Genomic DNA, 226,015 nt, shown 5'->3' on the forward strand with positions numbered 1-226,015 from the left:
TCATCGAGATCTTCGGTCTGACCGATGACGAGCCGGAAGAAATGGCCTTCTACATGGCCGAGCAGCTCTCCAGACGTGGCATCGCCTATGTGCACGTCAACGAGCCGGACTGGGCCGGTGGCGATATCAAGTTCAGCGATGACTTCCGTCGTGCCCTGCGCGAGCGCGTCACGGGCGCGCTGATCTTCTGCGGCCATTACGACGGTGAGAGCGCGGCACGCATCATCGATGAGGGCATCGCGGATGCCGTCGCCATCGGGCGCCCGTATATCGCCAACCCGGACCTGGTCGAGCGCATTCGCCTCGGCGCTGAACTCAACGAACAGGACCCGGACACCTTCTACGGTGGTGGCGCCAAGGGTTACACCGACTATCCGTTTCTCGACAATGGCCATGATCGCCGCGGCTGAGGCCGACACGATTTAGCGAATGGTGTTCGATAAACGCCATCGGGGGTGGCCTCTCGGGGCGGATACCCGCTATTCTTGAGCATGGAAGCTTGTGAGCGGGCTGCCTGCCAAAGCGGGTAGACCGCTCGCCGTCGATAGCGCTGATGCTGCTATCGAGTCATCGCCTTAAGGAGGATTCAATGCAGATCAGGACTCTGATGGTGGGAGCCGCGCTGATGGTCGGTCTCGCCGGGTGCGCATCAACGGCCCAGACCAATGACGGTGCCGCTGACAACAGCGCCACCGAGACAGCCAGCGAGCAGGTTGCCGTCTACAAGGGCACCCTGCCGTGTCGTCGTTGCACGGGCATTGACCTCGATGTACGCCTCAAGGGTGCCGAAGAGGCAGCCCAGGATGAGCGTACCTTCAGTCTCGATGCCACCTATCGTGATCATCCGCAGCAGCCGGATCCAGAGCATTACGAAGGCCAGTGGGACGTGCTGTCCGGCACCGTGACGGACCCGAACGCGACCGTCTATGAGCTGACGCCGGACGGCGAAGGCCAGACCTACTACTTCCTGCGTCTGGATGCCCAGACCCTGGAGCTGGTCGACCCGCAGAAGCGTCGCTTCCAGAACGGTGAGACACTGCGCCTCAAGCGCCAGTAAGCGTGCCGTGCGCCACAAGGCGATCGTGAGCACAAGGAAGGCGGCGCAAGCCGCCTTCCTTGTGTCTGGCCGTTGGAAATCCACGGCTGACGACACTCCGCCGCGGCGCCGAGAATCATTTCTTCCCGACAGGATTGTCTGATGGCGAAAGCAAAGAGCGCCTTCGTATGTACCGAATGCGGTAGCGAATTCTCGAAGTGGCAGGGCCAGTGCAGCGGCTGCCGCGAGTGGAACACCCTGCAGGAAATCCGCGTCGGCGCCACGGTATTGCCCGGCGCCGCCCCCGCTGCGGGAGCCGTCGCCGGTGGTGCCGCGCGTAGCGCCAGCAATGGGCGGGGCGGCTACGCCGGCACGCTCAGCGACAACGTGACCGATCTTTCCAATGTCTCGCTGGCCGAAGTGCCGCGCTTCTCCTCGACCTTCGGCGAGTTCGACCGCGTGCTGGGTGGCGGGCTGGTGCCGGGTTCCGCCGTGTTGCTCGGTGGCCACCCGGGGGCCGGCAAGTCGACGCTGCTGCTGCAGACCGCCTGCAAGCTCGCCCAGCACAAGCGCTCACTCTATGTCACTGGCGAGGAATCGCTGTCGCAGGTGGCGATGCGCGCCCATCGTCTGCAGCTGCCGACCCAGGGGCTCAAGATGCTGGCCGAGACCAGCGTCGAGACGATTCTGGCCACCGCCGAGCGCGAGAAGCCCGAGGTGCTGATCATCGACTCCATCCAGACCATGCATCTGGAGGATCTGTCATCCGCGCCGGGGGGTGTCTCGCAGGTGCGTGAGTCTGCCGCCGCGCTGACCCGCTTCGCCAAGCGAACCAATACCGTGCTGCTGCTGGTCGGCCACGTGACCAAGGACGGCTCACTGGCCGGACCCAAGGTGCTGGAGCACATGATCGACGCCTCCCTGCTGCTGGAGGGCGATGGTGATTCGCGCTTCCGCACGCTGCGTGGCCAGAAGAACCGCTTCGGCGCGGTCAACGAGCTGGGCGTGTTCGCCATGGTCGAGCTGGGCTTGAAGGAGGTGAAGAACCCCAGCGCGATCTTCCTGTCGCGCAGCGAGGAGCAATCCTCCGGCAGTCTGGTGATGGTGGTGTGGGAGGGCACGCGACCGATCCTGATCGAAGTGCAGGCCTTGCTGGATGACTCGCCGCTGGGCAATCCACGCCGTGTCGCCGTCGGTCTGGACGGCAATCGCCTGTCGATGCTGCTGGCAGTGCTCAACAAGCATGGCGGCCTGTTCACAGGCGATCAAGATGTCTTCCTGAATGTGGTCGGCGGGGTCAAGGTGCTCGAGACCAGCGCCGACCTCGCGGTGCTGTGTGCGGTGGTCTCCAGCCTGCAGAACCGTCCGCTGCCGCGCGAGCTGGTGGTGTTCGGCGAGGTGGGGCTGTCCGGCGAGATCCGTCCGGTGCCGAGTGGCCAGGAGCGCATCGTCGAGGCCGCCAAGCATGGCTTTACGCGCGCTATCGTGCCCAAGGGCAATGCCCCCAAGAATCCGCCCAAGGGCATGACCATCGTGGCGGTCGACAAGCTGTCCCAGGCGCTGGAAGCCCTGTGACATCTGCGCCTACCGCGTGAGCCTGCCGCACGGGGACATCGTGGTGTGATGTAGCATACAACGAACAAGGCCAGCCTCGCGGCTGGCCTTGTTCGTATGGAGTTTTCTCCGAGCACGAAGCTCAGTCCTGCTTGTCAGTCCTGCTTGTCAGTCCTGCTTGTCAGCCTGACGGGCAGCGTGAGCACAGGCCTTGAGGCGTGAGACCAGGAGCTCGACACCGCGCTCGCGCATCAGTTCTTCATTGCGCCCCGGCACCTCTTCGACATCGCCTGCGTAGGCATTGATGGCGGCTTCGACCGAGCTTTCGCGCAGCAGGTGCAGCATCGGGTAGGGCGAGCGGTTGGTGTAGTTGGCCGCGTCGTCTTCCTCGGTATCCTCGAACACGTATTCCGGGTGGAAGCTGGCCAGCTGATAGATGCCTTCGTAGTCCTGCATCTCGAGCAGCGCCTCGGCGTAGTCGAGCAGCTCGAGGTAGGTATCGAAGTCGCGGAAGCCGTCCTTGAAGATCACCAGCGTCGTCTCGGCGTCGCGATTGGCGTCCAGGTTCAGCAGCTCGTCGCCGAGTGCCTGCAGGCTGCGCTCGAGCCCTGCTCCGGGCACCACGGCATACTGGATGCTGTTGCGTGCCATCTCGCGCGCGGCAAACGGGCACAGATTGTCGGCGATGATGTGCGTCTCGACCCACTGGCGCGTGGCGTCGATGGCCTCGGCTTCGCTGGCATCCAGCGGCGGGGTATAGCCACCCGCCGTCTCGGGAGTCGTGGTATCGGTCGGCGTAGCGTCGGTGGTCATGGCGTCAGGGTCCGCAGCGGTGTCAGGAACGGGTATTGTCACTGCTCGGGCGCGGCATGGCCAGCGCCGTGTCTTCTCGTCTCTCTTCGTGTCTCGTTATCGTGTCTCGTCTCTGTGTTCCGTGATCATGTCTCTTCATCGTCTCTCTTCAACATATCTCTTTCTAGGGAAAGGACCGCAAGGTCACAGGTCGCTGTCGAGCATGTGGCGGCCCTGTTTCATTAGTGATTTCAGCGATAGACTTATCACCGCTGGTTTCAAGCCTGTCCCGAGTACGTTCAGGGGCATTGCGGCTACCGGCTGACGACTTCTTTCCTGCCTCGCCACGGAGATACTTCTTGTCCGCTGATACTCCGCCTCCTTCCTCGCCGCCCCCCGAATCTCCCGAATCTACCGAGACGGCAGAGGGGCCCGAGCACACCAGTGCCGCGGCCTATCGCCTGTCGCGACTGTTGCCCTTTCTCGGCTGGATGCGTCAGCTGTCGCCCGGGGATGCGCGTTCTGACCTGATCGCGGGCCTGAGTGGCGCGGTGCTGGTGCTGCCCCAGGGGGTGGCCTATGCGTTGATCGCCGGCCTGCCACCGGCGCATGGGCTGTATGCCGCCATCGTGGTGGCGATCATCGCCGGTCTGTTCGGCAGTTCGCGGCATATGGTCAGTGGCCCGGCCGCGGCGATCTCGATGGTGGTGTTCGGCACCGTCTCGACCCTGGCCGCGCCGGGCAGTCCCGAATACCTGCCGCTGGTGCTGGCGCTGACCTGCATGGTCGGCATCATCCAGCTGTCGTTGGGGCTGATGCGCATGGGAGCGCTGGTCAATTTCATCTCACACACGGTGGTGATCGGCTTCACCGCCGGCGCCGGGGTCTTGATCGCCACCAGTCAGCTCAAGCACCTGTTCGGCATCGCGCTTGGCGATGCCTCGAGCTTTCTCGGCACCTGGTGGGCGCTGCTCGGGCATCTGGGCGATACCTCGTGGGCCACGTTGATCACGGGACTCAGCACCTTGCTCACGGCCGTGCTGGTTCGGCGGCTGAATCGCAAACTGCCGTGGATGCTGGTGGCGATGGCCGTCGGTTGTGGTGTCGCGGCATTGCTCGGCGGCAGCGCGGCAGGTATCCCGATGGTCGGCGCCCTGTCCGGCAGCCTGCCGCCGTTTTCCCTGCCGCCGCTGGGCTTTGACACCCTGCGCTCGCTGGGCGGGGCGGCCTTCGCGCTGGCGGTGCTCGGCTTGATCGAGGCAGTCTCCATCGCGCGTGCCATCGGCGTGCGCTCGCATCAGCGTATCGACGGCAACCAGGAGTTCATCGGCCAGGGCTTGTCGAATCTGGCGGGCAGTTTCTTCTCGTGCTTTGCCGGTTCCGGCTCCTTCACGCGCTCCGGCGCCAACTATGATGCCGGCGCCCGCACCCCGCTGTCGGTGGTGGTGGCGGCGCTGATCGTGCTGGCGGTACTGCTGCTGGTGCCTGACGTGACCGCGTGGCTGCCGTTGCCTGCGATGGCAGGCCTGATCATGGTGATCGCCGCCAACCTGATCGAAGTCGGTCATATCCGTCAGATTCTGGCCGTCAGCCGCGAAGAGGCGGTGGTGCTGGTGATCACCTTCCTCGCTACTCTGCTGTTGCCGCTGGAGTTCGCCATCTTCGCCGGGGTGCTGGTCTCGCTGGTGCTGTATCTGAACCGCACCTCACGGCCCCGTCTGGTCGAGATGGCGCCAGACCCGGAGCACCCGGAGCTTGGCGTGCGCAATGCCGAGCGTTATCAGCTGGCCCAGTGCCGGGAAGTGGTGATTCTGCGTGTGGATGGTTCGCTGTTCTTCGGGGCGGTCGACCACGTCCAGCGCAAGCTGGCGCGCTATACCGGCAAGCACGTCATTCTGTTGGGCACCGGCTGCAACTTCATCGATATCGCGGGTGCCGAGATGCTCGAGATCGAGCAACGTCGCCTGCGCGATGCCGGCGGCAGTCTCAGCATGTGCGGCTTTCGCATGTACGCGCTGGAAGTGATGGAGCGCGGTGGCTTCCTCGAGCGCATGGGGCGTGAGAACTACTTCCATACCGCCGAGGCGGCGATTGCCTCGCTGCGCGACTCGGTCGCCGAGGCGCATCGTGCCCACGGTGATCAACCCGCTGCCTGCCCAGATTGTCAGCTGTTCGGCCCGGCCGGGATCGGGCCGGGGCAGGGGGTGCGCCTGACGCCACCGTTGGCGTGAAAGCACAAGGCTGGGGGCGGCTGCACGCTTGCGCTAGAATATGGCCCCTTGATGGTGCGGCCAGTCAGCCAGTTGCCGCCCATTGCCTCAATCCTGTTCTGTCTGCCGAGAGATGCCCATGAGTTTGCCCACCGTGGCGGCCAGCTGCGACCTGATTCGCGACGGCCGTCCGTTGATCGATGTGCGCGCGCCGGTCGAATTCGCCGCTGGTGCCTTGCCGGGTGCCGTCAATCTGCCGCTGATGGATGATGAGGAGCGTCATCGCGTCGGGGTGCAGTACAAGCAGGTCGGCCCGGAATCGGCGGTACATCTTGGCCATCAACTGGTCAGCGGCGGGATCAAGCGCGCACGTATCCGCGCCTGGGTCGAGCACGTCGAGCGGCACCCTGACGCGATTCTCTATTGCTTCCGCGGCGGCATGCGTTCCCAGCTCAGTCAGCAGTGGTTGCAGGAAGCGGGGATCGAGCGTCCGCGCATCGAGGGCGGCTGGAAGGCCATGCGTCAGCAGCTCTGTCAGCATATCGATGAGCGTGCCGAGCAGGCCCCGATGCTGTTGATCGGCGGGCTGACCGGCTGCGCCAAGACCGAGCTGATCCATGCGCTGGACAATGGCATCGACCTGGAAGGCTGTGCGCGCCACAAGGGTTCGGCCTTCGGCCGCCATCCCTTCCCGGCGCCGAGCCAGATCGACTTCGAGCACCGCATCGCCGCCGAGATGCTCACGCTTGAGGATGAAGCGCCGACCATCATGGAGGACGAGTCGCGCTTCATCGGCAGCGTCAACATTCCGCTCGCCACCTGGCGCGCGATGGAGCAGGCACCGTTGATCCGCGTCGAAATGCCGCTGGATTGGCGAGTCGTGCAGATTCAGAAGGACTATATCGAGGGGCTGTGGTCCACCTACAGTCGCCACTATGGTGACTTTCTCGGCTGGACCCTGATGCAGCGCCAGCTGCGTCAGGCGCTGCTGCGTCTGCGCAAGCGCCTGGGCAGTGCACGCCTTGCTCGTCTGGTGCGCATGCAGGACATCGCCTTCCAGGAGCACAAGCGCGGCAACCCCATTGCCCATGAAGGCTGGCTGGCGCCGCTGCTCAGCGAGTATTACGACCCGATGTACCGCTATCAGCTCGAGAAGCACGAGCGTACCTTCCTGCACGTCGGCGACTGGGACAACAGCCTTGCCTTCGCGCGTGAGTGGAGCGCCAATCACCGCTGGCAGCGCTGATATCCCTCACGAGCGCCGGTCAGCGCTCACGCATTCAGCCAGTCCACCAGCAGGCGGTCCAGCAGGGCCGCCTGACGATCAAAGCGCTTCGGGTCCTCCAGCAACGCCTCGCGTGACTGCACGCCATTGCCCTCCAGGGGCGCGGGATGGTGGGCAAGGCGGTCCTGCGTGGCCGCCGCATCCATGTGCGGATGGAAGTTGAGCGCCACCACGCGACCCTCATCCCAGCTGAAGCCGGCCACTGGCGTATGCTCGCTGCTGGCCAGCAGCTCGCAGTCTTCCGGCAGTCCGCAGATCTCCTCATGCCACATCAAGGCCTCGAACTCGGCGGGTAGCCCCAGCGGGCACTCGTTGCTGCGCGTCAGCGTGGCCCAGCGACGCTGCGGCACCACGGCGGACGAGACGATCGCCCCCATCTGCTCGGCGATCAGTCGCGCCCCCAGGCCAATCCCCAGCAGCGGGCGATTGCTGTTAAGCGTGCGCCGAATCAACTTGCGCTGCAGGCGCAGCGACTGCTGTTCGGCGGGCGAGGGTGGTTGTGCGGCGCTCGACAGGCGTTGCGGACCATCCAGCACCACCAGCGCATGAAAGTCATCGATGCCCGGCAACGCTTCTCCTGCCAGCGGGAAGCTGGTGTTGAAGCTGTGCCCCATGCCGGAAAGCCAGTCCTTGAGGCGTAGCGGACTCTGCCAGTCATGCGCTAGCGTTGCGGTATCGGCGGCTGAATCTGGTTCAGTGTCAGGGAGTTGCCCCTGATGTATGAAGTAAAGATGCATGGCTTCATCATGCGTGAGCGCCATGTCAGCGTAAAGTCCCCAGTGTCGACATCTCTGTACCTGCATCTCAGAACCTAAATCTCAGTACCTGCACCCAGGCGAACCAGCCGCGACACGACAAGGAGAGAACCGCATGCGGGCCGAACTGCTCGAACAGATCTACACCGTGGTGGCGCAGATTCCCGAAGGGCGCATCACCACCTACGGGCGTATCGCCAAGATGACCGATGGCGCCAGCGCGCGCATGGTCGGCTCGGCGATGCGTCACCTGCCGGATGGCCATCAGTTGCCGTGGCATCGCGTGATCAATGCCTCGCTCAAGGTCACCGAGCACGGCGGGGCAGTGCGCCAGCGGGAAAAGCTGCGCAGCGAAGGCATCCTGTTCGATGGTGCCGGCCGCGTGCCGACGGAGTGCCTGTGGCCCTGAGGCATGCCCCGGCACGGCAGCGCTCGAGCAGGGTCGCGTTCATCCGGCCACGCGCGGGCGCTACCCTTTCGCCTATCCTATCGCATACCCTATAGCGACCTCCGGTGACATCGCGGCTGGCGGAGCCAATACGCCAGCGCGAACGCCGCATATTGAATAGTGAAGTGAGAATAGAGCCGTCATGACTCAGCCTGTATCCGGTTTCCGTGCGCGCCTTGATGCGCTGGCCCCCGTGCGCCGTACTGCCTTCATGGCAGCGCTGACCGAGCGACTCCTGCCCAATGCCGGCTTCTACGCCGAAGCCAATGGCACGGCCAGCGCGCTGGACACCACGCGTGAGCTGCGCAAGCTGCTGGATCTCGTCTGGGAGCAGCTGCGCGTGCGCGATGCCAAGATCGATTTCTCGCTGCAGGCCGAGAAGGTCACCGCCTTCGAGCCCGCCGAGGACGATGACAGCTTCGGCGCGCGCCGCGCACTGGAGGCCGTGATGGCGCTGACCGCCTGCATCGATGTGCTGATCAGCGAAGAGCCGGAAGCCGCGCTCAAGATCAGCCGTCTGTCCGCCGATGGCGTGCGCGCGCTGATCGACCTGCAGGCCGGCGAGGGCATCGAGCAGGAAGCGCTGGAAGCCATGATTCGCGAACATCCGTTGATGATCGATGAGCGTGACTTCCAGGACGCCGTGCTGGAGAGCGTCGAAGCCCCGCAGCTGTCCCGCGATGACTGGCGCGCGCTCAAGCAATTGGGCCGCAATGAAGATGTCAGCAATCTCGGGCTATCCTTGCAGGACTGAGCGGCCCGATTCGGGCCATCCTGGTGCCAGTGATGACTGGCCAGCCGTTGTTGGAGAGACAGATGAGCGACAGCCGTCAGCAGGATTCTTCTCCGATGAACGCAGCGCTGAATGGCGTGATTCAGACGCGTCTGGACGCCATGCGTGAGCGTCTCGCGCAGCCGACGCTGAGCGCGGCGGATGTGCATGCGCTGCGCGTCGACTGCAAGCAGCTGCGCGGCTGGTGGCAACTGCGGCGCGAGTCGCTGGGCAAGTCGGCGGTGAGTGAGCATCAGGCGCGTCCGCGCGCCGTCGCCAAGGCATTGGCCGGGCCGCGCGAGGCGCACATGCTGCGCAAGACGCATGGTCGCGCCTACGCCTGGGTGGATGAGCGCAGTCAGCGCCTGCTGGATGCGCTGCGTCCGGGGCTGACCAGTGCCGCGCTGAGCGAGCCCGAAGGCGAGCTGGATCACGCGCCGCTCGAGACGCTGCTGAGCGAAGAGCGGGCGGCCTGGCAGGCGGCACTGCTGACGGTGGAGGAGCTCAACATCGGGCTGGAATTCAGCCGTCATCGCATCAGCAAGCTTGCGGCGCAGGTGGCCAACAAGCGTGAGATCGAGACGTCTCACCGGCTGCGCAAGTGGGTCAAGTACCGCATGTTCCAGCTGGCACTGGCGCACGAGGCGCTGGGTGAGGCAGCCGCGCGGGAGCTCGAGTCACCGAGTCACGGACGGCGCCGCGAGCCGGAACTGCTCGACAAGGCGGCCGCGCGGCTGGGCAATCAACATGACCTGGCGGAGCTGGCGCTGTGGGTCGGGGAGCGCGTGATGCTGCCCGCCGCCGAGAAGCATCTGGTCGCGGACATCATGACGCTTGCCGACCAGCGTCTCGCGCAGGCGCTCAAGCCACTGAAGAAGCTGGGCTACGTCTGAGCGCTGTTCTCGCCTGAACCGAAGTTGCGTCTCTGCAGACACGAACGCCGCCATTCCCTGAGGAAATGGCGGCGTTCGCGTTTCTGCCTGAACTACCTGCGGCTGCGCTTACAGGCGCATCTCGATACCGCGTGCGGCCATATGCGCCTTGGCCTGGGGGATCGTGTACTCGGCGAAGTGGAAGATGCTGGCGGCCAGCACCGCATCCGCACCGCCTTCGAGCACGCCATCCACCAGATGGTCGAGGGTGCCGACACCGCCGGAGGCGATCACCGGCACGCTGACGGCGTCGGAGATGGCGCGTGTCACACCGAGATCGAAACCGGCCTTGGTGCCATCGCGGTCCATGCTGGTCAGCAGCAGTTCACCGGCGCCCAGCTCGACCATCTTCTTCGCCCACTCGACGGCGTCGAGTCCGGTCGGCTTGCGGCCACCGTGGGTGAAGATCTCCCAGCGCGGTGTCTCGCCGTCCTGGCTGACGCGCTTGGCGTCGATGGCGACCACGATGCACTGGCTGCCGAAGCGTTCCGCGGCTTCACGCACGAAGTCCGGGTTGAACACGGCCGCGGTGTTGATCGAGACCTTGTCCGCGCCGGCGTTCAGCATGGTGCGAATGTCTTCACAGGTGCGGATGCCGCCACCCACCGTCAGCGGGATGAACACCTCACCGGCGATGCGCGACACCATGTCGACCGTGGTGCCACGGTTGTCGACGCTGGCGGTGATGTCGAGGAAGGTGATCTCGTCGGCGCCTTGCTCGTTGTAGCGCTTGGCGACCTCGACCGGGTCACCGGCATCGCGGATACCGACGAAGTTGACGCCCTTCACGACACGACCGGCGTCGACGTCCAGACACGGGATGATGCGTTTGGCGAGTGCCATGATCGCTCCCCTCAGGCCTTGCGGCCGGTGATGGAGTCGGACAGCGCCTGCGCTTCGGCGATGTCCAGGCTGCCTTCATAGATGGCGCGGCCGGTGATGGCACCGAGGATGCCCTGATCGGCCACTTCGGCCAGGCCACGGATGTCATCCAGGTTGGTCACGCCGCCGGACGCGATCACCGGGATACCGCCTTCGCGGGCCAGTGCCACGGTGGCTTCGATGTTGACGCCCTGCATCATGCCGTCGCGGGCGATGTCGGTGTAGACGATGGAGGACACGCCGTCGTTGGCGAAGCGCTTGGCCAGCTCGGTGGCCTTGATGGTGGAGACTTCAGCCCAGCCATCGGTGGCCACGAAGCCGTCACGCGCATCGAGACCGACGATGATGCGGCCCGGGAAGGCGCGGCACATCTCGGCGACGAAGGCCGGTTCCTTCACGGCCTTGGTGCCGATGATGACCTGACCGACGCCGGCTTCCAGATAGTGCTCGATGGTCGCGGCATCACGGATGCCACCACCGATCTGGATCGGCAGCTCCGGGTAGGCGCGGGCGATGCGTGTCACGGCGTCGCCATTGACCGGCTTGCCTTCGAAGGCACCGTTGAGATCGACCAGATGCAGACGACGGCCACCGGCCTCGACCCAGCGCGCGGCCATGGCCAGCGGGTCATCGCCGTAGTTGGTGGAGTCTTCCATGCGGCCTTGCTTCAGGCGTACGCACTGACCGTCCTTGAGATCGATCGCGGGGATTACCAGCATGTCGGGTGTCCTCTCGGCGTGTCTGGGCACGCCTGTATTGTCGTCGGTATATCGAAGGCGGATGTATCGGCGTCCGTCACGCGAGACAGACGCCGAGGGTCACGCGGGCGAGCCTTCAGGGCTGCCAGCGGACGAAATTCTCGAGCAGCTTGAGGCCGGCGGCCGCGCTCTTCTCCGGGTGGAACTGCACCGCGAACAGGCTGCCCTCACCGATGGCGACGTGCGCCTCGGCACCGGCGTAGCGCGTGGCACCGTAGACCTTGGAGCGCTCGCTGGCCGACACATAGAAGCTGTGCACGAAGTAGAAGCGCGAGTTGTCCTCGATGCCCTCCCACAGCGCGTGGCCCTGGGTGTGCGCGACATGGTTCCAGCCCATGTGCGGCACCTTGAGGCGCTGGCCGTGCTCGTCCAGCTGCTGGTCATCGAAGCGTTTCACGTCGCCCTTGAAGTAGGCGAGGCAATCGATGCCACCGTTCTCTTCGCTGCGCTCCATCAGCATCTGCTGACCGACGCACACGCCCAGCAGCGGCTTGCTGTGGTTGCTCAGCAGCTCGCCGACCAGACCGCGCAGCTCGGCGCGTTCAAGCTCGCCCATGCAGTCACGGATGGCGCCCTGACCGGGCAGCACCACGCGAGTGGCACCGCGGATGGCGCGCGGGTCGCTGGTGATCACGACATTCTCGTCGGCCACGTGCTCAAGCGCCTTGGCGACGGAGTGCAGGTTGCCCATGCCATAGTCGATGACGGCAATCGTCATGTCTTTCTCCCGAAGGCCGGAGGCAGGCTCCGGCGCTGGATGTCAGGCGTCTGGCGCCCGGATCATTCGTTTACAGCGAGCCCTTGGTGGAGGCGATACGGCCTCCCATGCGCTCGTCCTCTTCCACTGCCATGCGCACGGCACGACCGAAGGCCTTGAAGATGGTCTCGGCCTGGTGGTGGGCATTGAAGCCCTTGAGGTTGTCGATATGCAGGGTGGCGCCAGCGTGATTGACGAAGCCCTGGAAGAATTCCCAGAACAGCTGGGTATCGAAGCGACCGATGTTGCCGCGGGTGAACTCGCACTGCATGAACAGGCCCGGACGACCGGAGAAGTCGATCACCACGCGAGACAGGGCTTCATCCAGCGGCACGTAGGCATGGCCGTAACGGCGAATGCCGGCCTTGTTGCCCAGCGCCTGCGCGAAGGCCTGACCCAGGGTGATGCCGATGTCCTCGACGGTGTGGTGGTCATCGATATGCAGGTCGCCATCGCAGTCGACCTCGATGTCGATCACGCCGTGACGGGCGATCTGGTCCATCATGTGTTCGAGGAAGGGCACGCCAGTGTTGGCGCTCAGCTTGCCTTCACCGTCCAGATTGATGCGGACCCGGATCTTGGTTTCCGAGGTGTTGCGATGAACTTCGGCGATACGCTCTACCATGATGTCTCTCCAGCGGTCGGTGACGCCATCAGCGGCTTCGGGGTCGATGGGGTCTGGGCGCAGTCTGGGGCCTTTGGTAAGAGAGGCGTGTGTCCAGTCCGGCCGGGAAGTGCGCATCATGTGGTTATTGTCATGTGATGTCGCAATCGAAATCGTGATCAGGGCATTGACGACGGCAGAGAGCCGTCGGCGGGGCGCTTGATCGGCGGCAGGCGCGTCGTCTTTGTGCCTGCCCGACCCGTCATTATAGAGAAAGGACAATGGCATCCGCTACAATGGCGGGCATTCATATCGCGGGCGAGGATCTCACCATGCCGGTCACTCTTCAGATGATCGATCACGCACGCTGGCAAACCGATGAGCAAGTCCGTATCGATCTGTCGCGTATCTATCACGAAGCCCCCAGTGAGCGTCTCCCGCTCGCCCCGGATGACTTCATTCAGGCCAATCTCGCCGCGGGACACCGCTTCTGCAGCGCCTTCTTCAACGATCGTCATATCGGCGCGCTACTCTGCGAGGATGAAGGCGATGCCTGGAAGATCAGCCATTGCTGCGTGCGCAAGAGCACGCGTCGACGCGGTGTCGGTACGCGCCTGATGGCGCTGCTGTCACTGGAAGCGGCCAGTGCCCAGCGTCTGCTGGTCGTGCCGAGTCAGGGATTGACCCTGGCCGACGAGCTGCTGGTATCACGTCTGGGCTATGTGCGAGACCCCGCCCGCGACGGCTTCGTGCTGGCGCAGGAGTGAACCCGGTCGTTGCCGGATGCGGAACTGACGTCAACGCGACCTGTCCACCGGCTGTGTCATCATCATTTCTGTCTTGAGGCTGTCTCGCTGTGCGGGAGGATGGCGCGCAGCGCTCGAGCTAGATGATGAGCGGGAGAAAAGGCATCGCCTGATGCCACGAGTCCCCAGCGCCATTCCATGTGCTGCCCTCTGGAGTGAGGGCACCGTAGCAATTCTCATCGTGTCAAAGGGAGGACGCAGATGAAAGCACTGTTCAGAGCCTTGCTGGCCATCGTCGGAGTACTGGCGTTGGTGGTCGTGGCAGGGGTGATCTATGTCACCACCTTCCTCGATCCGAATGATCTCAAGCCGCGACTGGTCAAGGCGGTCAAGGACCAGGCGGGGCTGGAACTGGCCCTGAACGGCCCGCTGGACTGGTCCTTCTATCCGCGTCTCGGCGTCAGTGTCGAGGACGCCGAAGCCTGGCTGCCGGAGCAGGAACGTGACCAGTCACCGTTTGCCTCCTTTACCCGCGCGGAAGTCGGCGTGTCCTTCACGCCACTGCTGAGCGGTGAGGTCGAAGTCGAAGGCGTCTTCCTCGACGGCCTCAAGCTGGCGCTCGAGCGTGATGCACAGGGGCGTGGCAACTGGGAAAGCCTGCTCGAGCATGCGGCGACGGCCGCCGACAGTGGCGCGGCGGATGAAGCGCTGCCGCCGGCCAAGAGCGCCGGTGTGGCGCTGGCGGATGACACGACGCCGTCGGTGCAGAATGGCGCCGGCAGCATGGCGGTCAATCTCGATATCGCCTCGGTGCAGGTCACCAATGGTCAGATCGCCTATCAGGACGCGGCCAGCGGACTCGACATGACGCTCAACGATGTGGCGTTGACGTCCTCCAACGTCAGCCCCGACAAGGCCTTCCCGGTCGAGCTGTCGTTCGTGGCCGATGGGCGTGAGCCGGAGCTTCAGAGCACCGTCAGCCTCGATGGCAAGGTGGCGCTGGACCTGCAGGGCGGCCGTCATGTGCTGTCCGGCGTGAGCCTGGATACCACCACGCGCATGCCGTCGCTGGGTGACAAGGATCAGAGCGTGGCGCTGGACATCGATACCCTGACGCTGGACACCGACAAGCAGCTGTATCTGGCCGATGGCGCCGAGCTGGACGCGACGCTCCATCAGGCCGCGCTGGGTGACAAGGCCCTGCCGCTGAAAGCCACCTTCGGTGCCGAAGCGGACCTGGCGGCGGGCACGGCGAATCTCGAGAACCTGCTGCTGACCTCCGGCAGTGACCTGCGCCTCAGCGGGGCGCTCAAGGCCAAGGACATCACCGGCGATGCGCTCAGCTATTCCGGCCAGTTCAAGCTGGCACCGCTGTCGCCCAAGGCGTGGATGACGCGTGTCGGCATGGAAGCGCCGCAGACTGCCAAGAGCAGCGCGCTGACCTCGCTGGCCTTCTCCAGCCCGTTCAAGGGCGACATGTCGCAGGTGCAGCTGACCAACCTGGTGATGGCGCTGGATGACACCACCATCAACGGGCGCCTCGGCTCGTCCTTCGATGCCTCGCAGATCACCTTCGATCTGGATGTCGACGCGCTCAATCTCGATGACTACCTGGCACCGGCGGGCGCAGACGAGAAGACGGCAAGCCTGGGGGAAGCGCTCACGGCGGGCGTGATCGCGCCGGTCTATGCGGCCGATGGTGACGCGGAGCTGCTGCCGGTGGCATTGCTCAAGACGCTGGGTCTTCAGGGGCAGCTGGATATCGGCACACTGATCGCCTCGGGTCTCGAGATGAGCAAGGTGACCGCCAAGCTGTCCGGTCAGCCGGGCGTACAGCAGCTCGATAGCCTGACGGCCAGCCTCTATGGCGGCTCGCTGGCGGCCAATGCACGCATCGACAGCCGCAAGACACCGCTGAGCATGAGCTTCGGCGAGAAGCTGACCAATCTGGATATCGCGCCGTTCCTCAAGGCGCTGGCGCCGGAGCAGAAGGACATCCTGCGCGGTCGCCTGACGCTCAATGGTGACTACACCACCAGCACCAATCAGATCGACAGCATCAAGCGCAATCTGAACGGCAAGGGCAACTTCGAGATTCGCAATGGCGAGGTGCTCGACGTCAATATCTCCAGGGAGATGTGCACTGCCGTGGCGACGCTGAGTGGCAAGACCTCCTCACGTGAATGGAAGGCCAATACGCCGCTGGAGCGCGCTCAGGGCAGCTTCACGGTCACCAATGGCGTGATCAGCAATCAGGATCTCGCCCTGGCGATCCCGGGCATCGCGCTGGACGGCAAGGGCCAGCTCAACCTGCCGACCGAGGCCTTCGACTACAACGTGGCGGCGCGCTTCATCGAGGGCGCGGATGACGCGGCCTGTGAGGTCAATCCGCGTCTGATCAAGCTGCGCTTCCCGGTGCAGTGTCAGGGCAACCTGAGCGGTGAGCCGGGCGAGTGGTGTGGCTTCGATCAGAAAGGCTTCCAGAGTGCCGCAGCGGAACTGGCCAAGGATGAAGCCAAGCGCAAGGCGGGCGAGAAGGTCAGCGAGAAGCTGGATGAGAAGCTCGACGAAGATACCCGCAAGAAGATCGACGACAAGCTGGGCGAAGGCGCCAGCGACAAGCTGAAGGGCGCGATTCAGGGGCTGTTCAACTGATCACGCGCTCCTTTCGCAGCAAGACCGGCACGCCAGCTCCTCGGGGCTGGCGTGCTGCCGTTTGAGCCCAGGCCATGGCGTCGACCATGGCGCGAGCAGAGGAAGTTTTGATGGCGCGACCTGACACTGCTGCCACGCCAGACGTGACAGCTCCCGAGAGCCACGCCACACCCGGCTTTGAAGACATCGCCCTGAGCCCCGAGGCGTTTCAGGCGCGCGTGTTCGACTGGTTCGATGAGCATGGCCGCAAGCATCTGCCCTGGCAGGAGAACACCACGCCGTATCGCGTCTGGGTCTCGGAGATCATGCTCCAGCAGACCCAGGTCGCGACGGTGTTGCCGTACTATGCCCGCTTCATGGAGCGCTTCCCGGATGTCGCGGCGCTGGCGGCGGCGGACATCGATGACGTGCTGCACCTGTGGACGGGCCTTGGCTACTACGCGCGGGCGCGCAATCTGCACAAGGCCGCGCAGCATGTCGTGAATGAGCACGACGGTGCCTTCCCGGTCGAGAGTGTCGAGGCACTGTCGGCCTTGCCGGGCATCGGGCGTTCGACCGCCGGGGCGATCATCAGCATCAGCACCGGACAGCGGGCGCCGATCCTCGATGGCAACGTCAAGCGCGTGCTGGCACGCCTGCATGCCGTGGAGGGCTGGCCGGGACGTCCGGCGGTGGAGCGCAAGCTGTGGACGCTGGCGGAGCGCTACACGCCGCAGGTGCGGCTGGCGGACTGGACCCAGGCGATGATGGATCTCGGAGCCACCCTGTGCACGCGCGGCAGCAAGCCCGATTGCGCGCGTTGCCCCTTCGAGGAGGTCTGCGTGGCGCATGCGCGTGGCGAAGAGAAGCGCTTCCCCGAGAGCAAGCCCAAGAAGACCATACCGACGCGTCAGACGCTGATGTTGCTGGTCAGTGATGAGGCGGGGAAGATCCTGCTGGAACGCCGTCCGCCGACGGGCATCTGGGGCGGCCTGTGGGCGCCGCCACTGGTCGAGGATCGCGAGGCCGCGCGGGAATGGGTCGCCCGCGAAGCCCGCGGCGCCCATCTGGAGGCGCCACTGGCAAGTTTCGAGCATGTCTTCAGCCACTTCCGGCTGACCATCACGCCACAGCCGGTACAGCTGGGGGAGGCAGGGCTTGCGTCAGCTGTACCGGCCGAGAGCGTCAACGAGTCAGCCGCCGACCGCCGCTTCGTCGACCCTGCCGCGCCGGACGCCGTGGGCCTGCCGGCGCCGGTCAAGGCGCTGCTGGCGCGCTGCACGGATGATCTGTTCGGCCTGTGAGGCCTTGTCGGCGTCGGCATCGGCAGCACGTCTGGGGCAAAGCGGCTCAAGCGTGCGAGAATGAGGCAACAGTAAAGGCGTCTGGCGAAGGCTCGACGCTCATCCGCACTGACATCCAGTTCTCTTACGGAGTTACCCATGCGCACCGTACATTGCCGCAAGTATGACCAGGACCTGCCGGGTCTCGATTTTCCGCCGCTGCCGGGCGAGAAGGGCCAGGACATCTGGTCCAACGTCTCGAAGCAGGCATGGGAAGAGTGGCAGGCGCTGCAGACGCGTCTGATCAACGAGAAGCACCTCAACATGATGGATGCCGACAGCCGTCGCTATCTGATGGAGCAGATGGATCGCTTCTTCAACAACCAGGAGACGGACCAGGCCGAAGGTTTCGTGCCGACGGACGCCGCCGCCAAGGGCGAATCGCAGGGCGGACAGGGCTACGAAGTCTGAGTGGCCGGCGAGGACGGCGGAAGGCGAATTACGACGCCAAATTCTTGATAAGCAAGGGTTGACGTCGGGAAAGGTTTTCTATTTAATACGTCCTCGTTGGCAAGGGCCAGATAGCTCAGTTGGTAGAGCAGGGGATTGAAAATCCCCGTGTCGGCGGTTCGATTCCGTCTCTGGCCACCAAGTGTTGGGGTATAGCCAAGTGGTAAGGCACCGGTTTTTGGTATCGGCATTCCCAGGTTCGAGTCCTGGTACCCCAGCCAGCTGACATGCAGTAACGTAGTAAGAAGACTCATATCATGAGTTCTTTGTGCCGGCTTAGCTCAGTTGGTAGAGCAACTGACTTGTAATCAGTAGGTCGAGGGTTCGACTCCTTTAGCCGGCACCATCTTCAGGCTTCTGTAGATGAGCGAAGAACACACGATATAGAGGTCGCCTTGGCGGCTTTTTTTGTGTCTTCAGGTTGGCCAGATAGCTCAGTTGGTAGAGCAGGGGATTGAAAATCCCCGTGTCGGCGGTTCGATTCCGTCTCTGGCCACCAAATTGGGGTATAGCCAAGTGGTAAGGCACCGGTTTTTGGTATCGGCATTCCCAGGTTCGAGTCCTGGTACCCCAGCCAATTCTGGCTAGCTGATGAAGTCGCAGGATGAATTCGGCAGCCAACAGAAAAGCCACCCTTCGGGGTGGCTTTTTTGCGTCTGGAGTAAAGGTCTGGAGGGCGACGGGGCATGCCGTGGGCCGGCGCTCATCTCAGTGCGAGGTGGGCTCGTCCGGGTGCATCGCCAGCCAGCTCAGGCGCTTGCGATAGATGGTGGAGGGGGCGATCTCCAGTATCGCCGCAGCGCGGGGGATACTGCCATCACAGGCGCTGATGACGCTCTCGATCGCCTCGCGTTCGACCATCCACAACGGGCGCAACGTGGTCTCGCTGCCCTCCGGCGCGCTGTGGCTGACCGACGGGCGATGCGCCGTGCTGGAGGGCAGGTCCAGCATGTCGGCCGTCAGCACCTCACCATCGTTGAGGATGATGGCGCGCCGCAGCGTGTTTTCCAGCTCCCGCACATTGCCGGGCCAGTCATGGGCCAGCAACTGACGCTCGGCGCATGCACTGAGTCGTGTGAAGCGCTTGCCCTCGTGGCCTGCCATGCGCCCCAACAGCCCGGTGGCGATTTCCAGGATATCCTGACCGCGCTCGCGCAGCGGCGGCACCTTCAGCGGGATGACGTGCAGACGATAGAAGAGGTCTTCCCGGAAGCGGTGAGTATCGACCAGTACCCGCGGGTTCTGATGCGTGGCGCACACGATGCGGCAATTGACCTCTACCGTGCGCGTGGCACCCACCGGCATTACCTGTCCTGTCTGCAGGAAGCGCAGCAGCTTGCTCTGCAAGGGTAGCGGCAGCTCCGCGATCTCATCGAGAAACAGCGTCCCCCCATCTGCCGCCACGGCGAGCCCCTGCTGGGCGCTCACGGCCCCCGTGAAAGCCCCGCGCACATGTCCGAACAATTGCGACTCCAGCAGCTCTGCCGGAATGGCGGCACAATTGACGGCGATGAACGGGCCGTCACGTACCGGGCTATGGCGGTGAATGGCAGTGGCACACAATTCCTTGCCGCTGCCGCTTTCGCCGGTGATGAAGATGGGAGCGTCCGAGTGGGCGACCTGGATGAGAGTGCGATAGAGCGTCTGCATGGCCGATGAGTCTCCGATAAACTCCCCAAAACCGCGAGGTCGCTTTACCGGTAGTTCCCTTACCCGCGAGGTAGTGGAGATATCGTCAGCCAGATTCAATGCAGTAGCCGATGATGCAGCCTGATGAGCTTTCAGTGCGGTCATGAGTGTTGTTCCCTTGCTGCTGGTCTTTCTGCATTGCCTGCGCTTCGTGCGAGCGGGCTGCGAAAGAATAATTGTCGGGCTGCTTCTGGTGACAGCCTCACCGGAGAGTCTGGATTCTCCAGCGTTGAGTGTTCGTCTTGGGGGTTTATCGAGTACCCATATAGAGGTTAATGACTTGTGCGAGATGATCATGGCGGTTTTTAGTGCGTTTTTTCCGCTCCCCCTGAGTGGCAGACTTCTCAGTCTCGACGCTCGCCTGGCTAACCAACTCTCTACTCACGCTGAAAGGGTGAGTTCTGGTATCTGACGGTCTGTCTTCCCGCGGATGACTGTCCCGAGCAGTGCATCACTGGGCGTCTTCCTCTTCATCTTCGTTGTTGTGGGTAATGGTAAAGTCAGTCGACGACGTCTGAGAGCTGCCATCCGCGGATTGATCCGCAGTGCTGTCGATGGTGCCGGTGGAACCATCACTCAGTGTCTGTTCGATCTGTTGCCAGTTGCCGATCGAGGTACTGCTGCCGGTATTGAGGGTGTATTCCCCGATATTGGTATCGGACCCTTCCCCCAGGCTGCCGGCCTTCTTGCTCTCGTAGAGAATCAGGGCGGATTCGGCGCTACGTGCCGGAAAGTCGTAGGGGAAGGGGCCCATCAACGAGTTGGCGCTGGCGCTACCGGCCAGCAGGAACCCCGCGCCCACGACTCCCAGGCTGATACGTGTGAAAGCATTCATGTCTTGCTCCTTTCGGTCTGTGAAAGATGCAGTGTCTGATGCGTGAGACGTCTGATGTCAGCAGGTGCTGAAACACACGCGGGTTGCCCCGCGTGTGTTGGTTGCCTGCAGAGGGGTTACGGAGTCACGGGGCCGACGCTGATGGACATGTTGTTACCCACGGAGGTCGCGGCATTATTGATGACCGGGCCTTCGAAGCTGCCTGTCGGCGGCAGATCCAGCGTGATGTTGCTGACTTTGGCAGTCGAGCTGATGTTGGCGAAGCTCATCTGGGTATTGTCGGCAATCAGGGCGCTATCGATATCAGTGCTATCCAGAGTGACCGACATATTGTTGCCTACGGAGGTCGCGGCATTGTCCACGCTCAGGTTGAGAATGTTGTCGACCTTGGCCAATGATTCGACTTCAGCAGTGCCCGGGTAGAAGAAATAGCCACCAGAACCCGCCAAGAACTGCTCATTGTGTAGGTTGACCATGGCATCACTATCCACCGAGACATTGTTGCCCACCGAAGTAGCGGCATTCTCAAGCGACTCTAGGCGAGTAATGTCAGGATTAGGCGTGGAGCCGGCATAGCTGATATAGACATCGACATCAGCGTTAGCGTTTGCAACTGCATCTGCACTCGCATTGGCTGCTGAATGATGATTCCAGCTGTGTGCATTCGCAGCGGATGACGCGCTGCTGCCTGCACTGAGGCTATCAACTAGTTCGATGGAAGGGTCACCTGCTTCACCTGCACCGTAGCTGACATCACTGACGATGGCTTCGGAGCTGACGTCACCGATCTGCTTTTGCAGACTTTCGACCATCACCAGGCCGCCTGGATCTTTGATTTTCGGGTCAATATAGACATCAATATTGACATCAGTATTGACATACCCATCCCAATTCCAATCCACGTTATTGAAGGCTTGCGCTTGGCTTGCCATCATCACACCACTTACGAGACCGATGGCGACTGCGAGCTTATTATAGGTAGTCATTGTCATGTTCCTCATGAATGTTGACTTATTGTGCTGCGCTGGATGCTGCCGATGTTTCTGTTGCAGGTGCCTCTGTTGCGGGTGCTTCTCTCAACGGTGTTGCGACTGCTGCGGTACTGCCTGATGCCGAATTGGCTGCGGCCACTTGCTGCGTGTTGCCGTCTTTCGCTGCAACATGCTGTCCCGGGTGAAGCTCGCATTCCTGTCCCGCAGGTACAGGAAGCCCCAGGCCTTCAGTCAGAAGCTGATACGCGCCCATCTCCACGACTGATCTCACGCCCAGCTGCAGTGGTTCATTGCGTACTGCGCCGGAGTCAAACTCGACCAACTGATTGCCGAAGAAGCGGTAGATACCGGCTTCGACTTCATAACCCACCACCTGCTTCTGCAGGCTGGTGACATAGACGGTGCGGAAAGTGCGGATATCGACCATGCGCAGATCCAGGCCGACGTTGATGACTGCAGTGCGCAGTCCGGCCCCGATTCCGCTGACGAACAGGCGAGCTCCACCACTTGAAATGTTGTAATTGAGCTCTGTCAGTGCGCCGAGAACTACGAAATGCGAAGGGAGAACTGCCAGTTTGCGCGGCGAGTAGGCCATGGCCTTATTCTCGAAAAGCTGCTGCTCTGCCAGCGGGACTCGTACATCGAGACGCTCGGTAAGATGTACCTTGCGAGTCTTGTAGAGAGCACTTATCAGCATCTCTGATACGCCCTGGGTCACGGCAGCACTCTCTGTCACGGTGGAGTAACTGCGTTGACCGGTCTTGTCCGTCACCTGACCCACTGCAATCACAGGCAGGTTGGTGGCTCCCTGAATTCGACTGAGTGATACGAGGCATTCGCTATATGGCGTATTGTTGGAGGTGACTGGTGGCCCTACGACCGGTTCGACATTGTCGAATTTCGGTTCGACAGCGGCGCAGCCCCCCAGCACTGTGGCCATGCAAGCGGCCATGCATATCCGTGGCTTAAACATGCTGGAAGTTCCCCTGGTGTGACGCATGATCCTGCGCCGTTATTTTCTCTCTGATATGTCTCTATCAGTTGTTCTGCCGTGTTTTCTAAGGGGCACGAAGCGTGCCAAACAATTTCACAATATTTCACAGACACTTACGCATTAATGCGCAATGTTGCGTGCGATGCGTTTTGCAAATGGCGAAGCGAAGTGAGGGGAAATACCACGGGCGTGGTGCCAGTGATGAGTCGCTGATTAAGCCGGTTATCTCACGGAAGATGAGAATTCGCGGCAACAGGATGAGTCGGGATTGGCGAGAGGGGATGACTGAGGGAATTTGTCATCCGCGAGGCACAGGCAGCCTCATGTTTTCTTGAGAAGGGTGATGGCGGGTGTGGTGTGAGATTGGATGGTCTTTTAACGTTCTTGCGGATCAGATCTCTGTGCTTATTTCATGAATCTCGGGGTTGAAGTCTGTTGCATGGCCCATAGGTGGGACAGTGCGGGCAAGCCGCATGCTAGAACGCCAGATTCCACTTTCCTCAATGCAGGACATTGATGCCTTAAGGAGAGCATGATGACAGCTTCACGCCATATGACCTCGTACAACGCCACTTCTGCTCTTTCGTCCAAGCAACGCCAACATGAGCAGACCGATGGTGGCAACGTCAGCGCCGCTGCAGAAGCCTCCAATCAGCAGCTGGACGCCCGTCAGACCAATGCCGACCGTGATCAGGCGCCGGAAGCCTATCTCGACAAGTCGGGCAGCGACCGAGGGTCCGATCACTCGCGAGACGCCTATCCGACGCGTCTGAGCCAGCCGCCGGAGCATCTGTGGCAGAAGCGCCGCGAGCCCGTCGTGCACTCGCGTGCCGATGAGGGGCCGCTGGGTGCCGACCAGCTCAAGCGCTTCAAGAAGGACGGCTTCCTGTTCGAGCCGGAATTCCTGGCGCCGGAGGAAGTCGAGGCGCTGAAGAACGAGCTGGCAGCGCTGCTCGACAACGAAGAGTGGCAGGGTCGTGATTTCACCATCACCGAGCCCAAGAGCCGCGAGATTCGTTCCATCTTCGCCGTGCATTTCCTGTCTGAGCGCTTCAGAAAGCTGGCGGAAGATCCGCGCCTGACCAGCCGTGCGAGCCAGATTCTCGGCGGCGATGTCTATCTCCATCAGTCGCGCATCAATTACAAGCCGGGCTTCGAGGGCAAGGGCTTCAACTGGCACTCGGACTTCGAGACCTGGCACGCCGAGGATGGCATGCCGGAGATGCGCGCGGTCAGCGCCTCGATCATCCTGACCGACAATCACCACTTCAATGGCCCGCTGATGCTGATCCCCGGCTCGCATGAAGTCTTCGTGCACTGCCTGGGCGAGACGCCGGATGACAACCACAAGTCATCCCTGCAGACCCAGAAGGTCGGTGTGCCCTCGCGCGAAGCACTGAGCGAGCTGATCGCTGAACGTGGTATCGAAGCACCGACCGGTGCCGCCGGTGGTCTGTTGATGTTCGACTGCAATACGCTGCATGGCTCCAACGCCAACATGTCGCCGGACCCGCGCAGCAACGCCTTCTTCGTCTACAACCGCGTCGACAATGCGATGCAGGCACCCTTTGCCGCCGCGCGTCCGCGCCCGGAATTTCTCGCGCACCGTCTCGATGGTGGCTGGGATGAACTTGAAGACTGAAGTTGAAGACTGAAGTGGAAGACCGAGCTTGAAAGCTGAGCTTTGAAGGTGGCAGTGGACTGAACTGCACAACGCCGGGTTGCGCTCAGGCGGCGAAATCTCGGACGTTGGTGTGGTAGTGGCAGGCTGTCGGGGCGACGTATCATTGCGATATCTCTCATTGATCGTCTTTCATTGATCCTCCATCACGCCCCGACAGGAGTTCTGCATGCCGCTTGCTCAGCGTTTCACCCCGCGTTTCAGCGATGGTCGCGTCTTCGCTCATGACCTCGGCAAGGTGGTCTGTGTCGGCCGCAATTACGCAGCCCACGCCGCGGAGCTCGGCAATGAAGTGCCCAGCGAGCCGTTGCTGTTCATCAAGCCCGCCACCAGCGTGACGCCGATGGACAAGCCATTGGCGATCTCTCGGCGTCGCGGCCAGTACCACTACGAGGCCGAACTGGCACTGCTGATCGGCAAGCCGCTGTGTGAAGCCAGTGAAGCAGAGGCGCTGGAAGCACTGGCCGGCATGGGCCTGGCACTGGACCTGACCCTGCGTGAGCGCCAGAGCAAGCTCAAGGCCAAGGGCCAGCCGTGGGAGCTGGCCAAGGCCTTCGATGGCAGCTGCCCGTTGTCTTCTTTCGTGGCGCTGGAAGGGCCGCGTTGGCGTGATGCCGATGGCGAGCTGCACGATGTGGATTTCCAGGCGCTGCACTATCGCTTTGCCATCGATGGCGAGCAGCGCCAGCAGGCGGATACCAGCCTTATGCTGTTCCCGATTGCTCGCCTGCTCAGTGAGATCAGCCACAGCTTCACCCTGTTGCCCGGCGATGTGGTGCTGACCGGCACGCCGGAAGGCGTCGGCGAGCTGAATCCGGATCAGGCGCTGGCACTGGCGCTGGATGCCCCGGATGGCAGCGGTGAGCTGCTGCGTGTCGAGACACGCACGCGCGGAGTGGCATGACGTCTGGGTCTGTTCCAGCCAGAACCTGAACTTGAGCTGGCTCTGAACAGCCCTGAGCGAGTAGACAGCAGCTCTGAGCGAGTTGAAATCAGCCCTGAGCGGGTTAAAAAAAGCCCCTGCCGGGTCACCGGCAGGGGCTTTTGCTGTCTGGGCTTTTACTTTTGCTATCCGGGCCAATCCTTCCGAACCTGATCCTTCCAAACTCGGTTCATTGAGCCAGGGCCCGAGCCTCGGCAGCGTTTCAGCTCTCCAGGTAGGTATAGCCGTCGAGACCGGCCTTCAGGTCTTCGAGCAGATCTGCCTGTTCCAGCGCATTCAGATTGGATGACTTGAGCTGACGCGCGAGGCGTGCGGCCAGCTGCTCCGGGTCGAAGTTCACGTAACGCAGCACCTGCGCCACGCTATCTCCCTGAATCGCATGGGAAAGCTGCCACTGGCCATCGTCGTCGAGGCTGGCATCCACGGAATCGGTATCGCCGAACAGGTTATGCAGGTCGCCGAGGATTTCCTGATAGGCGCCGACCATGAAGAAGCCGAGCAGCTTCTCTTCATCGGCATGCCATTCCGGCAGCGGCAGGGTGGCGTCCAGGCCCTGATCATCCACATAGGTGTCGATGCGGCCATCGCTGTCGCAGGTGATGTCCTGAATCACGCCACGCCGGGTCGGCGCGCGGTCGAGGCCGGTCAGCGGCAAAATCGGGAAGATCTGCTCGATGCCCCAGATGTCCGGCAGCGATTGGAACAGCGAGAAGTTGACGAACAGCTTGTCGGCCAGCTTCTCGTTCAGCTCATCCAGCACCGCGCGGTGCGAGCGCTGACGGGCATCGAGACGTCCGGCGAGGCTGCGGCACACGTTGGTATAGATGGCTTCGGCCTCGGCACGGATGGCGATGCTCGCCAGACCCATCACGAAGCGCTCCTGCACCTGATGCTGGGCATGCACCACCGCGTGGTAGATCTCGACCAGCTCACGTGGCTCAAGCTGTCCCTCCAGACGCGCGGCCTGGGTCCACAGCGCGGCGATCTGGGTGTCATCCTCACGCGGTGCGGGCAGCGGCAGGTTCACGCGCTCCTCGCCGATCACGTCCGTCACCAGCACCGCGTGGTGGGCGGTCAGCGCGCGGCCGGATTCAGAGATGATATGCGGGTGAGGCAGGTCGTTCGCCTCACAGACTGCATGGAACGCCCCGACCACGTAGTCGGCATACTCGCGCATCGAGTAGTTGAGCGAGCAGGCGCTTTCCGAGCGCGTGCCTTCATAGTCCACGCCCAGGCCGCCACCGACATCGACGATTTCCACGCCGGCGCCAGCTTCGTGCAGGCCCTGATAGAAGCGTGCGCACTCGGCCAGACCGCGCTGGATATCGCTGATGTCCGCGATCTGGGAGCCAAGATGGAAGTGGACCAGCTTGAGGCAGTCCAGCGCATCCACCTCGCGCAGACGCTCGACCAGCGCGACGATCTGACTGGCGGTCAGGCCGAACTTGGACTTCTCGCCGCCGGTGTTCTGCCAGTTGCCCTTGCCGATGGTGGCCAGGCGCGCGCGCAGGCCAATGCGCGGACGCACGCCGAGGCGCCTGGCCTCTTCCAGCACCAGTTCCAGCTCGCTGGCCTTCTCGACCACCAGATGCACGCGGTGGCCGAGCTTCTCGCCCATCAGCGCCAGACGCACGTATTCGCGGTCCTTGTAGCCATTGCAGACGATCACCGACGGGCCGCTGTCCGACAGCGCCAGCACGGCGAGCAGTTCCGGCTTGCTGCCGGCTTCCAGCCCGACACGCCCGCGTGAGCGCTCGCTGGTCGCCAGCAGTTCCTCGACCACGCGACGCTGCTGATTGACCTTGATCGGGTAGACGGCGGTGTAGCTGGCGCCATAGCCGCGCGAGCTGATGGCGGCATCGAAGGCGGCGCACAGCTGCTCGACGCGGTCATGCAGGATATCGGCGAAGCGAACCAGCAGCGGCAGGCGCAGGCCCTGGGCGCGCGCCTTGTCGATCAGCGAGATCAGCGGCAGCGCAGGCGTGCCCGGCTCGCCATGCGGGCGCACCAGTGTCAGGCCATCCTGGCCCACGTCGAAATAGCCGCTGCCCCACTGGTCGATGTTGTAGGTGCGGCGTGCTTCGGCTGCAAAGGAGGTCATCGCGGTCTCCGGAGATGGACGGCGTGAAGGCAAGCCCGGCGGTGCTCAACAGGTGTGGGCAGCGTCGGAGAAGACAATGACGCCCGCAGGAATGCGGGCGCTCAGAGGGCGCATTATGCCTGCTGGGGGCCAGCAGGCAATTGCTTTGACGACTCGGTCAGTACGGAAGGTACCGATCAGGCCGGTTGCGTGGCCTCGGGCAGCGGCAGAGCGCCTTCCTCGATACGCCGACCCAGCAGCTGGCGGTACTGTGCCGGGTCCTTCGGCGTCAGGCTGTGGGCGGGCGGGTCCACGTAGACCACCAGCAGGCGTGACAGCCAATAGCGCAGCGCGGTCATGCGCAGCATGCTCGGCCACAGGCGGCGTTCGTCGGCGTTCATCGGGCGCTCGGCCAGATAGGCACTGAGCAGGGCGTCATAACGCGCCTGGTCCAGACGGCCATCGTCATTGGAGCACCAGTCATTGACCAGAATCGACAGATCGAAGATCAGGTCGCCGGTGCAGCCGTTGTAGAAGTCGATGATGCCGCCGAGGCGGTCGCCGTCGAACAGGGTGTTGTCGCGGAACAGGTCGCCATGCAGCGCGCCCTGCGGCAGCTCGACACCGCTGAAAACGTCTTCGCAGACATCGATCTCGTCGGCCATCAGCGCCTGGTCTTCCGGGCTCAGATACGCCAGCACCTTGTGGTGCATCGGCTTGATCCAGTGCAGGTCGCGGGTGTTGGGGCGGTGGCCGGTGAAGTGCTGCGAGACGGCATGCATGCGCCCCAGCGCCGCGCCGATCTCGCGGCACTGGGGCACGTTGGGCGAGACCGGCCAGTTGCCCGGCATACGCGGGAACAGCAGCGCCGGCTTGCCTGCCAGCACCTTGAGCGCCTGGCCGTCGCGGTCGTGCAACGGGCCCGGCACCGGCAGCTTGTGGCTGGCGAGGAAGTCGAGCAGCTCGACGAAGAAGGGCAGTTCCGCATGCTCGCCCTGCTCGAACAGGGTCAGCACCATCTCGCGGCGATCGGTGGTGACGAAGAAGGTCGAGTTCTCGGTGCCGTGCGCGACATCCTCAAGCGATGTCAGCGTGCCTGCGTCGTACTCTGCCAGAAATTCTGCGACCTGAGCGTCGCTCAGGGGGGTAAAGACTGCCATGGGTGACTCTTCTCGCCGAAATGTGTCCGCCCCGCCAGTGGCGCGCCGCCGGAGCGAAACGGCGGCAATGCGCTGACAGGAGTTGTTGTAGGTATGCAGGAAGGATGCCGCCACGCCCGGGGGCAAGAGATGTGCCGCGGGCGTGACGCCTGTCGCTGCTGGTTCAGCTGTCGCGTGAACCAGATGCCGAGCTTATCACTTTTTCAGTGCCCAGCCGGGTACCTTGAGCTGGCTGGCACTGGTGACGCTGGACTTGATGAAGTTGCCGTTGCCGTCACTGTCGAGCAGGAAGAAGGGCGCGCCGCCCTTGGGGATGATCTCGATGGCATACAGATGGCCATTGACGCGGTATTCGCGCAGCTGGCGGTCATCCTGCTGACGGCTGGTGATCTGCGGCTTGGGGGCCTCGCTCTCGGCGACAGCCAGCGGCGCACTCAGGGCGGTGACGGCCAGCAGCAGCCCGGTGGCCAGCAGCGTGGGCAGGCGCAGCAGGGAATGCGGAGCAATGGAAGCAGTCGAGCGCATGACAATCCTCCTTTACACAAGCGCAGCCTGTATCAGGTTCCGCGTGCAAAAGTTCTGTGAGCAAGGGGCCTGCAAGCAGGGTGCCTGCGAGCAAGCACCCGGTGCGTACCCGTGCAGAAGACAAGCGAATCGGCGCTGGCCTGAAACCTTGCCTGATGGGCGCAGTTTACGTCCCTTGCCGGCAGTGTGCACGACTTCCCGCCATCAATGCCGGGCGCAGAAGACACACGCGCCGAGGGTGGCGACTGTGCCTCGCCGCAGCCCTTGCGTATCATGACAGCCATAGCTGCCGAGAGGTTTTCGGCCCCGACTCTGCTTGCCCCAAGCTCACCCTTCAGCCTACGGATGCGACTGCTCATGGCCGCCACGCCGATCGTTCTCGTCGATGGATCTTCCTATCTCTATCGTGCCTTTCATGCTCTGCCGCCGCTGACCACCTCCAAGGGCCTGCCCACCGGCGCGGTGAAGGGCGTGATCAACATGCTCAAGAGCCTGATTCGCCAGTACCCGGACAGCCCCATGGCGGTGGTCTTCGATGCCAAGGGCAAGACCTTCCGCGACGACATGTACCCGGAGTACAAGGCCCAGCGCCCGCCGATGCCGGATGACCTGCGCCTGCAGGTCGAGCCGCTGCATGCCTGCGTGCGTGCCCTTGGCCTGCCCCTGCTGTGCGTGGAAGGCGTCGAGGCCGATGACGTCATCGGCACCCTGGCGCGCATGGCGACCGAGGCCGGGCGTGACGCCGTCATCTCCACCGGCGACAAGGACATGGCCCAGCTGGTGAACGAGCACATCACCCTGGTCAACACCATGAAGAACGAGACGCTGGACGTGGACGGCGTCACCGAGAAGTTCGGCATTCCGCCGAACCTGATCATCGATTTCCTCGCGCTGATGGGCGACAAGGTCGACAACATTCCCGGCGTGCCGGGCGTGGGCGAGAAGACCGCGCTGGGCCTGCTGCAAGGCATGGAAGGCGGCCTCGACACCATCTACGGCGATCTCGATCGCATCAAGACGCTCAGCTTCCGTGGCGCCAAGACCCTGGCCAAGAAGATGGAAGCGCATCGCGAAGATGCCTATCTCTCCTACCGTCTCGCCACCATCAAGCTGGACTGCGAGCTGGAATATGGCCTGGATGACCTCGCGATCGCCGCGCCGGACACCGCCGCGCTGGTCGAGCTCTACAAGGAGATGGAATTCCGCGCCTGGCTGAAGGAGCTGCTGGAAGGCGGTGACATGGCGGCCACGCCGCATGCCGATGAGAAGGACAGCGGAGTCGCCGGCAGTGACCTGTTCGGTGACAGCATCGCGCCGGTCGCTGAAAAGGCCTCAGGCAAGGGCAAGACCGCCGCTGCGCCAACGCCTGATCTGGAAGCGGCGGAAGAGGGCGATGAGATGCCCGATGCGCTGCCGCCGCGTGAGGAGCGCAACTACCGCGCCATCACCGAGCAGGCCGAGCTGGATGCGTGGCTCGAGCGCGTGCGCAACGCCAACTCGCTGTGCTTCGATCTCGAGACCACCAGCCTCAACTACATGGAAGCCGAGATCGTCGGTATCGGCATGGCGCTGGAAGTCGGCGAGGCCGTCTACATTCCCGTCGCTCACAGCTATCTGGATGCCCCCGCGCAGCTGCAGCGCCAGGCCGTGCTGGAAGCGCTGACGCCGATTCTCGCCGATACCGCCATCACCAAGATCGGCCAGAACCTCAAGTACGACATCGAGGTGCTGGCGCGCTATGACATCGCGGTGGCCGGCCCGCTGGCCGACACCATGCTGATGTCCTACGTGCTCAATTCCACCGCGACCCGTCACGACATGGACTCGCTGGCGCTCAAGTATCTGGGCGAGAGCACCATCAGCTTCACCGACATCGCCGGCAAGGGCGCCAAGCAGCTGACGTTTGATCAGATCGCGCTGGAAGAGGCGATGCCGTATGCCTGCGAGGATGTCGACATCACCCTGCGCCTCGCCGCGCTGCTGATGCCGCGCATCGAGAAGCTGGGACGTCTGGATGAAGTGCTGCGTCAGTTCGAATATCCGCTGATTCCGGTGTTGGCACGCATCGAGCGCAACGGCGTCGCGATCGACCCCGAGCGCCTGCACGTCCAGACCCGCGAGCTGACCGAGCAGATCCACGACATCGAGAAGCAGGCCTTCGAGCTTGCGGGCCGCGAATTCAACCTCTCTTCGCCCAAGCAGCTGGGCGAGATCCTCTTCGAGGAGCAGAAGCTGCCGGTCAAGAAGAAGACGCCCAAGGGCGCGCCGTCCACCGCCGAAGCGGTGCTTGAGGAGCTGGCGCTGGACTACCCGCTGCCCAAGCTGATCATGCGCCATCGCGGCATGACCAAGCTCAAGAGCACCTACACCGACAAGCTGCCGCAGCTGGTCAACCCGACCACGCGTCGCCTGCACACCAGCTACCATCAGGCCGTCACCGCCACGGGGCGTCTGTCGTCGTCTGATCCGAACCTGCAGAACATCCCGGTACGCAGTGACGAGGGGCGTCGTATCCGTCAGGCCTTCATCGCGCGCCCCGGCTATCGTATCGTCGCGGCGGATTACTCGCAGATCGAGCTGCGCATCATGGCGCACCTCTCCGGTGACAAGGGTCTGCTTTCGGCCTTCGCCGATAACCGCGACGTGCACGCCGCCACCGCCGCTGAAGTCTTCGGCACCGAGGAAGCGCGTGTCACCAGTGACCAGCGCCGCAGTGCCAAGGCCATCAACTTCGGGCTGATCTACGGCATGTCCGCCTGGGGCCTCTCGCGCCAGCTGGATATCGAACCCGGCCAGGCCAAGACCTACATCGAGCGCTACTTCGAGCGTTATCCGGGTGTCGCCACCTACATGGAAGACACGCGTCAGCTCGCCGCCGAGCAGGGCTACGTCGAGACCATCTTCGGCCGTCGCCTCTACCTGCCGGAAATCGGCTCACGCAATCACGCGCGTCGCAGCGCTGCCGAACGCACCGCCATCAACGCCCCGATGCAAGGCAGCGCCGCCGACATCATCAAGCGCGCCATGATCGACGTGGATGCCTGGCTGGCGGGCAGCGACGGTGTCGACAGATACGACGCCATGATGGTCATGCAGGTACACGATGAACTCGTCTTCGAAGTCGCCGAAGCGCAGGTCGACGCCTTCATGAAAGACGTCGCGCAGCGCATGCAGAATGCCGCCTCCCTCGATGTCCCGCTGCTCGTCGAAGTCGAGCAAGGCGACAACTGGGAAGAAGCGCATTAATAACGATTAGCTTATTCTCTAAAAAGTGCTTCTTCTGAAGAGGAGAAGCACTTGTAAAATTTTTAATAGGGCTTTAGGAAATTAATGGATTTTCTTATATTGTGTAACCCGTTGATTTTTGTGAGTATATCCAAAAACTCTTCTTTTAATACGCCCTTTTCTGTTTTTTGTCTCGCGTTTAATTCTTTGACATTTGATTTGTATTTTCTTATGTAGTCTTCGCTATACTTGAGGTTATATCCAAAATCATAAAGTGCTCGTAAGCCTGAAACGTACTCAACGGTAACGAGATGCTGATTATCACTCCATGCTTTTGTCTTTAATTTATCGTATTTTATTAGATCATCGAGACTCGGCATGTAGATTTTAATCATTTCTTTGCTTTGTTTCGGCGTATTGCCATAATCCATGTTGATTTCTTGCCAAGATGAATAATATGCATCAAGTGATTCTTCAGTCACCCCTAGTAAATCAAGATCCATATTTATATTTAATGAAAACTCATAATGCTCTCGTATAATGTTTATACACTGAATAAATTCTCGGTTACTTAGCGAATATTCTGCCCTTAATTTTTCTTTTTGTAGCGTAAAAACATCTTCTTTCCATTGATCTCTTGAAAGTAAACACTCAGAGATATGCATTATGTCTTGCCTAGATAGTTTTTGCGTAAAAGATCCTTTGCTGTATTCTTCTATAAGGTTTTCACTAAGCATGTTGAGTTCTTCCATTCTTTCTTCTATGTAAGTGAATACGTGATTAAGTCTTTCAATATTTATTATCCTGACTTCAGTCAAATGTCTTATCTTGTTATTGCTTTCAGGATATCGAAATGTTTGACCTTTAGCGTCAATCTTCCCTATGTCTTTAATATATTGGTCAAGAAGAGTGATGAGCTCATAATATCTTTTATCTATAGACGCTGATTTTGTTTTAAAAGTTTCCCATATTTCATTTATATCATGGCCCATTATATTCTCTAATGATGACTCTTGATTTTTGAGACTAGATAGCTGTTGAAGAAGTAATAGCTCGTTTTTTATTCTAAGTTCGATAGAGTGTCTCATGTTAAAGCAAATTGGATATATCATTTCGTCTTGATGATATTTTCCACTATCATCTGATAGGTATAGTTCTATTAGTGCGTTGGCCGAAGTAGAATAGCCTCGTGCAAAATGCATGATGCCAGGCATCCCGTTGTTACCTACGCAAGCATTATGGATAGTATTGAGTCCATTTCCAAATACTAGATTATCCATTATGTAGATCCTTTTATCATTAATGTCTCTTAGTGATTGTATAACATAAATTATTATCAGTTTTTGTTTTCATCTACGACCACTGGCTACGTTGATCCTTGGCATCGGTAGGCCGATGCTGTGGGTGGCGTCCGGTTTTCCGGACACTGGCTGCGTGATGGCGCGGCGCACAACAATCAGATCCGGAGGGTGTGGTGGCAGAGGGATACGGCTGCCCACGATGACCGGACACGCCAAGGGAGAGCGGTGATGGCTCAGCAGATGCCTGTGTCAGGTGCGGTGGTCGGGGAGGAGAAGGCTGCCCCGCTGCGTGATGATCTACCTGCCACCTCGATTCATCTGGAGCGGGCGCGCCGCGAGTTGCTGCGTGCCGCGATGGATGCGGTGGAGGAGTGGGTCGTGGTGGTGGATGCCCAGGGCGGTATCCAGTTTCTGAATGCGCCCTATGCCGAGTTTCTCGGCGTCGAGGCCAGCGAGGTGCTGGGGCGCGATGTCAGCGAGGTGATCGAGAACACCCGCATGCACGAGGTGCTGGAGAGCGGACGCGCGGAGCTGGCCCAGCTGCAGCTGATTCGTGGCCACCACATGATTGCCCACCGTTACCCCATCTTCCGCGATGGCGAACTGATCGGTGCCATCGGCTCGGTGCTCTATCACGACACCTGGGAGTGGCGGCAGGTGAATGCCCAGGTTCAGGCGCTGGAAGCGGAAGTGGACTATTACCGTCAGGCGCTGGAAACCCCCACCGGCGCGCGCTGGCAGCTGAGTGACATCATCGGCGATTCGCCCGCCATGCGGGAGCTGGCCTGCAAGGTACGCAAGATCGCCCCCGGCGGTGCTTCGGTGTTGATCCGTGGCGAGTCCGGCACCGGCAAGGAGCTCTATGCCCATGCGCTGCACCGCAGCTCTGCGCGTGCCAAGGGCCCCTTCATCAAGCTCAACTGCGCGGCGATTCCCGAAGCGCTGCTGGAAGCGGAGCTGTTCGGCTATGAAGAAGGCGCCTTCACCGGCGCCAAGCGTGGCGGCAAGCCCGGCAAGTTCCAGCTCGCGGATGGCGGCACGCTGTTTCTCGATGAGGTCGGTGACATGCCGTTGGCGATGCAGGCCAAGCTGCTGCGCGTGCTGCAGGATCGCGAGGTCGAGGCAGTCGGCGCGACCCGTCTGGTCAGCGTCGATGTCCGTGTCATCGCCGCGACTCACCGCCCGCTGGAAGCGCTGGTCGAGAGCGGCGAATTCCGCGAAGACCTCTTCTATCGCATCAACGTGGTGCCCCTGAAGGTGCCGCCGCTGCGCGAGCGCCGCGACGACCTGCCGACCCTGGCCACGCACCTGCTGTCACGTCTGGCGCGACGCAGTGGTCGCCGCCCGCCGATTCTCTCCGAAGCCGCCCTCGAGCGCCTGTGTGCGCATCACTGGCCGGGTAACGTGCGCGAGCTGGAAAACGTGCTCGAAGCCGCCTTCTATCTGGGCGGCAGCCATATCCAACCGACCGATCTGCCGGATGCCATCGGTGCCCGGCATGGCGATGCCCGGCATGGCGATGCGCGGCACGCCGCTACCCATCAAAGCGACTTGTCCACACCCGCTTCAGCGCCAGAGTCGTCCACAAGCGCCCGGGAGTTGCACACCACGCCGGCCACGCTGCGTGAGGCGATGGCTCAGGCGGAGCGCCAATTGATCGAGGACGCGCTGCGCGCCGCCGAGGGCAATCGCACCCGCGCCGCTCGGCAGCTAGGCATCGCCAAGTCCTCGCTCTACGAGAAGCTCAATCGGCATGGCCTGTTGGCCGAAACGCCCTGATCGATAGGCATTTCACCCTCCCGCGACAAATAAGTGATACGAAGCGTCCGGAATCTCGGTCAGTGTCCGGAACTCCGGACGCTTCGCATTTCTCGCCAGCCCACGGCGTGCATACCCGCATGGGGTCTGTATTCCTCTATCGGCATATTCGACTGGAGTCGTAGACAGAATTCATGTCAGCGCGCGACCTTGGTCGCAGCCTCGGTGACCGGAGTGTCCGGCTTTCCGGACGCTGTCGTAAGCCGATACTGCCGCGCAGGGCGCGGTGAGTCGGCTCGCGCGGGCCTTGCCCTCGTAGCTCTCTGAAATCATTGACGTTGTTGTGGCGTGGTCAGCCGCTTGCGTTGTCATCGGGTAAGTTGACGTAAGCGTCATCTTGCAACGTGGCTCATGTCCAGCAAGCCACAAGCCGTACGACCAGCGAGCACAACAACAAATCAGGGAGCCGCACCATGTCGCAACACGCCACGCCGTATCAATCGACGCCGACCCGCCGCCTGCGCCTCGGAGCTGCCATTGCGGCGGCCGTGGCCACCACGACCTTGCTGGCCGCCGAGCCAGCCCAGGCGGAAGGGCCGAAACAGCTCGACGTCGCCAGTACCTTCTCGACCAAGAACTTCCTTGGCGCCGGTGCCGTGCGCCTGTCCGAGGAACTCAAGAGCGCGACCGGCGGCGAAGTCGGCCTGCGCGTGCACGAGCCGGGCGACCTGGTACCGGCCTTCGAAGTCTTCAACTCCGTCTCCTCCGGTGCGGTGCAGGCCGGGTGGGACTGGATGGGCTACTGGGCCGGCACGGTGCCGATCACCAACCTCTACGGCGCACTGCCGTTCGGCCCGAGCCCGGAAGCCTTCATGTCGTGGATGTGGGCCGGTGAGGGTACCGAGCTTGTGCAGGCCGCCTACGACCCCTACGGCGTGAAGGTGCTGCCGTGCTTCATCTCGCCGCAGGAAACCGGCGGCTGGTACAACAAGGAAATCAACTCGCCGGAGGACTTCAAGGGCCTGTCGATGCGTATCTCCGGCCTTGGCGCCAAGGTGCTCAACAAGCTGGGCGCCTCGACCCAGCTGGTGCCGGGCAGCGAGATCTACCTCGCGCTGGAGCGTGGCCGTGTCGATGCCACCGAGTTCTCGGTGCCGCAGGTCGATCAGGCGATGGGCTTTAATGAAGTCGCCAAGTACTACTACTTCCCGGGTTGGCACCAGAGCGCTAGCTGGTTCTCGCTGCTGATCAACCAGCAGGTATGGGACAGCTACAGCGATGAGCGCAAGGCGCAGTTCCAGACGGCCTGCCGCGCGACCCTGCAGTGGGCAATGGCCGAAGCGCCGCCGGCTCAGGTGCGTGCGATCCACGAGCTCGAGGAGAAAGGTGTCGAGGTCAAGCGCTTCCCGGAGCCGGTGATGACCGCGCTGCAGGAAGCCTGGGGTGAAGTGCTGGCCGAAGAGAAGCAGACCAATCCTGACTTCGCCAAGGCCTACGATTCGCTGATGAAGCACGCTGCACTGATCGACGAATGGTACGAGCTGCAGGCCATGCCGCAGCCGATGGCCATGAAGCAGGCAGACAACGCTGACGAGGGTAGCGCCCAATGACCGACCCCCGCCTTGCGCCCTGGCGGGCACAGGGCGGGGCGGTGTGTGACGCCCTGGGTCGACCACTGGTCGGCCTGGGGCTGTGGGTGGGTCGCCTGACCAGCTGGTTGGGTCTGGCGATCATCCTGGCCGTGCTCACCACCGTCACGCTCAACGCCCTGGGCATCAATGAAATCGCCAACTGGGGGTCGCCCGACGTGCTGCTGTTCGGCACCGCGATCACCATCAATTCCGTCACCGAGTTGCAGTGGCACCTGTTCGGACTGCTGACGCTCTTCGGTGGCACCTACGCCCTGCACAGCGATACGCATGTGCGGGTCGACCTGTTCTATCAGCGCCTCTCGCCGCGCGGACGCGCCGTGGTCGATATCCTTGGCCACATCATCATGCTGATTCCCTTCTGTCTGCTGATCGCCTGGCTGTCCAAGCACTTCGTCACCATGTCCTACATGTCCGGCGAGAAGTCCAACTATGGCGGTCTGGTGGACCGTTACCTGATCAAGGCGATGCTGCCGACGGGGCTGGTGTTCCTCGCCCTCGGTGCGCTGGGGCAGATCTTCGAGAATCTGGCCTGCCTGTTCGACCCGGCGCGCACCCCTGAGCGCCTGAAAGACCACGAGATTGCCAGTCTGGCCGGCCTTGCGGATCAGCAGAATGCTGCGCACGCGACCACCGACGCCACGGCACCCCAGAATCATGCAGACGGGAGCCATGACAATGCTCGCTGAATACGCCTTGCCCATCACCATGGTGGTGGCACTTCTGATCGGTATCTTCTCCGGCTACCCGGTGGCCTTTCTGCTCGGCGGGCTGGGCATCCTGTTCGCCTTCATCGGCGACATCCCGCTGCCGTTTCTCGGCACCGTCGGCTCGCGCATCTTCGGCGGCGTGATCGAGAACTGGCTGCTGATCGCGATTCCGCTGTTCGTGTTCATGGGGCTGATGCTGGAAAGCTCCGGCGTGGCGCGCAATCTGTTGATGACACTGCAGCGGCTGTTCGGTCGCGTGCATGGCGGTCTGGCCGTCTCGGTGGCATTGCTGGGCGTGGTGATGGCCGCCAGTACCGGCATCATCGGTGCCTCGGTGGTCATGCTGGGCCTGCTGGCGCTGCCGGTGATGCTGGGGCAGGGCTACAAGGCCGAGATGGCCTGCGGGGTCATCGCGGCCTCCGGCACCCTGGGCATCCTGATTCCGCCCTCGATCATGCTGGTGCTGATGGGTTCCATCCTGCAGATCTCGGTGGGGGCGCTGTTCAAGGCGGCGCTGATTCCGGGGCTGATGCTCGGCGCGCTCTACGTCGCCTATCTGCTGATCACCGCCAAGCTGCGCCCGGACTGGGCACCGCTGCCGGACCAGTCGCTGCTCGGCACCGACAAGACACCGCTGCCGCTGGCACTGCTGCGTGACCTGCTCGGCCCGATGGTGCTGATCGTCGCGGTGCTGGGGTCGATCATGACCGGTATCGCCACGCCCACCGAGGCTGCGGCCATCGGCGCGGGTGGTAGCCTGCTGCTGGCGCTGGTGATGGGCGGACTGTCCTTCTCCACCCTGCGCAACACGCTGCGCGATACCTCGCGCACCAGCGCGATGATCCTGTTCGTCGTCATCGGCGCGACCTGCTTCTCGGTGGTCTTCAAGCGCCTCGGCGGTGACTACCTGATCGAGGATGTCATCACCGGCACCGGCCTTGGCCCCTATGGCCTGCTGTTGCTGCTGATGGGGCTGATCTTCGTGCTCGGCTTCTTCCTCGAGTGGATCGAGATCAGCTTCGTGGTGCTGCCGCTGGTGGCGCCGGTGGTCGAGGCGCTGGACTTCGGGCTCGGGCTTTCCGGTCAGGGGCTGCTGGTGTGGTTCGCGATTCTGGTCGCCATCAATCTGCAGACGAGTTTCCTGACGCCACCCTTCGGCTATGCGTTGTTCTACCTCAAGGGCATCACCGCCGGGCAGGTGTCCATTGGCACCATCTATCGCTCGATTCTGCCCTTCGTCGGCTTGCAGCTGGCGGGTCTGATCCTGTGCATGATGTTCCCGGCGCTGGTGCTGTGGCTGCCGGGGCTGATGCCCTGACGCACGCCACTTGGGGCATCACAGGGAGGTGATGCCCGGGTAAGCAGAGGGCAGAGCAGCGCAGCGCAGCGCGGCATGAGGCACGCAGGGGCGACCCTTCGGGGGTTCTATCAGGGAGAATGAGATGCTGCCACGACGCAGGGTATTGATCGCGGGGCAGGGGGAGTGGCTGGAGGCCATGGCGCGCACCTTCCTGGAAGATGGCGCCATCATCGCCCTGATGGGCACCGCGCCGGCGGACCTCGAACGCGTGCTGGATGCACTGGGCGGTGAGCAGTCGGACCGCTTCGGCCAGGTGGTCGGCGAAGGCTGCTTCGAGACACTGGTGGCGCGTCTCGGGCGCCTCGATGTGCTGGTCTGCATGCCGCCGCAGGCCATGGCCGGGCAGTCGCTGGAAGCCTGTCTGGTCGCGCAGGTCGCCGGCCCCGGCGCCTTGCTCAAGGCGGCCTGTGCGCGCATGTTGCGCCACGGCGGACGCCTGCTGGCCGTGGCACCACCGCTGCCTTCGCAGCCGTCCTCATCGCTGCCCTCGCAGCTATCCTCGCAGGAGCATCACGGCACTGCCATGGCGCAGGCGGCGCTGAGTGAGCTGATCCAGCGGCTGGCGTCACGCGCGCCGGACAAGGTACGCGCCAATCTGCTGTGCCCAGAGGGCAGCCGACCGGACGCCGTGGCGGAATGCGCGCGCTTTCTTGCCGGTGGCGCCGGGCGCTCCCTCAATGGTCAGGTGCTGCACCTGAGCGACTGATCTCCCGACAGACGTTTTACAACACAAGCGGCCGTGGCATTGCCACGGCCGCTTGTCGTCGTCTGCTGGTCTGACATATGGCCAATTTGATCAAATATACGTCCAATTATATCAATCCGCTCTGGCTGAAGTGATTAAGGTAGAAGGAGACTCAGCGTCGCACCAGCATCCGCGAGCAGGTACCTGACCAGTAAGACAACAGTGCCGCTCCCTCAGCCGTGGAGATCATCGAGTGCCCAGCAGACCGCATTCCGTCAGCCTGAAAGACCATGGACAACAACTGCATCTGAGCCACGCCGAGGGCGATCTGACCCTCGAGGCGCTCTGGCTGCGTGAGCGGAGTCCCGATGAAACGACGCTCGACTCCCTCACCGGTCAGCGCCTGATCGAGGCGGCGGACCTGCCGCTGGACTTGAGCCTGACTCAGGCGCAGCTGGATGGCGACACGCTGTCACTGGCCTTCAGTGACGGCCATGCGGCAAGCTTCTCGCTGGCGTCCCTGCTGGCGGAGTGTCAGCCGTGTGAGGCCTATCAGGGCATGACCTTCTGGCAGGGGAGTCTCGCCCAGCTGCCCGAGGCCGACTTCGCCGCAGCACTGGACGATGACGCGGCCTTGCTGGACATGCTCGAGCAGTTGCAGCGCTTCGGCTTCGTGCGGGTCAGCGGCGTGCCGGACACGGAGGACGGCATGCAGGGGCTGATCCACCGTATCGGGCCGCTGCGGCGCACCAACTGGGGCGGTATCGCCGACGTGAAATCCGTCGCCAATGCCTATGACCTCACGATGACCCAGCGCGGGCTGGAGCCGCATACCGACAATCCCTACCGCGACCCGATTCCGGGCTATATCTGGCTGCACTGTCTGCGCAACGCGGCCCAGGGCGGCGACAGCATGCTGGTGGATGGCTTCAGTGCGGCAGAGCGCCTGCGGCGTGAAGACCCCGAGGCCTTCGCCTGCCTGACAGAAGTCAGCCCCGGCTTCCGTTATCACGACGCCACCACACGCCTGGAAAGCGAAGGCCCGCTGATCGAGCTGGACAGCCGTGGTCAGGTCGCCCGGGTACGTTTCTCCAACCGCACCGAGCGGGTGCCGGCGCTGCCCGGCGCGACGCTGCTTCGCTACTACGCTGCCCGCCAAGCGTTCTACCGCCTGATCTCCGGTGACGACTTCACGTTGCATCTCAAGCTGGCACCGGGCCAGATGCTGATCATGGACAACTACCGGCTGTTCCATGGCCGCAGCGCCTTCCAGCTGGAGGGCGGCATCCGTCATATGCGCCAGGGCTATGTGGATCGTGACTCCACCGCCAGCCGCCGTCTGCTGCTGGCCGATCAGCTCGCCGGTCAGCGCGACGGTCAGTTCGCCAATGAGGAGGCCAGCGCATGAGCGAGCAGGCCCGCTTCCGCAGTTTCGAGGAAAGCACGCATGCCGAGTGGGCGCTGATCGATGCGCGCTTCCGGGAATATCAGTCTGATGCCTGCCGGCGTGTGCTTGAACATCTGGGGCGTCTCAAGGGCGATCACCACGGCTATCCGGTCGATCGCTACGAACACTGCCTGCAGACCGCCACCCGCGCGCTGCGCGCCGGCGCCGATGAGGAGATGGTGGTCTGCGCGCTGCTGCATGACATCGGCGATGACCTGGCACCGGCCAATCATGCCGAGATCGCCGCCGGTATCCTCGAGCCGTTCATCGACCCGCTGAACACCTGGATGATTCGTCATCACGAGCTGTTCCAGGGCTATCACTACCGCGAATTCTTCGGTCAGGACCGCCACGCCCGCGAGGCACATGCCGGGCATCCCGCCTATGAGCGCACCGTGCGCTTCTGTGACGAGTGGGACCAGACCAGCTTCGACCCCGAATATGACACCCTGCCGCTGGAGCATTTCATCCCGATGCTGGAGCGCGTGATGGCGCGCGCGCCCTTCGGCGGCTTGCCGGATCTGGTGCCGGAGCCAGAACTTGAGACAAAAATGGAGCCAGAACTTGAGAAGGGCATGGCCAGGCAGGCCAGTGCTCGCTGAAGGCGCACTCCTCCGGAGGGTAAAGCTCCAACGAATCAATTGCTTGCGACGCAGCAGGGCGGAGAAGACACAAGCACCGTCAACGACAACGACAGCGCCGTGAGCGATGGACACGCACGACGACCGCCATATACGAAGCCTTTCAGCCCCGACAACAACAAGGCCCGGCGCGACCGGAACCGACAAGGAAAGACACGATGACCACCACCCCGTACCCCCTGACACCTACGACGAAGCACGGCGTCCGCCGTGGTCTGCTTGCCCTCGTGACCCTGCTGCTCGGCACGGCTAGCCTGGCAGCCTCGGCCCAGGACAAGGATGACGAGCTGACGCTGATCGTGCCGCCGTGGCCCGGCGTCACCGTCAAGAGCGAGATCGTCGCCCAGATTCTCGCCCCGCTGGGTTACGACGTGGAGCGACAGGAAGTCAGCTCCACCGTCGGCTACAACACCCTGACCACTGGCGACAGCGACGCCTTCCTCGCGGGCTGGCTGCCTGCCCAGAAAGACAGTTATGACGCGGCCATGGCCGCCGGTGCGATCACCGATCTCGGCAACAACGTCACCGGCGCCCGCATGGGCTTCGCGGTGCCGGGCTATGTCTACGAGGCCGGCATCCACAGCGCCGCAGACCTTGCCGCCCACGCCGAGAAATTCGACGAGACCGTCTACTCCATCGAAAGCGGTTCCACCATCAGTGACATGCTCAATGGCGCCATCGACAATGATGTCTATGGCCTGGGCGACTGGGATGCGATGGAGTCCTCGACGCCCGGCATGCTCAGCGAGGTACGTGCCGCCCAGCGCGAACAACGCTGGATCGCCTTCTACGGCTGGACACCGCACTGGATGGTGCCGGAATTCGACACCCATATCCTGGCAGACCCGGAGTCGGTGTTCGGCCCCGACAATGGCGCCAGTGACGTCAAGACCGTCGTGCGTACCGCCTATGCCGAAGCCAATCCCAACCTCGCCCGCTTCCTCGATCAGCTGGTCTTCAGCTCCGAAGAGCAGAGCGGCTTCATCCTCGATTACAGCCTGAAGGAGCGTGACCTCGATGAGGTGGCGCACGACTGGCTGGCCGCCAATCCAGACCGGCTGGCGGAATTTCTCGCCGACGTGACCACACGCGATGGCGAGGATGCCCTGGCCGCCGTGAAGGCCAGCCTGTGAGGCTGACCTAGCCTTGCTGCCGCCTTGACGGCGTGGGCGGGCGCCGAGGGATGGCTCCCGCCCATGGCCTCGTATTGCCCAAGCCTCGCAGCGCCCAGGCCTCGTCGCGTCCAGGACGCGCAATCCGTGAACCACGACCCTGCTTGCCATGCCTCTGGCGTGGAAAGTCGCAATGTGGAACGCCTCTTGCTATACAAGTGTATCAATAATCGTTCGCTTGATTGCAGCTCGATCGCCGATTGCGCAGCCCGCCGCGGCCCGCAGCGGCAAGACAGGCGTCATCCGCGCATCGTCCGTCAGGCCCGGCAGCATCACGCCGCACCAGCAGGGTGCGTCACGCCGCTAGCGGCTGCACGATCGCCCATTTCACGCCAGCCACAGCCACCCACTTGTGAGTCGCTCATGACTATCTCGCCCTCGAACGTATCTCCCATGACCCGCTCGAAGAATGCAGACAGTGACGGCATCTCCCAGCCTCAGCAGGCGCGCCCGGACGGCCAGGCAAGACCCGCGCGCGCTGCCTCGAATCGGGTCGTCGTCGAAGCCAGCAATATCGTCAAGCACTACGGTGATCTGGCGGTGCTGCACGACGTGTCCCTGCGCGTGAAGGAAGGCACCGTCACCACCATCATCGGCGCCAGTGGCTCCGGCAAGAGCACCTTGCTGCGCTGCATGAACCTGCTCGAGCGCCCCGATCGGGGCGAGCTGTCGATCGCCGATGAGCATGTGCGCTTCGACCGCGACAGCCGTGGTGGCCTCATCGGGCTGGATCGTCGTCAGATCCAGCGCCTGCGCTCCAAGGTCACCATGGTCTTCCAGCAGTTCAATCTGTGGCCGCACCTGACCGTGCTCGGCAATGTCGCCGAGGCACCGATGCGCGTGAAGGGCATGTCACGCCGCGAGGCGACGCGCATCGCGGAGCACTATCTGGAACGTGTCGGCATGCTGGAACGCGCCGACAGCTATCCGGCCTTTCTCTCCGGCGGCCAGCAGCAGCGGGTCGCGATCGCGCGTGCGCTGGCGATGGAGCCGCGCGTGCTGCTCTTCGATGAGCCGACCTCGGCGCTGGACCCGGAGCGGGTCAGTGAAGTGCTCGGCGTCATCCGCAGCCTCGCCGATGAGGGCCGCACCATGCTGATGGTGACCCACGAGATGGCCTTCGCCAGAGAAGTCTCCGATCAGATCGTGTTCCTCGATGAGGGCAGGGTAGGCGTGGCCGGAAGCCCGGCGGAGGTCTTCGAGCAGACCGAGCACGAGCGCTGCCGCCGCTTCATCGCACCGGCCGCCTGAGCCCTGCTTGCATCACCCCGGCATGGACCTCCCCGCCATGACGTAGATGGACCCACAACAACAGCCAGGAGATGGCCTGATGACCTTGATGAACGACGCTGGATTCGCTGCCAAGACACCTTCACTGACCACGCGCGGAACGCGTTCTGCCTCTGCTTCCACTTCCACCTCTGCCCCCACCTCTGCGCTGCGCAAGCTGGCAGGCGCCCTGATGATGGGGGGACTGGCGGTGGGTGGACTGACGCTGGGCGCCGCTCAGGTGCATGCCGCCGACACCCTCAAGATCGGTATCTCCGCGGAACCTTACCCGCCCTTTACTTACACCTCCGCCAGCGGCGAGTGGACCGGTTTTGAAGTGGAGCTGGCCGAGGCGATCTGTGACGCCATGCAGCGTGAATGCGAGATCACCCCGACCGGCTGGAGCGGCATCATCCCCTCACTGAAGGCCGGTCGCATCGACATGATCATGAATTCGATGACCATCACCAAGGCCCGCGAGAAGGTCATCGACTTCAGCATCCCCTACTACAACTCGCCCGGCGCCTACGTGGCCGCCAAGGATCTCGAACTCGAGATTCCGGACGGCCTCGACGGCAAGATTCTCGGCACCCAGGCGGCGACCACCCACGCCAACTTCGCGCGTCGAGCACTGCGCAGCACTGGCGTCGATGTGCGCCTGTATGACCAGCAGGAGCAGGTCAACAGTGACCTGCTGTCCGGGCGCGTGGACGTGATCCTGGCCGACGAGATCGCCATGAGCGCACTGGTCAAGCGTGACGAGGCCAGCAACTTCGAGATCAAGGCGACCACGCCGCAGCACGAGGCCTACGGCATCGGTGCCGGTGTCGGGGTACGCAAGGAAGATGGCGCGCTGAAAGAGGCGCTCGATGGCGCCATCCACCAGGTCTATGCGAACGGCACCTGCACGGCGCTCTCGAACAAGTACTTCGATACCGACGTCTGCCTGGGCTGATCCTGCGCGTGCTGGCCGGCCGGCTGAGGTCGCCCGGTCAGCACGCCTCGCGTATCGCATCCGCCATTTCCTACTGATACGAGAAGGACGCTGATCATGTCCCAGTTCGCCCAGGAAGGGCTCGCCGATTGGGCGGCCCCGATACTCGCCGGCGCCGTCACCACCCTGCAGATCGCCTTCGCCGCCTACGCCATCGGCTTGCTGCTCGGGCTGGTGGGAGCGGCGTCACGACTCAGCCCCTGGGCGCCGCTGCGCGCGCTGGCCACCAGCTATTCGACGGCCGTGCGTGCGGTGCCGGAATTGCTGCTGATCATCCTGCTGTATTACGGCGGCTCCCAGGCGCTCACTGCCCTGATGAACGCGCTGGGTGTCGCTGGCAAGGTCGAGATCAGCGGCTTCGTCACCGCCGTCGGCGTACTGGCCTTCGTGCAGGGCGCCTACATGACCGAAGTCTTTCGCGGCGCCATCCTGGCCATTCCCAAGGGCCAGCTGGAAGCGGCCGATGCCTACGGCTTCTCGCCCATGGCGCGCTTTCGCTACATCACGCTGCCGGGCATGTTGCCCAACGCACTGCCGGGCATGTCCAACCTGTGGCTGATCCTGATCAAGGACACCGCCCTGATCAGCGTCATCGGCTTCAGCGAGCTGTTCTTCACCGTGCAGCAGGCGGCCGCCAGTTCGCGCGCCTATTTCCTGTTCTACAGCGTGGCGGGGCTGCTCTATCTGCTGATGACCCTGACCTCGAGCGCCGCGTTCAGTCGTCTGGAGCGCTACGTGCGCCGCGGCGAACCCGATATTTCAGCCCAGGAGGCGTGACATGGATTTCAGCTGGTTATCGGACCCCTATTATCAGGAATCGCTGTGGACAGGGTTGATCAACACCCTGGTGCTGCTGGTGGTGTCGGCCGTGCTCGGCTTCACGCTGGCGGTCGGCATGGCGATGGCGCGCATCAAGGGTCCCAGGCCTCTCGCCTGGCTGGCCAGCGGCGTCTCCATCGTGATGCGCGGCACGCCCCTGCTGGTGCAGCTGTTCTTCTTCTATTACGGCATCGGCCGGCTGCTGGAAGGCATTCCCGGCATTCGCGAGAGCATGTTCTGGGGCATCCTGCGTGATCCGTTCTTCTACGCCACCCTGACCTTCACCCTCTCGGTGGGCGCCTATACCGGTGAAGTCCTGCGCGGGGCACTGCTCAGCGTGCCGCCGGGCGAGCGGGAAGCGGGGCGCGCCTTCGGCATGGGGCCGTTCCAGGTCTTCACGCGTCTGTGGCTGCCGCGCGCCATTCAGCTATGTCTGCCGACCCTGACCGGCGAGATGATCCTGCTGCTCAAGTCGGTGCCGCTGGTCTCGACGATCGCCATGATGGACCTGCTGCAGGTCGCCAATATCATCCGCGACGAGAACTTCCTCACCTACGAGCCGCTGCTGTTCATCGGCGCCATCTACCTCGTGCTGACCATCCTGCTGACCCTGTGCCTGCGCCAGGTCGAACTCAACTTCCCCGGCGTACGCGCCCAGGCACGCAGCGGCGGGTGGCTGTCGCGCCTGCGCCAGCCAAGGCCCGCCTGAGGCCACTCGCCTGGCGGCCATCGCTCACTTCCCGCAGATAATCTCTCTTGCACACAAAGACGCCGAGTCAGTCGACTCGGCGTCTTTGTGTCAGTGGGCCGATGATCAAGCTCCGAAGCCAGCAAGCTTTCTAACTGGCACCGAAACCTGCCAGCTCTTCAACTTGCTCCGAAGCCAGCAAGAAAGACGCGCACACAGCGTCTGACATGTGGGCGGAGTTGTTCCGGGCTTTCGGTGTCGGGTGGGCAGCCGAGCAGGGCGTCGACATGCAGCGGGTTGAGCAGCATGCCGGTGAGCAGGTTGGCGGCGGCCAGTGGTTCCTGGCCGAGGCCGGTGGACGGCAGGTGGCCCTGGGCGACCTGACGCGACAGGTAGTCTGCCAGGCGTTGTCGGGTCAGCTTGGGGCCGTTGTCGAGGAACAGCTTGCCGAGCTGCGGGTTGCGGCCGCTCTCGAAGGCGAGGCCACGGAACAGGCGGATCAGTTCGGGCGCGAGGGCCAGCGCCAGCATCGCCATGCCGAAGTCTTCCAGCGCTTCCTCGACACTGCGTGTCTCGTTGGCTTCGTGGTCCATCACCGACCACACCGTCTGCGCCTCCTGCTGCATCACGGCCAGAAACAGGCCGTCCTTGTTGCCGAAATTACGATACAGCGTTGCCAGTGATCCGCCTGCCTGCCGGGCGATCTCATTGATGCTGGTCGCGGCGAAGCCGTGTTCGAGGAAATGTTCGCGCGCGACTTCCAGCTGGCGTTTGCGGCGTGCTTCCCCGCGCGGTGAGGCGCGGGTCGTGGTGCTTCCCGAGTCAGGGGCGGTCTCTGATGAGGGCGAATCAGTCATGTGAGTGTCCTGTCTGTGATCCGGAAACCGCCTGAAACAGGCAAGGTTGCGATATTGCGAACGAGAGACGCTGTCTGTCGAAACTGTCGGGGCTGCCTCAAGGAAGTGTAGTATTCATTACACTTTGTGGCGATGCAAGATGACAGCCGTGGCCTGAGCGCTCGCAAGCGCCGTGGCCGCCTCATCCGCAGCGTCAGACAGATTACACGCCTGTCACCGACAGGCAGCAAGAGAGAGTCGCCGAATGAACAAGGCAGGCAAGGGTGTCGTGGCACTCATCGTGGTGGCGGGCGTGATCGCTGGCGGAGTGATGGGGGTCGAATGGTGGCAGGTCGGGCGCTTCATGCAGGAGACCGACAACGCCTATGTGCGTACCGACAGCGTCGCGGTGCGCTCCGAGATCACCGCGCGGGTGACGCGCATGCTGGTGCACGACAACCAGCCGGTGAAGAAGGGGCAGTTGCTGGTGCAGCTGGATGACGAAGATGCCAGGGCCAATCTGGACCAGGCCAGTGCCGCGCTGGACAACGCCCGCACCGGGGAAGTCCAGGCCGAGCGTCAGCTGGACCTGCAAGGCGCCAAGATCGACGAGGCCAAGGCATCGCTGGCCTCGGCCAGGGCCGAACGCGATCAGGCGGCGCTGCATCTCAAGCGCTCCAGAAGTCTGGAGAGCCGCAGCTACGCCTCGCGTCAGTCCTATGAAGATGACCAGGTGACCATGCGAACCGCCGAGGCGAGCGTTGCCCAGAAGCAGGCCGCGCTGGTGTCTGCCCAGCAGCAGCTTGAGGTCTACAAGGCGCAGCTGGAATCGGCGCGTGCCCAGGTGGTGTCAGCGGCGGCGGATCTCGCCTACGCGCGCCACCAGCTGGAGAAGACCTCGATCTACGCGCCGCAGGATGGCGTGGTCGGCAATCGCAGTGTCGAGGTGGGCACCATGGCCAGCGCCTCGTTGACCCTGATGCAGCTGGTGCCGGTGAAGAGCGCCTATGTGGTGGCCAACTACAAGGAAACCCAGACCGAGCGCATGCGCGTCGGCCAGCCGGTCAGTCTCGAGGTGGACGCCTACCCGGACATCGAGTTTGAGGGCGTGGTGGATAGCCTGGCGCCGGCGACCGGCACCGAGTTCAGCCTGCTGCCGACCGACAACGCCACCGGCAACTTCAACAAGATCGTCCAGCGTGTGCCGGTGCGCATTCGCCTGACCGGCCCAGCGGATGCGCTGCCGCGTCTGCGCGCCGGCCTGTCGGTCATCCCCAGCGTCGATACACGAGAGCTTTCGGACACCGGCTCCTATGCCGTCGATAGCCTCTCCAGGGACGTCATCGCGCCCGATGCCGCGCAGGTCGCCAGCGCTGATCGCGGAGCGCAGTAAGCATGGCCGAGACGACTCAGTCCTCGGCTCAATCCCCGAGCCAGCCCCCCGCGGGCAGCGCCAGTGACATGCCGACGCGCCGCCAGCAGATCGGCTTCGTGGCCGCGGTGTTCGGCATGTTCATGGCGATTCTGGATATCCAGATCGTGTCCAGCTCGCTCAACGAGCTGCAGGCGGGCCTGGCCGCCAGTCAGGACCAGATCTCCTGGGTGCAGACCAGCTACCTGATCGCCGAGATCGTGATGATTCCGCTCTCCGGCATGCTGGCGCGCATCTTCTCGACGCGGCTGGTGCTGACCGTCTCGGCGCTGGGCTTCACGCTGGCGAGCCTGGGCTGTGCGCTCTCGACCTCGCTGGAAGCCCTGATCGTGCTGCGTGCGGTCCAGGGCTTCATGGGCGGGGCGATGATTCCGCTGACCCAGGCGGCCAGTTTCTCGATCTTCCCGCGCCGCATGATGGGCAGCATCCAGGCGGTGATCGGCCTGGTGGCGACCATGGCGCCCTCCATCGGGCCGTCCGTCGGCGGCTACATCACCGAATACATGAGCTGGCATTGGCTGTTTCTGGTCAATCTGGTGCCGGGCATCATCGTGGCGGCGCTGGTGTGGCGCAATCTGGAGATCGACAGCGGCGACCGCGGTCTGCTCAGTCGTCTGGATACGCTGGGGCTGGCGCTGATGGCGGTCTTTCTCGGCAGTCTCGAATTCGTGCTCGAGGAGGGGCCCGGCGATGACTGGTTCGCCAGTTCGCTGATCCTGTTCTGGAGCGTGGTGTGCGCGGTGGCGGCGGTCGGCTTCTTCTGGCGCGTGCTGACGACCAGCAACCCCATCGTCGACCTGCGGGCGTTCAGGGACCGCAACTTCGCGCTGGGGGCGATCATCGGCTTCTGGATCGGCGTGGTGCTCTACGGGCTGGTCTATCTGGTGCCGCTGTTTCTCGGTTCGATTTCCGGCTTCTCCAGCGTGCAGATCGGGCAGGTGATGTTCGTCAGCGGCGTGGTGATGTTCCTGATGGCGCCGGTGGCGGGCAAGCTTTCCGACCGCATCGATCTGCGCCTGATGCTGTGCATCGGCCTGGTGCTGACCGGCCTCGGCACCGGCATGAACGTGCACCTGACCTCGGACTCGGGCTTCGATGACTTCTTCTGGCCGCAGGTGATCCGCGGCGCGGGCCAGATCATGGTGCTGCTGTCGGTCTCCCGGCTGGCGATGGGGCGTCTGGCGCCCCACGAGATAGGCAACGGCAGTGGCCTGTTCAACGTGATGCGCAACCTGGGCGGCGCGGTGGGACTGGCGCTGATCGATACCATCCGCGAGCTGCGTGAGGACTATCACTGGAACCAGATGATCGGGGCCATCGACCAGAGCCGCCAGGTGGTGATCGATCAGCTGGCAAGCTATCAGTCGACCTTCGCGGGGCTGGCTGATCCGTGGCAGGCCGGTGTGCAGATGATCGCCCAGCGCATCAGCATCCAGGCCGAGGTGCTGGCCTTCGACAATATCTTCCTGTGGCTGGGCGCGGTCTATGTAGTCGGCAGCGTGGCGGCCTTCCTGTTCCGTCGCCCGCAAGACCCGGCCAGCAAGGCGGATGCCAGCGAAAGTGGCGAACAGAGCCCAGCGCACTGATGGCGCCTTGAAGGCTCCTTGAGCGTACTTTGAGAAAACGCCGCATGTCGCTGAAAGACAAAGACCCGCCAATCGGCGGGTCTTTGTCTTTCAGGCATTGAGCCTCTGTCAGTCAGCATTCAGCCAGCAGGGCGTCACCAGCCCCAGAACATCAGATACCAGATGCCCAGTGCGGGCAGGCAGGCCAGCGCGACACTCGCGGTACCGATCAGCCGTGCAGCGTTGCCGGCGAGCAGGCCGCCGTTGCGCTGCTCGCCGGTGATGCGCCAGGCCAGCCGCAGCCCCCACAGACAGGCCAGTGCCAGCAGGGTGGCGCGCAGATCATTGGCCCAGGTGAGATTGATGCCATCGCCGCGCAGCAGCGTCATGGTGGTGGCGGAGAGGCCGAGAAACACGCCCAGCCCGCCCAGCGGAATCAGACTCAGCGAGAGGTGCCACAGGCGTGACAGCGTCGCCTTGCCACCCATCAGCCAGTTGCCCAGCAGCAGCGGCAGGCTGGTGAGCGCGCCCAGCAGGCCGCCACCGACCACGATCCACAGCGTGATCAGGCTGCCATCGAGCAGGTTGAAGACATCGTTGTGCTCGGGGTAGTTGGTCAGAATCCAGGTCGGCAGGGTGGTGGTCAGCGGCCACATCAGATCGTGATCGATCAGCCAGAAGGCCAGCTGCTGCTTGAGGGCGACGAACCACGGGCTGGCGCTCCAGCTGAAGGCGCCGATGGCGATGCCGAGCAGGCCGAACACCAGCACCGAGTAGTGGGTGAAGCGCACCGGCTGCGGCGGCTCGACCAGCTCCACGCCCGGCGCACGCCACTCCAGCTGCATCGCGTCCTTGTAGCCGCTGCAGCGTCCGCAGACATGGCAGTCACCGGCACTGTCGAGCTGCTTGAGCGGAATCAGCGGCGCGCAGTCAGGGGCGTGCATGCGCACGGCGTTGCCCTGACGGACAGCCTGATTGTGGGCGTTCCAGCGGGCCTGGTCGGTACGGAAGTGGGTCGGTGACAGGCGCGCCAGCAGATTGAAGACGCCATTCACCGGACACAGCTGACGGCACCAGACGCGGGTGCCCTTGCCGTAGATCAGCCCGACGATGATCGCGGCCACCGTCGAGCCCCCCAGTACCACCAGTGCGCCCAGCGGGTACTGATAGACGCTGGCCAGCTGGCCATACAGCGTGGTGCCGAGGAAGGCCACGAAGGGCCAGCCGCCCCAGCGCATCCAGCCGGGAATCGGGCGACCGAGGCCGATGCGACTGGCGGCTTCGGTCAGGGTGCCTTCGGGGCAGAAGACACCGCACCACACGCGGCCCATCAGCACCATGCTGATCAGCACGAAGGGCCACCACAGCCCCCAGAACACGAACTCGGCGAACACCGTCAGATTGGTGAGGATATGCGCCTGGTAATCCGGCAGTGGCAGCAACGCAGGCACCACCAGCAGAAAGGCATAGATGCCGACCACCAGCCATTGCACCAGCTGGATCAGACCACGCCGCTGCTGCATCGCCTGTCCGAAGCGCGCGATGCGCGTGGCCTGACGGCCCGGCGGGGTGCCGCCATCACTGGCGATGAGGTTGGCGATGTCACCGTGGGGGCTGGAGCCGCAATTGGCCATGACTATCGTTTCTCCTGACTGGCAGATCGCGTGAACAAGACTCAGCTGCGCGCGCGGGCAGTGAGCTGACGGCGCTGGTCGACGCGCTCCCTCTTGCGCTGACGCTTCATGAGGCTTGCGACGATGACCCAGTAGCCGAGATAGCCGACCACCATCGTCGTGGCAGGCCAGGCGCGATAGCCGGCGAAGGTCGCCAGCAGTCCGCCGAGGCCGCTGCCATCATCGAGCAGCCAGCTGGAATCCCACAGCGGGTCGAGGCCTGCCGGCAGATAGCCGAGGCCGATCAGCTGTTCGAGGCCCGACATCAAAAGTGACGCCGCCAGCAGCAACAGCAGGATTTCGGTCACGCGGAAGAACAGCTTCCACGAGAACAAGCGTGAACCGAGCTGCAGCGCCATGAAGGTCGCCACCGCGAGGGCGAAGCCGAGGCCTGCGGCGAGCGCGAAGCTGGCGATGCCGCCGGACTGCAGGCTGGCGGCGCCCATGCCGTAGAGGAAGACGACGGTTTCCGCGCCTTCGCGCGCCACGGCGATGGCGACCAGCGTCGCCACGCCCCAGTAGCTGCCGGAGGAGACGGCGCTGGCCAGGCCGCTCTCGAGTTCTGCCTTGAGCGTGCGGCCCTTGGTGCGCATCCACAGCACCATCTGGGTGATCAACAGGCAGGCGGTCAGTACCAGTACGGCCTGGAAGACCTCCTGCGCGGTGCCGGTCAGCCAGGTGTTGGCGCCCATCAGCGCCGCCCCCATCAGGCCGGCCAGCACCAGGCCGGCGACGACCCCGCCCCACAGGTAGCGCAGGCCCGCGCGGGTGCCGGACTGCACCAGCCAGGCGTGCATGATGCCGATGACGAGAATGGCTTCGACGCTTTCACGCCAGACGATAAACAGGATCTGATCAAACATGCGGACTCTCTTCTACTGACGTTCGGTGCGCGCCATCGATGACGAAAAAGGCGTCATTGGCACAGGGTGGCCGAGCTTATTCGGCGACGACCTTGCCACGCGCGTCCGGCAGGTGGAAATCATCGAAGAAGTCATAGCTCCCCGCGCGCAGCGGATGGATGACGACGAACGACTTCACGCCCGGTGCCAGCACCTTCTCCTTGCGCAGGGAGTTGCTCTCGAATTCGGCCGGCGTATTGCCCGCGTTGTGCAGCTGGATGACGAATTTCTCGCCGGCCTTCACCTCAAGGACCTCAGGAATGAGCTTGCCGTTGTCGAGGGTCAGGTCGTAGGACGGCATGTCGCTGGCGGCCGCCGGCCGAGGCAGCAGGGCCACGAGCAAAAGGGCGACGAGCAACATGACGAGCGCGGGCAGCAGGGCGCTTGCTCGACGGGGCAGGCGAGAGGGCAAGAGGGAGGGCAAGAAAGAGGTCAGGCGCATGGGACACTCCGGACGATGAGGGAAAGCGCACACTGACACCAGCACAAGGCGCTGGTGGTAGAGCGACCAATGGCCGCGAGTGCAGGTCAGCACAGGCGGCCATCGAAGGAGCAAGCGGCAATGGCCGCCTCACGGGATGCAGACATTCAGGGTCATGCAGCAGGGCAGAGCGGCGCTCAGTAGCCGCCTTTCTTGCCGACGCCGGCATAGACGAAGTCGTAGTCGGTGGTGATGGTCTGCGGCCACTCGGCCACGCCGGTTTCCTTGTCGATATGACGCGGCATGTCCGGATGCTGGATCTCGAAGGTCAGGTGGTACTTGCCCGGGCCATCCAGTTTGACGTTCTTGCCGTAGTGGGTGCCGTCATTGGCGATCATCGGCACCAGCTCGCCTTCGATCGGCGCCTCGCCACCCTGTTTGGTCAGGGTGTAGTGAATGCCGAGATAGGGAATCCAGTCGCCCGGCGCGAAGCCGTTGTCGTTTTCCATCAGCGCGTGGATATCGGCTTCCAGGTGGATATCGGCCTGATTGGCAGGCAGCTTGCCGGTCGGGGCCATCACCACCGGCTGCAGGTAGACCGCAGCGATTTCCATGCCGCCTTCCTTGACCGGCGTGCCGATCGGGTATTCCAGTGCTGAGGCCTGACCCGCCACGAATGTTGCCGCCAGGCTCAGGGCGAGCAGGCAAGGCTTGAGCGCGCGGGGCAGAGCAGTGGTGAGGGAGTGACGCTGTGGCATCGGGGGGACTCGCAATGATGGGAAGTGGAGCTTCATTATCCCGATAAGCCTAAATATAACCATTCTCATCCCTGCGCCGCTTGCGTTGCTCATCTTGCAACGGGGCGTTGTATGAGCATGAGCTTCTTCTCAAGTAAGCACGAGATTCTTCACAAGTAACAGGGGCGGGTGGCAGGCCTGGCGGCAGCGCCGAGCAGGTCGCGGTTTTCTCACGACTACTTTACGGCTGCCTCGCGACTTTCTCGCGCCATCTGGTCTGGCGCGCTGCCATGCGGCATGCTGCGCGACATGACGACTCCTCCTTCAGATTCTCCTTCTCGCATTGATCTGCCTGCCCTCGAGGCGTGGTGCCGAACGCTGCATCAACATCTGCTCGCGCGGCGTCAGCGTGCCTGCCTGTGGATCAGCGGCGATGACCCCACTGGCGCCGCGCAGGCGATCTGTGAGCGGTGGCCAGCGCGTGAGCCTGCTCCGCTGTGGCTGGGCACAGGTGAAGCCTTGTCGACAGCGGGCGCGACGCCGGTGCGTACGCTGGCGATGGCCAAGGCCGCCACCCAGCTGGGCGGTGAGCAGTCACTGGTCATATTCGATGCAGCGCAGCCGGCGACTGGCTTCGACCCCGATGCCTTCGGCGCCGTGGCCGGCACCCTGAAGGCGGGGGGCCTGCTGGTACTGATGACGCCTGCCGCCTGGGCCGCGGCAGACCCTGCGCCAGTGCCGGATGGCGATCATGCGCGGCTGGCTCACTGGCCCTTCGAGCGGCAGCAGCTGACGGCACGCTATCTGGCGCGGCTGGCGCGGCGCCTCTCATCGCATGCCAGTGTGCTGCACTGGCCACAGGGCGGACACTTGCCTGCGCCATCGCTGGATGGCGGCAATCAGGCGGCGCGAGCAGACGCCATCGCCGACAGCGATTGTCTGACGCAGGACCAGGCCGCCAGCGTGGCTGCGCTGGAGGCTCTGGCACCTGCGCGGCCCGTGGTGATCAGCGCCGATCGCGGGCGTGGCAAGAGTGGCGCGCTGGGCATCGCGGCGGCGCGCTGTCTGGCGGCGGGGGAGGATGTCTGGCTGACGGCGCCGCGCCCTGCGGCGGTCAGCGCGATCTTCGAACGCCTGGCGGTCCTGATGCCCCAGGGGCAGCGCGAGGGCAATGTCTTTCGCTTGTCGGCTGGGCAGGCGGGGGACGACACGGCTTCTGGCAGCGAACTGCGCTTTCTGGCGCCGGATGCCATCGAGGCGGCTCGCCTTGCCTGTCACGATGAGGCGCTGCCACAGTTGTTCGTCGATGAAGCCGCCGCCATCCCCACGCCATTGCTGAAGGGCTATCTGGCGCATTTCCCGCGCATCGCCTTCGCCACCACCGTGCATGGCTATGAAGGCACCGGGCGCGGCTTCCAGCTGCGGTTTCGCCATCATCTCGAGCGTCAGTGTCCCGGCTGGCAGGCGCTGGAGATGACGACGCCCGTGCGCTGGGCGCCCGGCGACCCGCTGGAGGCGTTGACCGATGATTTGCTGCTGCTCTCGGCGCAGCCGCCTGAGCTGCCTGAGCCATGCGCGAAGAATGCTCAGCAGTGGCTGGAGGGCTGCGACATTGTCGTACTGGAGCGTGATGCATTGGCGCGTGATGAGGCGGCGTTGCGGCAGCTGTTCGGCCTGCTGGTGCAGGCGCATTACCGCACCACACCGGCGGACCTGCGCCAGCTGCTCGACACGCCGGGGCTCACGCTGATGGCGATTCGTCAGCGAGACGTCACGACAGGGCGTGATGCCTGGCTGGGGGTGGTGGCCGCTGTCGAGGAGGGCGGCTTCCCGACGCCCCTGGCGCATGATATCTGGTGCGGCAAGCGGCGTCCGCGCGGGCATCTGCTGGCACAGTCACTGGCGGCGCATGCAGGCCACCAGGGCGCCGCCGAGGCCCGCTGGTGGCGGGTGCTGCGTATCGCGGTGCATCCCGCGCTGTGGCGGCGTGGTCAGGGCGCGCGCTTGCTCCAGGCGCTGGAGCAGCAGGCGCTGGCGGCAGGCGTCACGCGACTCGGCACCAGCTTCGGGGCCGAGGCCGATCTGGTCGCCTTCTGGCTGGCGCAGGGTTTCGTGCCGCTGCGCATGGGCCTCAAGCGCGATGCCGCCAGTGGCGAGCACGCAGTGATGATGGGCAAGGCCATCGGCGAAAGCGGGAGTGGAAAATCTGCGCCGCGCGGGCAGTTGGCGCAGGATGCCTTGCTCGGCGCGCTGCAGCAGGACTTCCAGCGCCTGCTGCCCAGCCTGCTGAAGCATGAGCTGCACGGCTTGCCGCCCGCCTTGGCCGACAGACTGTGGCAGCGAGGAAGTGAGAATGACCTGGCCACGCTGACGCCAGCCGCATGCGCGCAGCGACTGGACTGGTATCGCCGTGGTGGCGGGGGGCTGGCGCTGGTGCGGCCGTGGCTCGAGACAGCACTCGAGGCCTGTGGGCCTGCACGACTCGATGAGGCGTCACGTCACGGGCTGGTGCTGGCGCTCGGCGGACAGGATGCGCCTGCCTTCATCAGCTGGGCCGAGGGGCAGGGCATCGTGGGCCGCAAGGCGCGCGATCGCTGGTGCCGAGCGGCCGCCGGGCGCCTGATCGAACAGAGCGAATGACAAGGCCGTCTGACAAGCTCATCTGACATGAGCATCGGTCAAGCCTGTCTGACAAGAGCAGAGCGGCCGGCCGCGGCTCAGAGGCCCGGAATGCCGATCGGGCCGGGCATGTCAGGAATCGGCGAGCAGCCACTCAGCATCAGCAGGCCGGCAGTGGCGGAGATGGCGGTCAGCAGCAGTAGTCGACGAGGCATAAGGGCTCCGATGAAGGTGGGGAATGGCATGCAGCTGTCAGCAGGGTCGTGATTGCCATCCTTGCATATTCGAAGTCGCTGATCGATAGGTGTCGACAACCACTAGCCACGCCCGTCCGCTGTTCCGTATGCTCATTGATGACAAGAACAGGAATCTTCGCCATGAATGAGCATATCGATACGTTGGACCCCGCCATCCTCTGGCGTCATTTCCGCACTCTGTGCAATATCCCGCGCCCGTCCGGGCATGAAGCCGCGCTGGTGGCCTATCTGATCGACTGGGCCGAAGCGCGTGGTCTCGCCCATGATCGCGACGCTTTTGGCAACCTGCGTCTGCGCAAGCCCGCCACGCCCGGCCACGAGAGCGCAGCGGGCATCGTGCTGCAGGGCCATCTCGACATGGTCGCCCAGGCGGCCAGCGACAGTGATCACGACTTCACCCGTGATTCCCTCGACACCTATCTGGAAGATGGCTGGCTCAAGGCGCGCGGCACCACTCTGGGGGCCGACAACGGTCTCGGCGTCGCGGCGGCGCTGGCCGTTCTCGAAGATGACAGCCTCGTGCACGGTCCGCTGGAAGCGCTGTTCACCCTCGAGGAGGAAACCTCGATGGGTGGCGCGCTGAATCTGGCCGAGAACTGGCTGGAAGGGCGCTACCTGCTCAACCTGGATTCGGAAGACCGCGGACAGGTCTATATCGGCTGTGCCGGTGGCGCGGACATCAATGTCGCCCACGAGTTTGCCACCTCGTCCCTGAAGGATGCCGAAGCGGAGCTGGAGCTGACCATCGGCGGCCTGGTCGGCGGCCATTCCGGGCTCGATATCCATCGTGGTCGCGGCAATGCCAATCGCCTGATGTCACGCGCGCTGGTCGCGCTGGCCGAGTTCAAGCCGCGTCTGGTCAGCTGGTCTGGCGGTACGCTGCGCAATGCCCTGCCGCGTGAGGCCACGGTCGGCGTGGTGATCTATGACGAGCGCGTCGCCGCCGCACGCCAGCGCCTCGCGGACTTCGAGGCCCAGATTCGCGACGAGCTGCGCGAGACGGACCCGGATGTCTCGCTCAGCGTGACCCGCGGCAATGCCGAGAATGCGCTGTCCGTCGAGGACACCCAGCGGCTGGTCGCGGTGCTGGATGCCGCGCCCTACGGGGTCGAGCGCATGAGCGCGGCGGTGGAAGGCGTGGTGGAAACCTCCAACAACCTCGGCGTGGTGCAGCTGCGCGAGGGGCGTTTCCATCTCTGCGCGCTGGTGCGCTCACTGCGCGATGATGCCGTGACCATGATGGAGCAACGCATTCGTGGGCTCTTTGCGCTGATCGGCGCGACCACCACAGCCGAGAATGCCTATCCGGGCTGGCAGCCGGCGCCGGATGCGCAGCTGCTGGCGCGCTTCTGCAGCCTGCACGAGCGCGTCACTGGCCGCGTGCCGGAGATCAAGGTCATCCATGCCGGACTCGAGTGCGGCATCCTGGGGGCCAAGTATCCCCAGCTCGAGATGATCTCTTTCGGGCCGCTGATTCGCGGTGCCCACTCGCCCAGCGAGCGGGTCGAGGTCGAGTCGGTCGGTGAATTCTGGCAGGTGCTCAAGGGCCTGATCACGGAACTTGCCGAGCCTGCCAAGGCCGCTTGATCAACTCTCAGGCAAGACTCGTCACGTAGACGAACGACGCCCCCGCAGGTCAGCCTGCGGGGGCGTCGTCATCTCTGGGCGTCGTTATCTCTGGGCATCAGGCGCTGGCGTGGCCTGATGAGAGTGCGCAAGCTCAGTTGATATTGATGCGGATCGCCGGAATGCCGATGCTCACGCCGTTATGGTAGCGGCGGATGCCATGCCGACCGGAGTCATGGTTCTGGTAGTAGTACGGGCGGTAGCGGTCGTGCTCAAGACGCCCATGCTGATGGTAGCGGCGCTTGGGGACATGGCGGCGGATGTCATGGCCAGAATGCTGGCGCGAGTGATGGCGCTCCACGCGCGGTTCGTCGAACATCCTGAGATGGCGGCGCTTGATCGCCTCGTGGCGACTGTGCGGCGTGCTGTGGCGCTCGCTGTGCTGGCCCTGCGCGCGATGGCGATCATCCGCGGCGACCAGCGTCGGCGTGGCGAGCATCAGCGTCAGTCCCAGCAGCAGGGAAGGCAGCAGAGACGTAAGAGATGTGTTCAAGGTAGAGATATGCATGGGGCGGTCTCCCGTATGGTCGGTCAGTCACCCAAGAGGATCCTTGTCGTCAGAATATCGTGTCGCAGCGCCTTTTACGAAAGGCGTTCGCTAATGTCTCCGTGCGTCGCTTGTCGTGTTGTTGTGGAACTGAGTTGTCCAGATTGCGTTGCCTGTGGCGTAAGTGGTTGCTCGCAATGAGGTTCTATAACGCACGGCTGCAGAATGGCCAACGAACCTCGGAGATGAGGGGTTCAGCCAGTGCTGCAAGGACACTTCACTTCTGCCACCAAGGCACCGGATCGCGCCCTTGAGACAACGAAAACGCCCCTGCCGAAGTGGCAGGGGCGTCTGTCTGTTCAAGCTTCAGAGCTTGCGGCTGTCTAGCCTGCGTCTCTCTGGCTTGCGACCTCAGGCGTGCTGATGCTGGTGCTTGCCTTCGGCCAGTTCCTCGAGCAGCTTGGCGTTGAACGCATCGAGATCTGCTGGCTTGCGGCTGGTGACCAGCGCGCTGTCACACACCACTTCGCTGTCCTGCCACTCGGCACCGGCGTTCTTCAGGTCCTGTGCGACGGAGGGGAAGGAGGTCATCTGACGGCCTTCGACGACGCCGGCATCGATCAGGATCCACGGCGCGTGACAGATGGCGGCGACCGGCTTGTGAGCCTGGAAGAAGCTGCGCACGAAGCTCAGTGCGCTCTCGTCCTGACGCAGGGTATCCGGATTGAACAGGCCACCCGGCAGCACCAGGCCGTGATAATCGTGTTCGCTGGCATCGCTGAGCGGGGTGTCGACCTGGTACTTCTCGCCCCAGTCGGTTTCGGCCCAGGCGCGAATGCCGTCTTTCTCCGGCGAGACGATATCTACCTCGACACCCGCCTCCTGCAGTGCGGCGCGCGGCACCGCGAGCTCGGATTCCTCGAAGCCATGGGTCGCGAGAATGGCCACGCGCTTACCTTGCAGTTGTTGACGTGTCTGCTGATCGGTCTGCTGTGTCATGCGAATCTCCTTTCCGTGCTTCGGCTCTTGCGAGCGTGCTGGGCAGAGAAGGGGAGAATTCTGCTCTCGGCGTACGTCACTCACCGCAGTGAGCATCGCTCGATGATGGCAGGCAATTCCCGTCCTTTCGTGCCCTGACACTCAAGACATGGATGCGCGATACTGACTTTCAAGGGGGGGTGACCCCGCTGCGTTTTCACAGGCCATGGAGTGCCCGATGTCGCTGCTTTCTGAATCTTCCGCCGTGATGTGGTTGCTGGTCGGCGTGCTGTTGATGCTGTCGTTGGCCCTGGGGCTGGGCTGGCGGCGAACCCGCGAGCAGCTTCATGCGCTGCAGGAAAGCAGTGAGGAGGAGGAGCAGTCGATACAGCAGACGTGGCAGGCCTCGCTGGACGAGTCGCGTGAGCGCCAGCAACAGGCTGAGCAGCGGGCAGTCTTGATCGAGCAACGTGCCGCACTGGATGGGCAGCAGGCGGAGCAGCAGCAACACTATCTGAGCCAGTCGCTGGAGGAAGCGCGCCAGGCGCGCGATGCGCTGACGGAGCAACTCGCCACGCTGCGCGAATCGCTGCAGGGGCGCCTGGATGAACAGTCACGCGCCCTGAGTGAACAGCAGACGCTGGCACGCAGCCTGACCCGCCAGCAGGAAGTGCTGGAGGCGCAGCTGCTGGAGCGTGAAGAGCGTCTCGAGACACTGACCGAGCGCTACGCCGAGCTGCGCGAGACACATGCCTCGCTGGTGACGCGCCAGCGTCAGGAGGCCAGCCATCACGAGCAGCAGCTGGCATTGCTCAACGACTCGCGCGAGCGCCTGAGTCAGGAATTCGAGCAGCTGGCGGGCAAGGTGTTCGAGGAGCGCCAGCAGCGCTTCACCGCCGCCAGTGGTGCCCAGCTCGAGCAGCTGCTCAAGCCGTTTCGTGAACAGGTCGGCGACTTCCGTCAGCGCCTCGAGCAGCTGCATGGCGAGGAGGTGCGCGAGCGCACCAGCCTCAAGAGTCAGCTCGACCAGCTGGCGGGGCTCAACCGCCAGATCACCGAGGAGGCGGCCAACCTGTCGCGGGCGCTCAAGGGCGACAGCAAGATGCAGGGCAACTGGGGCGAGATGATTCTGGAAACCGTGCTGGAGCGCTCCGGTCTGCGTGATGGCATCGAGTTCAAGCGCGAGGTGTCGTTCACCGGCGAGGGCGGACGCCAGCGTCCGGATGCCATCGTCTACCTGCCGGACAACAAGCACCTGATCATCGATGCCAAGGTCTCGCTGACCGCCTACACCGAGTACGTCAACGCCGAGGAGGACGTGACGCGCGCACGCGCACTGCGCGCGCATCTGACCTCGGTGCGCGGCCATGTCACCGGACTGGCGCGGCGCAACTATCCCGCTATCGAGGGGCTGGGCTCGCCGGACTTCGTGTTCCTGTTCCTGCCGATGGAGCCGGCCTTCGCGCTGGCCTTTGAACACGATGACAGCCTGTTCCAGGATGCCTTCACCCAGGGCGTGGTGATGGTGACGCCGACCACCTTGCTGGCCAGCCTGCGCACCGTGGCGAGTCTGTGGAGTCTGGAGCGCCAGAACGACAATGCACGCGTGATCGGCGAGCGCGCCGGAGCGTTGCTCGACAAGTTCCGCGGTCTCGCCGAATCCCTCGAGGAGCTGGGCACTCAGCTGGGTCGCACGCGCGAGGCGCATGATACCGCCATGAAGCGGCTGGCCAGCGGGCGCGGCAACCTGATCAGCCGTGCCGAGGAGCTGCTGGAACTCGGTGCGCGCATGAAGAAGCCACTGCCGGAAGCGCTGGTGCGCCAGTCGCGTGACACCCTGCATCAACCCGAGCAGGCGCTGGATCAGCCGCCGAAATCCGCGTCGTCGGCGCTTGATCGCCAGCCCGCGCCCGAGCCGCCTGCCAGTGAAGAAGCGGCGGCCAGTGAAGAAGCGGCGGCCAGTGAAGAAGCGGCAGCCAGCGAAGACCAGGATGTCGCCGGAGCGCCGGGCGCCGAAGTACCGGGTACCGGAGCGCCGGGTGCCGAAGTACCGGGTGCCGAAGCACCGGATGCCGAGGCATTGGACACAGAGACACTGGACACCGAGGCAGGGCAGGCGCCTGCGTCGCTCTCGCGCTGGGAGCTCATGGAGCGCAAGTGGCAGGGCGATAGCTGATCGCCCTCATCGCCTGCAGCACTGCAGGCAGTCGTTGCGACTGACGTTACAACAGACGTTGCGACATGCCCTCAGACAGCAGATGACAGTCGACGCAAGCGGCCCCCTATATGGGGCCGCTTGCGTTTGCATGGCGAGGTCAACGCAAGCGCGGGGTATCGTTTCCGCATGCGATGAGGGGAGTGCGGTCAGCGCGATATTGTCGAGTCGCGGCAATAATTTCGATTTTTTCTGCATCCATCTTCCCAAGCCCCCCGTAAGTTGGATTGAGCCCGCAGCGCAGGGGCGAAAGTGATAGATAAATAACGTTTGGCTCATTAAAGAGCATTTTCTCAGGAGATGTGCCCATGTCTACCAAGACGAACAAGTCCGCCAAGACCGCTTTTGCCCTGGCCTCCGCACTCGGAACCGCTGTCGCTCTGTCTACCGCTGTCGTCTCCCTCCCGGCCCACGCGGCGGGTATGGAAAAGTGCTACGGCGTGTCGCTGGCCGGTGAGAATGACTGCGCCGCTGGCCCGGGCACTTCGTGTGCCGGGACTTCCACCGTCGACTATCAGGGCAATGCCTGGAAGCTGGTTCCGGAAGGCACCTGCACCTCCATCGAGACGCCGAATGGCACCGGCAGCCTGGAAGAAATCAAGTAAGCATCACGCCTCGGGGCTGGCTCGGACTTCCCGAGCATCCCCCCGAACTTGACATCCGGTGGCCTGGCGCCACGCCGCCACCGGATGTTCGCCGCCTCGAGAGGTCTTCATGCACCAGCCATCCCCTTCCTCCGGCAGTCCGGATTTCGGTACGGCCTATCCGTCCCTCGACGAGATGGCCGTCGGTATCAGCCTCAAGGCGCAGCATGTGCGTGAGCTGATGTCGTCGCGTCCGGCGCTGGGGTTTCTCGAGATTCATGCCGAGAACTACATGGGCGCCGGCGGGGCACCTCATGCCCGGCTGGATGCGCTGCAGGAGTACCCGCTCTCGATTCATGGTGTCGGCCTGTCGCTGGCATCGGAGCGCCCGCTGGATGCCACGCATCTGGCGCGCCTCAAAACGCTCTGCGAGCGTCACCCGCCCACCAGCGTGTCAGAACACCTGGCCTGGGCCGGCCATAGCGGCCACTTCTACAACGACCTGCTGCCGGTACCGCTGACGGACGCGATGCTGGCACGGGTCAGCGATAACCTGATGCAGTTGCAGGACACCCTGGGCCGTCAGGTATTGATCGAGAATCCCGCCCACTATCTGCGTTTCGATGCACGCGAGCTGGGGGCGGAACTGATTCCCGAGACGCATTTCCTCACTCGCCTGGTCGAGCGCAGTGGCTGTGGATTGCTGATCGACGTCAACAATGTCTTCGTCTCGGCGCACAACATCGGGATCGATCCCGCGGCCTGGCTGGAGTCAATTCCGGGCCACGCCGTCGGGGAAATCCATCTGGCGGGGCATGGCGAGGACTCGCGTGAAGGCCTGCTGATCGACAACCATGGCGCGCCGGTCTGCGATGAGGTCTGGGCGCTGTATGCCGACTTCATCAATCGCATCGGGCCGCGTCCGACGCTGATTGAATGGGACACCCAGGTGCCGGCGCTGGAGGTCTTGCTGGGGCAGACCACGCGCGCTCAGGCGTTGCTGCACAGCACACGGGCGCAGCAGCTGACGCGCTCCGGCATGGAGGGCGGCCAATGACCTCTCTCGAGCGGCATGCCAGCGCTGAGCGCCAGCCCGACTGGCAGCGCGCCTTCATCGAGGCACTTACCCAGCCTGATGCCGCGCTGCCCGGTATCGAGGCAGGCCATCAGCAGCGCTTCGATGTCTATCGCAACAATGTCTGGGCCAGCCTGATCAGTGCGCTGGAAGAGGCCTATCCGGTGACCCGTCAGGTGGTGGGCGAGCGCTTCTTTGCGGCCCTGGCCCACGATCATTCCCGCCAGCATCTGCCGCGCTCACCGCTGATGATGGAGTACGGGGCCGGGCTTGCCGAGACCCTGCATACGACCCTGACCACGTTGGTCGAGGCGCGTCAGGTGTCGGCCGCTCAGCTGCCGTTCTATGCGGTGGACCTGGCCCGCTTCGAGGCCGCTCGTCTGGTGGCCTATCACGCGGCGGACGCCGAAGCCCTGGTGCCGACCCAGCTGGCGGGGTTGCCGCCGGAGGCGGTGATGGAACTCAGGTTCTCGGCGCACCCCGCGGCTTGTCTGCTGCACCTGGAGCATGCGGTGCTCGAGATCTGGCAGCGCCATCAGCATGCCGACGCGACGCTTGAAGGTCTGGATATCGCGCGGCCGGAGCGGATCTTGATCACGCGCCCAGCGCTGGAGGTGCAGGTCACGGTGCTGTGCGAGGCCGCTGCCTTGCTGCTCGAACTGCTGCTGGCGGGGCAGACGCTGGCGGGCGCGGCAGCGCGGCTCGCGGACGCGCACCCCGAGCAGGAGCTGGGGCCGCTGCTGGCCCCCCTGCTGGCAAGTGGTGCCTTCCGCGCGCCGACCTGATCCTGCCTGGTTCTTTTCTGCTCGGCTCTTTTCTGTTTGACCCTTCGCGCCCTGGCGCACCCTTGAGGAGGCCTCATCATGAGCCTTGAATCATCAACGACGCCTGCGGTTCGTACCGGTGTGGCGGGGCAGGTCCTGAAAGTGTTCGTCTGGCTGGAAAGCTTGCGGATGGATGCGCTGTTGATCCTGATGCGCATCATCGTCGGCGCGGTATTCTTCATGTCGGCGCAGACCAAGGTCGACGGCTTCACGATCAAGGACAGCACCTTCTTTCTGTTCGAGCATGAATACGCCTTGCCGCTGGTCTCGCCGATACTGGCCGCCTGGCTGGCGACCATCGCCGAGCACCTGTTTCCGCTGATGCTGTGGCTGGGGCTAGGGACGCGCTTCGCGGCGCTGGGGCTGGCCGTCATGACGCTGACCATCCAGCTGTTCGTCTATCCCCACGCCTGGGTCACTCATGGTCTGTGGCTGTCCAGCCTGCTGGTGCTGGTACTGCAAGGCCCGGGACGCCTGTCGCTCGATCAGCTGATTCGCTCACGCACCGCCTGAGGCCGTCATTCGGCAGAGTCGTTCGGTGAGGCAGAGATCAGTCGCGCACAACGCAAGACGGAGACCCTGGGGTCTCCGTCTTGCGTTGTAGTACCGCGATAGTGCCAGCCATCTATCCGCTGGCTATCGAGGCGCTCAGGCCGGCTCGTCGGCGAGTTGATGCTCGATCTCGGCACGTACCATCTCGACGCTGGCGGCATCGATGTAGCCGTTGGCATGCGCGTGGTGCGCCATGTCGAGGCTATCGGTGCTCAACAGCATCACACAGCCGAGAGCGGCCAGCTCCTCGCCGAGCTGGTCCAGCTCGGCCTTGCGCGAGTCCGAATCGCCTATCTGGCGAATGTAGATCGCGCAGATGCGACCGGGATAGCGGCGCACGACCTCGGCGTAGACTTCCGGGTCATGCTGGCCGCTGTCGCCGATGAGCAGGAACTGCATCTCGTCATACAGGCCGAGCATCTTCTCGATCAGCGCCTGCTTGTGGTCTTCGGAACGTCTGGGCAGCGGGCGTTGCAGGGTCAGCCCCCACTCGCGCAGGAACAGGATCGGCCCGACCGGAATGCGATTGTGCTGGAAGAAGACCTCCAACATCTCGTAGATGCTCCACGGACCTCGCGACACATAGAGCAGCGGACGCTGTTGCTGGCCGTCATCACCCTCATGGAGCGCCTGATAGAGCGCGGCCACGCCGGGGAAGGCGGTGCGGCGCTCGGCGGACTCGATGAACAGGCGGTAAAGCATCTTGAGCTTGTTGGCGACACCGGTGTACATCACGGTGTCGTCGATATCGCTGATCACCCCGAGGCGTGTGCTGATGGGCGGCAGATAGACCTGCGCCTCGCCTTCCACCGGGGGCTGCTTCGGCGGACACGCAGTGATGCGGGCGGTATGCCATTGCCCCTGGTGCTCCAGCGGCTCATCGAGCGGTAGATGCACGCTGAAGTAGCCATCGCGGTCGGTGATGGCGGTGATGCGGTTGTCCCCCAGCGCGACCTCTACCTCGACACCGCTCTTGCCCCAGCGCAGCATGCGGCGGCCGACATCCATCAGGTCGCGCCCGGCGCCGGGAGCCAACTGGCTGCGTGAGCCGGGCTGGCGGAAGATGCGCCCCATCAGAAAGGCTTCGCTATGCGAGCCATAGCCACGATAGGCGTGAATGACATAGCCATCCTTGCCCTGGGCGTGGCGCATGGGCTTGGCAGCTACATGCAGCAGCTTGCGTAGCAGACGTGTCAGCGGCAGTGACATGCAACCCTCCTGGTCGGTATCTGGCGGGCCTTCATGGCCACATGACAACGCCGCCTTCCGAGTCCCGCGTGTGCAGGGTCGAAAGGCGGCGTTCACACTGCGCGAATGCCTCGCGGCCCAGTGTCAGTCAATTACAGCGTCAGACAACAGCATCAGTGATCCGCACTGTCATGTCCTGGCGCTGCATTGGCTTGATCGCTTACTCGCCCAGGTAGGCGGACAGCATCCACACGGTCTTTTCCTGCTCGCGGATGTAGTCACCGACCAGTGAAGCGGTACCTTCATCGTCGGCGTCAGACGCGACGGACATGATCTCGCGCTGCAGTTCGATCAGGGACTTGTAACCGGTCAGCAGGCCCTTGACGCAAGCCGTGCCGTCGCTGACGTGGGTGTCTTCCTTGATGGTGGCGACGCGCGCGTAGTCACTGTAGGCGTGCAGCGGTTCGTGACCCAGGGTCAGGATACGCTCGGCGATCTCATCGACCTTGGTCAGCAAGTCGGTGTAGGTTTCCTCGAACTTCACGTGCAGCTCGAAGAACTGGTTGCCCTTCACGTTCCAGTGGTAACCACGGGCATTCATGTAGAAGGTCTGGTAGTTGGCCAGCAGGATGTTGAGGTGCTCGGCCAGCTGAGTGGCGCTGGCAGTGTGCAAACCGATGGCATTGGTATCGTTGGACATGAAGACTCTCCTGAAAAATGTGAAGTGAACGGCATTGTGGGGAAAGTGGAGATGCAGGTGGCGAGCCGTGCTGCCAGTATGCCACCAGTGTAGAGGCTGGGCGGGATGCAGGGTAACGAATTCACTGTATCGCCCTCATCGGCCACCCCTATCGTCGCCGGCGCACCACCCTCAAGCCGTAGATGAATGCTTGGAAAGAGATGTGGTGCGCGCACGTGGTTTTCAAGGTCGCACACTGATATTGCAGTCAATGTCGTCGACTCGGACATTCTGATATCGGCCACATACGCAAAGGCCCCGCACGGGGCGGGGCCTTTGCGACAGCCATGTCATCAGCTGTCATCACCTCTGCAACGCTCAGGCGTCAGTTGCGCGCCATGTGCAGGAAGTGCATGTGCTTCTCGTACTGGTCCAGCACGTCGCCGATCACCTGCTCCTTGGTGTAACCCATGACGTCATAGGTCTGGCCACCTTCACGCAGGAAGACCTCGGCGCGGTAATGGCGTTCCACGTCGCTGGTGCCCTTGCGCCTGACGTTGCGCAGCGCGAAGGCCGGTGCTGCATATTCGCGCACCCGCACACCGTAGACGAAGTCGACTTCCTCGCCGTGGCTGACCTGCAGATAGCTGCGGTCATCCTCGTCATTGACGCGAGTATCCAGGCCCTGGGCCTCGAATTCCTTCGCGACATCCGCCAGTGCCGGCGTGACGGTGTTGATCAGGTACTGCTCGACGTTCTTCTGGCGCGGCGTCTCGACCAGGGTCTGGACGCGCTTCTGCCAGCTGCGTGCGCCACCGGCGGTGTGGCCCGGCGTGTTGCTCAGGTGCTGCATGGAGCGTTGCTTGACGCCCTCGAGACGCAGTGCCTTGAGCAGGCCGTAGCAGACGAACATCAGAATGATCGCGAACGGCAGGGCAGAGGCCAGCGAGGCGGTCTGCAGAGCACCCAGGCCACCCGCCATCAGCAGCGCTACGGCGACAAAACCTTCGGAGAAGGCCCAGAAGACACGCTGCCAGACCGGAGATTCGTCACCTTCCTTGGAGGTCAGCATGTCGATGACCAGCGAGCCGGAATCCGAGGAGGTGACGAAGAAGGTCACGACCAGCAGAGTGGCCAGCATGGAGGTGATGCTACCGAACGGGAACAGCTCCAGGAACTTGAACAGTGCCACGGACGCGTCGGCGGAGACCGCTTCTGCCAGGTTGCCCGCAGTATCGGTCAGCAGCATGTGCAGGGCGCTGTCGCCGAAGAAGGTCAGCCACAGGAAGGTGAAGCCCATCGGCACGAACAGCACGCCGTAGACGAATTCACGGATGGTGCGGCCACGCGAGACACGCGCGATGAACATGCCCACGAACGGGGACCACGCTATCCACCAGCCCCAGTAGAACAGAGTCCAGCCACCCAGCCACTTGGACGGGCCATCTTCCGGGATATAGGCGAACATGTTGAAGGTCTTGTCGACCACTTCGCTGAGATAGCCACCGATGTTCTGGATCAGCGTCTGCAGCAGGAAGATGGTCGGGCCCACGCACAGCACGAACAGCATCAGCGCCAGTGCCAGACCAAGGTTCAGCTCGGAGAGACGACGGATGCCGCCGTCCAGACCCATGACCACGGAAACGGTCGCCAGACAGGTGATGATGGCGATCAGGATGATCTGGGTGGTCAGGTCGTTGTCGATATCGAACAGGTAATGCAGACCGGAGCTGACCTGCAGCACGCCCAGACCCAGCGAGGTCGCGACCCCGAACATGGTGCCGAATACGGCGAAGATATCGACGGCATGGCCGATCGGGCCATGGATGCGCTTGCCGATCAGCGGATACAGCGCAGAGCTGATGCGCAGCGGCAGGTTGTGGCGGAAGCTGAAGTAGGCCAGCGCCAGCGCCACCACGGCATAGACGCCCCAGGCGTGGATGCCCCAGTGGAAGAAGGTGGTCTTCATGGCTTCACGCGCGGCCTCGACGGTGCCGGCATCGCCAACCGGAGGCGCAGTGAAGTGGAAGACAGGCTCGGCGACGCCGTAGAACATCAGGCCGATGCCCATGCCCGCGGAAAACAGCATCGCGAACCAGGAGCCGTAGCTGAAATCAGGCTCGGAATGGTCTGGCCCCAGCTTGATGTCGCCATAGCTCGAGAAGGCGAGACCCAGCGTGAAGATCACGAACACGCCCATGGCCAGCAGGTAGAACCAGCCGACGGTGTCGATGATCCAGGTCTGGACATGACCGAAGGCGGTCTGCGCGGTATCCGGCATGGCGACCGTAAAGATCACGAACGCCAGAATCACCACGGCGGAGCCGAAGAAGACTGGCGGATTGATCTTGGCGACCGTGGGCTGGTCGGCATTTTCTGACATAAATTTCTCTCCCTGATTGCCTATTCGTCGATAATGGTAACTTATTGAACCTGTAGCGTCGTGAGTTGTCCGCGCGATATCGTTTCCATATGTAACCAGTGTTGCGCGCGCTGACCGGCGGTTTGCGCGCCGAGCGAGCGGCCCTGACAGTGCTGGCGTTGCGTGATCATCGTGCGAAATGGCAATGGCGGTACGGTCTTGGCTTGCATTGTCGGGGGCTGGATACGGTAGGCGCTGGCATGGCTGGGCGCTAAGATGAGGCTTCCTGCATCCAGGGTATCCCGCTGTCTCGATACCATAATTATGCAGAAACCCTACAAGACTTATGTGTCAGTCTAGTGCCTCTGGTGTGTCTCATGGTGTGAAAATCGTGATGTCGCGCCGGCTCAAGTGGCTGACCGGAGACGTTCGCATGCTCCATCGACTTCCCGAATTTTCCGCACGGCCAAGCGTGGCTGACACGTCAGCGCGCTCGCGCCTGTCGCGCATGACACTGCTCGCAATCGGGCTGGTGCTGCTGAGCGGCTGCTCGGCCCTGTCCGGCAAGGACCCGCTGGCCGCGAATGACAGCGCTGGCCTGCCCGAAGCCTGCATCTTCCCGCGTGAGGGCGATGCCAATCAGTGGTTGCGTGCCGCGGCGCAGGTCGTCGAGGCCCGTGGCTACAAGATCCGCGAGAGCGAACAGGCGCTGGGCGTGGTGACGGGTGAGCGCAAGGTGGACCAGCCGGGGCTGGGCGCGATCGATGGGCCCTTCGGCTCGCGCATCGGCTTCTCGGTGGGCTATGGCGTCGCGGCGGGCAATGATTTCGGCGTGGGCGTCGGCAATGACACCTTCCGCGATGACCCGATCAGCTTCGAGCGCATCTCGCTGGTCGCGCCGGATGAGCGCGTGCGCGTGATCCGCGATGAGCAGGTCATCAATCAGGGCGGCTATGTCATCGATGCCCGTCCTCACAATGACAGCGACAGCTGCCGCCAGATCGAGCGTCAGCTGCAGGCCGCGCTGGCGGGTCGTGATCCACGGGAGGTTCGCTGATGAACATGCGCAAGGCATCTCCACGCTCGCTGTGGCAGCGTCTGGGGCTTGCGACGCTGCTCGCCGGCCTGCTGGTGTTGGGTGGCTGCATGAATCAGCCGACCCATGCGCCGGACTCGCGCACCGCGGTGATCGCCCCCAACAGCGGCACCCTGACCTCCCAGCAGGTCTTCGTCACCCTGCTGACGACGCTGGCGGAGCGTGGCTTCATCATCGAGCGGGCAGACCCTGACCTCGAGCGCCTCGATGCCAGCTATGCTGCCCGGCCGCCGCTGGCGCTCGAGGCCTGGGTGAGCGAGGTCAACGGCCAGATTCGTCTCAGCGTGAGCGGTGACAGCAATGGTGCCGATATCGCGCCGGGCCGCCTCGACAACCTGCTGGTGGAGGTCGCCGTGGCTCTGGATGCGCGCACCGTGCCGGTGATCGGCGCGCCGTGACCGCCCCGCGCATGCCAATCCCACGCATGGCAACCCCACGAGGCGGCCCTCGGCGTCGCCTCTCTGGCCTTGCCCACCACTTTGCAGGCGGGCAGTGCCGGAGCCCGGGCGAGCCCGCGCTCGCGCGGTGTGATGGCCCATGACGCTGAGTGCGCTGCGCCGTCGGCGTCTGGCTTGGCTGGCACTCTCGGCCAGTCTGCTGGCCGGGCTGATGGCCTTGTTTGCTCTCTGGCATTGGGAGCTGGCGCGTGGCGAGCGTGATGCTCGCCAGCACGCGGCGACTCGCCTGAATTTCTACGCCAGCACCCTGAATGCCGAGTTATCGCGCTTCCAGTGGCTGCCGGAATTGCTGGCGCGCCAGGCCCGTGTGCGTATCGCCCTTGGCGAGCAGGGCGTTCCGCCTGCGGCAACGCTGCCTATTATCCCCTCAAACGAACGCGACGCTGCCAGTGCTGCCGCTCCCCTCGGTTCGAGCAGTGATCTCAACCAGCATCTGCGGCGTGTCGCGCGTGCCTCCGGCGCGGCGGCCATCTTCCTGACCGACCGTGACGGCATGACCGTGGCCGCGAGCAACTTCGATGAGCCAGATAGCTTCGTCGGCTATCGCTACGACTACCGGCCCTACTTCATCGATGCCCTGGCGCGCGGGCGCGGTGAATTCTTCGCCGTCGGCAATACCACCGGGCGTCCCGGCTATTTTGTCTCGGCGCCGGTACTCGGGGCCGAGGGCGAGCCGCTGGGCGTCATGGTGGTCAAGGTCTCGCTGGAGGCGCTGGAGGATACCTGGCGCCAGGCGGGGGAGACGGTGCTGCTCGCCGATGTCAATCGCATCGTGCTGCTGGCCTCGCGGCGCAACTGGAAATATCGCGCGCTGGAGGCGATCGAGCCGCAGGCGCTGGACAGCATTCGGGCACAGCAGCAGTTTCGCGGGGCGCCGCTGACACCGCTGTCGCGGGAGCTGGAGGACGGCAGCCTGGTGCTGGGCGACAACCACGAACTGGCGGCGTCGGAGATCGCGCGGCTGCCGACGGCGGCGATGGGTCAGCGCTATCTGGATGAGTCGCTGGCCAGCGGGCCGCTGGGTTGGCAACTGCATTTTCTGATGCCGCTGCGGCCACTCTATATCCAGGCGCGCAATGTGGTGCTGGTCGGGCTCGCCGTGATCCTGGGGCTGGCGATGATGGCGCTGTGGATGCGCGAGCGACAGGCGCGCCTGGGGCTGATTCGGCGTGAAGCGGTGATGATGCGCGAGATCAACGAGCGCCTCGAGGAGCGGGTCGCCCAGCGCTCGCGCGAACTCGAGGCCACGCGTGATGAGCTGGTGCAGGCCGGCAAGCTGGCCGCGCTGGGCACCATGGCGGCCGGTATCGCTCATGAGCTCAATCAGCCGCTGGTCGGCATTCGCACCTACGCCGCCAGCGGCGGCAAGCTGCTGGCGCGGGGCATCGCCTCCGCCGCAACGCGCCCCGAGCTGACCGCGCGTGCCGCCGAATCCGCCGCCAGCAACTTCACGCGTATCAGTGAGCTGTCCGAGCGTCTGGCCGACATGATTCGCCAGCTGCGGGTCTTTGTGCGCCCGGCCAGTCAGCAGGCGCCCGTCGCCCTGGCGCTGGCGCCGCGTATCGACTTCGCGCTGGAGCTGCTCGCCGAGCGAGTCACCGCCCTTGACCTGACGGTGGAGCAGGACGCGCTGCCCCGGGACATCATCGTGATGGGCGAACAGGTGCGTCTCGAGCAGTTGCTGACCAACCTGATCCGCAATGCGCTCGATGCGCTGGAAGGGCAGCAGAAAGCACAGCAGGCCGATCAGCAGAGCGACGAGCGCACGGCCCCGCGACTGCGCCTCAGTTGGCAGGCCTGGCCGACAGTGGCCAGCCTCGAGGGGCAGCCTGGTGGATGTCTGCGCATCGAGGACAACGGCCCCGGCATCGACCCTGCGCTGCGTGCCACGCTGTTTGATCCTTTCACCACCACGCGTGAGGTCGGCGAAGGCATGGGGATGGGGCTGTTTCTGAGTTATGGCCTGGCGCGCGATCTGGGTGGCCAGCTGCGTCTGGCCGATGGCGCTTCAGTGTCTGAACCGGCTGAGGGCTCCTCGCTGGCTGAGGGCTCTGCGCTGGGCGGCGCCTGCTTCGAATTGTGGCTACGCACGCCGGCGTCGGAGGCAACGCATGCAGCCGACGGCACCGAACAACAAGGCAGCGGGCAGCAATCCGTGACATGACGGGGTATACGCACGAATGACAGGCTATACGCATGACAGCGATGGCTTCGAGGGCGCAGAGGAGTTTGCCGCCACGGGCCTGGACCCGGCAGAGCTGCGCCTGCAGCAGGACAGTGATCTGACCCGTGAGGCGCCGGTATGGCTGGTGGATGACGACCCGGCGGTGCGCGAATCCCTCGCCCAGTGGCTGGAGCTGGCCGAGATCCATCTGCGCTGTTTCTCGCGCGCCGAGGCGCTGCTGGAAGCCCTGGCCGCCGCCGAGCCGGTCAGCGTGGTGATCAGCGATATCCGCATGCCGGGCATGGATGGCCTGACGCTGTTGGCGCGGCTTGCGCTGCAGGCACCGGAGCTGCCGGTGCTGATGATGACCGGTCACGGCGATGTCGCCACGGCCGTTGCCGCGATGCAGGGCGGCGCGCGCGACTTCATCGAGAAGCCGTTTGACCCCGAAGCGCTGGAGCTCAAGCTGCGTCAGGCGCTGGCGGGGCGGCGCCTGAGTGATGAAAACCAACGCCTGCGCCGCCGCTTGAGCGTGCGCGGCCTCAGTGGTCTGCTGCGGGGCGAGAGCCGTCAGATTCGCCAGCTGCGTGAGCGACTGCTTGAATTGCGCGGGCACCCGGCGCGCGTCTGGATCAGCGGCGAGGCGGGCAGCGGGCGCAGCACTCTGGCGCTGGCACTGGCCGAGCATGCGCCGCCTGCCGAGGCGACGGCCTTATCTGCTGCCATGCCGACGGCGGCGACGGCCTTGCTGGCACGAGTGGAATGCGCGCCCCTGTCGCAAGCCAGGGCAGAGGGCGCGGAGGCTCTGGCGGGCGCGATCGAGGATGCGCTCGCGGCATGTCCTGCGGCCAATACCTTGCTGCTGCATGAGGTGGACCACCTGAGTGGCGCGCAATGGCAGTGGCTGGATGGCTGGATCGCCACGCGTGAGGACGGCGCCCGCCAGGCGCCACGGCTGGTGTGCAGCGCGCAGTGCAGCGTGGGCGACGTGATGGCAAGCGGGCCGCTGACGCGCACTCTGGGGCATGCACTGGCCGAGATCGAACTGACGACACCCGCCCTGCGCGAGCGGCGCGAGGACATCCCGTTGCTGATGGCGCATTTCAGCCGTCAGGCCGCCGAGGTGCATGAGGTGGAGGCGCAACCCTTCGCCAGCGGTGAGCTGGCCGCGTTGATGGCGGCGGACTGGCCGGGCAATCTGTGGCAGCTGCGTCAGGCCGCCAGTCGCCGCGTGGTGCTGGGGGAATCGCCCACGACGCGGCAGTCATCCTCACCGGGCAATGCCTCAGCGGAGCAGGACGCAGGCGAGGCCGGCAATGGGGCGAGCGACGAGGCGCTGGCGAGCAGCGAGGAGCATGGGCTGGCGGCACAGGTGGCGATGTTCGAGTCGACCTTGATTCGCGCCGCCTTGACCCGCGCACGCGGCAACATCGCTCAGGTGCTGGAGGAGCTGGCACTGCCGCGGCGTACGCTCAATCTCAAGATGCACAAATACGGGCTGCGCCGTGAAGACTTTCGTCATGGCCATGATGATTCGGCGAACTGACCGTCACCGCTGCCTGTCGAAGGTGTCCTCGGGCTGCGTCGGGATGTCGCCCGTTTTGTCATGAAGTAACATCCTGCCAATCCCTTCCTGTCGTCCCCGTGACGTTCTGCCGGAGTTTCCCGATGTCTGTTGCTGTTCATCGCCTGGTGGCGGCGCTGTCGTCCGCGCTGGCGCGTTTTCCATCTCGTCACAGCCTGCGTCCCGCGGTCTGGCTGACGCCGTTGCTGATGCTGGGCACCCTGGTGGCCAGTCAGCCCGCCGCCGCGCATCCGCACGGCTGGGTCGATCTGCGGGTGACGCTGCGCCTCGATGACCAGGGGCGGGCCGTCGCGATGCGCCAGTATTGGCTGCTCGACCCCTTCTACAGCCTGACGCTGCGTCAGGAGCTGGCCGCGCTCGAGGACGATACCAGCATGGAGCAGCGCCTCGATGTGCTGGGCAGCGAGATTCTGGCCAATCTGTCGCAGTTCGATTATTACACCCATGTCACGCTGGACGGCGAACCCGTGGCGCTTGGCAAGGCGACGCGCCAGACCACCTGGCTCAAGGGTGAGCGTGTCGCCTTCCAGATGGAGCTGCCGCTGGCCGAGCCGGTGGCGATGGCTGGCCACACCCTCAGTTATCGTATCTACGACCCCACCTATTACATCGAGATTCTGCATGACCCGGATGCCATCGCCGTGCAGCAAGGGCTGGTGGTGAGCGGGCTGGAAGGGCAGGACTCGGCGCTGAGCTGCACGCCGGGCATCACGCCGGCCGACCCGGACCCGTCCAAGGTCGCCGAGGCCTCGATGCTGGATATCAATGCCACCGCACCGATGGATCTCGGCCAGTACTTCGCCGAGGTCGGCAGTGTCAGCTGTGAGGTGGCTGATGAGCAGTGAGCCGAAGGACACCAGCGGGCTTGGCGATATCAAGAGCCTCAAGGGCATGCGCGATGGCCTGCTGAAACCGGCCTCGTCGCGGGGGCGGCGCCTGGCAGGCTGGCTGGCGGTCGGCTGCGGGCTGCTTGTGCTGGGCATGGCGCTCTGGCCAAGCCTGGTGCAGGGCTGGGGCGAGGCGCTGGGGTGGATCTTTGCCGAGCAATCGCGTTTCCAGCGCTCGCTGGGGCGCGCCATGAGTGAGCTTGCCGCGCATCCGGGCACGCCCTGGGCGCTGATCGGGCTGTCCTTCGCCTATGGCGTGCTGCATGCCGCGGGCCCTGGGCATGGCAAGGTCGTGATCAGTACGCTGCTGGTCAGTCAGCCCATCGTTCGACGCCGTGCGCTGTGGTTGTCGTTGCTGGCAGCCTTGCTGCAGGGCGTCAGTGCGCTGGTGCTGGTTGGCCTCGGGGCGGGGCTGCTCGACTGGGCGGGGCGTGATGTGCTCGGGCAGGTCGAGAAGGTCACCCTGCTCAGTCATCTCGGGGTGCTGGTGCTGGGGCTGTTGCTGCTGTGGCGCGCCGCTCGCACGCTATGGCGTGTTGTCAGGGCACAGCCTGTCTCAAGCGTGGGAGCGCCGCAGGCGCCAGCGATGCAGGGGCTGGCGTTCGAGCCGTCGCCTGGCCACGACCACTCACATTCTCACTCTCACGGCCACGCTCATTCACACGGACATGACTGCGGTTGCGGCCATGCGCATGGCGTGACGGCGGAGCAGGCCAGTGGCGACTGGCGCACCATGGGCATGGCGGTGCTGGCGATCGGCCTGCGGCCGTGTTCCGGCGCGATTCTGGTCTTGCTGGCCGCGCTGGCGTTGAACATGGTCGGCAGCGGGGTACTGGCGGTGCTGGCGATGTCATTGGGCACCGCGCTGACGGTGGGTAGCGTGGCGATGGCCACCTTGATCATGAAGGCCAGTGGACGCCTGGTGGCGGCCGGCTCGCGCCTGGGTGGGTCGCACCCGGGCAGCCGCGCGCGTCGTCAGTGGCCGTGGGCGGCGCTGGTCGGTCTGCTCGGCGGCATCATCATCACGGTCTTTGGCGCTTTGCTGGTCGCCAGCAGTCTCAAGGCGCTGGACTCTCCCACCGGTCGCGGTGCTTCGCCGTTTGATCGCTCGGCGCCGGGCACCTCCCTCCAGAGCCCTCTGGGTCCGAGGTCATCAGGGTAGAGCTCAGGCGAGGAGTGAGACCAGCGCCGCCAAGGCAGGCGTGCCGCTTACTAGCTGCTGCTTACTACCAGAAAGATACGACAACGGGGCCCATCGGGCCCCGTTGTCGTAGATGTGAGAGCGCAGATGACAGTGTCTGCGAGAGCGTAGATGTCAGTGTCAGTATCAGTGACAGCGCAGGTGACGCTGTCAGTAGGAATAGCTCGGCAGCTCGGCGATCTTCATGCGCAGGGTGTCGACCAGCACCGTTAGCGCTTCGCTGTCGTGGGGCTCGGCCGTGCCGACGCCCCACACCGGCCCCGGCCAGGCTTCATCATCGCTGCGGCGGGCGATCACGTGCATGTGCAGCTGCGGCACCATGTTGCCCAGTGCGCCGATATTGAGCTTCTCGCCGCCGCTTACCGTCATCAGCAACTCGCCCAGTTGCGTGGTTTCCTGCCACAGCTGCTGCTGGGCGCTGCTGTCCAGCTCGTAGATCTCGCGGATGGCATCGCGGCGCGGAATCAGTACCAGCCACGGATAGCGCGCATCGTTCATCAGACGCACGGTGCACAGCGGCAGGTCGGCCACGAAGTGAGTGTCGGCGTCCAGCTGCGGGTGAAGGCTGAAGGGGGTCATCGTCTCTCCTTGATCGGATGGAGCAGGGCGGGCGTGAGTCGAGGGCAAAGGGTAACCCGAATCGTGGCGGACTCCTTGGCGTGAACGCCCGCGAATGCCCTCAGTGTGACCAGATCGGCAGAATCCTGCCACTTTGCGGATTGCCCGTGCGCGCTGTGAGGGCTGCGCAATGCCCCCATCGCCAAATATCGCGCCGCGCGGACAGTTGCTAACCTTCTTCCTACGCTGATGCAGAGGCTCGCAACGAACGCCCCACGCAAAAGAGGGCTACCTTGCGCATTGTCGGTCGCGACATGGCCAGCACCGCCCAGGGCCAGAGCCTGCTCAGCCGCAATGTCCGTCTGCCTACCCACATTACAAGAATGCTCAACCTGCGCCCGGCAGGTTCGCCAAGGAGTCACTCCATGCAAAAGCGCCAGTTCCTCAAGGCCGGTCTCGGTCTCGCCATCGCAGCCTCTCTTGGTCTCAGTGCCGTGGCTCAGGCGGAAGGCAAGTACATCATGGGTACCGCCACCACCGGTGGCACCTTCTACCCGGTCGGCGTGGCACTCTCCACGCTGATCAAGGTCAAGCTCGAGCCGACCGCCGGCATCTCCGTGTCCGCGATCTCCTCTGCCGGTTCCGGCGAGAACCTCAAGCTGATGGAAGAGGACCAGGCCCAGTTCGGCATCATCCAGGGCCTCTACGGCGCCTGGGCATGGAATGGCACCCCGCCGGTCAACAAGGCGCACAAGAACCTGCGCAGCATCTCGATGCTATGGCAGAACGTCGAGCACTTCGTGGCCCGCAATGATGAGGTCAAGTCCGGCACCATCGAGGACATGACCAACTTCTACGGCAAGAGCTTCTCCATCGGCAAGAAGAACTCCGGTACCGAAGGCTCGGGTCGCTTCATCCTCGAGCAGCTGGGCATCGATGCCGACAAGATGGATCTGGCCTACATGGGCTATGGCCCGAGCGCCGACGCGATGCAGAACGGCAACATCGACGGCATGAACATTCCGGCCGGCGCACCGGCCTCCGCCGTGACCCGTGCCTACGCCAACCTGGGCGGCGAGATCACCACGCTGGACTTTACCGAAGAGCAGCTGGCCAAGGTCAACTCCCAGTTCGAACTGTGGACTCCGTATGAAATCGCCGCTGGCACCTACCCGGGCCAGGACGAGGCGATCAACACCATCGCCCAGCCGAACATCCTGGTGGTGCGTGATGATGTCTCCGAAGAAGACGTCTATCAGATCACCAAGACCATGTACGAGAACCTGCCGTTCCTGAACAACATCCACCCGGCCACCAAGGCCATGGCCATCGACAAGGCCATCGCGGGCCTGCCGCTGCCGCTGCACCCGGGTGCCGCACGTTACTTCAAGGAGCAGGGCATCGAGATTCCGGCGCGCCTGATCGCCGAGTGATCCACTCCTGATGTTCCCGCTGCCCTCATCGCTCGCCTCTGGCGGCGGTGAGGGCAGCGCAGTTTCCCAGACCAATAAACCACCGCCGGTCCGGCGCCATGACACTGCCCCGCGTGGGCAAGGTGAGGCGCAGGACCAGAGCAGTGCCCACGATTGATTGCTGTAGAAGCCCGTATTCTCCTCGCAAGCCCGGGCGCATGGTGACGCAAGTCGCCGCTGCGCCATCGCTGTCTGATCCCGTTTTGAGGCAACGCCATGCATGATTCCCGCTCGCCAGAGCCCTCTCGTCCCACTGATAGCGAAGCGCAGGAGCCGGATCTCTCCGGTGTGCGCGACGAATCCGCCGAAGCTGCGCCGTGGCGCATGGAGCTGCCCTGGCTGGGGCGTGCCGTCTTCGTGATCTCCATCGTCATCTGTCTGGCGCACCTGTACTTCAACACCGTCTCGACCCTGTCGGAGCTGTGGGTGAGCGCCTTGCACTACGGCCTGTTCGGTCTGCTGTGCGCGCTGACCATTCCGATGCTGACGCCGGCCAGTGATGGTGCCAAGCGCTGGGTGCTGGGCGTGGATGTCATGCTGGGGCTGGCGGCACTGGGTTGCGGCCTCTATCTGATCGGCTTCGAGGATGCGCTCTATGACCGCGGCGTGGTGTTCTCCACCGCGGACTGGGTGGTCTCCATCGTCGCGGTCGGTCTGATCCTCGAGTTCGCGCGTCGCACCACCGGCTGGTTCATCCCGGTGCTGTGTCTGATCGCGCTGACCTACGTGGCCTGGTGGGGCAAGTATGTCGGCGGCGTGTTCAACTTCCCGGGCCTGACCTGGGAGACGGTGCTGTTCAGAAGCTTCATCGGCGGCGAAGGGATGCTGGGCTCCATCGCGCGCATCTCCTGGTCCTACGTGTTCATGTTCATCCTGTTCGGGGCCTTTCTGGTCAAGTCCGGCGCGGGTGACTTCATCATCGATCTGGCGCGCTGCGCGGCAGGTCGCTTCAAGGGCGGGCCGGGCTTCGTGGCGGTGTTCGCCTCCGGCCTGATGGGCTCGGTGTCCGGTTCGAGTGTCGCCAACACCGTCTCCACCGGTGTGATCACGATTCCGCTGATGCGCCGTGCCGGCTTCCCGGCGCGCTTCGCGGCAGGGGTCGAGGCCGCCGCCTCGACCGGTGGCCAGCTGATGCCGCCGGTAATGGGCGCGGGCGCCTTCATCATGGCGTCCTATACCCAGGTGCCGTACCTGACCATCGTCGGCGTGGCCGCCTTGCCGGCGCTGCTCTACTTCCTGTCGGTGGCCATGTTCGTGCGCATCGAGGCCAAGCGCTCCGACGCCACGGCGCTGGATGACCCGCAGGGCCCGCGTCTCAAGGACGTGCTCAAGGATGGCTGGCACTATCTGGCACCGCTGTTCGTGCTGGTCGGCGCGCTGATCTACGGCTTCACGCCGACCTACGCCGCCGGCATCGCGATCCTGTCCGTCATCGCGGCCTCGTGGCTGTCGAAGAATCCGATGAAGCTCGGCGACATCATCGAGGCGATGCTGGCCGGGGTGCGCAACATGACCACCACGGCGATTCTGCTGATCACCGTCGGCCTGATCGTCAACGTCGTCTCCACCACCGGTATCGGCAACACCTTCTCGCTGATGATCACCGACTGGGCGGGTGGCAGCCTGCTGATCACCATCATCCTGATCGCACTGGCCTCGTTGATTCTGGGCATGGGCCTGCCGGTGACGGCGTCCTATATCGTGCTGGGCACGCTGTCCGCCCCGGCGCTCTACAACCTGATCGCCCATTCCCAGCTGGTGGATCTGCTGGCGGCGGGCAACCTGCCGGAGCAGGCCAAGGCCATCTTCATGCTGGCAGCACCGGACAAGCTGGACCTGCTGGGTGCGCCGATGAGCATGGACGCCGCCCGCGAACTGCTGGCGCTGGTGCCGGATACCTTCCAGAGCCAGCTGTATGAGCAGGCGCTGTCGCCGCACGTGCTGACCATGGCACTGGTGAGTGCGCACATGATCATCTTCTGGCTGTCCCAGGATTCCAACGTCACGCCGCCGGTCTGCCTGACCGCCTTCGCGGCAGCCGCGATCGCCCGCACACCGCCGATGAAGACCGGCCTGATGGCATGGAAGATCGCCAAGGGACTCTACATCGTGCCGCTGCTGTTCGCCTGGAGCCCGCTGATCTCCGGTGACATCGGCGAAATGCTGACGGTGTTCGTGTTCGCGCTGTTCGGGATCTACGCCATCGTCGCGGGCCTGGAAGGCTATCTGGAGCACGAGCTGCCCTGGTGGCTGCGTCTGGCGATGTTCCCGCTCGGTGCGCTGATGCTGTGGCCGCATGGTCAGCTGACCTACGACCTCGCAGGCCTGGTCATCTTCCTGGGCGTGCTGACCTACAGCGTGCGTCAGAGTGGCCGGCAGGAAGCGCTGGCGCACTGAGCCAGGCGTGTCGGATGAGCGCCAGACGCGTCAGTCGATGTGGCTGAAGCAGGCGTGACGCGACGCGATATGCTATGAACGATGCCCGGCATCACTTTCCCCCGCTCAGTCACGCGAGGGTGGTGTGTCGGGCATCGCGCGCTCTGGGGCCTGTCCGCCTCGGGCGTCTTCACTCAACGGGATGGCGGGACAAGGAATGTCGGCATGATGTCGGATGTTGCAGGGCTGACCAGCGGCCTTGATCTGATCAGCGTAGTGGCGCTGATCGCACTGGGTGGCGTGGCCGGTTTCATCAATGTGCTGTCGGCGGGTGGCTCGATGCTGACGCTGCCATTGCTGATGTTTCTCGGCCTGCCGCCTGCGCAGGCCAATGCCACCAACCGCGTGGCGATCGCGCTGCAGAGTGCGACCGCGACCAGCACCTTCCTCAAGGCGGGCGCTCACAACATGGGGGTGGCCTGGCGGCTGGCCGTACCCGCCGTGGCAGGCGCCATGCTGGGCGCCTGGCTGGCGACCCGCATCAGTGCCGAGGCCTTCGAGAGCGTCCTGATCGTGGTGATGGTGGTGTGCTCGATCATGATGCTGCTGCCGACGCCGCGCATCGACACCCGTGAACTGACGCCGGAGCGCATCACGCCCGTGGTGTTGCTGGCGATGTTCGGCATCGGCATTTATGGTGGCTTCATCCAGGTCGGTGTCGGCGTGCTGTTCATCGTGGTGCTCTACCGGCTGCTCAAGATCGACCTGACCCAGGTCAACGTCTTCAAGGTCTTCATCGTGTTGATGTATACCCTGCCGGCGCTGGCGGTGTTCGTGTTCGATGGTCAGGTGCGCTGGGCCTACGGTCTGGTGCTGGCGGTCGGCAACATGAGCGGTGCCTTCCTCGGCGCGCGGGTCAACATGAGTCCCGCGGGCGCGCGGTGGGTCAAGTGGCTGACGGTCGCGGTCATCTTCATCATCGTGCTCAAGCTGGCGCTGACCTGATGCTGGCCTGATGCTGAGCTGATGCTGACCTTATGTTAGACACGGAGTAAGCTCGCGGTAATCTGAGCGAAATGCCAGTCTGTCCTGTCGACACACCGGCACGCCGCTCACCCCCCTATTCATGATGGCGCCGAGCCCGGCTATGGCGTCTCTTCCTTCATCGTTCAGGAGTCTTTCCTCATGCAAGCCATGGTCATCGAGCAGTACGGCGGTCCCGAAGTGTTCGTCGAGCGCGAACTGGAGACCCCGACACCGGCGCGGGGGCAGGTGCGTATCAAGGTGACGGCTTCCAGCATCAACCCCATCGAGGCCAAGCTGCGCAGCGGGCTGGTCAAGTCGCACCCGGAATTCCCGGCCATTCTCAATGGCGATGTCTCCGGGGTGATCGATGCCGTCGGCGAAGGCGTATCGGACTTCTCCGTCGGGGATGAAGTGCTGGGTTGTGCCGGTGGCGTGAAGGGCTGGCAGGGTGCTCTGGCCGATTATATGATCGCCGACACCCGTGTGATCGTGAAGCGCCCGAGCCTGGCGGCGCTGACGCTGGAAGAGTGCGCGGCCTTGCCGCTGGTGTTCCTGACGGCCTGGACAGCGTTGGTCTCGCGCGGTCAGATCAAGGAAGGCGAGCACGTGCTGATCCACGCCGGCACCGGCGGCGTCGGCCATGTCGCGGTACAGATCGCCAAGTATCTCGGCGCGCATGTCACCACCACCGTGTCCAGCGAAGCCAAGGCGGACCTGGCACGCCAGCTGGGCGCCGACGAGATCATCAACTACCGCGAGGAAGCGGTCGCGGACTACGTGACGCGCCTGACCTCCGGGCGTGGCTTCGATCTGGTCTTCGACACCGTCGGTGGTGACAACCTGGATCGCTCCATCGAGGCCACCGCGACCTCCGGTCGTCTGTGCTCCATCAATACCCGCTCGACCCACGACCTGACCCAGCTGCACTCCAAGAACCTGTCGCTGCACGTCATCTTCCGCTCGGTACCGCTGCTGACCGGTATCGGCATGGACGACCAGCCGGAGCTGCTCAACGCCCTGAGCGAGATGCTGGAGGCCGGTGCGGTTCGTCCGCTGCTCGACGAGCACCAGTTCAGCTTCCGTGACGTCGCCAAGGCGCATGAGCTGCTGGAGTCCGGCGAGGCGCTGGGCAAGATTCTGCTGGTAAATCGTTGAGTATTGGCACCTTCGGTCAGTGAGGGTGTCTTACCTTCATTGGCCGTTGATCAGGAAGAGAAGTGATGAGAATGACGCGTTTGATGGTGGCTGCCCTGTTGGTGGCCAGTGTGAGTCTGGCCGGCTGCAATACCGTGGCCGGTTTCGGCAAGGACCTGGAGCATCTGGGCGGTTCGATCGACAACGCCGCCAGCTGATTGCCCGAAAGAGAGGAATGCCCATGCGACGATTCATGATGATGACTGGCACCGCGCTGCTGTTCGGCCTGCTGTTGGGTGGCTGCAATACCGTGGAAGGTTTCGGGGAAGATCTCGAACACCTTGGGGGTTCCATCGAGGAATCGGCCAGTTGATGGCACTGTCCATGACATGGGCGGCGAGTGAACAAAACATGAATCTCACCCCTTGAAAGCCCATGGGGCGGCCCAAGGTATGAGGGTAGAGGCGCAGGAGCTGGCGCCTTTACGAGATTTTTCGATATTCACTACCGCAAGGAGCATGACCATGTCCCGCACCATTGCACTCATCTTCGCCTCTTTCTTCACTCTGGCCGCGCTTTCCGGCTGCAACACCGTTGACGGTGCCGGCCAGGATGTCGAGCATGCCGGCGAAGCTGTCCAGGACGCCGCTCAATAAGCGACGCCCCGGATAGTGGTGATATCCAACGCCCGGCCATTGTGCCGGGCGTTTTCGTGTCTGGTCGCCGCTCAGGCTGACTGACGGGCCGCCTTGCGTCATCATAGCGCTGACGACATGCGCCCTCAGCGTACGTCACTCCCGCCACCGCGAGCCAAGGGCCCGACATGGATCATCGACAGTTGAGTTTTCTGGTCGCACTGGCCAGTGAGCGCCATTTCGGTCGCGCAGCGCGGGTCTGTCATGTAACCCAGCCGACGCTGTCGGCGCGCCTCAAGCAGCTCGAGGAGGAGCTGGGCACGGCGCTGATATTGCGCGGCCACCGCTTCGAGGGCTTCACGCCCGAAGGGGAGCGCGTGCTGACCCACGCACGGCGCATTCTCGCCGAGCTGGATGAGCTGAAGGGAGACCTGTCGCCGGACGCGGTGCTGACCGGCCGCCTGTCACTGGGCGTGGTGCCGTCGGCGCTGGCGGCGGTCGGTGAGTTTCTGCCGCGGCTGCGCGAGGCCTTTCCGCAGCTCTCGCTGCGCCTGCGTGAGCTGTCGACCTCATCGCTGGCCCAGGGACTCGAGGATGGCGAGCTGGATCTCGCAGTCGGCTACCCCGCGGCGCCCGCGATGAGCGGCTTTGCCTGTCGACCGCTCTATCCGGAGCATTCGGCCTTGATCGCCAGTCAGACGCATTTCCGCCTGCCCGACGCGCCGCAGTGGGAGTGCCTGCGTGACTATCCGCTGGTGTTGCTGACGCCGGAGATGCAGCAGCGGCGACGCCTCAATCAGCAGTTCGAGCTGCTGGGACTGCAGCCCTCGCCCTTGTTGGAGGCCAATTCGATTTCCGGCCTCGGCGTGATGCTGGAGGCTGGCCTGGGGGTCAGCGTGCTGGCGGAAAACCTGGCCGATTCGCGGCTTGGTGAAGGGCTGATCGCGCGTCGGCTGCCCGGTGAGGGCGAGACGGTCGGGTTGTTGTGGCGCAGTGGTCAGCAGCGTAGCCGACGGCTAAATGCCGTGCTGGAGCTGCTGCGTTCGCTGCCTCACTCGGCGGGTGTGGCCGATTGAGCGAGCCTGCAACGCAGAACACCCCGTCGAGACGGGGTGTTCAGGTAGCGAAAGCGGCGTTGGCTGCTATCAGCTCTTCTTGCTGGCTTCCAGCGCGGCACGGCGGGCGGCTTCACGCTGCTGCTGCTTGGCATCGCGCCGCGCCTGCATCTGGGCGACGGCATCCATGCCCAGGTGGGCTTCGCCACGTTCTCTGGCGAGGCGAATCTGGTTCTCGCGCTCGGCGAAGCGCGCCTTCTGGGCATCGCTCAGCTTGTCGTAGCAACGCGGGCAGCTGACGCCTTTCTGGTAGCGCTCGCTCTGCTTGTCTTCCTCGGTGATCGGCAGGCGGCAGGCATGGCACTGATCGTACTGGCCGGGGCGCAGCTGATGGTCGACGGTGACGCGCTCATCGAACACGAAGCACTCGCCCTGCCACAGCGTCTCTTCCTCGGGCACCTCTTCCAGATACTTCAGGATACCGCCCTTGAGGTGATAGACCTCATCGAAGCCCTGCTCCTTGAGATAGGCCGTGGACTTCTCGCAGCGGATGCCGCCGGTGCAGAACATCGCCACCTTGCGGTACTGTGCCGGGTCCAGCTCACGCGAGACGTAGTCCGGGAAATCACGGAAGGCAGTGGTGTTCGGGTTGACGGCACCGGCGAAGGTCCCCACTTCCACTTCATAGTCATTGCGCGTGTCGATCAGCAGCACCTCAGGATCGGAAATCAGCGCATTCCAGTCCTTCGGCTCCACATAGGTCCCGACGGTGTGACGTGGGTCGATGCCCTCGACGCCCATGGTGACGATCTCGCGCTTGAGCTTGACCTTGGCGCGCAGGAAGGGCGCCTGCTCGGCCAGTGACTGCTTGGTGTCGAGCTCGGCCAGGCGCGGGTCGCTGGTCAGCCAGGCGAGCAGCGCATCGATGCCCGCGCGTGAACCGGACACGGTGCCGTTGATGCCTTCGCGGGCCAGCAGCAGGGTGCCGCGGATGGCGTGCTCGTTCATCACCGCCAGCAGCGGGTCGCGTAGCGCCTCGAAGTCCTCGAGGGTGACGAACTTGTAAAGCGCGCAGACCACATGCTGCGGCGCCAGCGGGCTGGGGCGGCTGGAGGCAGACGTGCTGGTCAGCTGCGGGGCGCTGGCCTGATCAGACGCGGCGGTCAGGTCGGGAGTGTCGGTCATGCGAAGGTCCTCATGCGGGCCGGAACGTAAATCCGGAGCAGGATGATCGAGAGATGAGAGCGGCCGGCGGGCGGGTGATAGCGCGACAGCAGGAGCACCCTCAAGGGTCGGCGACGCATTTTACGCGACTCGCGCGCGAATTTCTCGCCCACTGCGATGGCCCGCATGCCTGTCACCGGCCGGACGCCATCTTCATTGGTGGTGTCTATCAATTGGCGGCTCGGCTCAATTGGTCGCCCTCACGGCATGACGGTAGGATATTCCCATATTGCGCAGAGGTCGGCTGAGGGTTGCGCGCGCCATTCTCGCCACGCATCTGCGCCACGGAGAGCCGTAATGAAAGATTCGCTCTATCAACAGGCGCCAGGCGCTGCAGGCTATGCGGATGCCCGCGAGGTGCCGCTGCGCGAGCTGGATGGCCCATCGGAGCTGCCGGTAAGTCTGGCGCTCAATGACACCGCGATGGGCACCTTGCTGGCCAGTCCAGAGGCCCTTGAGCCGCTGGCGCTGGGGCATGCCTTCACCGCGGGCTGGATCACGCGGCGTGACGAGGTCTCGGCGATCCATCTCTCGCGGCTCCGTCATGGGCTGGCGGTGCGTCTTGAGGTCAGTGACTCGCTGGCGCGCAAGGCCGAGCGTCATCAGCGGCGTGAGAGCAGTGTCTCGAGTTGCGGCGCCTGTGGCGTGCAGGACGAAGCGGAGCTGATGGCGGGACTCATGCGTCTGCCGCCACGGGCAGCGCTGGCACCCGACGCGCTGATGCGCGGGCTGGAACGCCTGGAGCGCGCCACGCGCCGCGGCATGCATCTGGCGCTGGGGTTGGACGCCGAAGGCGGTCTGATCTCGCAGGGCGCCGATATCGGTCGCCACAATGCGCTGGACCGCGTGATCGGCATGAGCCTCGACAGCGGTGTGTGGCCCGAGGCGTTGCTGGTGTCGAGCCGCTGCAGCCTGGAGCTGGTGCAGAAGACCATCCGTGCGCGCATTCCGACCCTGATCACCCTGGCGGTGCCCTCGCGACTCGCCGTCGAGACCGCCCGCGCCTGCGACCTCAATCTGATCTGTGCCCACCGCGGGCGTCGACTCGAATTGCTCAGCGGTCACGCTGATCGCCCCCGTTCATCCTAGCCAGTGGATCCTGACATGACCGACATTGCTGCCCCCGAGATCGAGACGCCTGCGTCTGCCAGCCTGCCCCGCGAGGATGCGCAACAGACGCGTCATCCGCGCATTGCCGCCTATTCCGGGCCGGCGGGTGGCTGGGGCGCACTCAAGAGCGTCGGTCAGCATGTCAGTCACTCCAGGGCGCCGTGGAAGAGCGTGCGCTCCCTGCTCAAGGCCAATCAGGACAAGGGCTTCGACTGCCCCGGCTGTGCCTGGGGAGACCCGGAACACGGCTCCTCCTTCGAATTCTGCGAGAACGGCGCCAAGGCGGTGGCCTGGGAAGTGACCGCCAAGCGTGTCACGCCGCGCTTCTTCGCGCAGCACACCGTCACGGAGCTGCTGGGTTGGGACGACTTCATGCTCGAGGATCAGGGGCGTCTGACCGAACCGATGCGCTACGACGCGGCCAGTGATCGCTATATGCCGATCAGCTGGGACGCGGCCTTCGAGCTTGTCGCCGAGCACCTCAGCGCGCTGACGTCGCCGGATGAGGCGCTGTTCTATACCTCGGGGCGTGCCAGCAACGAGGCGGCCTATCTCTACCAGTTGTTCGTGCGTCTGTTCGGCACCAACAATTTCCCCGACTGCTCCAACATGTGCCACGAGGCCAGCGGTGTCGGCATGAAGGCGAGTCTCGGCGTCGGCAAGGGCACGGTGCTGCTGGAGGACTTCGAGCACGCCGATGCCATCTTCGTGTTCGGTCAGAACCCCGGCACCAATCACCCGCGCATGCTGGGCGATCTGCGGCGTGCCTCACGGCGTGGCGCGCGCATCGTCAGCTTCAATCCGCTGCGTGAGAGGGGGCTGGAGCGCTTTGCCGACCCGCAGTCGCCGCTGGAGATGATGACCCTCTCCAGCCAGCCCATCAGCCATCGCTATTACCAGCCGCGCATGGGCGGCGACATGGCGGCGGTGCGCGGCATGGCCAAGGCGCTGTTCGCGATGGAGGCGCGGGGCGAATTCACGCGCGCCGCCAGCTTCATCGCGGCGCATACCCGCGGCGTCGAGGCCTGGCAGGCGCTGGTCGAGGCGACCGAGTGGGCAACCCTCGAGGACCAGTCCGGCCTGACGCGCGCTCAGCTCGAGGAGGCAGCAGCCATCTTCGCGGGCGCCGACAACGTCATCTGCACCTGGGCGATGGGCATCACCCAGCATCTGCATGCCGTCGAGAGTGTGCGCGAGATCGTCAATCTGCTGTTGCTCGGCGGGCATTTCGGCCGTCCCGGCGCCGGGGCCTGTCCGGTGCGTGGCCATTCCAACGTCCAGGGCGATCGCACCATGGGTATCGACGAGAAGGCGCCCGCCTGGCTGATCGATGCGCTGGAAGCGCGCTACGGCGTCAGCATGCCGCGTACGCCGGGCTACAACACCGTGGAGAGCCTAGCGGCGCTGGAGCAGGGCAAGGCGAAGACCTTCATCGCGCTGGGCGGCAACTTCACGCGCGCCACGCCGGACAGCGAGCGGACCGAGGCCGCGATGCGCAACCTCGAGCTCAACGTCCAGATCAGCACCAAGCTCAACCGCAGTCATCTGGTGATGGGCAAGCAGACCGATGCACTGATTCTGCCGTGTCTCGGTCGCAGCGAGATCGATCGCTCCTCACAGGTGGCTTCCCAGCACATCAGCGTCGAGGACTCGATGTCGATGGTGCACTCCAGCGCCGGCATCAAGGCACCGGCCAGCCCTGAATTGCGCTCCGAGCCCGGCATCATCGCGGCGATCGCGCGTGCCACCCTGGCGCGCGTGCTGCCGGCGCGAGGTATCAGTGATCCGGTCGATTGGCAGGCCCTGAGCGAGAACTATGATCTGATCCGTGACGAGATCGCGGTGGTCATTCCCGGCTTCGCGGACTTCAATTCACGGCTGGCACACAAGCGCGGCTTCCACCTCGCCAATCCGGTACGCGAGCTTGCCTTCCCGACCTCCAGCGGCCTGGCCGAGTTCTCGCACATGCCGCTGCCGGAGTCGGTGATGCATCAACAGCTGGCGCGGCGTGACGGCTGGCTGACGCTGCAGACCATGCGCAGTCACGATCAGTACAACACCACCGTCTACGGCTACAACGACCGCTATCGCGGCGTGTCGGGTCAGCGGCGGGTGATCTTCATCAATGGTGAAGACCTGGCGCGGCTGGGGCTGGCCGACGGTGATTGGGTCGACATGCTCGGCGAGCCGCGTCCGGACGGCAGCGAGCGACGTGCGCCACAGTTCCGTCTGGTCGAGTACGACATCCCGGCCGGTTGCATCGGGGCCTACTATCCGGAAACCAACGTGCTGGTCGCGTTGGAAAGCCACGGCGCTGATACCGGTACGCCATCCTCCAAGGCGGTGCCCGTGCGTCTGGAGCGCAGTTCACGCATCGCCTGACGGCGCGAGATGTCAGCAGCAGGGTGCATGCATCACCACACTGCCGTGCCGCGAGGAGACTCGTCGCGCGGCAGTCGTGTGTCTAGAATATTCCCGTGCGCCGAGCCAGCTACGCTCGGCACACGTCTTTTCCGTCCTCAGTGCTGCCCCAACCACCGTTCAAGAGAGTGATCCATGCAATATCTGCACACCATGCTGCGTATCCGTGATGTCGACGCTTCACTGCATTTCTTCCGTGACCTGCTCGGCATGGTCGAGATCTCGCGCAAGGATTCCGAGAAGGGCCGCTTCACGCTGATCTTCCTGGCAGCCCCGCAGGATGCCGAACGTGCCCGCGAGATGCAGGCGCCGATGCTGGAACTGACCCATAACTGGGACCCGGAAGAATACGAAGGTGGGCGCAACTTCGGCCATCTGGCCTATCGCGTCGAGGATATCTACGCCACCTGTCAGCATCTGATGGACAACGGCGTGACCATCAATCGCCCGCCGCGTGACGGCCACATGGCGTTCGTGAAGAGCCCGGATGGGATTTCGCTGGAGCTGCTGCAGGCCGGTGACGCCCTTGCGCCGCAGGAACCCTGGGCCTCCATGAGCAACACGGGCAGCTGGTAAGCAAGCAAGGTCGCATGTTGACGTGTGCGTAAACGTCGCATTCAGGCAACGCAATAGCCGAATTATGACTGGTGCATCGCCCAGCAGGGCTTATGATGTAATGAAGTTCATAAGCCCCGCAGCATGATGTGTGACATGTCGTGCTCGGCCTTTGTGGAGTGTCATCGCGGCAGGCAGCTATACCTTCTTCCTTTCTCTTGCTGCCCGCCTGCCGCGATGTTGCACCTCCTTGAGTCGCGTGAGGGACCGCCACGCGGACACTGCCTAGCTGGCAAGGACTGCCTGATGCCGAGAGTCATAAGCGCCTGGCTACGTCATGAACCACGATTGCTCGCCGTGGAGCATCGTCGTTTCTACCATGCCTATCTTTGGGTCTATCTGATGCTGATGGGCCTCTTCGTGGTGTGGGTTCCCTTCTTCACTCTCTTCAACGAGCCGCGGCTGGCATTCGTCAGCGGCATCATGGCGCTCGTGTCCGTGCTGGGCGTGATGCTGCACCGGGCGCATCAGTTGACGCTGGGCCTGGCCCTGATGATGAGCGCCTTGACGCTGATGGCCTGGCTCTCGGTTTTCTGTTTCGGGCTCTCGGCGGGCTATGAGTACTATTTCTTCATCGTGATGGCCGGTATTCACCTGGCCCCGCTGGCGGCGCGTGTTCGAGTGGTGACGACCCTGATGCTGTTCATGGCGGCTGTCTCGGCACTGATGGTCTCGCCAGTCCTGCATGAGGGCGGCGTCCTGTCGGCCTGGGTGCTGCAATCGACCAATCTGTTCGCGGTCTTCCTGATGATGGTCACCTTCCTGTGGCGCATGCTGGCGCTTACCGAACATTTCGAGCGCCAGTATCTGAAGGATGCCAGTCGTGATGAGTTGACCGAATTGCTCAATCGCCGCCAGATATTGCGCCACGCCGAGGACTGGTGGCGTGACGGAGTGCCCTGTGCGGTCTTGATGCTGGATGCGGACAACTTCAAGCGCGTCAATGACCTGCATGGCCATGCCGTCGGTGATGAAGTGCTGCGTCATCTGGGCCGCCTGCTGACGGCTACGCTTCGTCAGGGCGATCGCGCCGGGCGTGTCGGTGGCGAGGAGTTCCTGGTGCTGCTGCCACGTATCGGGCGCACCGAGGCCATTTCCGTGGCGGGACGCATGCGCTCCCTGCTGGCCAAGTCTCCTCCGGTCTTCGCCGGCACGCCGGTGCCGGTCACGGTTTCCATCGGCGTTGCCATCAGTCATGAGGTCGATTCGCTGGATGAGCTGATGCAGCTGGCCGACAGGCGGCTGTATCACGCCAAGCACAATGGGCGTGATCAGGTGGTGGCCGGTGGGGAACACGAGATGACAGGCTTTGCCACGCCCGATGTCAGCCCCCCGCCCCCCGGCAATGACGGCGGCGGGCTTGGCAAGGCAGAGGCCGTGGAGGAGGGCGCTCGCGACAAGGAGGATGACCGCCAGGAAAAGCGGCACCACAAGGATTCCAGCCCTTTCTCGCGGACACCCCTCGCCGGCTGACCTGAGTTCAGGTTCTTGAGTGCAGGTTCACGAATGCTGCTTCAGGAGCGCTGCTTCAATCGGGCCAGCGCGTTCTCCATGCCACGGGCAACGGTGGTCGCCAGTGGTGTGCACAGCACCCAGGGCAACGCGATCAGTGCAATGCTGAGCGAGCCCAGATAGACATCGCTGAACCAGTGAGCGCCGACCATGATCCGCGGAGCGCTCAGCAGTACCACGAACGCCAGGCTGCACAGGGCGATGCGGCGCGGTGCGAAGGCCAGCATGAAACTCGCGAATACCATCAGCATCAGGCCGTGATCCCCCGGGAAGCTGTTCGACGCCGAATCCTTGGTCTTGAAGGACACCAGTTCGGAGAGATGCTGTGCGTGGCTGAAGAAGCGCGTCGGGCTGGCATGGCCATAGCTGATGGCACGCAGCACGAACAGCGAGAGCAGGCCCGCCGTCAGCAGCATGGTGATGCCGATGCTGGTCCAGCGGCGATAGCGGGCAGGCTGCTGATCATTGAGCATCGCCCAGCAGAACAATACCCCCATCATGGCGAAGGCCACGGCGTCGAAGGCGCGCGTGTTCAGAATGCCGAGCAGCGTGTCCCAGTGCGGATTGAGCGGTGTGATGAACTGGTTGAAGTCCCAGAAGACATCGCTGTCGAGGGTGGGCCAGAAATTCAGCGCCGGTACCCACCAGCACGCCAGCAGCGCCACTCCCAGCGAATTCAGGAGCACCAGTCGTCGCAGGTTGAATCCTGTCTTCGACCTCTGCGAGCGGGGCGGGGGTGAGGGTTGCACGTGCGGGGCCTGCTGCGAACCACTGACTCGCTGTGAAGACGCAGTATCAGCGGCGTGCAAGGAAGGACTGTCGGGGGCGGCGGGAGTCATGTCGTGTCAGCTCTGCGGGGCTCATGTCGGTATAGGCTCACTCAGGCCGGTAGCTCGTTGGCTCGGTGGCCAGAGGACTCGAGACAGGCGACGCTGAGTGGCGATCTGGTCGAAATTCTAGTGCAGGCTTTGCTTTGAAAACACTGTTTTCAAAGTTGGCGAGGTGGACAGATGGTTGCGTCCATCGCGCTGGTGGCAAGCCTGCAGCAGTCCGGCAGGTGACACTCAGGCGCATGTCGTGAGGGCCTGTCGTTCATGACAGCCGTGCGCATGATCGCTACCCTTGCTGTCATGTCCGTTCCTTACCCACCGTTCTTTCCGTCTGCCGGGTGACTGCCGTTGCCGGCAATGCCACTGGCGGGCGCCACAGGAGTCATCCATGTCCATTACCGTGCGTCGTCTATCGCGTTATACCTCCGTGGGGTTCGCTATCTCCTTGCTGGCTGGCTGCGCGGCCATGACACAGCCTCCGCAGGGCAGTGACTCATCGGGTGCCGCTGCTCCTGCTCTGGTGGGCACCCAATGGAGTTTCTCCGCCACGGATGCCAGTGAAGAGGCCGCCAACTTCCTGCTGCAGCCTCCCAGTCAGCAGCAGCTGGCAGACGAGGAGGATGACCGTCTGCGTCTGGTCGGCAGCAATGGTTGCAACCGCCTGATGGGGCCGGTGGTGCTGGATGAGTCGCGTCAGACGCTGGATATCGGTCCGCTGGCCTCGACCATGAAGATGTGCCCCAACCCTGAGCAGTCCAACGCCTTCAATCGTATGCTCGAGGATGTGGCCAGTTATCAGATCATCGGCAGCGGTGAGAGCGCTCGGCTGCGCGTGATGGATGACACCGGCTATCTGCTGGCGACCTTCATGCCGCTGGAAGGCCCCGCCGAGTAATTGCTCGGCGCGCTTTTCTCGATGAGCTCATCTCGATGCGCTCATCCGGCGTGCCTGGGAGGGCGATTCGCGAGCGGGCTGCCAGAAACGAGAAAGCCCCCTGCACCGTTCGGTGCAGGGGGCTTTTGCTTGCGTGAAGCGCGTGCGTGACTTACAGCGCTTCGATCTTGACGCGCTGGCTTTCCAGCAGCGCAAGTTCCGCCTGGGCGTCGGCCAGCTTGGCGCGCTCCTTCTCGACCACATCAGCCGGTGCACGACCGACGAACTTCTCGTTGCCGAGCTTGTTCTCGAGGCCGGTGATGACCTTCTGCTGCTTCTCGTGCTCCTTGTCGATGCGCTTGAGCTCGGCTTCCTTGTCGATCAGGCCTGCCATCGGCACCAGCACTTCCAGCTCACCGACGCGCTGGATGGCGGACATCGGGGCTTCGTCGCCTGCCGCCAGGAAGGTGATGCTTTCCAGACGTGCCAGTTTGGAGAGGAACAGGCGGTTGGCTTCCAGACGCTCGGCATCGCCAGCCGCGCCGTTCTGCAGGAAGACTTCCAGCGGCTTGGCCGGTGACAGGTTGAGCTCGCCGCGCACGTTGCGGATGGCGATGATGATGCCTTTCAGCCACTCGATATCGCGGATGGCCTGCTCATCGATCCGGTCGGCTTCGGCCTGCGGCCACGCCTGGCTCATGATGCTCTCGCCTTCCACCGGCTTGCCCGCGTGCGGTGCGATACGCTGCCAGATCTCCTCGGAGATGAACGGCATCATCGGGTGGATCAGGCGCAGGATGGTCTCGAGGGCGCGCACCAGGGTGCGACGCGTGCCGCGCTTGGCTTCGATGCTGGCGTTGTCGTCCCACAGAACCGGCTTGGACAGCTCCAGATACCAGTCGCAGTACTCGTTCCAGATGAACTCGTAGAGCGCCTGGGAGGCGTGGTCGAAGCGGAACTCTTCCAGCGCGCGGGTGACCTGCTGCTCGGTCTGCTGCAGGCGCGCGATGATCCAGCGATCGGCCAGCGACAGTTCGACGGCTTCGCCGTTGACGCCGCAATCCTGGTCCTCGGCATTCATCAGCACGTAGCGCGCCGCATTCCACAGCTTGTTGCAGAAGTTGCGATAGCCATCGAGACGGCCCATGTCGAACTTCACGTCACGCCCGGTGGAGGCGAGTGACAGCAGGGTGTAGCGCAGCGCATCGGTACCGTGAGGCTCGATGCCCTCCGGGAACTCGTTGCGCGTGGCCTTGGCGATCGCCTTGGCCTTCTTCGGCTGCATCATGTTGCCGGTACGCTTCTCGACCAGCTCCTCGATGCCGATGCCGTCGATCAGGTCGATGGGATCAAGCACGTTGCCCTTGGACTTGGACATCTTCTGACCGAGGCTGTCGCGCACCAGACCATGCACGTAGACCTTGCGGAACGGTACTTCACCCTTGAACTTCAGGGTGAACATGATCATCCGCGCCACCCAGAAGAAGATGATGTCGAAGCCGGTGACCAGCACGTCGGTGGAGTGGAAGGTCTTGAGCTCTTCCGTGTCCGCCGGCCAGCCGAGGGTACCGAAGGTCCACAGCGCGGAGCTGAACCAGGTGTCGAGGACGTCTTCGTCCTGACGCAGTTCGACGTCGGCACCCAGGTTGTTCTCGGCGCGGACTTCCTCTTCATTGCGGCCGACATAGACGTTGCCGTCGTTGTCGTACCAGGCCGGAATGCGGTGGCCCCACCACAGCTGACGCGAGATGCACCAGTCCTGCAGGTCGCGCATCCACGCGAAGTACATGTTCTCGTAGTTCTTGGGCACGAACTCGATGTCGCCGTTCTCGACCGCTTCGATGGCCGGACGCGCCAGCTCCTCTACGGCCACGAACCACTGGTCCGTCAGCAGCGGCTCGATGACATCGCCGGAGCGGTCACCGTGCGGCAGGGTGTTGTTGACGGCCTCGACCTGCTCCAGCAGGCCCAGCGCGTCCATGTCGGCGACCAGCTTCTCGCGGGCGACGAAGCGATCCAGACCGGCGTAGGCGGCCGGTAGGCTGGCATCTTCTTCAGGCTGCGGACGGCCCTGGAGGTCATAGATCTCGGCGCGATCCAGGATGGTGGCATCCTGGCTCATCACGTTGATCAGCAGATGGCCCTGACGCTTGCCGACTTCGTAGTCATTGAAGTCATGGGCTGGGGTGATCTTGACGCAACCGGAGCCCTTTTCGATGTCGGCGTGCTCATCGGCGACGATGGGGATACGACGGCCGACCAGCGGCAGTTCGATGAACTTGCCGACCAGGCTTGCGTAGCGCTCGTCCTTGGGATTGACGGCCACGCCGGTATCACCCAGCAGGGTTTCCGGGCGCGTGGTGGCGACGGTGACGTAGTCCTTGCCATCGGCGGTCTTGACGCCATCGGCCAGCGGATAGCGGAAGTGCCAGAAGCTGCCCTGCTGATCGCGGTTCTCGACTTCGAGATCGGAAATCGCGGTGTGCAGGGTCGGGTCCCAGTTGACCAGACGCTTGCCGCGGTAGATCAGGTCTTCCTTGTGCAGGCGCACGAAGACTTCCTGCACCGCCTTGTAGAAGCCGTCATCCATGGTGAAGCGCTCGCGCTTCCAGTCGATGCTGGTGCCCATGCGACGCAGCTGGCGGGTGATGTTGCCGCCGGACTCTTCCTTCCACTCCCAGATCTTGTCGGTGAAGGCTTCGCGGCCGAGATCATGGCGGGTCTTGCCTTCTTCGGCGGCGACCTTGCGCTCGACCAGCATCTGGGTGGCGATACCGGCGTGGTCGGTGCCTACCTGCCACAGGGTGTTGCGACCCTGCATGCGGCGCCAGCGGACCAGGGTGTCCATGATGGAATCCTGGAAGGCGTGGCCCATGTGCAGGGAGCCGGTGACGTTGGGCGGCGGGATGACAAGTGAGAAGCTCTCGCCCTGGCCTGACGGCGCAAAGCGGTTGTCGGATTCCCAGCGCTCGTACCAGCGCGTCTCGATGGCGTTCGGTTGGTAGGTCTTGTCCATGGGTCTGCATTGATCCGGTTGGGCGGGGCGTCCCGCGCCGGCTCAAGGAGCGGTCAGCGCAGGCAGAAAATGGGCTCGATTATAGCGCCGCTGATGACGGGCGTCATTCGGTCTTGGCGGGCAGGCACTCGTGGCGTCTGGCAGACGCTGTTTTCACAAAGCAGGCAACATCCACGCACTGATGCCGTATCCTGTTGCGACCTCATGAGCCGAGGCTTGCCGCCTCGCACACTTCCCATTCTCTCACGCTCGCGGAGCCGCAATGTCCAAGCCTCGCCCCACGGACGGTGCCCCTCGTCCGACACGTCGTTGGGTCTGGCATGAACTGCTGCGTCATGCGCTGGTGCCATTGCTGGTGCTCGAGGTGGCGCTGCTGGGCTGCTATCTGGTGTTGCACTGGCTGGTCTCCGGGCAGCAGGACTCCACGCGCAGTGAGCTGGTGAATACCCAGCTCGAGCAGCTGACCCATTACGAGGCAGAGCACATCAGCCTGCTGGCGGACGACTGGCGCAGCGATGCCCGCCAGCTGGCGCGCAGCACTCTGCGTCACATGGACACCCCCGTGACGTCCCGCCAGCGCGAGCAGGAGCTAAAGCGTCACATGAGCGCGGGCGACGGCACCCTGTACGTCGCCGAGAACGATGGTGGCGCCGGCTCCTATTACTCCTCGCTGGTGCCCAGCTATCTGCAGGACCACGACAAGGTGGTGCGCCTCTCGGCAATGGATGCCCAGGTGTCGGACATGCTCGCCACGCAATCCGAGCTGCGCCAGATCTGGTTCTCCGGCTACGACGGCTACTTCCGCATATCGCCGTGGACCGATACCCGCAACATCTTCACGCCCGGTGTAGACCTCACCAGCTACGGCTTCTACTACCTGGCGGATGACCGCAACAACCCGAGTCGTGGCGCCGTCATCACGCCGCCCTACCAGGATCCGGTCGGCAGCGGTTGGCTGGTCTCGACGCTGATGCCGGTCCATCGCGGCGACTTCCTCGAAGGCGTGGTCGGCATCGACGTCACCCTCGATTCTCTGGTCGAGCGGCTCGAGAATGCCGAGCTGCCCTGGGGCGCCTATCTGATTCTGGTGAGTGACGATGTCGTCATGGCCATGCCGCGTGTCGGCGAGCAGGATTTCGGCCCCCAGCCCGCCCCTGAAGTGGTGCCGATGCCGCTGCTGCACGATCGCTTCCTCGATACGGCGCATGATGTCGAGAACTCCCCGGCCATGGCGCACCTGCTGCGCAGCATCTCGGATGAGGCGCAGGGCGTGCGCAGCGTTTCCTTGCTCGCCGGTGAGCGGCTGGTCGGCTGGCAATCGGTGCCGGGCACCGACTGGCGGTTGTTGGCGGTGGTGGATGCGCAGCAGGTCAACAGCGGCATCGATATCTGGAATGAACGCTTCAATCAGCTGGGCTACGTGATGCTGGTGGGACTGATTCTGTTCTTCTTCGCCCTGCTGGTAGTGATGCGGTGGCGGGCCGAGGCCATGGCGGCCACCCTGTCCGAATCACTGGCACGCCTCAGCGACATGGCGCTGCGCATCGGTCGCGGTCAGCCCGTGGTGCGCGAGCGCTTCCAGCTGCAGGAGCTGGATCAGGCCGGTGAGGCGCTGCGCGAAGCGGCTCAGCGGCGCGACCAGATCGAGCTTGAACGCGCCGAAGGTGCGCGGCACGTCGAGATGGTGATGGCGGCCTCCGGCGATGCCACCTGGCGCTATGACTTCGATCAGGACGATCTCTACCTGCACGAGAATTTCTTCCTGATGCTGGGGCTGCCGGTCCGCGCCAGCATGCATCTGGCGGACCTTGACGCCATGACGCACCCGGAAGACCTCGTCGGCCTGCTCGAGGCGCGCTGGCGAGTCATGCACGGTGAGAGCTGGGCCGAGGCACGTGACGTGCGCTATCGGCATGCGCGTGGTCACTGGGTCTGGGTGCAGATTCGCGGCCAGATCACCCGGCGTGATCATGAGGGGCGGCCACAGCGCGCCACCGGGCTTGCGCTGGATATCCAGCGCCACAAGCAGTCACTCAAGCTGCTGGAGGCGGCCCGCGACAGTGCCACCGAGGCCAGCCAGTCCAAGTCGCGTTTCTTCTCGAGTTTCAGTCACGAGATTCGCACGCCGCTCAACGCCATCATGGGCTTCACGGATCTGCTCTGCGAGGAAGCCGATCTGACCCGCGAGCAGCGCCGCTACGTGGATGAGGCCAGTCATGCGGCGGCACAGCTGTCGGCGCTGATCGAGGACGTGCTGCAGATGTCGAGTCTGGAAGCCGGTGATCTGCCGCTGGACTGCCAACCTCTCTCGGTGGGCCAGAAGCTGATCCGGCTGGCAGGGCAATATCAGCCGCGTCTGGAGAGCGCCAACCTGACGCTATCGCTGGCACTGGAAGGCGAGTCACTGTGGCTGAATGCCGACCAGCGTCGCCTGGATCAGATTCTCGGCAACCTGATGGGCAACGCCATCAAGTACAACCGCGAGGGGGGCTGGATCCGCCTGGCCATCGGCCAGGAGCGCAATGCCAGCGGAGTGGAGATGGGCTGGGTGGAAATCACCGATGGCGGCTTCGGCTTTGATTCCGCGCAGGCGGTCCAGCTGTTCCAGCCGTTCTCGCGTCTGGGACGAGAAGATTCAGGCATCGAGGGCACCGGGCTCGGGCTGGCGCTGTCGCGGGAGCTCGCCCGCCGCATGGGCGGTGACATCACGGCGCGGGGCGAGCTGGGCGAGGGCGCCAGCTTCCGGGTCTGGTTGCCGCTGGCGGATGTCAGCGCCCATGAGCGCGTTGTCCAGGCGGCGTGGTCGGCGGAGAAGGTGCTGCCGGTGCCCTGTCGCTGGCTGGTGATCAGCACGCGGGCGCAGGACCGTCTGCGCCTCGAGGTGATCGGCAGTCACGTCGCCAATCTGGAGATCATCATCGCCAGCAGTGCGGCCCAGGCGTTGCGCCTGGTGCGAGATGTCAGCCCGTGTCTGGTCATCTTCGGCGATGTGCCGGACATGAACGTGGTAGCGCTGTTCGCCGAAATCCAGCGCATGCCGCGCGAACTGCCTTTGTGGGCCGTGCGTATCGGGGAGCGTGACGCCAGCGAGACCGCAGGCGGCCTGCCCGAGGCCTTCTTCGACAGCGGTGAGAGCCCGCCGAGCATGGCCGATATCGAGCGCTGGCTTTCGCATCTGCAGGATAACTTCAAGCTTGCCCAGGCTCTGGGAATGTAACGAAAGCCGGTCCGCTCAGCTGACGCCCTTGAGCTGATGCGAGCGCACGGCATAGCCGCGTGACTTGTAGGTGCGCCAGCATTCGCGTTTGGTGACCAGAACATCCTGATGCTGATTGATGATCTCGGCGACGCGCTCGAAGCGTGAGAACCACTCGGGAATCTCGGGGTGCAGGTTGAGCAGCGCCTCGATACCCGGCGCCGGGGCGTCCTGCCAGCCGATGGTGACCGGCGGGCGCGGCACGTCATCGGCGTGTTCGGCCTCGCGGGCGGCCATGTCGAGATCGATATCCAGCGCATGGGGCACGAAGCTTTCCGGGCGGAACTGCCACAGATGCTCATCGAACTGACGCGCCATCGCCTCGTCCTCGACATGCACATGCAGGCGAAAGCCCTTGGCGTGGATGGTCTCGGCCAGCCGGCAGGCGAATTCCAGCCGGGCTTCCAGCGTGGTGTCGGGCAGGATGTAGAAGTCGATCTGGGTCATGGGCACCGCTCGGGCAAGGAATTCTCGAGCGCTCAGGATACCGCACTCGCCGCGCGGCTTCGATGCAGCCTGCCTCCCGTGACATTTTTCCGCAGTCAGATATCCGTGCGCCAGAAACCCCAAGGCCCGCCTCTTTCGAGGCGGGCCTTGGGGTTTTGGTCATCCTTCAAGCCACAGGGGCAGGCTCGAGGGCTTGTTCCCGTGCACTGATACCAGAGCACTTATTTCAGCCACCTATGCCAGGCGCGTCATCCAGCCACGCGTGTCTTCGGCGCGACCGTATTGCAGATCCAGCAGCTGGCTGCGCAGACGCATGGCGACATCACCGGCGTTGGCGGTCAGGTCGAGGCGGCCTTCTTCACTGACCAGCTCGCCCACCGGCGTGATGACGGCAGCGGTACCGCAGGCGAACACCTCGGTGATCTCGCCGGAGGCGATGCCTTCACGCCACTCGTCGATGCTGATAGGGCGCTCTTCCGGCGTCAGGCCCAGATCGGTCGCCATGGTCAGGATGGAGTCACGGGTGACACCTTCCAGAATGGTGCCGGTCAGGCGCGGCGTGACCAGACGGCCGTCCTTGAAGACGAAGAACAGGTTCATGCCGCCCAATTCCTCGACCCACTTGTTCTCGGCGGCGTCCAGGAACACGACCTGGTCACAGCCATTGGCGGAAGCTTCGCTCTGCGCGGCCAGTGAGCCCGCGTAGTTGCCGCCGCACTTGGCGAAACCGGTACCGCCGGCGGCCGCACGGTTGTAGTGCGAGGACAGCCAGATGGAGACCGGCTTGATGCCGCCCTTGAAGTAGGCCGCCACCGGTGAGGCGATCACGTAGTAATCGACTTCACGCGACGGACGCACGCCGAGGAAGGCTTCACTGGCGATCATGAACGGGCGCAGATAGAGGCTGCATTCGTCACTGACGCTGGCCGGAGTCGGCACCCAGGCGCTGTCCTGCGCGAGCAGGGCCTTGAGCGAGCCGACGAAGTCCTCGTCGGACAGCTCCGGCAGTGCCAGACGGCGGGCGGAGTTGCGGAAACGTGCGGCGTTCTTCTCGGGGCGGAAGGTCCACACCGAGCCGTCTTCATGACGGTAGGCCTTGATGCCTTCGAAGATTTCCTGGGCGTAGTGCAGTACCGAGGCGGCGGGGTCGAGGCTCAGCGGGCCGTAGGGGCGGACTTCATGGCCGTGCCAGCCGCCGTCGGCGGTCCAGCGTACATGGGCCATGTGATCGCTGAAGTGACGGCCGAAGCCGGGATTGGCCAGAATGGTGTCACGAACGGCAGCATCCGCCGGTTGCGTGGACGCGCGGACGTCGAAGCCTTTGGTCACGTGGGTGTCTCCGTAGCAGCGAGACCCCCGACGCGGAACGCCGGGGGTCGAATCATTTTTATAGGACCTCTCGGGTCAGCGGTGCCGAGTGGCGTCGCGACCCGCGTGTCTCAACGCTAGCACGCTATCGAGAGCATGCGAAGCCTCAGACGGTCTCTTCCTGCGGGGCGCTGAGTTCCGCTTCGCGATCCAGCAGGTATTGGGTCAGAAGGCCCACCGGGCGGCCGCTGGCGCCTTTCTGCTTGCCGGACATCCAGGCGGTGCCGGCGATGTCCAGATGCGCCCACGGGAATGTGTCCGCGAAGCGGGACAGGAAGCAACCTGCGGTGATCATGCCGGCTTCGCGACCGCCGATGTTGGCGATGTCGGCGAAGTTGGAATCCAGCTGCGTCTGATACTCGTCCCACAGCGGCATGTGCCAGGCGCGGTCCCAGGCTTCTTCGCCGGCGTCGAGCAGGTCGAGCGCCAGGTCATCATCGTTGGAGATCAGACCGGTGGCGTGATTGCCCAGCGCGATGACGCAGGCGCCGGTCAGGGTGGCGATGTCGACGACGCTGGCCGGCTCGAAGCGCTCGGCGTAGGTCAGCGCATCACACAGCACCAGACGGCCTTCGGCGTCGGTGTTGAGGACTTCGACGGTCAGGCCCTTCAGGGTCTTGATGATGTCGCCCGGCTTGGTAGCGCGGCCGTCCGGCATGTTCTCGGCGCTGGCCACGATGGCCACCACGTTGAGCTTGGGCTTGAGTTCCAGCACGGTGCGCATGGTGCCGAACACGCTGGCCGCGCCGCCCATGTCGTACTTCATCTCGTCCATGCCGGCGCCCGGCTTGAGCGAGATGCCGCCGGTATCGAAGGTGATGCCCTTGCCGACCAGCACGTGCGGGGCTTCGTTCTCGTCTTCCGCGCCGCGGTATTCCATCACGATCAGGCGGCTCGGCTCTTCACTGCCGCGGCCGACCGACAGCAGGGACAGGGCGCCGAGCTCCTCGAGCTCTTCCTCGCCGAGCACGGTCACTTTCAGGGCGCCATCGGAGGCAGCACCCAGTTGCTCGGCACGCTCGCCGAGGTAGCGCGGCGTGCAGATGTTGCCCGGCAGATTGCCCAGCGTGCGCGCTTCATTGACGCCCATGCCGATGGCGGCACCGACGCGCAGGCCGGCTTCCAGTTCGGCCTGACGCTGCTTGTCGGCACTAACCACGCTCAGGCGGGTCAGAGAGACGGGCTCGCCCGGCTTGCTCTTCATCTCGGTGAAGCGATAGGCAGTGCGCAGCGCGCTCTCGGCGATCATGCGCGCCATCCAGTCAGCCTCGCGCAGCTCGAGATTCAGCTCGAGGCCAGCGAAGGCCGCGTCTTCGATGGGCAGCTTGAGCAGAGCGGTCATGGCGGCGTCGAGGCCACGCTTGTAACGGCTTTCGTCGAGCTTTTCCTCACTGCCGAAACCGGCCAGCAGCAGGCGCTGAGCGCCGAGGCCCGGAGCGAAGGGCACCAGCAGGGTATTGCCGAGCTCGGGCTTGAAGTCGCCGCGCTCGATCAGCTGGGAAATCAGCTTCTCGCTGGCATCGTCGAGTCGTGCCGCAGCACCGGTGAGGTCGCCCTCGATGACAGGTACCACGATGCAGGCGGTTTCAAGCTGGGCCGGATTGGCAGTGACTACAGGAAATTCCATGGCAACTCCACGCGCGCGAGTGAGGGTACGAAGATGAACAGTACAAGGATGAAGGATGTCGTCAGGCCAGGCGTGCCCGGCTCGCGGCGACATCGGGGTCATGGTCTGGATGGGGGCGCAGACCGCTCATGACAAGCTGAGCTGGCATGCACGAGTGAGGGCAGTCCATCATGTCAGGCTGTCCACGTGCAATGCCTGGAGCCGCGACAAGGCAGCATCCTTTCTGGATAATGCTGCTGCATGAGGGGGAGCCGCTCCCGTCCAGTCTTCAGACCCGTGCCGCCAGTGTACGCAAAGGCTGCGCACCATGCATGAGGGGGATGATGCCTTCATGTGATCACGACCATTCCTCCACCGGCTATCATCGATCTGGTCAACACGCTCGCTTGCGAGCGGGAAACAGGAGTTCCACTTGATCATCTTCCGCTACCTGACACGCGAGATACTCACCACCATGGCCGCCGTGGCCGGGGTGCTGATGCTTGTCATCATGGGCAGCCGATTCATCCGCTATTTCAGTGATGCGGCGGAGGGGGATTTCCCGGCGTCGATACTCGGCAGCCTGATGCTCTATCACCTGCCGGGTTTCTTTGAACTGCTGCTGCCGCTGTCCTTCTTCCTCGCCGTGTTGCTGGCCTTCGGTCAGCTGTACATGAACAGCGAGATCACCGTGTTGGTCGCCTGTGGCGTCGGCCCGGAGCGCCTGCTGCGTGTCACCCTGCTGCCGGCGCTGTTGATCACGGCGCTGGTCGCGGCCTGCAGCCTCTATCTGACGCCTGCCGGCGCACTCAAGAATGAGCTGTTGCTCGAGCAGCAGAAGCAGAAGACCGACTTCTCGATTCTCGGCGCGGGACGCTTCCAGGAGATCGGCAATCGCACCGTCTATGCCGAGAGCATGAGCGATGACAACAGCGAGCTGGAAAACGTCTTCATCGCCGAGGCAGGTGACAGCAATGCCGCCAGCACGCCCGATAGCGAACCGAGCCAATCGGTGGTGCGCGCCGAGCGTGCCTTCCAGGAAGTCAGCCCCGAGACCGGCAGCCGCTATCTGGTGTTGAGCGACGGCACGCGCTACGGGGTGGAGCCGGGCAAGGCGATCGCCCAGCGACTGGGCTTTGATCGTTACGGCGTGCGCATCACCGAGGGGCAGGACGCCGCGGCCCTCAAGGAGGACATCGAGCTTGCGACCACGGCGCAGCTCTGGGCTTCCGATCTCCCGGAGGCCAAGGCCCAGCTGCAGTGGCGCATCTCGCTGCCGTTGATGGTGCCGATCCTGATGCTGATCGGCCTGCCGCTGGCACGCGTCAATCCGCGTCAGGGGCGTTTCGCGCGTCTGCTGCCGGCCATCTTCGTGCACATCACCTATCTCAGCCTGTTGATCGCGGCGCAGAATGCCGTCGCATCCGAGAAGTACCCGGCCGCCATCGGCCTGTGGCCCATTCACGGCGTCTATCTGGCGCTCGGCATCTGGCTGAGCTGGCGCGACAACCGCGGAGGTGGCCGCTGATGCTGCTTGATCGTCTCGACCGTTACATCGCCCGCAATGTGCTGGTGGCCATGCTGGTGGTGCAGGTACTGATTCTCGGGCTCGACCTGATGATCACCTACATCAATGATCTGGGGGACGTGAAAGGCGACTACGGCGCCTTTGAAGTACTCCTCTATCTGCTGATGCGTCTGCCATCGCGCTTCTACGAATTCGTGCCGGTTGGCGTACTGCTGGGCGCCCTGATCGGGCTGGGCAGCATGGCCTCGAGCAATGAGCTGACCATCATGCGCGCCGCCGGTCGTTCACTGACGCGCATTCTGTGGGGCGTGATGAAGCCGCTGGGGCTGGTCATCGCCATCACCATGGCGGTCGGTGAATATGTCGCCCCCGTTACCGAACTGCAGGCCGACGCCTGGCGCGCCGAGAAGCAGCAGGGCGCAGGCGCCGTCTATGCCGAGGGTGGCGGCTGGCAGCGCGAGGGCAACGACTACTACCGATTCGGCTCGATACGCAGCGATGATGTGGTGCTCAACGTCACCCGCTATCGCTTCGATGACGAGCGCCATCTGACCCAGGCGCTCTACGCCAGGCGCGCCGTCTGGCAGGACGATGGCTGGACGCTGGAGGCGGTGCAGACCACCACCTTCGAGTCCCAGAATGGCGAGCCGAGCGCCACCACGGTGGCTCAGCAGGAGACCCGCGAGTGGGACACCCAGCTGACGCCGGACCTGCTCAAGCTGGTCATCAGCGACCCCAAGCAGCAGTCAGCCTCCGACTTGTGGCGCTATTCCCGCTACCTGCAGGACCAGGGGCTGTCGGCCAATCAGCCGCTGCTCTACTTCTGGCAGAAGATTCTGCAGCCGCTGACGCTGGCGGCGCTGGTGCTGGTGGCCGCCTCCTTCGTCTTCGGGCCCTTGCGCACGGTGGCGGCGGGGACACGGGTCTTCTACGGCATCGTGGTCGGCCTGCTGTTCAAGTATCTGCAGGACCTGCTCGCCCCGGCTTCGGTGGTGTTCGGCTTCGCGCCCATCTGGGCGGTGCTGGCGCCGATGCTGGCCTGTTATGTGATCGGCCTGCTGCTGATCCGGCGCAGTGGCTAAGGGCGCCCCGCACTCTCGCCGCCGTCTCGACCCGCAGGGTGCGCGCCCTGCGGGCCTGATGCGGCGTCTGGGCGGCGTGGTCTATGACGCCTTCCTCGTGATGGCGTTGTTGATCGTGCTGGGTTTCATCGGGGTTGCCGTCAATGGCGGTGAGGCCAATCAGTCACCGCTGTTCCGCAGTCTGTTGCTGGTGGCGATGTTCGCCTTCTTCGGCGGCTGCTGGAGCCGCAGTGGCATGACGCTGGGCATGCAGGCCTGGCGGCTGCGCATCGAGACGCCACAGGGTCATGTCCCGACGCTGCAGCAGTGCCTGATACGCTTCGTGGTTGCCGGGCTGTCATTGGGCGCCTGCGGGCTGGGGTACGTCTGGCAGCTGTGGGACCCTGAGCAGCGCAGCTGGCAGGACATCGCCTCCGGCACTCGTGTGGTGGTGGTGCCCAAGCTGCGGCGCGAGTGAGGCACCGTGCATGAAGACAGTGACCTCAGCCAGACGTGATCTCAGCCAGATAAAAAAACGCCCCGCCAGTCGATGACTGGCGGGGCGTTGTGTTTTCCGCGAGTGCAGGGCGTGATCAGACGCCCAGCAGGCCATCCAGGCGCGTGATGATGCGTTCCACGCTGGTGCGTGACACCACCAGGCTGTCTTCCTGTGCCGCCGTCTCGGGCAGCTCGCGCGGCAGGTCGATCACCGCGGTACCCATGCCTTCCAGACGCACGCCCTCGCGATAGCGCACGAAGGACAGCTGACCGATCGGACGCTGGCCATCGTGATCGAGGCGCGCCAGACGCGTGAAGGCACTGACGGTATCGAGCACCGGCGCGCTGGTCAGCGGCAGGTGCGTCAGGCGCCATGCCAGCCAGCCATCGATGTCGACGGCTTCATCGCGCAGGGTGGCGAACCAGTGACGCGCCTGATCCAGGCGGTAGCGAGCACGGCCCTGCTTGTCGAGCCACAGCACGTCGGCGCTGGCTTGGCGCGGGCTTTCCAGCTCGCCCGGCAGGTACAGCCAGGATTCGGTCAGGCGCTGCAGGGCGCCCGGCAGCGGCTCATCCAGGGTGCGCTCATTGAGGGAGTCCAGCGCCGCGCTCAGGTCGCCCTGTTCCGTGCTCTCGCCGGTGTTGGAGTAACCGACGTTGTAGCGCCAGACACGGTCGGAAATTTCCTGGGTGACCACGTGGTCATGGGGCAGAGCGATATGGCTCATCAGTTCACGCGCGTTGCAATGCTCATCCACCAGGCCTTCACGGCGGGCTTCACGATAGAGATTGCGCAGCAGCGGGGTCAGCGGCAGACGGTGGTGGTCACCGAAGCAGCTGCCGGCGTCGCGGACGGCGTCCAGATCAAGTGGCAGGTGGGACGTGGCGTGATGATCGGCGGTGGCGAGTTGTACTGACATGATATCGGGCTCCTTGCGGATTGGCGTTCGGAAATCGGCAGATAGGGCAACAGCAGACGGATTCAGGCCGGTCACGGCTTCAGCATGGCGCCCATCATCGGCATGCCGATGCGGGTCATGGCCATGAGGAGGCGGAGCGACGGAATCTCTTGCAGTGTCCTGTTCATGTTCTTTCCTGATTGCCTGGCGGGGCGTGGCAGTCATTTGCCTTCATCGTGACGCGGCGCTTCCCGTGAGCGAGGAGCTGGGCTGCGTTCGAGTGACCCGCCTGAGTGATCGGCTAGCGATGACTCATTATGTTTTGGTGCGATTGTTTTTCGAATTGCATAAAAAATCGTTATACATACTAGCGGCCTCGTGTGAAATCGCAACCCTAGCTTTCTGTCAGCCACGGGCCATCATTCTTTATACGGTGCTGGCTTTCCCCACGGCAATCGCTTTGTGAGGCTGATATGGCTTGCTTATGACATCGTGTGTTCCGCAACCGCAAACCGGCCAGAAATCGCCTCGCTAAGTATTTGATATAACGTGTGAATGAGAATTTTTTGCAGTCAGGTGTTGCGCATGTTTCTGCGAATCATTTACATTTGTCTCACTTGGAGTGAGCGAGGTGAGCCATGTACGTCTGTCTGTGCAAAGGTGTGTCAGACCACAAGATCCGCGAAGTCGTGGAACAGGGAGCGCGCAGCTTCCGCGAAGTCCGTGAGCAGACCGGCTGCGCGACCCAGTGCGGCAAATGTGCCTGCATGGCCAAGACCATCACTCGCGAAGCGGTTGCGCGTGAAATGATGCCGGCAGAGGATCTCGCCTACGCGGTGTGATGCAGGCTCGAGCCGAGGCTCGCCTGCCGGCGACTGACACTCCAGTCGCCGCCCAGTCGCCGCGCTGCCCAGCTGCGTGATCTGTTCTCGTCGACTCCCGGCAAGTGCTCGCTTGCCTGACGCCCGCCATCTGGTCTCAAGACCGGGTGGCGGGTGTTTTCGTATGGGCGCCAGGCAATCCGGTGTCGGTCGCCACATGACAACGCGGATACCAATCCTTCCCATTTGCGCCTAAAAGTCGATAACTTGTTGGTATGTCTCGAAAAATTCATGTTTTTGCGCCATACTTGCCGCACCTGATCGATAGGGCACGCCTGACGTGCCCGCGCTGCGGCTGATGCATGCCGTCATCAGGCGCAGCACAGAACCTGACGCAAGCAGCAACCCTGACAAGAGAGGAATGGCGACATGAAAGGCGATCCCAAGATCATCGAGCATCTCAACACCATACTGGCCAACGAACTGGTCGCCATAAATCAGTACTTCCTGCATGCGCGCATGTACAAGGACTGGGGCCTCAAGCGCCTGGCCAAGTGGGAATACGACGAGTCCATCGAAGAGATGCGTCACGCCGACACCCTGATCGAGCGCATCCTGTTCCTGGAAGGTCTGCCCAACCTGCAGGACCTCGGCAAGCTGCGCATCGGCGAGAACACCAAGGAAATGCTCGAGTGCGATCTGGCGCTGGAGCACCAGGCACATGGTGATCTGAAGGAAGCGATCGCCTACGCCGAACAGGTTCGCGATTACACCTCGCGTGACCTGTTCCGCAAGATCCTCGACGACGAGGAAGAGCACATCGATCACCTGGAGACCGAGCTGGGCCTGATCGAGAAGGTCGGCATCGAGCTCTACCTGCAGAAGCAGATCCACCACGAGATCGACTGATTCCGTGGCGGCTCGCTGAGTCGTGCAGAAACGAAAACGCCCCCGCTGCCGATGGCAGCGGGGGCGTTTTGTCTTCAGTGGCGCAGAACCGGCTTACTTGCCCAGTTCATTGACCAGCAGCGCTTCGACAGCCGCGATGCGGGCGTCGAGGCTCGCCTTGTCGGCGGCCAGAACCGTGATGTGGCCGATCTTGCGCCCCGCACGCGGCGCCTTGCCGTAGTCGTGCAGACGCGCGCCGGGGATGGCGAGCACGGCGTCACGTTCCGGCATGCGGCCGATGATGTTGAGCATCGCGCAGGGTGTGAGCAGTGTGGTCTCGCCCAGCGGCATGCCGGCGACGGCACGCAGGTGATTCTCGAACTGGCTGGTGACGGCGCCTTCGATGCTCCAGTGACCCGAGTTGTGCACACGCGGTGCGATCTCGTTGGCCAGCAGGCGCTCGCTGCCATCGTCGTTTCTGACGACGAAGAACTCGAAGGCCATCACGCCGACATAGTCGAGCTCGTGCATCACCTTGAAGGCAGCCGCCTCGGCTTCGGCCTGCAGGCCGTGGGAGTCGAGCGGCGTTGAGCAGTGCAGGATGCCGCTGCGATGTTCATTGCGTGACAGCGGCCAGGCGCGTGTCTCGCCATCGCGACCGCGTACCGCGATCACCGAGACTTCGTGATCGAAGGCGATGAAGCCTTCCAGGATCAGCGGCACGCTGCCGAGTTCGGCGAAGGTGTCGGCGACGTCGGCCATCTCGCGCAGCACTTTCTGGCCCTTGCCGTCATAGCCCAGCGTGCGTGTCTTGAGCACGGCGGGCAGACCGATGGTCGCGACGCCCGCTTCAAGGTCAGCCTGGCTGTCGACCAGCGCCAGCGGCGGCACCTCGATGCCAAGACGCATGAACAGCGACTTCTCGCTCCAGCGGTCACGCGCGGTATCCAGTGCGCCAGCCGGTGGGAAGGTCGGGCGCTCGGCCGCCAGACGCGCGACGGCGTCCGCCGGCACGTTCTCGAACTCGAAGGTGATGGCATCAGAGGCCGCCACCAGCTGCGTCAGGGCCGCATCATCCTGCCAATCGGCACAGAGATGATGACCGTGGACGCGACCGCAGGGCGAATCCGAAGGATCAAGGAAGGTGAAGCGGGCATTCAGGGCGGCGCCGGCCTGAGCCAACATGCGGCCCAGCTGACCGCCGCCGACGATACCGAAGCGGAACGGCTGGCTCATGGCTTACTCGCCTCCGTGGGACAGGCTGGGTGCGTCGGGGCGCGGGTCCGGGTTGTCGAGCACACGGTCGGTCTGCTCGGCACGGAAGTTGATCAGCGCGGTGCGGATGGCCGGGTACTTGTTGGCCAGCTGGCTGGCGGCCAGCAGCGCGGCATTCACGGCGCCGGCGCGGCCGATGGCCAGCGTGCCGGTGGGGATGCCGGCGGGCATCTGCACGATGGAGAGCAGGGAATCGACACCTGACAGCATGCTGGACTGCACCGGCACGCCCAGCACCGGCAGCCAGGTCTTGGCGGCACACATGCCCGGCAGATGCGCCGCGCCACCGGCACCGGCGATGATGACCTCGAGGCCACGCTCGGCAGCGGTATCGGCATAGTCGAACAGCAGGTCGGGCGTGCGATGGGCAGAGACGACCTTGACCTCGTGTTCGATCCCCAGCGCTTCCAGGGTTTCGACCGTATGGCACATGGTCGCCCAATCCGATTTTGATCCCATGATGACACCAACCAGTGCGCTCATGCTTCCTCCGCTCTTGACGTGGTATGAACCAGCTCACAGTGCCTGCCAGACGTGCCGGGCAGTGCGCTGTGTGGGCGTGGCCGAGCCGCGCGGGCAGATCATGCCCGCAAGCGGCTCAATGCGTATGTCTGGAAAAACAAGCGGCGCAGTATAGCACCGCGACCGACAGGCGGCATGTACCTGTCTGGTCGGTCAGGATGTGGGCGCGGCAAGGCCGCGGATCAGCAGGACCAAGCCGAGATCAGCGCGAAGCGTGGCACCGGCTCGCCCTGGATCTCGACGTTCTCCATGAACATGCTCAGCGGACGCACCCACAGCCCGCATTCACCATAAAGAGCACGATAGACCACCAGCAGCTCTTCGGTCTCGCTGTGGCGACTGGTGCCGATCACTTCGTACTGCGCGCCCTTGTAGTGGCGGTAGAGGCCCGGCACGGGACGATTTTCCGGCAGCGGCGGCATGGCAGGCAGGTCAGTCATGGCGATTTCCTTGAGGGTGAAGCCAAAAGCGAGAAGCAAGAAGCGGTGAAGCCAACAGCGAGAAGCAGGCGTATCAGTCGGCAGCGTTCGGCGTATCAGCCACAGACGTTTCATCAGCGACAGGCGTGGCCTTGGCACCGCGGCGTGCGATGCGCGCCAGCACGCGGGCAGCGGCGGTGAAGCCGAAGCTGCCGGTGACGAAGGTAGCCGCGCCGAAGCCGCCAGCGCAATCCAGGCGCGTGGCGCTGTCGCCGGGCTTGGTGGCACACACCTCGCCGTCGGCGCCGGGGTAGGTCAGCTGCTCGTCGGAATAGACGCACTCGACATCGAACCGGCGCTTCAGGTTGCGACTGAAATTGTAGTCGCGACGCAGCAGTGAGCGAACGCGCGCCAGCAGCGGGTCCTGCTCGGTGCGGGCGAGATCACCGATCTGGATGCGCGTCGGGTCGAGCTGGCCACCGGCGCCGCCCGTCACGGTCAGGCCCAGCTTGCGCCGCTTGCACCAGGCGATCAGCGCTGTCTTGGCGGGCACGCTGTCGATGGCGTCGATGACGTGATCGAGGTCGTCGTGGATCAGCTCGGCGAGGTTGTCCGGCGTGACGAAGGCCGAGATGGCGTGGATCTTCATCTGCGGCGCGATCAGCTGGCAGCGCTCGGCCAGCACCTCGACCTTGGGACGACCGATCTGGCCATCCAGCGCATGCAGCTGACGATTGACGTTGGAGACGCAGACATCATCGAGATCGATCAGCGTCATCTCACCGATGCCGGAGCGAGCCAGTGCCTCGGCGCTCCAGCTGCCGACACCGCCGACCCCGATCACCGCGACATGCGCGTGGCGGAAGTGGGCGAAGGCGCTGGCACCGTAAAGGCGGCGGATGCCACCGAAGCGGAAGTCGTAGTCGTCTTCTGCAGGGGCCTGGCTGGCAGCGCCGGCCGCAAAGAAGCTCTCCAGCATCCGTTCGCTGGCGGAGGGCGTGCTGTCGTGGGTTGACGGCTCGCCTGAGGGCTTGCGGTCAGGGCTCTGTTCTTCAGAGCTTTTGCTTTCAGAGCTTTTATTTTCAGAGCTCTGCTGTTCTGGGCTCATGTCGGTCGAGTCCGGGGTGTCGGAAGAGGTGGTCATGCGCAGCTCGCGAATCTCGGGGGAACGGGTGGCAGTCGGCAGGGACGCGCTCAGTCAGCCGGGTCGTCGGCGGATGCATCGAGCCAGTGTCTGGTCGGGCGCTCTGCCAGATGTTCAGCGTAGCGTTCGGGCAGATGGCCCAGCCAGCCGAAGCGCTCCATCAGTGCCGCGTAGGCACCTTCTGGCGGACACGACAGGCTCAGCCAGCCACCTTCGGGATGAGGAAGCTCAAGCCCGACAGCCGCCAGCAGCAGGCGGGGGCATTCCAGTGTCGTGGCGAAGTAGCGATTGTAGTTGCCCTTGCCATGCTTGGCGTCGCCGATGATCGGGTAGCCACGGCGTGACAGGTGACGGCGAATCTGGTGGCGGCGACCGGTCAGCGGATGGGCCTCGACCAGCGAGAAGCGCGACTGCGGGTAGCGATCGATGGCGATGGGCAGCTCGACCTGTGCCAGGCGGCGCGTGTCGGTGATGGCTTCCTGCTCCGGCATCTCGGCCTTGGGCAGCTTGCCATCTTCCTTGCGCAGGCCGTAATCGAGGCGTTGCTGCTCGGGCGCGACACCGCGCACTATCGCCAGATAGCGCTTGCTGACCTGCTGCTCCTCGAAGGCGGTGCTCAGCTTGCGCGCCGCCTGGGGCGAGAGGCCGAACACCATCAGCCCTGATGTCGGACGATCGAGGCGATGCACGGGGAAGACATGCTGGCCGATCTGGTCGCGCAGACGCTGAAGCAGAAACTCGGTCTCGTGCTTGTCTATGGGGCTGCGGTGCACCAGCAGGCCCGATGGCTTGTGGACCACCACCAGCACCTCATCCTGGAACAGGATGTCGAGTGGCTCGGCGGGTTCAGTCAGCTCAACAGGCTCAGCCGGCTCAGTCACCTCAGCAGACTTGGCCTCGAGAGACGTGGGCGTGGCGTCCGCCATCGGCGCAGGTGTCTGAGGCGCCGTCGGCGCCTCGGAGTGCGGAGCATCAGAAGAAGAGGGCATGGGCATCACGGCAGCAGGAAGACGAAAGCCGACCATCGCAATGAGGGTCGGCGTGTATTGTCCGGCTTTCGCCGCTGGCTGTCATGTCCGGCGTGGTGTTGGGCGCGCGGATGCCTGATGTCAGGGCCTGATCAGCAGGCCGGCGGCGAGCCACTGCACCAGCAGGTTGACCGCGATACCCGGGGCTTGCTCTGCCCCCACCTGCGGCGTCAGCAGCTTCCCTAGCCGGCCGAAGCTCAGGCCCTCGGCACCGGCCGCGAGGATGGCGCCGAGAGCCAGGTCTTCCAGCGGTTCGAGAGAGCGATAGTGCACCTCGGGCGCGCCAGCGGTGGGCTGGCGCCAGACGATCCAGGGCGTGGGCGCGTCCGACTCGACCGGCGCGCGTGGTGGCTCATCGTTGTCGATGGCCTTCCAGATGGCCGGCGTATCGAAGTGGAACAAGAAGCGCTTGAGGGACGGGTGCGCTGCCAGGGCCAGCTCGGGCCACTCCTCGGGGGCCAGCGTCTGCAGGGGCTCGACACTCAGCGGGGTGCTGTCCACCACATCCAGCGCCAGCCCCAAAGCCCACTCGAAGGCGGCCATCTCGGTGACCAGGGAGCGCTCGGGTTCGCGCGCCGCGACGAAGGCCGGGAAATGCTGGCCTGCCCAGCGAATCGAATAATGACTCGGCGGGTGGGCCGCGAGGTAGTCACGACACAGCAGCCCGAAGGCGTCATCGCCGATCAGGGTGTGCACGGCCTCGAAATCCCCGCCGAAGACCTCGAAGAGCCGCAGCCGATAGGCCATCGCGTAGATGTCGAGGCGCTCCTCGGCGCTGGCAAGCTGATCACTGATGACGGCCTCGGCCGCCGCGCTGCGGGTGTCAGGGCTCGGTGTCGCGAGGTAGGCGCCCGTGGTCTCCTGCAGTTGCATCAAGGCGCTGCGATCAGCACCGCCTGCAGGGCTCGCTTGCGTCATGCGCGCAGCCCTCCGTGGTCTGGCGTCTGGTTCTCGCGCGCAGCATCCGCCAGCGGACGACCACTGCGGCGGCGCAGCTCGGCGTACTCCTGCATCAACTCCGACCAGGGCGGGAAGTTGTCGTCACGCTCGATCATGGTGGCGACATCGCCGAAGCGCTCCCGCGCGGCGTCATACAGCGTCCACACGGTGTCCGGGACGGGCTGGTCATGGGTGTCGATGCATAGCTCGCCGCCGGAGACCTCCTGCCGGATATGCCCGGCCAGATGGTGCTGCCAGACGCGCTCTGCCGGCATGGCGTCCAGATAGGTCAGCGGGTCGAAGCCATGGTTGTGGCTCGAGACGATGACGTTGTTCAGGTCGAGCAGGATCAGGCAGTCGGCGCGGCGGCTGACCTCGGCCAGAAACTCCCATTCGCTCATCTCGTCAGGGCGCCAGGTCAGATAGCTGGAGACATTTTCCAGCAATAATTGACGGCCGAGCGCGTTCTGGACCTGATCGATGCGTTCGGCCAGATGGTCGATGGTGGCATCGGTATAAGGCAGCGGCAGCAGGTCGTGGAACTGATGCGCGCCGGTACGCGTCCAGCACAGGTGGTCGGAGACCCACAGCGGTTCGATGCGCTCGCACAGGGCGCGCAGCTCGCGCAGGTAACGGCTGTCGATGGGGTGGCTGCCACCGATGGACAGTGAGACGCCATGCAAGGCGATGGGGTAGTGCTCGCGGACTCGCTCGAGATGATGAAGTGGCTTGCCGCCGGCACTCAGACCACCGGTACTCAGGCCACCAGTACTCAGGCCACCAGTACTCAGGCCACCGTATTCTCTGGCGCCGTGGCCCATGTAGTTCTCGCTGATGGCCTCGAACCAGTCGATGTCCGGCAGCGTCGTCAGAATCTCGTGATAGTACTCGGGGCGCAGGCCCAGCCCTTGGCCGATGCCGGCGCTGGCGGGCGTGGGCAGGCGAGCGGTGACAGCTGTCGTCATGCGTGAGTCCTCTTCTGAGCGAAGGCAGAGGGTGCGGAAAAGGGCGAGGCAGAGGGCGAGTCAGGAGAGCTGAAAGACACCCGCCAGGCTTCCCGGACAGAAACCGAGCCAGAGCCAGAACCAGAATCAGGAACGGGAGGACGGTGTGCCGTCCTCCCGTCGGTAATTCGCCAGAGGCGCCTGCCAGGGCAGACGCCTCTGCGTGCCTGAGGATCAGCCCTCGACGACAGTACCACCTTCGCCGACACAGGATTCAGCGCTGGCAGTGTACGACCAGCCCTGGCCCTTGCAGGCGTTGTGGCCCTTGCAGGCGCTGTTGGCGGTCGCGCATTCGGAGGTGCCCTTGCAGGAGTTGATGCCGGAGCACTTCACGGCATTGTCACCGGCGTGCACCGGCAGCGAGGTCAGGGCGGCAGTGGAGAACAGCGCGGCGGCAGCGGCGGCGAAGGTGGCAGCAGTAACGGTCTTCTTCATGGTCATGATGGCTTCCTATCGGGCAGGGCCCGTATTTTTTGAATTATGGATCAGGAACATCGTGGCACCCGCTTGCGTCAGACAGCTCGTTCAGGCGGGTCATGAAGTCATACGCCGTCAAAATACAGTTGGATGCGGAAACGCCAAAAAAATCTGACATCATTGTTCACTATGCTTGGAAAGGCAGTCTTGCCGAATTAGTGAGCCTGCTTATGGTACGCTTTCGCCATCATCTGCCCGATTGCCGATATCCCTTCCTCTTGCTGGAGTTCCCCATGCCGGACCTACTTCGACGCCTGTGGCGCATACCGCGCTGGCGCTGGAGCATCGTGCTCGTTCTACTGTTGGGGGGCTGCAGTGCCGTCGCGATTCATCAGCTCGATGAGCGTTTCGGCCCCGCGTCACCGCGTGAGCGGGTGGTGTCACACGACAGTCTTGCCGGGCGCCAGTGGGAGGATGAGGTCAAGCCGGTGATCGAGACGCGCTGCGTGGTCTGTCATGGCTGCTACGACGCTCCCTGTCAGCTCAAGATGTCATCGGCCGCCGGGATCGATCGCGGCATGAATCCGGCGCCGGTCTACGATGGCACGCGCTTGCTGGCGGCCAATCTGACGCGCATGTTCGAGGACGCGGACACCACCGAACAGTGGCGCAGCATGGACTTCTCGCCGGTGCTCAATGAGCGCTTCGACTCTCCGGCCGCCAATCTGGAGGGCAGTGTGCTGTTCCGTGCGCTCAGCCAGAAGCGCAAGGCGCCGCTGCCGGTGACGGAAGATGGCCTGCTGCCGGAAGACCGCTTCGACCTGTCGCTCAATCGCAGTCAGGTGTGTGCCCCCGTCGAGGGCTACGACAAGTTCGCCGAAGACCATCCTGACTGGGGCATGCCCTACGCCCTGCCACAGGTCAGCGATGAAGAGCACCGCACGCTGGTGAACTGGCTGGCCAAGGGTGGCGCGATGACCGGTCCGGCACCACTGCCCCAGGCGCTGATGCCGCACATCGAGCAGGCCGAGCGCTTCTTCAACGGCGACAGCCTCAAGCAGCGCCTGATGAATCGCTATATCTACGAGCATCTCTTCCTGAGCCATGTGTATTTCCCGGACATCAAGGGCGCGGATGGACGGCCGATCTTCTTCAAGCTGGTGCGTTCCAGCACCCCGCCGGGCGAGCCGATCAAGCGCATCTCCACGCGCCGCCCCTACGATGCACCCTATGCCTCCTACACCGCCGATGAGCGCGCGAGCCTGCCCCACGATGACGCCGGACGCCCGCGGGTCTATTACCGTCTGTGGCAGGAGCGCGCGACGATCCTGGCCAAGAATCATCTGCCCTATGCGCTCGATGATGCTCGCTTCAAGCGCTGGCAGGCGCTGTTCCTGACACCGGATTACCCGGTGGATGACCTGCCGGATTACGACCTCAAGACGGCCTCGAATCCTTTCCTGACCTTCGAGGCCATCCCGGCCGAGTCACGCTATCGCTTCATGCTGGATGAGTCGCAGAACACCATCATGGGCTTCATCAAGGGGCCGGTCTGTCGCGGTCAGGTCGCGGTGGATGTGATCAATGATCACTTCTGGGTCGGCTTCACCGATCCGAAGATGTTCAGCCACCCGGAAGTGGAACGCACCCTGGCCGAGGAAGGGAAGAATCTCAGCCTGCCCGCCGAGCAGAGCAGCAATGCGTTGCCGATCAGCTCCTGGGTCAAGTTCGAGCGCAAGCAGACCGCCTACCTCAAGGCCAAGCAGCGCCTGATGTCCCAGGCCTATCTCGATGGCGATCTGCGCCTGGATGAGCGAGTGCTGTGGGACGGCAGCGGCTGGACCGACGGCCCCGGCCAGGGGCGCAATCCCAACGCGGCCCTGACCATCTATCGCCACTTCGACAATGCGGCGGTGATGAAGGGGTTGGTCGGTGGCGTGCCCAAGACGGGCTGGATCATCGATTACCCGATGCTGGAGCGCATCCACTATCTGCTGGTCGCCGGCTTCGATGTCTATGGCAATCTCGGCCATCAGCTGGTCACCCGTCTGTACATGGACTTCCTGCGCATGGAAGGCGAGAACAACCTGCTGGTGCTGTTGCCGGCGGGCGAGCGCCAGGCGGTGCATGACAGCTGGTATCGCGACGTCAGCCCCGGGCTTGTCGAGCTGCTGTTCAAGAAGCCGCCGCAGTTCGATGCACCCAGTGGCATCGTCTGGACACCGCAGGAGCTGTCATCCCCGAACCAGGCTCGCCTTGGTCTGATGCGGCGCATGCAGGAGCGCCTCGCGCCGGAACTCGGCCATGAGCGCAGCCTGAGCAATGTCGAGGACGAGCACGTGCGACATGAGCTGCAGGCCCTCGCTGCGGTGCAGGGAGTCTCGGCCAGCCTGATGCCGGAGGTGACGATCGTTGCGCTGGAGGATGGCACTGATGACTCGCCGCGCCTTTACAGCGTGCTGCGCAATTCCGCCCACGCCAACATCACCAGCCTGTTCGATGAGGAGGTAAATCGCCGTCCTGAGCAAGACACTCTCGATGTCTTGCGTGGCGTGGCGGGCGATTACCCGAATGCCTTCTGGCGTCTGACGGCTGACACCCTGACGGGGCTGGCAGAGCGGGTGGCGGCACTCGAGACCGAAGAGGACTATCGCGCCCTGCAGGCCGATATCGGGGTGCGCCGGACTGATCCGCGCTTCTGGGAGTTTTCCGACAGCGTGCTGCGCACCAACTATGCTGATCGCCCTGTCGAAGCGGGCCTGCTGGACTATAACCGCCTCGAGAACCGCTGATTGCCAGCAAGGCTTGAGCGGCTGAGGCAAGGCCTGCTGTCAGGACTGTCTGGGCTGCCAGAACTGTCAGGGTTATCAGGACTGTCATGACGACTGGCCTGACAGAAGGAAGAAGCCCGCCACGCACATTGCGTGGCGGGCTTCTTCTTGTGTAGTGCCAAAATGGCGCCCTGGCGGCTGATCAGCGCAGTGTCGCGCTGCGTGATGTGCTGTCAGCAGGCGTCATCAGCGACCGCCCTGACACTCGCCTTCGGCCAGTTCGATCAGGCCATCCAGATGCAGGATATGCACCTCGCGGGCACGAATGTCGACCAGCCCCTGGGTCTGGAAGCGGGTCAGGATACGGCTGATGGTTTCGACGGCAAGCCCCAGATAGTTGCCGATATCGGCGCGTGCCATCGACAGGCGGAAGCTGTACGGCGAATAGCCACGACGACGGAAGCGCTGTGACAGGTTGACCAGGAAGCTCGCCAGTCGCTCATCGGCTGTCTTGCGCGACAGCAGCATCATCATGCGGCGATCTTCGTGCAACTCCTTGCTCAGGCTCTTGAACAGCTGGGTTCTCAGTTCCGGCATCTGCTCCGAGAGCGCATTGAGGCGGTCGAAGGGAATCTCGCAGACGGTGGTGGTCTCCAGCGCCACCGCAGTGCCGGGATAGCAATTGCTGTCGATGGCATCCAGCCCGGCCAGCTCGCTGGGCAGGTAGAAGCCGGTCAGCTGCTCCATGCCGCTGTTTTCATTGGTGATCTGCTTGAGACTTCCGGAGCGCACCGTGAAGACGCAATCGAAGGCATCGCCCTGGGTGAAGAGTACTTCCCCTTTTCTGAGTGGCGCGCGACGGCGGATGATGGCGTCAAACTGGTCGATATCTTCCATGTTCAGTGCCAGTGGCAGGCACAGTGAACTCAGCGAACAGGTCTGGCAGCGGGCTTCATGGGCGCGCAAGCGGTGTGATGCCTGTGCATTGGCCGTCATGGTGACTCTCCTGAGGAATGTCACCGCTACCCCTGGGGCAGGGCAGCGGGAGGGGTCTTTCGGGCGCAACAACGGTGGGGCGGGGCCTTGTCGCCCGCCGCTACCCTGCCTAGCCGAATTGAATCGAGCGGCCAGAGTCTGAGCGCTTATCGGCTAATGCAGTGCAATTTCGTGGCGCCATAATATTAGATTTTATTAATTCATTATCCTGCCCAACCCATGGGCGTTGCAAGGTGTGTGAACTTTAGGCCGGGTTGGCCCCGCATGACCATACCGCGACGACCTGCCTCAGCCAGCTGCGCCGAGCAGCAGGATCAGTGCGGCGGCCAGCGTCGCCAGTGCCAGTATGCCCCAGGCACGTGGTGCTGGTGTGCCAGGCTGACGTACGCCGTTGATGCGATGTTCCTGCATGGGGCCATCGCCTTCGCGCTCGTCGCTGTCAGCGCTTGCAGCGCGCGAAAGGCTGCCCAGCGCCAGCATGGCGAACAGCACCAGGCTGCCCAGCGTGAGGGCCAGCACCCAGAGATTCCAGAACAGGGGGAGTCCAGTTGTCTCCAGCAGATTCATGTCGTGTCTCCTGAGCGGTGTCCTGTCATGGGCCACGGCTGGCGATGTCGCTCGCGGGGGCGGCCTGCTGCAGGTAGGCGAGCAGCGCCGTGATTTCGGCAGTGCCACGCACGTCATTGGGGGCGGCGAGAATCTCGTCTTCCGCGTAGGGCACGCCCAGGCCTTGCAGGGCTCGCATGCGTGCCGCGATGCCTTCACCGCTCAATGCCCGCTCGAACAGCCACGGGTAGGCGGGCATCGCTGAGCCCGGCACCTGACTGCGCGGGTCATGCAGATGCAGGCGCTGCCAGGCATCGTCATGCTGCGCAGGCAGCTTGCTCAAATCCGTCCCCCAGCGCTCGACGCCCCACAGCGAAGGGCGGTCGTAATAGCGCTCTCGGGCGGTCGTCGCATCACCGTGGCGCGCCGTGTCGCCCGGTAGATCGCGCACCATGCGTGTGTGGCACTGCTGACAGCCCTCGCGTTGGTAGATGCGCTGGCCCTCCAGCGCCAGGGCGCTCAGCGGTTTGAGGTCTTCGGGTGCGCTGGCGAGGCTGGGGTGAGCCCCGAGCGGCACCAGCTGGGCGAGGGCGCCGAGGCTCATGGTGAGCAGGCATAGTGCCGTCATCAGGCCGGCGTGACGTTCGAGCAGGACATGTCTCATGCGTAGTGCCCTCCCGAGGATGTGGCAGGGGGCGTGGTAGAGGGGGACGCAGAGTGCATGGCAGGTTCTGATGATGCCTTGTGCGAGCCGGAGCTCAGGCGCTGACGCTCATGAGCGGCTTGGCGTTCGCTCTTTTGATCAGCCAGGGTGCGCGTCACATTGAGGAGCATCAGCAGCAAGCCGAGCGCCCAGCAGGCGAGCCCGCCCAGCGAGATCATCATCGGCATGCGGGCCGCTTCCAGCACCTCGCTCAAGGTGTATAGCGGCCTGCCGTCATTTGCCAGCACATGCCACATGCTGCCTTGAAGCAGCGTGGTCGCCCAGCTGGCGGCAACGCACAGCAGGGTGCCGATGATGACCAGCAGGGCGTGAGTCTTGAGCAGCGCGAGGGAGCGCATCGGGGGCAGCAGGTGATAGGCCATCACGATGGCGACTGTCGCGACCACTCCCAGGCTTGCTGCCGGCGACAGACTGTTGGCGGCACTGAAGGTCAGGGCATTGAGGGTCGGCAGTGACAGCAGGCTGTATTCAAGAACCGCCAGGGCATAACTGACCAGAGCTGCCGCCAGCAGGCAGATCAGCGGATCCCGGCGCAATGAGTGCCAATCCTCCTTGAGTGTCATCAGGCCATTGAGGCTGAGTGCCAGCCCCGGCGCCAGCAGCAGGAGGCCCATCGCCATGCCCAGCGTCTGGCTCCAGGCCGGCAGGGCGCTCGCGAACAGCAGCGGAGCACCTCCCCATGTCGCCAGCAGCACCAGCATCCAGAAGCTGGTGGCGGCCAGCCGATGCGAGTAGAGCGGCAGCCGTGAGCGGCTCGTCACCATGTGATGGAGCAGGGCAATGACGCCGAATGCGAACATGCCGCCGGGGAGTGGCCCTGCCTGCCAGCGCTGAATCAGTGCCTCGAGGCTGCCCGTGAAGAGCGGTATCGATTCCAGCAGGCCGATCGGCACGCTGAGCGAGATCAACACATGCTGTATCAACACCAGCATCAGGCCGGCGATGAAGTACCAGCAGGCCACCGGCAGGCGGCGCAGCGTGCGCTGTTCCAGCACTGTGAAGAAGACCCACGCCACGGCCAGCCAGACGAGGGTCATCAGGAGATCGACGAGCCAGGGCGCTTCGGCCATGTATTGGCCCGAGGAGTAGCCTGCGACAATCGCCAGTGCGCCGAGCGCGACCACGGCCTGCCAGCCGAGGAAGGTGAAATGCATCAACTTGAGCGTGAAGGGGGGCAGTGCGATATCCGCTATCGCCGTCTCGGCGTCCGTGCGTGATTCGCGTTGCAGGACACTGTGCATGGCGATGGAGTAGCCGCCGGCGATCACTGCCGAGCCGCCCAGACCGTAGAGCAGCAGGTGGTGCTGCAAGGGAGCGAGGCGGCCGTAGCTCAGCCAGGCCACTTCCGGCCCCAGTGATGGCCATAGCCAGATGAGGTTGAGCCACACCGCCAGACAGAGGCTGAGCAGGCCCCAGATGACGGCCATGCGAGAAAAATCATGGCTTGCGTGATGATGATGGTTCACGCGGGGATGACAGGCCGAAGCCTCAAGAGCTGTACGCATATCACGACCTCGTCGGCAGTGGGCGAAAGCGCAGTGCTGGTGGTGACGGTGCTGGAAGCGGCGCTGCGGAAGCGGTCATGTCATCGACGCCCCTGTCAGGGCGGCAGGGCTGGCGCTGACCGATATCACGCGCGACCATGACCGACTGACAGGCCATCCCTCGCGCTGGAATGCAGCGTTTACCCCTCATCGGTTCCAGCGTTGTCTGGCGCGAGCCGTACGAGATCAACAGGAGAATTTCGCTTGCCCGCCGTCACTTCATCATCGGACGAAGATGCCAATGCGTCCAATACGGCTGAGGTCCCCAGCCCTTACGCCGAGGAAGGCTTTCGTGTCGCCAGCCTGGCCGATGTCGCCTCGGAGCTTGCTGCTCGCCAGACCATGTCCCACGACGCGCTGGCCGCGCGAGGGCCGTGGCGAGGCTGGTTGGCGGAACTGGGGCCGCTTGAAATCCATGGACGACCGGGGCGTGCCCTGCTATTGCATGCGCATGGTGCCGGCGCCGGGCGTGAGACCGACTTCCATCAACAGTTCGGCGCTGCCTGCCTGATGCAGGACATGGCGTGGCTGGCATTCGATTTCGGCTATCTCGTCAGGATGCGCTGCGAAAGCCGCCGCCGACCGCCGCCCCGGCTGCCCGGGCTGATCGAGGAGATGGCGCGCTGGTGTCAGGCGCTGATGGTGTGTGTGGCGGCCGTCGACTCCTTGCGATCGCTGCCCTGGCTGGTCGGCGGCAAGTCGATGGGCAGTCGTGTGGCCTCCCATCTGCTGGTGGAGTTGACCCGGGCGGCGCATGCGCCGTTGCCGGTCGGGTGGTACGCGCTGGGCTATCCGTTTCATCCCACGGGCAAGCCCGACAAGTTGCGTATCGACCATCTGCCGGATATCCCGATGGCCGGCTTGATCTGTCAGGGCAGCCGCGATCCCTTCGGAACTCGCGAGGAAGTGACGGAATATCCGTTGCCGGAAAGCCTTACATTGCTTTGGCTGAATGATGGCGAACATGATTTCAAGCCACGAAAAGCGAGTGGCGAGACGCGTGAAGGACTGATTTCGCGTGCGGCGCAGGCCTTGGCCAATCACCCGGCGCTGGGCGGAAAACGGCAGTGAATCGCCACCATGCGAGGGGCATTACCCTGGCCTTCGATGGCGACAGCGGCATGTCAGAATGATGACGCAACGCTGATGTTTACTGGCCTGCAGGCGAGATGCAGCGGGAAAGTCCTGTCTTATCAATACTCTGTCGCGGGCGATTGCTGAAATTGTGCGCAAAAAAAGTATTGACTCATGGGCCGGATTCCGTAGAATGCAGCGCCAACGAGACAGGGGTGGTTAGCTCAGTTGGTAGAGCACCAGCCTTACAAGCTGGGGGTCACTGGTTCGAACCCAGTACCACCCACCATTTGAAAAAAGTCATTGCTTTTCAAAGCGTTACTTGATTAAATGGCCTGGTTCGTGAGCAGAAGCAAGCGATTGTCGTGGACCGGTAGTTCAGTTGGTTAGAATGCCGGCCTGTCACGCCGGAGGTCGCGGGTTCGAGTCCCGTCCGGTCCGCCATTCTCGTTTGTCATGCGCCCGATGTTGAGTTGTTCTGAAGTGGACCGGTAGTTCAGTTGGTTAGAATGCCGGCCTGTCACGCCGGAGGTCGCGGGTTCGAGTCCCGTCCGGTCCGCCATCAGAATCGCGAGATATCACCGCTGCTTGCAGCAAAGATCGTTTGTGTTGGGTGATTAGCTCAGTTGGTTAGAGCACAAGCTTCACATGCTTGGGGTCACTGGTTCGAATCCAGTATCACCCACCAATGCGGACCGGTAGTTCAGTTGGTTAGAATGCCGGCCTGTCACGCCGGAGGTCGCGGGTTCGAGTCCCGTCCGGTCCGCCATTCGATCTCATAGAATTCGTGAAACCCGAGCTTTCGAGCTCGGGTTTTTGCGTTTCTGGCTGTCGGAAAGTCTTCTGTACTGGCCCGGCCCGCTTGTCTCCCTGTCCTTGCCTCTTTCCTCTTCTCTCTTCTCGACCTGGCCATGCTCCAGGCTTGTCGGCCTTCCATGGGCACATCACGACATTTCGTTCTTTCCCGTTGATGGGTGTCCTGCGCGGTTGCTCACCTCTCTGATGTCATCACTGATGTCATTCGCAATGTGGCCTTTGGGAGTATTGAGCCCATGGCGCGATGCTCTACACTGGGATCACTCGTTTCATACGACCGTTTGCCATCTGTCATCAGTCGTTGATGTCCTGACAACCTGTTACTGACGACCATGACTCAGTGAGTGTTGCTGATGAGAGTGGCGGCGGCGCGATATAACAATGATTGTCCGAGGGGCTCGAGACAGCCAAGGAGAGACCGCAATGACTGCCTATCCGAATATCTTCCGTCCGCTGACGTTGGGCCACATCACGCTCAAGAACCGTGTGCTGATGGGCTCTATGCACACGGGGCTTGAGGAGACTCCCGATGGCTTCGCGCGCCTGGCGGCGTTCTATCGTGAGCGTGCACGCCACGGGGTGGCGCTGATCGTCACGGGCGGTATCGCGCCGAACGCGGAAGGGGCTGTCATGCAGGGGGCCGCGAAGCTGACCACCCCGGAGGAGGCGGAGCACCATCGTGAGGTCACCGAGGCGGTGCACGCCGAGGATGGGCGCATCTGTCTGCAGATTCTGCATGCGGGGCGCTATGCCTACTCGCCGGATCAGGTCGCGCCCTCGGCGATTCAGGCGCCGATCAACCCCTTCACGCCACGCGCGCTGAGCACATCAGAGGTCAAGGAGCAGATTGCTGACTACGTGCGCTGCGCCAGCCTGGCCCGCGAGGCCGGCTATGACGGCGTCGAGGTGATGGGCTCGGAAGGCTATTTCATCAACCAGTTCATCTGTCGGCGCACCAATCAGCGCGAGGATGAGTACGGGGGCAGCTTCGAGAATCGCATCCGCTTGGCGGTGGAGATCGTCGCCGGTATCCGTGCCGCGCTGGGTGAGGACTTTCTGATCATCTATCGCCTCTCGATGCTGGATCTGGTCGATGAGGGCAGCACCTGGGAGGAAGTGGTCGCGCTCGGCAAGGCCATCGAGGCGGCAGGGGCGAGCCTGATCAATACCGGCATCGGCTGGCATGAGGCGCGTGTGCCGACCATCGTCACCAGCGTGCCGCGCGCTGTCTTCACCGGGCTGACCCAGCGCATGAAGCAGGAGCTCAGTCTGCCGCTGATCACCACCAATCGCATCAACATGCCCGAGGTTGCCGAGTCGGTGCTGGCCGAGGGCCATGCCGACATGGTGTCGATGGCGCGACCGTTCCTGGCGGACCCGCAATGGGTCAGCAAGGCCAGAGCGGACGATGCTGCCATCATCAATACCTGCATCGCCTGCAATCAGGCGTGTCTCGATCATACCTTCCAGATGAAGCTGACCTCGTGTCTGGTCAATCCGCGTGCCTGCCATGAAACCGAGATGGTGATCGAGCCTGCGCGACATGAGCGCCGCGTGGCAGTGGTGGGCGCAGGTCCTGCGGGGTTATCTGCCGCCGTGACGGCGGCAGAGCGTGGTCACGAGGTGGTGCTGTTCGAGGCGCAGTCCGAGGTGGGTGGGCAGTTCAATTTCGCGCGCCGCATCCCCGGCAAGGAAGAGTTCGACGAGACACTGCGTTACTTCAACGAGAAGCTGGTGCGTTGTGGGGTCGAGGTGCGTCTCAATACTCGCGCCACCGCCGAGATGCTGGCGGAATTCGATGCCGTGATTCTGGCCTCGGGGGTGAAGGCGCGGACGCCGGATATCGAGGGTGTCGAAGCCGGTATCGAGCGGGGGCAGGTGCTCAGCTATGCCGAGGCGATCAGTGCGCCGGAGCGGGTCGGGCGTCGCGTGGCGTTGATCGGGGCTGGCGGGATCGGCTTCGATGTCGCGGAGCTGATGACTCACGTCGAGCCGTCGCCCTCGCTGGATGGTGAGCTGTGGTGCGAGGAGTGGGGGGTGGATCTCTCGGTCAGCACGCCTGGCGGCCTCAAGGCACCCGTGGTGCCGCAGGCGCCTCGTGAGGTGTGGCTGCTGCAGCGCAAGACTTCCAAGCCCGGCAAGGGGCTGGGCAAGACCACTGGCTGGGTGCATCGCGCGACCCTCAAGCAGCGTGGCGTCAAGATGGTCGCCGGCTGTGAGTATCGCTCGATCGACAGCGAAGGCCTGACTGTCAGCCTCAATGGCGAAGAGCAGCATCTGGCTCTGGACAGCATCGTGCTGTGCGCCGGGCAGGATTCGGTGCTGGAGCTCAAGGCGCCTCTGGAGGCGGCGGGGGTGGAGCTGCATATCATCGGTGGCGCCGACAAGGCGGCAGAGCTGGATGCCAAGCGCGCGATCGCGCAGGGCACCATGGCGGCCGCTGCCCTTTGAGTTGACCGCGATCACGCATGGGGATATTCAGCGTTGAGCTGAGCCTGACCACTGCCTAGACTGATGGAAGCCACCGCGGACGCCGTGCCTTTGCTGCATGTGCCTCCGTGGTGGCTTTGTCGTCTTCAGAGTTTGCCTCGGGCGCCGCGCCAGCGGCTCGATGCGCTCTGATCTCTGCCTTGCCGCCACGATGGGATCTGCTCATGTCACCGCACGCTGCCGCCTCACGCCATGCCACCGCTGAGGCTCTGATGCCGGACACCGAGGACAGTCCTTTGCCGCCTCACAGGGAGGATGCTCGGACTTCATCATCGCTGGCCGCCTCCCCGCCGGTAGCCGAGACACTGGACAGCCTGATGGATCTGTTCACGCCGCCAGCGGTCGAGCGCCTGGCGTGGCCGCTGGCCGATGAGGCCGGTGTGATCGTCGAGTGCCTGCGCGCCGACACGCTGGACAGCGAGATTTCCGGCAACAAGGCCTGGAAGTTGCGTCTGCCGCTGGCCAGGGCGTTGAGCGAGAAGCGGGGCATCATCAGCTGTGGGGGTGGTTGGTCGAACCATCTGCATGCGCTGGCGGCGGCGGGTGCCAGATTGGGCATCGAGACGCATGGCCTGGTGCGCGGGCATCCCGAAGCGCCGCTGACGCCCACGCTCGCCGATGCGCGCGACAATGGCATGCGCTTGAGTTTCGTCTCGCGAGCCGAGTACCGGCAGCGCGACCAGCCTGATTTTGCCAGGCGCCATGGCGAGGGGGTATGGATTCCCGAGGGTGGCGGTTGCGTGGAAGGCGTCGCCGGGCTGGCGCCGTTGGCTCAGGCGCTGGCCGAGCCGGTGCCGGGCGAATCTGCGCCGCAGCTGGTGCTGCTGGCCTGTGGCAGCGGCACGACGCTTGCCGGGGTGCTGAGTGCGCTGGGCGAGCGCGATGGGCTGCGGGTCATCGGGGTGCCGACCATGAATCATGGCGATCAGCTCTATCATCGTGTGCGTCGCCTGCTGGCGGAAAGTGGCGGCAGCCAGCAGAAGACGCCGGAGTGGGGCCTGTGGCTGGGGGCGCAGGCCGGCGGCTTTGCCAAGGCGCCTGACTGGTTGATCCAGTTCATTCAGCGCTTCGAGGCCGAGACCGGCGTTGCGGTGGAGCCGGTCTACACCGCCAAGCTGTTTGCGGCGCTGGCGCATCATCTGGCCAATGGTCTGATCGCACGCGGTACGCGCATTCGCGTGCTGCACAGCGGGGGCTTGCAGGGGCGGCGAGGTTATCCGGCGTTGCAGGCCATCTGAGGGTGCTGGCGAGGCGAGTGTCATCTGGCTCGTCTCCTCTCGCGAGGCGCCCTCCGGTGGCTTGCGTGCAGCCTTCACCTGCCACTGGCGGCGGCGTGCAGCGCTGTTATGATGGAGTTTCTGCAGCGGCTCCTGCCATCCGGGAGCCGTGTCTGTTTCACCGGACAGGGTGATCCCCTGTCCCGCTCTGGAAATTCCCATGACGACTGACGCCATTGCCCCGACCCCCGCTGCGACCTCTGCTGCCGATGAAGCGTGCACTTCACGCTTTCTGGCCAGTGACAACACGTCCGGTATCTGTCCCGAGGCGATGGCGTACATGATGCAGGCCAATCGTGATGATGATCTCGCCTACGGCAATGACCGCTGGACACAGCAGGTCACCGACAGCTTCCGTCAGCTGTTCGAGACCGAGTGTGAGGTGTTCTTCGTCTTCAATGGCACCGCCGCCAACTCCCTGTCGCTGGCCCACCTGTGCCAGTCCTACCACAGTGTCATCTGCCACGAACTGGCCCATATCGAGACCGATGAATGCGGCGGGCCGGAGTTCTTCTCCAACGGCTCCAAGTTGCTCAACGCGCCGGGCCCCAACGGCAAGCTGACGCCGGAAGGCATCGAGCAGCTGGTCACCAAGCGCAGCGATATCCACTATCCGCGTCCGCGCGTGATCTCCCTGACCCAGTGCACCGAGGTCGGCACCGTCTACAGCCTGGAAGAGCTGCAGGCGATTCGTGAAGTGGCGGACCGTCATGATCTGCAGATCCATATGGATGGCGCCCGTTTCGCCAATGCCTGCGCCGCGCTGAATGTCTCGCCGGCTGAGCTGACCTGGAAGGCGGGTGTGGACGTGCTGTGCTTCTCCGGCACCAAGAATGGTCTGGCCATGGGGGAGGCGGTGATCTTCTTCGATCGCAAGCTGGCACGCGATTTCGATTACCGCTGCAAGCAGGCCGGTCAGCTGGCCTCCAAGATGCGCTTCATCGCGGCGCCCTGGATGGGGCTGCTGGAAAATGATGTCTGGCTGAACAACGCCCGCCATGCGAACGGCATGGCGCAGTATCTGGCCGAGCGTCTCGAGGCGCTGGAGGGAATCGAGCTGCTGTTCCCCGGCGAGGCCAACAGCGTGTTCGCCAGCTTCCCCGAGCATGTGCTGGCGGCACTGCGTGAGCGTGGCTGGACCTTCTATACCTTCATCGGTGCGGGTGGCGCACGCTTCGTCTGCTCCTGGAACACCACCACCGAGTTGCTCGACGCCCTGCTCAAGGATATTCGCGACGTGCTGTGAGTCTCCTGATTCAGGCAGTCCCGAAGGCGTGAGCGCCTCCCTCGAGATCCCCATCGCCCCGGCGGTGGGGATTTTTTTTGTGGCCGGTTGTCCGGTCTTGTCAACGTCATGCGTGACTGAGGCAAGAGTCTGATCAGGTTGGTAGCCACTTCGTCGCCAGTCGTTGTTTTTATGGTCTTTGTGGTGAGCCAGGAGGCTGTATGAAGCGTGGCGGAGGTGGTCGGGAGTGAAGTGTGGGCGCGGCCATTCTTGCTCGACTGGCTGGTATGCAGTGTCGTCTGGGCGTGAGAGTGACTGGCGTCAACCGTCAGTCTGTTCCTATGCTCAAGGTGTGCTGCAGTGCAACATGACATGAGTGAATCACCCGCGACAGCAGAAGCATTGGTCGAGTTTTCGCGTCTTTCGAAGCTTTCTTCAACGCGTTGTCAGAGGTGTTCAGGCGCCATCGAAGTGTCTGCTGACCCACTGGCTGCCGTAGATCCTGCGGTGCTTGGCAGAACTGGCTCCGCCGGCGGAAAGTTCGTTGAATGCATTCATTCACTGTATTGGACACCAGCACCCTATATCGACCTATGCTGATAAACACGCCGAGGCAGTCGTCCTGCGTACGCTTTTCAGGCTGAGCGGACGAACGAATTTTGCGGTCTTACCTGAGTGGGCCCGGCGATGGTCCCAGCGACTGATGTCGCGACAAGGAGGCTTCCATGAGCATCTTCGATCACGTGCAGAGCCGCTACGAGCGGATTCAGCAAGAAGAGATGAGTCTCCAGGAGTACCTGGAGTTGTGCCGGCAGGACACTACTGCCTACGCCAGCGCTGCCGAGCGCATGCTGGCGGCCATCGGTGAACCGGAGGTCATCGATACCGCCAAGGACCCCAGTCTTTCCCGTATCTTTTCCAACAAGCTGATCCGCCGTTATCCAAGCTTTGCCGAGTTCTATGGCATGGAAGAGGCTATCGAGCAGATCGTTTCCTACTTCCGGCATGCGGCGCAGGGACTGGAGGAGCGCAAGCAGATCCTGTATCTGCTCGGCCCGGTGGGCGGCGGCAAGTCGTCTCTGGCGGAGCGTCTCAAGCTGCTGATGGAGCAGATTCCCTTCTATGCCATCAAGGGCTCGCCGGTCTTCGAGTCTCCGCTGGGGCTGTTCTCGCCGGAGGAAGATGGCGAGCTGATCGAGAAGGAGTACGGCATTCCCCAGCGCTGCATGCGCAGTGCCATGTCACCGTGGGCCGCCAAGCGCCTCAAGGAATATGGCGGTGATATCAGCAAGTTCCGCGTGGTCAAGCTCTACCCCTCGCGCCTCAATCAGATCGGTATCTCCAAGACCGAGCCGGGCGATGACAACAACCAGGACATTTCCGCGCTGGTCGGCAAGGTCGATATCCGTCAGCTGGAGCTCTATGCCCAGGACGACCCGGATGCCTACAGCTTCTCCGGCGGGCTGTGCAAGGCCAACCAGGGGCTGATGGAATTCGTCGAGATGTTCAAGGCGCCGATCAAGGTGCTGCATCCGCTGCTGACCGCGACCCAGGAGGGCAATTACAACCCGACGGAAGGCATGGGCGCGATTCCCTTCGATGGCGTGGTGCTGGCGCACTCCAACGAGAGCGAATGGCAGGCATTTCGCAACAATCGCAACAATGAGGCCTTCCTCGATCGCGTCTATATCGTCAAGGTGCCTTACTGCCTGCGCGCCTCCGAGGAGGTCAAGATCTACGCCAAGCTGCTGGAACATTCGTCGCTGAATCAGGCGCCCTGTGCCCCGGATACGCTGCGCATGCTGTCCCAGTTCATCGTGCTGTCGCGTCTGCGTGAGCCGGAGAATTCCAGCGTCTACTCGAAGATGCGCATCTATGATGGCGAGAACCTCAAGGATACCGATCCGCGCGCCAAGTCGATCCAGGAATACCGCGATAGCGCCGGTGTCGACGAGGGGATGGATGGGCTCTCGACACGCTTTGCCTTCAAGATTCTCTCCAAGGTCTTCAACTTCGATGCCAGTGAGGTCGCGGCCAACCCGGTCCATCTGCTCTACGTGCTGGAGCAGCGCCTCGATCAGGAGCAGCTGCCCAAGGAAACCCACGAGCGCTACCTGCGCTATATCAAGGAATACCTGGCGCCCCGCTATGTCGATTTCATCGGCAAGGAGATCCAGACCGCCTACCTCGAGTCCTATTCCGAGTATGGGCAGAACATCTTCGATCGCTATGTGACCTATGCCGACTTCTGGATCCAGGAGCAGGAGTATCGCGATCCCGAGACCGGCGAACTGCTGGACCGTCAGTCACTCAACGAGGAACTGGAGAAGATCGAGAAGCCCGCGGGCATCTCCAACCCGAAGGATTTCCGTCACGAGGTGGTCAACTTCGTGCTGCGCGCACGGGCGCAGAACAACGGTACCAACCCGAGCTGGCAGTCCTACGAGAAGCTGCGTGCGGTGATCGAGAAGAAGATGTTCGCCAATACCGAAGAGCTGCTGCCGGTCATCTCCTTCAATGCCAAGGCCTCGGCATCCGACCAGCGCAAGCACGAGGACTTCGTGGCGCGCATGGTGGATCGCGGCTACACCGAGAAGCAGGTGCGCCTGTTGTCCGAATGGTATCTGCGCGTACGCAAGTCGCAGTAAGCCCTGCCGACTGACGACAGGCCTGCCGGCGGGCACGATTGCCGCCGGCACTTGCCATCCGGCCATCCGCTGAGGGCGGGGCCGGCAAGGAGGGCGAATGAGTTATTTCATTGATCGACGCAGCAATGCACGCAACAAGAGTGCAGTGAATCGACAGCGCTTCATTCGGCGCTATCGCAGTCATATCAAGCGGGCGGTGGAGGATGCCGTCAATCGGCGCTCCATCACCGACATGGAGCGCGGCGAGGAAGTCTCCATTCCGACGCGTGACATTTCCGAGCCGGTCTTCCAGCACGGACAGGGCGGCAAGCGGCGTGTGATCAATCCCGGCAACAAGGAATTTGTCGAAGGGGACCGCATGCGCCGTCCCAGTGGCGGTGGTGGGGGAGGTGGCAGTGGCGAGGGCCAGGCCTCCAACCAGGGCGAGGGGGAAGATGACTTTGCCTTCACCCTGTCGCGTGAGGAATTTCTCGAGTTCGTCTTCGACGGGCTGGAACTGCCGCATCTGGAACGCAAGCAGATCGCGGACATGGAAGAGGTGCGTCCGGTGCGCGCGGGGATCGCGCGTGACGGTACACCGGCACGTATCAACATCGTGCGCTCGATGCGTTCAGCGCAGGCGCGGCGCATCGCGATGCGTTCCCCGATCAAGCGGGCGCTGAAGGAGGCTGTCGAAGCGCTGGAGCAGGAGGAGCGCAAGGACCCGGTGCTGCGCAACAAGGTGCGCATCAGTGAGCTCAAGGCGGAAATCGAGCGGCTCGAGGCGCGCCTCAAGGCGGTGCCGTTCCTCGATACCTATGATCTGCGCTACAACCACCTCATCAATCAGCCGATGCCGTCCAACAAGGCGGTGATGTTCTGCGTGATGGATGTCTCGGGGTCGATGACCCAGGCGCACAAGGACATCGGCAAGCGTTTCTTCCTGTTGCTGTATCTGTTTCTGGAGCGCAACTACGAGAAGGTCGAGCTGGTCTTCATCCGTCACCACACCGCTGCCAAGGAAGTCGACGAGGAGGAGTTCTTCTACTCCCGCGAGACCGGCGGCACCATCGTATCCAGTGCCCTCACGCTGCTCGATGAGGTGATCGAATCGCGCTATCCGGCCGGCGAGTGGAATCTCTACGTGGCGCAGGCCTCGGATGGCGACAACTGGGATGACGATTCCACCAACTGTCGCGAACTGATGATCAAGAAGCTGATGCCGCGCCTGCAGTACTACGCCTATGTGGAGATCACGCCGCATGCCCATCAGGCGCTATGGGAGGAGTACGAGCGGGTCGAGGCGGAATTTCCGGAACGCTTTGCCATGCAGCAGATCGTCGAGGCAGGCGATATCTACCCGGTATTCCGCGAGCTGTTCAAGCGCCGCATCAGCGCCTGATCACATCATGCGACGTGCCCGGCAGTCGCGCCGGGCCAGGAGGCCTCATGAGTCATGGTCTTGATGGCGGTCTTGATGACCGAATGAGCAAGCGCATCGATAGCCGGCTGGAAGACACCCAGCCGGCCAGCGGGTCGGATTGGACCTTCGAATTGCTCGAGCATTTCGAAAGCGAGATCGCGCGCATCGCCGCGCAGTACAAGCTGGATATCTACCCCAACCAGATCGAGGTGATCACGTCCGAGCAGATGATGGATGCCTACGCCAGCATCGGCATGCCGGTCGGCTACCATCACTGGTCGTTCGGCAAGCAGTTCCTGTCGGTGGAGCAGGCGTATCGGCGAGGGCAGATGGGGCTGGCCTATGAGCTGGTGATCAACTCCGACCCTTGCATCGCCTATCTGATGGAAGAGAACACCCTGATGATGCAGATTCTAGTCATGGCGCATGCTTGCTATGGCCACAACAGCTTCTTCAAGGGCAATTATCTGTTCCGCACCTGGACGGATGCCTCGGCGATCATCGACTACCTCGTCTTCGCGCGGAAATACGTGTCCGAGTGCGAGGAGCGTCATGGCGTGGACGCCGTCGAGCAGCTGCTCGACGCCTGCCATGCACTGCAGAACTATGGCGTGGATCGCTACAAGCGCCCTTCGGCCATCTCGCCGGAAGAGGAGGTCCAGCGTCAGCAGGAGCGTGAAGCCTACCTGCAGGCCCAGGTGAATGCGCTGTGGACCACGATCCCCCAGGCGGGCGAAGAGGATGAGGTGATCGATGAGGTCAATGATCCTCTCGGTCTGCATCGCCGCGGCCGCTATCCGCCGGAGCCGCAGGAGAACCTGCTCTATTTCATCGAGAAGAATGCCCCGTTGCTGGAGCCCTGGCAGCGTGAGCTGGTGCGTATCGTGCGCAAGCTGGCGCAGTACTTCTATCCGCAGCGCCAGACGCAGGTGATGAATGAGGGCTGGGCGTGTTTCTGGCACTACACCATCATGAATCAGCTCTACGATGAGGGGTTGATCGGCGAGGGCGTGATCCTCGAGTTCCTGCAGTCGCATACCTCGGTGGTGCAGCAGCCCGGCTTCGATCACCCGCATTACAACGGCATCAATCCCTATGCGCTGGGCTTCGCGATGTTCACCGATATCAAGCGTATCTGTGAGCACCCCGACGATGAGGATCGTGAGTGGTTCCCGGATATCGCCGGCAGCGACTGGTTGGAAACGGTGCACTTCGCGATGCGCAACTTCAAGGATGAGTCCTTCATCCAGCAATTCCTGTCGCCCAAGGTGATCCGGGATCTCAAGCTGTTCTCGCTGGTCGATGACGACAGCGATGAGCATCTCGTCATCGACGCCATTCACGACAGTCGTGGTTACAAGCGCATTCGTGAGGCGCTGTGCGTACAGTACGCACTGAGCCACCGTGAGCCGAATATCCAGGTGTGGGCCGCCAACATTCGCGGTGATCGCTCGCTGACCCTGCGCCATGTGCAGGATGATCGGCGCCCGCTGGCGCGCAGCGTCTACCCCGTGATGCGCTATCTGCATCAGCTGTGGGGCTTTCCTGTCCATCTGGAGTCGATGGAGAACGATGAGGTGGCAAGGCGCTACCAGTGGCCACTGCCGGAGGATGCCAATCCCGGCTGACAGGGCGTCAGGTGACGCTCATGGCGGATCGAGGGGGGTGCCGAGAGGATGCCAGCCCTGACCGGCGCGCAATCGGCATAAGGCAGGCATGAAAAAACCGCCGTGAGGACACCCTCGCGGCGGTTTTCTTGTCTCAATCGGCTCTCGTGCTCATGCTCGTGCTCTCAGCCAGAGGGTTCCGGTTGCGCACCTCAGGCCGGGCGCTTGGTCCAGGACTGACACCAGCCCTTCGGCTCGACGCTATGGCTTGGGAAAAGCTGGCAGCCTTCGTTCTCGGGCTTGTAGAACATGCAGTTGGCGCAGTCCGAACCCGGCTTGAAGGCGGGGTGGTCCTTGGCTTCACTGGCGACTTCCACGTAGTTGAGCGCCTTGGCTTGCGGATTGGAGGTATCCAGTCGCGGCAGGTCGGCGGCAAGGGCGCGGGGTGAGAGTATGGCGGCGCCCAGCGGCAGGGCAGCGAGCCCCAGCAGACTATTGCGCATGAAGTTACGGCGGCTCTGATTGGCCATGGTCGGATTCCTTCTCATCAATGGAGCACAACCGTCGGGATGTGCTGCGGTCACGGCTCGCCTGTCAGGAGGCGCTTGCATGTCAGTCGTTGCAGTGTCGCGGGTGCCACCGGCACCTTGATGGGTACTCTGTGTGGCATTGCTGACCGCTTGCTGGCATTCATGGATGCAGATGGCATGCCAGATACTGAACATGTGGTCAGGTTCTGCGCCATCAGTATTCGGGCAGATTTGTCAGGAGGTCTCTGCTCGCCGATGGTGCATCAAGCGGGTGCTGCCTGCTTATTGTGGCTTGAGTTGGGGCAACCGTCAGCCTCGCTGGCAGAACTCTGGCATGATGGAATCGACGCAGGAACGTGAATGACGTCGCTGTGGCCCGCGAGCCATGGCGAAATGATGGATGCATGCCTTGCCGAGGTAACTGCAACGACAAGAAGGAAATGGCGGGATGCTGGATGTGATGGACGATATTCGCTCGGCCGGCCGCAAGCTGTGGCGGGGCTTCGGGGTCAGCGTGGTGTTTGCACTGGTAGGGGGTGGGCTCTGGTGGTGGCAGGAGCGCGACTACCAGCAGTTCTACGTCTGGCAGGGCGTGCCGCAGGCGCGTGCACTGGATTGGAAGACGCTGGCGCGCGGCTTGCGCAGCGATGCCTATCTGGTGGGCTGGTCTGATCTGCGCGCCAACCCGCTGTGGGTGACATGGCGGCTCGAGAATACTCAAGGGTCGCGGCTGGGGGAGCGTCCTGACGAGTTCGAGCGCGACTGGCGCTCGCTGTGGCCCGTCACGCCGGATAGCTATCGCAACAGTGGCTACGACCGCGGACACCTGGCGCCCAACTACGCCATCGGCAAGATCTACGGCGTCAAGGCGCAGCATCAGACCTTTCGCATGACGAATATCTCGCCACAGACACCGGCGCTCAATCGCAAGCTCTGGCAACGGCTGGAAGCCGCCATCATGGACAGCATCCTTCCGCGCGAAGGCGCACTATGGATCACGGCAGGGCCGGTCTTCAGCGGCAGTATCGAGCGGCTGCCCAATCTGATCGAGATTCCCGATGCCTTCTACAAGATCATCATCTCGCCCGGCTCGGGTCGGCAGGCACCGCGTGCGCTGGCCTTTCTCTTCCCGCAGCAGGTGAGGGGAGATGAGCCGCTGGACCGTTTTCTGGTCAGCATCGATCGCATCGAGTCTCTGACAGGGTTGGACTTCTTCCATGAGCTTCCCGATGACGTCGAGCAGCGCCTCGAGGCGCAAGTCGTGCGCGATGGCTGGCAGGTCGACAGTTTCAGTCGTACGCCATCACGTTACTGAGCGCGCTGCCAAGGTCCGACTGACAGGAACGTACTGAAGGAGTTCGGCGGACAGGTGCCGACTGAAGGGGTGCAGCTGAAAAGAGTTATCCACAGCGCCAGGCGTAGTAATGGGTGTGGACAAGTTGCGCATGAGGAGGGCGGTATTTTCTTCGCGACATGCGAAAGACAACGCAGGGCGCTGTGGGTCTGAGCAAAACAAGAGGGTGAGTCAGTCAGGATATAGCGAGGGAGAGTATCGCGATGTGAGCAGCAGGCGCTGCGAGGATGCATCGGATATCAATTTGATGGTGCCCAGAAGAGGACTTGAACCTCCACGTCCATACGGACACTAGCACCTGAAGCTAGCGCGTCTACCAATTCCGCCATCTGGGCATCAAGTTGTGTGCTGAAGTCTCAAGAGCTGAGTCTTGCAGCTGAACGAGCATGAAATCCTTGGTAGTGGATGCCATGTTCCCTGTTCGAGTGCGCATCGTGGTGCCCAGAAGAGGACTTGAACCTCCACATCCTTACGGATACTAGCACCTGAAGCTAGCGCGTCTACCAATTCCGCCATCTGGGCGAAGCGCGATACAGGGGTCGTTCGTTGTGAGTCTGACGTCCGTGGTGCCCAGGAGAGGACTTGAACCTCCACATCCTTACGGATACTAGCACCTGAAGCTAGCGCGTCTACCAATTCCGCCACCTGGGCAGACATCAGAACTCGTTTCGGTCCGCAGACCCGGATCAGCAGTCAAGTTGTTGAAACTTAAATGCTTTACCCGTTTTCTGGTATCCATCTTAACGTGTGTCACGCCAACATGAAACCTGAAATTGGTGCCCAGAAGAGGACTTGAACCTCCACGTCCATACGGACACTAGCACCTGAAGCTAGCGCGTCTACCAATTCCGCCATCTGGGCAAGTGGTGCCGAATAATACGGATGTACTGCGGGAATGCAAGCTTTTTCTTTCATGTCCTGCTGAGCGAGCCGCAGAAAGCCTCTCTCGCTTGATGAGGGAAGACAGAAGACAGGCAGAGGACAGACAGAGGACAGACAGAGAACAGACAGATGAAGCTCATCAATTGGCGAGCTTTCAGACTTGAGAGTCTGGCCTCGGGCCGCCATTGAGAGCACTGAATGGCCCCTCCGCCGTGATGAGTGGCGGGGAATGGTTGGGTCGGCCCAAGGGTAGAGGCTATAATGCGCGGATGAGAGACAACCTGTCATTCCGTGCCGCGATCGCTGCCCGTCTCGAATTCATCGTCAAGGAATCCTGATTAATGACCCAATGGACGCTCAGCGACGACCCGCACGCGGAACGCGAAGCCCATAAGTACGACAAGCCCATCCCCAGCCGAGAGTTCTTGCTCGACAAGCTGGAAGAGTATGGCAAGCCCATTACCCACGAGAACATGAGCCGCATGCTCGGTTTCGAGGACGAGGAGCAGCAGGAAGCTGTGCGCCGTCGCCTCAATGCCATGGAGCGTGATGGTCAGGTGCTGCGCAATCGTCGCGGTGCCTATGCCCTGATCGACAAGCTGGATCTGATCCGTGGCCGCGTCGTCGGTCATCGCGACGGCTTCGGCTTTCTGGCGCGCGAAGATGGCGTCAAGCCGGACCTCGCCGTGCCGCCGCGCCAGATGCGTCGCGTCTTCCATGGTGATCAGGTGCTGGCTCGCGTCAGTGGCCGTGACCGTCGTGGCCGCGACGAGATCACCATCGTCGAGGTGCTAGCGCGCAACACCCAGACCCTGGTCGGCATCTATCGTCAGTCCGAGCCGGACTTCGGTGTGCTGATTCCCGAGAACTCGCGCATCGCGCAGGAAGTCATCATCCCCAACCGCGTGGCCAATGGTGCCAAGGACGGTCAGGTGGTGTCCGTGCGCATCACTCAGCAGCCCGCCACACGCGTGCAGCCGGTGGGTGAAGTGGTCGAGGTGCTCGGTGAGCGCATGGATCCGGGCATGGAAATCGATATCGCGATCCGCTCGCACGATATTCCCAGTGAATTCCCGCCGGAAGTCGAAGACCAGATCTCGACCATCTCCGCCGAGGTGCTGGAAGAAGACAAGAAGGGCCGTATCGACCTGCGCGAGACGCCGCTGGTCACCATCGATGGCGAAGACGCGAAGGACTTCGATGACGCCGTCTGTGCCTGGCAGGACGACAACGGCAACTGGAAGCTGCTGGTCGCCATCGCCGACGTCTCCCACTACGTGCGTGGCGGCAGCCCGCTGGATCAGGAAGGCTATGTGCGCGGCAACTCGGTGTATTTCCCGGGTCAGGTCGTGCCGATGCTGCCGGAACTGCTCTCCAACGGTCTGTGCTCGCTCAACCCGCATGTCGATCGTCTGACGCTGGTCTGTGAGCTGACCATCTCTGCCAGCAGTGGCGAGATGCTCGACTATCGCTTCTTTGAAGCCGTGATCCGTTCACATGCTCGCCTGACCTACGAGAAGGTCGGCACCATGCTGACCGACCCGGAAAGTGAGGAAGGTCAGGCACTGTGCCAGCAGTACAACGAACTGCTGCCGTCGCTGCACAACCTGCACGCGCTGTACGGCGTGCTGCGCAAGGCGCGTGACAAGCGCGGTGCCATCGACTTCGAGACCACCGAAACGCAGATCCTGTTCAACGATGAGCGCAAGATCGAGCAGATCGTGCCGCGTACCCGCAACGACGCGCACAAGCTGATCGAGGAATGCATGCTGGCGGCCAACGTCGCGACGGCACGCTTCCTGGATGAGCACGATCTCCCGGCCCTCTATCGTGTCCACAAGCAGCCGGCACCGGAGCGTCTGAACAACCTGCGCGCCTTCCTGGGTGAGCTGGGGCTGACGCTGGAAGGTGGCGACGAGCCGGCACCCAAGGACTTCCAGGCACTGCGTGCCTCGATCGCCGAGCGTCCGGACCTCGACATCATCCAGACCGTGATGCTGCGCAGTATGACCCAGGCGGTCTACTCGCCGCAGAACGAAGGTCACTTCGGTCTGGCCTACGATGCCTACGCGCACTTTACCTCGCCGATCCGTCGCTATCCGGATCTGCTGGTGCACCGTGCGATTCGTTCCGTCATCCGTGGTCCGCGCAAGACCGACACCGTGCTGCGCGCTGAAGATGCCGTGACCGAGCGCCCGACCAAGTGGTGCCCGTACACCTTCGAGCAGATGCTCGAGCTGGGTGAGCACTGCTCGATGACCGAGCGCCGCGCCGATGAGGCTACGCGTGACGTCAACGACTGGCTCAAGTGCGAGTTCATGAAGGACAAGGTCGGGGAAGTGCTGGAAGGCACCGTCGCGGCAGTCACCCAGTTCGGCCTGTTCGTGCGTCTGGATGCCTACTACGTCGAAGGCCTGCTGCACATCTCCTCGCTGCCGTCCGACTACTATCACTACGAGGCCGAGAAGCATCGCCTCAAGGGTGAGCGTGCCGGCGTCAGCTATGGTCTCGGCGATGGCGTCACCGTCCAGGTGGCCCGTGTCGACATGGATGAGCGCAAGATCGACTTCATGCTCAGTGACCCGACGCCGCGCCCCAAGCGCAAGCCGCGCAAGGCGCGCAGCAGCGAGGGCGACAAGCCGGCAGCCGGCAAGAGTGGTTCCACTGCCAGCAAGGAATCCGCCGCCAAGGGACGTCCCGGCAAGCGTGAGCGCGAACGCCTCAAGTCCCTGACCGAGGAAGTCAGTCAGGAAGGCAATGGCAACGCGGCTGCGGCTGAAAAACCGGTAGGTGAGCGTCCGCCGCGCAAGCCGCGCGGTGAGCGTGGCGAGCGCAGTGATCGCTCGGGCCGTGGAGAGCGCAAGGCCGCCGCTGGCAATGAGCAGCAGCCCGCCGCAGAGGCGCCGGCTGCGGCGCGTCCGGCCGTGCCGAGTGGTCCAGAAGCTGCCGACAGCCCGTTCGCGCCGGTCGCGCCGATGGGTGCCGCAGGCAAGGACGACCCGTCGCGCAAGCGGGGTTCGCGCTCGCGCGGGCGTCGCGGTAACGGCCGTAGCTGATTTCGGCTCTGCTCCTCGCGCGTCACTGCATCAGCCCCGGCTCCGGTCGGGGCTGATGCGTTGGGCAGTCGTCAGGCTGCACGATTTCAAGGCTGTCGCGTCGGCGGCAGCTCAGTTTCCGTCAATGTGACAGGGCCCGTCGGGTCATCAGTCAGGAAGGCACAATGAGTCAGGACAAGGGGCGCAAGCCCGGCCGCGGCAAGCCCGCCGGCGAGCGTGCTAGTCACGCCAGAAGTGAGCATTCCCGAGGTGAGCGCAGCGGCGCTCAGCGTCACGAGCGTGGCGGGGCACGCAAGGGTGGCGCTCGCGCCGCCGCGCCGAAGATTCCCGGTGGCCTGGAAGCCGTCTATGGCGTGCACGCCGTGGAAGCCTTGCTGGCACGTGACCGCGCACCCAGCGAGCTGTGGGTGCAGGCGGGCGAGGCCGAGCTGCGCCTGAGCGAGATCATCGAGCAGGCGCGTGCCGCCGGCTCGCGCGTCACCCTCAAGGGGCGCGAGGAGCTGGATGCACTGGCCGTCGGCGGTGGCGCCCATCAGGGGCTGGTCGCGCTGTGCGCGCCGCTGGCCACCGAGAACGAGACCGGCCTCAAGCTGCGTCTCGATGGCTGGTCCCACGCAGAAGCTCCGCTGTTTCTGGTGCTGGACTCCGTCACGGATCCGCACAACCTCGGTGCCTGCCTGCGCAGTGCCGATGCCGCGGGCGCCCATGGCGTCATCGTGCCCAAGGACAAGTCGGCTTCACTGAATGCGACCGTGCGCAAGGTGGCCTGTGGGGCAGCGGAAGTGGTGCCGGTCTATCAGGTCACCAACCTGGTCCGCACGCTGGACGCCATGAAGGAAGCCGGTGTCTGGGTGCTGGGCACGGCGGGCGAAGCCGAATCCATGGCCTTCGAAGCCGATTTCACCGGCCCGGTCGCCATCGTGATGGGCGCCGAGGGCAAAGGCATGCGTCGTCTGACCCGCGAGCATTGCGACAGCCTGATCAAGCTGCCGATGGCGGGCAGCGTCTCCAGCCTCAATGTCTCGGTTGCCGCGGGCATCTGCCTGTTCGAGGCCGTGCGTCAACGCCGCGGTTGAGGCAATTGTCGGCAGGGGATAGTCAGGGGACGGGCAAGAGAAAGGCAAGAGAGAGGCAAGAGAGCAGCGGCCGGTGGAACGGGCTGGCTGTCTTTCACGGGCCGCTTGCCAAGCCCTTGACTCCTCTCTACAATACTGCGGTTCTGTGAAGTGCAGTCTGCAGTGAATGCGCGGCATGGGGGCACCTGTCCTCGCCCGCGCGCGTCTTTCGTGGCCTTCGGGTCTGAATGGCACAACCGTAGTAATCACTCCACTCCTTGCTTCCCGGCCCGAGACGCGCCGTGGGGGCTGTCAAACCGAAAGGAGCCAAGCCATGCGTCACTACGAGATCGTGTTCATGGTCCACCCGGACCAGAGCGAACAGGTTCCGGCCATGATCGAGCGTTACACCTCCATCGTGACCGAAGCCGGCGGTACTGTGCATCGTCTGGAAGATTGGGGTCGCCGTCACCTGGCCTACCCGATCAACAAGATCCACAAGGCCCACTACGTGCTGATGAACGTCGAAACTACCGGTGAGGTGGTCGAAGAACTCGAAACCATCTTCCGTTTCAACGACGCCGTCATCCGTAACCTGGTTGTGCGTTCAAAGGAAGCGGCCATCGAGCCGTCTCCGATGATGAAGCCGGCTGAAGAGAAGCGTCCGCGTCGCGAAGACAAGCGTGACGAATCCGAAGCTCAAGACGCTAACTGATACCGCACCCCCAGGAGGTCATTGCAATGGCACGTTTTTTCCGTCGTCGCAAGTTCTGCCGCTTCACCGCTGAAGGCGTGAAGCAGATCGACTACAAGGACATCGAAGTCCTGAAGTCTTACATCACCGAGACCGGCAAGATCGTCCCGAGCCGTATCACTGGCACCAAGGCACGCTACCAGCGTCAGCTGGCGACTGCCATCAAGCGTGCTCGCTACCTGGCTCTGCTGCCGTACAGCGACAGCCACCAGTAAGGCGACACCATGATGCTGGCACTGGCACGCTGGGCCATGCGCGGCCCCCTGCAATGCATCGCGATTGCATTGCTGACGGGAATCGTGCCCTGGTTCTTCTGGTTCAGTGCCGCCATCAGTGCGCTGGTCACGCTTCGGCGTGGCCTTGCGCCTGCCGCACCCGTAGTCATCGCCGCCGCCGTTCCGGCCGGTTGGTGGTGGGTACAAGGCGATCCGGTGCCTCTGGCAACCGTATTGCTGGTCACCCTGATGGCAACCCTGTTGCGCGCTCGCGTGCGATGGGGTGAGGCGCTGATAGGCGCCAGCCTGACGGCGGCACTGATGGTGCAGTCCGGGATATTCCTGCCACCAGGCGGAGCCGGTCCACTGCTTGAGAGCATTCGCAAGAATGCCCCTGAGCTTGACGCACGCTTGAACGACTTTGCCGCTCAAGGTGTGCCGACTGAACAGCTCGCAGGGCTGGTCATCGGTGGTATTACCGGGTTGGTGGTCCTGCTGGCCGCCACGGGCTGTCTGGCCCTGGCGCGCAGTTGGCAGTCCGGGCTCTACAATCCGGGTGGGTTTCGCAGCGAATTCCATGCCTTTCGGCTGAGTTTGCCCGAAATCCTGATACTGGCAGCCTGCGGGATCATTGGCGTATTGCTCAATGTACCTGCAGTGCTCCTGCTGATCTGGATACCGCTGCTGGTGGCGGGCATTGCCCTGGTACATGGTTACATCGGGTTAAAGGGGATGAGCGGGTTATGGCTCGTCGGCGTCTATTTCATGATGCTGACCACCTGGCCCACGATTCTGATTTTGCTGCTGTTGGCGCTTGTGGACGTCTTTGCGGATTTTCGCGCACGTCTCGCCGGCAGTCATCGATAAGAGGTTTACGAGATGCAAGTCATTCTGCTCGACAAGATTGGCAAGCTGGGCAACCTGGGTGACCAGGTTTCCGTCAAGGCTGGCTTCGGTCGCAACTACCTGCTGCCGTACGGCCTGGCAGTTCCGGCCACTGCTGAAAACCAGGCAGCTTTCGAAGCTCAGCGCGCTGAGCTGGAAGCACAGGTTGCAGAGCGCAAGACCGAAGCTGAAGCGCGTGCCGCTCAGCTGAACGAAATCGAACTGTCCCTGGTCGCCAAAGCTGGCGAAGAAGGCAAGCTGTTCGGTTCCATCGGTCCGCGTGATCTGGCCGAAGCTATCGCCCAGTCTGGCATCGACATCGCCAAGAGCGAAGTCCGCATGCCGGAAGGCCCGCTGCGCAACACTGGCGAATACGACATCGTGCTGCAGCTGCACGCTGAAGTGACTGCCACTGTCCGTGTGGTCGTGGTCGGCGAGTAATCGCTGATTTGCAGTGGCTGGCCGGTGATCCGGTGTAGCGACTGCTGCGGTACCCAAGCCGCCTTTGCATCCTCGATGCGAAGGCGGTTTTTTCATGGGCGCGATTTGTCGTCGGTGTGGCATTTGCCTGGTCGCCGGCGAGGCGATGACGCACAAAATCCGGTAGAATGCCTGCCCCCGTCAGGAAGAGGTTTCGGCGTGGGCGCGGCGGTTGGCAGGCTTGCGTCAATGCGTGAAACTAGAAGCCCCCGTGGGCATGTCAGTCATCAGCAGGAGTCAGCCAGGCATGAGCGAGATTCAGGATCAGGATCGCGAGACGGCAGCGCTCAAGGTGCCGCCCAATTCGCTGGAGGCCGAGCAGTCGGTGCTTGGCGGCTTGATGCTGGACAACAGCGCCTGGGATACCGTCTCCGAGCGGCTGGTGGCCGACGACTTCTATCGCTATGAGCATCGTCTCATCTACAACGCCATGTCTCAGCTGGTCGGCGGCAGTCGCCCGCTGGATGTGGTGACGCTGTCCGAGCTGCTGGAAAGTCGTGACCAGCTCGAGTCGGTCGGCGGGCTGGCGACCCTCGCTGAGCTTGCGCGCAACACGCCCTCGGCCAGCAACATCAAGGCCTATGCCGACATCGTTCGCGAGCGCGCCACGCTGCGCAAGCTCATCCAGGCGGCCAACCAGATCGCCGAGAGCTCCTTCAGCCCGCAGGGCCGTGATGCCGATGAGCTGGTCAACGAGGCCGAGCGCCTGGTGTTCCAGATCAGCGAGTCGCGGCCCAAGAGCGGTGGCCCCAAGGGCATGAGTCAGCTGCTGACCGGCGCGGTGGACCGCATCGATGAGCTGTTCAATCTCAAGGGCCAGATGACGGGCCTGTCGACCGGCTTCCGTGATCTCGATGACATGACCTCCGGCCTGCAGCCGTCGGATCTGGTGATCATTGCCGGCCGTCCCTCGATGGGCAAGACCACCTTCGCCATGAACCTGGTCGAGCATGCCGTGGTCTCCGGCGACAAGCCGGTCGCCGTGTTCTCGATGGAGATGCCCGCCGAATCGCTGATGTTGCGCATGATCTCCTCGCTGGGCCGCATTGATCAGACCAAGGTGCGTACCGGCCAGCTGGAAGACGAGGACTGGCCGCGTCTGACCTCGGCGGTCAACCTGCTCAAGGACAAGCAGCTGTTCGTCGATGACACCGCGGCGCTGTCGCCCAACGAGATGCGCTCGCGCTGTCGACGCATGGCGCGTGAGCATGGCGGCATCGGCCTGATCATGATCGATTACCTTCAGCTGATGCAGGTGCCGGGTCTTTCCGAGAACCGTACCGCCGAGATCTCCGAGATCTCGCGCTCGCTGAAGGGCCTGGCCAAGGAATTCGCCTGCCCGGTCGTGGCGCTCTCGCAGCTGAACCGCTCGCTTGAGCAGCGCCCCAACAAGCGTCCGGTGATGTCGGATCTACGTGAATCCGGCGCCATCGAGCAGGATGCCGATGTCATCGCCTTCGTCTACCGTGATGAGGTCTACAACAAGGACAATCCCGACAACAAGGGACTGGCCGAGCTGATCATCGGCAAGCAGCGTAACGGCCCCATCGGTACCGTTCACATGGCCTTCATCGGCAAGTACACCCGTTTCGAGGACCTGGCGCCCGACAGTTATGGCCAGGCCTTCGCTGAATAACGTGATGCGTACGCGCGTCAATCATGTACCCGGGCGGCGGCATCGCCGTTGCCTCGCAAGACCCGCACTGACGGGGAGGAGATAGCATGGCAGGTGGATTTGGGCGCGGACGCGCACGTACCCCCAAGCTGCAGGGCCGCGGCACGCTGGAGAGCCTGGAGCGTGAAGGGCCCTTCAAGGAATGGCTGGGCATGCCGGACCTCTACCGCTTCACGCTGGTCGTGGAAGGTGAGAGCTACAGCTACCAGACCGAAGACAGTGAAGTGCCGGTGGTAGCCGGCGACATGGTCGTCTTCCGCTACAAGGAGACCAAGGCGGGCAAGTGGATCGACCGCAACTCCCTCGGCAAGGCCATCGACCCCAACTCGCTGTAAGCGTCATTTGAGCGCTTGAGGATCACGCCATGCTGGCTGCCAGGCCGGCATGGCGTGATCCTGCTTTGATCGAGATAGTCGGTACATCGAGATAGTCGATCTGACGTCTGGCATCCCCTCTGTCGGATGAGGCGCCTCATGCGCCGCGTGGCACCTTTGTCATCCCTCTGTCATATCAGCATGTTCAGATTCTGACATGCTCCCATCCCCGTCCCTGCAAGCCGCTCATGGCCAGCCTGTCGTCGAATCCTGTCATGCACTGGAGGCGTTGCTGCGTCTGCGCCAGGTGAGCATGCATTTCCAGCCCATCGTGTCGTCCAACGGCCGTGAGGTCTTCGCCTATGAGGCGCTGGCGCGCGGGAGTGCCGCAGGGCCGCTGGCCTCACCGCTGACGATGTTCTCGGCGGCGCGCGAGCACGGCCGCCTGGTGGAGCTCGACAGCCTGTGTCGCGAGCGTGCGCTCGAGCAGTGGTCGACGCTGGGCCTGACGGAGCGGCTGTTCATCAACGTGTCTCCCGATGTGCTGCTGGATGGCGCCCACTCGCCCGGCCTGACGCGACGCCTGCTGCGGCGCTTCGGCCTGCGTCCGCATCAGGTGGTGATCGAGCTGACCGAGCAGACGCCGGGGCTGGATTCGGCGCTGATGCGGGAAGCCGTCAGCCATTATCAATCGATGGGCTTCGCCATCGCGCTGGATGATCTCGGGGAGGGCTATGCCAGCCTCAAGCTGTGGTCGTCGGTGCAGCCGGACTTCGTCAAGATCGACCGTCATTTCATCAGTGGTATCCATGCCGACCCGCTCAAGCGGCGCTTCGTGCGCTCGATCATCGATATCGCCCACGGCAGTGGCAGTCAGGTGATCGCCGAGGGAATCGAGCATGAGGCGGAAATGGAATGCGTGCGCCAGCTGGGGGCCGACTACCTGCAAGGCTGGTTGTTCGCGCCAGCCGAGGCCGACCCGCTTGGCCAACGCGCTGCGCTCGACCGGCATCTGCGCCATCTGAGTCGTAGGCTGCAGCAGCGCCCACCGCCAGGCCGCAGTATCGGCAGCCTGGCGCGCGCCGTGACGCCGGTGCAGCAGGATGTCACCGTCAATGAGGTCGCCCAGCGGCTGCATGCCGAGCAGGAGGTGATGTCGCTGGCCGTGGTGGACGAGCAACAACGCCCGGTGGGCCTGATCATCCGCCATCGCCTGCTGGGGCTGCTGAGCCAGCGCTTCGGGCCGGAACTGCATGCGCGTCGTATGATCCATGAGGTCATGCAGAGCAGTCCGCTGCGCGTCGAGGCGGATGAGACGCTGGAGCGCGTCTCGGCCAAGGTGACCGGCCGCGAAGGCAGCGATCGCGATGAGGACTTCATCATCACGCGAGGCGGGCGCTATCAGGGGCTGGGGCGCACCCTGGATCTGCTGCGCATCATCACGGAGCTGCAGGTGGCGAGCGCCGAGGAGGCCAACCCATTGACGCGCCTGCCGGGCAACGGGCCGATCGAGCGTCAGTTGCTCGACTGCGTGGCTGGCGCGGGCTTGGGCTTGGGCGAGGGCTTGGGCGAGGGCTTGCGAGAGGGCTTGCGAGAGAACAGCAGCGCGCGCAGTGCCGAGTGGGCCGCGATCTATCTGGATCTCGACAACTTCAAGCCCTTCAATGACCGCTTCGGCCACGCGCAGGGCGACCGCATGCTGCTGGCGCTGGCGACGGTATTGCGCGATGCGCTGCAGGAGGGCGACTTTCTCGGCCATGTCGGCGGCGATGATTTCGTGATGACGCTGTGCATGACCGAATATCACCGGGCACTGCGCCTGACAGCGCTCGAGCAACGTCTGGCTGGCCTGCAGTCGGCATTCCAGCATGCGGTCGCCAGCCTGTATCCGGCCGATGTGCTGGCAGCGGGAGGTTTTCAGGGCCACGACCGCTTCGGCACCACGCGCTTCTTCCCGCTGACGCGATTGTCACTGGTTGCGCTGCATGGTCTTGCCGGGTGCGAGACGACCCGGATCGCCGCGCGCTGGAGCGAGCTCAAGAGCGAGGCCAAGGCGCGGGACTCCGGGCGTGTCATCGAGGCGTGTGCCTCACCAGTGCAGTGATCTCTGCCTGCGAGTCACTCAATCGTCATCCGCCTGCCCCATGACTGTCATCGCTGGCCATCAGTCTGGCGTGAAGCCTTGAAGTTCATCCTGAAGTGTCGGGCTGCTCGGATGCCTGAGTCGCCCAGCCCCTGTTTTCACGGGCTATCCTTGTACCACGTCGTCGTCTTACGGCCTTACCATGCGCAGTCCCCTGGATGCGCAGGAGTCTTTACATGTCCAGAACCGCCAGCATCTTCACGCCGTCCGCTATCTTTACCAGCAATCTGCAATCCTTGATGGCCGAATACCCTGCACTGGAGGCACGCGTGATCAGTCATGCCGCCAGCCGTTTCTATCAGGTCCAGCTGGTGCTGGAAGCCGCCGGCGAGGAAGAAGAGGAGCGCAGTGAGCTGCTGATGAAGCGCGGCAAGCCGATGCTGTTCCGCTCGCTGGAGGATGTCTACAGCGAGCTCAAGCGGGGCGGGATGTCACGGGCGTGGCTGGTCTCGCAGGTCGCCAATGACGAGATGATCGGCCGCCCGCCGCAGTACCACCAGCCCTTGAGCTCACGTATCCCGTTGAGCTTCTGAGCCCGCGCCTCCTGGCTCAAGTGTGCTTTTGAGGCACCCAGCGGCCAATGCGCTCGCGATGGCGGGCAAAGAAGCGGTAACTCAAGTCCATCAGCGGGCGCAGGCCCGGTAGCAGCGACAGGCGCACCAGGCGCCGATAGCCGAGTACCGAATAGAGTGCTCGGCTGGCATCCATGCCGACATACCACTCCCCGCGTGCGTCCTGCACATGCAGACGTCCCATCATCGTCTCGAAGCTCAAGCCCAGCGCCTGAGGCGAGAAATCTGATGCACGGATATCCACCGTTCTGACCCGCTCCCGCCCGGGATGCCTGGCCAGCCAGGCGACCTCGCGCTGGCACAGGGGGCACTTGCCATCGTGGTAGAGCGTGACCGGTGCGCTGGCTTGCCAGATGCGACTCATGAGGATTCCTTGTCGGTCGTGAGACTGGAGGGTGCGGCGTAGTAACCGGCGCGATGGGCATCACTGCCATAGTCCGCGGCGCTGTCGAGGCGAGCCAGAAAGGCGTCGGCCTGTTGCAGCAGGGCTTCGCGCTTGTCGTCCTTCATGCGTCGCCAGCTGCCGTAGACCAGTGACATGCGCGGATTGCGTGACAACGCCTCGCGATGGCGCTCGATGAAGTGCCAGTAGAGGCTATTGAACGGGCAGGCATGCGGGCCGGTGACCTTCTTCGGCGAGTACTGACACCTGGCGCAGTGATTGGACATGCGGTCGATGTACTTGCCCGAGGCACAGTAGGGCTTGGAGCCCATCAGGCCGCCATCGGCATGCAGCACCATGCCCAGCGTATTGGGCAGCTCGACCCATTCACAGGCGTCCACATAGACCGCCAGATACCAGTCGCATAGTGCCTCGGGCTTCACGCCGCACAGCAGCGCGAAGTTGCCCGTGACCATCAGGCGACGAATGTGGTGGGCGTAGGCATGCTCGCGGGTGCTGGCGATGGCCTGATCCAGACAGCGCATGCCGCTGTCCCCCGTCCAGAAGAATTCCGGCAGGTTGCGGCTGGCTTCCAGCCGGTTTTCGCGCTTGTAGCCGGGCATGCGTGTCCAGTAGATGCCGCGCACATATTCGCGCCAGCCGAGTATCTGACGAATGAACCCCTCCGCCGAATTGATCGGCACCTCGCCACGCCGCCAGGCGGTGTCCACGGCGCTGCAGACCTCCTGCGGGCTCAAGAGGCCGATATTGAGCGCGGCAGACAGGCGTGAATGGAACAGGAACGGGTCGCTGTCCTCGATGGCATCCTGATAGCGGCCGAAGTCCGCCAGGCAGTGATCGAGAAAATGCGCGAGGTCAGAGCGGGCCTGGGCGCGCGTGACAGCCCAGTTGAAGTTCTCGAGGCTGCCGAAGTGGCGCTCCTCGTCACTGGCCTGCTCCCCGAAGCGCGCCGCGACCAGCGTCAGCACCTCGCGGGTGGTCGCATCCGCGTGATGGGCATGCACCGGCGGCGGTGGGGCGTGGAAGTCGTCTGGAATCGGTTCGCGGTTGTCGTGGTCGTGGTTGAACTTGCCGCCGGCGGGTTCGCTGCCTTCCATCAGCAGGTCGGTGTCACGGCGTTGCTCGCGATAGAAGTACTCCATGCGCAGTTGCTTGCGGCCCTCGGCCCAGCCGGCGAAGGCTGCCGGCGTGGTGAAGAAGCGTGTGTCCTCGAGGACTTCCCAGCGCACGCTGCCGGCCTCGCGCCGCGCCAGAAAGTCGTCCAGCAGCCGCCACTCGCCGGGGCGGGTCACCAGCACGCCATCACACTGATACAGGGCAGCCAGACGCTCTGCCTCGCCGGTCAGACGCTGGAGGTTGTCCGGATCCTCCAGTCGGCTTTCATGTACCTGCCAGCCACACTCCCTGAGTTCCTGGGCGTGATGGCGCATCGCGGCCAGCATCATCGCGATCTTGTGCGGGTGGTGCGGCACGTAGCGGCCTTCCTCCTCGACCTCGCAGAAGGCGATCACGCTGTCGGCGGGTGCCTGCTTGAGGCTTGCCAGGTCATGGCTGAGCTGGTCGCCGAGGATCAGCACCAATGGCCGCGCGAAGTCATGACGCGTCGCCAGGCGCAGAGTAGCGGGAGTGGTATCGGGCACGAGGACTCCGGAGGGGTTGTGACAATAATTGTCTTAAAGCTATACAAATCGTGATGATAGTATAACTTCATCCCTCACGCACAGGGCGAGCTGGTAATATGACTGCGCTGTCGTGAAGTTGGCTGCGCTGCGGTGAAAGTGGCTGCGCTGCCGCTTCACCTCTCTTCTTGCCCCTAGTCAGGAGTCCATCATCCATGAGTACCCCGCGTTTTGGCGTCATGCTGGTCAATCTCGGCACCCCCGATGCCCCGACCCCCAAGGCGGTGCGCCGTTACCTCGCGGAGTTTCTCGGTGATGTACGCGTGATCGACCTGCCGCGTCTGCTCTGGCTGCCGATTCTGCATGGCCTGGTGTTGACGACGCGTCCCAAGAAGGTGGCCGAGGCCTACGCCTCGGTGTGGACGGAAGACGGCTCGCCGCTGATGGCGATCGGCAAGCGTCAGCGCGCCGCGCTGGAAGCACGCCTGGCCGAGTCACTGGGCGAGGACATTCCCGTCGAACTGGCGATGACCTACGGCAAGCCGACCATGGAAGAGGTGGGGCGCAAGCTCGCCAGCCGCGGTGCCGATCGCATGCTGATCCTGCCGCTCTATCCGCAGTTCTCGCGCACGACCACCGCCGCGGTCTTCGATCGCCTGGCGCGTGCGCTCAAGCCGTGCCCGCATCTGCCGGAGCTGCGTTTCGTGCGCGACTATCACGACCACCCGGATTACATCGCGGCGCTGGCCACCAGCGTGCGTGAGCACTGGGAGAAGGAAGGCCCGCGTGGCAAGCGCCTGCTGATGAGCTATCACGGCATTCCCAAGCGCTATGCCACCGCAGGCGACCCCTACCCGACGCAATGCGAGCGCACCAGCCAGTTGCTGGCCGAGGCGCTGGGGCTTGGCGACGATGAGTGGGCGATGACCTATCAGTCGCGCTTCGGCAAGGCCGAGTGGCTCAAGCCGTACACCGATGAAACGCTGAAGGCGTGGGGCGGTGAAGGGCTGGAAAGCGTCGATGTCATCTCGCCGGCCTTCGCGGCTGACTGTCTCGAGACGCTGGAAGAGCTGGAGGAAGAGAACCGCGGCTACTTTACCGAATCCGGTGGTGGCGACTTCCGCTACATCCCGGCGCTCAATGACCGCAGTGACCATATCGATCTGCTCGAGGCGCTGTGTCGCCAGCATACTCAGGGCTGGTAACGAGCAAGCCCGTCATACTGCCATTGCCCGAGAAATGAAAACGCCCCACCAGTCATCACTGGTGGGGCGTTTTCATGTTGCTGGCCTGCTGTTCGTGAATCCGCTCCTGCGAATCAGCGCTCGTGAATCCGCCCTCGTGGCTTGGCCCCGCTTGATGAGGGCCTGCCTGGCGATAGCCGAGAGCCGATCACGGCAGGCGGGATTCGCTGGACTCGGCGTTGACCTCGTCCGGCTCCTCGGCGACTTCGAGTCGCTCCGGCACGTTGCGTGTACGGCTGTCCGCCACCAGCTTCTGGTGCAGCGCCGCCTTGGACAGCAGGTGAGCGGTCACGGGGGCGGTAATGAACAGGAAGATGGACACCAGCATTTCCTGAAAGCTGAAGTGGCCGGTGGTGGCGCGGAAGTAGATCATCGACGCCATCAGCACGCAGCCGACCCCCAGCGTGGTGGTCTTGCTGGGGCCGTGCAGGCGCATGTAGAAGTCCTTGAGGTGCGTCAGTCCCAGAGAGCCGATGAAGGCAAACAGGCCGCCGGCAACCAGGAAGAAGGCGATCACGCCTTCGAGGACAGGATAGAACCAGGTGGGCATGGGGAGTCTCCGCTCAGGTCATTCGATGATGTCGCCGCGCAGCAGGTACTTGCAGACTGCCACGGTGCTGACGAAACCGAGCATGGCGATCAACAGCGCCGCCTCGAAGTAGGACTTGCTGTTGAGCTGGATGCCGAACAGCACGATCAGGGCGATGGAGTTCACGTACATGGTGTCCACCGCCAGAATGCGGTCCGGCAGGTCCGGCCCGATGGCGAGCCGGAAGACGTTGAGCACCAGCGAGGCGGCGAACAGCGCGATGCTGATCCACAGGGCGATGTCTAGCATTCGAAGATCTCCTTGAGCGGACGCTCGTAGCGCTGGCGGATCTCGTCGATCAACTCCTGCTCATCCTCGACATCCAGTGCGTGGATGATCAGATGGCGACCATCCAGCGTCAGATAGGCCGAGACCGTGCCCGGCGTCAGCGTGATGGTGCTCGACAGCAGGGTGATCGGGAACTTCTCCTCAAGCTCCAGCGGATAGCGCACGAAGGCCGGACGGAACTTGGCGCGCGGATTGAGGATCAGGTAGGACACCTGCAGGTTGGCGATGATGATGTCCATGATCACGCGCAGGAAGTAGCTGATCAGCCGCCAGGGCTTCTGGAGGTCGGGCTGCGGCTCCCAGAAGCGGTAGGTCAGGATGGGAATCGCGATGGCCAGCACTGCCCCGAGCAGGATCTGACCGGGCGCGACGCTGTTCTGCAGCATCAGCCAGACGATCAGCAGCAGCACCGACAGCATCGGCGTGGGCAAGAGACGGGAACGAGGCTTGATCATGAGACATCTCCCTTCAGCGGCGGTGCGGTTTCCGGTGCCGCGTCCTTGCCGAGCAAGGATTCAAGATAGGGGGCCGGGTTGGACAGCTGCTCGGCGGTGGCCTTGGTCCAGTTCGCCAGCGGCCCCGCGAAGATGACCAGCATCAGCGCGGCCGAGATCAGCCCGCCAGTGGCGATGCCACGGGCTACGCCGATGCGCTCGCCGCTGGGTTCGGCCTTGCTGGTGCGCCAGAACACGCTGGAACCGGCGCGTGAGCAGGCGACCAGCGAGCACAGACCGGCCAGCAGCAGCAGCGGCCACAGCCAGATCTGCTGCTCCGGCGTCGCCGAGGCGAGAATCAGCGCCTTGCCGATGGCGCCCGAGAACGGCGGCAGCCCGGCGGCGGCGGCGGTGCCGATCAGGAAGAGGCCGCCCAGCAGGCCTGCCTGCAGCAGCGGGCGCGAGCGCACGATGCGTGCCCCGGCCTTGCCGCGCTGACCGGCGACCACGTCGACCAGCAGGAAGAGCCCGCCGGTGACCAGCGTCGAGTGGATCAGGTAGAACAGCAGCGCGCTGTCTGCCTCGATCGTGTTCATGCCCAGCGCCGTCAGCAGCGTACCCACCGACACCATCACCAGATAGGCCACCAGGGTGCGCAGATCACGCGCCGAGAGCACGCCCAGCATCGCCACCACCAGGGTGGCGAGTCCCGCCCACCACAGCCAGTCACGACCGAGGTCCGCCAGTGCGCCAGCGTTGTCGGTGAAGATCAGCGAGTAGACGCGCAGGATGGAATAGATGCCGACCTTGGTCATGATCGCGAACAGCGCCGCCACCGGCGCCGAGGCCGCGGCATAGGCGCGTGGCAGCCAGAAGTACAGCGGCAGCATCGCCGCCTTGAGGCCGAACACCACCAGCAACAGCAGGCCACCGGCTTCCATCAGACCGGCACGGCCCGGGTCCAGCGTAGTGACGATGACCGCCATGTCGGCCATGTTCAGGGTGCCGGTCACGCCGTACAGGATACCCAGCGCGATCAGGAAGAATGCCGAGCCCATCAGGTTCAGCACCACATAGTGCAGCGCCGACAGCGTGCGTGCCTTGCTGCCGCCATGCAGCAGCAGGGCATAGGAGGCGATCAACAGCACCTCGAAGAACACGAACAGGTTGAACAGGTCGCCGGTCAGGAAGGCGCCGTTGATGCCCATCAGCTGCAGCAGGAACAGGCCATGGAAGTTGGAGCCGGTCTCATCGATGCCCGCCGTGGCGTACAGACAGGCCAGCAGGCCCAGCAGCGAGCTGAGCAGCACCATGGTCGCCGACAGGCGATCCAGCACCAGCACGATCCCGAACGGCGGCTGCCAGTCGCCCAGCGCGTAGTAGCGGATGGTGCCATCACCGGCCTGCACCACCAGCGCGATGGCGATGGCCACCATCAATGCCTGGGCCACCAGGCTGACCGTGCGGCGCAAGGTCGGTGAGGTGGCACGACTCAGCAGCAGGCCCGCCCCCACCAGCAGCGGCAGGACAATCGGAAGGACAATCAGGTGTTGCAGCATCACTTGGTGTCCTCTTTCTCTTTCGAATCATCCAGGCGATTGCCGTTGACGTGGTCACTGCCCAGGTCGCCGCGCGCGCGCATCGCCAGAATGACCACGAAGGCCGTCATGGCGAAGCCGATCACGATGGCGGTCAGCACCAGCGCCTGGGGCAGCGGGTCAGCTGCTGGTGAGCCGGCACCGACCACGGCTGGATTGCCGTGCATCGCAAGGCCACCCATGGAGAACAGGAACAGGTTGACGGCGTAGGACAGCAGCGTCAGGCCGACCACGACGGGGAAGGTGCGGCCGCGCAGGGTGAGGTAGACACCGCAGGCGGCCAGCAGGCCGGTGGTAGTGGCGTAGAGGGCTTCCATCACATCTTCTCCTTGGTCGGGCGATGCGGAGTCGTCAGCTTGCCCAGATTGGCGAGAATCATCAGGGTCGCGCCGACCACGGTCAGGTAGACGCCGAGGTCGAACAGCAGCGCGGTGGCCAGCTCGATTTCCCCGATGACGGGCAGGGTGAAGTGGCCGAAGGAGGATGTCAGGAACGGATAGCCGAACACCCAGCTGCCGGCGCCGGTCAGGCCGGCGATCAACACCCCGGCCGCCGCGACGGGCTGATAGGGGAAGCGCAGCCAGCGCTGCGTCCAGTCCACGCCACGCGCGATGTAGAGCAGGATGATGGCCACTGCCGTCACCAGGCCGGCGATGAAGCCGCCGCCCGGGGCATTGTGGCCACGCAGGAAGATGTAGACCGAGACCAGCAGTGCCAGCGGCAGCAGCGTCTGGGAGACGGTGGCCAGGATCATCGGATGGCGATCCGGCGACCAGCCACGTCCATCCAGGTCACTGGACGGCATGAACAGGCGCAGGCGGTTGAGCAGCTTGAAGATCGCCAGGCCCGCGATGCCCAGTACGGTGATCTCACCCAGCGTATCGAAGCCACGGAAGTCGACCAGAATCACGTTGACCACGTTATGGCCACCGCCACCGGAGACCGCATTGGCCATGAAGAAGTCGGAGATCGACTCCACCGGGCGGGTCAGGATGGCGAAGTTGAGGCTCGCCACCACCACGCCGAAGGCACTGGCCAGCAGCACGTCGCGCATGATGCGGCGTGCGCTGGATTCCTTGGGCGTGCGCTGGGGCAGGAAGAACAGCGCCAGCATCAGCAGGATCATCGTCACCACCTCGACCGCCAGCTGGGTCAGTGCCAGGTCCGGTGCGGCGAAGCGCGCGAAGGCCAGCGAGGTCATCAGGCCGACCACGGACAGCATCAGCAGCGAGATCAGACGCTTGCGGTGGGTGATCGCGGTACCGAGGCCGGCCAGGCCGGTGATCACGGCGCCGGTCAGCAGCATGCCATCGAAGGGCTGTTGCTCAAGCTCTCCACCCAGTTGCGGCACGACCAGCAGGCCGATGCCGACGAACAGCAGCGCGGTCAGCAGCAGCCACAGCATGTAGCGCTGCAGCGAGCCATTCTCGAAGCTGTCCATGCTGCGCTCGGAAAGCTTGACGAGGCGTTGCACGTTGGCCTCGAACACCAGCAGGGCATTGCGGGCGCGGAACTGGCGCTGGAAGGAATAGAGGTGGTGGCGCAGGGCATAGACGGCGACGCCGCCCGCCAGCGCGATACCGCTCATCAGCAGCGGCAGATTGAAGCCGTGCCAGATGGCGAGACTGAAGTCCGGTACCGGCCCGGCCAGCACGCTGGCGGAGGCACTGACCAGCAGGTCCTTGATCACCAGCGACGGCAGAATACCGACCAGCAGACAGATCAGCACCAGCACCTCGATGGGCAGCTTCATGTAGCGCGGCGGCTCATGCGGGGTCTTGGGCAGATCCTTCGGCTCGCCATTGAAGAAGACGTCGTGGATGAAGCGCAGTGAGTAGGCCACCGACAGGATGCCACCGAGGGTCGCCAGCGCCGGAATCAGCCACGACAGGCCGCCCAGCAGCTGGGCATCGAGGCTCTCGGCGAAGAACATCTCCTTGGACAGGAAGCCGTTGAGCAGCGGCACACCGGCCATCGAGGCCGAGGCGACCATCGCCAGCACCGTGGTATGCGGCATGTAGCGATACAGGCCGTTGAGCTTGCGGATGTCACGCGTGCCGCACTCGTGATCGACGATGCCGGCGGCCATGAACAGCGAGGCCTTGAAGGTGGCGTGGTTGATGATGTGCAGCAGGCCCGCGACGGCGGCCATCTGGCTGTTGAAGCCGAACAGCAGCGTGATCAGGCCCAGGTGACTGATGGTCGAGAAGGCCAGCACGCCCTTGAGGTCCTGCTTCATCAGCGCGAACCAGGCGCCATACAGCAGGGTGGCAAGACCGGTCAGACTGACGATGTAGAACCACAGGTCTGTCCCCGCGAGCACCGGGTGCATGCGCGCCAGCAGGAAGACACCGGCCTTGACCATGGTGGCGGAGTGCAGGAAGGCGGATACCGGCGTCGGTGCCGACATCGCGTGGGGCAGCCAGAACTGGAACGGGAACTGGGCCGACTTGGTGAAGGCGCCCAGCAGCACCAGTACCAGCGCGACCGGATAGAGCTCGTGGGAGCGGATCTGGTCCGCCGCGGCCAGCACGTCATCGAACTGGTAGCTGCCGACGATATGCCCGATGACCAGGATACCTGCCAGCAGTGCCAGACCCCCGGCGCCGGTGACGGTCAGGGCCATGCGGGCGCCCTTGCGCGCCTCGCTCAGCTGGTACCAGTAACCGATCAGCAGGAAGGAGCTCAGGCTGGTCAGCTCCCAGAACACCCACATCAGCAGCAGGTTGTCTGCCATCACGATGCCGAGCATCGCGGTCATGAACAGCATCAGGAAGCTGTAGAGGCGTGCCAGCGAATCCTCGCCCGACAGGTAATAGCGGGAATAGAGGATGATCAGCAGGCCAATGCCGAGAATCAGCAGCACGAACAGCCCCGACAGACCATCGAAGCGCAGCGACAGGTTGAGTCCCAGCTCCGCGATCCAGGGCAGATGGAACTGGGGCACCATGCCCGAGAAGACGTCTCCGAGGTGGAAGACGGCGATACCGAGTGCTAGGGCAGGTGCCACCGCGGTCAGCCAGGCAAGGCGTGCACGGGGCAGATTTCTGGCCATCAAGGGCACCAGGGCACCGAGTAACGGCAATAGCACGATCAACAGCAGGGTCATGGAAGACTCGCTCCAGTCGTTGTTGTAGTACGTAGTCCGTCATTCGTGGGCAGCGCAGACACAGGCTCAGGGCCGGACTGCCAGCTTCGAGATCGGGAGGCGGAGTTTCGGCCACTGGGTGCCGACAGAATAGGCGAGCGCACTGCAGGTTGCCGCGATGAAGTGCCGGACACACGAGACTCTGTCAGGAAGACGTTCTCATGGGGCCATGCGAGACACGACATGCGTCACGCGGCAGCAAGGGTTGGCAGTGGCTGGCTCAGGCTGCACGGAGGATCTGGCGCGGGTTCAGCGCGTCAATCGCTCCGGGCATGACGTTACCGTCGCAAGGGGCGGATCCGTCAGGAAGGGGAGTCGCACGGCACGGGGTGCCAGCATCCAGGATGGGATGAGGTCCGCAGCGCGTCCCCGGCTGCCCGCGACGGGCAGACGGCGAATATGCCGGGTTGGTGCGGTCATGTCATGTCTTGCGAGCATGGCCGTATTCCTCCTGAAGCCCCTGGATGACAAGTGTGTGTTCGAGTGGAGACACTTGCGCGATCTTGTTGAAAACATTGATGGAACGTGACCTAACCTCTCGAATGTATCACGCACTTGCACCCCTCGCCAGCGCATGCCCGACCCGCCGGAACGCGACATGTACCGTGTGAAGTGTTGTACAAGATGTCGATTTTCTTGTACAAATATTGCACGCCATACGTTCCACGGAGTCATCATGCACGAGGTCGCCAGCATGAATTCGGGCAACGCACCGGAAACCTCTCTGGTGTGGTTGCGTCACGACCTGCGGCTGGAAGACAACCCGCTGTTCGCGCTGCCCCTGTCCCGTCGCCCGCATCAGATGCTGGTGATGTATGTCTTCGACCGTCGCTGGCTGACGCCGAGCGACGGCTTGCCGCGCTTGGGGCCCGCGCGTCTGCGCCTGTTGTGGCAGAGCCTGATGAACCTGCGTGGCATGCTGCTGCGCCGCGGCAGTGACCTGCTGGTGCGCGTCGGGGACCCCGTCGAGGAAGTACTGACGCAGGTCGCCCAGCATGATGTCCAGTGCCTGGAAGTCAGCCGCGCCGCCGCGCCGGAAGACAGCCGCGCCCTGCAGCAGCTCTCACGGCGTCTGCCGGCCTCGACCCGGCTCCACTGTCATCCCCCTGACCAGATCGCCTTCGACAGCCAGCTGCTGGATGGCCCGTTGCTTGATCGCCTGCTGCCGGGCAGATTCCCCCGCGAAGAGACGGCTCGCCTGCGTGTGGCGCATGAGGCGTCCTGCGTCGCAGACGAGCGTGCGGCTCCCTCCAGTGATCTCACTCTGCGTGACACTGCCTCTGCTGACACAGGTTTTGCTGGCACAGCCTCTGCTGATACAGGCGCTTCAGGCGATCATGACGCCCTGGCGACCTGCGCCGCGCTTGCCTCGCAGGTGCTGCGCGCCAGTGGTGGCGATGACGCTGGCGTGGCCGACCTGATGCTGCCGCCTTGTGCTGTGTTGACGCCGACGCCCGGCACCTTGCAGGCACGCCCTCAGCGCGAGGCTCTGTCTCAACACGAGGCTTTGCCGACAGGGCTGAACGATGAGCAGTGGCGCGCCCTGTGCGAAGCGCAGTCACCCTTGCAGGGACTGCCCTATTCCCTGCCGCCGTGGCCCGATTCTGCCTCGCGTGGCTTTCCGCCGCTGGATGCCATCTGTGGCTCGGCGCAAGCCTGGCAGCCGGCGACTGCCAGGCTTGCGGAGCTGCTGGGCGGCGAGGAGCCAGCCCGCGCATACCTGTCGACCTTGCTGTGGGGCAAGGCCTGGGCGAAGGGAGATGCCGGCAAGGGCGATGACGACTCGATAGAAGGGGCGTCCTATCAGCGATCGCACTCTGCCGATGGCGAAGGCGCTGGTGTGCCGACGGGGCTGGCACCTCAGCGGGAGGCGGGGAAGACGCTGGACGCTATGCAATTGATGGCGCGCCCGGCGGATGCATGGCCACTGGCAGCATGGCTGGCGCTGGGTTGCATCAGTCCGCGCCGCATTCTGCAGGTACTGGATGCCCGCCGCCGCGAGGCGGGTGATGAGGCGATCAATCAGCAGCTGCTGGCCATCGTGCTGCAGCGCGAGTGCTGGCAGCGTATGCTGCGTGACAAGGATGAGGAGGCTCGCGCGGCCTGGTATGGCGCTGCGTTGCGGGAAGACGCCGCAAATGACGCCGCCTTTGCGCGCTGGAGCGAAGGGAGAACCGGCGATGCCCGGGCCGACAAGGCCATGCAGGTGCTGGTACGTGAAGGCTGGTTGCCGTGGTCCGAGCGCAAGTATCTGGCCGGTGCCTGGCTGGAGGGCGGCGGCGACTGGCGGTTGGGCGCGCGCTGGTTCGAGCGTTGCCTGCTCGATTACGACGCCGCCATCCACTGGGGTGAATGGCGGCATCTGGCGGGCTTCGATGTGTGATCAGGCGGTGTCGATATCGCGCGAGTCGTCCGGGAAGATCCAGGCCCTGGTGGCACCTCATCTTTGACCTGCTGCTATGACCTGGCGTTCTTCAGCCCAGACGGGCCAATAGCGCCGTGACGGCTGTCTCGACGCGCAGGATGCGCTCGCCCAGATGCACCCCTTCAAAGCCTGCCGCCATGAATTTCTCGACCTCATAGTCCACGAAGCCGCCTTCCGGGCCGATGGCCAGCATCACCGGCTCGTGGACGGCGCGTGGGCATTCATCCGGCATGCCCGGATGGGCGATGATGCCACGCGGAGGCGTGCCTGATGCTGGTGTCATCAGTGCCGGCAGGCGGTCTTCCACGAAGGGTTTGAACAGTTTCTCGTGGGTCACCGTCGGCATGATGGTGTCACGCGCCTGCTCCAGTCCCAGCACCAGATGCTGGCGAATCTTGTCTTCCTTGAGCTCCGGCGACTGCCAATAGCTCTTCTCGACCCGCCGCGTATGCAGCAGGGTGATTTGCTTCACGCCCAATGCCGTGACGTGTTCCAGCGAGCGTGCCAGCATGCGCGGGCGCGGCAGCGCCAGCAGCAGATGCACGTCGAGTGGCGCCGGCGGCTGACGGTCCAGCGTCAGGCTGAATTCGGCGCTGTCCGCGTCCAGTCGCTCCAGGCGGCCACGGCCGATCAGGCCACCCTCCACCCCCAGCGTCATCTCGTCGCCGACGTTGGCACGATGCACCTCACGCAGATGGCGCAGGCGGCGCGGGTCCGTGACACGTGCGTGGTCCTGAGCGGTCAGGTCGTCAGCGCCGAGCAAAATCAGATTCATGGCAATACCGGGGCAGTGGAGGGCAGGATGCATCGCTTACAGACAGCGGCAAGCGGGCGTTATTCTAGCATGTCGTGCATGCTGACCCGACGGGGACAGCGTTGGCATGGCGTCAATGACTGACGCGTGGAGACGCCTTTTCTTGCAGTCCCCCCCCTTGAGTGCACAATGAAGAAAAATCGACAGGAGCCTGACACGTGCGAGTGATCCGCAAATATGCCAATCGGCGCCTATACGACACCGAGCAGAGCCGCTACGTGACCCTGGAAGACCTGCGCAGCCTGGTGCTGGCGGAAGAGGTCTTCAAGGTCGAGGACGCCAAGAGCGGTGAGGACCTCACGCGCACCATCCTGCTGACCATCATCATCGAGCAGGAGCAGGGCGAGGGCGAGGCCGAGGTCTTCTCCAACGAGCTGCTGGAGCAGTTCATCCGCATCTATGCGATGGCCAAGCCGCTGCCGCTGGCCGGTTATCTGGAGCAGGGTACGCGGCTGATGATGGAGCAGCAGCAGCGCATGCAGGAGCAGTGGTCCCAGGCCATGCGTCACTCGCCGATGGAGATGATGCGCGAGGTCGCCGAAGAGAACCTGCGCTTCTGGCAGCAGGCCATGGGCGCTGGCATGGGTGCTGGCAAGAATGCCTCACGCTCACAGCCGAGCGATGCGGATGCGGCGCCTGATGAGTCGGACACGCCGCCGGACGATGAGCGACGCTGAGTGTGACGCCGTGTCAGATCCAGCTTTCACATAAATTCATCGTGATGTGAAAAGGGGCGCCCCGAGCAGGGCGCCTTTCTGCCATAATGCGCAGCCTGATATTTCCTCGGTAGCTCGCGCCATGCGGGTAGCCCTGATCCTCACTGGCTCATGAAGGTTGAAAAGATGAAGGTCCTGATCATCGGCGGCGGTGGCCGCGAACATGCGCTGGCCTGGAAGGCCGCCCAGTCATCCCGTGTCGAGGAGGTCTTCGTGGCGCCCGGCAATGCGGGTACGGCGCGCGAGTCCAAGCTGACCAATCTGGCGATTGCCGCTGACGATCTCGATGCGCTGGTCGCCTTCGCGCGTGACAACGCCATCGAGCTGACCATCGTCGGCCCGGAAGCGCCGCTGGTGATCGGCGTGGTCGATCGCTTCCGTGAAGCGGGGCTCAAGTGCTTCGGCCCGACGGCCGGTGCCGCCCAGCTGGAAGGCTCCAAGGCCTTCACCAAGGACTTCCTGGCGCGTCATGCCATCCCGACCGGCGACTACGCGACCTTCGCGGAGGTCGATGCGGCGCTTGAGTACCTGGCGGCCCATCCGGCGCCCATCGTCATCAAGGCCGATGGCCTGGCGGCGGGCAAGGGTGTCGTGGTCGCGATGAGCGACGAGGAAGCTCGCGCCGCGGTGCGTGACATGCTCGAGGACAACGCCTTCGGCGATGCCGGCGCACGCGTGGTGATCGAGGAATTCCTCGACGGTGAGGAAGCCAGTTTCATCGTGATGGTCGACGGCGAGAACGTGCTGCCGATGGCCACCAGTCAGGATCACAAGCGCGTCGGCGAAGGCGATACCGGCCCCAACACCGGCGGCATGGGGGCCTACTCTCCGGCGCCGGTGGTGACGGCTGACGTTCACCAGCGCGTGATGGACGAGATCATCCTGCCCACCGTGCGTGGCATGGCGGCCGAAGGCCATCCTTACACCGGTTTCCTGTATGCCGGTCTGATGATCGATGCCCAGGGCGCGCCGAAGATCATCGAGTACAACTGCCGCTTCGGTGACCCGGAAACCCAGCCGATCATGGTGCGTCTGAAGTCCGATCTGGTCGCGCTGTGTCTGGCCGCCGAAGACGGGCGTCTCGACACCCAGACCTGCGAGTGGGATTCCCGCGCGGCGGTCGGCGTGGTGCTGGCAGCTGGCGGCTACCCGGCCAGCTACCGCAAGGGCGATGTCATCAGCGGCTTCGATGCTGCCGAAGCGACCGGCTGCAAGGTCTTCCATGCCGGCACCGCCGAGCAGGACGGCCAGGTCGTCACCAGCGGTGGTCGCGTGCTGTGCGTCACCGCACTGGGCGACAGCGTCGCGGCGGCCACCGAGCGTGCCTATGAAGGCGTCGATGCCATCAGCTGGCAGGACATGCTGGTGCGTCGCGACATCGCCTGGCGCGCCATCGCTCGCGAGCGCGGCGATAGCTGAAAGCGCTGAGTCGCACGGGCCATCACCCCGCGACATGCCTGCTTCACGACAAGACCCGGCCTTAGGCCGGGTCTTGTCGTTGGGGCGTCTCTCGATGCCCTGAGCGCCTACGACCATCGTGTCGGGGTCTGGTCATGTCGGTGTCGGGCATGCGATAACCCTAGTCATCCTATATTCCTTCTTGAGGCTGACCGGCGTCGAAAGATGGCGTCGCCGTCCGCCCTGAACCCTTTTCCTGTCTCGCCGACAAGGAGTCTGCATGGACCGTATCCGGCTTGAATTTCCGGTTTCCCGCCTGGTACATCGCCACCCGATGACGATTCGGGTCAGCGACATCAACTATGGCCAGCACCTGGGCCACGACAGCGTAGTCAGCCTGGCGCACGAGGCGCGGGGCCAGGCCTGGCAGGCGCTGGGCTTCCCCGAATGGAACATCGATGGGCTGATGAGCATCGTCGCGGATCTCGCCGTGCAGTATCAGGGCGAGGGCCGGCTGGGTGACGCGCTCGTGGTGGAGACGGCCATCGACAGCGTGTCCGGCAAGGGGCTTGGCGTCCATCACCGCCTGCTGCGTGTCAGCGATGACGCGGTACTGGCGACGCTGCGCGTCGGGCTGGTGTTCGCTGGCGAGCAGGGGCTGGCGGAGCCGAGCGCGCGCGCCAGTGCCGCCATCGAGCAGGCCGTCTCAGCCATGTCGTCCCGGGTAGCCAACTGATGTCGCGGGAATATCCGATCATCGCCGTGACGGGGTCTTCCGGCGCGGGCACCACCACCGTCATGCGCACCTTCGAGCGCATGTTCTCGCGTGAGGCGATTCATGCCGCCTACGTGGATGGGGATGCCTTTCACCGTTATACCCGTGACGAGCTGGTGCGCATGTTTCAGGAGGCGCCGGAGCGCAAGCGCGAGCTGTCTCACTTCGCGGTCGAGGCCAACCAGCTGGATCGTCTGGAAGCGCTGTTCGTCGAATATGGCGAGCAGGGCTCCGGCACGCATCGTCATTACATCCATGCCGAAGACAAGCGCATGATCGAGGCCGGCTACAAGGTCGGCACCTTCACCGAATGGCAGTCGCTGCCGGACTGTACGGACCTGCTGTTCTACGAGGGGCTGCATGGTGGGCTGGTGACGCCGGAGCATGACATCGCGCGTCATGTCGATCTGCTGATCGGGGTGGCACCGACCATGAATCTGGAGTGGATCCAGAAGATCGATCGTGACACCAAGCTGCGCGGGCACTCCCAGGAAGCGGTGGTGGACACCATCCTGAGCCGCATGGATGACTACGTGCGCTACATCCAGCCGCAGTTCTCACGCACGCACATCAACTTCCAGCGCGTGCCGACGGTGGATACCTCCAACCCCTTCGAGCCGCAGGATATCCCGACGGACGCCGAGTCGATGGTCGTGATCCACTTCCGCGATCCCGGCAGTGTCGACTTCCCGTTCCTGCTCGCGATGATCCAGGGCTCGTTCATGTCACGCCCGCATACGCTGGTGGTGCCCGGCGCGCTGATGGCACTGGCCATCGAGCTGATCATCACGCCACTGGTCAAGAGCCTGCTGGCACAGCGGCGGTTCCGCTAGCGGGAGACATGAAGGGGGCTGGGCTCGGGCTGGCTCAGTGCTTGCGGCCCTTGAGGCGTGGCAGGATGCCCTTCTTCCAGATACGCAGGGTGCGATTCAGGCGGCCGCTGCGGATCAGCAGGCGTGCCTCGCGGGTGCTCAGCGGCAGGCCGAGGGTGCGTTGCTTGAGCTTCAGCGAGTGACGCAGATCGAAGCGACGCATCATGCGCGCGAGAGTGGCCGTGCCCGGCAGGCGCGGCAGGCGGACGGCAGAGGTGAAGTCGATCAGGACCGGCACGCCATCGCGCAGCACGACGTTGGAGCCACGGATGTCGTTGTGGGCCATCTGACGCTGATGGAGTTGCTGCACGACGAGAATCAGCTGCTGACTGAGGCGGGCATCCGTCACGTCATCCAGGGCGGCGTCACTCAGCAACGGCCCTGGGATGTACTCCATCGCCAGCGACAGCGGTGACAGGCGCGCCACGGCGCGGGGGGCGTGTGTCCAGTCGCCCAGACGCTCGAGCATCTTCAGCTCATGGCGTACCAGCCAGCGTGCCACCAATGCCGCCGGCGTGCCGGCATAGCGGCGGTAATCCTTGCAGACCACCGGTTGGCCATTGAGGTGCGTGATATAGACCTCTGCCTTGAGAAAGCCCTTGGCACGCTGCAGGAACTCGCCCGGGGCCTGCTCGCCGTCAACACGCGTGACCCTGGGCGCGGCACGCAGTGCCGCCCGCGCCTTCTCTGCGCGCGTAGGCTCAGCGCGATCGACGGCGGGAGCGCCGACAGTGGCCGGTCGTGTCTCGCCATGAGCGCCAAGGCCGGCCTCCAGTTCGTGGTTGGCCTTGCGCAGGGAGGAATCTTGGCGAGTGAACACGGGCATGACGGGCGGCTTCTCGTTAGCGGGTTAACAATGATTATCCTACTGTTTTCCTCATTCGCCCACTGGCAGCGGTGAATCAGTCTGTTTCCCTAAAGGCGACATTGCTCTGTTCACAAGCTGGCCCGCGTTTTCCTGCGTCTGCCCTTGGCCTGTTGCCCGGCTGGCGCTACGCTGGCAGGCCACGCTGCCGTGGGCAGCCCCACTTCAAGGGAGAAGGTGTCATGGACTGTCTGTTCTGCAAGATCATCAACCGCGAGATTCCCGCCGATATCGTCTATGAGGATGATGAGGTGCTGGCCTTCAATGACATCAATCCGCAGGCGCCGACCCATGTGTTGATCATCCCCAAGCAGCACATCGCCACGCTCAACGATATCGAGGAGCATCAGCTGGCCACGGTAGGGCGCCTGCAGTACACCGCCGCCAGACTGGCGAAGGACTACGGTTTTGCCGAGGGCGGTTATCGCGTGGTGATGAACTGCAATGAAGATGGCGGCCAGACGGTCTATCATATTCATATGCACCTGATGGGTGGTCGCCGCTTCACATGGCCGGCTGGCTGAGCCGGCATAGAGCAGGCGCCTGTACCGGCGGTTCGCGGGCAGGTAGCGGCTAGCGATAACAAGCGCGCGGCACACAGGCGCATACCGGCAATGTCGTGAAAACGGCATTGCCGGTTTTTCATTGGGGAAGCCACGGCGCAAGGGAGCCGGTCAGGCCTCGCCCGGCGACACTCTGCCCCTTACCGTCGCGGGCTGGCTTGCGTAAGATGGCCTCATTGCTCACGCCGTGCAGGAGTCTTCCCATGCCGCATTCCGATGCCATTTCGGCGCAACGTCATCACAGCCGCGCCGATCAGTTGATCCATCAGTTCGACACCGTACTGCGTACCCTGGTGCCACATGCCGCCCAGCCGTCGCGTCCCTCTCCGGCGGGCGACATCCATGACGAAGCGATCAGCGACGAAGAGCGCCAGCACGCCGCTGGCCTGATGCGCATCAATCACACCGGCGAGGTGTGTGCCCAGGCGCTCTATCAGGGTCAGGGTTTCACGGCGCGTCTGCCTGAAACGCGCACGCAGATGGAGCTGGCTGCCCAGGAAGAGATCGATCACCTGGCCTGGTGCGATGCACGACTCGTCGAGCTGGATGCCAATACCAGCCTGCTCAATCCGTTGTTCTACATGACGAGCTTCGCGCTCGGGGCAGCGGCCGGTGCCATCAACGACAAGGTCAGCCTCGGGTTCGTGGCCGCGACCGAAGAACTGGTCGGCGAGCACCTGTCGAAGCACCAGCAGACGCTGCCCGAGGGCGATCAGCGCTCACGTGCCGTGTTGCGCCAGATGGAAATCGACGAAGCCCATCATGAGCAGTGGGCGCTGGAAGCCGGTGGTCATCGCTTCCCGGGGCCGCTGAAGAGCGCCATGCGCCTGATGTCCAAGGTGATGACGGCCAGCGTCTACCGAGTGTGATGGTCAGACGTCTGAGCCTGCCTTGGCAGCTTCAGGACGCTGCAACGCAAAAGGCCGCCCCATGGGGCGGCCTTTGTGTTTTTGGCGAACGTCGTGATGATCAATACGAGACGATCATTGCGAGTCGGCCAATGTGAGACGCTCAGCGGTCTCCGGCGTCAGGGCTTATTCCTTGACCTGGTACTCACCGTCCAGCGTCTCGGTGCTGCTGCCGTCTTCACGCGTGGCATCACGCGAGTAGTTCTGGCGGCCACTGGCCTTGTCCTGGGCCTCCTGCATGCGCTGCTGCATCTCGCTCATGCGCTTTTTCATGCGACGGCGGATGAAGGGCAGCATGATGATGCCGAGTACCATCATCACCAGCGCCGCGAACAAGCTGAAGATCATGACCACGCCACCGATCAGCCAGGCGGCGACCAGCTTGAGGCCGGACAGGCCATTGGAGGGGCGTTGGTTGCCTGCATTGGCCTGCCATTGGCGAGCCTGGTTCCACAGAGTGTTGTGCTGTTGGCCTTGCATGTGTCTTCTCCACGATAGAGCCGGGCCGTCAGGCCGGGCGAGGATGACCCGATAGGTGAAAGTGGGTGGTCGGGGATATCGGGTCAGGAAACAGGGGTATTGCCCTCCCGGCGCAACGGGCATTCGTGCTCTGGGCCGGGGGATGGGTAAGTGGGGCTCGATGCGACGCACTTTTGCATGAGGCGCTTGATGGCATCGGGCGGCCGGTTGACTCGTTCAGCATCGAAGTTGGCATCGTTGCCGTCAAGCGGCTTCGGCGTTGATCCAGCGCTGGATGTCGGGTTCAGTCCCTGAACCACTTCAAGGCACGGCGGCTGGTCAAGCGGGTCGATCAGTTCACGGCCGGTAATCCGGATTCATGGACACGCTGGCAGCGAGGTTGAAAGCGTTGCCCGGCAGCGGCATGTTCAATGTCATTCGTTGCGGCCTGCCTTGCGCATCGCGTCCGTGAATCTGGATGGCGTGCGCAGCGACTTCGACGCTCTGTACACTCTTGATGCCGTCGACAGCGGCAAAATTCAAGGTCTGGCGCATGCTGTCGCCATCGATGGCCTTGTCGCCGGGCGCGGAATCACTCTGGCGCAGCGCTTCGCTGATGAATTCTCCATCGGCGAGATTGATGGCCAGTTCCATCTGCCACCCATTATGCCCCCAGCCCGTGAACTGAACATGATCGTCGCGGATATCCATCGTACTGAATTCCATCATGCCCTTGCGACTGGCGTGGATCATCATCTGCGTGAGCAGCTCTGGCGCGAGCCCCTGGGTAGACGCGGCCTCAGAGATAGCTGTCGCAGGCTTTCCGGCTGTGCGGGTGGCGGCCGTGTCCAGCGCGCTACCCTCCGCATCATCGCCGAGCGTGGCGTGCGCCTTGCCGTCATCTGAGTGCTCGCTGGTCGAGGGCCCATTTGCAGAGAGCCCTGCGGTCGAGAGTTCTGCCGCCGACAGCTGATGGCGCACCGGCAGGTCCTCGATGCCGTTGGCATAGGCGGGAGCCGAGCCCAGCATCAGGCCGAGTGCGCTGACGCCCAGGCCGTGTCGCCAGTGCTGGACTGCGCGGCTGGCGAGCCAGAAGCGCGACGGGGCGGCGCCTGCGGCCGAGGATGGCGGCTGCCGGGATGCGGAGTCTGATTCACGAGCGGGAGCAATACGGGACGCGGCTGATGGGGACATGACACCCTCCTCAAGGATGGCTGTGCATGGCACTCACTGTGGGCCAGGCGACCTTGCGCGTCGCTGAGACGTGAATTCATCTGAGGTTCATTGCCTCCTGTCAGTCTCTGCATCACAGGGTCAGTGGTTGCTCTCGGGTTGGTCCGCGTTGTTCCAACGCAGGTTTGATTGCACATTCCGTTGCTAGATTGAGCGCCACGCGCAAGCGCCCGCCTTGGGCGCACACCAGCCCCGCCGTCATTCACGAGGTTCCTCTTCATGCAGACTCCCCACAAGGCTCAGCCAGACGCCCGTGCAGCGCGTGGCAGTCAATGGCGGCAACGCTATGTCTGGCTGTGCCTCGGGCTCGGGAGCCTGCTGGTCGGTGCGCTGGCACTGCCGCCGCATGCGCTGTGTGACAGCGAGCGCTGGCGCAGCCTGCACGACGAAGTCGCCGCCGGACGTGTCATCTCGTTGTCCGAGCTGCTCGATAGCCTCGAGCGCGACTGGCTGGGTCAGGTGGTCGAGGTGGAGCTCGAAGAGACGCATGGCGAGCTGATCTATGAGGTCGAGATGCTCGGGCCACAGGGCCAGATGGCCAGATTCACCGTGCGCGCCTCGGATGGCAGCCTGCGTGAGGTGCGCGGCGTCAATCTGGATGCCATGCGTCGCGCTGGCAGCGGTTCCTTGTCTGAGCCTCTGACCAAGCCCCTGACCAGGCCCTTGCCCGAGACGGACGACGCGCCGCTCGTGACTGACGGCGCCAATGCCGAGGTCGAGAGTCAGTAGGACGAGGCAGGCAGTGGCCAGGCCAGGCAGTGTCAGCGCAGGCTGTGACAAGGGCGCCGAGGGTGCCTGGCGGCCCTGAGGAACGGTATGCTAGTGCCATTGTCCATTGCGCCACCGGTAGAACGCCGCTTGCGTCAGGAGCCCGAGAATCGATGAAGATATTGCTGGTTGAAGATGACATGCCGTTGGCCGAAGCGCTGATGGCGCGCCTGGGGGAAGCCGATGTGCTGGTCGAGCATGCCACCACCGGGGGAGACGCCGACTTTTTGATCCAGACCGAGAGCTACGATGCCGTAGTGCTGGATCTCGGCCTGCCGGACGGCGATGGCACGCGCTGGCTGGCCCAGTGGCGAGAGGCCGGCATCGAGGTGCCGGTGCTGGTGCTGACCGCGCGCGAGCGCTGGTCTGACAAGGCCGCCGGCTTCTCTGCCGGCGCCGATGATTACGTCACCAAGCCCTTCGAGACCGCCGAGGTCATCTTCCGTCTGCGCGCCCTGGTGCGTCGCTCTCGCGGCCATGCCCACCCCGTGCTCAAGCTGGGTGATCTGGCCTGTGACACCCACGGCGGTACCGTCAGCCTGGCGGGGCGCCCCGTGTCGCTGACCGCCCAGGAAACGCGCCTGCTGATGCACCTGATGCACGCCGTGCCTGGTGTGGTCAGCCGTTCTGAACTGGTCGAGCATGTCTATGACCGCGACCACGAACCCGATTCCAATGTCATCGACGTGCAGATCAGCCGTCTGCGCCGCAAGCTGGGGGCCGAGCGCATAGAGACGCTGCGCGGGCGTGGCTATCGTCTGCGTGATCCGGACGCCGAGACACAGACGCCGGCGGATGGCAGCGACGCATGAAGCCACTGTCCGTCGGCCGCCGCTTGCTGGGCGGCTCGCTGGTCATTGCCTTGATCGTCATGCCGCTGACCGGGCTCGGTCTGGCCTGGAGCTTCCGTGACGCCGTGACTACCGCCTTCGACCAGCGCCTGCTGTCGCTGTCGAAGGTGCTGATCGCCGCCATCCAGTTCGACCGCGAGAAGGGCCGCCCCGGCCTGACACGCTCGCTGGGCGACCCACGCTTCGATCAGGCCTATTCGGGCTGGTACTGGCAGATTTCCGATCGCAACGGCAATGTGCTGACGTCGCGCTCGCTGTGGGACCAGCGACTGCCGCCGCTGGAAGACATGGACAAGGGCGTCATCATCAGCCGTGACCTCAAGGGCCCGCGCCATCAGGTGCTGCGCTCCCTCGAGCGCGATATCCGCCTGCCCGGTCGCAACCAGCCACTGCACGTGATGGTGGCGGCCAGCCGTAGCGAGGTCGACGCCGAGGTCGCGCGCTTCGAGTGGCTGCTGGCGGGTGCGCTGGTGGCCTTGGCATCGCTGTTGGTGTGCGGCTCTGCCGCGCAGATCAGCTGGGGGCTGGCGCCTCTGCGGCGCCTGCGGGCTCGCCTCAAGAAGGTCGCCGACGGCGAGGCGGAGCGGCTGGAAGAGACCCGTCTGCCGCCGGAGCTGACCGAGCTGACCCGCGCCATCAATGCCGTGCTCGAGCGAGATCAGCGCTTGATCGAGCGCGGGCGCGCGGCGGCCGGCAATCTGGCGCATGCCCTCAAGACGCCGGTCAGCGTGCTCAAGGCCCAGTCCGAGCGCTTCGACGGCGAGGACCGCGCGCGGATCGACGCCGAGCTCAAACGCATCGATGAAGCCGTGCGCCACCACCTTGCGCGTGCCAGTGCCGCCGGTGGCGCGCATCTCAGCGGGCGCATCAGCCTGCGTGAGGCGGCAGGGCCGGTCTTCGAGGGACTCGGGCGCTTGGCGAGCCGGCGTGGCATCACGCTGAGTCTGGCGCTGGAGGACGACGCCAGCGTGCGGGTCGACCCGCAGGACCTGCAGGAAATGGTCGGTAACCTGCTCGAGAACGCCTTGCAGTGGGCTCGCCAGCAGGTGCGCGTCAGCAGCGAGACCCGCGATGGCGGCGTGCTGTTGATCATCGAGGACGATGGCCCCGGCATGAATGAAGAAGAGGGCGCTGCCGCGCTGGGGCGTGGGGCGCGTCTTGATGAAGGGCGCTCCGGTTCCGGTCTGGGGCTGGCGATCGTCGATGATCTGATGGCGCTCTACGGGGGCGAGCTGGCACTGGAGCGCTCCAGTCTGGGCGGCCTGGCGGCACGCGTCTGGCTGCCGAGCTCCCCGCTGGTCGGGGCGCAGCCGAAGGAGTGACAGGGCGCCGCCTCGTTTATCGGCGGTCTTGTCTTGATAGCTCAGCGCTATCACAGCCATCCCGAGAGATGATTGGGCGCGGCCAGGACGACACCGTATTCTGACGGTGTCCGGCTGGCAGCCGGACGGGCTTCGTTTCTGAGTCTCGTCTGCCGCGCCCTGCGGTGATGACGAACTGGCGCTCCTTCGGGAGCGCTTTTTTTTGCCTGTCATTCACCACGCCATGCCTGATCGACGATGCTCAAGGCGCCGATTGAACGCTGGCGGGGCTAACGGTCACGCTCAGGATCGCATAGGCTGTCAGAGAGTAAGCATCCGTTGCCGGGCGTCAGGAGGTGGTGATGAAGGACATGACAATGTGTGCTCAGCATGGCGATCTGGAGGGCCTGGCACAGGCATTGGCCGCTCCCGATGCGCACGAGCGAGTCAATGACGTGGATTATCGTGGGCGCTCGCCATTGCTGGTCGCGGTGCAGGCCAATCAGCCGGAGGCGGTGGAGGCCCTGCTGGCCGCCGGCGCCGATTGCGAGCAGACCGATGCCCTGCACGACACGCCCCTGCTGGCCGCGGCCGCGCTCGGCTATGGCCGCTGCCTGAGCCGGCTGCTGGCGCATGGCGCCTCGGCGACGGTGCTCAATCGCTTCTCTTCCACTGCGCTGATGTCGGCCAGTGAGCGTGGCCATGCCGATATCTGCCGTCAGCTGCTCGAGGAGACCGATGTCGACGTCAATCACCAGAATACGCTCGGCTGGACGGCACTGATCGAGGCCGTGTTGCTGGGGGATGGCGGCGTTGACTATCAACGGGTCGTCGAGCAGCTGCTGGCCCACGGTGCCGACGTCAATCTGGCGGACGCCGAAGGTGTCACGCCGCTGGCGCATGCGCGCTGGCGCCAGTTCGAGGCGCTGAGCGAGAGGCTGGAAGCGGCCGGCGGACACGAGCAGGGCGTTGCCCATGACGTGAGCGACGACGTCCAGGCCCGTACCTCGACACCGCGTCGTGCATGATGGCACCGACCACAAGGAGGCATCGCATGGCGTTGACCTGGGGACTGATCATCATCGGCATCGCCTTGCTGCTGCTCGGTGGCTATCGCTGGCAGCAGGCACAGTCCTTCGCCCGCAACAGCGCACAGGTGATGGGCGAGGTCATCAATCACGACCGTACGCTGCACGTCGAAGGGCGTAGTCCGATCCATCTGCCCAAGGGTGGCAAACTCAGCGAGGATGAGGCCCTGGCGATGGCGGGTCTGCCGCCGGGTGGGCGCTTCAATATCGAGTCGATCCAGTATGCGCCCGTGGTGCGCTATCAGGATCAGCGTGATGGCTGGCACGAGATCATCTCGCCGCTGGCGGTGCCCTCGCCGACACCCGCCGTGGGGGAGAGCGTGGCGCTGGTCTATCACCTCGACGCCCCGCATGAGGCCAGCCTGCCGGGGACGCGCGGCTGGCTGATCGGGGTGCCGTTGATTCTCGGCTTCGCACTGTGCGCCGTCGGCCTGCGTCTGCTGTTGCGGGGTGGTGGTGGATGAGTGATTCAGGGGGCGGCGCGACCCGCCGTTATGGTGTCGGCATGCTGGTGCTGTGCTGGGCGCTGATTCTCGCCATGCTGGTGTGGTGGTTTCAGGGCCAGCTTGATGAGCGCACCCGGCCCAATGCCTCGCTGGCTGGCCAGTCGCTGTCATCCGGAGAGCCACTGACGCTGTCGCGCAATCGCTCAGGTCACTTCGTGGCCCCCGGTACGATCAATGATCAGCCGGTGACCTTCCTGCTCGATACCGGCGCCACCTATGTCTCGGTGTCCGAAGCGCTGGCCGAGCGCCTGCAGCTGCCACTCGGGCGGGATGCGCGCTTCACTACCGCCAATGGCGTCAGCCACGGTGCCCTGACCACACTGGACGCTGTCAGTCTGGCGGGGCTCAGCCAGCGCGAGGTGCGCGGGGCCATCGTGCCGGGCATGCACGATGAGGTGGTGCTGCTGGGTATGAGTTTCCTGGGGGAGTTCGATATCAACATGCGCGGTCAGCAGATGACGCTGACGCCGGTGGATGGCGCTGGCGGCGTTCGATAACGCCAGTGGCTGACACAGATGGCTGACAGGGCTGGCAAGAAGGGCAGCTGACACTCCACCGCTCTGCCAGCAGGCCCCGCAAACGACAACGCCCCGCTCATGATCTCCATGAGCGGGGCGTTTCACGTCTGGCGTGTCAGAGCAGGTGCTCAGTCTTTCCTGGGCGGCTCGACATGGCCGCCGAAGCCGAAGCGCATCGCCGACAGCAGGCGGTTGGCGTAGGTGTTTTCCTTGCGCGAGCTGAAGCGCGAGAACAGCGCATTGGCCAGCACCGGCACGGCGACACCCTGTTCGACGGCGGCATCGACGGTCCAGCGGCCTTCGCCACTGTCAGAGACGGCACCGCTGTAGTGGTCCAGACGCTCGTCACCGGCCAGTGCCTGGGCGGTCAGGTCGAGCAGCCAGGAAGAGACCACGCTGCCACGTCGCCACACCTCGGCGATATCGGCCAGATTGAGGTCGAAGCGCTGATCTTCCGGCAGGGCGTCGGAGCCCTTGCTCTGCATCAGCTCGAAGCCCTCGGCGTAAGCCTGCATCAGGCCGTACTCGATGCCGTTGTGGACCATCTTCACGTAATGACCGGCGCCGACCGGACCGGCATGGATGTAGCCGCGCTCGGCGCGCTCATCCGGGGCGTTGCGGCCCTTGGTACGTTCGAGATCGCCATAGCCCGGGGCGAGGGTATCGAACAGCGGCTCGAGATGCTCGAACACGGCCTTCTCGGCACCGATCATCATGCAGTAGCCGCGCTCCAGGCCCCACACGCCGCCGGAAGTGCCCACATCGACGTAGTTCAGGCCCTTCAGCTTGAGGGCCGTGGCACGGCGGATGTCGTCCTTGTAGAAGGTGTTGCCGCCATCGATGATGGTGTCGCCGGCTTCCATCAGCTCGGCAAGCGTGGCAATGGTCTGCTCGGTGATCTCGCCAGCCGGCAGCATGACCCAGACGGCGCGCGGCGCCTCGAGCTGCTGAACCAGCTCCACGAGGCTATCGACGTGCGTCGCACCGTCGGCGACCAGTGACTGGGCGATTGCCGCGTCACGATCATGGGCGACCACTTCGTGACCATTGCGCATCAAGCGACGAGCGATATTGCCGCCCATGCGGCCGAGTCCGATGATACCGAGTTGCATGTTCGTTCCTTTCACGTGAAGCCGGGGAGAGTCGGGACGGCGCGAAGCCTACCCTGTGCGGGCGCTGGACGCAAAAACGGGCCATATCAATGACATGGCCCGTTGGGGATCTTCACAAAAATATTAGCTATTATTTATTGCTTCTTTAGTGGCTTTCCATGTTCTTTTCGAATGGTGCCGATTTTCTTATCTGACCTAGTATCACGTCCATCGGGATTCCTCACTGAACCAGGAGGTAATCCTCGTGACTTCTCAAAAGTACCTACAGTGCAGTCGCTTCTTGTTTTTCTGACCATCGCTGTAATTCTCCGAGTACATGGCTTTTTAGCTCATTAGTGAAACTATAGTTATGCACTGATGAGCGCAAGCGCAGAAAGTTATGACGTGTATTTAACTAAATTAGATCAATCCCAGCTCAGGGCACCGCCGACCTGATATTCGGTGACGCGCGTCTCGAAGAAGTTCTTCTCCTTGCGCAGGTCGATGATCTCGGACATCCACGGGAACGGGTTCTTGGCGCCCGGGAACTGCTCCTTGAGGCCCAGCTGCGCGAGGCGACGGTTGCAGATGAAGTGGAGGTATTCCTCCATGATGGCCGCGTTCATGCCCAGCACGCCGCGCGGCATGGTGTCACGCGCGTATTCGATCTCGAGCTGGGTGCCTTCCAGAATCATCTGGGTGACTTCGTCCTGGAATTCGGCGGTCCACAGGTGGGGGTTCTCGACCTTGATCTGGTTGATCACGTCGATGCCGAAGTTCAGGTGCATGGACTCGTCACGCAGGATGTACTGGAACTGCTCGGCGACGCCGGTCATCTTGTTGCGACGACCCATGGACAGGATCTGGGAGAAGCCGCAGTAGAAGAAGATGCCTTCGGTGACGGCGTAGAAGCCGATCAGGTTGCGCAGGAATTCCTGGTCCGCTTCCGGTGTACCGGTGTGGAAGTCGGCACGTGCCAGCGCCTGGGTGTGCTTGAGGCTCCAGGCGGACTTGCGCGCCACGGAGTCCACTTCACGGTACATGTTGAAGACTTCGCCTTCGTCCATGCCCAGTGACTCGATGCAGTACTGGTAGGCGTGGGTGTGGATCGCCTCTTCGAAGGCCTGGCGCAGCAGGTACTGGCGGCACTCCGGGTTGGTGATGTTCTTGTAGACGGCCAGCACCAGGTTGTTGGCGACCAGCGAGTCGGCAGTGGAGAAGTAACCCAGCGAGCGCATCACGATCAGGCGCTCGTCTTCGGTCAGGCCGTCCTGGCTCTTCCACAACGCGATGTCCGCGTTCATGTTCACTTCCTGCGGCATCCAGTGGTTCGCGGAGCCGTCGAGGTACTTCTGCCATGCCCAATCGTACTTGAAGGGCACCAGCTGGTTGACGTCGGCGCGGGCATTGATCATGCGCTTCTCGTCGACCTGAATGCGCTGGGCCCCCATTTCCAGTTCTTCCAGACCCTTGGCCACGTCGAGATCGTCCAGCGCCTGCTGGGCGCGGGCGATGCGCTCGGCATCGCTGATCGCGTAGCCTTCGCTGTTCTCGCTCGCGACGACAGCGTCAGCCGCCGGGGCAGCGGCGGGAGCTTCGGCCTGCGGCGCCGGTTTGGCCGTCGCCGGCTTCTCGGCAGCGGGGGCTTCGTCTTCGTGGAAATCGTCCCAGTTCAACATGTTGCGTTCCTCGTGTTCGGTGATGGTCACGCGGGCAGTCAGCGTGACGAAAAGGCAGGGGCGGTGCGTTCTACGACGCGAGCGCCATCGAGTGGCGTGGCTCCCACAGGGAGTCAGGCCCGGGCTTGTTTCGAGGGAATGTCAGGAGGCAGTGATTGTTGGTGGCGGCACAAGACCGAGCGGGGCTCGGTCTTGTGGATTTGCCGCAGTCCGCCTGCAAGGTGTGTCCTGGCAGGCGGTGAGTCAGCGTCGTCAGCGCGGACTCGGTTCTGGCGCAATCGCTTACTGACAGGCCTCACAGCCCAACTCATCGATGTTGCTGGCGGAGGGGGCGCGCTGGCCGCTCTTGCCCTGTAGGAAGTCTTCGATGCCGCGCGGTTCCGGCTTGGCTTCCGGTGCCGGGGTCGGCGCGGGAGCAGGTGCCGGAGTCGGTGCATTGCCGACGGCGTTGTGCTTGCTGCGATCGACAGTGGATTTCTCCACGGCGGTCGCACCCAGAGCACGGAGGTAATAGGTGGTCTTGAGGCCACGGAACCATGCCATGCGGTAGGTCACGTCCAGCTTCTTGCCGGACACGCCCTGGATGTACAGGTTCAGGGACTGGGCCTGATCGATCCACTTCTGACGACGCGAGGCGGCTTCGACGATCCACTTCGGCTCGACTTCGAAGGCGTTGGCGTACAGCGCCTTGAGGTCTTCCGGGATGCGCTCGATCGGCTGCACGCTGCCGTCGTAGTACTTGAGGTCATTGATCATGACCTCGTCCCACAGGCCGCGCGCCTTGAGGTCGTTGACCATGTAGGCGTTGACCACGGTGAACTCGCCAGACAGGTTCGATTTGACGAACAGGTTCTGGTAGGTCGGTTCGATGGACTGCGAGACACCACAGATGTTGGAGATCGTCGCGGTCGGCGCGATCGCCATCACGTTGGAGTTGCGCATGCCCTGGGTGCGGACCTTCTCGCGGATGTAGTCCCAGTCCTGGGTCTGGCTTTCGTCCATCTCGATGTAGTCGGCGCCACGCTCGGTCTTGAGCTTCTCGATGGAATCGATCGGCAGGATGCCCTGGCTCCACAGCGAACCGTCGAAGCTTTCGTAACGACCACGCTCGGCGGCCAGATCACTGGAAGCTTCGATTGCGTGATAGCTGACGAGTTCCATGGATTCGTCGGCGAAGGTCACGGCTTCTTCGGAGGCATAGGCGATGGACTGCGCGTAGAGCGCATCCTGGAAGCCCATGATACCGAGGCCGACCGGGCGGTGACGCATGTTGGAGCGACGCGCCTGCGGTACGGCGTAGTAGTTGATGTCGATGACGTTGTCGAGCATGCGCACGGCGGTACGCACCGACTTCTTGAGCTTGTCGCCATCCAGCTTGCCGTCGATGACGTGCTGCGCCAGGTTGATCGAGCCCAGGTTGCAGACCGCGATCTCGTCCTCGGAGGTGTTGAGGGTGATCTCGGTGCACAGGTTGGACGAGTGCACGACACCGGCGTGCTGCTGCGGGCTGCGCAGGTTGCACGGGTCCTTGAAGGTGATCCACGGGTGGCCGGTCTCGAACAGCATGGACAGCATCTTGCGCCACAGATCACGCGCCTTGACGCGCTTGAACAGCTTCAGCTGGCCCTGACGGGTCATCTCCTCGTACTGCTCGTAACGCGCCTGGAAGGCCGCGCCGTACAGGTCGTGGAGGTCCGGGCAGTCGGACGGCGAGAACAGGGTCCATTCGGTGTCATCGAAGACACGCTTCATGAAGAGATCCGGCACCCAGTTGGCGGTGTTCATGTCGTGGGTACGACGACGGTCATCACCGGTGTTCTTGCGCAGGTCGAGGAATTCCTCGACGTCCATGTGCCAGGTTTCCAGATAGGCACAGACGGCGCCCTTGCGCTTGCCACCCTGATTGACGGCAACGGCGGTGTCGTTGACGACCTTCAGGAAGGGCACGACGCCCTGGGACTTGCCGTTGGTGCCCTTGATGTAGGAGCCCAGCGCGCGCACCGGCGTCCAGTCATTGCCGAGACCACCCGCCCACTTGGAGAGCATGGCGTTGTCGCGGATGGCGCCGTAGATGCCATCGAGGGCGTCCGGCACGGTGGTCAGGTAGCAGCTGGACAGCTGGCTGCGACGGGTACCGGCGTTGAACAGCGTCGGCGTGGAAGCCATGTAGTCGAAGCTGGACAGCAGCTCGTAGAACTCGATGGCACGGCCTTCGCGGTCTTCCTCGTTCAGGGACAGGCCCATGGCGACACGCATGAACATGACCTGCGGCAGCTCATAGCGCACGTCGTTCTGGTGCAGGAAGTAGCGGTCGTACAGGGTCTGCAGGCCGAGGTAGGTGAACTGGTTGTCACGCGTGTGATCGATGGCCGCGCCGAGACGCTCCAGATCGAAGGTGGCCAGTTGCTCGTCCAGCTGCTCGAAGGCGATGCCGCTCTCGATGTAGGCCTTGAAGGCGACCGGGTAGTGGTCCTTCATCTCGCCGAAGGTGGCCTCGTCAGCGACCTTGAGGAAGCTCAGGGCTTCGCGGCGCAGGTTGTCCTGCAGCAGGCGGGCGGTGACGTAGGTGTAGTTCGGGTCCTTCTCGACCAGCGTACGCGCGGTCATCATCAGCGCGGTGGACACGCCATCGACCGGCACGCCGTCGTACAGATTCTTCAGGGAGTCATCGACGATCTTCTGGGCATCGACGTTGGAAAGCTCTGCGCAGGCATCGAAGACGAGGGTCTCGATACGGCCCAGATCCAGCGGGCGCACGCTGCCGTCGAGGTGCGTGACGTTGATGGTCGGGTGCGGCTTGGCGATGCCGTCGCTCTGGGCGCTGCGGGCACGAGCGTGCTCATCGCGGTACAGCACATAGGCACGGGCGACCTTGTGCTCGCCGGAACGCATCAGCGCCAGCTCGACCTGATCCTGGATGTCTTCGATGTGCAGGGTGCCACCGTCAGGCATGCGACGCTGGAAGGCGTCGGTGATCTGGCTGGTCAGCTGCTGAACCAGGTCGCGGATGCGCGAGCTGGACTCGACCTGATCGCCTTCCACGGCGATGAACGCCTTGGAGAGAGCGACGGAGATCTTGCTGGCGTCGAAGGCCGCAACATCGCCATTGCGCTTGATGACGCGCAGGCGCTGGGGGGCAGTCACGTCGACTGTCGCCTGATCGGTGCTGAAAGTGGAATCCATGACGCCTTCCTGAATCGTCTGAAGGTGAATCGTTGCCCGTTAGGGCTCGAGGGCAATTCGTATCGGGGCGCAGGCTGGAAATTCCTGCCGGCGCCCGGGGATATTCTGTCGTCGTCAGCCTTGTCGTCGAGAAACGCTATCAGGCTCAGGCGGGGCAATCGGCGCCCGGGCTGAGCCTGATAGCGTTCATGAGACACGGTTCCAGCAGCCTTGCGTGACTGCCGTCCCATACGCTGATTCATGCTTTCGGGGCTTGACAATCGTCGCCATGATCTATGGGTGTCGACGTCGCCAAAACCCTACATATGGGGTGTGAGCTGGTTTTGGACACAAGATAGTGTTGTTTGGTGGGGCGTGCAAGTGGATAACTTGTGGGTAAGGTGTGGTTGAAAATCCGGCCTTGCCGCTGAGGGATGTCAAGAGTTCAGGTGTTAAATTTTCTGCGCTCCGTCAATGCAGATGGTGCCTGCGCTGCTGGCGCGTAAACGCCCAAATTGGCGTATCATTCGTGACAAATCACCCTGAAAAGGTTACGACGTGGCACAGGAAAGTAACTGCTTGTGAGCTGCTGGCCACGTTGACCCAACGATGCGGATGGAATGCCCTTGGATACCAATGCGCAAGAACATGTATTGATTGTTGAGGATGACGAGCGTCTGGCGACACTGACGCGCGAATACCTCGAAGCCAACAACTTCCGCGTGAGCGTCGAGAATGACGGCGCGCGGGCGGTGGACCTGATCATCAGTCTGCGCCCCGACATCGTGATTCTGGACCTGATGCTGCCGGGCGAGGATGGCCTGTCCATCTGTCGTCGCGTGCGGCCTCAGTTCGCCGGGCCGATCCTGATGCTGACGGCGCGTACCGATGACATGGACCAGGTGCTGGGTCTGGAGATGGGCGCCGACGATTACGTGCCCAAGCCGGTGCAGCCGCGTGTATTGCTGGCACGCATGCGGGCCTTGCTGCGTCGCGCCGATGGCCCCGAAGTGGCCGCCGGTGAGACGCGCCTGGTGTTCAATGATCTCGAGATCGACAACGCCACCCGTGAGGCATGGTTGGCGCGCGAGCGCATCGAACTGACCAGTGCCGAGTTCGACCTGCTGTGGCTGCTGTCCTCGAATGCGGGACGCGTGCTGACGCGCGAGGAGATCTTCTCTGCGCTGCGCGGCATCAAGTACGACGGCCAGGACCGCTCCATCGACGTGCGTGTCTCGCGCATCCGCCCCAAGATTGGCGATGACCCCAATCATCCTGAGCGGATCAAGACGGTGCGCAGCAAGGGATACCTGTTCGTCAAGGACCTCTAGACGATGCGCCGGGCTCTCTCCGACAGCATCTTCCTGCGTGTCTATGTCGCCTTGCTGGTGGCATTGGTGCTAACGCTGGGCATCGCGCTGGGTGGCTTTCAGCTGACCAACATGGTCCGGCTGGAGGCCTACCAGACGCGTCTGGGCGCGGCGCCGATGCGCCTGCTGGTGAGCCAGATCGCGGCCACGCCGGAGGCAGAGCGCGGGGCCTTCCTCAATCGGACCGCCCGCCTGCTGGATGGGCGGTTGTTGCTGGCACCGGCGGCGGTCTTTGACCTCAACTGGTGGGAGCAGCGCCGCCTTGAGGCCGGGCGGCCGCTGGTGAGGCCGCATGATGACGCCGGCTGGCAGCTGTTGATGGCGGTGCCCGGCGAAGAGAGAGTGCTGGAATTCCGGCTGCTGCATCTCGCGGAGCGGCAGTTACGTGGGTTGATGGTGTCTCTGCATGACACCCTGCAACCCATGAATGCCGAGCAGCGCAGCGACTTGCTGGCCCAGCTGCAGCAGGCCTCCGGTCTGTCCTTCGCGCTGTTGCCGGACATTCCGCAGAATCTCGATGCACAGCAGGCCAGTCGCCTGGAGGCCGGTCGGGTGGTGCTCAACGTGGCCAGTCATGGCCAGGCGATGGCGCTCTATACTCGTCTGGGGGACCGCGCCATGCTCAAGGTCGGGCCCATCCGTGGCTTCGAGACGACACCACCGGCCTTGATCATCGCCATGATACTGGCGGTCATCAGTCTGCTGGGCGGCGTCATCTATCTGGTGGTGCGTTCACTGGAGGCGCGCCTGACGCGTCTGGAAAAGGCCGCGACACGCATCGCGGGCGGCTATCTCGATACGCGGGTGCGCATCGAGTCCAATGACTTTCTCGGGCGTCTCGGCATGGCCTTCAATGGCATGGCCGAGCGGGTGCAGGGGTTGCTGGGCGCGCAGCAGGACATGATTCGGGCGGTCTCGCATGAATTGCGCACGCCGGTGGCGCGCATCCGCTTCGCGCTGCAGATGATCGAGGACATGGTCGATGATGATTTCGTCCAGCGTCAGATAAAGGGCGCAGACGGCGACATCGAGGAGCTCGATAAGCTGATCGACGAGATCCTGACCTACGCACGACTCAACAATGCCGCCGGTATCCAGCTGGACCTCGGCATGGTGGATTGCCGCGAGATCGCGGAGCAGGTCTGCGAGACGCTGGCGCCGCTGCATCCTGAATTGCTGCTGAGCATCGAAGGCGAGGCGCTGGAGGTCGAGGCCGAGGCACGCTATCTGCAGCGGGCGCTGCAGAATCTGGTCTCCAATGCCTGCCGGCACGCGGATTCCCGGGTACTGGTGCGCATCACCAGTGACCCGCAGGTGGTCAGGCTCGATGTCGAGGACGATGGCCCCGGCATCAACGAGGAAGATCGCAAGAAGGTTTTCAAACCCTTCGCGCGCTTGGATGATTCGCGTACGCGTGCCTCCGGCGGCTACGGGCTGGGGCTCTCCATCGTGCAGAAGATCCTGCATTCCCACGGCGGCAGCGTGGTGGTGGACAAGGGCAGGTCGCTCAAGGGCGCGCGCTTCAGCCTGTTGCTGCCACTGACCTCCAGTCAGCTGGAACGCAAGGCGCCTGTGCCCTTGCCGCCGGTCAAGCCGCCGTCACTCCAGGACGAGCACGCCACCTGATCACGACCGTTTGAGGAATCGGCCATGCGGGAATCTTCCTTGTCACTGCATCCTGACTTGATCGGCGCGTGGCGGCTCGAGCGTTTCTGGTATGCCTGGCCGGATGGACGCGAGCTGGAGCCGCTGGGCGAGTGCAAGGGCCAGCTGCATTACATGGCCAATGGCTATATGAGCGTGCAGCTGGTGTCCTGTGAGCGTCAGCCTCTGGGAATGGCGCCGACGGATGATCAGCTGGTCGCCGCCTTTCGTGAGGGCTTTGCCTACTGTGGGCGCTGGCAGTGGGACAGTGAGCGGGAGGAGGTCTGCCATCATCTGTCGCTGGCCACGATCGCCGATTGGGATGAGGTGACGCTTGTGCGGCGCGTCACGCTCGAGGGAGACCGCCTGCTGCTGGGCACCGATGCGCCGAATCTGCAGCTGCCCGAAGGGGGATTCCTGACCTGGCTGGAGTGGCATCGATTGGCGACTGTGTGAAGTGATTGTCGAAAAGGCTTGACGTGATCATGGGTTAGCGTGCAATGTAGCCCCTGTTGGATAGCAAGACGCACCACTCAGTCGCCTGTGCTGCTCGGTAAATCGCCTTGAGCGCCCCGAGAAGCCTCGCTGATTTGATGCATGGTTTTGCTTTGCCCACGCTCTTCGGGTAATGCCCGTTATTTCAAACATGCTAATCAGAGAGGAATTTCTCATGGCTACAGGTACAGTTAAGTGGTTCAACGACGCTAAAGGTTTTGGTTTCATCGCTCCGGCTGATGGTGGTGACGATCTGTTCGTTCACTTCTCCGAAGTCCAGGCTGATGGCTTCAAGACCCTGCAGGACGGCCAGCAGGTCTCCTTCGACGTGACTCAGGGCCAGAAAGGCCTGCAGGCAGCCAACGTCAAGGCTATCGACTGATCATCACTCATTGCGGAATGCTTTCCGCTTGAGATGATAGATGTCAAGAACCGCCCCAGCTCATGCTGGGGCGGTTCTGTTTGTGCTGAAGAAAAGTCTTTTGCGTAGCCGTAGTGATATGGCGCGAACAGGCAGTGATCAGCAGATACACGAAAGCCCCACCAATCGATGCCTTGCGGCCTGTCGAGTGGTGGGGCTTTCGTGTATCTATCCCTCGTAAGCGCTGAGGCTCGGGTATCAGGCAGGCTTCACGCCACTCAGCACCTCGAATGATGTCTCACGGGCGGTACGCAGGAAGTCGTCCATCCACGGCGTGCCGAGCAGATCTTCTCTGACGGCGGCGTAGAGTGTCGCCCAGACACCGTCGCCCAGCGACAGGCCGCGCACGTAATCGCGCGACAGATACTCGGCCAGCGCCCAGTTGGGGAGCGCCGTGACGCCGCGGCCGCTGGCGACCAGCTGCATCATCATCACCGTCATCTCCGCGCTGCGGATCTCGCGCGGGCTCACGTTGGCCGGTTCGAGGAACTGGGTGAAAACGTCCAGGCGATCATGCTCGACCGGATAGATGATCAAGGTCTCGTCACACAGGTCCTGCGGCTCCACATGGCCCTTGATGGCCAGTGCATGCTGGCGTGCCACGGCCAGCATGACCTCATAGCGGAACAGCGGAATGTACTGGATGCCGCTCATCTCCACCGGGTTGGCGGTGATGACCAGGTCCAGCTGCTCGCGGCCCAATGCCTGCAGAGGGGCGAAGCTGTGGCCTGAGGGGATATCGACTTCAATCTCCGGCCAGTGATCGCGGAAGCGATCCACCGTCGGCATCAGCCACTGAAAGCAGCTATGGCACTCGATGGCCATGTGCAGCCGGCCCTGCTCGCTACCCGCCATGCGAGCAATGTCGCGCTCAGCCATGCGGAACTGCGGCAATACCTGCTCTGCCAGCGACAACAGGCGCTGTCCGGCGCGGGTGAACTCCACAGGGCGCGTCTTGCGGATGAACAGCGGCGCGCCCAGGCGCTCCTCGAGGTCCTTCAGCTGATGGGACAGGGCGGACTGGGTGAGGTGGACACGCTCCGCGGCTTCGACCAGCGAGCCAGCATCACGCAGGGCCAGCAGGGTACGCAGATGGCGCAATTCAAGCATGATGAATGGTGCTCATGTTGAGAGGTTGAGAAAGATGTGTTGTGAACGGCAAGTGGAGACAGGCCAGTTGAGACAGGCAAGCCGAGAACGATAAATCGAAAGTCCTGGTGCAAGCCGCGAGCGGGTCAATCACTCCCGCGAGACTGGATCAGTGGGGGAGTGGCAGCGGGATCTCCCCCCTGCCAGGCCACCGCCGTGACGCGCGTCTGCTCGAGAGCGCTCATGACACTGTCTCATATTCATGGCGATTCGCGTATCACTCGGGGCGGCGGAACACGAAGGGCGCTGGAGTCAGGCGCCAGGAGGGTGTCATGCAAGGCCGGCAGGGCACGCGCCTTGTACCCTCAGTGCATTCCCATCCCCACAAGCCCCACTGCGCTTGATAGACTTTGGCAGGGTGCGCCAGGAAGGCCGCCGTCTCCGCCTTGAAGTCCAGCCATGCCGCAGTGTCTCGTCGCGAGAGTGCTGCGCTGCATCTTGTCGTCCGACATGCCCAGGGAGGGTCCATCATGTCACGTCATTGCTGTCGTCTTTTTGCCATTTCCCGTGTGTTGCCCCATAGGTGGGCCGCGAGCCTCACGCCAGGGATGATCGCTGCCGGTCGAGCGGGCTTGCGCCTGTCGCCTCTGGCGGTGCCCCTGCTGCTGGCGGGATGTACCTCCCTGCCGTGGAGTCAGGATGCCGCGTCAGGGACGGATGCTGGCCAGCCGCCGCTGAAGGTGCCAGCCCCCGCACAGGACCCGGGCCCCGTGGTGCATGAGGTGGCGAAGAAACCTGCGCCGCCCAGTGCGGAATCGCTGGGCAAGGCCGCTGCGGTGACCTTGCCCTCCAGCTTTCTGCCACCGCCCCGGGCGAGTGAGTATCAGGTATGGCGCTGTACTCCGGCGCAGGATCTTCTGATGGCCTTCAGCGAAGGCGACGCCGAGGCGTCGCATGACTGGTTGCGACTGTGGTCACGCCGGCATGCCTATACCCTGGAGCGGGTCGTCAGTGCCTCGGGCGAGCGTTATCAGGCCAATGCCGGTGCATCGCCGGCCGAGAAGGCGTCTGGTGGTGTGAAGGTGTTGCCCGGTGAAGAGGGACTGGAGGTGTGGTTCAAGGGTTCCGAGGCGATGCTGCAGAATGCCCGCGGCAATCTGGAATGTGTGCAGGATGATCGGCGCGTGATTCATCCGACGACGCAGAAGCCGCTGTTGGTGGCGCAGGGCAATGAGCCCGGCTGGCAGGTCAGTCTCGACAGCGAGCACAATCTGCTGACGCTGACAGCTATGCAGGGCTTGCTCGAGTCGCCGCACGAGGCGCAGGCATCCGAGCGCTCTGCAGAAGCGGAGGCTGGCGCTCGCTCGTCAGGTGTCCAGGTGGTCAAGCTGCCTTATCGGGTCGCCCGTGAGGCAAATGATAGCCGTGTGCTCAAGGCGCAGCTCCCGGCTGACGGCAAGCAGGGCGAGCCATTGCAGCTGGTGGTCGCGCCGGGCGCCTGCTTCGATTCCATGCAGGGCGCGCCCTATCCACTGACGGCGACCTTGACGATTGCAGGGCAGGAATTGAAGGGTTGTGGCGAGGCGTTCCGTTATCAGTCGGCAGTCGAATAAGGGTGATGACCGACTAATTGTTCGCTTTTTTCGAATGATATAGGCGATTTAAGTCGCTTTTCGTGTGGAATGGTTCATTTATCATGCTGTACATGCGGATCGGGTCGAACACCGTCGACAGGATCGCGCCTCACTTTCATGGAGACCCTCCACATGTCAAAAGCTTCGCTCAATGTCCTGCTGGTGTCTGCTTCCCTGTTCGCCGACAAGGGCAATTCACGTGCGCTGGCCTCATCCTTCGTCAGTGCGCTCGAGGCCTCCGGGCAGCCATTTCAGCTGACGCATCATGATCTGGTCGAGCGTGACCTGCCGCATCTCGATGGCGCGGAAATGCAGGCCTGGATGACGCCGGCGGATGAGCGTAGCGCCGAGCAACGCAAGCTCGCCGCACTGTCCGATGGTTTTCTGGCCGAGCTGAGAGCGGCAGACCTGCTGGTCGTCGCGGCACCGCTCTACAATCTGGGCCTGCCGACGCAGATGAAGGCGTGGTTCGACCGGGTGCTGCGTGCCGGCGAAACCTTCCGCTATACCGAGAAAGGGCCGGTGGGCCTGCTGGAAGGCAAGCAGGCGCTGGTACTGGCGGCGCGTGGCGGCATGTACGCGGGCACTGAAATGGACTCCCAGACACCACATCTGAAATCCATGCTCGGGCTGATGGGCATCACGGATCAGCACTTCGTGTATGCCGAAGGCCTCAGCATGGGCGATGAGCCCAGGGCCGCCTCGCTGGCTGAGGCCAAGGCAGCCATCGCCAATCAGGTGGAAGCCCTGCAGTTCCGCTGAGAGAAGTGAAAGCACGAACGCCATCGCCGCCCGGACAAGGGGTGGCGATGGCGTTCGTGTTTGTGGAGAACCAAAGGGAGTCGCTGGCGCCGGTCAGTCGCGGGAATCGAGCACTTCCAGCGCTCCCTTGAGGCGCGCATGCAGTTCTTCCAGCGGCGGCTGGGCGCCGCCTTGCGGCCAGCCCGCCGTCAACACCACGCCATCGGCACCATAGTCGCTGGCATCCACCGGCACATCGTAGCCGCTCAACCAGTGGCGAACATCGGCCTCATGGGCGAAGCCGACCTTCAGACGCCTGGGCGTGCGCGGCGTGAAGGTCGTGGTGGGCAGGTGCTCGAGCGCCTCGAGCACCGCGCGGCTGTATGCGCGCGCCAGGCCGCCGGTGCCCAGCTTGATACCGCCGAAGTAGCGGATCACCACGCAGGCCACCTGGCCGACGCCACTGCCTTCGAGCACCTGATACATCGGCCTGCCAGCAGTGCCGCCCGGCTCGCCATCATCGGAGAAGCCGATGGCGTTCTGTTCATTGGGCGCCCCGGCGATGAACGCCGTGCAGTGATGGCGTGCGTTGGGGTGGGCGAGATGCGCCTGAGCCAGCAGCCGCGTCATGCCTTCTGGCGTCGGGGCATGGGCCAGCCAAGCGATGAAGCGGCTCTTCTCGATCTCGATGCTGTGTTCATGGTGCGCCTCGGGCGCCAGTGCCGGTATCAGATAGGTCATGGCACCATCTTACCAAAGCGTCACCCTCAGTGAGTGACGGCATTGCCGCGCACCACGCCCATCACCATGCCCAGCACTTCGATATCGGCATTCTTGAGATAGATGGGGGCCATGCTGTCGTTGGCCGGTTGCAGGCGCACGCCGGTCTTCTCGATATACAGCTTCTTCAGCGTCACTTCCTGCTGATTGATCATCACCACGGCAGTCTCGCCATTCTCGGCGCTTTCGCTGCGTTCGATGATGATGATGTCGCCATCATGAATATTGCAGTTGATCATCGAATGGCCGCGCACGCGCAGGGCGTAGGTATTGCGGCGCACCATGCGCGTCGGCACGGCAACCGTACCGCAGTCGGCGATGGCTTCGATGGGCATGCCGGCCGTGATGTTGCCGAGCAGCGGGATATCCATCATGTCGCTGGCGGTGATTTCCTGCCAGGCCTGGTCATTGAGCGGCAGGTTGTGAAGACGCTGAAGGTAGTGCGGAGCGTGAAGACGTGACATGAGCTATCCCCTGATGCCGTGCGGTCGGCGCGGATGGTGCGTCGGCCTGCGGTGCAGCGTGGAGGGTCGTCAGGCTGAGTTCATCTGTCGCCTGCTAGGCTCCGCGAACATGCTGACAACGCGTTGAGCCGACCCGATCAGTCTGTGCCTGCACTCGGCAGGCGTGTGATGAAGGTACTGTATGGATACTGTTTTTGTATACAGTGTCTGCATCATAGCAAGCTCTCGCGAAGTGGCAAGAGGTGAGCGGATCGACCGGCGCCAATCCAGCGAAAGTGTGTCGTATGAATGTGCACCACATGTCGCTGATATATTTCTCGAGTGCTTGACTGCCCGTCATGGCGGGGCTGCGAGGTCAGGCGATCGGCTGCTCGGTGGTCAGTGTCGACCTCAGCTCGTAGAATGGCTCGCAGTGACCCCACGGGGTCTGCCCTTGATGTCGCACTCCGCGACGGCTCAGCCGCGAGAATCCGGGATGCCCAGCCAGCCTGCCAGCGATGAAGTTCGTAGCGCGCCGCCTCTGTTGGCGGTCGTGGCGCTCGGCTGTGAGCGTGATGAGCGCTGGCTGTTCGAGGGGCTGGATCTTTCGCTGCATGCGGGAGAGATCCTGCAGGTCGAGGGCCCCAATGGCAGTGGCAAGACGACCCTGCTCAAGATTCTGTCCGGTCAGTTCCATGACTACGAGGGCGAGGTGCTGTGGCGCGGCCAGCCCACCTCGCGGGTGCGTGACGACTTTCTGGGTTCACTGCTCTATCTGGGTCACCAGCCCGGCATCAAGGGCACCCTGACCGCCTTGGAAAACCTTGCCTGGTATCAGGCGCTTGGCGGTCAACCGCAGGCGAAGGTAGAGGCCCGCCGCGAGCTCGCCTGGGCGGCGCTGGACGCCGTGGGGCTGGCCGGTTTCGAGGATATGCCTGCCCAACAGCTGTCCGCCGGTCAGCAGCGGCGTATCGCATTGGCGCGGCTGCATCTGACGCCGCGCCGGCTGTGGGTGCTCGATGAGCCCTTCACCGCCATCGATCGTGATGGTGTTCAGGCACTGGAGGCATTGCTGCTGGCTCACGCCCAGCGTGGGGGCAGCGTGGTGATGACGACTCATCATCGCTTCTCGCAGGCCTCGCGCTTGCGCCGCCTGTGCCTGGGCGCGAAGGAAGGGGAGAAGGCCGAACAGGGTTCAGAGCAGGGTTCAGAGCAGGGCGTGGGCGGGAAAGACACAGCCTCGACACAAGGCGCCTCGGCATGAACCATGAGCTGCTGACGGCATTGCCCGAGGCCCCGCCCACCAGTTCGCTGGCCGGGGCCTTCAAGGCGACCCTCGCGCGCGACCTGCGTCAGGCGCTGCGCCGACGCAGTGAGCTGATCAATCCGCTGGTGTTCTTCGCCCTGGTGATCACGCTGTTTCCGTTGGGCATCTCCCCGGACAAGGCGCTGCTGGCGACGCTGGCGCCGGGCCTGCTGTGGGTGGCGGCATTGCTGGCGACGCTGCTGTCACTGGACGGTCTGTTCCGGCAGGATCTGGAGGACGGCAGCCTCGAGCAACTGTTGCTGACGCCGCAGCCATTGCCGTTGTTGGTGCTGGCCAAGGTGGCAGGCCACTGGCTGTTGACCGGCCTGCCGCTGGCGCTGATGGCACCCTTGCTGGGCGTTATGCTGGGACTGCCGAGCGGCGCCTTTGGCGTGTTGATCGCCTCGCTGGCGCTGGGCAGCATGAGCCTGTCATTGATCGGCGCGATCGGTGCGGCGCTCACGGTGGGGCTGCGGCGTGGCGGGGTGCTGCTCTCGCTGATCATCCTGCCGCTGTACATTCCGGTGCTGATCTTCGGCGCCGGCGCCGTACAGAGCGCCGTCAACGGCATGCCCAGTCTGGCCCATCTGGCCATTCTGGGCGCGATGCTGGCGCTGGCCCTGCTGCTGGCACCGCTCGCCATCGCCGCCGGACTCAGGCTGAGCATCAATGGCTAGTCCGATCAAGAACTGCATGACGCTGCCCGAGCATTCTCGGGCATTCGCAAGGCTCTTCATTGCCCCTGACAAGAGGCCCGTGTGACCGCCGACTCCGACTCTCCTCAAGCGCCTGCCCGCAAGGTTCGCCCCCGCAAGGGTGGGCTATGGCCGTGGCTGCATCGCATGGGCGCACCGGCGACCTTCTTCGCGGCCAGCCAGCGCTGGCTGCCGTGGCTCTGGGCCCTGGCGATCATGGCGCTGGTGGCCGGCAGTGTCTGGGGGCTGGCCTTCGCGCCCGCCGACTATCAGCAGGGCAACAGCTTCCGCATCATCTATGTGCATGTGCCGGCGGCGATTCTCGCCCAGTCGTGCTTCATGCTGCTGGCGGTGTGTGCGCTCATCTTCCTGGTGTGGAAGATCAAGCTGGCGGACATGGTCGCCACGGCCGCCGCGCCTGTCGGTGCCCTGATGACGGCGCTGGCACTGTTTTCCGGCTCGGTGTGGGGCATCCCCACCTGGGGCACCTGGTGGATCTGGGATGCCCGGCTGACCTCGATGCTGATCCAGCTGTTCCTGTATCTGGGCGTGATCGTGCTGCGTGGCTCCTTCGCCAGCCGTGACAGCGGTTCGCGCGCGGCCTCGATCCTGGCGCTGGTCGGCATGGTCAACATCCCGATCATCAAGTATTCGGTGGACTGGTGGAGCACACTGCATCAACCGGCCACCTTCACGCTCAGCGAAGCGCCGCCGATGCCGGCCAGCATGTGGATTCCCTTGCTGATGATGGTGATCGGCTTCTACGCCCTGTTCGGCGCGCTGGTGCTGATGCGCACGCGGGTCGAGGTGCTGAGACGCGAGAGTCGCAAGCAGTGGGTGCGTGATCTGCTGAGTCCGTCTTCGCGTGCGCGCCCCGACGCTGCGGTGGTCGCGACAGAAGGGGACAAGTCATGAACCTGCCGGGCATCGCTTTCTCGAGTGTCAGCGAGTTCTTCGCCATGGGCGGCCATGCGCTGTATGTGTGGTCGGCCTGGGGGCTGACGGCGGCGTGTCTGGTGGGGCTGGTGATCGCCACGCGGCTGTCGCGTCGCGCGCTGGAGGCGGATATCCGTCGCCGGCTGCGCCGTGACGCTTCTCGTCATTCTTCGCACCCTGCTTCACACCGCGCTTCGCATCGTTCGTCACATCAGGCTTCGCGCCACAGCTCTCGTGATTGAATCTGTTTTCTCCCTCCCGCGGCGGTTGTCCCGCCGGCCGCGAGAGGCTTGACCGTCCCTTGCCCTGATCGAGCCCTGACCATGACTCCCAAACGCAAGCAGCGCCTGTATATCGTCACGGCCATCGTGCTGCTGGCCGCCCTCGCGGTGGGCCTGACCCTCTATGCCCTGCGCGCCAACATCAACGCCTTCTATACCCCGACGCAGATCGCCACCGGCGAAGCGCCCCAGGGGCGGCAGATCCGTGCGGGCGGCATGGTGCGTGATGGCAGTGTCAGGCGCGACAACGAGACGCTGGATGCCATCTTCACCGTCACGGATTTCGATCATGACGTGACGGTGCATTATCAGGGCATCCTGCCGGACCTGTTCCGTGAAGGGCAGGGCGTGGTGGTGATGGGCACCTTCGATGGTGAGCATCTCGAGGCCAGCGAGGTGCTGGCCAAGCATGACGAGAAGTACATGCCGCCGGAGGTGTCGGAGGCGCTGAAGGCCTCCGGGCGTGATGTGTCTGGTAACAGGACGGGCAACCTGACCAGCGACAGCAGCGCAGCCAAGGCCGCGCTCGATCCGCAGGAGACCCCGTGATGGTGACGCAACTGTTGCCGGAAATCGGCCACTTCGCGCTGATTCTGGGCGCCTGTCTGGCCTGTGTGCAGGCGGTCGTACCGCTGGCGGGGGCCAGTACGCGCCGTCCGCTGTGGATGAGCTTCGCCCAGCCGATGGCCTGGGGGCAGTTCCTGTTCGTGCTGATCGCCTATGCCTGCCTGACCGCAAGCTTCCTGCTGGATGATTTCAGCGTCGCCTACATCGCCAACAACTCCAACAGCCAGCTGCCGTGGTACTTCAAGTTCAGCGCCGTGTGGGGCAGCCACGAGGGCTCGGTGCTGCTGTGGAGCCTGATACTGGCCGGCTGGGGCTTTGCCGTCTCGCTGGGCGCGCGCCATCTGCCGCGCGACATGCTGGCACGGGTGCTGGGCATCATGGGGCTGATCTCCACCGGCTTCATGGCCTTCGTGCTGCTGACCTCCAATCCCTTCGCGCGCCTGCTGCCGGACATGCCGGCTGACGGCGCGGACCTCAATCCGCTGCTGCAGGACATCGGGCTGATCATCCATCCGCCGATGCTCTACATGGGCTACGTGGGCTTCTCGGTGGCGTTCGCGTTCGCGATGGCGGCACTGATGGGCGGGCGTCTCGATGCGGCCTGGGCACGCTGGGCGCGCCCCTGGACCAACATCGCCTGGGCCTTCCTTACCGTCGGCATCGCGCTGGGCAGCTGGTGGGCCTACTACGAGCTCGGCTGGGGCGGCTGGTGGTTCTGGGACCCGGTCGAGAACGCCTCCTTGATGCCGTGGCTGGCCGGTACCGCCCTGATCCACTCGCTGGCGGTCACCGAGAAGCGCGGCGCCTTCAAGAGCTGGACGGTACTGCTGTCGATCTTCGCCTTCTCGCTGTCACTGCTGGGCACCTTCCTGGTGCGCTCCGGCGTGCTGACCTCGGTGCACGCCTTCGCCAGTGACCCCGATCGCGGGCTGTTCATTCTGGTACTGCTCGGCATCACCGTCGGTGGTTCGCTGCTGCTGTTCGCGCTGCGTGCACCGCGTGTGCGTTCGACGCTGGGCTTTCACTGGCTGTCGCGGGATGCCTTCCTGCTGGTCAACAATCTCGTGCTGCTGGTGATGATGGTCACCGTGCTGCTGGGCACCCTCTATCCGCTGGTGCTGGATTCGCTGGGGCTGGGCAAGATCTCGGTGGGCCCGCCGTACTTCAATGCGCTGTTCGTGCCGCTGACCACGCTGCTGTGCGCCTTCATGGGCCTCGGGCCGGCCTCGCGCTGGAAGCAGATGCCGGGGCGCGAGCTTACGCGTCGTCTGGCGCTGGCCGGCAGCGCGGCACTCGTCATCGGCGGCCTGCTGCCGCTGACGCTGGATATCGAGTGGAGCTTCTCGGTGGCGCTCGGGCTGATCATCGCGCTGTGGGTGGTGCTGCCTCTGCTGCGCGACCTGTGGGACAAGAGTGCCTCGAAGGCGGGGCGCTGGGCGGGGCTCAAGCGCCTCACGCCCAGCTACTGGGGCATGCAGCTGGCGCATCTTGGGCTGGCGGTGACCATCGTCGGCGTGACGCTGGTCTCCAATACCGAGGTCGCCGAGAACGTGCGCATGGTGCAGGGCAAGGAAGTCAGCGTGGGCGGCTATCAGTTCCGCATGACCGAACTTGGTGAATATCGCGGCCCCAACTACCTGTCGGACCGCGCCACGGTGGAAGTCAGCCGTGATGGCAAGGCGGTGACGACACTGCATCCCGAGAAGCGTCTGTTCCTGGCCAGCGGCATGCCGATGACCGAGACCGCGCTCGATGCCGGCTTCACCCGTGACCTCTACGTCGCCATGGGTGAGAAGCTGGATGACGACAGCTGGGCGGTACGCATCCAGGTCAAACCCTTCGTGCGCTGGCTGTGGCTGGGCGCCCTGCTGATGGGGGCGGGCGGCGTGATCGCCGTGCTGGATCGCCGTTATCGCCGCCGTGTCGAGGCCAGCACGGCGTCTGACACCCGCTCCCTCGCCACGCAGGAGGCTCGCCCATGAATGTTCGTCGTCTGGTGCTGTTCGTGCCGCTGGTGGTCGTGGTGGGGCTGGGTGCCTTCCTCTACCAGCGCCTCGATGATGACCCCTATGCACGGGACTCCGCGCTGCTGTCGCGGCCCTTCCCCGAATTCTCGCTCAGCACCTTGAGTGATCCGCAGTCGCGCCTCGATGCCTCGCTGCTCAAGGGGCAGGTCAGCCTCGTCAACGTCTGGGGCGAGTGGTGCCCGACCTGCAAGCACGAGATGCCGCAGCTGCTGGATCTCGCCAGCCGCGGCGTGCATATGGTCGGCGTCGACTACAAGGACACCCGCGCCAAGGGCCGTCAGTTCCTGGAGGAATTCGGCAACCCGTTCAGCGTCAATCTGTTCGATCCCGACGGCACGCTGGGCTTTGATCTCGGCGTCTATGGGGCACCGGAAACCTTCCTGGTCGATGCCGAGGGCGTGATCCGCTATCACCACACCGGCTACATCCGGCCCGAAGATGTCCGCGACGTCATCCTGCCGACGCTGGAGCGCATCGCGGAGCCCGCGACTAACGCCGCCAGCACGCCCGATGAGGAGGCCAGCTCATGAAATCCGTGCTCAGGAGTTTCGCCATCCCGCTGGTGCAGGCGCTGGTGGTGCTGATGTTTCTTGCCTGGCTGTCAGCCGGCAAGGCGCAGGCCGCCATCGAGATGCATCAGTTCGACAATCCGGTGCTGCAGAAGCGCTACGACAGCCTGACCGCCGCGCTGCGCTGCCCCAAGTGTCAGAACCAGGCGATCGGTGACTCGGACTCCCCCATCGCCGGTGACATGCGCCAGAACGTGGCGGACCTGCTCAAGGACGGCCGCAGTGACAGCGACATCCAGAATTTCATGGTCGCGCGCTTCGGCGAGTACGTGCTCTACAACCCGCGCCTCGATGGGCGCACCTGGCTGCTGTGGGGCGGTCCCGCTGTCCTGATTCTGCTCGGCTTGCTGGTCGTGACGCTGATCGTGCGCGCCCGGCGACGTGCGCGTGTGCGTGCGCTGGATGATGATGAGCAGGCGCGCCTGTCGGCACTGCTTGCTACGCACCGCCAGTCCATTGATGAGCAGCCTGGTGATGAGCAGCCCGGCGCTGGGCAACACACTGCCAAGGAGCGCTCATGATCCTGTTATGGCTGGCGATTGCCGTGCTGTTGATTCCCGCCGGCTGGCTGCTGTTGCTGCCGTTGCGGCGGGCGCGTCGCGTGCATGCCGATCAGCAGGCGTTCGAGGACTACGACAGCCTCGGCGCCGAGAACGTGCGTGTCTATCGGCGTCGACTGGCCTCACTGGAGCGCGGCCATGCGCGTGGCGAGCTGGATGACACGGCGCTGGCGGAAGGGCGGGTCGAGCTGGAACGCAGCCTGCTGGAAGACGCCGAATCCCTCAAGCGCTCTCCGCTCAAGGCGGCCAGCAGTGGCCGTGTGCTGGTGCCCGTGTTGCTGGTGGCGATGGTGGCGGGCTCGCTCTACTGGTATCAGCGCGAAGGCGCGAGCGGGGACCTGGCGCTGGCGCAGGCGATTGCCGCCACGCCGATCCACGATGCTGCCAGCTTCGAGGCGCGCATCGCCCGGCTGCGCGCCGAGGCCGAGGCCCAGCCCGACAACGCCAAGGTGTGGATGGCGCTGTTCCCGCTCTACCGCGATGCCGGACGTCTCGATGAGGCCATGCAGTCGCTCGAGGCGTTGATCACGCTCGAAGGCCGCGTGCCTGCGCTGATCGCGCAGCTGGCGCAGCTCAAGTTCTTCGCGGCCCAGCGCACCCTGACCGATGAGGTCCAGGCGCTGGTCGATGAAGTGCTGGCGGCCGATCCGCGTCAGCCGACGGTACTCGGCCTGCTCGGGATCGAGGCCTTCGATCATGCCCGCTATCCCGAGGCGATCGATTACTGGCGCAAGGCGATTGCCGGCTTCGAGAATCCCGATGCCGCCAAGGCGCTGCGCGAAGGTATCAAGGCCGCGCGCCAGCGCATGGCCAGCGCCGGTGATGTCGATACCTCGGTCGCCCTGGCCAACTCGGTCGCGCCAGAGCAAGGCTCGGCGGCTGATCAGGACAGCAAGGAGGGCGCCGCACGTCTGACGCTCAAGGTGTCACTGGACCCGGCGCTCGAGGCGCAGTTGGCGGCGATGCCGGTCAGTGCCGAAGCGGCGACCCTGTACATCGTGGCGCGTGATGGCGAAGGCAAGCTGCCGCCGCTGGCAGTGGTGCGCACCACCGCGGACAAGCTGCCGCTGACGCTCACTCTGTCGGACGACAACGCCATGGCCCCGATGGCGCGGCTCTCGATGGCCGAGCGCGTCACGCTCGTGGCGCGTATCTCCGCTTCCGGGCAGCCGACGGCCCAGCCGGGGGATCTCGAAGGCAAGCTCGAGAATGTCATCGTCACGCGCAGTGCCGATGCCGATGACGAGAAGGGCACTGATGCGACACAGGCGCCGCTGGCACTGCGCATCGATCACCGCGTCACTCAGTAAGCTGCGATTGGCCTTATATCCCGCGCGATGACGGCTTCGTTTGTCATTGCGCCGGTTGGGGCCATCGCCGCTTTTGGGTAGACTGCGCGCTGGTTTTTCGAAAATACCCTCGATGACCGGCTGTCTCGTCGTAAGGACATGTTTACCTTGCGGCGGTGCGGGCTCTTCTCGAAAGGTCTGCGACGCCGCGGTATTTCAGGTTTTCCTGCGTCAGAGCTTCTTTCTCCAGAACTTATTTCTTCAGACCTTCTTTCTCCAGACTCAAGGACGCGCCAGGCGCAATGCGGCTCAAATCGATCAAGCTGGTCGGCTTCAAATCCTTCGTCGATCCGGTCACCGTGCCCTTCGACAGCAACATGACGGCGATTCTCGGCCCCAACGGCTGTGGGAAATCGAACGTCATCGATGCTGTGCGCTGGGTGATGGGCGAGTCCAGCGCCAAGAACCTGCGCGGCGAGTCGATGACGGACGTCATCTTCAATGGCTCCACCGGGCGCAAGCCGGTGGGGCAGGCCTCCATCGAGCTGACCTTCGACAATGCCGACGGCAGCCTCGGGGGCGCCTGGTCCGAGTACGCCGAGATAGCGGTCAAGCGTCTGGTGACGCGCGATGGCCAGTCCGGCTACTTCCTCAATGGCCAGAAATGTCGCCGGCGTGATATCGCCGACGTCTTCCTCGGCACCGGCCTCGGGCCGCGCTCCTACTCCATCATCGGTCAGGGCATGATCTCGCAGCTGATCGAGGCGCGCCCGGATGACCTGCGCAGCACCCTCGAGGAAGCCGCGGGCATCTCCAAGTACAAGGAGCGCCGCCGCGAGACCGAGAATCGCATGAAGCGCACCCAGGAAAACATGGAGCGCCTGGATGACCTGCGTGAGGAGCTCGACAAGCAGCTCGAGCGCCTCAAGCGTCAGGCCGAGGCCGCCAAGCGCTATCAGACCCTCAAGCAGGACGAATATCGCCTCAAGGGCGAGCTGGCCGTGCTGCGTCGGCGGGGCCTGCGTGCGCAGCAGCGCGAGCAGCAGTCACGCGTCGCGGAGCTGGAAACCGGCGTCGAGCGCGAGATTCTCGGTCAGCGTCAGTGCGAGAGCCAGCTGGAAGAGCAGCGCTATCAGCACGACGAGCTGGCCGGTGAGCTGGAAACCCATCAGGCCGCCTTCTATGAGACCGGCGCCCAGATCGCGCGTATCGAGCAGAGCCTCGAGCACGCTCGCACCCGTGAGCAGCAGCTGGCGGCGGACCTCGAGATGGCCAGGCGTGAGCTGAGCGACATCCAGCGCGTCGAGGGTGAGGACGGCGAGCGCCTCGAGATGATCGATGCGCGCCTGGAAGACATCGCCCCGGAACTCGAGCTGGCCCGCGAGACCCTCGATGGGCTCGAGCTGTCATTGGATGAGGCCGAAGAGCGCCGCCAGGACAGCCAGAGCGAGTGGGAGCGCTTCAGTCAGGCCGACAACGAATCCCAGCGTGGCGCCGAGCGGGCCCAGAGCGAGATCCAGCAGCTCGAGAATGCCATCGCCGACGCCGAGCGCCAGCGCGAGCGCCGTCGCCAGCAGCTGGCGGAGCTGCCGGATGTCGCCGAGTTGCGTGAAGCCCGCGAGGAGCTGCGCGAGCAGCTTGATGAATTGTCGCTCAGCGGCGAATCACTGGAGTCGCGCCGCGAGCAGGCCAGTGAAGCCCGTGAGCAGGCCCAGGCCGATCGTCTGGCGCTGGATGGAGAGCGCGATCAGCTGCGCCAGCGTCGCAACGTCTTACAGGGTGAGAAAGCCTCGCTTGAGGCACTGATCGACGCGGCGCTGCGTGACGACGATGACAGCCTGGCGAGCCATCTGGAGCAGCATGGGCTCGCCGAGACCCCGGCGCTGGCCGAGGGGCTCGAGGTCGCCGAGGGCTGGGAATCGGCCAGCGCCTGGGTGCTGGGGCCCTTCCTCAAGGCGCGTCTGGCGGCGAGCGAGCCGTCGCGGCTGGCTACGCTGATGGACGAGCTGCCCGGCGGCGAGCTGTTGCTGGTCGATGGCACGCCGGCGTCCAGCGCGGCAGCCCGCCCCGCTGGCACCCTGGCGGCGCAGGTGAGCGGCGCGGATGCCTTGGCCGGTTGGCTGGCCAGCATCCACTGTGTCGAGTCGCAGGCAGCCGCCTGGGCCAGGCGTGATTCGCTGGCCGCGCACGAGAGCGTGCTGACCCCGGATGGCCTGTGGCTGGGGCAGGGCTGGAGCCGCCGTCAGGTGGCCGGTGAACGTGCCGATAGTGTCATCGCCCAGCGGGCGCGCCTCGAGCAGGTCGTGCTGGAGCTCGAGTCACTGGACGAGCGTCTCGAGGAGATCGAGACGCGTCTGGCCGCAGCCGCCGAACAGATTGCCGGCGCCGAGCAGCAGCTCGAGCATCTGCGCGTCGAAGAGCGGGAGCTTGGCGAGCGCCAGCGTGAACTCAGTCTCAAGGAGGCCGGCATCGCCAGCCGCCTGGAGCATGTCGATGGCCGCGCTCGTGAGCTGGATGAGGAGCTCGAGCAGCTGGCGGAAACGCGCGAGACTCAGGCCCTGACGCTGGAGGAGGCGCGCGAGCGCTGGCAGCAGGCATTGGAGGCGGTCGAGAACAATGCCCAGTCGCGCGAGTCGCTGGAGCGTTCACGGCGCGAACATCAGGAGGCGCTGGCCGGGCTGCGTGCCCAGCTGGCGCCCGCGCGTGAGCAGGTCAATCGTCTCGACATGGAGTGTCAGCGCCTGACCACCGAGCGTGACGGCATGCAGGGCCAGCGCATGCGAGCCGTCGAGCAGCGCGAGAAGCTCACCGAGCGCATCGAGATGCTCGAGGCCAGCCGCGAAGAAGCCTCACTGCCGCAGGAAGAAGAGCGCGAAAAGCTCGAGATGCTGCTCGAGACGCGTCTGTATCAGGAAACCAAGCTCAACGCCTGTCGTGACAAGACTCATGAATTGGTCGAACAGATGCGTCAGGCGGAACAGTCGCGTCAGACTCATGAGCGCAATCTCGAGGGGATTCGCCAGCGCCTCGAGGAAGGCCGCATGCAGGTGCAGGCGCTGACCCTCAAGGGCGATGCGCAGGACGAGCAACTGGTGGAACTGGGCTATGACGAGGCGGCGATCACGCAGCTCGAGGACGAGCTGGACCCCAATGCCACCGAATCGGCCTGGAGTCACAACCTCGAGCAGATCGGTGAGCGCATCAAGCGGCTGGGGGCCATCAACCTGGCGGCCATCGAGGAATACGACCAGCAGGCCGAGCGTCGCAACTATCTGGAAGCCCAGCATGCCGAGCTGAGCGAAGCGCTGGAGACCCTCGAGCGCGCCATCCGCAAGATTGACCAGGAAACACGGGTGCGCTTCAAGGACACCTTCGACAAGGTCAATGCTGGAATCCAGGCGCTTTTCCCCAAGATCTTCGGTGGCGGGGCCGCGTGGTTGACGCTGACAGGTGATGATTTGCTGGAGACGGGGGTCGCGATCATGGCGCGGCCACCGGGCAAGAAAAACTCCACCATTCACCTGCTGTCAGGCGGCGAGAAGGCACTGACGGCACTGGCGCTGGTCTTCGCCATCTTCCAGCTCAATCCGGCCCCGTTCTGCATGCTCGATGAGGTGGATGCACCGCTGGATGATGCCAACGTCGGACGCTATGCGAGGCTGGTGAAGGAGATGTCGGAAAGCGTACAGTTCATCTATATCACCCATAACAAGATCGCCATGGAAGCGGCAGATCGGCTGATGGGTGTCACCATGCAGGAACCCGGCGTCTCGCGCCTTGTCTCTGTAGGGATAGAAGAAGCTGCCGTGCTTGCCGAAGCGTGAGGGAAAAGCCGTTCAGGAGGGCAAGGTCATCCTCCGGCGCGGTAGCCAGTGGCCGCCTTGGCGGCCTAGTTGGCAAGATCGTGTTGCATCTAGAGATCGAAAGCACTACGAGTTTGCGTCATAGTGTCAGTCAGGGATAATTGAAGGGCGATTGCGCAGGTCACCACCACAGGATTGACATTCGAAAAAATGTCCCCTTTTTCTGCAATCGCGCTATGCTGTTCACGTGCATGGTGCCCAAGCAAACAGGCTAATGACCCATGGAATTGAGAGAGTGGCTCATCTTGTTGGGGTTGGTGCTGGTCGCAATCATCGTCGTTGACGGTGTGCGCAGGCTCCAACGTCAACGTCGAGTACCCCGACTGGATCGAGCGGGTACAGAGGATTCCACCGACGATGCGGGCAATCCCGCGGTGGAAGAAGAGGAAGAACGTGACAACTGGGAGCTGCCGAACGGCGGCTACCGGGTGGTTGGCGATTCCGAGACGCATGCCGAGGCCGAGGAAGATGTCGTGCTCGACAATGCGCACGGCATCAAGGCCTCGCGGGTGACTCAACCGAGTCGTCCGGCGCAGCCCATGGAGCGTCGTGAAGCGCCGGAGCGCAAGGGCTTCGGCGAGCGTGCGGCTGCCTTCGGTGCACGTGCCAGCCAGTCGATGCGCGACGTGACGGCCAGTCTGGGCGCACGGCGTGATGATGAGCATGAGCACGACGATGCGCATCGTGAGCCCGTGCTCGGCAGCGCCTCCAGTGAGCAGGCCGAGACGGCGCGCGAAGACGACTTCCATGAGAAGCCGGTGATCACTGCCGAGGACGACAGCATCAGCGTCTCCTCCACCCAGGCCGATGATCTCGAGCCGATGGCCGAGATCGAGGAAGGTCAGGATGTCAGGACTGAGGCGTCCTCCGCTGGCAAGCCGGCCGATGTCGCCAGCAGTGCTTCCCAGCGCCAGGAACCTTCACTGGAAGCGGCCACAGCGCCTGCTGCCGATGCGACAGCCCCCGAGGATGATCGTCATCCGCTGGTGCTGCGTGCCGAACGCAATCAGGTCGATGACCAGCTCGCACGTGACACCCTGGCCGATGCCAGTGAAGTCATCATCATCTCGGTGATGGCGCGTGGCGATGAAGGCTTCAGTGGTGAAGACGTGCTGGGCATCTCGCTGGCCTGTGGTCTGCGTCATTCCGAGATGGGGCTGTTCCTGCGCCACGAGGAAGATGACGACGACAGCCCGCTGCAGTTCGCGATGGCCAACGTGGTCAAGCCGGGCATCTTCAAGCCGGCCGAGATGGTGGACAGCCAGCTGGATGGCGTCACCTTCCTGATGCCGCTGCCGGGCGCGGACGACACCTCCGCCGCCTTCGAGACCATGGTCGAGATCGCCATGCTGCTGGTGCGTCGTCTGGGCGGTGAGCTGAAAGACGAGAACCACAGCGTGATGACGGCCCAGACCATCGAGTTCAAGCGCCAGCAGGTGCATGAGTTCGAGCGTCGCAATCGTCTGCATCGCTACCAGGCCAACTGATCGACTCCCCAGCCATTCTCTGAGTCGACCAGTCATGCCAGAACGCCAACGGCGACCTTCGGGTCGCCGTTGGCGTTTGCGTATCCTGCCGACCTCTTGCAGCCTTTGACGCTCCCTGCCAGTCGCCCGAAGTGCTTGAATGTGTGGCCTGTCGATCACATTGAGTACAATGGCAGCATCAAGGCGACCCCTCTGCCTGCAAGCCTTTGCAAGCTCTTGCAAGTGCGTCAGGTCGGAGGGTTCGCCACCCGTTTTCAGGTCGCTCAGCGCTGCCTTCTGGCAGTGCTGGCGAGCCACTGTTTCGAGTGAGTGTCATGTCAGCCCAGGATGATCTGTTTTCGGCGCCTGCCGATGATTCCAACGCCTCGAGCGCTTCCCGCTCCGCGGAACCGGCCGTGGTGGAAGGCGTGCCTGCCAAGGTGATGGAGGAGGTCGCGCAGCTGCATCGCGAGCTGCTTGAGGCCAGCCACCGCTATTACGTGCTGGATGATCCGACGCTGACCGATGCCGACTACGACACGCGCCTGCGTCGCCTCGAGGCGCTGGAAGCCAAATATCCCCAGCTGATCACCTCGGAATCGCCCACCCAGCGTGTCGGAGCCGCGCCGGCCAGCGGGTTTGAAGAAGTGCAGCATGCGGTGCCGATGCTGTCGCTCAACAACGCCTTCGATGACGATGAGTTGCGCGCCTTCGTGCAACGTGCGGCGAAAACGCTGGAGCTGGGAGATGCTCAGGATGCGGGTGACGAGCTGAGCTTCTGCTGCGAGCCCAAGCTCGATGGCCTGGCCGTGTCGCTCATCTACGAGAATGGCGTGCTGGTGCAAGGCGTGACGCGCGGCGATGGCCGCACCGGCGAAGGTATCACCACCAACCTGCGCACCATCCGCTCGATCCCGCTCAAGCTGCGGGGTGATGATCTGCCGGAGCTGCTGGAAGTGCGCGGCGAGGTCTACATGAGCCACGCTGGCTTCGAGGCGCTGAACGCGCGCGGCCGCGACGAGGATGGCAAGGTGTTCGCCAACCCGCGCAATGCCGCCGCCGGCAGCCTGCGCCAACTGGATTCCAATATCGCCGCCTCGCGTCCGCTGGAATTCTGCGCCTATCAGGTCGCGCGGGTGGACGATGCGCTGCTCGCTAGCGAGGCCGGTCAGAATCATTCCGGTCTGATGGCGCTGCTCAACGACTATGGCTTCCGCACCAGCCCGCAGCTTGAGGTGGTGCGCGGTGCTCAGGGCATCATCGACTACACCCGCCGCCTCGGCGAGCAGCGTGATGGCCTCGACCACGACATCGATGGCGCGGTCATCAAGCTCGATGCACTGCGTCTGCAGCGTGAACTGGGCTTCGTGGCGCGCGCGCCGCGCTGGGCCATCGCCTACAAGTACCCGGCGCAGGAACAGGAAACCACCCTGGAGGGCGTCGATTTTCAGGTCGGACGCACTGGCGCGCTGACGCCGGTCGCCCGACTGGCACCGGTGCAGGTCGCCGGTGTGGTGGTCTCCAACGCCACACTGCACAACATGGACGAGGTGGAACGTCTCGGCGTGCAGATCGGTGACAGCGTCATCATTCGGCGCGCCGGCGATGTCATCCCACAGGTGGTGCGGGTCGCCAGCGAAGGCGCCAGCCGCGAAGCCATCGTGCTGCCGGACGGCTGCCCGGTGTGTGGCTCCGAGATCGAGCGCCTCGAAGGCGAGGTGGTGGCACGCTGCGCGGGCGGACTGATCTGCGCCGCGCAGCGCAAGGAAGCCCTCAAGCACTTCTCCAGTCGCAAGGCGCTGGATGTCGATGGCCTCGGCGAGAAGCTGATCGAGCAGCTGATCGAGCGTGAGCTGGTCAAGACGCCGGCGGACCTGTTCCACCTGGAAGCTGCCACGCTCGCCGAGCTGCCGCGCATGGGCGAGAAGTCCGCCGCCAATCTGGTCGCCTCGCTGGACAAGAGCCGCAACACCACCCTGGCGCGTTTCATCTACGCCCTCGGCATTCGGGAAGTCGGTGAAGCCACCGCCGCGAATCTGGCCACGCACTTCGGCACCTTGGAAGCGCTGCGTGCAGCGGATCAGGCCGCGCTGGAGGCAGTGGAAGATGTCGGCCCCATCGTCGCCGCGCATATCCATACCTTCTTCCAGCAGCCGACCAACAACGAGACGCTGGAAGCGTTGCTCGCCTGTGGCCTGAGCTGGGAAGAGGTCGAGATCGGTGAGCGCCCCCAGCCGCTGGCAGGCCAGACCTGGGTGCTGACCGGCAGCCTCGACAGCATGACGCGTGATGAAGGCAAGGCGCGTCTGCAGGCGCTGGGCGCCAAGGTGGCGGGCAGTGTCTCGAAGAAGACCGCCGGTGTGGTCGCCGGCGAGGCAGCGGGCAGCAAGCTCGAGAAAGCCATGCAGCTGGGCCTCACGGTGCTGGACGAAGAGACCTTCGTGAAGCGCCTGGCCGAATGGGAATCCGGTGCTGATGCACAGCAGGACAATCCGCAAGACAGTGCGCAAGCCAATGTGCAAGACAGTGCGCAGGACAGCGCGGGAGAGGATGCATGAGTACGGATACGCTGAACGATGCACCGCAGGCGGCGTCACGCCACCCTGATGATGGACAGGAGCTACCCATGAGCCAGATGCCACTTGATCAGATGGACCCGCGGGACCGCTTCATCGAGGTACCGCAGACCATGCTGCCCGCCGATACACGGCGCGCCCTGCTGGAAGCCTTCGTCACCCGTCAGGGCTATGACACCACCGATGTCGGCGAAGGCATGGCCGGCTGGGTCGCGGAGCTGGAAGGCCAGCTGTCACGCGGCAAGCTGTTGATCGTCCATGACATCGGCACCGAATCCACCGAGGTGATGACGCTGGAACAGTGGCAGTCCTTCGGTCGCCAGCTGGCGGACGATGAGGAAGAGGGCGACTGAGCCCAGCCAGCGGTCATGATGTGTGGAGCATGCCCTGATCCTTACCCTGCCCCTGACCTCGAGGCTGGAAACGACAACGCCCCTGGCACAGGCCAGGGGCGTTGTCGTTCATGAAGCGCCAGTTGTTGCGGTTAGTGGCGTCTGGCGATGCGCCGGATCATGCGAACCACATCGGCACGACCAGGCTCGAGATCAGCAGAATCAAGGCCCCGCCCAGGCGCGAGGAAATCTGCGCGAAGGGCATCAGCTGCATGCGATTGGCCGCCGAGAGTACGGCGACGTCACCCGTGCCGCCCATGTTGGCCATGCACAGGCCAGCGGTGATGGCGGACTCGATGGGATAGAAGCCGACCAGCTTGCCCACCAGGCCCGCACCGAAGGCGGCGCCCGCGACGACACCGAACACGATCACCACGTAGGTGATGGTGATGGCATCGATCACCTGGCCCAGATCGGTATAGGCCACGCCGATGCCGAACAGCAGCGCGAAGGTCCAGTTGCCTGCCACGAACCGGAACCATTGAGCGGCGGCCTGATTGATGTTCTCCGGTACCAGGTTGGCGCACTTGAGCACGGCGACCGCGATGATCATCAGCGCGTAGGGGTGCAGCGGAATGACCTTGCCGAGAATCTGGCTGGCGACGAAGAAGCTCAGCGCAATCACCATGCCGATGCCCAGCTGGGACAGGTCAGGCGTGCTCTTCTCTTCGCGGACATTGACGCCCGGCATCATCTGGCCGCCACCGGTCAGTGACGGGAAGCGCTTGCCAAGCCCGTTGAGCAGCCCGGCAATGATGATGGCGAAGACATTGCCCAGGGCCAGTGCCGGCACCAGGATCGAGATATAGTAGCTGGCCGGTTGCCCCAGCAGCTGCTCGTAGATCTGGCTCATCGGCACGGCGCCGGCGCCCATGCCGCCGCCCATGATGGGCAGGGCGATGACCATGACGGCATCCTTGGGCGAGAAGCCCATGACCCAGCCGACCAGCATCGCGAAGAGCGCCGCGAACAGCACCGAGCACAGCAGCGGCAGCGCGAAGCGGGCCCCGACCTTGACCAGTACGCGGGAGTCCATGCCGAGAATGCTGCCGGTGATCAGCGCCGCGATGTAGAAGTTCAGAAAGCCACCGGCCTTCATGAACTCACTGACATTCGCCGTGACTTCCTGCGGCAGCCAGCCGCTGTAGACCAGCGCTGCGGCACCGAAGATGGCGAGAATGGCGCCGCCACCCAGATAGCTGTTGATGATCGGCAGGCGGTCGCCCAGAAAGCCCAGCAGCTCCCCGAGAATCATCATGACCAGCAGCGCGCCGATCATGCCCGCAGGCAGGGTGTCGGTGGCGATGGCGGCGACAAGAACCAGGAAGGACAGGGCGAAGATCGGCAGCGACATGCCGAAGATGCGCGTCTTCTGCCAGGGGGACTCTGCGGCAGGCGTGGCCGTGGCGGTCTGCGAGGAATGTGTCATGCATGCTCCTTGTCCTGCACTCTGTCGTTGCAGGACCTGTTGTCATGCCCGGACGCGTTGGCGTGGCATCGCGGGATCGTTTGGGACGGGGAAGGGACATCATGTTCGCGCACTGGATGCGCGTCACAGGGAGCTTACGGTGTGGCTCCCGAGGGCCAAGTTTTGCGAATTAAAGAAAGCCTTTTGAAACTTATGAAAGCGCCGGCTGCCGCTCGCCCATGCGCCGGGCCGAATGGCCATGCCACCAAGGGGGCACATGGCTTGTCCGGCGTGTTGCGGCATTCTCAACCCGGACTGAGCGCGCTGACCTCATTGCTCGCCGCCGGCATGGTGATCGTCAGCCTGCTGGTCGCGGCCTGGCTCTTCAGTGCCCAGCTGGAGCGGACCCAGCGCGAGATTCAGGGCCAGCGCATTGCCGCTCTTGCCCAGCGTATCGCGCGTCTGCCCGAGGTGCGTTCCGCCCTGAGCGAGGCCAGCTCGCCGCAGGCTGCGCCTCCTGTCGCGGACAGCCGCCTGGCGGCACGCATCGAGCGACTGCGTCGGGAGAATGCCGTCGACTTCATCGTGGTGATGCGCCCGGATGGCTTGCGGCTCAGTCACCCGGACCCCGCACGCATCGGGCAGCTCTTCCAGGGTGGCGACGAACAGCGTGCGCTTGCCGGCGCCTCCTACCTCTCCGAATCCCGCGGCACGCTCGGCGAAAGCCTGCGCAGCTTCGTTCCGGTCATGGCGAATGCGTCCAGGGGCGGTGAGCGCGCCGTCGTCGGTGCGGTGGCCATCGGTATCACGCTGGATTCCCTGGGGCGGCGTCTGGCCGATGAGAAGCGCCAGCTGCTGCTCGGACTAGGTTTGTTGATGCTGTTCGGCACGCTGGGCGCACTGGGACTTGCGCACTATCTGCGCAGACAGCTCAAGGGACTGGAGCCGGCGGCCATCGCGCGGCTGGTGGAGGAGCATCAGGCGGTGCTGGCCAGCCTGGAAGAGGGCATCATCGTGGTCGACCCCGAGGGGCGGATTACGCTGGTGAATGCCGCGGCGCGCGAGTTGCTGGGGGCCTTGCCGACGCTGGGAGAGCGCCTTGATGACTGGTTGCCCGACACCGGCATGCGTGAGTGCCTCGTCGCGCACCAGCCGGTGAGCGAGCAGGAAGAGACCCGACTGCGCCAGGTGACCCACGGCGGGCGGCGATTGCTGGTGCGTTGCCAGCGGGTGCATGATGGCGAGCTTCTGATGGGCGGCGTGCTGGTACTGCGCGAGCACGACCGCATGCAGCGCCTCGCCGAGGAGCTGACCGGCGTCCGCCGCCAGGCGGAGTCACTGCGTGCCGCGCGCCATGAGTTCCGCAACCGGCTGCATGTGCTGTCGGGCCTGACACAGATGCAGGACCTCGCCGGTCTGCGCGATTATCTGGCGTTGCTGGTGGAGCGGGAGTTGCCGGCGGATGCCGCGGCCGCCGAGCGCATCGTGGACCCTCTGCTGGCAGGCCTCTTGATCGGCAAGCACAGCGAGGCTCGCGAGCGTGGCATCACGCTGACGGTCGAGTTGGAGATCGAATGCCATCATGGCCGCTGCGCTGAGTGGGGAATGTCACAGGACGATGGCGCTCAGGCCGAGTTTCCGGTGCTGGAGCGTAGCTTGAGTCATGATCTGGTCAGCGTGATCGGCAATCTGCTCGACAATGCCTTCGAAGCGCTGGAGGAGGTGGGCGCTGACGCTCACGCCCCGTCTGTGACCCTGGGGTTGATGCTGGAATCACTGGACCCGTCGGCAGAGGCGCAGTTGTCGATCAGCGTGGCGGACAACGGCCCCGGCATGCCGACGGAGCTGAGGCAGACGGCACGCATGGCGGGGGTGAGCAGTCATGGAGAAGGCCGCGGGCTGGGCCTGTCGCTGGTGCAGGAGATCGTGACCGCGCGCGAGGGAGAATGGCACCTCTATGCGCCCTCGGGCGGCGGTACCCTGGTCGAGCTGACCCTGCCTTGCCGACTGCTGACTGGCGCGGCGCCCTGATAGGGGGCCGCGCATCACAGGATGGCGTTGCGGCCGGAATTTGCACAACGAAGGAGCCAGAGCGCATGCGTGTGCTGATAGTCGAAGACGACCCCATGGTCATGCGTCTCAATGTCGAATACCTCAGTCGCATCGACGGCATGCGCCTGGTGGCCCAGTGCGAGGATGTCGCGACGGCACTCGACGTGCTGGCGCAGGAAGCGGTGGACCTGGTGCTGCTGGATGTCTACCTGCGCAGCCGCAGCGGGCTGGAAGTGTTGCGATGGCTGAGGCGCCACGCCGCCCCCGATATCCAGGTGATCCTGATCACCGCCGCCAGTGAGGCGGACACGGTGCGCAGCGCACATGCGCTCGGGGTGTGCGATTACCTGGTAAAACCCTTCAGCTTCGCCCGTTTTCAGCAGGCGTTGGCACTGGCGCGTCGCGGCCGCCAGCAGCTGGAGAGCCTAGAGGGTGAAGTCAGCCAGCAACAACTGGACCAGCTTTTCGGCGTGCAAGGGCTGGTCAGCGGCGCTGCGGGCGCGGTACCCGAGGGGCGCCTGCCCAAGGGCGTGACGGCGGCATCTCTAGCCCTGGTGGCCAGTGCCATCATGGCGCTGCCGCGTGAGGAAGGCAGCTTCACCAGTGAGGCGTTGCTGCCTGCCACCGGCATGTCGCGAGTGACCATCCGCAAGTACCTGCGCCATCTCGCGGCCTGCGGCATGCTCAGCGAGGCCTTCCACTACGGTCAGATCGGCCGGCCATCCTTCACCTATCAGGTCATCGACCGTCAGGCCCTGTCCAGACAGTGCCGTCAGGCCTGAGTGATGCCGACCTCTCAGCGCCGCTGGACGATATCGCGGATCAGGCGGCGTCCCGGGTGCAGGTGCTCGGCCAGTTCGCGTTCCAGCGGCAGCGGTTCGCCGCACAGTCGCGAGGCGATCAGCTCAGCGCACAGCGGGGCGGTGGTGAAGCCGCGTGAGCCGTGTGCGGTGGAGAGCCACAGGCCGGGCAGGTGGGCGCCGCTCGACTGTGGCACGCGCTTTTTCGCATCGAAGGCCATGGCGGCGTAGTCCTCACGCCATTGCGCGGCGTCCGGTGCCGGGCCGGCCAGCGGGCTCTTGTCCGGGCTGGCGGCGCGCCAGGCGACACGTCCCTGCCAGTCATCGTCTTCCAGCCTGACGCCACGCGCCTGCTCCCAGGCGGCGACGAAGGCGGGCAAGGCACTGCGCAGTTCAGCGACATTGGCGGCGTGATCCGCCTCGCGGACCGCCTCATCCTCATCGCGTGGGGCGAAGGTCGCGCCGAAGCTGAGGGTCACGCTGCCATCGGCGTGGCGCTGATAGGGCGAGACATAGCCACCGGCGCACACCACGCTGTCGAGCGCTGGCAGGAGCGCGGCGTGTTCCGCCGCTACCGTGATCTCGCTGACCTGGCCGCGAATCGGCTGCAGCGGCAGATGCGCGAGCGGCTCGGGCAGGTGAGTCTGCTCCCCCTGCGCGACAATCAGCTGATCGACTTCCATGCTGGTGCCGTCGCTGGTCTGCAGCTGCCAGCGTGGCGCGCCGTTGCCAGTGGCCCCGCTTTCCTCGGCTTCCAGCGACTGAATGGCCTCGATGCGCGCCTGCAGAAAGCGGATGCCCGGGGTGGCGGCGAGGTGCTGGCAGAGCGCGCTGGGGCGCACCCAGCCGGCGACCGGATAGAAGAGGCCGTCGAAGGCGATCTCGCTGCCGGCGATCCGGCTGGCCTCGCTGGCGCTGACCGGCTTGAGCAGCGCCTCGGGCAGCGGGTGATTGTCGAGGAAGCGCTGCTGGCGCTTGCGCTCACGTTCACTGGTGGCCAGCTGCAGCACGCCGCTGGCGGACCACAGGGTCTGCTCGGGGTCGAGGCTTGCCAGCCAGCGCCGGCTGTACTGCAGCGCGGCCAGCTGGAAGCGACTGGCGGGATTGGTCTCGGCGGCCAGCTTGACGTAGAGCGCGCCCTGGCGATTGCCGGAGGCGCGCGCGCCGGGGGCTTCGGCATCGATCAGCGTGACCTGCACGCCGCGCCGCGCCAGCGCCTCGGCGCAGCTGGTGCCGGCGATACCGGCGCCGAGTACCGCGACATGCGACTCGCGAGAAATGGGCGCGGGCTGCGGAGCCTGAGTCCAGGGCTGCTCACGACGCAGCGGATGAAGGGCGCCACGCACCGCGTGCTCCTGCATGGGGGCATGGCCGGATGCGGGTGAGGCATCAAGCCCCATCAGCTCGGCGCGCGCGGCGGCGGTCGGCTCGTCCAGCTCGCCGCAGATCATCTCGCGCTTCATACCGTGGCCGGGCACCTTGCGCCACACGAAGCCTGCCGCGCGCAGGCCACGCCGCACGAAGCCCGCGGCGGTGAAGGTGGCGAAGGTCGCCGTGGGGCGCGAGACACCTGCCATGGCCGCGAACAGCTCGGGTGACCACATCTGCGGATTCTTCGACGGCGAGAAGCCATCGAGGAACCAGGCATCCACGCCACCTTCCAGGCGCGACAGGCGCTCCACCGCATCGCCGAAGTGCAGGTCCAGGGTGATGCGCTCATCCAGCCACAGGCGGTGCACGCCGAGGACGGCAGCGGGCCATTGAGCGACCAGCGGCTTCGCCAGTGAGGCGAGGTCCGGCCAGGCGGACAGCGCCCGCTCGAGATCCGCGGCGCGCATCGGGTGCTTTTCCACCGAGATGACATGCAGGCGCGCCTCGGCGGGCGCCGTTGCCAGAAAGCGCTGGGCGGCGCACAGGATGTTGAGGCCGGTGCCGAAGCCGGTCTCGCCGATCACGAAGGGGCGCGCTCCCCGCCAGTCACGGAAGCGCTCGCTCAGCCGGTTGCTGTCGAGGAAGACGTGCACGGTCTCGGCGCGGCCATCGTGGATCGAGAAGTACACATCGCCGTAATCGGTGGCCTGTGGTGCGGTGTCGTCCCACTCGAGCTGCGCCTCCTCCAATGCCGCCAGTGGCGCCAGTGGTACGTCCGGCACCACGCCGGACGCCGTGACAGGCTCGATCGCGCTCGGTGGCGTCGTGGCAGGTTTGCGGGCCGCGGTGCCCGGCGCTTGCTGCGGCGAAGTCTTTCGGGCTGACGAGGCGGTCTGATTCGAATTTGACTGATCAGGAGCTGACTGGCCGGGGGCGGGCTGGCGGGGGGAGGAAGGGTGATCGTTCACGGGCATTCCTGGCAGGAGGTCGAGCGGGAGAGCAGCACAGCGAGACAGCGGCAGAGCAAGGCCTGCAACGCAGACGACGGACAGCCAGGCTGTCCGTCGTCTGTGAGAAACCGCCGGTCAGATGACCGGTCGGACGCCGGGCTAGGGCAGGGTCTGCTTGAAGGGCTTCACTTCGGCGCTTTCATAGACACCGGCGATGACGAAGGGATCGGCATCGGCCCACTTCTGGGCGTCTTCGAGGGAATCGAACTCGGCGATGATGACGCTGCCGCTGAAGCCGGCTTCGCCCGGTGCTTCGCTGTCGATGGCCGGGTTGGGGCCGGCGATGACCAGACGACCGGCGGCGTGCAGCGCTTCCAGACGTGCCAGATGCGGCGGACGCGCCGCCATGCGCGCTTCGAGGCTACCTTCAACGTCCTGACAGACAATGGAGTAGAGCATCACGAATCATCCTTTTGAGAATTGGTCGAGGAAGCGTTCTCTTCCTGAGGGGCCTGCACCATGTGACGGGACAGGTAGACGCCCTGAACGATGACGAACAGCAGTGTCAGACCGAGCATGCCGAACAGCTTGAAATCGACCCAGATGTCTTCCGAGTAGTGGCTGAAGACGTAGATGTTGAGGCCGCCCATGGCGAGGAAGAATACCACCCAGGCCAGATTGAGGCGGTGCCAGATGGGACGCGGCAGCTGAATCGCCTTTTCCATCATGCGCTCCACCAGCGGCTTGCCACCGAACAGCGGCGACAGCAGGAAGGCGACGGCGAACAGCCAGTTGACCACGGTGGGCTTCCACTGGATGAAGGAGCTGTTGCCGAACAGCACGGTCGCGCCACCCAGCACGACGACCAGCGCCAGGGTGACCAGCTGCATCTTCTCGACGCGCTTGTGGCGCCAGTAGATGTACAGCACCTGCGCGAGGGTCGCGGGAATCAACACGGCGGTAGCCATGATCATGTCGCCAGTCATCTTGTAGACGGCGAAGAAGATCACGATCGGCAGAAAGTCGAGCAACATCTTCATGGGTAATGCGCACTCCTGAACACGACGACGCAGCCGTCGGGAAGGCAAGGGCCTGTGCGAGTGGTATCCTGTCTGACACCAGCGGCGCACCCCTGCCTGCATGTGCTCATTCTGCCGCCATTGCTGCCTGCTGACAAAGCCCCTGTGTGTCCGGGCGCGCATCGCAGCCAATACTGCCCGACGTCTGGCCCGCTGGATCGCCTGCATCTCAGGCATCGCGTGGCACAGACGTTCATCCCGAGAGGTTCCCCGTGTCCGACGTTATGTCCGACTCTTCGCCGATTTCCGCATCCCGCAAGCCGATCGAGTTTCGCCCGCTGCCGGAGCGCTTCGATTCCGATATCGAGGTGCCGGACATCGACCTGCACATGCATTCCACCGCCTCCGACGGCGGCATGGCACCGACAGAGCTGGTGGCGCTGGCCGCGCGGCGCGGTCTGTCACGCATGTCACTGACCGATCACGACAGCATGGAAGGCATCTTCGAGGCCCAGCAGGCCGCCCGCGCCGAGGGAATCTCGTTGCTGCCCGGCTGTGAGCTGTCGGTCCGCTGGCGCAACCAGACCATCCACATCGTGGCGTTGATGCCCGAGGGCGCCGGCGATGCGCTGAGTGCCGGTCTCAAGCAGCAGCACGAGGCGCGTGAACGCCGCAGCCACGAGATCGCCGCGCGCATGGAAAAGCTCGGGCTCGAGAATGCCTTCGAGCGCGCCCGGGAACAGGCCACGCTGAGTGGCTCAGGCGACCGCCCGCTGTCACGCCCGGATTTCGCCCGCGCGCTGGTCGAGGCCGGGATTGCACGCAACCTGCAGGACGCCTTCAAGCGGCATCTGGGCGCGGGCCAGAAAGGCGACGTCAAGGCGCACTGGCCGGAGATGGAAGAGGCGGTGGGCTGGGTGCGTGCCGATGGCGGCATCGCCGTGATGGCGCACCCGATGCGCTACAAGCTGACGCGCACCAAGCGTGGCGAGCTGCTGCGTGACTTCATTGCCGCCGGCGGTGAAGGCGCGGAACTGGTCAGCGGCTTCCAGAATATCGATCGCGCGCGTGACCTGGCGCGTCAGCTCGATGAGCTGGGCCTCTACGCCTCCGTCGGCAGTGACTTCCACTTCCCCGGCGGCCCGCTGGCGCCCGGCAGCATGAGTCCGCCGCCCCGCACCAAGGTGCCGCCCGTGTGGTGTCACCCGCGCATCGCGCCCTTTTTTGCGGCCGACGCTGCCTCCATGTGATATCAAGAGATCACCGTGACGCCAGTCCGCCTGCCGGGCTGGTGCCCAGACGCAAGGAGCACCGCATGGGACAGTTCTTCCAGATTCATCCCGAAAATCCCCAGAAACGCCTCATCGATCAGGCCGTCACCATCATCCAGCAGGGTGGCGTGATCGCCTATCCGACCGACTCCGGCTACGCGCTTGGTTGTCATCTGGGCGAGAAGAAGGCCATCGAGCGCATCAAGCGCCTGCGTCAGCTGGACGACAAGCACAACTTTACCCTGGTGTGTTCTGACCTCTCGGAAATCGGCACCTACGCCAAGGTCGACAACGCCATCTTCCGCCTGCTCAAGAGTCACACGCCGGGCGCCTACACCTTCATCCTGCAGGCGACTTCCGAGGTGCCGCGCCTGCTGCTGCACCCCAAGCGTCGCTCCATCGGCGTGCGCGTACCGGACCACGCCATCACCCACGCCCTGCTGGAAACCCATCGCGAACCGCTGATGAGCGTGACGCTGATTCCGCCGGGTGAGGAGCTGCCGATGACGGACGCCGAAGAGATTCGCGAACGCTTCGGACACGCGCTGGATCTGGTCATCGACGGCGGCGCCTGCAGCTTCGAGACCACCAGTGTGGTGGACCTGCGCGAGCTGCCGCCGGTGATCGTGCGCGAAGGGCGCGGCGATATCTCGAGCTTCGTCGAGTGATCGCGACAGCGTAGCGCTTCACGGCGCTGACATCGCCTTGCCATACGAAGACGCCCCCGGACCTTGAGGTCGCGGGGGCGTTGTCATTTCCGAGGAGTTGTCGTGTGCTGAGTGATTCTCGGCTTCGTCAACTGCGGTCGCGGTCAGGGGAGTCGTCGCCTGGGGAGGCGGTCTCATCCCCCGATGGCGTCTCTGCATCAGCTTCAGATTCGGACTCCGGCTCTGTCTCAGGCTCCGGTTCCGGCTCGCGCGGGTCGCGGGTGTCCTCGTCCAGCCAGGTGCCGCAGAACTTGCAGTACTTGGCGTTGCGATCATGGCCTTCACGACCACAGCCCGGGCAGGCTTCGTCGCTGGTCTGCTGCATGCGCAGGCCGTTGAGGACCTCGGCCGAGAACACCCCGGTGGGCACGGCGAGAATCGAGTAGCCGAGAATCATCATCAGCGCCGAGATGAACTGCCCCAGCGGCGTGATGGGCGCGATGTCGCCATAACCCACCGTCGTCAGCGTCACCACGCCCCAGTAGAGCGCCTTGGGGATGGAGGTGAAGCCGGCCTCGGGCGGCTCGATCAGATAGATCAGAGCGCCGAACACCGTGACGATGCTGAGCACGGTGATGAAGAACAGCAGGATCTTGCGCCGGCTGCGCGTCATGGCCTCGACCAGCATGCGGCCCTCGCCGACGAAGGCCATCAGGCGCAACACGCGGAACAGACGCAGCACGCGCAGTACGCGCACCACCAGCAGGGCCTGGGCGCCCGGTATCAGAAGCGACAGCCAGGTCGGCGCGATCGACAGCAGGTCGAGCACGCCGTAGAAGCCCTTGGCCCAGGTGCCGGGATGCTTCAGGCAGTAGAGGCGGACGGCATATTCCAGCGTGAAGATGATCGTGAAGCCCCACTCCATGATGCGGAACAGCTCGCCGTATTGCGCATTGAGCGAGGGCACGCTGTCGAGCATCACCACGGCGACACTGGCGAAGATCATCAGGATCAGGCCGATATCGAAGGCCTTGGCCGCCTTGGTATCGGATTCGAAGATCCAGTGGAACAGCCGCGCGCGCAGGCGGCCCGTCGCGGGCTCGTAGTCACTGGGGTGCGAGGATGTCGCTGGGGGGCTTTGCGGCGTGCTGCCATATTCATTGGCAGGGCCCTGGCGTTCAGGCATGCAGGCTTCCTTGACGGGCGTGACGACGCCGGATGAATGTCAGGGCGTATCGGGGATGTCTCAGTATGACCTTCAGTGACTGCCCGGCCGTTGTCCATCAGCCAGTGGTCTAGCGCCTGGTGGTTGGGCAGTCAGTGTCGTTTTGAGGTTCAGCCGCGCAGCGTCGCGAGCAGTGACAGGCTGTGCTGGCCGAAGTCGCGAGTCGCCCAGTCCTGTGAGGCGTCGCCGTCGCTGCTTTCCAGCGCCTCGACCAGCGCCACCGCGTGGATATGGCCGGGATGCTGGCTGGCGGCCAGCCGTGATGCAAGGGCCGACAGGGCGGCCAGCGCATGCGCGTGCCACTTGAGGTCGTCTTTCGCCTGACGGTCGGCGTGGGCATCGAGCGCATCGATGGCGGCGGACAGCAGCGCGCCGGGGTCAGCGGTATCCAGCGTCTTCTCATGCCATTCGTCATCCCGCAGCGCCGCACCGCGCTTGGCCTTGCTGGCATCTGCCGGGCGCAATGCCAGGCGGCTGGCCAGTGAATCCGCCAGCTGCCAGAGCACGCCTTCTCTCACCTCGGGGGCGAGTTCTTCGCCGCCGGTCAGCTCGAGCTCGATCTCCTGGATGGCCACTTCGCGACCACTGGCCTTCACCGCGCCCAGGTCCAGCGCCATCTCGACGCCGACGGTGACCTGCTCGTCGCTCACATTCTCGTCGCTGCGTGTCGCCTTGACGTCGATCTGCCAGGCATGACGCTCGAAATCGGTGCTGAAGCTGGGCGCGAGTGCACTCAGCAGCTGCTCGCGGGCGCCGTCTTCCAGCGCCTGCAAGGGCGGCAGGTCACGCAGGCCGTCGAGGTCGAGGCCGGTCTGGCCCTCGGGCAGCTCCCACTCCCATTCGCCGCGTGAATGCAGTCCGCCATGGCTCTCGCCGCTGGTCTTGAGCGTCTGGCGCAGGGCGCCCGTGCTGTCGGCATCCTCACCGCTCTGGCGCAGACGCAGCGCCATGCGCGCGCGCTCCAGCGCATGCTCGGGGGTGTCGAAGTAGGTGTTGGCCAGCCAGAGCCGCCTGGGGGCGACCGTTGCCAGTTCTGCAATGCTCGCCAGTGTCTCCAGAATGGCATCGCGATCAATGACGGGTTGAGACAGTGCCAGTTTGAGTTCGATTTCCTGCGCCATGATGGGCACTCCCTGTACAGATGAAAGAAGACAGATACTGACGGTTGAGGATGACAGCGGCGCCAGGACCGCAGAGCCTCCGGCAAGCGTGGTGCATGGTGGTGAAGGCTCGTGTGTCTCATGCTCGCGCCTGGCCCGCGGCAAGGCAAGCTCGGGGAGGGCGGAAGGGCATGCGGGATATCGGCCTGTCGGCAGAATCACACTTATATGACAGCATGATGACATTGAAGTGACAGCAATTGCCTGTCGTCACGTCCTTGGTTATATTACGAACAGTGGATAAAGCCAGCGACCACGGGTCCTGCCGCTACATGACAATCTCTCTTCTGGAATCCTTCGTGTTCCCCCGAACTGCCGCTGTTGTTGCGTAAATGACAACAGCAAGGCGGTATCATGACGTTACGATGAAAGTTATGTGATCGTCACAAAGGCTTTGCTACACTCCGCGCGTCAATCCTTAACGCCGACGGCCACTATGGTAACGACCAACCCTTTCTCTTCGATGTTCGGGCGCTCGCCTTTCAAGGCGCTGCACACCCACATCATCAAGACCGACGAGTGCGCCCAGCACTTGCTGACCTTCTTCGACGCCTGCGAGCAGGGTGATTGGGAGCAGGCAGCCAGCATTCGCAAGACCATCAGCGGGCTGGAGCGTGAAGCGGACGAGTTGAAGACGCAGCTGCGTCTCAACCTGCCCAACTCGCTGTTCCTGCCGGTCTCGCGCTCCGACCTTCTCGAGCTGATCCATGTCCAGGATTCCATCGCGAATGTCACCAAGGACATCGCCGGGATCATGCTGGGTCGTCATATGCAGATACCCACCGCACTGGTGCCCGCCATGCGTGAGTATCTCAAGACTGCGGTCGAATCGGTCTGCCAGGCGCGTCGTGCGTTGGGTGAACTGGAAGACCTCGTCGAGTCCGGTTTCGGGCGCAACATGAGCGAGCTGGTCGACAAGCTGATCAACGAGCTGCATGAGCTCGAGAAGCAGTCCGACGAACAGCAGATCGCCATCCGCCAGACCCTGTTCTCGCTGGAAGCCAGTCTCCCGCCCGTCGATGTGATCTTCCTCTACAAGATCATCGATTGGGTCGGCGATGTGGCTGACCAAGCGGAAAAGGTCGGTACCCGACTGCAGATCCTGATGGCGCGCTGAGCGCCATCAGGACGTCCTGCCATCTGTCCAAGAGTCTTCTATGTCCATCATTGCTCAATACGGCGATGTGCTCGTCATTCTTGCCTGTCTGTTCGGTTTCTTCATGGCATGGGGTGTGGGTGCGAATGACGTCGCCAATGCCATGGGAACCTCGGTAGGTTCCAAGGCGATCACCATCAAGCAGGCGATCATCATCGCCGTGATCTTCGAATTCCTCGGTGCCTGGCTTGCCGGTGGTGAGGTGACTGACACCATCCGCAAGGGCATCATCGACCCGTCACTGCTGATCGAGAATCCACAGTTCCTGGTCTACGGCATGCTGGCCTCGCTGCTGGCCGCCGGTATCTGGCTGCTGATCGCTTCCATGAAGGGCTGGCCGGTCTCGACCACCCACTCCATCGTCGGCGCCATCGTCGGCTTCTCCGCTGCGGGTCTGGGTGTGGATGCCGTCGAATGGACCAAGGTCGGTCAGATCGCGGCCTCCTGGCTGGTCTCGCCGTTGCTGGCGGGCTCCATCGCCTTCGTGCTGTTCAAGTCCGTGCAGACGCTGATCTTCGACAACGAAGACCCGTTCGCGGCCGCCAAGCGCTACGTGCCGATGTACATGTTCCTGGTCGGCTTCATCATCTCGATGGTGACCATGGTCAAGGGTCTCAAGCATGTCGGCCTGCACCTGAGCTTCGAATCCAGCCTGCTGCTGGCCGTCGTCATCGGCGCCATCGTGATGGGTATCGGCGTGCTGATGGAGCGCAAGGTCGCGCGTTCACGCCTCAAGGAGAAGAATCGCGCCACCGGTGACGACTTCGACTTCAGCGGCGTCGAGAAGGTATTCGGCCTGCTGATGATGTTCACCGCCTGTGCGATGGCCTTCGCCCACGGCTCCAACGACGTGGCCAATGCGGTCGGTCCGCTGGCGGCCATCATCAGCGTCGTCGACTCTGCCGGTCAGATCGGCGCCAAGGCGAGCATGCCGTGGTGGGTCCTCGTGCTGGGTGGCGGCGGTATCGTCGTCGGCCTGGTCACCTATGGTCGTCGCGTCATTGCCACTGTCGGCACCGGCATTACCGAGCTGACGCCGTCACGCGGCTTCGCGGCCACGCTGGCCGCCGCCTCGACCGTCGTGCTGGCCTCCGGCACCGGCCTGCCGATCTCCACCACCCACACCCTCGTCGGTGCGGTGCTGGGGGTGGGCCTGGCACGCGGCATGGCAGCGCTCAACCTGCGTGTCATCGGCACCATCGTGATGTCCTGGCTGATCACTCTGCCGGCCGGCGCGATCCTGTCGATCCTGTTCTTCTTCATGTTCAAGGGCATGTTCGGCTAAGCCGACGCATGATCCAGAGCTGAATTGGTAAAACAAGAAAGGCGACCTTCGGGTCGCCTTTCTCGTGTCTGACACATGGATGTCAGGGGGCACCGCTCGCCGTGCAGGCTGCGGCGCTGATATGATGATTCATGGGCATGCCTGACATGCCATTTTCCCTCTCTCCTGCCCGGAGCTGGCTCTTGAACACGCGTTTCCCCTTCGCGGACTGGTTTCGCAACTCCTCTCCCTATATCAATGCCCATCGCGGCCGCACCTTCGTCATTCTGATCGAGGGCGATGCCCTGTCCTCGTCACGACGAACGCAGTTGATACAGGATCTGGCGTTGCTGCATACCCTCGGCGTGAAGCTTGTGGTGGTGTTCGGGGTGCGCCCGCAGGTGGCCGAGGCGTTGCAGGCTGCCGGTATCGAGGCGGACCGCCATCAGGGCCGTTGGGTGGTGACGCGCGAGATTCTCGGCCATCTGGAGCAGCAGGTCGCCACGCTGCGTCTGCGCCTTGAGGCGAGTCTATCCCAGGGGCTGCCCAATACGCCGCTGCATGGCGTCGAGCTCTCCGCCGTCTCCGGCAATCTGGTGATGGCCAAGCCGCTGGGTGTGCGTCATGGCGTCGACTTTCTGCATGGTGGCGAGGTGCGCCGCGTGCGCAGTGAGGCGATCCAGGGGCTGCTCTCGCAGCAGGCCATCGTCGTGCTGCCGCCGCTGGGCTATTCCAGCACCGGCGAGGTGTTCGATCTGGACGCCGCTGAGGTCGCCGAACATGCCGCCGTGGCGCTGGCCGCTGACAAGCTGATCCTGCTTGGCGAAGGGGAGGGCCTGTTCGGCGAAGACGGCGAGCTGCTGCGTCAGCTCAATCCGGAGGAAGCCGCGCTGATGGCGCCGCCCCGCGATGACGACAGTGAGCTGTCGCGCCACCTGGCCGCTGCCTGTGGCGCCGCACGGCGCGGCGTCGGGCGCACTCACCTGTTGAGCTGGCGCGACCGTGACGCCCTGCTGGGCGAGCTGTTCACCCGTGACGGCATCGGCACCATGATCACGCGTCAGGGCTATGAGCAGCTGCGCAAGGCGCGCCTCGAGGATGTCGGTGGCCTGCTGGCGCTGCTGGGGCCGCTGGAGCAGCGTGGCATCCTGGTGGCCCGCTCGCGGGAGCGTCTCGAACACGAGATCGACGACTATGTGGTGCTGGAGCGCGATGGCATGGTCATCGGGTGTGCGGCACTGCACCTCAGCCGTGACGCCGCCATGGGCGAGCTGGCCTGCGTGGCCGTGCATGATGACTATCGCCGCGGACAGCGCGGCGAGCAGCTGCTGGCCGAGATCGAGCTGCGCGCGCGTCGCGCCGGCGTCGAGCGTCTGTATGCGCTGACGACCCATACCGTCCACTGGTTCATCGAGCACGGTTTCGTGTCGGCCGGCCTGCAAGACCTGCCGCCCATGCGTCGCGAGGCCTACAACTCGGCGCGTAACTCCAAGGTATTGCTCAAGTCGCTCTAGTCACACCTCACTTGCCTGCCAGTGTGAATCGCCCGGAGAACACCCGCTGATGACCCCCTCGATGAGGGCTGATCAGTGGGTGTTCTTGCATAGGTGTCGCAGTTTTCCCTCACCCCTTGCGGGATTGTCTTGCAAAGGAGACGTTTCAAGACGTTGATTCAGAAGGGAAAAATAGCATGACCCGTATATGTGTTGGCAAATCGCGACGAATCGGCCAGTAAAACACGACTCTGTGTGCCGCCCTGGGCAACATTGGCATGCCTGTCGCCGTGATCGTCATTTCAAGTCATTGTTTTGTAATGTGTTTTCGCGTTTATGGCACGCCTTTGGCAATAGGTACCGTGAGCAAGAGATATGAGGCGCATCACCGGCCCCTTTCTCTGGCCTTCCAGCGATGACGGTACTCACTACCCTGTGCGCTCCGTGATCGCTGACAGGCCAAGCGTCTGCTCCACGCGATGTGTGACTTCAGGTTGCGATGAGACAGGTACGGCCCCTGGTGGGCATGGACAGTATCTTGAGGGCAAGGACGCCCGGGCAAGGATGCCCGAAACCGATGCGGTAGCCGGAGAGATTGGCTGCCGTCATCCCCGAATTGACGATCGAGGCGGGCAAGTCGGCAAGCCATCCGACTCGATCATCCACATTGCGATGTGTTGCCCCCTGCTTCACATCCGATAGGGAGCGCGGACGCTGTCCGGCGTGAACGTCAACTGACCTGGAACGACCACCAGGTGACGTTCTTTTCTCCCGGGACTGACAGGCAGACCACCTGTCAGGCCCGCCAATCACGTAGTGCCTCTGGTCTCCAGGTACCAGAGGCACCACGTGATGACTGACCCTTCAGTTCCCTGCGTACTTGGGGCCGGCTATGCCGGCCCTCTTTTTTTGTGCGTCTAGCGCTGAATGGGCAACAATTTCATGCGAAACGTTGCCAATGGGGCGGTTTGTCTCGTGGCGGCGTATTGATTTGAATAAGAGTCGTATTTATTAACGAACTGGCAACCGCGATGGACGCTGGTGAACTCTGGTATTCTAGGAAGACGTGATTCGATGATGACCACCCCTTTCTTGCATAGAGTTCTTTCCATGGCCTCCACAGTGTCACGACGCTGGCGTCCCCGCTCGCTGCCGCAGCTGGTTCTGATGGCATTTCTGGTGGTGATGCTGCCGATTGCCGTGCTCATGTTTCAAGCAGGGCAGGCGCTGTCGGAGTTGTCGGAACTGGCGGATGTCAGTGCCCGCCAGGCTGTCGACCAGACCCGCCGCGCCCGCACGCTGACCAATCTCGCCGTCGAGATGGAGCGTAGCGCCCGCCAGTACGCCGTGCTGGAAAACCCTGATCTGATGAAGATCTACGCCGACAAGGCCAACAGCTTCCGCACCTTGCTGGATGAGCAGGCGCGGCTGTTGGGCGAGGGCGACCCTCGCGTCAGCGAGTTGAAGGCGACGCTGTCACAGCTCGAGCGCATGCCCGAGATGAGCGTCGACCAGGTCAGTCGCCATCTGGAAGACTTCGGGCCCTTCTCGATCCAGGCCAGCGGCCTGCTCAACTCCACGCGTGAACTTGTCGATGCGCGTATCGAAGGCATCCGCGCCCGCGCCTCTCAGGTCAAGAATCAGCTGTGGTGGCAGACCGCCGCGCTGGTCTCCATCAGTCTGCTGTTGATGCTGTTCTTCACCTGGCTGATCATCCGTCCCATCCGGCAGCTGGAGCGCCGCATCAATGGCCTGGGTAGCGGCACCGACAGCGAGCGACCCATCGTCATCAAGGGGCCGGCGGAGCTGGTGCAGCTGGGCGAGCGTCTCAACTGGCTGTCGACGCGTCTGGATGAGCTCGAGGAGCAGAAGCAGCAGTTCCTGCGTCACATGTCGCATGAGCTCAAGACCCCGCTGGCCAGCATCCGTGAAGGCACCGGCCTGCTGATCGACGAGGTCGCCGGGCCGCTGAGTCCGCACCAGACCGAGATTCTTGGTCTGCTGGATGACTCCAGCAAGGAATTGCAGAAGCTGATCGAGCAACTCCTCGACTACAATCTGCTGCAGCACAATCAGGGCCTCGAACAGAGCCGCTTCGATGTGCATGAAGTGTTCAAGGAAGTGCTGGCGAAACATCGCCTGGCACTGGAAAAGAAGGGCATGCGCGTGCATCTTCCGCCTGCCAGCCTCAGTTGGGAGGCGGACAGGCCGCGTACCGGGCGTATTCTCGACAACCTGATCTCCAATGCCATCGCCTATGGCGAAGACAGCGGTGACCTGTGGTTGAGAGCCCGCAAGGAGCGTCGCAAGCTGATCATCGAAGTCGCCAACAGCGGTGAACCCATCGCCGCCCAGGACCGTGACCACCTGTTCAAGCCCTTCTATCAGGGCGCGGTGAAGCGCAAGGGCCCGCTCAAGGGCTCCGGCATCGGTCTCTCGGTCGCCGCTGACAGCGCCCGCGCCCAATTTGGTCAATTGGCGCTGGTGGATGACCCCAAGGCGGATGTCTGCTTCCGGCTGACATTGCCGACACCGAGTCGCTCGCTGACGTCAGGGGAAGGCAGCGAGCATGAACCGCAGGCAGACAGGGATGCCGCCGGAGCGGATCAGCAGTCCACACCACATGAAATGGCGTCATTGAACGCCATCAAGCACGCAAGGAACTGAAGTGATGAAGGGTCAACGACTACTGATGCGCCTGGCTGCAGGCGTGTTGCTCAGTACGCTTAGCGCCTGTGGCGCCCTGACCAATATCACCATGCCGGGCAGCGAGCCGGAAGTGGTCAGCCCGAGTGTGCGGGAGAGCTGCTATGGCGCCGGCGACCTGCCGGACTTCACCGGCGAGGACTGCCTGCTGGATGAATGGGTCGCCTTCGCGCTGCAGGCCCAGCGTGGCAACAGCGGCTGGCGTGAAAGCACCCTGTTGCAGCTGGAAGGCAACCGCCACGACCGTCGTCTCGCGCGTGCCATCGTGCTCAGCTGGGGCGATGAATCGGACTGGGAGCTGGCCTCCGACCTCTACAAGGCGGACCTGCCCACCGCCCCGAGCCGCCTGCAGCCGCTGCTTCGTCAGTGGCTCAATGGCCTCGAGGAGCGTCGCGGTCTGATCGCCGAGCGTGACAAGAATGACGGTGCCCGTCGCAAGCTCAGCGCCGAGAACGCCCAGCTGACCAAGAAGCTGGAAGCCTTGACGGCCATCGAAGAATCGATCAATTCGCGCCGCCAGAGCACGCCCTGAATCCTCAGCGGCAGACTCTGGCCACGACCCTGTCACTCAATCCCCGCGATTGCATGACGCAAGACTGTGCGGCCCCGACGTCGATGTCCCAGGCCCTCGGGTGTCGCAAGGAGAGTTAGTGTGAAATACGCACAAGCGCATATTCTGCTCGTCGATGATGATGCGAGCCTGCTCAAGCTGCTCGGCATGCGTCTCGAAAGCCGTGGCTTCAAGGTCACGACGGCCAGCAGTGGCCGCGAGGCGCTCAGCCGTCTCGAAGCCGCACGTCCAGACCTGGTCCTGTCCGACCTGCGCATGGATGAAATGGATGGCATGGCCCTGTTCGGTGAGCTGCAGAAGCGTCAGCCGGGCATGCCCGTCATCCTGCTGACCGCACACGGCTCCATCCCTGATGCCGTCAGTGCCACCCGTCAGGGCGTGTTCAGCTTCCTGACCAAGCCGGTCGACAAGGACGAGCTGTTCGCCGCCATCGATGAGGCGCTGGCCCAGGCGCCGCCCGTAAAGGAGGGTGACGATGCCTGGCGCGCTGGCATCATCACTCGCTCCCCGCAGATGGAGCAGATTCTCGAGCAGGCGCGCATGGTGGCGGCATCCGATGTCAGCGTGCTGGTCACCGGCCCGTCCGGTTCGGGCAAGGAGCTGATGGCCAAGGCCATCCACAACGCCAGCCCGCGCGCCTCGCGTCCCTTCGTCGCCATCAACTGTGGCGCGCTGCCGGAGCAGCTGCTGGAAAGCGAACTGTTCGGTCACGCCAAGGGCTCGTTCACCGGCGCGGTCAGCGCCCACCAGGGCCTGTTCCAGGCGGCGGACGGCGGCACCCTGTTCCTCGACGAGATCGGCGACATGCCGCTGTCGCTGCAGGTCAAGCTGCTGCGGGCACTGCAGGAACGTCAGATTCGCCCGCTGGGCTCCACCACCTCGGTGCCCATCGATGTGCGCATCATCTCCGCCACGCACCGCAATCTCGACAAGGCGATGCACGACGGCGACTTCCGCGAAGACCTCTACTACCGCCTCAACGTGGTCAATCTGAAGCTGCCCGCCCTGCGCGAGCGTGCCGAGGATGTGCCGCTGCTGGCCAAGTATCTGATCAGCCAGGCCGCCGCGCGCCACAAGCCGTTCGTGAAGGGCTTCTCGCCGGAAGCGCTCAACCTGCTGGCCTCCAGTGCCTGGCCGGGCAACGTGCGTCAGCTGGTCAACGTGGTCGAGCAGTGTGTCGCCCTGACCAGCTCCTCGATGATTCCGGAAGCATTGGTCTCCCAAGCGCTGGCCGCGGAAGAGAACGCCTTGCCGTCCTTCTCCGAGGCGCGTGCCGGTTTCGAGCGCAGCTATCTGATCAAGGTGCTGAAGATCACCGAAGGCAACGTGACCCAGGCGGCGCGTATCGCCGGACGTAACCGCACCGACTTCTACAAGCTGCTGGGACGACATGATCTGGAGCCGGGCGTGTTCAAGCCGGGCGCCGAGCAGGGACCGCCTGACTTCTAGGTTTATCGCGTCCGAAGCCACGC

The 226,015-nt window shown here is 63.9% G+C and carries 193 protein-coding genes and 14 tRNA genes (1 of these 207 cut by a window edge); 133 read left to right on the forward strand and 74 right to left on the reverse strand.

What is annotated here, in order from left to right:
- The 3 genes from LCW13_RS01025 to radA form a co-directional block, all read left to right on the forward strand.
- Positions 1 to 410, forward strand: partial view of an alkene reductase gene (locus tag LCW13_RS01025; protein ID WP_043336747.1) — the end only. It extends 730 nt beyond the left edge of the window; only the last 410 of its 1,140 coding nucleotides appear in the window; its start codon lies beyond the left edge, outside the window; it ends in the stop codon at positions 408 to 410.
- Positions 411 to 589: 179 nt separating this feature from the next.
- A complete protein-coding gene (locus LCW13_RS01030) occupies positions 590 to 1,057 on the forward strand; it encodes a copper resistance protein NlpE N-terminal domain-containing protein (protein ID WP_043336742.1) in 468 nt (155 codons plus the stop codon).
- Positions 1,058 to 1,198: 141 nt separating this feature from the next.
- Positions 1,199 to 2,611, forward strand: a complete 1,413-nt coding sequence (radA, locus tag LCW13_RS01035; RefSeq protein ID WP_043336740.1) for a DNA repair protein RadA — start codon at positions 1,199 to 1,201, stop codon at positions 2,609 to 2,611.
- A gap of 147 nt (positions 2,612 to 2,758) precedes the next feature.
- Here the strand turns inward: radA and LCW13_RS01040 are convergent, their stop codons facing one another.
- Positions 2,759 to 3,403: a DUF1415 domain-containing protein gene (locus LCW13_RS01040; RefSeq protein WP_084589637.1), complete on the reverse strand. Its 645-nt coding sequence runs from the start codon at positions 3,401 to 3,403 to the stop codon at positions 2,759 to 2,761.
- A 338-nt stretch (positions 3,404 to 3,741) separates the two neighbouring features.
- Here LCW13_RS01040 and LCW13_RS01045 point away from each other — a divergent pair, with 338 nt between their 5' ends.
- Positions 3,742 to 5,613, forward strand: a complete 1,872-nt coding sequence (locus LCW13_RS01045; RefSeq protein WP_153635077.1) for a SulP family inorganic anion transporter — start codon at positions 3,742 to 3,744, stop codon at positions 5,611 to 5,613.
- A 118-nt stretch (positions 5,614 to 5,731) separates the two neighbouring features.
- Positions 5,732 to 6,838 (forward strand): tRNA 2-selenouridine(34) synthase MnmH, encoded by a 1,107-nt coding sequence (gene mnmH / locus LCW13_RS01050; protein WP_043336739.1) that lies wholly within the window; start codon positions 5,732 to 5,734, stop codon positions 6,836 to 6,838.
- A 26-nt stretch (positions 6,839 to 6,864) separates the two neighbouring features.
- On the opposite strand, the gene LCW13_RS01055 is transcribed toward mnmH, so the two are convergent.
- Positions 6,865 to 7,614, reverse strand: coding sequence for a type 1 glutamine amidotransferase (locus LCW13_RS01055; protein ID WP_084589638.1), 750 nt, complete (start codon positions 7,612 to 7,614; stop codon positions 6,865 to 6,867).
- 133 nt (positions 7,615 to 7,747) lie between these two features.
- On the opposite strand from LCW13_RS01055, the gene LCW13_RS01060 reads away from it, so the two are divergent.
- The 3 genes from LCW13_RS01060 to LCW13_RS01070 all read left to right on the forward strand — a co-directional run bounded on the left by LCW13_RS01060 (position 7,748) and on the right by LCW13_RS01070 (position 9,745).
- Entirely contained in the window at positions 7,748 to 8,041 is a 294-nt protein-coding gene (locus LCW13_RS01060; RefSeq protein WP_043336737.1) for an MGMT family protein, read from the forward strand.
- A gap of 181 nt (positions 8,042 to 8,222) precedes the next feature.
- Positions 8,223 to 8,834: a YjaG family protein gene (locus LCW13_RS01065; protein WP_043336733.1), complete on the forward strand. Its 612-nt coding sequence runs from the start codon at positions 8,223 to 8,225 to the stop codon at positions 8,832 to 8,834.
- Between the two features lie 62 nt (positions 8,835 to 8,896).
- Entirely contained in the window at positions 8,897 to 9,745 is an 849-nt protein-coding gene (locus LCW13_RS01070) for a CHAD domain-containing protein (RefSeq protein WP_167333715.1), read from the forward strand.
- A gap of 108 nt (positions 9,746 to 9,853) precedes the next feature.
- On the opposite strand, the gene hisF is transcribed toward LCW13_RS01070, so the two are convergent.
- The 4 genes from hisF to hisB all read right to left on the reverse strand — a co-directional run bounded on the left by hisF (position 9,854) and on the right by hisB (position 12,806).
- Positions 9,854 to 10,627, reverse strand: coding sequence for an imidazole glycerol phosphate synthase subunit HisF (gene hisF / locus LCW13_RS01075; protein ID WP_043336726.1), 774 nt, complete (start codon positions 10,625 to 10,627; stop codon positions 9,854 to 9,856).
- 11 nt (positions 10,628 to 10,638) lie between these two features.
- A complete protein-coding gene (gene hisA / locus LCW13_RS01080; protein WP_043336722.1) occupies positions 10,639 to 11,385 on the reverse strand; it encodes a 1-(5-phosphoribosyl)-5-[(5-phosphoribosylamino)methylideneamino]imidazole-4-carboxamide isomerase in 747 nt (248 codons plus the stop codon).
- A gap of 115 nt (positions 11,386 to 11,500) precedes the next feature.
- Positions 11,501 to 12,142, reverse strand: a complete 642-nt coding sequence (gene hisH, locus LCW13_RS01085; protein ID WP_043336718.1) for an imidazole glycerol phosphate synthase subunit HisH — start codon at positions 12,140 to 12,142, stop codon at positions 11,501 to 11,503.
- Positions 12,143 to 12,212: 70 nt separating this feature from the next.
- Entirely contained in the window at positions 12,213 to 12,806 is a 594-nt protein-coding gene (hisB, locus tag LCW13_RS01090; protein ID WP_043336716.1) for an imidazoleglycerol-phosphate dehydratase HisB, read from the reverse strand.
- Between the two features lie 260 nt (positions 12,807 to 13,066).
- Between hisB and LCW13_RS01095 the strand changes: the two genes are divergently transcribed.
- The 9 genes from LCW13_RS01095 to LCW13_RS01135 all read left to right on the forward strand — a co-directional run bounded on the left by LCW13_RS01095 (position 13,067) and on the right by LCW13_RS01135 (position 18,535).
- Entirely contained in the window at positions 13,067 to 13,552 is a 486-nt protein-coding gene (locus tag LCW13_RS01095; RefSeq protein ID WP_225347481.1) for an acetyl-CoA sensor PanZ family protein, read from the forward strand.
- 240 nt (positions 13,553 to 13,792) lie between these two features.
- A complete protein-coding gene (locus LCW13_RS01100; RefSeq protein WP_043336713.1) occupies positions 13,793 to 16,186 on the forward strand; it encodes an AsmA family protein in 2,394 nt (797 codons plus the stop codon).
- Between the two features lie 110 nt (positions 16,187 to 16,296).
- Positions 16,297 to 17,469, forward strand: coding sequence for an A/G-specific adenine glycosylase (gene mutY / locus LCW13_RS01105; protein ID WP_084589635.1), 1,173 nt, complete (start codon positions 16,297 to 16,299; stop codon positions 17,467 to 17,469).
- A 138-nt stretch (positions 17,470 to 17,607) separates the two neighbouring features.
- Positions 17,608 to 17,919 (forward strand): oxidative damage protection protein, encoded by a 312-nt coding sequence (locus LCW13_RS01110; protein ID WP_052384882.1) that lies wholly within the window; start codon positions 17,608 to 17,610, stop codon positions 17,917 to 17,919.
- A 104-nt stretch (positions 17,920 to 18,023) separates the two neighbouring features.
- Positions 18,024 to 18,099: transfer RNA gene (locus LCW13_RS01115), tRNA-Phe, on the forward strand.
- 5 nt (positions 18,100 to 18,104) lie between these two features.
- Positions 18,105 to 18,179, forward strand: a tRNA-Gln gene (locus LCW13_RS01120).
- A gap of 49 nt (positions 18,180 to 18,228) precedes the next feature.
- Positions 18,229 to 18,304, forward strand: a tRNA-Thr gene (locus LCW13_RS01125).
- A gap of 77 nt (positions 18,305 to 18,381) precedes the next feature.
- Positions 18,382 to 18,457 (forward strand) — tRNA-Phe (locus LCW13_RS01130).
- Positions 18,458 to 18,460: 3 nt separating this feature from the next.
- Positions 18,461 to 18,535: transfer RNA gene (locus LCW13_RS01135), tRNA-Gln, on the forward strand.
- A 131-nt stretch (positions 18,536 to 18,666) separates the two neighbouring features.
- Here the strand turns inward: LCW13_RS01135 and LCW13_RS01140 are convergent.
- The 4 genes from LCW13_RS01140 to LCW13_RS01155 all read right to left on the reverse strand — a co-directional run bounded on the left by LCW13_RS01140 (position 18,667) and on the right by LCW13_RS01155 (position 22,414).
- Positions 18,667 to 19,944 carry a sigma-54 interaction domain-containing protein gene (locus tag LCW13_RS01140; protein WP_084589359.1) on the reverse strand — a complete coding sequence of 426 codons (1,278 nt, stop codon included), beginning with the start codon at positions 19,942 to 19,944 and terminating at the stop codon, positions 18,667 to 18,669.
- A gap of 154 nt (positions 19,945 to 20,098) precedes the next feature.
- Positions 20,099 to 20,482, reverse strand: a complete 384-nt coding sequence (locus tag LCW13_RS01145) for a hypothetical protein (RefSeq protein WP_043333252.1) — start codon at positions 20,480 to 20,482, stop codon at positions 20,099 to 20,101.
- 116 nt (positions 20,483 to 20,598) lie between these two features.
- Positions 20,599 to 21,468: a hypothetical protein gene (locus tag LCW13_RS01150; protein ID WP_043333251.1), complete on the reverse strand. Its 870-nt coding sequence runs from the start codon at positions 21,466 to 21,468 to the stop codon at positions 20,599 to 20,601.
- A gap of 25 nt (positions 21,469 to 21,493) precedes the next feature.
- Positions 21,494 to 22,414 (reverse strand): CsgG/HfaB family protein, encoded by a 921-nt coding sequence (locus LCW13_RS01155; RefSeq protein ID WP_225347483.1) that lies wholly within the window; start codon positions 22,412 to 22,414, stop codon positions 21,494 to 21,496.
- A gap of 589 nt (positions 22,415 to 23,003) precedes the next feature.
- Between LCW13_RS01155 and thpD the strand changes: the two genes are divergently transcribed.
- Positions 23,004 to 24,110 carry an ectoine hydroxylase gene (gene thpD, locus LCW13_RS01160; RefSeq protein WP_318527669.1) on the forward strand — a complete coding sequence of 369 codons (1,107 nt, stop codon included), beginning with the start codon at positions 23,004 to 23,006 and terminating at the stop codon, positions 24,108 to 24,110.
- Positions 24,111 to 24,318: 208 nt separating this feature from the next.
- On the forward strand, positions 24,319 to 25,053 hold the full coding sequence (locus tag LCW13_RS01165) for a fumarylacetoacetate hydrolase family protein (protein ID WP_043333250.1): 735 nt from the start codon (positions 24,319 to 24,321) through the stop codon (positions 25,051 to 25,053).
- Positions 25,054 to 25,294: 241 nt separating this feature from the next.
- Here LCW13_RS01165 and speA read toward each other — a convergent pair whose 3' ends face one another.
- The 3 genes from speA to LCW13_RS01180 all read right to left on the reverse strand — a co-directional run bounded on the left by speA (position 25,295) and on the right by LCW13_RS01180 (position 28,857).
- Complete coding sequence (gene speA, locus LCW13_RS01170) at positions 25,295 to 27,193, reverse strand: biosynthetic arginine decarboxylase (RefSeq protein WP_043333249.1); 1,899 nt, start codon at positions 27,191 to 27,193, stop codon at positions 25,295 to 25,297.
- Positions 27,194 to 27,369: 176 nt separating this feature from the next.
- Positions 27,370 to 28,332: a homoserine kinase gene (locus tag LCW13_RS01175; RefSeq protein WP_043333248.1), complete on the reverse strand. Its 963-nt coding sequence runs from the start codon at positions 28,330 to 28,332 to the stop codon at positions 27,370 to 27,372.
- 195 nt (positions 28,333 to 28,527) lie between these two features.
- Positions 28,528 to 28,857 (reverse strand): DUF2782 domain-containing protein, encoded by a 330-nt coding sequence (locus LCW13_RS01180; protein WP_082388170.1) that lies wholly within the window; start codon positions 28,855 to 28,857, stop codon positions 28,528 to 28,530.
- Between the two features lie 357 nt (positions 28,858 to 29,214).
- Between LCW13_RS01180 and polA the strand changes: the two genes are divergently transcribed.
- Positions 29,215 to 32,103 (forward strand): DNA polymerase I, encoded by a 2,889-nt coding sequence (polA, locus tag LCW13_RS01185; protein WP_043333247.1) that lies wholly within the window; start codon positions 29,215 to 29,217, stop codon positions 32,101 to 32,103.
- A 62-nt stretch (positions 32,104 to 32,165) separates the two neighbouring features.
- Here the strand turns inward: polA and LCW13_RS01190 are convergent, their stop codons facing one another.
- The gene (locus LCW13_RS01190; protein ID WP_153635079.1) at positions 32,166 to 33,362 is read right to left on the reverse strand and encodes a hypothetical protein; all 1,197 of its coding nucleotides are present in this window, start codon (positions 33,360 to 33,362) and stop codon (positions 32,166 to 32,168) included.
- A 249-nt stretch (positions 33,363 to 33,611) separates the two neighbouring features.
- Between LCW13_RS01190 and LCW13_RS01195 the strand changes: the two genes are divergently transcribed.
- From LCW13_RS01195 to LCW13_RS01250, 12 genes are all read left to right on the forward strand, one after another.
- Entirely contained in the window at positions 33,612 to 35,162 is a 1,551-nt protein-coding gene (locus LCW13_RS01195) for a sigma-54 interaction domain-containing protein (protein ID WP_225347484.1), read from the forward strand.
- A 452-nt stretch (positions 35,163 to 35,614) separates the two neighbouring features.
- On the forward strand, positions 35,615 to 36,751 hold the full coding sequence (locus tag LCW13_RS01200; protein WP_084589358.1) for a TRAP transporter substrate-binding protein: 1,137 nt from the start codon (positions 35,615 to 35,617) through the stop codon (positions 36,749 to 36,751).
- Positions 36,748 to 37,479: a TRAP transporter small permease subunit gene (locus LCW13_RS01205; RefSeq protein ID WP_084589357.1), complete on the forward strand. Its 732-nt coding sequence runs from the start codon at positions 36,748 to 36,750 to the stop codon at positions 37,477 to 37,479. The genes LCW13_RS01200 and LCW13_RS01205 overlap by 4 nt, the downstream gene beginning before the upstream one ends.
- Positions 37,469 to 38,818 carry a TRAP transporter large permease gene (locus LCW13_RS01210; protein WP_043333245.1) on the forward strand — a complete coding sequence of 450 codons (1,350 nt, stop codon included), beginning with the start codon at positions 37,469 to 37,471 and terminating at the stop codon, positions 38,816 to 38,818. Before LCW13_RS01205 ends, LCW13_RS01210 begins: the two co-directional genes overlap by 11 nt.
- Positions 38,819 to 38,942: 124 nt before the next feature.
- Positions 38,943 to 39,566, forward strand: a complete 624-nt coding sequence (locus LCW13_RS01215) for a Rossmann-fold NAD(P)-binding domain-containing protein (RefSeq protein WP_043333244.1) — start codon at positions 38,943 to 38,945, stop codon at positions 39,564 to 39,566.
- A 232-nt stretch (positions 39,567 to 39,798) separates the two neighbouring features.
- Positions 39,799 to 40,953 carry a 2-trimethylaminoethylphosphonate dioxygenase gene (gene tmpA / locus LCW13_RS01220; protein ID WP_404813656.1) on the forward strand — a complete coding sequence of 385 codons (1,155 nt, stop codon included), beginning with the start codon at positions 39,799 to 39,801 and terminating at the stop codon, positions 40,951 to 40,953.
- Positions 40,950 to 41,594, forward strand: a complete 645-nt coding sequence (locus LCW13_RS01225) for an HD domain-containing protein (RefSeq protein WP_052384498.1) — start codon at positions 40,950 to 40,952, stop codon at positions 41,592 to 41,594. The genes tmpA and LCW13_RS01225 overlap by 4 nt, the downstream gene beginning before the upstream one ends.
- Before the next feature lie 197 nt (positions 41,595 to 41,791).
- On the forward strand, positions 41,792 to 42,766 hold the full coding sequence (locus LCW13_RS01230; protein WP_084589356.1) for an ABC transporter substrate-binding protein: 975 nt from the start codon (positions 41,792 to 41,794) through the stop codon (positions 42,764 to 42,766).
- Positions 42,767 to 43,198: 432 nt separating this feature from the next.
- A complete protein-coding gene (locus tag LCW13_RS01235; protein ID WP_084589355.1) occupies positions 43,199 to 44,056 on the forward strand; it encodes an amino acid ABC transporter ATP-binding protein in 858 nt (285 codons plus the stop codon).
- 79 nt (positions 44,057 to 44,135) lie between these two features.
- A complete protein-coding gene (locus tag LCW13_RS01240; RefSeq protein WP_225347485.1) occupies positions 44,136 to 45,029 on the forward strand; it encodes a transporter substrate-binding domain-containing protein in 894 nt (297 codons plus the stop codon).
- A gap of 96 nt (positions 45,030 to 45,125) precedes the next feature.
- Positions 45,126 to 45,845, forward strand: coding sequence for an ABC transporter permease (locus LCW13_RS01245; RefSeq protein ID WP_043333243.1), 720 nt, complete (start codon positions 45,126 to 45,128; stop codon positions 45,843 to 45,845).
- A gap of 1 nt (position 45,846) precedes the next feature.
- Entirely contained in the window at positions 45,847 to 46,596 is a 750-nt protein-coding gene (locus LCW13_RS01250; protein ID WP_052384497.1) for an ABC transporter permease, read from the forward strand.
- 158 nt (positions 46,597 to 46,754) lie between these two features.
- Here the strand turns inward: LCW13_RS01250 and LCW13_RS01255 are convergent, their stop codons facing one another.
- Complete coding sequence (locus tag LCW13_RS01255; protein WP_043333242.1) at positions 46,755 to 47,432, reverse strand: TetR/AcrR family transcriptional regulator; 678 nt, start codon at positions 47,430 to 47,432, stop codon at positions 46,755 to 46,757.
- A gap of 244 nt (positions 47,433 to 47,676) precedes the next feature.
- Between LCW13_RS01255 and LCW13_RS01260 the strand changes: the two genes are divergently transcribed.
- On the forward strand, positions 47,677 to 48,804 hold the full coding sequence (locus LCW13_RS01260; protein WP_064503265.1) for an HlyD family secretion protein: 1,128 nt from the start codon (positions 47,677 to 47,679) through the stop codon (positions 48,802 to 48,804).
- Positions 48,805 to 48,806: 2 nt separating this feature from the next.
- A complete protein-coding gene (locus LCW13_RS01265; protein WP_084589354.1) occupies positions 48,807 to 50,429 on the forward strand; it encodes a DHA2 family efflux MFS transporter permease subunit in 1,623 nt (540 codons plus the stop codon).
- Between the two features lie 134 nt (positions 50,430 to 50,563).
- On the opposite strand, the gene LCW13_RS01270 is transcribed toward LCW13_RS01265, so the two are convergent.
- The 4 genes from LCW13_RS01270 to LCW13_RS01285 all read right to left on the reverse strand — a co-directional run bounded on the left by LCW13_RS01270 (position 50,564) and on the right by LCW13_RS01285 (position 54,162).
- Positions 50,564 to 52,042 carry a 4Fe-4S binding protein gene (locus LCW13_RS01270; RefSeq protein ID WP_084589353.1) on the reverse strand — a complete coding sequence of 493 codons (1,479 nt, stop codon included), beginning with the start codon at positions 52,040 to 52,042 and terminating at the stop codon, positions 50,564 to 50,566.
- 41 nt (positions 52,043 to 52,083) lie between these two features.
- Positions 52,084 to 52,944: an FTR1 family iron permease gene (locus LCW13_RS01275; RefSeq protein ID WP_043333240.1), complete on the reverse strand. Its 861-nt coding sequence runs from the start codon at positions 52,942 to 52,944 to the stop codon at positions 52,084 to 52,086.
- A 76-nt stretch (positions 52,945 to 53,020) separates the two neighbouring features.
- Positions 53,021 to 53,425: a cupredoxin domain-containing protein gene (locus tag LCW13_RS01280; protein WP_225347486.1), complete on the reverse strand. Its 405-nt coding sequence runs from the start codon at positions 53,423 to 53,425 to the stop codon at positions 53,021 to 53,023.
- Positions 53,426 to 53,601: 176 nt separating this feature from the next.
- On the reverse strand, positions 53,602 to 54,162 hold the full coding sequence (locus LCW13_RS01285) for an iron transporter (RefSeq protein WP_052384496.1): 561 nt from the start codon (positions 54,160 to 54,162) through the stop codon (positions 53,602 to 53,604).
- Between the two features lie 288 nt (positions 54,163 to 54,450).
- On the opposite strand from LCW13_RS01285, the gene LCW13_RS01290 reads away from it, so the two are divergent.
- Both LCW13_RS01290 and LCW13_RS01295 read left to right on the forward strand, forming a co-directional pair.
- Positions 54,451 to 56,781, forward strand: coding sequence for a tRNA(Met) cytidine acetyltransferase TmcA (locus LCW13_RS01290; RefSeq protein WP_225347487.1), 2,331 nt, complete (start codon positions 54,451 to 54,453; stop codon positions 56,779 to 56,781).
- A 356-nt stretch (positions 56,782 to 57,137) separates the two neighbouring features.
- Positions 57,138 to 58,604, forward strand: a complete 1,467-nt coding sequence (locus LCW13_RS01295; protein ID WP_043333239.1) for an aminoacyl-histidine dipeptidase — start codon at positions 57,138 to 57,140, stop codon at positions 58,602 to 58,604.
- Positions 58,605 to 58,737: 133 nt separating this feature from the next.
- Here the strand turns inward: LCW13_RS01295 and LCW13_RS01300 are convergent, their stop codons facing one another.
- Both LCW13_RS01300 and LCW13_RS01305 read right to left on the reverse strand, forming a co-directional pair.
- Positions 58,738 to 59,151 (reverse strand): hypothetical protein, encoded by a 414-nt coding sequence (locus tag LCW13_RS01300; protein ID WP_043333237.1) that lies wholly within the window; start codon positions 59,149 to 59,151, stop codon positions 58,738 to 58,740.
- A gap of 390 nt (positions 59,152 to 59,541) precedes the next feature.
- Entirely contained in the window at positions 59,542 to 60,129 is a 588-nt protein-coding gene (locus LCW13_RS01305) for a type 1 glutamine amidotransferase domain-containing protein (RefSeq protein WP_043333235.1), read from the reverse strand.
- A 217-nt stretch (positions 60,130 to 60,346) separates the two neighbouring features.
- On the opposite strand from LCW13_RS01305, the gene rmuC reads away from it, so the two are divergent.
- The 5 genes from rmuC (at position 60,347) to LCW13_RS01330 (ending at position 65,319) form a co-directional block, all read left to right on the forward strand.
- Positions 60,347 to 62,284 carry a DNA recombination protein RmuC gene (gene rmuC / locus LCW13_RS01310; protein WP_052384494.1) on the forward strand — a complete coding sequence of 646 codons (1,938 nt, stop codon included), beginning with the start codon at positions 60,347 to 60,349 and terminating at the stop codon, positions 62,282 to 62,284.
- 347 nt (positions 62,285 to 62,631) lie between these two features.
- Positions 62,632 to 62,928: a BufA1 family periplasmic bufferin-type metallophore gene (locus LCW13_RS01315; protein ID WP_043333233.1), complete on the forward strand. Its 297-nt coding sequence runs from the start codon at positions 62,632 to 62,634 to the stop codon at positions 62,926 to 62,928.
- 109 nt (positions 62,929 to 63,037) lie between these two features.
- Positions 63,038 to 63,964 carry an MNIO family bufferin maturase gene (gene bufB / locus LCW13_RS01320; protein WP_225347488.1) on the forward strand — a complete coding sequence of 309 codons (927 nt, stop codon included), beginning with the start codon at positions 63,038 to 63,040 and terminating at the stop codon, positions 63,962 to 63,964.
- Positions 63,961 to 64,767 carry an HvfC/BufC N-terminal domain-containing protein gene (locus LCW13_RS01325; RefSeq protein WP_052384493.1) on the forward strand — a complete coding sequence of 269 codons (807 nt, stop codon included), beginning with the start codon at positions 63,961 to 63,963 and terminating at the stop codon, positions 64,765 to 64,767. Before bufB (LCW13_RS01320) ends, LCW13_RS01325 begins: the two co-directional genes overlap by 4 nt.
- Before the next feature lie 78 nt (positions 64,768 to 64,845).
- On the forward strand, positions 64,846 to 65,319 hold the full coding sequence (locus LCW13_RS01330) for a DoxX family protein (protein ID WP_043333231.1): 474 nt from the start codon (positions 64,846 to 64,848) through the stop codon (positions 65,317 to 65,319).
- 135 nt (positions 65,320 to 65,454) lie between these two features.
- Here LCW13_RS01330 and LCW13_RS01335 read toward each other — a convergent pair whose 3' ends face one another.
- The 3 genes from LCW13_RS01335 to LCW13_RS01345 form a co-directional block, all read right to left on the reverse strand.
- Positions 65,455 to 66,567 (reverse strand): App1 family protein, encoded by a 1,113-nt coding sequence (locus LCW13_RS01335; protein ID WP_043333229.1) that lies wholly within the window; start codon positions 66,565 to 66,567, stop codon positions 65,455 to 65,457.
- Between the two features lie 199 nt (positions 66,568 to 66,766).
- Entirely contained in the window at positions 66,767 to 67,246 is a 480-nt protein-coding gene (locus LCW13_RS01340) for a Dps family protein (protein ID WP_043333228.1), read from the reverse strand.
- Between the two features lie 364 nt (positions 67,247 to 67,610).
- Complete coding sequence (locus tag LCW13_RS01345; protein WP_043333226.1) at positions 67,611 to 69,608, reverse strand: BCCT family transporter; 1,998 nt, start codon at positions 69,606 to 69,608, stop codon at positions 67,611 to 67,613.
- A gap of 412 nt (positions 69,609 to 70,020) precedes the next feature.
- On the opposite strand from LCW13_RS01345, the gene LCW13_RS01350 reads away from it, so the two are divergent.
- The 6 genes from LCW13_RS01350 (at position 70,021) to LCW13_RS01375 (ending at position 76,939) form a co-directional block, all read left to right on the forward strand.
- The gene (locus LCW13_RS01350) at positions 70,021 to 70,644 is read left to right on the forward strand and encodes a hypothetical protein (protein ID WP_043333224.1); all 624 of its coding nucleotides are present in this window, start codon (positions 70,021 to 70,023) and stop codon (positions 70,642 to 70,644) included.
- Positions 70,644 to 71,081 (forward strand): hypothetical protein, encoded by a 438-nt coding sequence (locus tag LCW13_RS01355; RefSeq protein WP_043333222.1) that lies wholly within the window; start codon positions 70,644 to 70,646, stop codon positions 71,079 to 71,081. Before LCW13_RS01350 ends, LCW13_RS01355 begins: the two co-directional genes overlap by 1 nt.
- Before the next feature lie 139 nt (positions 71,082 to 71,220).
- Positions 71,221 to 73,305, forward strand: a complete 2,085-nt coding sequence (locus LCW13_RS01360) for a sensor histidine kinase (RefSeq protein ID WP_052384492.1) — start codon at positions 71,221 to 71,223, stop codon at positions 73,303 to 73,305.
- A gap of 16 nt (positions 73,306 to 73,321) precedes the next feature.
- Positions 73,322 to 74,851: a sigma-54-dependent transcriptional regulator gene (locus tag LCW13_RS01365; RefSeq protein WP_084589351.1), complete on the forward strand. Its 1,530-nt coding sequence runs from the start codon at positions 73,322 to 73,324 to the stop codon at positions 74,849 to 74,851.
- A 122-nt stretch (positions 74,852 to 74,973) separates the two neighbouring features.
- Positions 74,974 to 75,735, forward strand: coding sequence for a DUF1007 family protein (locus tag LCW13_RS01370; protein ID WP_084589350.1), 762 nt, complete (start codon positions 74,974 to 74,976; stop codon positions 75,733 to 75,735).
- Positions 75,725 to 76,939, forward strand: a complete 1,215-nt coding sequence (locus LCW13_RS01375; RefSeq protein ID WP_052384491.1) for a nickel/cobalt transporter — start codon at positions 75,725 to 75,727, stop codon at positions 76,937 to 76,939. Before LCW13_RS01370 ends, LCW13_RS01375 begins: the two co-directional genes overlap by 11 nt.
- Before the next feature lie 189 nt (positions 76,940 to 77,128).
- On the opposite strand, the gene LCW13_RS01380 is transcribed toward LCW13_RS01375, so the two are convergent.
- A complete protein-coding gene (locus LCW13_RS01380; RefSeq protein WP_043333221.1) occupies positions 77,129 to 77,557 on the reverse strand; it encodes an HIT domain-containing protein in 429 nt (142 codons plus the stop codon).
- A gap of 404 nt (positions 77,558 to 77,961) precedes the next feature.
- Between LCW13_RS01380 and LCW13_RS01385 the strand changes: the two genes are divergently transcribed.
- From LCW13_RS01385 to LCW13_RS01420, 8 genes are all read left to right on the forward strand, one after another.
- A complete protein-coding gene (locus LCW13_RS01385) occupies positions 77,962 to 78,969 on the forward strand; it encodes a TAXI family TRAP transporter solute-binding subunit (protein WP_043333219.1) in 1,008 nt (335 codons plus the stop codon).
- Between the two features lie 363 nt (positions 78,970 to 79,332).
- Positions 79,333 to 81,405 carry a TRAP transporter permease gene (locus tag LCW13_RS01390; protein WP_152965327.1) on the forward strand — a complete coding sequence of 691 codons (2,073 nt, stop codon included), beginning with the start codon at positions 79,333 to 79,335 and terminating at the stop codon, positions 81,403 to 81,405.
- 204 nt (positions 81,406 to 81,609) lie between these two features.
- Positions 81,610 to 82,389: a sulfite exporter TauE/SafE family protein gene (locus tag LCW13_RS01395; RefSeq protein ID WP_225347489.1), complete on the forward strand. Its 780-nt coding sequence runs from the start codon at positions 81,610 to 81,612 to the stop codon at positions 82,387 to 82,389.
- A gap of 180 nt (positions 82,390 to 82,569) precedes the next feature.
- Positions 82,570 to 83,565, forward strand: a complete 996-nt coding sequence (locus tag LCW13_RS01400) for a zinc-dependent alcohol dehydrogenase family protein (protein ID WP_043333218.1) — start codon at positions 82,570 to 82,572, stop codon at positions 83,563 to 83,565.
- 65 nt (positions 83,566 to 83,630) lie between these two features.
- A complete protein-coding gene (locus LCW13_RS01405; protein WP_084589348.1) occupies positions 83,631 to 83,762 on the forward strand; it encodes an entericidin A/B family lipoprotein in 132 nt (43 codons plus the stop codon).
- Between the two features lie 23 nt (positions 83,763 to 83,785).
- A complete protein-coding gene (locus LCW13_RS01410) occupies positions 83,786 to 83,917 on the forward strand; it encodes an entericidin A/B family lipoprotein (RefSeq protein WP_107335644.1) in 132 nt (43 codons plus the stop codon).
- A gap of 151 nt (positions 83,918 to 84,068) precedes the next feature.
- On the forward strand, positions 84,069 to 84,200 hold the full coding sequence (locus LCW13_RS01415; protein WP_043333217.1) for an entericidin A/B family lipoprotein: 132 nt from the start codon (positions 84,069 to 84,071) through the stop codon (positions 84,198 to 84,200).
- 167 nt (positions 84,201 to 84,367) lie between these two features.
- The gene (locus LCW13_RS01420; protein ID WP_084589346.1) at positions 84,368 to 85,255 is read left to right on the forward strand and encodes a LysR family transcriptional regulator; all 888 of its coding nucleotides are present in this window, start codon (positions 84,368 to 84,370) and stop codon (positions 85,253 to 85,255) included.
- A 69-nt stretch (positions 85,256 to 85,324) separates the two neighbouring features.
- Here the strand turns inward: LCW13_RS01420 and trhO are convergent, their stop codons facing one another.
- On the reverse strand, positions 85,325 to 86,419 hold the full coding sequence (gene trhO, locus LCW13_RS01425; protein ID WP_084589345.1) for an oxygen-dependent tRNA uridine(34) hydroxylase TrhO: 1,095 nt from the start codon (positions 86,417 to 86,419) through the stop codon (positions 85,325 to 85,327).
- Positions 86,420 to 86,755: 336 nt separating this feature from the next.
- On the opposite strand from trhO, the gene LCW13_RS01430 reads away from it, so the two are divergent.
- The 4 genes from LCW13_RS01430 to LCW13_RS01445 all read left to right on the forward strand — a co-directional run bounded on the left by LCW13_RS01430 (position 86,756) and on the right by LCW13_RS01445 (position 92,077).
- A complete protein-coding gene (locus LCW13_RS01430) occupies positions 86,756 to 87,547 on the forward strand; it encodes a formate dehydrogenase accessory sulfurtransferase FdhD (protein ID WP_052384488.1) in 792 nt (263 codons plus the stop codon).
- Between the two features lie 15 nt (positions 87,548 to 87,562).
- On the forward strand, positions 87,563 to 89,950 hold the full coding sequence (locus LCW13_RS01435; protein WP_084589344.1) for an FdhF/YdeP family oxidoreductase: 2,388 nt from the start codon (positions 87,563 to 87,565) through the stop codon (positions 89,948 to 89,950).
- A 174-nt stretch (positions 89,951 to 90,124) separates the two neighbouring features.
- Positions 90,125 to 90,565: a VOC family protein gene (locus LCW13_RS01440; RefSeq protein WP_043333215.1), complete on the forward strand. Its 441-nt coding sequence runs from the start codon at positions 90,125 to 90,127 to the stop codon at positions 90,563 to 90,565.
- Between the two features lie 285 nt (positions 90,566 to 90,850).
- Positions 90,851 to 92,077 (forward strand): GGDEF domain-containing protein, encoded by a 1,227-nt coding sequence (locus LCW13_RS01445; RefSeq protein WP_167333688.1) that lies wholly within the window; start codon positions 90,851 to 90,853, stop codon positions 92,075 to 92,077.
- A 41-nt stretch (positions 92,078 to 92,118) separates the two neighbouring features.
- Here LCW13_RS01445 and LCW13_RS01450 read toward each other — a convergent pair whose 3' ends face one another.
- Positions 92,119 to 92,802, reverse strand: coding sequence for a phosphatase PAP2 family protein (locus LCW13_RS01450; RefSeq protein ID WP_225347490.1), 684 nt, complete (start codon positions 92,800 to 92,802; stop codon positions 92,119 to 92,121).
- Positions 92,803 to 93,334: 532 nt separating this feature from the next.
- Here LCW13_RS01450 and LCW13_RS01455 point away from each other — a divergent pair.
- Complete coding sequence (locus LCW13_RS01455; RefSeq protein ID WP_043333213.1) at positions 93,335 to 93,841, forward strand: META domain-containing protein; 507 nt, start codon at positions 93,335 to 93,337, stop codon at positions 93,839 to 93,841.
- 151 nt (positions 93,842 to 93,992) lie between these two features.
- Here LCW13_RS01455 and LCW13_RS01460 read toward each other — a convergent pair whose 3' ends face one another.
- Positions 93,993 to 96,836: a valine--tRNA ligase gene (locus LCW13_RS01460; protein ID WP_043333211.1), complete on the reverse strand. Its 2,844-nt coding sequence runs from the start codon at positions 96,834 to 96,836 to the stop codon at positions 93,993 to 93,995.
- 262 nt (positions 96,837 to 97,098) lie between these two features.
- Here LCW13_RS01460 and LCW13_RS01465 point away from each other — a divergent pair, with 262 nt between their 5' ends.
- The gene (locus LCW13_RS01465; protein WP_043333209.1) at positions 97,099 to 100,053 is read left to right on the forward strand and encodes a cache domain-containing sensor histidine kinase; all 2,955 of its coding nucleotides are present in this window, start codon (positions 97,099 to 97,101) and stop codon (positions 100,051 to 100,053) included.
- A gap of 15 nt (positions 100,054 to 100,068) precedes the next feature.
- Here LCW13_RS01465 and LCW13_RS01470 read toward each other — a convergent pair whose 3' ends face one another.
- The 3 genes from LCW13_RS01470 to LCW13_RS01480 form a co-directional block, all read right to left on the reverse strand.
- Positions 100,069 to 100,539, reverse strand: coding sequence for a DNA polymerase III subunit chi (locus tag LCW13_RS01470; RefSeq protein WP_043333207.1), 471 nt, complete (start codon positions 100,537 to 100,539; stop codon positions 100,069 to 100,071).
- Between the two features lie 234 nt (positions 100,540 to 100,773).
- On the reverse strand, positions 100,774 to 101,868 hold the full coding sequence (locus LCW13_RS01475; protein WP_043333205.1) for a branched-chain amino acid aminotransferase: 1,095 nt from the start codon (positions 101,866 to 101,868) through the stop codon (positions 100,774 to 100,776).
- 145 nt (positions 101,869 to 102,013) lie between these two features.
- Complete coding sequence (locus tag LCW13_RS01480; RefSeq protein WP_043333204.1) at positions 102,014 to 103,534, reverse strand: leucyl aminopeptidase; 1,521 nt, start codon at positions 103,532 to 103,534, stop codon at positions 102,014 to 102,016.
- 412 nt (positions 103,535 to 103,946) lie between these two features.
- Between LCW13_RS01480 and lptF the strand changes: the two genes are divergently transcribed.
- From lptF to LCW13_RS01495, 3 genes are read left to right on the forward strand one after another with little or no spacing between them, the layout of a single operon-like run.
- Positions 103,947 to 105,041 carry an LPS export ABC transporter permease LptF gene (lptF, locus tag LCW13_RS01485; RefSeq protein ID WP_082388186.1) on the forward strand — a complete coding sequence of 365 codons (1,095 nt, stop codon included), beginning with the start codon at positions 103,947 to 103,949 and terminating at the stop codon, positions 105,039 to 105,041.
- A complete protein-coding gene (lptG, locus tag LCW13_RS01490; RefSeq protein ID WP_043333200.1) occupies positions 105,041 to 106,123 on the forward strand; it encodes an LPS export ABC transporter permease LptG in 1,083 nt (360 codons plus the stop codon). The genes lptF and lptG overlap by 1 nt, the downstream gene beginning before the upstream one ends.
- Complete coding sequence (locus tag LCW13_RS01495; RefSeq protein WP_043333199.1) at positions 106,116 to 106,580, forward strand: RDD family protein; 465 nt, start codon at positions 106,116 to 106,118, stop codon at positions 106,578 to 106,580. The genes lptG and LCW13_RS01495 overlap by 8 nt, the downstream gene beginning before the upstream one ends.
- Before the next feature lie 115 nt (positions 106,581 to 106,695).
- On the opposite strand, the gene LCW13_RS01500 is transcribed toward LCW13_RS01495, so the two are convergent.
- Positions 106,696 to 107,520 carry a hypothetical protein gene (locus tag LCW13_RS01500; RefSeq protein WP_043333197.1) on the reverse strand — a complete coding sequence of 275 codons (825 nt, stop codon included), beginning with the start codon at positions 107,518 to 107,520 and terminating at the stop codon, positions 106,696 to 106,698.
- Between the two features lie 617 nt (positions 107,521 to 108,137).
- Here LCW13_RS01500 and LCW13_RS01505 point away from each other — a divergent pair.
- A complete protein-coding gene (locus tag LCW13_RS01505; protein WP_043333196.1) occupies positions 108,138 to 108,341 on the forward strand; it encodes a bacterioferritin-associated ferredoxin in 204 nt (67 codons plus the stop codon).
- Positions 108,342 to 108,572: 231 nt separating this feature from the next.
- On the opposite strand, the gene LCW13_RS01510 is transcribed toward LCW13_RS01505, so the two are convergent.
- On the reverse strand, positions 108,573 to 108,779 hold the full coding sequence (locus LCW13_RS01510; protein WP_152965315.1) for a hypothetical protein: 207 nt from the start codon (positions 108,777 to 108,779) through the stop codon (positions 108,573 to 108,575).
- Here LCW13_RS01510 and bfr point away from each other — a divergent pair.
- Complete coding sequence (gene bfr / locus LCW13_RS01515) at positions 108,750 to 109,229, forward strand: bacterioferritin (protein ID WP_043333195.1); 480 nt, start codon at positions 108,750 to 108,752, stop codon at positions 109,227 to 109,229. The genes LCW13_RS01510 and bfr overlap by 30 nt on opposite strands.
- A gap of 93 nt (positions 109,230 to 109,322) precedes the next feature.
- Here bfr and LCW13_RS01520 read toward each other — a convergent pair whose 3' ends face one another.
- The 8 genes from LCW13_RS01520 to bufA2 form a co-directional block, all read right to left on the reverse strand.
- A complete protein-coding gene (locus LCW13_RS01520; protein ID WP_043333194.1) occupies positions 109,323 to 110,444 on the reverse strand; it encodes a 5-(carboxyamino)imidazole ribonucleotide synthase in 1,122 nt (373 codons plus the stop codon).
- A 3-nt stretch (positions 110,445 to 110,447) separates the two neighbouring features.
- Positions 110,448 to 110,966 (reverse strand): 5-(carboxyamino)imidazole ribonucleotide mutase, encoded by a 519-nt coding sequence (gene purE / locus LCW13_RS01525; RefSeq protein WP_043333193.1) that lies wholly within the window; start codon positions 110,964 to 110,966, stop codon positions 110,448 to 110,450.
- Positions 110,967 to 111,187: 221 nt separating this feature from the next.
- Entirely contained in the window at positions 111,188 to 111,445 is a 258-nt protein-coding gene (locus LCW13_RS01530) for a DUF1653 domain-containing protein (RefSeq protein ID WP_225347491.1), read from the reverse strand.
- Positions 111,446 to 111,518: 73 nt separating this feature from the next.
- A complete protein-coding gene (tcdA, locus tag LCW13_RS01535) occupies positions 111,519 to 112,403 on the reverse strand; it encodes a tRNA cyclic N6-threonylcarbamoyladenosine(37) synthase TcdA (RefSeq protein WP_043333192.1) in 885 nt (294 codons plus the stop codon).
- A gap of 215 nt (positions 112,404 to 112,618) precedes the next feature.
- Positions 112,619 to 113,557 (reverse strand): pseudouridine synthase, encoded by a 939-nt coding sequence (locus LCW13_RS01540; protein WP_225347492.1) that lies wholly within the window; start codon positions 113,555 to 113,557, stop codon positions 112,619 to 112,621.
- Positions 113,558 to 113,677: 120 nt separating this feature from the next.
- Entirely contained in the window at positions 113,678 to 114,514 is an 837-nt protein-coding gene (locus LCW13_RS01545) for an HvfC/BufC N-terminal domain-containing protein (protein WP_043333191.1), read from the reverse strand.
- Positions 114,511 to 115,500 (reverse strand): MNIO family bufferin maturase, encoded by a 990-nt coding sequence (gene bufB, locus LCW13_RS01550; RefSeq protein ID WP_052384485.1) that lies wholly within the window; start codon positions 115,498 to 115,500, stop codon positions 114,511 to 114,513. The genes LCW13_RS01545 and bufB (LCW13_RS01550) overlap by 4 nt, the downstream gene beginning before the upstream one ends.
- A 213-nt stretch (positions 115,501 to 115,713) precedes the next feature.
- Positions 115,714 to 115,980: a BufA2 family periplasmic bufferin-type metallophore gene (gene bufA2 / locus LCW13_RS01555; RefSeq protein WP_197738697.1), complete on the reverse strand. Its 267-nt coding sequence runs from the start codon at positions 115,978 to 115,980 to the stop codon at positions 115,714 to 115,716.
- Positions 115,981 to 116,249: 269 nt separating this feature from the next.
- Here bufA2 and LCW13_RS01560 point away from each other — a divergent pair, with 269 nt between their 5' ends.
- On the forward strand, positions 116,250 to 118,748 hold the full coding sequence (locus LCW13_RS01560; RefSeq protein ID WP_052384484.1) for a fatty acid cis/trans isomerase: 2,499 nt from the start codon (positions 116,250 to 116,252) through the stop codon (positions 118,746 to 118,748).
- 225 nt (positions 118,749 to 118,973) lie between these two features.
- On the opposite strand, the gene fnr is transcribed toward LCW13_RS01560, so the two are convergent.
- From fnr to LCW13_RS01580, 4 genes are all read right to left on the reverse strand, one after another.
- The gene (gene fnr, locus LCW13_RS01565) at positions 118,974 to 119,723 is read right to left on the reverse strand and encodes a fumarate/nitrate reduction transcriptional regulator Fnr (RefSeq protein WP_043333190.1); all 750 of its coding nucleotides are present in this window, start codon (positions 119,721 to 119,723) and stop codon (positions 118,974 to 118,976) included.
- A 288-nt stretch (positions 119,724 to 120,011) separates the two neighbouring features.
- Entirely contained in the window at positions 120,012 to 120,290 is a 279-nt protein-coding gene (locus tag LCW13_RS01570; RefSeq protein WP_043333189.1) for a hypothetical protein, read from the reverse strand.
- 25 nt (positions 120,291 to 120,315) lie between these two features.
- On the reverse strand, positions 120,316 to 120,933 hold the full coding sequence (locus LCW13_RS01575; protein ID WP_052384483.1) for a cbb3-type cytochrome c oxidase subunit II: 618 nt from the start codon (positions 120,931 to 120,933) through the stop codon (positions 120,316 to 120,318).
- The gene (locus LCW13_RS01580) at positions 120,930 to 122,420 is read right to left on the reverse strand and encodes a cbb3-type cytochrome c oxidase subunit I (RefSeq protein WP_043333188.1); all 1,491 of its coding nucleotides are present in this window, start codon (positions 122,418 to 122,420) and stop codon (positions 120,930 to 120,932) included. Before LCW13_RS01580 ends, LCW13_RS01575 begins: the two co-directional genes overlap by 4 nt.
- A gap of 321 nt (positions 122,421 to 122,741) precedes the next feature.
- Between LCW13_RS01580 and LCW13_RS01585 the strand changes: the two genes are divergently transcribed.
- From LCW13_RS01585 to LCW13_RS01640, 12 genes are all read left to right on the forward strand, one after another.
- The gene (locus tag LCW13_RS01585; RefSeq protein ID WP_052384482.1) at positions 122,742 to 123,608 is read left to right on the forward strand and encodes an alpha/beta family hydrolase; all 867 of its coding nucleotides are present in this window, start codon (positions 122,742 to 122,744) and stop codon (positions 123,606 to 123,608) included.
- Between the two features lie 216 nt (positions 123,609 to 123,824).
- Positions 123,825 to 123,900: transfer RNA gene (locus LCW13_RS01590), tRNA-Val, on the forward strand.
- Positions 123,901 to 123,978: 78 nt separating this feature from the next.
- Positions 123,979 to 124,055, forward strand: a tRNA-Asp gene (locus LCW13_RS01595).
- Positions 124,056 to 124,096: 41 nt separating this feature from the next.
- Positions 124,097 to 124,173, forward strand: a tRNA-Asp gene (locus LCW13_RS01600).
- Between the two features lie 49 nt (positions 124,174 to 124,222).
- Positions 124,223 to 124,299, forward strand: a tRNA-Val gene (locus LCW13_RS01605).
- Positions 124,300 to 124,303: 4 nt separating this feature from the next.
- A tRNA-Asp gene (locus LCW13_RS01610) sits at positions 124,304 to 124,380 on the forward strand.
- A 470-nt stretch (positions 124,381 to 124,850) separates the two neighbouring features.
- Positions 124,851 to 126,878: an NADPH-dependent 2,4-dienoyl-CoA reductase gene (locus LCW13_RS01615; RefSeq protein WP_043334766.1), complete on the forward strand. Its 2,028-nt coding sequence runs from the start codon at positions 124,851 to 124,853 to the stop codon at positions 126,876 to 126,878.
- 203 nt (positions 126,879 to 127,081) lie between these two features.
- Positions 127,082 to 128,155: a 1-aminocyclopropane-1-carboxylate deaminase/D-cysteine desulfhydrase gene (locus tag LCW13_RS01620; protein ID WP_084589529.1), complete on the forward strand. Its 1,074-nt coding sequence runs from the start codon at positions 127,082 to 127,084 to the stop codon at positions 128,153 to 128,155.
- A 199-nt stretch (positions 128,156 to 128,354) separates the two neighbouring features.
- Entirely contained in the window at positions 128,355 to 129,440 is a 1,086-nt protein-coding gene (locus LCW13_RS01625; protein ID WP_052384721.1) for a threonine aldolase family protein, read from the forward strand.
- A 704-nt stretch (positions 129,441 to 130,144) separates the two neighbouring features.
- Positions 130,145 to 132,067, forward strand: a complete 1,923-nt coding sequence (locus tag LCW13_RS01630; RefSeq protein WP_043334761.1) for a PrkA family serine protein kinase — start codon at positions 130,145 to 130,147, stop codon at positions 132,065 to 132,067.
- 97 nt (positions 132,068 to 132,164) lie between these two features.
- Positions 132,165 to 133,448 carry a YeaH/YhbH family protein gene (locus LCW13_RS01635; RefSeq protein ID WP_043334759.1) on the forward strand — a complete coding sequence of 428 codons (1,284 nt, stop codon included), beginning with the start codon at positions 132,165 to 132,167 and terminating at the stop codon, positions 133,446 to 133,448.
- A gap of 83 nt (positions 133,449 to 133,531) precedes the next feature.
- Positions 133,532 to 135,097, forward strand: a complete 1,566-nt coding sequence (locus tag LCW13_RS01640) for a SpoVR family protein (RefSeq protein ID WP_052384722.1) — start codon at positions 133,532 to 133,534, stop codon at positions 135,095 to 135,097.
- A 191-nt stretch (positions 135,098 to 135,288) separates the two neighbouring features.
- On the opposite strand, the gene LCW13_RS01645 is transcribed toward LCW13_RS01640, so the two are convergent.
- On the reverse strand, positions 135,289 to 135,606 hold the full coding sequence (locus tag LCW13_RS01645) for a high-potential iron-sulfur protein (protein WP_043334757.1): 318 nt from the start codon (positions 135,604 to 135,606) through the stop codon (positions 135,289 to 135,291).
- Positions 135,607 to 136,054: 448 nt separating this feature from the next.
- Here LCW13_RS01645 and LCW13_RS01650 point away from each other — a divergent pair, with 448 nt between their 5' ends.
- On the forward strand, positions 136,055 to 136,921 hold the full coding sequence (locus LCW13_RS01650; protein ID WP_225347493.1) for a DNA/RNA non-specific endonuclease: 867 nt from the start codon (positions 136,055 to 136,057) through the stop codon (positions 136,919 to 136,921).
- Positions 136,922 to 137,208: 287 nt separating this feature from the next.
- Here the strand turns inward: LCW13_RS01650 and LCW13_RS01655 are convergent.
- The 4 genes from LCW13_RS01655 to LCW13_RS01670 form a co-directional block, all read right to left on the reverse strand.
- Positions 137,209 to 137,295: transfer RNA gene (locus LCW13_RS01655), tRNA-Leu, on the reverse strand.
- Between the two features lie 100 nt (positions 137,296 to 137,395).
- Positions 137,396 to 137,482: transfer RNA gene (locus tag LCW13_RS01660), tRNA-Leu, on the reverse strand.
- 42 nt (positions 137,483 to 137,524) lie between these two features.
- Positions 137,525 to 137,611, reverse strand: a tRNA-Leu gene (locus LCW13_RS01665).
- A gap of 123 nt (positions 137,612 to 137,734) precedes the next feature.
- A tRNA-Leu gene (locus tag LCW13_RS01670) sits at positions 137,735 to 137,821 on the reverse strand.
- A gap of 362 nt (positions 137,822 to 138,183) precedes the next feature.
- Here LCW13_RS01670 and rnr point away from each other — a divergent pair.
- From rnr to LCW13_RS01720, 10 genes are all read left to right on the forward strand, one after another.
- Complete coding sequence (rnr, locus tag LCW13_RS01675; RefSeq protein ID WP_084589528.1) at positions 138,184 to 140,898, forward strand: ribonuclease R; 2,715 nt, start codon at positions 138,184 to 138,186, stop codon at positions 140,896 to 140,898.
- 164 nt (positions 140,899 to 141,062) lie between these two features.
- Positions 141,063 to 141,974 carry a 23S rRNA (guanosine(2251)-2'-O)-methyltransferase RlmB gene (rlmB, locus tag LCW13_RS01680; protein WP_082388189.1) on the forward strand — a complete coding sequence of 304 codons (912 nt, stop codon included), beginning with the start codon at positions 141,063 to 141,065 and terminating at the stop codon, positions 141,972 to 141,974.
- A 313-nt stretch (positions 141,975 to 142,287) separates the two neighbouring features.
- Positions 142,288 to 142,668 (forward strand): 30S ribosomal protein S6, encoded by a 381-nt coding sequence (gene rpsF, locus LCW13_RS01685; protein ID WP_043334756.1) that lies wholly within the window; start codon positions 142,288 to 142,290, stop codon positions 142,666 to 142,668.
- Positions 142,669 to 142,694: 26 nt separating this feature from the next.
- On the forward strand, positions 142,695 to 142,922 hold the full coding sequence (rpsR, locus tag LCW13_RS01690) for a 30S ribosomal protein S18 (protein ID WP_024952281.1): 228 nt from the start codon (positions 142,695 to 142,697) through the stop codon (positions 142,920 to 142,922).
- Between the two features lie 12 nt (positions 142,923 to 142,934).
- Positions 142,935 to 143,789 carry a hypothetical protein gene (locus LCW13_RS01695; RefSeq protein WP_043334783.1) on the forward strand — a complete coding sequence of 285 codons (855 nt, stop codon included), beginning with the start codon at positions 142,935 to 142,937 and terminating at the stop codon, positions 143,787 to 143,789.
- A 12-nt stretch (positions 143,790 to 143,801) separates the two neighbouring features.
- Complete coding sequence (rplI, locus tag LCW13_RS01700; RefSeq protein WP_043334754.1) at positions 143,802 to 144,248, forward strand: 50S ribosomal protein L9; 447 nt, start codon at positions 143,802 to 143,804, stop codon at positions 144,246 to 144,248.
- A 286-nt stretch (positions 144,249 to 144,534) separates the two neighbouring features.
- On the forward strand, positions 144,535 to 145,923 hold the full coding sequence (gene dnaB, locus LCW13_RS01705; protein ID WP_165873876.1) for a replicative DNA helicase: 1,389 nt from the start codon (positions 144,535 to 144,537) through the stop codon (positions 145,921 to 145,923).
- 86 nt (positions 145,924 to 146,009) lie between these two features.
- Positions 146,010 to 146,297 carry a hypothetical protein gene (locus tag LCW13_RS01710; protein WP_043334752.1) on the forward strand — a complete coding sequence of 96 codons (288 nt, stop codon included), beginning with the start codon at positions 146,010 to 146,012 and terminating at the stop codon, positions 146,295 to 146,297.
- A 196-nt stretch (positions 146,298 to 146,493) separates the two neighbouring features.
- Positions 146,494 to 148,380, forward strand: coding sequence for a bifunctional diguanylate cyclase/phosphodiesterase (locus LCW13_RS01715; RefSeq protein WP_064503322.1), 1,887 nt, complete (start codon positions 146,494 to 146,496; stop codon positions 148,378 to 148,380).
- A gap of 215 nt (positions 148,381 to 148,595) precedes the next feature.
- A complete protein-coding gene (locus LCW13_RS01720) occupies positions 148,596 to 148,952 on the forward strand; it encodes a DUF6482 family protein (RefSeq protein ID WP_225347494.1) in 357 nt (118 codons plus the stop codon).
- 16 nt (positions 148,953 to 148,968) lie between these two features.
- On the opposite strand, the gene LCW13_RS01725 is transcribed toward LCW13_RS01720, so the two are convergent.
- Together LCW13_RS01725 and LCW13_RS01730 are read right to left on the reverse strand one after the other, a co-directional pair.
- Positions 148,969 to 149,355: a thiol-disulfide oxidoreductase DCC family protein gene (locus tag LCW13_RS01725; RefSeq protein WP_043334750.1), complete on the reverse strand. Its 387-nt coding sequence runs from the start codon at positions 149,353 to 149,355 to the stop codon at positions 148,969 to 148,971.
- Positions 149,352 to 151,034 carry a cryptochrome/photolyase family protein gene (locus tag LCW13_RS01730; protein WP_225347495.1) on the reverse strand — a complete coding sequence of 561 codons (1,683 nt, stop codon included), beginning with the start codon at positions 151,032 to 151,034 and terminating at the stop codon, positions 149,352 to 149,354. The genes LCW13_RS01725 and LCW13_RS01730 overlap by 4 nt, the downstream gene beginning before the upstream one ends.
- Positions 151,035 to 151,228: 194 nt before the next feature.
- On the opposite strand from LCW13_RS01730, the gene hemH reads away from it, so the two are divergent.
- Entirely contained in the window at positions 151,229 to 152,218 is a 990-nt protein-coding gene (gene hemH, locus LCW13_RS01735) for a ferrochelatase (RefSeq protein ID WP_043334748.1), read from the forward strand.
- Positions 152,219 to 152,405: 187 nt separating this feature from the next.
- Here hemH and LCW13_RS01740 read toward each other — a convergent pair whose 3' ends face one another.
- The 6 genes from LCW13_RS01740 to LCW13_RS01765 are packed head-to-tail and all read right to left on the reverse strand — an operon-like array spanning position 152,406 to position 158,275.
- Complete coding sequence (locus LCW13_RS01740; protein WP_043334746.1) at positions 152,406 to 152,807, reverse strand: Na+/H+ antiporter subunit G; 402 nt, start codon at positions 152,805 to 152,807, stop codon at positions 152,406 to 152,408.
- Between the two features lie 18 nt (positions 152,808 to 152,825).
- Positions 152,826 to 153,095: a K+/H+ antiporter subunit F gene (locus LCW13_RS01745; RefSeq protein ID WP_043334744.1), complete on the reverse strand. Its 270-nt coding sequence runs from the start codon at positions 153,093 to 153,095 to the stop codon at positions 152,826 to 152,828.
- The gene (locus LCW13_RS01750; protein ID WP_043334742.1) at positions 153,089 to 153,589 is read right to left on the reverse strand and encodes a Na+/H+ antiporter subunit E; all 501 of its coding nucleotides are present in this window, start codon (positions 153,587 to 153,589) and stop codon (positions 153,089 to 153,091) included. Before LCW13_RS01750 ends, LCW13_RS01745 begins: the two co-directional genes overlap by 7 nt.
- Positions 153,586 to 155,127, reverse strand: a complete 1,542-nt coding sequence (locus tag LCW13_RS01755; RefSeq protein ID WP_052384719.1) for a monovalent cation/H+ antiporter subunit D — start codon at positions 155,125 to 155,127, stop codon at positions 153,586 to 153,588. Before LCW13_RS01755 ends, LCW13_RS01750 begins: the two co-directional genes overlap by 4 nt.
- Positions 155,127 to 155,483, reverse strand: a complete 357-nt coding sequence (locus tag LCW13_RS01760; protein WP_043334740.1) for a Na+/H+ antiporter subunit C — start codon at positions 155,481 to 155,483, stop codon at positions 155,127 to 155,129. The genes LCW13_RS01755 and LCW13_RS01760 overlap by 1 nt, the downstream gene beginning before the upstream one ends.
- On the reverse strand, positions 155,483 to 158,275 hold the full coding sequence (locus LCW13_RS01765; RefSeq protein ID WP_225347496.1) for a monovalent cation/H+ antiporter subunit A: 2,793 nt from the start codon (positions 158,273 to 158,275) through the stop codon (positions 155,483 to 155,485). The genes LCW13_RS01760 and LCW13_RS01765 overlap by 1 nt, the downstream gene beginning before the upstream one ends.
- A 715-nt stretch (positions 158,276 to 158,990) precedes the next feature.
- Between LCW13_RS01765 and LCW13_RS01770 the strand changes: the two genes are divergently transcribed.
- Positions 158,991 to 160,697, forward strand: a complete 1,707-nt coding sequence (locus LCW13_RS01770) for a deoxyribodipyrimidine photo-lyase (protein WP_052384718.1) — start codon at positions 158,991 to 158,993, stop codon at positions 160,695 to 160,697.
- A gap of 91 nt (positions 160,698 to 160,788) precedes the next feature.
- Here the strand turns inward: LCW13_RS01770 and LCW13_RS01775 are convergent, their stop codons facing one another.
- On the reverse strand, positions 160,789 to 161,514 hold the full coding sequence (locus LCW13_RS01775) for a 16S rRNA (uracil(1498)-N(3))-methyltransferase (RefSeq protein ID WP_043334736.1): 726 nt from the start codon (positions 161,512 to 161,514) through the stop codon (positions 160,789 to 160,791).
- Between the two features lie 197 nt (positions 161,515 to 161,711).
- Between LCW13_RS01775 and phaR the strand changes: the two genes are divergently transcribed.
- The 4 genes from phaR (at position 161,712) to LCW13_RS01795 (ending at position 165,275) form a co-directional block, all read left to right on the forward strand.
- Positions 161,712 to 162,230, forward strand: coding sequence for a polyhydroxyalkanoate synthesis repressor PhaR (gene phaR, locus LCW13_RS01780; protein WP_043334733.1), 519 nt, complete (start codon positions 161,712 to 161,714; stop codon positions 162,228 to 162,230).
- Between the two features lie 165 nt (positions 162,231 to 162,395).
- A complete protein-coding gene (gene purD, locus LCW13_RS01785) occupies positions 162,396 to 163,688 on the forward strand; it encodes a phosphoribosylamine--glycine ligase (protein WP_043334731.1) in 1,293 nt (430 codons plus the stop codon).
- A gap of 259 nt (positions 163,689 to 163,947) precedes the next feature.
- Positions 163,948 to 164,403, forward strand: coding sequence for an acyl-CoA thioesterase (locus LCW13_RS01790; protein WP_052384717.1), 456 nt, complete (start codon positions 163,948 to 163,950; stop codon positions 164,401 to 164,403).
- Positions 164,403 to 165,275, forward strand: a complete 873-nt coding sequence (locus tag LCW13_RS01795; protein WP_043334728.1) for a phosphoribulokinase — start codon at positions 164,403 to 164,405, stop codon at positions 165,273 to 165,275. The genes LCW13_RS01790 and LCW13_RS01795 overlap by 1 nt, the downstream gene beginning before the upstream one ends.
- A 34-nt stretch (positions 165,276 to 165,309) precedes the next feature.
- On the opposite strand, the gene LCW13_RS01800 is transcribed toward LCW13_RS01795, so the two are convergent.
- Positions 165,310 to 166,140, reverse strand: coding sequence for an RIO1 family regulatory kinase/ATPase domain-containing protein (locus LCW13_RS01800; protein ID WP_052384716.1), 831 nt, complete (start codon positions 166,138 to 166,140; stop codon positions 165,310 to 165,312).
- 221 nt (positions 166,141 to 166,361) lie between these two features.
- Here LCW13_RS01800 and LCW13_RS01805 point away from each other — a divergent pair, with 221 nt between their 5' ends.
- Together LCW13_RS01805 and coq7 are read left to right on the forward strand one after the other, a co-directional pair.
- A complete protein-coding gene (locus LCW13_RS01805) occupies positions 166,362 to 166,703 on the forward strand; it encodes a histidine triad nucleotide-binding protein (RefSeq protein ID WP_043334727.1) in 342 nt (113 codons plus the stop codon).
- 242 nt (positions 166,704 to 166,945) lie between these two features.
- On the forward strand, positions 166,946 to 167,611 hold the full coding sequence (coq7, locus tag LCW13_RS01810; protein WP_205700843.1) for a 2-polyprenyl-3-methyl-6-methoxy-1,4-benzoquinone monooxygenase: 666 nt from the start codon (positions 166,946 to 166,948) through the stop codon (positions 167,609 to 167,611).
- A gap of 165 nt (positions 167,612 to 167,776) precedes the next feature.
- On the opposite strand, the gene LCW13_RS01815 is transcribed toward coq7, so the two are convergent.
- Together LCW13_RS01815 and LCW13_RS01820 are read right to left on the reverse strand one after the other, a co-directional pair.
- Complete coding sequence (locus LCW13_RS01815) at positions 167,777 to 168,130, reverse strand: hypothetical protein (protein ID WP_052384715.1); 354 nt, start codon at positions 168,128 to 168,130, stop codon at positions 167,777 to 167,779.
- 336 nt (positions 168,131 to 168,466) lie between these two features.
- Entirely contained in the window at positions 168,467 to 169,303 is an 837-nt protein-coding gene (locus LCW13_RS01820) for a hypothetical protein (RefSeq protein WP_043334725.1), read from the reverse strand.
- 258 nt (positions 169,304 to 169,561) lie between these two features.
- Here LCW13_RS01820 and LCW13_RS01825 point away from each other — a divergent pair, with 258 nt between their 5' ends.
- The 6 genes from LCW13_RS01825 (at position 169,562) to LCW13_RS01850 (ending at position 174,353) form a co-directional block, all read left to right on the forward strand.
- Positions 169,562 to 170,071 carry a PepSY domain-containing protein gene (locus tag LCW13_RS01825; RefSeq protein WP_064503321.1) on the forward strand — a complete coding sequence of 170 codons (510 nt, stop codon included), beginning with the start codon at positions 169,562 to 169,564 and terminating at the stop codon, positions 170,069 to 170,071.
- 152 nt (positions 170,072 to 170,223) lie between these two features.
- Complete coding sequence (locus LCW13_RS01830; RefSeq protein WP_043334723.1) at positions 170,224 to 170,922, forward strand: response regulator transcription factor; 699 nt, start codon at positions 170,224 to 170,226, stop codon at positions 170,920 to 170,922.
- A complete protein-coding gene (locus LCW13_RS01835) occupies positions 170,919 to 172,283 on the forward strand; it encodes a sensor histidine kinase (protein WP_043334721.1) in 1,365 nt (454 codons plus the stop codon). Before LCW13_RS01830 ends, LCW13_RS01835 begins: the two co-directional genes overlap by 4 nt.
- Positions 172,284 to 172,624: 341 nt before the next feature.
- A complete protein-coding gene (locus LCW13_RS01840) occupies positions 172,625 to 173,290 on the forward strand; it encodes an ankyrin repeat domain-containing protein (RefSeq protein ID WP_052384714.1) in 666 nt (221 codons plus the stop codon).
- 26 nt (positions 173,291 to 173,316) lie between these two features.
- Entirely contained in the window at positions 173,317 to 173,814 is a 498-nt protein-coding gene (locus tag LCW13_RS01845; protein WP_043334718.1) for a hypothetical protein, read from the forward strand.
- A complete protein-coding gene (locus tag LCW13_RS01850) occupies positions 173,811 to 174,353 on the forward strand; it encodes a retropepsin-like aspartic protease family protein (RefSeq protein WP_043334714.1) in 543 nt (180 codons plus the stop codon). Before LCW13_RS01845 ends, LCW13_RS01850 begins: the two co-directional genes overlap by 4 nt.
- Before the next feature lie 149 nt (positions 174,354 to 174,502).
- Here LCW13_RS01850 and gnd read toward each other — a convergent pair whose 3' ends face one another.
- The 3 genes from gnd to LCW13_RS01865 form a co-directional block, all read right to left on the reverse strand.
- Positions 174,503 to 175,486, reverse strand: a complete 984-nt coding sequence (gnd, locus tag LCW13_RS01855; protein WP_043334711.1) for a phosphogluconate dehydrogenase (NAD(+)-dependent, decarboxylating) — start codon at positions 175,484 to 175,486, stop codon at positions 174,503 to 174,505.
- 404 nt (positions 175,487 to 175,890) lie between these two features.
- Complete coding sequence (locus LCW13_RS01860) at positions 175,891 to 177,144, reverse strand: ribonucleotide-diphosphate reductase subunit beta (protein ID WP_043334709.1); 1,254 nt, start codon at positions 177,142 to 177,144, stop codon at positions 175,891 to 175,893.
- Between the two features lie 282 nt (positions 177,145 to 177,426).
- Positions 177,427 to 180,327, reverse strand: a complete 2,901-nt coding sequence (locus LCW13_RS01865; RefSeq protein WP_043334707.1) for a ribonucleoside-diphosphate reductase subunit alpha — start codon at positions 180,325 to 180,327, stop codon at positions 177,427 to 177,429.
- Between the two features lie 599 nt (positions 180,328 to 180,926).
- On the opposite strand from LCW13_RS01865, the gene LCW13_RS01870 reads away from it, so the two are divergent.
- The 4 genes from LCW13_RS01870 (at position 180,927) to LCW13_RS01885 (ending at position 184,197) form a co-directional block, all read left to right on the forward strand.
- Positions 180,927 to 181,637, forward strand: a complete 711-nt coding sequence (locus LCW13_RS01870; protein WP_043334706.1) for a response regulator — start codon at positions 180,927 to 180,929, stop codon at positions 181,635 to 181,637.
- Positions 181,638 to 181,640: 3 nt separating this feature from the next.
- Positions 181,641 to 183,302, forward strand: coding sequence for an ATP-binding protein (locus LCW13_RS01875; RefSeq protein WP_153635083.1), 1,662 nt, complete (start codon positions 181,641 to 181,643; stop codon positions 183,300 to 183,302).
- 24 nt (positions 183,303 to 183,326) lie between these two features.
- On the forward strand, positions 183,327 to 183,776 hold the full coding sequence (locus LCW13_RS01880; protein WP_043333697.1) for a lipocalin-like domain-containing protein: 450 nt from the start codon (positions 183,327 to 183,329) through the stop codon (positions 183,774 to 183,776).
- A 214-nt stretch (positions 183,777 to 183,990) separates the two neighbouring features.
- Entirely contained in the window at positions 183,991 to 184,197 is a 207-nt protein-coding gene (locus tag LCW13_RS01885) for a cold-shock protein (protein ID WP_043333698.1), read from the forward strand.
- Between the two features lie 237 nt (positions 184,198 to 184,434).
- Here LCW13_RS01885 and LCW13_RS01890 read toward each other — a convergent pair whose 3' ends face one another.
- A complete protein-coding gene (locus LCW13_RS01890) occupies positions 184,435 to 185,346 on the reverse strand; it encodes a LysR family transcriptional regulator (protein ID WP_043333699.1) in 912 nt (303 codons plus the stop codon).
- 611 nt (positions 185,347 to 185,957) lie between these two features.
- On the opposite strand from LCW13_RS01890, the gene LCW13_RS01895 reads away from it, so the two are divergent.
- Entirely contained in the window at positions 185,958 to 186,938 is a 981-nt protein-coding gene (locus LCW13_RS01895; protein WP_167333692.1) for an MliC family protein, read from the forward strand.
- Between the two features lie 153 nt (positions 186,939 to 187,091).
- A complete protein-coding gene (locus LCW13_RS01900) occupies positions 187,092 to 187,721 on the forward strand; it encodes an FMN-dependent NADH-azoreductase (RefSeq protein WP_043333701.1) in 630 nt (209 codons plus the stop codon).
- A gap of 93 nt (positions 187,722 to 187,814) precedes the next feature.
- Here LCW13_RS01900 and LCW13_RS01905 read toward each other — a convergent pair whose 3' ends face one another.
- Together LCW13_RS01905 and LCW13_RS01910 are read right to left on the reverse strand one after the other, a co-directional pair.
- Positions 187,815 to 188,441: an IMPACT family protein gene (locus tag LCW13_RS01905; protein WP_043333702.1), complete on the reverse strand. Its 627-nt coding sequence runs from the start codon at positions 188,439 to 188,441 to the stop codon at positions 187,815 to 187,817.
- Between the two features lie 26 nt (positions 188,442 to 188,467).
- Positions 188,468 to 188,944 carry a LexA family protein gene (locus LCW13_RS01910; protein WP_043333703.1) on the reverse strand — a complete coding sequence of 159 codons (477 nt, stop codon included), beginning with the start codon at positions 188,942 to 188,944 and terminating at the stop codon, positions 188,468 to 188,470.
- Between the two features lie 475 nt (positions 188,945 to 189,419).
- Here LCW13_RS01910 and ccmA point away from each other — a divergent pair, with 475 nt between their 5' ends.
- The 13 genes from ccmA (at position 189,420) to LCW13_RS01975 (ending at position 205,411) form a co-directional block, all read left to right on the forward strand.
- On the forward strand, positions 189,420 to 190,187 hold the full coding sequence (ccmA, locus tag LCW13_RS01915) for a cytochrome c biogenesis heme-transporting ATPase CcmA (RefSeq protein WP_084589400.1): 768 nt from the start codon (positions 189,420 to 189,422) through the stop codon (positions 190,185 to 190,187).
- Complete coding sequence (gene ccmB, locus LCW13_RS01920; protein WP_043333704.1) at positions 190,184 to 190,906, forward strand: heme exporter protein CcmB; 723 nt, start codon at positions 190,184 to 190,186, stop codon at positions 190,904 to 190,906. The genes ccmA and ccmB overlap by 4 nt, the downstream gene beginning before the upstream one ends.
- A gap of 165 nt (positions 190,907 to 191,071) precedes the next feature.
- Positions 191,072 to 191,839: a heme ABC transporter permease gene (locus LCW13_RS01925; protein ID WP_153636755.1), complete on the forward strand. Its 768-nt coding sequence runs from the start codon at positions 191,072 to 191,074 to the stop codon at positions 191,837 to 191,839.
- Positions 191,836 to 192,102: a heme exporter protein CcmD gene (gene ccmD, locus LCW13_RS01930; RefSeq protein ID WP_217485884.1), complete on the forward strand. Its 267-nt coding sequence runs from the start codon at positions 191,836 to 191,838 to the stop codon at positions 192,100 to 192,102. The genes LCW13_RS01925 and ccmD overlap by 4 nt, the downstream gene beginning before the upstream one ends.
- A gap of 81 nt (positions 192,103 to 192,183) precedes the next feature.
- On the forward strand, positions 192,184 to 192,690 hold the full coding sequence (gene ccmE / locus LCW13_RS01935; RefSeq protein ID WP_153635084.1) for a cytochrome c maturation protein CcmE: 507 nt from the start codon (positions 192,184 to 192,186) through the stop codon (positions 192,688 to 192,690).
- Entirely contained in the window at positions 192,690 to 194,690 is a 2,001-nt protein-coding gene (locus tag LCW13_RS01940) for a heme lyase CcmF/NrfE family subunit (RefSeq protein ID WP_052384550.1), read from the forward strand. Before ccmE ends, LCW13_RS01940 begins: the two co-directional genes overlap by 1 nt.
- Positions 194,687 to 195,265 (forward strand): DsbE family thiol:disulfide interchange protein, encoded by a 579-nt coding sequence (locus LCW13_RS01945; RefSeq protein ID WP_052384551.1) that lies wholly within the window; start codon positions 194,687 to 194,689, stop codon positions 195,263 to 195,265. Before LCW13_RS01940 ends, LCW13_RS01945 begins: the two co-directional genes overlap by 4 nt.
- The gene (locus LCW13_RS01950) at positions 195,262 to 195,825 is read left to right on the forward strand and encodes a cytochrome c-type biogenesis protein (protein WP_064503285.1); all 564 of its coding nucleotides are present in this window, start codon (positions 195,262 to 195,264) and stop codon (positions 195,823 to 195,825) included. Before LCW13_RS01945 ends, LCW13_RS01950 begins: the two co-directional genes overlap by 4 nt.
- Positions 195,822 to 197,174, forward strand: a complete 1,353-nt coding sequence (ccmI, locus tag LCW13_RS01955) for a c-type cytochrome biogenesis protein CcmI (protein ID WP_064503286.1) — start codon at positions 195,822 to 195,824, stop codon at positions 197,172 to 197,174. Before LCW13_RS01950 ends, ccmI begins: the two co-directional genes overlap by 4 nt.
- A 281-nt stretch (positions 197,175 to 197,455) precedes the next feature.
- Positions 197,456 to 200,977 carry a chromosome segregation protein SMC gene (smc, locus tag LCW13_RS01960; protein WP_043333705.1) on the forward strand — a complete coding sequence of 1,174 codons (3,522 nt, stop codon included), beginning with the start codon at positions 197,456 to 197,458 and terminating at the stop codon, positions 200,975 to 200,977.
- Between the two features lie 260 nt (positions 200,978 to 201,237).
- On the forward strand, positions 201,238 to 202,503 hold the full coding sequence (locus LCW13_RS01965; RefSeq protein WP_084589401.1) for a cell division protein ZipA: 1,266 nt from the start codon (positions 201,238 to 201,240) through the stop codon (positions 202,501 to 202,503).
- Positions 202,504 to 202,925: 422 nt separating this feature from the next.
- Positions 202,926 to 205,040 carry an NAD-dependent DNA ligase LigA gene (gene ligA, locus LCW13_RS01970; RefSeq protein ID WP_052384565.1) on the forward strand — a complete coding sequence of 705 codons (2,115 nt, stop codon included), beginning with the start codon at positions 202,926 to 202,928 and terminating at the stop codon, positions 205,038 to 205,040.
- A gap of 92 nt (positions 205,041 to 205,132) precedes the next feature.
- Positions 205,133 to 205,411 (forward strand): YheU family protein, encoded by a 279-nt coding sequence (locus LCW13_RS01975; RefSeq protein WP_043333752.1) that lies wholly within the window; start codon positions 205,133 to 205,135, stop codon positions 205,409 to 205,411.
- A gap of 157 nt (positions 205,412 to 205,568) precedes the next feature.
- Here LCW13_RS01975 and LCW13_RS01980 read toward each other — a convergent pair whose 3' ends face one another.
- Entirely contained in the window at positions 205,569 to 206,879 is a 1,311-nt protein-coding gene (locus LCW13_RS01980) for a 2-hydroxycarboxylate transporter family protein (RefSeq protein WP_043333707.1), read from the reverse strand.
- 192 nt (positions 206,880 to 207,071) lie between these two features.
- Between LCW13_RS01980 and LCW13_RS01985 the strand changes: the two genes are divergently transcribed.
- Positions 207,072 to 208,889: an ATP-binding protein gene (locus LCW13_RS01985; protein ID WP_225348091.1), complete on the forward strand. Its 1,818-nt coding sequence runs from the start codon at positions 207,072 to 207,074 to the stop codon at positions 208,887 to 208,889.
- A gap of 65 nt (positions 208,890 to 208,954) precedes the next feature.
- Positions 208,955 to 209,692: a response regulator gene (locus LCW13_RS01990; protein ID WP_043333708.1), complete on the forward strand. Its 738-nt coding sequence runs from the start codon at positions 208,955 to 208,957 to the stop codon at positions 209,690 to 209,692.
- Between the two features lie 14 nt (positions 209,693 to 209,706).
- Here LCW13_RS01990 and mnmC read toward each other — a convergent pair whose 3' ends face one another.
- The 3 genes from mnmC to LCW13_RS02005 form a co-directional block, all read right to left on the reverse strand.
- Positions 209,707 to 212,049 carry a bifunctional tRNA (5-methylaminomethyl-2-thiouridine)(34)-methyltransferase MnmD/FAD-dependent 5-carboxymethylaminomethyl-2-thiouridine(34) oxidoreductase MnmC gene (gene mnmC, locus LCW13_RS01995; protein WP_318527670.1) on the reverse strand — a complete coding sequence of 781 codons (2,343 nt, stop codon included), beginning with the start codon at positions 212,047 to 212,049 and terminating at the stop codon, positions 209,707 to 209,709.
- Positions 212,050 to 212,190: 141 nt separating this feature from the next.
- Positions 212,191 to 212,490, reverse strand: coding sequence for a YciI family protein (locus LCW13_RS02000; protein WP_043333710.1), 300 nt, complete (start codon positions 212,488 to 212,490; stop codon positions 212,191 to 212,193).
- Positions 212,490 to 213,071: a septation protein A gene (locus LCW13_RS02005; RefSeq protein WP_043333711.1), complete on the reverse strand. Its 582-nt coding sequence runs from the start codon at positions 213,069 to 213,071 to the stop codon at positions 212,490 to 212,492. The genes LCW13_RS02000 and LCW13_RS02005 overlap by 1 nt, the downstream gene beginning before the upstream one ends.
- 263 nt (positions 213,072 to 213,334) lie before the next feature.
- Here LCW13_RS02005 and LCW13_RS02010 point away from each other — a divergent pair, with 263 nt between their 5' ends.
- A complete protein-coding gene (locus tag LCW13_RS02010; RefSeq protein ID WP_052384554.1) occupies positions 213,335 to 214,300 on the forward strand; it encodes a PHP domain-containing protein in 966 nt (321 codons plus the stop codon).
- 65 nt (positions 214,301 to 214,365) lie between these two features.
- Complete coding sequence (locus tag LCW13_RS02015) at positions 214,366 to 214,989, forward strand: L-threonylcarbamoyladenylate synthase (RefSeq protein WP_043333712.1); 624 nt, start codon at positions 214,366 to 214,368, stop codon at positions 214,987 to 214,989.
- A 127-nt stretch (positions 214,990 to 215,116) separates the two neighbouring features.
- Here the strand turns inward: LCW13_RS02015 and LCW13_RS02020 are convergent, their stop codons facing one another.
- Both LCW13_RS02020 and LCW13_RS02025 read right to left on the reverse strand, forming a co-directional pair.
- Positions 215,117 to 216,154, reverse strand: a complete 1,038-nt coding sequence (locus LCW13_RS02020; RefSeq protein ID WP_084589405.1) for an ion transporter — start codon at positions 216,152 to 216,154, stop codon at positions 215,117 to 215,119.
- Between the two features lie 149 nt (positions 216,155 to 216,303).
- Positions 216,304 to 217,314, reverse strand: coding sequence for a CYTH domain-containing protein (locus LCW13_RS02025; protein WP_052384555.1), 1,011 nt, complete (start codon positions 217,312 to 217,314; stop codon positions 216,304 to 216,306).
- Positions 217,315 to 217,789: 475 nt separating this feature from the next.
- Between LCW13_RS02025 and LCW13_RS02030 the strand changes: the two genes are divergently transcribed.
- The 6 genes from LCW13_RS02030 to glrR all read left to right on the forward strand — a co-directional run bounded on the left by LCW13_RS02030 (position 217,790) and on the right by glrR (position 225,992).
- Positions 217,790 to 218,470 (forward strand): TIGR00153 family protein, encoded by a 681-nt coding sequence (locus LCW13_RS02030; RefSeq protein WP_043333713.1) that lies wholly within the window; start codon positions 217,790 to 217,792, stop codon positions 218,468 to 218,470.
- Positions 218,471 to 218,510: 40 nt separating this feature from the next.
- On the forward strand, positions 218,511 to 219,794 hold the full coding sequence (locus LCW13_RS02035; protein WP_043333714.1) for an inorganic phosphate transporter: 1,284 nt from the start codon (positions 218,511 to 218,513) through the stop codon (positions 219,792 to 219,794).
- Between the two features lie 182 nt (positions 219,795 to 219,976).
- Complete coding sequence (gene argA / locus LCW13_RS02040) at positions 219,977 to 221,287, forward strand: amino-acid N-acetyltransferase (protein WP_043333715.1); 1,311 nt, start codon at positions 219,977 to 219,979, stop codon at positions 221,285 to 221,287.
- Between the two features lie 1,089 nt (positions 221,288 to 222,376).
- Entirely contained in the window at positions 222,377 to 223,933 is a 1,557-nt protein-coding gene (locus tag LCW13_RS02045) for a sensor histidine kinase (RefSeq protein ID WP_054555310.1), read from the forward strand.
- 4 nt (positions 223,934 to 223,937) lie between these two features.
- Positions 223,938 to 224,504, forward strand: coding sequence for a hypothetical protein (locus LCW13_RS02050; protein WP_052384557.1), 567 nt, complete (start codon positions 223,938 to 223,940; stop codon positions 224,502 to 224,504).
- A 120-nt stretch (positions 224,505 to 224,624) separates the two neighbouring features.
- Positions 224,625 to 225,992 carry a two-component system response regulator GlrR gene (glrR, locus tag LCW13_RS02055; protein WP_043333716.1) on the forward strand — a complete coding sequence of 456 codons (1,368 nt, stop codon included), beginning with the start codon at positions 224,625 to 224,627 and terminating at the stop codon, positions 225,990 to 225,992.
- Positions 225,993 to 226,015: the final 23 nt, after the last annotated feature.

The organism is Cobetia amphilecti, from assembly GCF_020217465.1.
GTDB lineage: Bacteria > Pseudomonadota > Gammaproteobacteria > Pseudomonadales > Halomonadaceae > Cobetia > Cobetia amphilecti.

What these genes read in the sequence shown, in the direction of transcription:
- bufB (WP_052384485.1), bottom strand. Translation starts at nt 115,500, where the DNA reads ATGACGACAGCTGTCACCGCTCGCCTGCCCACGCCCGCCAGCGCCGGC.
- LCW13_RS01345 (WP_043333226.1), bottom strand. Translation starts at nt 69,608, where the DNA reads ATGTCAGAAAATGCCGACCAGCCCACGGTCGCCAAGATCAATCCGCCA.
- LCW13_RS01295 (WP_043333239.1), top strand. Translation starts at nt 57,138, where the DNA reads ATGAATGAGCATATCGATACGTTGGACCCCGCCATCCTCTGGCGTCAT.
- LCW13_RS01190 (WP_153635079.1), bottom strand. Translation starts at nt 33,362, where the DNA reads ATGGATAATCTAGTATTTGGAAATGGACTCAATACTATCCATAATGCT.
- LCW13_RS02005 (WP_043333711.1), bottom strand. Translation starts at nt 213,071, where the DNA reads ATGAAGATGTTGCTCGACTTTCTGCCGATCGTGATCTTCTTCGCCGTC.
- LCW13_RS01375 (WP_052384491.1), top strand. Translation starts at nt 75,725, where the DNA reads ATGAGCAGTGAGCCGAAGGACACCAGCGGGCTTGGCGATATCAAGAGC.
- LCW13_RS01175 (WP_043333248.1), bottom strand. Translation starts at nt 28,332, where the DNA reads ATGGCAGTCTTTACCCCCCTGAGCGACGCTCAGGTCGCAGAATTTCTG.
- LCW13_RS01950 (WP_064503285.1), top strand. Translation starts at nt 195,262, where the DNA reads ATGAAATCCGTGCTCAGGAGTTTCGCCATCCCGCTGGTGCAGGCGCTG.
- coq7 (WP_205700843.1), top strand. Translation starts at nt 166,946, where the DNA reads ATGCCGCATTCCGATGCCATTTCGGCGCAACGTCATCACAGCCGCGCC.
- LCW13_RS01945 (WP_052384551.1), top strand. Translation starts at nt 194,687, where the DNA reads ATGAATGTTCGTCGTCTGGTGCTGTTCGTGCCGCTGGTGGTCGTGGTG.
- LCW13_RS01435 (WP_084589344.1), top strand. Translation starts at nt 87,563, where the DNA reads ATGACCGACATTGCTGCCCCCGAGATCGAGACGCCTGCGTCTGCCAGC.
- LCW13_RS01300 (WP_043333237.1), bottom strand. Translation starts at nt 59,151, where the DNA reads ATGCATATCTCTACCTTGAACACATCTCTTACGTCTCTGCTGCCTTCC.
- LCW13_RS01575 (WP_052384483.1), bottom strand. Translation starts at nt 120,933, where the DNA reads ATGAGACATGTCCTGCTCGAACGTCACGCCGGCCTGATGACGGCACTA.
- LCW13_RS01775 (WP_043334736.1), bottom strand. Translation starts at nt 161,514, where the DNA reads ATGAATCTGATTTTGCTCGGCGCTGACGACCTGACCGCTCAGGACCAC.
- LCW13_RS01880 (WP_043333697.1), top strand. Translation starts at nt 183,327, where the DNA reads ATGCGGGAATCTTCCTTGTCACTGCATCCTGACTTGATCGGCGCGTGG.
- LCW13_RS01835 (WP_043334721.1), top strand. Translation starts at nt 170,919, where the DNA reads ATGAAGCCACTGTCCGTCGGCCGCCGCTTGCTGGGCGGCTCGCTGGTC.
- LCW13_RS02025 (WP_052384555.1), bottom strand. Translation starts at nt 217,314, where the DNA reads ATGGCGCAGGAAATCGAACTCAAACTGGCACTGTCTCAACCCGTCATT.
- LCW13_RS01640 (WP_052384722.1), top strand. Translation starts at nt 133,532, where the DNA reads ATGAGCAAGCGCATCGATAGCCGGCTGGAAGACACCCAGCCGGCCAGC.
- LCW13_RS01875 (WP_153635083.1), top strand. Translation starts at nt 181,641, where the DNA reads ATGCGCCGGGCTCTCTCCGACAGCATCTTCCTGCGTGTCTATGTCGCC.
- LCW13_RS02015 (WP_043333712.1), top strand. Translation starts at nt 214,366, where the DNA reads ATGGGACAGTTCTTCCAGATTCATCCCGAAAATCCCCAGAAACGCCTC.
- LCW13_RS01465 (WP_043333209.1), top strand. Translation starts at nt 97,099, where the DNA reads ATGTCCAAGCCTCGCCCCACGGACGGTGCCCCTCGTCCGACACGTCGT.
- LCW13_RS01505 (WP_043333196.1), top strand. Translation starts at nt 108,138, where the DNA reads ATGTACGTCTGTCTGTGCAAAGGTGTGTCAGACCACAAGATCCGCGAA.
- LCW13_RS01255 (WP_043333242.1), bottom strand. Translation starts at nt 47,432, where the DNA reads ATGACTGATTCGCCCTCATCAGAGACCGCCCCTGACTCGGGAAGCACC.
- smc (WP_043333705.1), top strand. Translation starts at nt 197,456, where the DNA reads ATGCGGCTCAAATCGATCAAGCTGGTCGGCTTCAAATCCTTCGTCGAT.
- polA (WP_043333247.1), top strand. Translation starts at nt 29,215, where the DNA reads ATGGCCGCCACGCCGATCGTTCTCGTCGATGGATCTTCCTATCTCTAT.
- LCW13_RS01280 (WP_225347486.1), bottom strand. Translation starts at nt 53,425, where the DNA reads ATGCGCCTGACCTCTTTCTTGCCCTCCCTCTTGCCCTCTCGCCTGCCC.
- LCW13_RS01470 (WP_043333207.1), bottom strand. Translation starts at nt 100,539, where the DNA reads ATGACCCAGATCGACTTCTACATCCTGCCCGACACCACGCTGGAAGCC.
- ligA (WP_052384565.1), top strand. Translation starts at nt 202,926, where the DNA reads ATGGAGGAGGTCGCGCAGCTGCATCGCGAGCTGCTTGAGGCCAGCCAC.
- LCW13_RS01065 (WP_043336733.1), top strand. Translation starts at nt 8,223, where the DNA reads ATGACTCAGCCTGTATCCGGTTTCCGTGCGCGCCTTGATGCGCTGGCC.
- LCW13_RS01275 (WP_043333240.1), bottom strand. Translation starts at nt 52,944, where the DNA reads ATGTTTGATCAGATCCTGTTTATCGTCTGGCGTGAAAGCGTCGAAGCC.
- LCW13_RS01755 (WP_052384719.1), bottom strand. Translation starts at nt 155,127, where the DNA reads ATGCTGCAACACCTGATTGTCCTTCCGATTGTCCTGCCGCTGCTGGTG.
- LCW13_RS01695 (WP_043334783.1), top strand. Translation starts at nt 142,935, where the DNA reads ATGCTGGCACTGGCACGCTGGGCCATGCGCGGCCCCCTGCAATGCATC.
- LCW13_RS01760 (WP_043334740.1), bottom strand. Translation starts at nt 155,483, where the DNA reads ATGGAAGCCCTCTACGCCACTACCACCGGCCTGCTGGCCGCCTGCGGT.
- ccmE (WP_153635084.1), top strand. Translation starts at nt 192,184, where the DNA reads ATGACTCCCAAACGCAAGCAGCGCCTGTATATCGTCACGGCCATCGTG.
- LCW13_RS01410 (WP_107335644.1), top strand. Translation starts at nt 83,786, where the DNA reads ATGCGACGATTCATGATGATGACTGGCACCGCGCTGCTGTTCGGCCTG.
- ccmA (WP_084589400.1), top strand. Translation starts at nt 189,420, where the DNA reads ATGCCCAGCCAGCCTGCCAGCGATGAAGTTCGTAGCGCGCCGCCTCTG.
- LCW13_RS01710 (WP_043334752.1), top strand. Translation starts at nt 146,010, where the DNA reads ATGGCAGGTGGATTTGGGCGCGGACGCGCACGTACCCCCAAGCTGCAG.
- LCW13_RS01355 (WP_043333222.1), top strand. Translation starts at nt 70,644, where the DNA reads ATGAACATGCGCAAGGCATCTCCACGCTCGCTGTGGCAGCGTCTGGGG.
- LCW13_RS01510 (WP_152965315.1), bottom strand. Translation starts at nt 108,779, where the DNA reads ATGCTCGATGATCTTGGGATCGCCTTTCATGTCGCCATTCCTCTCTTG.
- LCW13_RS01460 (WP_043333211.1), bottom strand. Translation starts at nt 96,836, where the DNA reads ATGGACAAGACCTACCAACCGAACGCCATCGAGACGCGCTGGTACGAG.
- LCW13_RS01990 (WP_043333708.1), top strand. Translation starts at nt 208,955, where the DNA reads ATGCGTGTGCTGATAGTCGAAGACGACCCCATGGTCATGCGTCTCAAT.
- tcdA (WP_043333192.1), bottom strand. Translation starts at nt 112,403, where the DNA reads ATGCTGGAGAGCTTCTTTGCGGCCGGCGCTGCCAGCCAGGCCCCTGCA.
- bfr (WP_043333195.1), top strand. Translation starts at nt 108,750, where the DNA reads ATGAAAGGCGATCCCAAGATCATCGAGCATCTCAACACCATACTGGCC.
- LCW13_RS01800 (WP_052384716.1), bottom strand. Translation starts at nt 166,140, where the DNA reads ATGCCCGTGTTCACTCGCCAAGATTCCTCCCTGCGCAAGGCCAACCAC.
- LCW13_RS01400 (WP_043333218.1), top strand. Translation starts at nt 82,570, where the DNA reads ATGCAAGCCATGGTCATCGAGCAGTACGGCGGTCCCGAAGTGTTCGTC.
- LCW13_RS01215 (WP_043333244.1), top strand. Translation starts at nt 38,943, where the DNA reads ATGCTGCCACGACGCAGGGTATTGATCGCGGGGCAGGGGGAGTGGCTG.
- thpD (WP_318527669.1), top strand. Translation starts at nt 23,004, where the DNA reads ATGACAGCTTCACGCCATATGACCTCGTACAACGCCACTTCTGCTCTT.
- LCW13_RS01405 (WP_084589348.1), top strand. Translation starts at nt 83,631, where the DNA reads ATGAGAATGACGCGTTTGATGGTGGCTGCCCTGTTGGTGGCCAGTGTG.
- speA (WP_043333249.1), bottom strand. Translation starts at nt 27,193, where the DNA reads ATGACCTCCTTTGCAGCCGAAGCACGCCGCACCTACAACATCGACCAG.
- LCW13_RS01625 (WP_052384721.1), top strand. Translation starts at nt 128,355, where the DNA reads ATGACGACTGACGCCATTGCCCCGACCCCCGCTGCGACCTCTGCTGCC.
- LCW13_RS01305 (WP_043333235.1), bottom strand. Translation starts at nt 60,129, where the DNA reads ATGACACAGCAGACCGATCAGCAGACACGTCAACAACTGCAAGGTAAG.
- LCW13_RS01070 (WP_167333715.1), top strand. Translation starts at nt 8,897, where the DNA reads ATGAGCGACAGCCGTCAGCAGGATTCTTCTCCGATGAACGCAGCGCTG.
- LCW13_RS01790 (WP_052384717.1), top strand. Translation starts at nt 163,948, where the DNA reads ATGGACCGTATCCGGCTTGAATTTCCGGTTTCCCGCCTGGTACATCGC.
- LCW13_RS01165 (WP_043333250.1), top strand. Translation starts at nt 24,319, where the DNA reads ATGCCGCTTGCTCAGCGTTTCACCCCGCGTTTCAGCGATGGTCGCGTC.
- bufA2 (WP_197738697.1), bottom strand. Translation starts at nt 115,980, where the DNA reads ATGACCATGAAGAAGACCGTTACTGCTGCCACCTTCGCCGCCGCTGCC.
- LCW13_RS01390 (WP_152965327.1), top strand. Translation starts at nt 79,333, where the DNA reads ATGGAGCTGCCCTGGCTGGGGCGTGCCGTCTTCGTGATCTCCATCGTC.
- LCW13_RS01150 (WP_043333251.1), bottom strand. Translation starts at nt 21,468, where the DNA reads ATGACTACCTATAATAAGCTCGCAGTCGCCATCGGTCTCGTAAGTGGT.
- dnaB (WP_165873876.1), top strand. Translation starts at nt 144,535, where the DNA reads ATGAGCGAGATTCAGGATCAGGATCGCGAGACGGCAGCGCTCAAGGTG.
- rnr (WP_084589528.1), top strand. Translation starts at nt 138,184, where the DNA reads ATGACCCAATGGACGCTCAGCGACGACCCGCACGCGGAACGCGAAGCC.
- LCW13_RS01615 (WP_043334766.1), top strand. Translation starts at nt 124,851, where the DNA reads ATGACTGCCTATCCGAATATCTTCCGTCCGCTGACGTTGGGCCACATC.
- LCW13_RS01245 (WP_043333243.1), top strand. Translation starts at nt 45,126, where the DNA reads ATGTCCCAGTTCGCCCAGGAAGGGCTCGCCGATTGGGCGGCCCCGATA.
- LCW13_RS01325 (WP_052384493.1), top strand. Translation starts at nt 63,961, where the DNA reads ATGACCTCTCTCGAGCGGCATGCCAGCGCTGAGCGCCAGCCCGACTGG.
- LCW13_RS02035 (WP_043333714.1), top strand. Translation starts at nt 218,511, where the DNA reads ATGTCCATCATTGCTCAATACGGCGATGTGCTCGTCATTCTTGCCTGT.
- LCW13_RS01110 (WP_052384882.1), top strand. Translation starts at nt 17,608, where the DNA reads ATGCGCACCGTACATTGCCGCAAGTATGACCAGGACCTGCCGGGTCTC.
- LCW13_RS01725 (WP_043334750.1), bottom strand. Translation starts at nt 149,355, where the DNA reads ATGAGTCGCATCTGGCAAGCCAGCGCACCGGTCACGCTCTACCACGAT.
- LCW13_RS01940 (WP_052384550.1), top strand. Translation starts at nt 192,690, where the DNA reads ATGGTGACGCAACTGTTGCCGGAAATCGGCCACTTCGCGCTGATTCTG.
- LCW13_RS01570 (WP_043333189.1), bottom strand. Translation starts at nt 120,290, where the DNA reads ATGAATCTGCTGGAGACAACTGGACTCCCCCTGTTCTGGAATCTCTGG.
- lptG (WP_043333200.1), top strand. Translation starts at nt 105,041, where the DNA reads ATGCTGCTTGATCGTCTCGACCGTTACATCGCCCGCAATGTGCTGGTG.
- LCW13_RS02000 (WP_043333710.1), bottom strand. Translation starts at nt 212,490, where the DNA reads ATGCTCTACTCCATTGTCTGTCAGGACGTTGAAGGTAGCCTCGAAGCG.
- LCW13_RS01270 (WP_084589353.1), bottom strand. Translation starts at nt 52,042, where the DNA reads ATGGCCAATTGCGGCTCCAGCCCCCACGGTGACATCGCCAACCTCATC.
- LCW13_RS01905 (WP_043333702.1), bottom strand. Translation starts at nt 188,441, where the DNA reads ATGACCTATCTGATACCGGCACTGGCGCCCGAGGCGCACCATGAACAC.
- LCW13_RS01805 (WP_043334727.1), top strand. Translation starts at nt 166,362, where the DNA reads ATGGACTGTCTGTTCTGCAAGATCATCAACCGCGAGATTCCCGCCGAT.
- LCW13_RS01560 (WP_052384484.1), top strand. Translation starts at nt 116,250, where the DNA reads ATGCCGGACCTACTTCGACGCCTGTGGCGCATACCGCGCTGGCGCTGG.
- LCW13_RS02030 (WP_043333713.1), top strand. Translation starts at nt 217,790, where the DNA reads ATGGTAACGACCAACCCTTTCTCTTCGATGTTCGGGCGCTCGCCTTTC.
- rmuC (WP_052384494.1), top strand. Translation starts at nt 60,347, where the DNA reads ATGTCGCTGCTTTCTGAATCTTCCGCCGTGATGTGGTTGCTGGTCGGC.
- LCW13_RS01620 (WP_084589529.1), top strand. Translation starts at nt 127,082, where the DNA reads ATGTCACCGCACGCTGCCGCCTCACGCCATGCCACCGCTGAGGCTCTG.
- LCW13_RS01235 (WP_084589355.1), top strand. Translation starts at nt 43,199, where the DNA reads ATGACCCGCTCGAAGAATGCAGACAGTGACGGCATCTCCCAGCCTCAG.
- LCW13_RS01225 (WP_052384498.1), top strand. Translation starts at nt 40,950, where the DNA reads ATGAGCGAGCAGGCCCGCTTCCGCAGTTTCGAGGAAAGCACGCATGCC.
- LCW13_RS01210 (WP_043333245.1), top strand. Translation starts at nt 37,469, where the DNA reads ATGCTCGCTGAATACGCCTTGCCCATCACCATGGTGGTGGCACTTCTG.
- LCW13_RS01430 (WP_052384488.1), top strand. Translation starts at nt 86,756, where the DNA reads ATGAAAGATTCGCTCTATCAACAGGCGCCAGGCGCTGCAGGCTATGCG.
- LCW13_RS01145 (WP_043333252.1), bottom strand. Translation starts at nt 20,482, where the DNA reads ATGAATGCTTTCACACGTATCAGCCTGGGAGTCGTGGGCGCGGGGTTC.
- LCW13_RS01890 (WP_043333699.1), bottom strand. Translation starts at nt 185,346, where the DNA reads ATGCTTGAATTGCGCCATCTGCGTACCCTGCTGGCCCTGCGTGATGCT.
- LCW13_RS01975 (WP_043333752.1), top strand. Translation starts at nt 205,133, where the DNA reads ATGGACCCGCGGGACCGCTTCATCGAGGTACCGCAGACCATGCTGCCC.
- LCW13_RS01750 (WP_043334742.1), bottom strand. Translation starts at nt 153,589, where the DNA reads ATGATCAAGCCTCGTTCCCGTCTCTTGCCCACGCCGATGCTGTCGGTG.
- LCW13_RS01770 (WP_052384718.1), top strand. Translation starts at nt 158,991, where the DNA reads ATGCACGAGGTCGCCAGCATGAATTCGGGCAACGCACCGGAAACCTCT.
- LCW13_RS01500 (WP_043333197.1), bottom strand. Translation starts at nt 107,520, where the DNA reads ATGTCAGTACAACTCGCCACCGCCGATCATCACGCCACGTCCCACCTG.
- LCW13_RS01635 (WP_043334759.1), top strand. Translation starts at nt 132,165, where the DNA reads ATGAGTTATTTCATTGATCGACGCAGCAATGCACGCAACAAGAGTGCA.
- mutY (WP_084589635.1), top strand. Translation starts at nt 16,297, where the DNA reads ATGGCGCGACCTGACACTGCTGCCACGCCAGACGTGACAGCTCCCGAG.
- fnr (WP_043333190.1), bottom strand. Translation starts at nt 119,723, where the DNA reads ATGACGGCCAATGCACAGGCATCACACCGCTTGCGCGCCCATGAAGCC.
- LCW13_RS01795 (WP_043334728.1), top strand. Translation starts at nt 164,403, where the DNA reads ATGTCGCGGGAATATCCGATCATCGCCGTGACGGGGTCTTCCGGCGCG.
- LCW13_RS01630 (WP_043334761.1), top strand. Translation starts at nt 130,145, where the DNA reads ATGAGCATCTTCGATCACGTGCAGAGCCGCTACGAGCGGATTCAGCAA.
- ccmB (WP_043333704.1), top strand. Translation starts at nt 190,184, where the DNA reads ATGAACCATGAGCTGCTGACGGCATTGCCCGAGGCCCCGCCCACCAGT.
- gnd (WP_043334711.1), bottom strand. Translation starts at nt 175,486, where the DNA reads ATGCAACTCGGTATCATCGGACTCGGCCGCATGGGCGGCAATATCGCT.
- LCW13_RS01180 (WP_082388170.1), bottom strand. Translation starts at nt 28,857, where the DNA reads ATGCGCTCGACTGCTTCCATTGCTCCGCATTCCCTGCTGCGCCTGCCC.
- LCW13_RS01350 (WP_043333224.1), top strand. Translation starts at nt 70,021, where the DNA reads ATGCTCCATCGACTTCCCGAATTTTCCGCACGGCCAAGCGTGGCTGAC.
- LCW13_RS01315 (WP_043333233.1), top strand. Translation starts at nt 62,632, where the DNA reads ATGTCTACCAAGACGAACAAGTCCGCCAAGACCGCTTTTGCCCTGGCC.
- LCW13_RS01885 (WP_043333698.1), top strand. Translation starts at nt 183,991, where the DNA reads ATGGCTACAGGTACAGTTAAGTGGTTCAACGACGCTAAAGGTTTTGGT.
- radA (WP_043336740.1), top strand. Translation starts at nt 1,199, where the DNA reads ATGGCGAAAGCAAAGAGCGCCTTCGTATGTACCGAATGCGGTAGCGAA.
- LCW13_RS01260 (WP_064503265.1), top strand. Translation starts at nt 47,677, where the DNA reads ATGAACAAGGCAGGCAAGGGTGTCGTGGCACTCATCGTGGTGGCGGGC.
- LCW13_RS01095 (WP_225347481.1), top strand. Translation starts at nt 13,067, where the DNA reads ATGGCATCCGCTACAATGGCGGGCATTCATATCGCGGGCGAGGATCTC.
- LCW13_RS01250 (WP_052384497.1), top strand. Translation starts at nt 45,847, where the DNA reads ATGGATTTCAGCTGGTTATCGGACCCCTATTATCAGGAATCGCTGTGG.
- rpsF (WP_043334756.1), top strand. Translation starts at nt 142,288, where the DNA reads ATGCGTCACTACGAGATCGTGTTCATGGTCCACCCGGACCAGAGCGAA.
- hisB (WP_043336716.1), bottom strand. Translation starts at nt 12,806, where the DNA reads ATGGTAGAGCGTATCGCCGAAGTTCATCGCAACACCTCGGAAACCAAG.
- LCW13_RS01230 (WP_084589356.1), top strand. Translation starts at nt 41,792, where the DNA reads ATGACCACCACCCCGTACCCCCTGACACCTACGACGAAGCACGGCGTC.
- LCW13_RS01545 (WP_043333191.1), bottom strand. Translation starts at nt 114,514, where the DNA reads ATGACGCAAGCGAGCCCTGCAGGCGGTGCTGATCGCAGCGCCTTGATG.
- LCW13_RS01030 (WP_043336742.1), top strand. Translation starts at nt 590, where the DNA reads ATGCAGATCAGGACTCTGATGGTGGGAGCCGCGCTGATGGTCGGTCTC.
- LCW13_RS01480 (WP_043333204.1), bottom strand. Translation starts at nt 103,534, where the DNA reads ATGGAATTTCCTGTAGTCACTGCCAATCCGGCCCAGCTTGAAACCGCC.
- ccmI (WP_064503286.1), top strand. Translation starts at nt 195,822, where the DNA reads ATGATCCTGTTATGGCTGGCGATTGCCGTGCTGTTGATTCCCGCCGGC.
- LCW13_RS01335 (WP_043333229.1), bottom strand. Translation starts at nt 66,567, where the DNA reads ATGTCACTGCCGCTGACACGTCTGCTACGCAAGCTGCTGCATGTAGCT.
- LCW13_RS01520 (WP_043333194.1), bottom strand. Translation starts at nt 110,444, where the DNA reads ATGAGCCAGCCGTTCCGCTTCGGTATCGTCGGCGGCGGTCAGCTGGGC.
- bufB (WP_225347488.1), top strand. Translation starts at nt 63,038, where the DNA reads ATGCACCAGCCATCCCCTTCCTCCGGCAGTCCGGATTTCGGTACGGCC.
- LCW13_RS01745 (WP_043334744.1), bottom strand. Translation starts at nt 153,095, where the DNA reads ATGCTAGACATCGCCCTGTGGATCAGCATCGCGCTGTTCGCCGCCTCG.
- LCW13_RS01155 (WP_225347483.1), bottom strand. Translation starts at nt 22,414, where the DNA reads ATGGCCACAGTGCTGGGGGGCTGCGCCGCTGTCGAACCGAAATTCGAC.
- LCW13_RS01715 (WP_064503322.1), top strand. Translation starts at nt 146,494, where the DNA reads ATGCTCCCATCCCCGTCCCTGCAAGCCGCTCATGGCCAGCCTGTCGTC.
- rpsR (WP_024952281.1), top strand. Translation starts at nt 142,695, where the DNA reads ATGGCACGTTTTTTCCGTCGTCGCAAGTTCTGCCGCTTCACCGCTGAA.
- hisF (WP_043336726.1), bottom strand. Translation starts at nt 10,627, where the DNA reads ATGGCACTCGCCAAACGCATCATCCCGTGTCTGGACGTCGACGCCGGT.
- purD (WP_043334731.1), top strand. Translation starts at nt 162,396, where the DNA reads ATGAAGGTCCTGATCATCGGCGGCGGTGGCCGCGAACATGCGCTGGCC.
- LCW13_RS01420 (WP_084589346.1), top strand. Translation starts at nt 84,368, where the DNA reads ATGGATCATCGACAGTTGAGTTTTCTGGTCGCACTGGCCAGTGAGCGC.
- purE (WP_043333193.1), bottom strand. Translation starts at nt 110,966, where the DNA reads ATGAGCGCACTGGTTGGTGTCATCATGGGATCAAAATCGGATTGGGCG.
- LCW13_RS02050 (WP_052384557.1), top strand. Translation starts at nt 223,938, where the DNA reads ATGAAGGGTCAACGACTACTGATGCGCCTGGCTGCAGGCGTGTTGCTC.
- LCW13_RS01825 (WP_064503321.1), top strand. Translation starts at nt 169,562, where the DNA reads ATGCAGACTCCCCACAAGGCTCAGCCAGACGCCCGTGCAGCGCGTGGC.
- LCW13_RS01860 (WP_043334709.1), bottom strand. Translation starts at nt 177,144, where the DNA reads ATGTTGAACTGGGACGATTTCCACGAAGACGAAGCCCCCGCTGCCGAG.
- hisA (WP_043336722.1), bottom strand. Translation starts at nt 11,385, where the DNA reads ATGCTGGTAATCCCCGCGATCGATCTCAAGGACGGTCAGTGCGTACGC.
- LCW13_RS01340 (WP_043333228.1), bottom strand. Translation starts at nt 67,246, where the DNA reads ATGTCCAACGATACCAATGCCATCGGTTTGCACACTGCCAGCGCCACT.
- LCW13_RS01900 (WP_043333701.1), top strand. Translation starts at nt 187,092, where the DNA reads ATGTCAAAAGCTTCGCTCAATGTCCTGCTGGTGTCTGCTTCCCTGTTC.
- LCW13_RS01205 (WP_084589357.1), top strand. Translation starts at nt 36,748, where the DNA reads ATGACCGACCCCCGCCTTGCGCCCTGGCGGGCACAGGGCGGGGCGGTG.
- LCW13_RS01360 (WP_052384492.1), top strand. Translation starts at nt 71,221, where the DNA reads ATGACGCTGAGTGCGCTGCGCCGTCGGCGTCTGGCTTGGCTGGCACTC.
- LCW13_RS01265 (WP_084589354.1), top strand. Translation starts at nt 48,807, where the DNA reads ATGGCCGAGACGACTCAGTCCTCGGCTCAATCCCCGAGCCAGCCCCCC.
- LCW13_RS01395 (WP_225347489.1), top strand. Translation starts at nt 81,610, where the DNA reads ATGATGTCGGATGTTGCAGGGCTGACCAGCGGCCTTGATCTGATCAGC.
- LCW13_RS01865 (WP_043334707.1), bottom strand. Translation starts at nt 180,327, where the DNA reads ATGGATTCCACTTTCAGCACCGATCAGGCGACAGTCGACGTGACTGCC.
- LCW13_RS01195 (WP_225347484.1), top strand. Translation starts at nt 33,612, where the DNA reads ATGGCTCAGCAGATGCCTGTGTCAGGTGCGGTGGTCGGGGAGGAGAAG.
- hemH (WP_043334748.1), top strand. Translation starts at nt 151,229, where the DNA reads ATGAGTACCCCGCGTTTTGGCGTCATGCTGGTCAATCTCGGCACCCCC.
- LCW13_RS01200 (WP_084589358.1), top strand. Translation starts at nt 35,615, where the DNA reads ATGTCGCAACACGCCACGCCGTATCAATCGACGCCGACCCGCCGCCTG.
- LCW13_RS01445 (WP_167333688.1), top strand. Translation starts at nt 90,851, where the DNA reads ATGCCGAGAGTCATAAGCGCCTGGCTACGTCATGAACCACGATTGCTC.
- LCW13_RS02020 (WP_084589405.1), bottom strand. Translation starts at nt 216,154, where the DNA reads ATGCCTGAACGCCAGGGCCCTGCCAATGAATATGGCAGCACGCCGCAA.
- rplI (WP_043334754.1), top strand. Translation starts at nt 143,802, where the DNA reads ATGCAAGTCATTCTGCTCGACAAGATTGGCAAGCTGGGCAACCTGGGT.
- LCW13_RS01530 (WP_225347491.1), bottom strand. Translation starts at nt 111,445, where the DNA reads ATGACTGACCTGCCTGCCATGCCGCCGCTGCCGGAAAATCGTCCCGTG.
- LCW13_RS01285 (WP_052384496.1), bottom strand. Translation starts at nt 54,162, where the DNA reads ATGCCACAGCGTCACTCCCTCACCACTGCTCTGCCCCGCGCGCTCAAG.
- trhO (WP_084589345.1), bottom strand. Translation starts at nt 86,419, where the DNA reads ATGACCGACACTCCCGACCTGACCGCCGCGTCTGATCAGGCCAGCGCC.
- LCW13_RS01720 (WP_225347494.1), top strand. Translation starts at nt 148,596, where the DNA reads ATGTCCAGAACCGCCAGCATCTTCACGCCGTCCGCTATCTTTACCAGC.
- LCW13_RS01740 (WP_043334746.1), bottom strand. Translation starts at nt 152,807, where the DNA reads ATGCCCACCTGGTTCTATCCTGTCCTCGAAGGCGTGATCGCCTTCTTC.
- LCW13_RS01365 (WP_084589351.1), top strand. Translation starts at nt 73,322, where the DNA reads ATGACAGGCTATACGCATGACAGCGATGGCTTCGAGGGCGCAGAGGAG.
- LCW13_RS01845 (WP_043334718.1), top strand. Translation starts at nt 173,317, where the DNA reads ATGGCGTTGACCTGGGGACTGATCATCATCGGCATCGCCTTGCTGCTG.
- mnmH (WP_043336739.1), top strand. Translation starts at nt 5,732, where the DNA reads ATGAGTTTGCCCACCGTGGCGGCCAGCTGCGACCTGATTCGCGACGGC.
- LCW13_RS01580 (WP_043333188.1), bottom strand. Translation starts at nt 122,420, where the DNA reads ATGGCCGTCATCTGGGGCCTGCTCAGCCTCTGTCTGGCGGTGTGGCTC.
- LCW13_RS01985 (WP_225348091.1), top strand. Translation starts at nt 207,072, where the DNA reads ATGAAAGCGCCGGCTGCCGCTCGCCCATGCGCCGGGCCGAATGGCCAT.
- LCW13_RS01100 (WP_043336713.1), top strand. Translation starts at nt 13,793, where the DNA reads ATGAAAGCACTGTTCAGAGCCTTGCTGGCCATCGTCGGAGTACTGGCG.
- LCW13_RS01240 (WP_225347485.1), top strand. Translation starts at nt 44,136, where the DNA reads ATGACCTTGATGAACGACGCTGGATTCGCTGCCAAGACACCTTCACTG.
- LCW13_RS01385 (WP_043333219.1), top strand. Translation starts at nt 77,962, where the DNA reads ATGCAAAAGCGCCAGTTCCTCAAGGCCGGTCTCGGTCTCGCCATCGCA.
- LCW13_RS01330 (WP_043333231.1), top strand. Translation starts at nt 64,846, where the DNA reads ATGAGCCTTGAATCATCAACGACGCCTGCGGTTCGTACCGGTGTGGCG.
- LCW13_RS01415 (WP_043333217.1), top strand. Translation starts at nt 84,069, where the DNA reads ATGTCCCGCACCATTGCACTCATCTTCGCCTCTTTCTTCACTCTGGCC.
- LCW13_RS01650 (WP_225347493.1), top strand. Translation starts at nt 136,055, where the DNA reads ATGCTGGATGTGATGGACGATATTCGCTCGGCCGGCCGCAAGCTGTGG.
- LCW13_RS01910 (WP_043333703.1), bottom strand. Translation starts at nt 188,944, where the DNA reads ATGTCACGTCTTCACGCTCCGCACTACCTTCAGCGTCTTCACAACCTG.
- LCW13_RS01060 (WP_043336737.1), top strand. Translation starts at nt 7,748, where the DNA reads ATGCGGGCCGAACTGCTCGAACAGATCTACACCGTGGTGGCGCAGATT.
- LCW13_RS01850 (WP_043334714.1), top strand. Translation starts at nt 173,811, where the DNA reads ATGAGTGATTCAGGGGGCGGCGCGACCCGCCGTTATGGTGTCGGCATG.
- LCW13_RS01870 (WP_043334706.1), top strand. Translation starts at nt 180,927, where the DNA reads ATGCCCTTGGATACCAATGCGCAAGAACATGTATTGATTGTTGAGGAT.
- LCW13_RS02045 (WP_054555310.1), top strand. Translation starts at nt 222,377, where the DNA reads ATGGCCTCCACAGTGTCACGACGCTGGCGTCCCCGCTCGCTGCCGCAG.
- LCW13_RS01040 (WP_084589637.1), bottom strand. Translation starts at nt 3,403, where the DNA reads ATGACCACCGACGCTACGCCGACCGATACCACGACTCCCGAGACGGCG.
- LCW13_RS01815 (WP_052384715.1), bottom strand. Translation starts at nt 168,130, where the DNA reads ATGCAAGGCCAACAGCACAACACTCTGTGGAACCAGGCTCGCCAATGG.
- LCW13_RS01540 (WP_225347492.1), bottom strand. Translation starts at nt 113,557, where the DNA reads ATGCCCTCTTCTTCTGATGCTCCGCACTCCGAGGCGCCGACGGCGCCT.
- LCW13_RS01840 (WP_052384714.1), top strand. Translation starts at nt 172,625, where the DNA reads ATGAAGGACATGACAATGTGTGCTCAGCATGGCGATCTGGAGGGCCTG.
- LCW13_RS01645 (WP_043334757.1), bottom strand. Translation starts at nt 135,606, where the DNA reads ATGGCCAATCAGAGCCGCCGTAACTTCATGCGCAATAGTCTGCTGGGG.
- LCW13_RS01290 (WP_225347487.1), top strand. Translation starts at nt 54,451, where the DNA reads ATGACGACTCCTCCTTCAGATTCTCCTTCTCGCATTGATCTGCCTGCC.
- LCW13_RS01455 (WP_043333213.1), top strand. Translation starts at nt 93,335, where the DNA reads ATGTCCATTACCGTGCGTCGTCTATCGCGTTATACCTCCGTGGGGTTC.
- LCW13_RS01055 (WP_084589638.1), bottom strand. Translation starts at nt 7,614, where the DNA reads ATGCATCTTTACTTCATACATCAGGGGCAACTCCCTGACACTGAACCA.
- ccmD (WP_217485884.1), top strand. Translation starts at nt 191,836, where the DNA reads ATGAACCTGCCGGGCATCGCTTTCTCGAGTGTCAGCGAGTTCTTCGCC.
- rlmB (WP_082388189.1), top strand. Translation starts at nt 141,063, where the DNA reads ATGAGTCAGGACAAGGGGCGCAAGCCCGGCCGCGGCAAGCCCGCCGGC.
- LCW13_RS02010 (WP_052384554.1), top strand. Translation starts at nt 213,335, where the DNA reads ATGTCCGACTCTTCGCCGATTTCCGCATCCCGCAAGCCGATCGAGTTT.
- LCW13_RS01820 (WP_043334725.1), bottom strand. Translation starts at nt 169,303, where the DNA reads ATGTCCCCATCAGCCGCGTCCCGTATTGCTCCCGCTCGTGAATCAGAC.
- LCW13_RS01980 (WP_043333707.1), bottom strand. Translation starts at nt 206,879, where the DNA reads ATGACACATTCCTCGCAGACCGCCACGGCCACGCCTGCCGCAGAGTCC.
- LCW13_RS01830 (WP_043334723.1), top strand. Translation starts at nt 170,224, where the DNA reads ATGAAGATATTGCTGGTTGAAGATGACATGCCGTTGGCCGAAGCGCTG.
- LCW13_RS01380 (WP_043333221.1), bottom strand. Translation starts at nt 77,557, where the DNA reads ATGACCCCCTTCAGCCTTCACCCGCAGCTGGACGCCGACACTCACTTC.
- LCW13_RS01440 (WP_043333215.1), top strand. Translation starts at nt 90,125, where the DNA reads ATGCAATATCTGCACACCATGCTGCGTATCCGTGATGTCGACGCTTCA.
- LCW13_RS01925 (WP_153636755.1), top strand. Translation starts at nt 191,072, where the DNA reads ATGGGCGCACCGGCGACCTTCTTCGCGGCCAGCCAGCGCTGGCTGCCG.
- LCW13_RS01765 (WP_225347496.1), bottom strand. Translation starts at nt 158,275, where the DNA reads ATGACCCTGCTGTTGATCGTGCTATTGCCGTTACTCGGTGCCCTGGTG.
- LCW13_RS01370 (WP_084589350.1), top strand. Translation starts at nt 74,974, where the DNA reads ATGTCTGTTGCTGTTCATCGCCTGGTGGCGGCGCTGTCGTCCGCGCTG.
- LCW13_RS01140 (WP_084589359.1), bottom strand. Translation starts at nt 19,944, where the DNA reads ATGATCATCTCGCACAAGTCATTAACCTCTATATGGGTACTCGATAAA.
- LCW13_RS01965 (WP_084589401.1), top strand. Translation starts at nt 201,238, where the DNA reads ATGGAATTGAGAGAGTGGCTCATCTTGTTGGGGTTGGTGCTGGTCGCA.
- hisH (WP_043336718.1), bottom strand. Translation starts at nt 12,142, where the DNA reads ATGACGATTGCCGTCATCGACTATGGCATGGGCAACCTGCACTCCGTC.